The sequence below is a fragment of the Paenibacillus durus genome, from assembly GCF_000756615.1.
Taxonomy (GTDB): domain Bacteria; phylum Bacillota; class Bacilli; order Paenibacillales; family Paenibacillaceae; genus Paenibacillus_AQ; species Paenibacillus_AQ durus.
The window spans coordinates 1,153,427-1,384,112 of the sequence record NZ_CP009288.1 but is presented as its reverse complement, the minus strand read 5'-3'; the positions used below and the strand labels follow the sequence as shown (position 1 = coordinate 1,384,112).

Annotated in this window: 182 protein-coding genes, 15 tRNA genes, 3 rRNA genes, 3 pseudogenes, 2 riboswitches and 1 other annotated feature (1 of these 206 only partly in view); of the genes and pseudogenes, 52 read left to right on the top strand and 151 right to left on the bottom strand. The window is 52.7% G+C overall.

Translation table 11 applies throughout. The annotated features are described in order from the left end of the window. Window positions 1-22: 22 nt before the first annotated feature. Window positions 23-829, bottom strand: coding sequence for a general stress protein (locus PDUR_RS27825; protein ID WP_081949414.1), 807 nt, complete (start codon window positions 827-829; stop codon window positions 23-25). A 338-nt stretch (window positions 830-1,167) separates the two neighbouring features. Between PDUR_RS27825 and PDUR_RS06260 the strand changes: the two genes are divergently transcribed. The 3 genes from PDUR_RS06260 (at window position 1,168) to mgrA (ending at window position 3,715) form a co-directional block, all read left to right on the top strand. After that, entirely contained in the window at window positions 1,168-1,479 is a 312-nt protein-coding gene (locus PDUR_RS06260) for a (2Fe-2S) ferredoxin domain-containing protein (RefSeq protein WP_025333537.1), read from the top strand. Window positions 1,480-1,763: 284 nt separating this feature from the next. After that, entirely contained in the window at window positions 1,764-2,606 is an 843-nt protein-coding gene (locus tag PDUR_RS06255; protein WP_042205528.1) for an AraC family transcriptional regulator, read from the top strand. Window positions 2,607-2,725: 119 nt separating this feature from the next. Then, window positions 2,726-3,715 carry an L-glyceraldehyde 3-phosphate reductase gene (gene mgrA / locus PDUR_RS06250; protein ID WP_042205527.1) on the top strand — a complete coding sequence of 330 codons (990 nt, stop codon included), beginning with the start codon at window positions 2,726-2,728 and terminating at the stop codon, window positions 3,713-3,715. 128 nt (window positions 3,716-3,843) lie between these two features. On the opposite strand, the gene PDUR_RS06245 is transcribed toward mgrA, so the two are convergent. The 4 genes from PDUR_RS06245 to PDUR_RS06230 form a co-directional block, all read right to left on the bottom strand. Further along, window positions 3,844-5,118, bottom strand: coding sequence for an alkyl/aryl-sulfatase (locus PDUR_RS06245; RefSeq protein ID WP_042205526.1), 1,275 nt, complete (start codon window positions 5,116-5,118; stop codon window positions 3,844-3,846). A 106-nt stretch (window positions 5,119-5,224) separates the two neighbouring features. Beyond that, window positions 5,225-5,623, bottom strand: coding sequence for a MarR family winged helix-turn-helix transcriptional regulator (locus PDUR_RS06240; RefSeq protein WP_330217242.1), 399 nt, complete (start codon window positions 5,621-5,623; stop codon window positions 5,225-5,227). Window positions 5,624-5,978: 355 nt separating this feature from the next. Beyond that, a complete protein-coding gene (locus PDUR_RS06235; RefSeq protein WP_042205524.1) occupies window positions 5,979-7,589 on the bottom strand; it encodes a response regulator in 1,611 nt (536 codons plus the stop codon). After that, window positions 7,586-9,427 (bottom strand): cache domain-containing sensor histidine kinase, encoded by a 1,842-nt coding sequence (locus PDUR_RS06230; RefSeq protein WP_042205523.1) that lies wholly within the window; start codon window positions 9,425-9,427, stop codon window positions 7,586-7,588. Before PDUR_RS06230 ends, PDUR_RS06235 begins: the two co-directional genes overlap by 4 nt. A gap of 213 nt (window positions 9,428-9,640) precedes the next feature. Here PDUR_RS06230 and PDUR_RS06225 point away from each other — a divergent pair, with 213 nt between their 5' ends. From PDUR_RS06225 to PDUR_RS27140, 4 genes are all read left to right on the top strand, one after another. Continuing rightward, on the top strand, window positions 9,641-10,528 hold the full coding sequence (locus tag PDUR_RS06225) for a carbohydrate ABC transporter permease (protein WP_233277546.1): 888 nt from the start codon (window positions 9,641-9,643) through the stop codon (window positions 10,526-10,528). Beyond that, window positions 10,528-11,364 (top strand): carbohydrate ABC transporter permease, encoded by an 837-nt coding sequence (locus PDUR_RS06220; RefSeq protein ID WP_042205522.1) that lies wholly within the window; start codon window positions 10,528-10,530, stop codon window positions 11,362-11,364. The genes PDUR_RS06225 and PDUR_RS06220 overlap by 1 nt, the downstream gene beginning before the upstream one ends. 110 nt (window positions 11,365-11,474) lie before the next feature. Beyond that, window positions 11,475-12,779, top strand: a complete 1,305-nt coding sequence (locus PDUR_RS06215; RefSeq protein ID WP_052410089.1) for an ABC transporter substrate-binding protein — start codon at window positions 11,475-11,477, stop codon at window positions 12,777-12,779. Window positions 12,780-13,237: 458 nt separating this feature from the next. Beyond that, window positions 13,238-16,132: an S-layer homology domain-containing protein gene (locus PDUR_RS27140; protein ID WP_156130329.1), complete on the top strand. Its 2,895-nt coding sequence runs from the start codon at window positions 13,238-13,240 to the stop codon at window positions 16,130-16,132. A gap of 240 nt (window positions 16,133-16,372) precedes the next feature. Here the strand turns inward: PDUR_RS27140 and PDUR_RS06205 are convergent, their stop codons facing one another. The 5 genes from PDUR_RS06205 to PDUR_RS06185 all read right to left on the bottom strand — a co-directional run bounded on the left by PDUR_RS06205 (window position 16,373) and on the right by PDUR_RS06185 (window position 22,009). Beyond that, on the bottom strand, window positions 16,373-18,034 hold the full coding sequence (locus tag PDUR_RS06205) for an ABC transporter permease (RefSeq protein WP_407944312.1): 1,662 nt from the start codon (window positions 18,032-18,034) through the stop codon (window positions 16,373-16,375). A 74-nt stretch (window positions 18,035-18,108) separates the two neighbouring features. Then, a complete protein-coding gene (locus PDUR_RS06200; RefSeq protein ID WP_042205520.1) occupies window positions 18,109-19,116 on the bottom strand; it encodes an ABC transporter ATP-binding protein in 1,008 nt (335 codons plus the stop codon). A 4-nt stretch (window positions 19,117-19,120) separates the two neighbouring features. Next, window positions 19,121-20,227, bottom strand: coding sequence for an extracellular solute-binding protein (locus PDUR_RS06195; protein WP_042205519.1), 1,107 nt, complete (start codon window positions 20,225-20,227; stop codon window positions 19,121-19,123). 39 nt (window positions 20,228-20,266) lie between these two features. Further along, window positions 20,267-21,103 (bottom strand): endonuclease/exonuclease/phosphatase family protein, encoded by an 837-nt coding sequence (locus PDUR_RS06190; protein ID WP_052410087.1) that lies wholly within the window; start codon window positions 21,101-21,103, stop codon window positions 20,267-20,269. Window positions 21,104-21,382: 279 nt separating this feature from the next. Further along, window positions 21,383-22,009: a nitroreductase family protein gene (locus PDUR_RS06185; protein ID WP_042205518.1), complete on the bottom strand. Its 627-nt coding sequence runs from the start codon at window positions 22,007-22,009 to the stop codon at window positions 21,383-21,385. A 170-nt stretch (window positions 22,010-22,179) separates the two neighbouring features. Between PDUR_RS06185 and PDUR_RS27820 the strand changes: the two genes are divergently transcribed. After that, window positions 22,180-22,910 (top strand): IS5 family transposase gene (locus tag PDUR_RS27820; protein ID WP_156130327.1). Its coding sequence is split into 2 segments (ribosomal slippage): window positions 22,180-22,468 and window positions 22,468-22,910, totalling 732 coding nucleotides; the frame shifts between segments, so codons are not numbered across the junction. 29 nt (window positions 22,911-22,939) lie between these two features. On the opposite strand, the gene nifH is transcribed toward PDUR_RS27820, so the two are convergent. The 11 genes from nifH to PDUR_RS06120 all read right to left on the bottom strand — a co-directional run bounded on the left by nifH (window position 22,940) and on the right by PDUR_RS06120 (window position 33,720). Beyond that, window positions 22,940-23,818 carry a nitrogenase iron protein gene (gene nifH, locus PDUR_RS06170; protein ID WP_042205515.1) on the bottom strand — a complete coding sequence of 293 codons (879 nt, stop codon included), beginning with the start codon at window positions 23,816-23,818 and terminating at the stop codon, window positions 22,940-22,942. A 6-nt stretch (window positions 23,819-23,824) separates the two neighbouring features. Next, window positions 23,825-25,201, bottom strand: coding sequence for a nitrogenase cofactor biosynthesis protein NifB (gene nifB / locus PDUR_RS06165; RefSeq protein ID WP_042205514.1), 1,377 nt, complete (start codon window positions 25,199-25,201; stop codon window positions 23,825-23,827). Between the two features lie 214 nt (window positions 25,202-25,415). Continuing rightward, entirely contained in the window at window positions 25,416-26,180 is a 765-nt protein-coding gene (locus PDUR_RS06160) for a VOC family protein (protein ID WP_042205513.1), read from the bottom strand. Window positions 26,181-26,182: 2 nt separating this feature from the next. Continuing rightward, a complete protein-coding gene (gene proC / locus PDUR_RS06155) occupies window positions 26,183-26,989 on the bottom strand; it encodes a pyrroline-5-carboxylate reductase (RefSeq protein WP_330217241.1) in 807 nt (268 codons plus the stop codon). A 13-nt stretch (window positions 26,990-27,002) separates the two neighbouring features. Beyond that, window positions 27,003-27,851, bottom strand: a complete 849-nt coding sequence (locus PDUR_RS06150; RefSeq protein ID WP_042205512.1) for a MetQ/NlpA family ABC transporter substrate-binding protein — start codon at window positions 27,849-27,851, stop codon at window positions 27,003-27,005. Next, window positions 27,848-28,882 (bottom strand): uroporphyrinogen decarboxylase family protein, encoded by a 1,035-nt coding sequence (locus PDUR_RS06145; protein WP_042205511.1) that lies wholly within the window; start codon window positions 28,880-28,882, stop codon window positions 27,848-27,850. The genes PDUR_RS06150 and PDUR_RS06145 overlap by 4 nt, the downstream gene beginning before the upstream one ends. A 30-nt stretch (window positions 28,883-28,912) precedes the next feature. Continuing rightward, on the bottom strand, window positions 28,913-29,572 hold the full coding sequence (locus PDUR_RS06140) for a methionine ABC transporter permease (RefSeq protein ID WP_042205510.1): 660 nt from the start codon (window positions 29,570-29,572) through the stop codon (window positions 28,913-28,915). Beyond that, window positions 29,547-30,590, bottom strand: a complete 1,044-nt coding sequence (locus PDUR_RS06135) for a methionine ABC transporter ATP-binding protein (protein ID WP_042209120.1) — start codon at window positions 30,588-30,590, stop codon at window positions 29,547-29,549. The genes PDUR_RS06140 and PDUR_RS06135 overlap by 26 nt, the downstream gene beginning before the upstream one ends. Window positions 30,591-30,624: 34 nt before the next feature. Next, the gene (locus PDUR_RS06130; protein WP_042205509.1) at window positions 30,625-31,791 is read right to left on the bottom strand and encodes an amidohydrolase; all 1,167 of its coding nucleotides are present in this window, start codon (window positions 31,789-31,791) and stop codon (window positions 30,625-30,627) included. 26 nt (window positions 31,792-31,817) lie between these two features. After that, window positions 31,818-33,032: a trans-sulfuration enzyme family protein gene (locus tag PDUR_RS06125; RefSeq protein ID WP_042205508.1), complete on the bottom strand. Its 1,215-nt coding sequence runs from the start codon at window positions 33,030-33,032 to the stop codon at window positions 31,818-31,820. A gap of 7 nt (window positions 33,033-33,039) precedes the next feature. Continuing rightward, a complete protein-coding gene (locus PDUR_RS06120) occupies window positions 33,040-33,720 on the bottom strand; it encodes a GntR family transcriptional regulator (protein WP_233277489.1) in 681 nt (226 codons plus the stop codon). Between the two features lie 855 nt (window positions 33,721-34,575). On the opposite strand from PDUR_RS06120, the gene PDUR_RS29695 reads away from it, so the two are divergent. The 3 genes from PDUR_RS29695 to PDUR_RS06100 all read left to right on the top strand — a co-directional run bounded on the left by PDUR_RS29695 (window position 34,576) and on the right by PDUR_RS06100 (window position 38,102). Continuing rightward, window positions 34,576-35,841, top strand: a complete 1,266-nt coding sequence (locus PDUR_RS29695) for a thermonuclease family protein (protein ID WP_052410086.1) — start codon at window positions 34,576-34,578, stop codon at window positions 35,839-35,841. Between the two features lie 24 nt (window positions 35,842-35,865). Further along, window positions 35,866-36,429 carry a hypothetical protein gene (locus PDUR_RS06110; RefSeq protein ID WP_042205507.1) on the top strand — a complete coding sequence of 188 codons (564 nt, stop codon included), beginning with the start codon at window positions 35,866-35,868 and terminating at the stop codon, window positions 36,427-36,429. Between the two features lie 529 nt (window positions 36,430-36,958). Then, window positions 36,959-38,102 (top strand): IS3 family transposase gene (locus PDUR_RS06100; protein ID WP_218918414.1). Its coding sequence is split into 2 segments (ribosomal slippage): window positions 36,959-37,233 and window positions 37,232-38,102, totalling 1,146 coding nucleotides; the frame shifts between segments, so codons are not numbered across the junction. A 390-nt stretch (window positions 38,103-38,492) separates the two neighbouring features. Here the strand turns inward: PDUR_RS06100 and PDUR_RS06095 are convergent. Together PDUR_RS06095 and PDUR_RS06090 are read right to left on the bottom strand one after the other, a co-directional pair. Continuing rightward, window positions 38,493-39,068 (bottom strand): hypothetical protein, encoded by a 576-nt coding sequence (locus PDUR_RS06095; protein ID WP_042205506.1) that lies wholly within the window; start codon window positions 39,066-39,068, stop codon window positions 38,493-38,495. A gap of 1 nt (window position 39,069) precedes the next feature. Next, a complete protein-coding gene (locus PDUR_RS06090) occupies window positions 39,070-39,669 on the bottom strand; it encodes a hypothetical protein (RefSeq protein ID WP_042205505.1) in 600 nt (199 codons plus the stop codon). 404 nt (window positions 39,670-40,073) lie between these two features. Between PDUR_RS06090 and PDUR_RS06085 the strand changes: the two genes are divergently transcribed. Continuing rightward, the gene (locus tag PDUR_RS06085) at window positions 40,074-40,724 is read left to right on the top strand and encodes a site-specific integrase (RefSeq protein WP_330217261.1); all 651 of its coding nucleotides are present in this window, start codon (window positions 40,074-40,076) and stop codon (window positions 40,722-40,724) included. Window positions 40,725-40,809: 85 nt separating this feature from the next. On the opposite strand, the gene groL is transcribed toward PDUR_RS06085, so the two are convergent. The 7 genes from groL to PDUR_RS06050 all read right to left on the bottom strand — a co-directional run bounded on the left by groL (window position 40,810) and on the right by PDUR_RS06050 (window position 46,142). Next, window positions 40,810-42,438, bottom strand: a complete 1,629-nt coding sequence (groL, locus tag PDUR_RS06080; RefSeq protein WP_042205504.1) for a chaperonin GroEL — start codon at window positions 42,436-42,438, stop codon at window positions 40,810-40,812. Between the two features lie 64 nt (window positions 42,439-42,502). Then, window positions 42,503-42,784: a co-chaperone GroES gene (groES, locus tag PDUR_RS06075; protein WP_025703032.1), complete on the bottom strand. Its 282-nt coding sequence runs from the start codon at window positions 42,782-42,784 to the stop codon at window positions 42,503-42,505. Window positions 42,785-43,142: 358 nt separating this feature from the next. Continuing rightward, a complete protein-coding gene (tatC, locus tag PDUR_RS06070; protein WP_042205503.1) occupies window positions 43,143-43,913 on the bottom strand; it encodes a twin-arginine translocase subunit TatC in 771 nt (256 codons plus the stop codon). A 183-nt stretch (window positions 43,914-44,096) separates the two neighbouring features. Then, window positions 44,097-44,333, bottom strand: a complete 237-nt coding sequence (tatA, locus tag PDUR_RS06065) for a twin-arginine translocase TatA/TatE family subunit (protein ID WP_179945182.1) — start codon at window positions 44,331-44,333, stop codon at window positions 44,097-44,099. 163 nt (window positions 44,334-44,496) lie between these two features. Further along, on the bottom strand, window positions 44,497-44,982 hold the full coding sequence (locus PDUR_RS06060) for a MogA/MoaB family molybdenum cofactor biosynthesis protein (RefSeq protein WP_042205502.1): 486 nt from the start codon (window positions 44,980-44,982) through the stop codon (window positions 44,497-44,499). A 45-nt stretch (window positions 44,983-45,027) separates the two neighbouring features. After that, window positions 45,028-45,504 (bottom strand): cyclic pyranopterin monophosphate synthase MoaC, encoded by a 477-nt coding sequence (gene moaC, locus PDUR_RS06055; RefSeq protein ID WP_042205501.1) that lies wholly within the window; start codon window positions 45,502-45,504, stop codon window positions 45,028-45,030. 5 nt (window positions 45,505-45,509) lie between these two features. Then, window positions 45,510-46,142: a 5-formyltetrahydrofolate cyclo-ligase gene (locus PDUR_RS06050; protein WP_052410084.1), complete on the bottom strand. Its 633-nt coding sequence runs from the start codon at window positions 46,140-46,142 to the stop codon at window positions 45,510-45,512. A 292-nt stretch (window positions 46,143-46,434) separates the two neighbouring features. On the opposite strand from PDUR_RS06050, the gene PDUR_RS06045 reads away from it, so the two are divergent. Continuing rightward, a complete protein-coding gene (locus PDUR_RS06045) occupies window positions 46,435-48,387 on the top strand; it encodes an ABC-F family ATP-binding cassette domain-containing protein (protein ID WP_042205500.1) in 1,953 nt (650 codons plus the stop codon). A 512-nt stretch (window positions 48,388-48,899) separates the two neighbouring features. Here PDUR_RS06045 and PDUR_RS06040 read toward each other — a convergent pair. The 8 genes and pseudogenes from PDUR_RS06040 to PDUR_RS06010 form a co-directional block, all read right to left on the bottom strand. Next, window positions 48,900-50,066, bottom strand: a pseudogene (locus PDUR_RS06040) (2-isopropylmalate synthase); the annotation flags it as partial. A 186-nt stretch (window positions 50,067-50,252) separates the two neighbouring features. Beyond that, window positions 50,253-50,447, bottom strand: a complete 195-nt coding sequence (locus PDUR_RS28605; RefSeq protein ID WP_156130325.1) for a hypothetical protein — start codon at window positions 50,445-50,447, stop codon at window positions 50,253-50,255. Window positions 50,448-50,545: 98 nt separating this feature from the next. Continuing rightward, window positions 50,546-50,889, bottom strand: a binding site (T-box leader). 42 nt (window positions 50,890-50,931) lie between these two features. Further along, entirely contained in the window at window positions 50,932-51,981 is a 1,050-nt protein-coding gene (tsaD, locus tag PDUR_RS06035) for a tRNA (adenosine(37)-N6)-threonylcarbamoyltransferase complex transferase subunit TsaD (protein WP_042205499.1), read from the bottom strand. Then, window positions 51,978-52,505, bottom strand: a complete 528-nt coding sequence (rimI, locus tag PDUR_RS06030) for a ribosomal protein S18-alanine N-acetyltransferase (protein ID WP_042205498.1) — start codon at window positions 52,503-52,505, stop codon at window positions 51,978-51,980. The genes tsaD and rimI overlap by 4 nt, the downstream gene beginning before the upstream one ends. Beyond that, complete coding sequence (tsaB, locus tag PDUR_RS06025; protein WP_042205497.1) at window positions 52,502-53,335, bottom strand: tRNA (adenosine(37)-N6)-threonylcarbamoyltransferase complex dimerization subunit type 1 TsaB; 834 nt, start codon at window positions 53,333-53,335, stop codon at window positions 52,502-52,504. The genes rimI and tsaB overlap by 4 nt, the downstream gene beginning before the upstream one ends. Further along, on the bottom strand, window positions 53,319-53,825 hold the full coding sequence (tsaE, locus tag PDUR_RS06020; RefSeq protein ID WP_042205496.1) for a tRNA (adenosine(37)-N6)-threonylcarbamoyltransferase complex ATPase subunit type 1 TsaE: 507 nt from the start codon (window positions 53,823-53,825) through the stop codon (window positions 53,319-53,321). Before tsaE ends, tsaB begins: the two co-directional genes overlap by 17 nt. 115 nt (window positions 53,826-53,940) lie before the next feature. Beyond that, a complete protein-coding gene (locus PDUR_RS06015; protein ID WP_042205495.1) occupies window positions 53,941-54,933 on the bottom strand; it encodes a DMT family transporter in 993 nt (330 codons plus the stop codon). 214 nt (window positions 54,934-55,147) lie between these two features. Beyond that, window positions 55,148-55,339 (bottom strand): H-type small acid-soluble spore protein, encoded by a 192-nt coding sequence (locus tag PDUR_RS06010; RefSeq protein ID WP_042205494.1) that lies wholly within the window; start codon window positions 55,337-55,339, stop codon window positions 55,148-55,150. Window positions 55,340-55,532: 193 nt separating this feature from the next. Here PDUR_RS06010 and ku point away from each other — a divergent pair, with 193 nt between their 5' ends. The 3 genes from ku to ligD all read left to right on the top strand — a co-directional run bounded on the left by ku (window position 55,533) and on the right by ligD (window position 58,424). Next, entirely contained in the window at window positions 55,533-56,528 is a 996-nt protein-coding gene (gene ku / locus PDUR_RS06005) for a non-homologous end joining protein Ku (protein WP_042205493.1), read from the top strand. A gap of 9 nt (window positions 56,529-56,537) precedes the next feature. Continuing rightward, window positions 56,538-57,476 (top strand): ATP-dependent DNA ligase, encoded by a 939-nt coding sequence (locus tag PDUR_RS06000; RefSeq protein ID WP_042205492.1) that lies wholly within the window; start codon window positions 56,538-56,540, stop codon window positions 57,474-57,476. Window positions 57,477-57,539: 63 nt separating this feature from the next. After that, complete coding sequence (gene ligD / locus PDUR_RS05995; protein WP_042205491.1) at window positions 57,540-58,424, top strand: non-homologous end-joining DNA ligase; 885 nt, start codon at window positions 57,540-57,542, stop codon at window positions 58,422-58,424. 197 nt (window positions 58,425-58,621) lie between these two features. On the opposite strand, the gene PDUR_RS05990 is transcribed toward ligD, so the two are convergent. Further along, complete coding sequence (locus PDUR_RS05990) at window positions 58,622-59,530, bottom strand: YitT family protein (protein ID WP_042205490.1); 909 nt, start codon at window positions 59,528-59,530, stop codon at window positions 58,622-58,624. Window positions 59,531-59,621: 91 nt separating this feature from the next. Beyond that, window positions 59,622-61,052 (bottom strand): cardiolipin synthase, encoded by a 1,431-nt coding sequence (gene cls, locus PDUR_RS05985; protein ID WP_042205489.1) that lies wholly within the window; start codon window positions 61,050-61,052, stop codon window positions 59,622-59,624. A gap of 208 nt (window positions 61,053-61,260) precedes the next feature. On the opposite strand from cls, the gene PDUR_RS30190 reads away from it, so the two are divergent. Continuing rightward, on the top strand, window positions 61,261-62,418 hold the full coding sequence (locus tag PDUR_RS30190; protein WP_330217240.1) for a peptidoglycan DD-metalloendopeptidase family protein: 1,158 nt from the start codon (window positions 61,261-61,263) through the stop codon (window positions 62,416-62,418). A gap of 154 nt (window positions 62,419-62,572) precedes the next feature. On the opposite strand, the gene PDUR_RS05975 is transcribed toward PDUR_RS30190, so the two are convergent. From PDUR_RS05975 to PDUR_RS05950, 6 genes are all read right to left on the bottom strand, one after another. After that, on the bottom strand, window positions 62,573-63,364 hold the full coding sequence (locus PDUR_RS05975) for an ABC transporter permease (protein WP_407944286.1): 792 nt from the start codon (window positions 63,362-63,364) through the stop codon (window positions 62,573-62,575). Continuing rightward, a complete protein-coding gene (locus PDUR_RS05970) occupies window positions 63,348-64,274 on the bottom strand; it encodes an ABC transporter ATP-binding protein (RefSeq protein ID WP_042205487.1) in 927 nt (308 codons plus the stop codon). The genes PDUR_RS05975 and PDUR_RS05970 overlap by 17 nt, the downstream gene beginning before the upstream one ends. A 219-nt stretch (window positions 64,275-64,493) precedes the next feature. Continuing rightward, window positions 64,494-65,039 (bottom strand): hypothetical protein, encoded by a 546-nt coding sequence (locus PDUR_RS05965; RefSeq protein WP_042205486.1) that lies wholly within the window; start codon window positions 65,037-65,039, stop codon window positions 64,494-64,496. A gap of 179 nt (window positions 65,040-65,218) precedes the next feature. Then, the gene (gltB, locus tag PDUR_RS05960) at window positions 65,219-69,814 is read right to left on the bottom strand and encodes a glutamate synthase large subunit (protein WP_042205485.1); all 4,596 of its coding nucleotides are present in this window, start codon (window positions 69,812-69,814) and stop codon (window positions 65,219-65,221) included. A gap of 347 nt (window positions 69,815-70,161) precedes the next feature. Then, the gene (locus tag PDUR_RS05955; RefSeq protein WP_042205484.1) at window positions 70,162-72,516 is read right to left on the bottom strand and encodes a YhgE/Pip domain-containing protein; all 2,355 of its coding nucleotides are present in this window, start codon (window positions 72,514-72,516) and stop codon (window positions 70,162-70,164) included. A 211-nt stretch (window positions 72,517-72,727) separates the two neighbouring features. Beyond that, window positions 72,728-73,312 carry a TetR/AcrR family transcriptional regulator gene (locus tag PDUR_RS05950; RefSeq protein ID WP_042205483.1) on the bottom strand — a complete coding sequence of 195 codons (585 nt, stop codon included), beginning with the start codon at window positions 73,310-73,312 and terminating at the stop codon, window positions 72,728-72,730. Window positions 73,313-73,591: 279 nt separating this feature from the next. Between PDUR_RS05950 and PDUR_RS05945 the strand changes: the two genes are divergently transcribed. Beyond that, window positions 73,592-74,779 carry a UDP-N-acetylglucosamine--LPS N-acetylglucosamine transferase gene (locus PDUR_RS05945; protein ID WP_042205482.1) on the top strand — a complete coding sequence of 396 codons (1,188 nt, stop codon included), beginning with the start codon at window positions 73,592-73,594 and terminating at the stop codon, window positions 74,777-74,779. A 78-nt stretch (window positions 74,780-74,857) separates the two neighbouring features. On the opposite strand, the gene PDUR_RS05940 is transcribed toward PDUR_RS05945, so the two are convergent. The 3 genes from PDUR_RS05940 to thpR form a co-directional block, all read right to left on the bottom strand. Further along, window positions 74,858-75,541 carry a metal-dependent hydrolase gene (locus PDUR_RS05940; protein WP_042205481.1) on the bottom strand — a complete coding sequence of 228 codons (684 nt, stop codon included), beginning with the start codon at window positions 75,539-75,541 and terminating at the stop codon, window positions 74,858-74,860. A 52-nt stretch (window positions 75,542-75,593) separates the two neighbouring features. Then, on the bottom strand, window positions 75,594-76,547 hold the full coding sequence (locus PDUR_RS05935; protein ID WP_042205480.1) for a cell wall hydrolase: 954 nt from the start codon (window positions 76,545-76,547) through the stop codon (window positions 75,594-75,596). A gap of 63 nt (window positions 76,548-76,610) precedes the next feature. Beyond that, window positions 76,611-77,219: an RNA 2',3'-cyclic phosphodiesterase gene (gene thpR, locus PDUR_RS05930; protein WP_042205479.1), complete on the bottom strand. Its 609-nt coding sequence runs from the start codon at window positions 77,217-77,219 to the stop codon at window positions 76,611-76,613. Window positions 77,220-77,499: 280 nt separating this feature from the next. Here thpR and PDUR_RS30040 point away from each other — a divergent pair, with 280 nt between their 5' ends. Both PDUR_RS30040 and PDUR_RS27810 read left to right on the top strand, forming a co-directional pair. Next, a complete protein-coding gene (locus tag PDUR_RS30040) occupies window positions 77,500-77,616 on the top strand; it encodes an NAD(P)-dependent oxidoreductase (protein WP_269079201.1) in 117 nt (38 codons plus the stop codon). Between the two features lie 15 nt (window positions 77,617-77,631). Beyond that, a pseudogene (locus tag PDUR_RS27810) lies at window positions 77,632-77,943 on the top strand (NAD(P)-dependent oxidoreductase); the annotation flags it as partial. On the opposite strand, the gene PDUR_RS05920 reads toward PDUR_RS27810, so the two are convergent. After that, window positions 77,878-78,828, bottom strand: coding sequence for a TRM11 family SAM-dependent methyltransferase (locus PDUR_RS05920; RefSeq protein WP_052410082.1), 951 nt, complete (start codon window positions 78,826-78,828; stop codon window positions 77,878-77,880). The pseudogene PDUR_RS27810 and the gene PDUR_RS05920 sit on opposite strands and share 66 nt — an antisense overlap. A 182-nt stretch (window positions 78,829-79,010) precedes the next feature. Continuing rightward, window positions 79,011-80,420: a deoxyguanosinetriphosphate triphosphohydrolase family protein gene (locus PDUR_RS05915; protein WP_042205478.1), complete on the bottom strand. Its 1,410-nt coding sequence runs from the start codon at window positions 80,418-80,420 to the stop codon at window positions 79,011-79,013. Between the two features lie 466 nt (window positions 80,421-80,886). Here PDUR_RS05915 and PDUR_RS05910 point away from each other — a divergent pair, with 466 nt between their 5' ends. Beyond that, on the top strand, window positions 80,887-81,090 hold the full coding sequence (locus PDUR_RS05910) for a TOBE domain-containing protein (protein ID WP_042205477.1): 204 nt from the start codon (window positions 80,887-80,889) through the stop codon (window positions 81,088-81,090). Between the two features lie 195 nt (window positions 81,091-81,285). Continuing rightward, window positions 81,286-82,263 carry a helix-turn-helix transcriptional regulator gene (locus PDUR_RS05905; protein WP_042205476.1) on the top strand — a complete coding sequence of 326 codons (978 nt, stop codon included), beginning with the start codon at window positions 81,286-81,288 and terminating at the stop codon, window positions 82,261-82,263. Window positions 82,264-82,335: 72 nt separating this feature from the next. Here the strand turns inward: PDUR_RS05905 and modB are convergent, their stop codons facing one another. The 9 genes from modB to PDUR_RS05860 all read right to left on the bottom strand — a co-directional run bounded on the left by modB (window position 82,336) and on the right by PDUR_RS05860 (window position 91,980). Further along, entirely contained in the window at window positions 82,336-82,998 is a 663-nt protein-coding gene (gene modB, locus PDUR_RS05900) for a molybdate ABC transporter permease subunit (RefSeq protein WP_042205475.1), read from the bottom strand. 27 nt (window positions 82,999-83,025) lie between these two features. After that, a complete protein-coding gene (gene modA, locus PDUR_RS05895; protein WP_052410081.1) occupies window positions 83,026-83,802 on the bottom strand; it encodes a molybdate ABC transporter substrate-binding protein in 777 nt (258 codons plus the stop codon). A 293-nt stretch (window positions 83,803-84,095) separates the two neighbouring features. Continuing rightward, window positions 84,096-84,989 carry a nickel transporter permease gene (gene nikC, locus PDUR_RS05890; protein WP_042205474.1) on the bottom strand — a complete coding sequence of 298 codons (894 nt, stop codon included), beginning with the start codon at window positions 84,987-84,989 and terminating at the stop codon, window positions 84,096-84,098. Between the two features lie 12 nt (window positions 84,990-85,001). Continuing rightward, window positions 85,002-86,006, bottom strand: a complete 1,005-nt coding sequence (locus PDUR_RS05885; protein ID WP_042205473.1) for an ABC transporter permease — start codon at window positions 86,004-86,006, stop codon at window positions 85,002-85,004. A gap of 69 nt (window positions 86,007-86,075) precedes the next feature. After that, window positions 86,076-87,725: an ABC transporter substrate-binding protein gene (locus PDUR_RS05880; RefSeq protein WP_042205472.1), complete on the bottom strand. Its 1,650-nt coding sequence runs from the start codon at window positions 87,723-87,725 to the stop codon at window positions 86,076-86,078. A gap of 127 nt (window positions 87,726-87,852) precedes the next feature. Next, window positions 87,853-88,845 carry an ABC transporter ATP-binding protein gene (locus PDUR_RS05875; RefSeq protein ID WP_042205471.1) on the bottom strand — a complete coding sequence of 331 codons (993 nt, stop codon included), beginning with the start codon at window positions 88,843-88,845 and terminating at the stop codon, window positions 87,853-87,855. Further along, a complete protein-coding gene (locus PDUR_RS05870) occupies window positions 88,842-89,831 on the bottom strand; it encodes an ABC transporter ATP-binding protein (protein ID WP_042205470.1) in 990 nt (329 codons plus the stop codon). The genes PDUR_RS05875 and PDUR_RS05870 overlap by 4 nt, the downstream gene beginning before the upstream one ends. A gap of 268 nt (window positions 89,832-90,099) precedes the next feature. After that, window positions 90,100-91,062: a helix-turn-helix transcriptional regulator gene (locus PDUR_RS05865; protein WP_042205469.1), complete on the bottom strand. Its 963-nt coding sequence runs from the start codon at window positions 91,060-91,062 to the stop codon at window positions 90,100-90,102. Between the two features lie 228 nt (window positions 91,063-91,290). Beyond that, window positions 91,291-91,980, bottom strand: a complete 690-nt coding sequence (locus PDUR_RS05860; protein ID WP_042205468.1) for a hypothetical protein — start codon at window positions 91,978-91,980, stop codon at window positions 91,291-91,293. Between the two features lie 283 nt (window positions 91,981-92,263). On the opposite strand from PDUR_RS05860, the gene PDUR_RS05855 reads away from it, so the two are divergent. Both PDUR_RS05855 and PDUR_RS05850 read left to right on the top strand, forming a co-directional pair. Next, on the top strand, window positions 92,264-92,749 hold the full coding sequence (locus tag PDUR_RS05855) for a coiled-coil domain-containing protein (RefSeq protein WP_052410080.1): 486 nt from the start codon (window positions 92,264-92,266) through the stop codon (window positions 92,747-92,749). A gap of 51 nt (window positions 92,750-92,800) precedes the next feature. After that, window positions 92,801-93,505, top strand: a complete 705-nt coding sequence (locus PDUR_RS05850; RefSeq protein WP_042205467.1) for an AIM24 family protein — start codon at window positions 92,801-92,803, stop codon at window positions 93,503-93,505. Between the two features lie 119 nt (window positions 93,506-93,624). On the opposite strand, the gene PDUR_RS05845 is transcribed toward PDUR_RS05850, so the two are convergent. The 22 genes from PDUR_RS05845 to PDUR_RS05735 form a co-directional block, all read right to left on the bottom strand. After that, window positions 93,625-94,080 (bottom strand): Dps family protein, encoded by a 456-nt coding sequence (locus PDUR_RS05845; RefSeq protein ID WP_052410079.1) that lies wholly within the window; start codon window positions 94,078-94,080, stop codon window positions 93,625-93,627. A 226-nt stretch (window positions 94,081-94,306) separates the two neighbouring features. Next, the gene (locus PDUR_RS05840; RefSeq protein WP_081949407.1) at window positions 94,307-96,982 is read right to left on the bottom strand and encodes a discoidin domain-containing protein; all 2,676 of its coding nucleotides are present in this window, start codon (window positions 96,980-96,982) and stop codon (window positions 94,307-94,309) included. A 46-nt stretch (window positions 96,983-97,028) separates the two neighbouring features. Beyond that, the gene (locus PDUR_RS05835; RefSeq protein ID WP_042205466.1) at window positions 97,029-98,525 is read right to left on the bottom strand and encodes a glycosyl hydrolase; all 1,497 of its coding nucleotides are present in this window, start codon (window positions 98,523-98,525) and stop codon (window positions 97,029-97,031) included. A gap of 194 nt (window positions 98,526-98,719) precedes the next feature. Next, on the bottom strand, window positions 98,720-100,531 hold the full coding sequence (locus PDUR_RS28595; protein ID WP_233277487.1) for a glycosyl hydrolase: 1,812 nt from the start codon (window positions 100,529-100,531) through the stop codon (window positions 98,720-98,722). 12 nt (window positions 100,532-100,543) lie between these two features. Beyond that, a riboswitch (cyclic di-GMP riboswitch) is annotated at window positions 100,544-100,625 on the bottom strand. A gap of 155 nt (window positions 100,626-100,780) precedes the next feature. Beyond that, on the bottom strand, window positions 100,781-102,154 hold the full coding sequence (locus tag PDUR_RS05825; RefSeq protein ID WP_042205464.1) for a sugar phosphate nucleotidyltransferase: 1,374 nt from the start codon (window positions 102,152-102,154) through the stop codon (window positions 100,781-100,783). A gap of 153 nt (window positions 102,155-102,307) precedes the next feature. Continuing rightward, a complete protein-coding gene (locus tag PDUR_RS05820; RefSeq protein ID WP_042205463.1) occupies window positions 102,308-103,648 on the bottom strand; it encodes a UDP-glucose dehydrogenase family protein in 1,341 nt (446 codons plus the stop codon). A 4-nt stretch (window positions 103,649-103,652) separates the two neighbouring features. Beyond that, a complete protein-coding gene (locus PDUR_RS05815; RefSeq protein WP_042205462.1) occupies window positions 103,653-104,753 on the bottom strand; it encodes a glycosyltransferase in 1,101 nt (366 codons plus the stop codon). A 93-nt stretch (window positions 104,754-104,846) separates the two neighbouring features. Then, window positions 104,847-105,986 (bottom strand): glycosyltransferase family 4 protein, encoded by a 1,140-nt coding sequence (locus tag PDUR_RS05810; protein WP_042205461.1) that lies wholly within the window; start codon window positions 105,984-105,986, stop codon window positions 104,847-104,849. Beyond that, window positions 105,952-107,172: a glycosyltransferase family 4 protein gene (locus tag PDUR_RS05805; protein ID WP_042205460.1), complete on the bottom strand. Its 1,221-nt coding sequence runs from the start codon at window positions 107,170-107,172 to the stop codon at window positions 105,952-105,954. Before PDUR_RS05805 ends, PDUR_RS05810 begins: the two co-directional genes overlap by 35 nt. Continuing rightward, a complete protein-coding gene (locus PDUR_RS05800) occupies window positions 107,162-107,461 on the bottom strand; it encodes a hypothetical protein (protein ID WP_042205459.1) in 300 nt (99 codons plus the stop codon). The genes PDUR_RS05805 and PDUR_RS05800 overlap by 11 nt, the downstream gene beginning before the upstream one ends. A gap of 97 nt (window positions 107,462-107,558) precedes the next feature. Continuing rightward, window positions 107,559-109,055, bottom strand: coding sequence for an O-antigen ligase family protein (locus PDUR_RS05795; protein WP_233277486.1), 1,497 nt, complete (start codon window positions 109,053-109,055; stop codon window positions 107,559-107,561). A gap of 35 nt (window positions 109,056-109,090) precedes the next feature. Continuing rightward, a complete protein-coding gene (locus PDUR_RS05790) occupies window positions 109,091-109,864 on the bottom strand; it encodes a WecB/TagA/CpsF family glycosyltransferase (protein WP_042205458.1) in 774 nt (257 codons plus the stop codon). Beyond that, window positions 109,861-111,210, bottom strand: a complete 1,350-nt coding sequence (locus PDUR_RS05785; protein ID WP_233277485.1) for an O-antigen ligase family protein — start codon at window positions 111,208-111,210, stop codon at window positions 109,861-109,863. Before PDUR_RS05785 ends, PDUR_RS05790 begins: the two co-directional genes overlap by 4 nt. A gap of 4 nt (window positions 111,211-111,214) precedes the next feature. Beyond that, window positions 111,215-112,159 (bottom strand): glycosyltransferase, encoded by a 945-nt coding sequence (locus tag PDUR_RS05780; RefSeq protein ID WP_042205457.1) that lies wholly within the window; start codon window positions 112,157-112,159, stop codon window positions 111,215-111,217. A gap of 22 nt (window positions 112,160-112,181) precedes the next feature. After that, window positions 112,182-112,871 carry a sugar transferase gene (locus PDUR_RS05775; RefSeq protein WP_042205456.1) on the bottom strand — a complete coding sequence of 230 codons (690 nt, stop codon included), beginning with the start codon at window positions 112,869-112,871 and terminating at the stop codon, window positions 112,182-112,184. Between the two features lie 60 nt (window positions 112,872-112,931). After that, window positions 112,932-113,819 carry a UTP--glucose-1-phosphate uridylyltransferase GalU gene (gene galU / locus PDUR_RS05770; RefSeq protein ID WP_081949406.1) on the bottom strand — a complete coding sequence of 296 codons (888 nt, stop codon included), beginning with the start codon at window positions 113,817-113,819 and terminating at the stop codon, window positions 112,932-112,934. Window positions 113,820-113,874: 55 nt separating this feature from the next. Beyond that, window positions 113,875-114,513 (bottom strand): CpsD/CapB family tyrosine-protein kinase, encoded by a 639-nt coding sequence (locus tag PDUR_RS05765; protein ID WP_042205454.1) that lies wholly within the window; start codon window positions 114,511-114,513, stop codon window positions 113,875-113,877. Beyond that, window positions 114,497-115,237 carry a YveK family protein gene (locus PDUR_RS05760; RefSeq protein ID WP_042205453.1) on the bottom strand — a complete coding sequence of 247 codons (741 nt, stop codon included), beginning with the start codon at window positions 115,235-115,237 and terminating at the stop codon, window positions 114,497-114,499. The genes PDUR_RS05765 and PDUR_RS05760 overlap by 17 nt, the downstream gene beginning before the upstream one ends. 280 nt (window positions 115,238-115,517) lie before the next feature. After that, complete coding sequence (locus PDUR_RS05755) at window positions 115,518-116,153, bottom strand: response regulator (protein ID WP_025688279.1); 636 nt, start codon at window positions 116,151-116,153, stop codon at window positions 115,518-115,520. A 24-nt stretch (window positions 116,154-116,177) separates the two neighbouring features. Then, the gene (locus tag PDUR_RS05750; RefSeq protein WP_042205452.1) at window positions 116,178-117,824 is read right to left on the bottom strand and encodes a sensor histidine kinase; all 1,647 of its coding nucleotides are present in this window, start codon (window positions 117,822-117,824) and stop codon (window positions 116,178-116,180) included. 637 nt (window positions 117,825-118,461) lie between these two features. After that, the gene (locus PDUR_RS05740) at window positions 118,462-118,671 is read right to left on the bottom strand and encodes a hypothetical protein (RefSeq protein ID WP_042205450.1); all 210 of its coding nucleotides are present in this window, start codon (window positions 118,669-118,671) and stop codon (window positions 118,462-118,464) included. Between the two features lie 75 nt (window positions 118,672-118,746). Next, window positions 118,747-120,639, bottom strand: a complete 1,893-nt coding sequence (locus tag PDUR_RS05735; protein WP_042205449.1) for a sensor histidine kinase — start codon at window positions 120,637-120,639, stop codon at window positions 118,747-118,749. Window positions 120,640-120,893: 254 nt separating this feature from the next. Between PDUR_RS05735 and PDUR_RS27125 the strand changes: the two genes are divergently transcribed. Further along, complete coding sequence (locus PDUR_RS27125; RefSeq protein WP_052410078.1) at window positions 120,894-121,490, top strand: hypothetical protein; 597 nt, start codon at window positions 120,894-120,896, stop codon at window positions 121,488-121,490. Window positions 121,491-121,558: 68 nt separating this feature from the next. Here the strand turns inward: PDUR_RS27125 and PDUR_RS05725 are convergent, their stop codons facing one another. Further along, window positions 121,559-122,782, bottom strand: a complete 1,224-nt coding sequence (locus PDUR_RS05725; protein ID WP_407944284.1) for an MFS transporter — start codon at window positions 122,780-122,782, stop codon at window positions 121,559-121,561. Window positions 122,783-122,998: 216 nt separating this feature from the next. On the opposite strand from PDUR_RS05725, the gene PDUR_RS05720 reads away from it, so the two are divergent. Further along, on the top strand, window positions 122,999-123,652 hold the full coding sequence (locus PDUR_RS05720) for a peptidylprolyl isomerase (protein WP_042209105.1): 654 nt from the start codon (window positions 122,999-123,001) through the stop codon (window positions 123,650-123,652). 600 nt (window positions 123,653-124,252) lie between these two features. Further along, the gene (locus PDUR_RS30295) at window positions 124,253-124,507 is read left to right on the top strand and encodes an SMI1/KNR4 family protein (RefSeq protein WP_156130323.1); all 255 of its coding nucleotides are present in this window, start codon (window positions 124,253-124,255) and stop codon (window positions 124,505-124,507) included. Here the strand turns inward: PDUR_RS30295 and PDUR_RS29685 are convergent. The 7 genes and pseudogenes from PDUR_RS29685 to PDUR_RS05690 all read right to left on the bottom strand — a co-directional run. Then, window positions 124,477-124,563: pseudogene (locus tag PDUR_RS29685) on the bottom strand (SDR family oxidoreductase); the annotation flags it as partial. The gene PDUR_RS30295 and the pseudogene PDUR_RS29685 overlap by 31 nt on opposite strands. 197 nt (window positions 124,564-124,760) lie before the next feature. Continuing rightward, window positions 124,761-125,861 carry a Glu/Leu/Phe/Val family dehydrogenase gene (locus tag PDUR_RS05715; RefSeq protein WP_042205447.1) on the bottom strand — a complete coding sequence of 367 codons (1,101 nt, stop codon included), beginning with the start codon at window positions 125,859-125,861 and terminating at the stop codon, window positions 124,761-124,763. 61 nt (window positions 125,862-125,922) lie between these two features. Continuing rightward, a complete protein-coding gene (locus PDUR_RS05710) occupies window positions 125,923-126,252 on the bottom strand; it encodes a hypothetical protein (protein ID WP_042205446.1) in 330 nt (109 codons plus the stop codon). A gap of 31 nt (window positions 126,253-126,283) precedes the next feature. Continuing rightward, entirely contained in the window at window positions 126,284-126,982 is a 699-nt protein-coding gene (locus PDUR_RS05705) for a pirin family protein (protein WP_042205445.1), read from the bottom strand. A 220-nt stretch (window positions 126,983-127,202) separates the two neighbouring features. After that, entirely contained in the window at window positions 127,203-127,856 is a 654-nt protein-coding gene (locus tag PDUR_RS05700; RefSeq protein WP_042205444.1) for a nitroreductase family protein, read from the bottom strand. Between the two features lie 184 nt (window positions 127,857-128,040). Then, entirely contained in the window at window positions 128,041-128,475 is a 435-nt protein-coding gene (locus PDUR_RS05695; RefSeq protein ID WP_042205443.1) for an RrF2 family transcriptional regulator, read from the bottom strand. Window positions 128,476-128,665: 190 nt separating this feature from the next. Continuing rightward, the gene (locus PDUR_RS05690; protein WP_042205442.1) at window positions 128,666-129,598 is read right to left on the bottom strand and encodes a manganese-dependent inorganic pyrophosphatase; all 933 of its coding nucleotides are present in this window, start codon (window positions 129,596-129,598) and stop codon (window positions 128,666-128,668) included. Window positions 129,599-129,801: 203 nt separating this feature from the next. Here PDUR_RS05690 and PDUR_RS05685 point away from each other — a divergent pair, with 203 nt between their 5' ends. Further along, window positions 129,802-130,326, top strand: a complete 525-nt coding sequence (locus PDUR_RS05685; RefSeq protein ID WP_042205441.1) for a hypothetical protein — start codon at window positions 129,802-129,804, stop codon at window positions 130,324-130,326. Window positions 130,327-130,380: 54 nt separating this feature from the next. Here PDUR_RS05685 and PDUR_RS05680 read toward each other — a convergent pair whose 3' ends face one another. Beyond that, window positions 130,381-131,082 (bottom strand): YjjG family noncanonical pyrimidine nucleotidase, encoded by a 702-nt coding sequence (locus PDUR_RS05680; RefSeq protein WP_042205440.1) that lies wholly within the window; start codon window positions 131,080-131,082, stop codon window positions 130,381-130,383. Between the two features lie 213 nt (window positions 131,083-131,295). On the opposite strand from PDUR_RS05680, the gene PDUR_RS05675 reads away from it, so the two are divergent. Together PDUR_RS05675 and PDUR_RS05670 are read left to right on the top strand one after the other, a co-directional pair. Then, window positions 131,296-131,700 carry a MerR family transcriptional regulator gene (locus PDUR_RS05675; protein ID WP_042209104.1) on the top strand — a complete coding sequence of 135 codons (405 nt, stop codon included), beginning with the start codon at window positions 131,296-131,298 and terminating at the stop codon, window positions 131,698-131,700. Window positions 131,701-131,719: 19 nt separating this feature from the next. Further along, window positions 131,720-132,907 carry an MFS transporter gene (locus PDUR_RS05670; protein ID WP_042205439.1) on the top strand — a complete coding sequence of 396 codons (1,188 nt, stop codon included), beginning with the start codon at window positions 131,720-131,722 and terminating at the stop codon, window positions 132,905-132,907. Between the two features lie 390 nt (window positions 132,908-133,297). On the opposite strand, the gene PDUR_RS05665 is transcribed toward PDUR_RS05670, so the two are convergent. The 5 genes from PDUR_RS05665 to PDUR_RS05645 all read right to left on the bottom strand — a co-directional run bounded on the left by PDUR_RS05665 (window position 133,298) and on the right by PDUR_RS05645 (window position 139,079). Next, complete coding sequence (locus tag PDUR_RS05665; RefSeq protein ID WP_042205438.1) at window positions 133,298-133,819, bottom strand: mismatch-specific DNA-glycosylase; 522 nt, start codon at window positions 133,817-133,819, stop codon at window positions 133,298-133,300. Between the two features lie 59 nt (window positions 133,820-133,878). Next, the gene (locus tag PDUR_RS05660) at window positions 133,879-135,912 is read right to left on the bottom strand and encodes a DUF6449 domain-containing protein (protein WP_042205437.1); all 2,034 of its coding nucleotides are present in this window, start codon (window positions 135,910-135,912) and stop codon (window positions 133,879-133,881) included. Beyond that, a complete protein-coding gene (locus PDUR_RS05655; protein ID WP_042205436.1) occupies window positions 135,887-136,789 on the bottom strand; it encodes an ABC transporter ATP-binding protein in 903 nt (300 codons plus the stop codon). The genes PDUR_RS05660 and PDUR_RS05655 overlap by 26 nt, the downstream gene beginning before the upstream one ends. Beyond that, window positions 136,786-137,172, bottom strand: coding sequence for a GntR family transcriptional regulator (locus PDUR_RS05650; RefSeq protein ID WP_025688255.1), 387 nt, complete (start codon window positions 137,170-137,172; stop codon window positions 136,786-136,788). The genes PDUR_RS05655 and PDUR_RS05650 overlap by 4 nt, the downstream gene beginning before the upstream one ends. A gap of 209 nt (window positions 137,173-137,381) precedes the next feature. After that, window positions 137,382-139,079: an MFS transporter gene (locus PDUR_RS05645; RefSeq protein ID WP_042205435.1), complete on the bottom strand. Its 1,698-nt coding sequence runs from the start codon at window positions 139,077-139,079 to the stop codon at window positions 137,382-137,384. A gap of 161 nt (window positions 139,080-139,240) precedes the next feature. Here PDUR_RS05645 and PDUR_RS05640 point away from each other — a divergent pair, with 161 nt between their 5' ends. Next, a complete protein-coding gene (locus PDUR_RS05640; RefSeq protein ID WP_042205434.1) occupies window positions 139,241-139,873 on the top strand; it encodes a TetR/AcrR family transcriptional regulator in 633 nt (210 codons plus the stop codon). Between the two features lie 136 nt (window positions 139,874-140,009). Here PDUR_RS05640 and PDUR_RS05635 read toward each other — a convergent pair whose 3' ends face one another. Beyond that, window positions 140,010-141,158 (bottom strand): polysaccharide deacetylase family protein, encoded by a 1,149-nt coding sequence (locus PDUR_RS05635; protein WP_052410077.1) that lies wholly within the window; start codon window positions 141,156-141,158, stop codon window positions 140,010-140,012. 425 nt (window positions 141,159-141,583) lie between these two features. On the opposite strand from PDUR_RS05635, the gene qoxA reads away from it, so the two are divergent. From qoxA to qoxD, 4 genes are read left to right on the top strand one after another with little or no spacing between them, the layout of a single operon-like run. Continuing rightward, the gene (qoxA, locus tag PDUR_RS05630; RefSeq protein ID WP_042205433.1) at window positions 141,584-142,495 is read left to right on the top strand and encodes a cytochrome aa3 quinol oxidase subunit II; all 912 of its coding nucleotides are present in this window, start codon (window positions 141,584-141,586) and stop codon (window positions 142,493-142,495) included. A 39-nt stretch (window positions 142,496-142,534) separates the two neighbouring features. Then, on the top strand, window positions 142,535-144,484 hold the full coding sequence (gene qoxB / locus PDUR_RS05625) for a cytochrome aa3 quinol oxidase subunit I (RefSeq protein ID WP_042205432.1): 1,950 nt from the start codon (window positions 142,535-142,537) through the stop codon (window positions 144,482-144,484). Then, window positions 144,481-145,077, top strand: a complete 597-nt coding sequence (gene qoxC / locus PDUR_RS05620; protein WP_042205431.1) for a cytochrome aa3 quinol oxidase subunit III — start codon at window positions 144,481-144,483, stop codon at window positions 145,075-145,077. The genes qoxB and qoxC overlap by 4 nt, the downstream gene beginning before the upstream one ends. A 1-nt stretch (window position 145,078) precedes the next feature. Beyond that, window positions 145,079-145,372 (top strand): cytochrome aa3 quinol oxidase subunit IV, encoded by a 294-nt coding sequence (gene qoxD / locus PDUR_RS05615; protein WP_179945181.1) that lies wholly within the window; start codon window positions 145,079-145,081, stop codon window positions 145,370-145,372. A gap of 139 nt (window positions 145,373-145,511) precedes the next feature. On the opposite strand, the gene PDUR_RS05610 is transcribed toward qoxD, so the two are convergent. The 14 genes from PDUR_RS05610 to PDUR_RS05545 form a co-directional block, all read right to left on the bottom strand. After that, window positions 145,512-147,218, bottom strand: coding sequence for a methyl-accepting chemotaxis protein (locus PDUR_RS05610; protein WP_042205430.1), 1,707 nt, complete (start codon window positions 147,216-147,218; stop codon window positions 145,512-145,514). A gap of 165 nt (window positions 147,219-147,383) precedes the next feature. Beyond that, the gene (locus PDUR_RS05605; protein WP_042205429.1) at window positions 147,384-148,067 is read right to left on the bottom strand and encodes an ECF transporter S component; all 684 of its coding nucleotides are present in this window, start codon (window positions 148,065-148,067) and stop codon (window positions 147,384-147,386) included. Further along, window positions 148,040-149,890: an ABC transporter ATP-binding protein gene (locus tag PDUR_RS05600; protein WP_042205428.1), complete on the bottom strand. Its 1,851-nt coding sequence runs from the start codon at window positions 149,888-149,890 to the stop codon at window positions 148,040-148,042. Before PDUR_RS05600 ends, PDUR_RS05605 begins: the two co-directional genes overlap by 28 nt. Next, complete coding sequence (locus tag PDUR_RS05595; RefSeq protein WP_052410076.1) at window positions 149,806-150,747, bottom strand: energy-coupling factor transporter transmembrane component T; 942 nt, start codon at window positions 150,745-150,747, stop codon at window positions 149,806-149,808. Before PDUR_RS05595 ends, PDUR_RS05600 begins: the two co-directional genes overlap by 85 nt. Continuing rightward, window positions 150,744-151,625 (bottom strand): DUF4430 domain-containing protein, encoded by an 882-nt coding sequence (locus tag PDUR_RS05590; RefSeq protein ID WP_052410075.1) that lies wholly within the window; start codon window positions 151,623-151,625, stop codon window positions 150,744-150,746. Before PDUR_RS05590 ends, PDUR_RS05595 begins: the two co-directional genes overlap by 4 nt. A 413-nt stretch (window positions 151,626-152,038) precedes the next feature. Next, window positions 152,039-155,323: an S-layer homology domain-containing protein gene (locus tag PDUR_RS27120; protein WP_052410074.1), complete on the bottom strand. Its 3,285-nt coding sequence runs from the start codon at window positions 155,321-155,323 to the stop codon at window positions 152,039-152,041. Beyond that, entirely contained in the window at window positions 155,324-156,559 is a 1,236-nt protein-coding gene (locus PDUR_RS27115; RefSeq protein WP_052410073.1) for a prenyltransferase/squalene oxidase repeat-containing protein, read from the bottom strand. A 305-nt stretch (window positions 156,560-156,864) separates the two neighbouring features. Beyond that, window positions 156,865-157,055: riboswitch (cobalamin riboswitch) on the bottom strand. 92 nt (window positions 157,056-157,147) lie between these two features. Continuing rightward, entirely contained in the window at window positions 157,148-160,234 is a 3,087-nt protein-coding gene (locus tag PDUR_RS05575; protein WP_052410072.1) for a GAP1-N2 domain-containing protein, read from the bottom strand. A 3-nt stretch (window positions 160,235-160,237) separates the two neighbouring features. Further along, complete coding sequence (locus tag PDUR_RS05570) at window positions 160,238-161,494, bottom strand: TRAFAC clade GTPase domain-containing protein (RefSeq protein WP_042205427.1); 1,257 nt, start codon at window positions 161,492-161,494, stop codon at window positions 160,238-160,240. Between the two features lie 147 nt (window positions 161,495-161,641). Further along, window positions 161,642-162,280, bottom strand: coding sequence for a hypothetical protein (locus PDUR_RS05565; RefSeq protein WP_042205426.1), 639 nt, complete (start codon window positions 162,278-162,280; stop codon window positions 161,642-161,644). Between the two features lie 39 nt (window positions 162,281-162,319). Beyond that, window positions 162,320-163,594, bottom strand: coding sequence for a vWA domain-containing protein (locus PDUR_RS05560; protein ID WP_042205425.1), 1,275 nt, complete (start codon window positions 163,592-163,594; stop codon window positions 162,320-162,322). Window positions 163,595-163,647: 53 nt separating this feature from the next. After that, complete coding sequence (locus tag PDUR_RS05555; RefSeq protein ID WP_052410071.1) at window positions 163,648-166,140, bottom strand: Lrp/AsnC family transcriptional regulator; 2,493 nt, start codon at window positions 166,138-166,140, stop codon at window positions 163,648-163,650. 4 nt (window positions 166,141-166,144) lie between these two features. Continuing rightward, a complete protein-coding gene (locus PDUR_RS05550; RefSeq protein ID WP_042205424.1) occupies window positions 166,145-169,534 on the bottom strand; it encodes a tubulin-like doman-containing protein in 3,390 nt (1,129 codons plus the stop codon). 77 nt (window positions 169,535-169,611) lie between these two features. Then, window positions 169,612-171,444, bottom strand: a complete 1,833-nt coding sequence (locus PDUR_RS05545) for a vWA domain-containing protein (RefSeq protein WP_407944282.1) — start codon at window positions 171,442-171,444, stop codon at window positions 169,612-169,614. A 204-nt stretch (window positions 171,445-171,648) separates the two neighbouring features. Here PDUR_RS05545 and PDUR_RS28580 point away from each other — a divergent pair, with 204 nt between their 5' ends. Beyond that, window positions 171,649-171,801 (top strand): hypothetical protein, encoded by a 153-nt coding sequence (locus tag PDUR_RS28580; RefSeq protein ID WP_156130321.1) that lies wholly within the window; start codon window positions 171,649-171,651, stop codon window positions 171,799-171,801. Next, entirely contained in the window at window positions 171,794-172,732 is a 939-nt protein-coding gene (locus PDUR_RS05540; RefSeq protein ID WP_042205422.1) for a hypothetical protein, read from the top strand. The genes PDUR_RS28580 and PDUR_RS05540 overlap by 8 nt, the downstream gene beginning before the upstream one ends. A 129-nt stretch (window positions 172,733-172,861) precedes the next feature. On the opposite strand, the gene PDUR_RS05535 is transcribed toward PDUR_RS05540, so the two are convergent. From PDUR_RS05535 to PDUR_RS05525, 3 genes are all read right to left on the bottom strand, one after another. Next, window positions 172,862-174,442 (bottom strand): ATP-binding protein, encoded by a 1,581-nt coding sequence (locus tag PDUR_RS05535; protein WP_052410070.1) that lies wholly within the window; start codon window positions 174,440-174,442, stop codon window positions 172,862-172,864. 28 nt (window positions 174,443-174,470) lie between these two features. After that, window positions 174,471-174,824, bottom strand: a complete 354-nt coding sequence (locus PDUR_RS05530; RefSeq protein WP_042205421.1) for a hypothetical protein — start codon at window positions 174,822-174,824, stop codon at window positions 174,471-174,473. 435 nt (window positions 174,825-175,259) lie between these two features. Then, window positions 175,260-175,658, bottom strand: coding sequence for a (deoxy)nucleoside triphosphate pyrophosphohydrolase (locus PDUR_RS05525; protein ID WP_042205420.1), 399 nt, complete (start codon window positions 175,656-175,658; stop codon window positions 175,260-175,262). 239 nt (window positions 175,659-175,897) lie between these two features. On the opposite strand from PDUR_RS05525, the gene PDUR_RS05520 reads away from it, so the two are divergent. From PDUR_RS05520 to PDUR_RS05505, 4 genes are all read left to right on the top strand, one after another. Next, a complete protein-coding gene (locus PDUR_RS05520) occupies window positions 175,898-176,389 on the top strand; it encodes a hypothetical protein (RefSeq protein WP_042205419.1) in 492 nt (163 codons plus the stop codon). Window positions 176,390-176,817: 428 nt separating this feature from the next. Beyond that, window positions 176,818-177,477, top strand: a complete 660-nt coding sequence (locus PDUR_RS05515) for a hypothetical protein (RefSeq protein WP_042205418.1) — start codon at window positions 176,818-176,820, stop codon at window positions 177,475-177,477. A 36-nt stretch (window positions 177,478-177,513) separates the two neighbouring features. Further along, the gene (locus PDUR_RS05510) at window positions 177,514-182,868 is read left to right on the top strand and encodes a hypothetical protein (RefSeq protein ID WP_042205417.1); all 5,355 of its coding nucleotides are present in this window, start codon (window positions 177,514-177,516) and stop codon (window positions 182,866-182,868) included. Window positions 182,869-183,203: 335 nt separating this feature from the next. Then, window positions 183,204-185,768 (top strand): hypothetical protein, encoded by a 2,565-nt coding sequence (locus PDUR_RS05505; RefSeq protein ID WP_156130319.1) that lies wholly within the window; start codon window positions 183,204-183,206, stop codon window positions 185,766-185,768. Window positions 185,769-185,961: 193 nt separating this feature from the next. On the opposite strand, the gene PDUR_RS05500 is transcribed toward PDUR_RS05505, so the two are convergent. Further along, window positions 185,962-186,759, bottom strand: a complete 798-nt coding sequence (locus PDUR_RS05500) for a nitroreductase family protein (RefSeq protein ID WP_052410069.1) — start codon at window positions 186,757-186,759, stop codon at window positions 185,962-185,964. Between the two features lie 116 nt (window positions 186,760-186,875). Here PDUR_RS05500 and PDUR_RS28575 point away from each other — a divergent pair, with 116 nt between their 5' ends. After that, window positions 186,876-187,040 (top strand): hypothetical protein, encoded by a 165-nt coding sequence (locus PDUR_RS28575; protein WP_156130317.1) that lies wholly within the window; start codon window positions 186,876-186,878, stop codon window positions 187,038-187,040. Between the two features lie 67 nt (window positions 187,041-187,107). Here PDUR_RS28575 and PDUR_RS05495 read toward each other — a convergent pair whose 3' ends face one another. The 5 genes from PDUR_RS05495 to PDUR_RS05475 all read right to left on the bottom strand — a co-directional run bounded on the left by PDUR_RS05495 (window position 187,108) and on the right by PDUR_RS05475 (window position 197,518). Then, on the bottom strand, window positions 187,108-187,665 hold the full coding sequence (locus PDUR_RS05495) for an SLOG family protein (RefSeq protein ID WP_042205415.1): 558 nt from the start codon (window positions 187,663-187,665) through the stop codon (window positions 187,108-187,110). Window positions 187,666-187,849: 184 nt separating this feature from the next. Then, entirely contained in the window at window positions 187,850-194,074 is a 6,225-nt protein-coding gene (locus PDUR_RS27790; RefSeq protein ID WP_081949403.1) for a GH32 C-terminal domain-containing protein, read from the bottom strand. A 302-nt stretch (window positions 194,075-194,376) separates the two neighbouring features. Next, the gene (locus PDUR_RS05485) at window positions 194,377-194,559 is read right to left on the bottom strand and encodes a hypothetical protein (RefSeq protein WP_042205414.1); all 183 of its coding nucleotides are present in this window, start codon (window positions 194,557-194,559) and stop codon (window positions 194,377-194,379) included. Between the two features lie 2 nt (window positions 194,560-194,561). Then, the gene (locus PDUR_RS05480; RefSeq protein ID WP_042205413.1) at window positions 194,562-196,025 is read right to left on the bottom strand and encodes a glycoside hydrolase family 32 protein; all 1,464 of its coding nucleotides are present in this window, start codon (window positions 196,023-196,025) and stop codon (window positions 194,562-194,564) included. A 47-nt stretch (window positions 196,026-196,072) separates the two neighbouring features. After that, complete coding sequence (locus PDUR_RS05475) at window positions 196,073-197,518, bottom strand: glycoside hydrolase family 32 protein (protein ID WP_052410068.1); 1,446 nt, start codon at window positions 197,516-197,518, stop codon at window positions 196,073-196,075. Window positions 197,519-197,985: 467 nt separating this feature from the next. On the opposite strand from PDUR_RS05475, the gene PDUR_RS05470 reads away from it, so the two are divergent. After that, window positions 197,986-199,032 (top strand): LacI family DNA-binding transcriptional regulator, encoded by a 1,047-nt coding sequence (locus PDUR_RS05470; RefSeq protein WP_042205412.1) that lies wholly within the window; start codon window positions 197,986-197,988, stop codon window positions 199,030-199,032. Window positions 199,033-199,327: 295 nt separating this feature from the next. Here the strand turns inward: PDUR_RS05470 and PDUR_RS05465 are convergent, their stop codons facing one another. The 3 genes from PDUR_RS05465 to PDUR_RS30290 form a co-directional block, all read right to left on the bottom strand. Continuing rightward, window positions 199,328-201,169, bottom strand: coding sequence for an ATP-binding protein (locus PDUR_RS05465; RefSeq protein WP_052410067.1), 1,842 nt, complete (start codon window positions 201,167-201,169; stop codon window positions 199,328-199,330). A 347-nt stretch (window positions 201,170-201,516) separates the two neighbouring features. After that, window positions 201,517-202,728, bottom strand: coding sequence for an MFS transporter (locus PDUR_RS05460; protein ID WP_042205411.1), 1,212 nt, complete (start codon window positions 202,726-202,728; stop codon window positions 201,517-201,519). A gap of 297 nt (window positions 202,729-203,025) precedes the next feature. Beyond that, window positions 203,026-203,103: a hypothetical protein gene (locus PDUR_RS30290; protein ID WP_081949785.1), complete on the bottom strand. Its 78-nt coding sequence runs from the start codon at window positions 203,101-203,103 to the stop codon at window positions 203,026-203,028. A 306-nt stretch (window positions 203,104-203,409) separates the two neighbouring features. Between PDUR_RS30290 and rarD the strand changes: the two genes are divergently transcribed. Next, window positions 203,410-204,309 carry an EamA family transporter RarD gene (gene rarD / locus PDUR_RS05455; protein ID WP_042205410.1) on the top strand — a complete coding sequence of 300 codons (900 nt, stop codon included), beginning with the start codon at window positions 203,410-203,412 and terminating at the stop codon, window positions 204,307-204,309. A gap of 54 nt (window positions 204,310-204,363) precedes the next feature. Beyond that, window positions 204,364-204,702, top strand: a complete 339-nt coding sequence (locus PDUR_RS05450) for an ArsR/SmtB family transcription factor (protein WP_042205409.1) — start codon at window positions 204,364-204,366, stop codon at window positions 204,700-204,702. A 687-nt stretch (window positions 204,703-205,389) separates the two neighbouring features. Here PDUR_RS05450 and PDUR_RS05445 read toward each other — a convergent pair. From PDUR_RS05445 to PDUR_RS05430, 4 genes are all read right to left on the bottom strand, one after another. Next, on the bottom strand, window positions 205,390-206,310 hold the full coding sequence (locus tag PDUR_RS05445) for a radical SAM/SPASM domain-containing protein (protein WP_042205408.1): 921 nt from the start codon (window positions 206,308-206,310) through the stop codon (window positions 205,390-205,392). A gap of 19 nt (window positions 206,311-206,329) precedes the next feature. After that, on the bottom strand, window positions 206,330-207,319 hold the full coding sequence (locus tag PDUR_RS05440; RefSeq protein WP_042205407.1) for a Gfo/Idh/MocA family protein: 990 nt from the start codon (window positions 207,317-207,319) through the stop codon (window positions 206,330-206,332). Window positions 207,320-207,360: 41 nt separating this feature from the next. After that, window positions 207,361-208,770: a threonine synthase gene (gene thrC / locus PDUR_RS05435; protein WP_042205406.1), complete on the bottom strand. Its 1,410-nt coding sequence runs from the start codon at window positions 208,768-208,770 to the stop codon at window positions 207,361-207,363. A 128-nt stretch (window positions 208,771-208,898) separates the two neighbouring features. After that, window positions 208,899-209,399: a CYTH domain-containing protein gene (locus PDUR_RS05430; protein WP_042205405.1), complete on the bottom strand. Its 501-nt coding sequence runs from the start codon at window positions 209,397-209,399 to the stop codon at window positions 208,899-208,901. A 145-nt stretch (window positions 209,400-209,544) separates the two neighbouring features. Here PDUR_RS05430 and PDUR_RS05425 point away from each other — a divergent pair, with 145 nt between their 5' ends. The 3 genes from PDUR_RS05425 to PDUR_RS05415 all read left to right on the top strand — a co-directional run bounded on the left by PDUR_RS05425 (window position 209,545) and on the right by PDUR_RS05415 (window position 211,991). Next, complete coding sequence (locus tag PDUR_RS05425; RefSeq protein WP_042205404.1) at window positions 209,545-210,354, top strand: 3'-5' exonuclease; 810 nt, start codon at window positions 209,545-209,547, stop codon at window positions 210,352-210,354. Between the two features lie 136 nt (window positions 210,355-210,490). Further along, window positions 210,491-211,243 (top strand): MerR family transcriptional regulator, encoded by a 753-nt coding sequence (locus PDUR_RS05420; protein WP_233277484.1) that lies wholly within the window; start codon window positions 210,491-210,493, stop codon window positions 211,241-211,243. 193 nt (window positions 211,244-211,436) lie between these two features. After that, window positions 211,437-211,991 (top strand): shikimate kinase, encoded by a 555-nt coding sequence (locus PDUR_RS05415; protein ID WP_179945193.1) that lies wholly within the window; start codon window positions 211,437-211,439, stop codon window positions 211,989-211,991. Window positions 211,992-212,080: 89 nt separating this feature from the next. On the opposite strand, the gene aroD is transcribed toward PDUR_RS05415, so the two are convergent. The 4 genes from aroD to PDUR_RS05395 form a co-directional block, all read right to left on the bottom strand. Continuing rightward, entirely contained in the window at window positions 212,081-212,845 is a 765-nt protein-coding gene (gene aroD / locus PDUR_RS05410) for a type I 3-dehydroquinate dehydratase (RefSeq protein ID WP_042205401.1), read from the bottom strand. A 31-nt stretch (window positions 212,846-212,876) separates the two neighbouring features. Continuing rightward, window positions 212,877-214,091 carry an MFS transporter gene (locus PDUR_RS05405; protein ID WP_042205400.1) on the bottom strand — a complete coding sequence of 405 codons (1,215 nt, stop codon included), beginning with the start codon at window positions 214,089-214,091 and terminating at the stop codon, window positions 212,877-212,879. A gap of 83 nt (window positions 214,092-214,174) precedes the next feature. Further along, window positions 214,175-215,038: a shikimate dehydrogenase gene (locus PDUR_RS05400; RefSeq protein ID WP_042209090.1), complete on the bottom strand. Its 864-nt coding sequence runs from the start codon at window positions 215,036-215,038 to the stop codon at window positions 214,175-214,177. 73 nt (window positions 215,039-215,111) lie between these two features. Next, a complete protein-coding gene (locus tag PDUR_RS05395; RefSeq protein ID WP_042205399.1) occupies window positions 215,112-217,103 on the bottom strand; it encodes an NAD(P)/FAD-dependent oxidoreductase in 1,992 nt (663 codons plus the stop codon). Window positions 217,104-217,244: 141 nt separating this feature from the next. Between PDUR_RS05395 and PDUR_RS05390 the strand changes: the two genes are divergently transcribed. The 3 genes from PDUR_RS05390 to katA all read left to right on the top strand — a co-directional run bounded on the left by PDUR_RS05390 (window position 217,245) and on the right by katA (window position 221,753). Continuing rightward, window positions 217,245-218,156, top strand: a complete 912-nt coding sequence (locus PDUR_RS05390; RefSeq protein WP_042205398.1) for a LysR family transcriptional regulator — start codon at window positions 217,245-217,247, stop codon at window positions 218,154-218,156. Window positions 218,157-218,413: 257 nt separating this feature from the next. Next, window positions 218,414-220,030, top strand: a complete 1,617-nt coding sequence (gene glgP, locus PDUR_RS05385; RefSeq protein WP_042205397.1) for an alpha-glucan family phosphorylase — start codon at window positions 218,414-218,416, stop codon at window positions 220,028-220,030. Between the two features lie 265 nt (window positions 220,031-220,295). Next, window positions 220,296-221,753: a catalase KatA gene (gene katA / locus PDUR_RS05380; protein ID WP_042205396.1), complete on the top strand. Its 1,458-nt coding sequence runs from the start codon at window positions 220,296-220,298 to the stop codon at window positions 221,751-221,753. Window positions 221,754-222,066: 313 nt separating this feature from the next. Here katA and PDUR_RS05375 read toward each other — a convergent pair whose 3' ends face one another. After that, a complete protein-coding gene (locus PDUR_RS05375) occupies window positions 222,067-222,711 on the bottom strand; it encodes a DUF1847 domain-containing protein (RefSeq protein ID WP_042205395.1) in 645 nt (214 codons plus the stop codon). A 402-nt stretch (window positions 222,712-223,113) separates the two neighbouring features. Continuing rightward, window positions 223,114-224,013 carry a LysR family transcriptional regulator gene (locus PDUR_RS05370; protein WP_042205394.1) on the bottom strand — a complete coding sequence of 300 codons (900 nt, stop codon included), beginning with the start codon at window positions 224,011-224,013 and terminating at the stop codon, window positions 223,114-223,116. A gap of 131 nt (window positions 224,014-224,144) precedes the next feature. Here PDUR_RS05370 and PDUR_RS05365 point away from each other — a divergent pair, with 131 nt between their 5' ends. Then, window positions 224,145-224,345 (top strand): hypothetical protein, encoded by a 201-nt coding sequence (locus PDUR_RS05365; RefSeq protein WP_042205393.1) that lies wholly within the window; start codon window positions 224,145-224,147, stop codon window positions 224,343-224,345. 71 nt (window positions 224,346-224,416) lie between these two features. Here PDUR_RS05365 and PDUR_RS05360 read toward each other — a convergent pair. The 18 genes from PDUR_RS05360 to PDUR_RS05275 all read right to left on the bottom strand — a co-directional run. Then, window positions 224,417-224,487: transfer RNA gene (locus PDUR_RS05360), tRNA-Gly, on the bottom strand. A gap of 11 nt (window positions 224,488-224,498) precedes the next feature. Next, window positions 224,499-224,572 (bottom strand) — tRNA-Pro (locus PDUR_RS05355). 9 nt (window positions 224,573-224,581) lie between these two features. After that, window positions 224,582-224,658 (bottom strand) — tRNA-Arg (locus tag PDUR_RS05350). 6 nt (window positions 224,659-224,664) lie between these two features. Next, window positions 224,665-224,739: transfer RNA gene (locus PDUR_RS05345), tRNA-Gly, on the bottom strand. A 7-nt stretch (window positions 224,740-224,746) separates the two neighbouring features. Further along, a tRNA-Leu gene (locus PDUR_RS05340) sits at window positions 224,747-224,834 on the bottom strand. A gap of 12 nt (window positions 224,835-224,846) precedes the next feature. Beyond that, window positions 224,847-224,922: transfer RNA gene (locus tag PDUR_RS05335), tRNA-Lys, on the bottom strand. A 71-nt stretch (window positions 224,923-224,993) separates the two neighbouring features. Beyond that, window positions 224,994-225,068 (bottom strand) — tRNA-Gln (locus tag PDUR_RS05330). Window positions 225,069-225,086: 18 nt separating this feature from the next. Beyond that, window positions 225,087-225,162, bottom strand: a tRNA-His gene (locus PDUR_RS05325). A gap of 49 nt (window positions 225,163-225,211) precedes the next feature. Further along, window positions 225,212-225,288 (bottom strand) — tRNA-Asp (locus PDUR_RS05320). A 27-nt stretch (window positions 225,289-225,315) separates the two neighbouring features. Further along, window positions 225,316-225,392 (bottom strand) — tRNA-Met (locus tag PDUR_RS05315). Between the two features lie 28 nt (window positions 225,393-225,420). Continuing rightward, window positions 225,421-225,496, bottom strand: a tRNA-Val gene (locus tag PDUR_RS05310). Window positions 225,497-225,503: 7 nt separating this feature from the next. Further along, window positions 225,504-225,578, bottom strand: a tRNA-Glu gene (locus PDUR_RS05305). A 47-nt stretch (window positions 225,579-225,625) separates the two neighbouring features. After that, window positions 225,626-225,714 (bottom strand) — tRNA-Ser (locus PDUR_RS05300). A gap of 68 nt (window positions 225,715-225,782) precedes the next feature. Continuing rightward, window positions 225,783-225,855: transfer RNA gene (locus PDUR_RS05295), tRNA-Asn, on the bottom strand. 3 nt (window positions 225,856-225,858) lie between these two features. Further along, window positions 225,859-225,935, bottom strand: a tRNA-Ile gene (locus PDUR_RS05290). Window positions 225,936-225,996: 61 nt separating this feature from the next. Continuing rightward, window positions 225,997-226,113 (bottom strand): 5S ribosomal RNA (gene rrf, locus PDUR_RS05285). A 199-nt stretch (window positions 226,114-226,312) separates the two neighbouring features. Further along, a 23S ribosomal RNA gene (locus PDUR_RS05280) occupies window positions 226,313-229,241 on the bottom strand. 391 nt (window positions 229,242-229,632) lie between these two features. Beyond that, window positions 229,633-230,686 (bottom strand): 16S ribosomal RNA (locus PDUR_RS05275) (it continues 499 nt past the right edge of the window). Together the 16S, 23S and 5S rRNA genes with 15 tRNA genes alongside form the textbook arrangement of a ribosomal RNA operon.

The window sequence follows — 230,686 nt, the reverse complement described above, 5'->3', positions numbered from 1 at the left end:
CTTAACACTTATTATACGCCCTTCAATCACCGATTTCTTTATGAAGGACCGGCAGATTATCGTGCGGACGCTGCTTACGTTCCATGTTCATGCCGGTATCAGCCAGGAGTCTGCCGGAAACGTCTCGCGCTTTATCAGGTCCAGTCATGTCCAAGTCTTCCCGGGCTCTCGACGGATTCGAGTTCATCGTATCCAGCCTGGTGTCATCTGTGCCCTTAAGGCCGAATCCATTGAATGCGCTATCAACAGAATCCGCCTCCCATCTGTCGTTCATCGGATCATTGACTATTGAGACGTCAGTCATCCTGCTGCCAGGCATCGTATCCGTATCTACATAATGATAGCTGTTCCGTGAGTTCCGCATTCGAAAAATTTCATAGACTTCATTCTCCTGAGAGGTATCCGCATCGACCATAACCAGAATACAACCTTCATCCACATGAAAATTGTAGGTTTCCGCTTCATCCTCCGGAATGCCAAGACCGATCAACCCTCCGACAAGACCGCCGGTTCCGGCGCCCACAACTGCACCAGTCAACACCGCTGCAACGGGACCTGCCGCAATGATCGGCCCAATACCCGGGATCGCCAGCGCGCCAATACCGGCGAGCAGTCCGGTGACTCCGCCGAGCAGGCCGCCCGCCGCCGCTCCTGAAGCCATCCCTTCGATAGCTCTCGTTCCCGTTTCTTCGCTGATTGCATTCATATCCTCTCTATTTCTCGCAATAACGGAGATATCCTCTGTTCGAAAACCATGAATCTTTAAATCCCCGATCGCATTAGACGCATCGTGCTCGTTCGTAAAGACGCCCACAATCCTCTTATTCATAACGATTACCTCCTGAAATTATTTAAATTTTAGATTACATTGCTCATAGCTTACTTAACCAAATCAATTCTGAATAAACTGTGAATCGACGACCGTAAAGAGGAATCCTCAAAAATAATTTCTAAACAGAAAAGAAGCTGTAATATGATAAAAAATCGTCAAAAAATCCATCACAAGTTATAGTCGCGTCATTATATATTACGTAATATGTGAAATAAATTTCAGATTATTGAATCTTTTGGAACACTCGCTCCTTTTTCCTTACAAACGGTAACAAAAGGACTATACTTCATGCTAAAGGTGTAAATAAAAGCAACGCAAACCAAGGAGGAAAAACCATGAACATGCGGCTGAAGGTATTAAAGAAACATCTGCTGTTTTGTTGCAGCGAGCACTGTAATAACCAGGACGTAGAAGAAGTTATGCAGGCTTTCAAGGAAGAGCTTGTCGAACAAGGGATCAATAAGACGGTTAAGATCAACAAGACCAGCTGTCTTGGCCTTTGCGGCAACGGCCCGTTTCTCATTGTCTATCCGGACGGAGTATGGTACTACAATGTGACCACTGACGATGTTCAGCGTATCGTTAAGGAGCATCTGGTTGAAGGCAATCCTGTGGATGAGCTGGTCATGCTGAAAATGGAAGCTTAAGCTTTTCCCATCCGAATACAAGAATAGGTCTCATCAATCGTTCGCCGGCTCCGTATGGAAAGCCGGTTTTTATTTTGCAACATACGCACTCCAAAAAAGCACCCGCAAACCTCCCGGCACCCGAATACGGCAACCGGCTTGATTTGCGGGTATTTGCACTTCATGACCTGCTTGCGGTTCACATTAACTTCAATTTATCAATTTACGTTTGCCTTTAAGGTATAATGAGGTGGTGAAGCGCTTGACCGCTATACCTTAATTTTTTCAGCAAGGAGCGCAAAAATATGGCCATCTTTCATTACAACGCAGAGCAGCCATTCGGTGTCTCTCCGGATCTGCATCTCCTGTTCTGGGGCCGAGAGCAATGCGCTCCCGGACATGCCTTCGGTCCCGGCTTCAGAGACTACTTCAAAATCCATTTCGTTCATAAAGGGACCGGCAAGGTTGTGGTGGCTGGACAATCCCATATCCTGACGCCAGGACAGGCCTTTCTGACTTATCCCCGGGTCGTTGCCTCCTACGCCGCCGATGAGAGCGATCCTTGGAACTACTCCTGGATCGCCTTCACGGGAGAAAGGGTGAAGCCGCTTCTGTCCAGAACAACCCTGTCGCCCGAATATCCCGTTTTTCCCATGGATGGCGTGGTGATGAACGGGCTTTATGACAGGCTGACAGAGGCCGCCGCGACCAGCGGCGCGCTCGATCTGCCGCTAACGGCGATTCTGTACGAATTCCTGGCGGCTCTACTTCGCTCCGTCCCTGCGGCTGCAGCGGATTCCGCTGTGCAAGGACGCAAGAACGAGCATGTGGAGAAGTGCCTGCATTTTATAGAGGCCCATTACTGCGAGAATATCACGATGGAAATGATGTCTGAAATGCTGCAGCTTAACCGCAAATACGTATCCGCGCTCTTCAAGCATGTTGTCGGCATGCCGCCGCGCCAGTACCTGCTGGGCTACCGTATGGCCAAAGCGTGCGAGCTGCTCACCCGAACCGATTGCACCATCGGAGAGATTGCCCGCTCGATCGGTTATGAGGATGCGCTCCTGTTCTCACGAATGTTCAAAAAGGTCCAAGGCTGCTCGCCCAAGAGCTACCGGGAAGGTCATGCAAATCTGACATTATGATATATTTTCCTCCCTTGCTGACATTCGTTTGTTTCCTCATTTCCGCTACAATGAAAGCGCAGCAATAACAGCTCACCCGTCAGGGTGAACGCCAATTCATTGCAGGAGGGTATTCTACGATGTACACGGCCAATACGGACAGATACGAGAATATGGTTTATAACCGCTGCGGACGCAGCGGCCTGCGCCTGCCGGCGATTTCGCTCGGCCTATGGCATAACTTCGGCGGGATCGACGCACTTGAGAACGGCAGAGCCATGATCCGAAGAGCGTTCGATCTGGGCATTACGCATTTCGATCTCGCGAACAATTACGGACCGCCCCCAGGCTCCGCCGAGGAGAACTTCGGCGCCATCCTGAAAAAAGATTTTCTTCCTTACCGGGACGAGATGATCATCTCCAGCAAGGCCGGTTTCTATATGTGGCCGGGTCCATACGGAGAATGGGGCTCCAAGAAGTATCTCGTCGCAAGTCTCGATCAGAGCCTGAAACGGATGGGCCTGGATTATGTCGATATTTTCTATCACCACCGTCCAGATCCCGACACCCCGCTTGAGGAAACGATGGCCGCGCTGGATCTGATCGTCCGCCAAGGTAAGGCGCTCTACGTCGGCATTTCCAATTACCGCGCCGAGGAGGCCCGGGAAGCGGTGCAGATTCTTCGGAGACTCGGCACCCCTTGCCTGATCCATCAGCCGAATTACTCCATGCTGTCCCGCTGGATCGAAGATGGACTTCAAGATGTGCTTGAGGAGGAGGGCGTGGGTACGATCGCCTTTTCACCGCTGCAAAAAGGCATCCTAACGGACCGCTACCTGAACGGCATCGCTCCGGATTCCCGCGCAGCCGGACCAAGCGCATTCCTGTCCGAGAATGATCTCACGGAAGAGGTGCTCGGCAAGGTCCAGCGCCTTAATGAAGTGGCGGCGGCACGCGGACAGAAAATGTCCCAGCTCGCCTTGTCCTGGGTGCTTCGCGGAGGCAAAGTGACCTCAGCGCTGATTGGCGCAAGCAAGGTCAGCCAGATCGAGGACGCCGCCGCCGCCCTGAGAGCGCCCGAGCTCAGCGCGGAAGAGCTGGCGAAGATTGAGGAAATATTGCGGGGATAGCTTGGCTCAACTCGCGGACACAACATAGCGGCCATGTATCTGCGGCAGCCTTCGGGCGGGGGATGCATGGCCGTTAATTATACTATCGTGTCCCGTTAGCTCAACAGATACTCCAATTTTATGCCATGTCAATTTTCTAATAATTCTTTAGCGTAAGCAATATAATAGTGCCTTCCGTTTGCACTGGTTTCTAACTTTGACATTGCCATTAAGCCTTCCGATTTTAATTGTTTGGCAATTTTAATTTCTCTTTCCGCACTGATTAACAGGTCACAAAGCTCAACTGCCCATTGTGCTTCCTGATCTTCCAACGCTTTTTTGATTTCTGTTATTGTCTTTTCCTCACTGCCGATTAAATCCAACATTTTTGCTGCATGTGTTTTTGGTGGCAGTTTATTTAAATTCGTTGGATTGCCATCAAACCATCCAAGATAACCGTTGTAAATGCTACGCACAGTCCATGCTACAGTACCATAGAATTCACCTAAATATGGGAGCTTATCAAGTTTTTCAGGCAACGTTATGATACTTGCCAATTCATCTATTGTTAATCCCTTATTCATGCCCTTCAGTGTTTCTGTAAGTACATATTCGATTGCATCTCGGAAGTTTGACAATACTTCCTGTACATGATTTCTCCCGATTAACGGTTTTGTATGACCTGGCAAAACATATTCAGCAGGATAGGATAAGATTAAATTGAGTGATTCAACCCACGCACTGACATCTCTGTATTGGCTACCACGGAGGGCATATAAATTTGGAAAGCAGCCGTAATAATTATCACCACAGCAAAGCACTTTATTATCTGGCAGCCAAATAAATATCTGGTCATCCGTTTCGCCAAGTGCTGGTACTAATTCTACACGGATGCCGTCTATCGTACGATTCACTTTTTCTTCTTTGTAGACTGTCGTCGGAGGAAAAAAGGTACGTTTCCCTTCCCCCACAACTAACCCCTCTCGAATCCCAATACCTTGAGTAATTACCTCGTCATCCGACAGATGATAACCAAATTGATAGGAACTTCTTTTATTAAGTATATCGTTTAATTCATCGGTACGCCCCAGTACAGGTTTCATCGGTGCAAATGCGATAACCTCTTCAACCGTATCACTAAAAACACCTGCACCGCCTCGATGGTCAGGATGACCATGAGTGTAAATAATCGTTTTAACAGGTTTTTCAGTAATGTTAGCAATGATTTTTTTCAATTTTACAGCCCTTGCATCTGTTTCAAAGGTATCAATTAAAATAACAGAGTTCTCTGCTTCTATAATAATTGAATTGCTATGGGCGTATCCCATGACATGATAAATGCCACTCGTTATTTCCGTTACAGTTGGAGGATAGGCAGTTTCTGCAAAAGTTTTCAGTGATTGTTCTCCATTTTCTTTCAACATCTTCAACATCCCACTTTCTATTTATCATATTTTATATTAACCATAATTTTATACATTAATTAAAATTTATAATTATATAGACATCTATGCATTGTGCCAAAAAATGTTAGAATCTGCTTAAAATTCTTTCTAACAAGTGTTCCAGTTGTTCTTTTTCAGTGATATGTAAATCACCGTAAATGACATTGTTTAATTTTTCCGAAATCTCACGAAAAATTGGTTTCAGTTGGATACCTTTTTCAGTAAGGTTGATTAGAGTTACTCTGCTATCCTCCTCACTTTTTTTTCTTACTACATAACCTAATTTCTCTAACTTATCCACTAATACTGTTACTGTTGGCTGAGTGCGATGATTTTTTTCAACCAATTCCTTCACAGACAATCCGTTTTTTTCGTAAAGGTACATTAAAATATCTCCGTGAGAAGGAGCGATACCTTCCACTCCATGCTTCCCAAGCTCCGACAAAATCATTTTGTTGGCGGCATCTCTAATCTTTCCAAACATTGAAATTGCATTATACTTTAACATATTTACTATTATGCATAGATATCTATGTATTTTCAAGTGAATGATCGTTATTTAACTATCCTGCCAGTTACTTCAATAATAACCAGTGAGCAGCTACCGCAGTAATCTAGCGTTCTCCGTTAGCTTAATAATGAACGGAATAATTAAAGGGCATCCATAGATGCTATTGAACCTGATTAGCTAAGTCTATTAGGTTTGCGCATAACTGCCCGTTTAGAAAGCAATACTTGTATCGCTAACGTCGGAAGCATTGCTTTCTAAAAGGACTGCGAAGCCGTTTCTTCTTGTATACAGAAACATCTCCACGCCGAAACGCATGCACAGACGCACTTCACTCCTCCTCCCGCTTCCGGAATTCCCGCGGCGTCTGTCCCGTCGCCTTCTTGAACACGCGGCTGAAATACTTCTCGTCTTCGTAGCCGACCAGTTCAGCAATCCGCGACAGGCGCATCTCCGAGTTCTGCAGCAGTTCCTTGGCCTTGTCGATCCGCAAATTCGTTAAATAGTCGGACAGATTTTCACCTGTAACCTGTTTGAACTTGCGCGAGACGTTCTCCCGGCTGAGGAAGAAGCGGTCCGCGATATGCTGCAGCGTAATCTCCTGCTGGAAATTCTTATCCAGATAATCCCTGATTTCCAGTATGATTCGGCTGTCCGAGCTGCGGGAAATTTTGCTTTCGCCGACCTTTGCCAACAGATACGCCTTTACCCCTTCCCTCCAGCGTTCGATAGAGAAGTTGCCGCTCTCATCCATCCCCGCCGGGAAGGACGGTTCATCACTCAAGGCCTCCTCGCTGCCGGCCCATTCCTGCCGCCACTTGGTCAGCACATGCTCAAGCCGTTCCTCCCAAACTTTAAGGCCGCTCATGGTCAGCACACCGCTTCCGGCAATCGAACCGGTCCACTCCTCAAGACTTCGGACGATTTTCTCCGTATCGCCCGACAGCAGCGAGAGCCCCAGCTTCTCCAGCAGCCCAGCGTTCTTAGCCCCTCCGTCCGGCGCCGCTTCGGGCCGATCCTTCCGGTACAAATGAATTCGGTTTCCCTTCTCTAGAAGATTCCGCTCCGCTAACCCCTGCCTTGCCTGTGAAAAAGCGGCGCACAGCCCTTCCGGAAAGGGAAGGACCGTGCTTAGCCCGATATCGAGCGGAATGCCGTACGCCCGCTTGACCGACTCGTTAATCTCTAGCAGCAGGCTCTCTGCCTCATCCACACCGTCCCAGAACAGCACGGCCACATCCGCGCCTTCATGCCAGTAACGAAACGCAAAGCCCTGCTTCCGCGAGCTTACGATTTCATTGCAGACATTGGCCAGAACGAAGGATGTCAGTTGAATATCGCCCTGGAACCTTTGCAGCAGCTGGCCTCCCGAGGACTGAAGGGAAATGACGGCTGTCCGGCAGCGCTTCGCGTTCCTCGGAAGCCCGAGTTCCTTGAACAGCGCCTCCTCCAGATCCTGAAAGGCGATGGTGCCGTTAACCAGATCCGAAAGCGTCTTGTCCCAATACAGCGGACGGAGAACGTTGAGCTGGATATTTTGATGGAAGGTCCGTTCTCTCTCCAGCTTCTCCTCCTTCCATTTCTGAAAGGCGCGCTCGGCGGCGGAGATCAGCTGCTTGCTGTTCAGCGGCTTAAGCAGATAATCGACTCCCCCGTATACTATAGCCGGCTTAACATAGTCGAAATCCTGATAGCCGCTGATTACAATGGTCTTCGTGTAAGGAGAATAGCGGTGCAGCCATTCCAGCAGCTGGGCGCCGTCCATGAGCGGCATCCGCATATCTGTAAATACGACCGCTGGCTGCTGCTCCAGAATGATTTCCATCGCTTCCTTGCCATTCGTGGCTTCGTATATATCGCGGACGTCGTATTTTTCCCAAGGTACAAAATAGCGGATGGCTTCGCGCACATGCTTTTCATCGTCTACAATCAGTACTTTCATTCCGTTCTCTCTTCCTTCCTGCCGGCTGTATTATCCAGGGGTATAATCATGACGACCTCCGCTCCGTCTTCGCCGCCTTGCAGATGAAGCTGCGACCGTTCACTGATCTGAAGCCGAAGCCTCGCAAGCACGTTGCGGAGCCCGATCCCTTCCTCCCCGCTGTGCTCCGTCCGTTCAAGACAGTCCCTTACTTCCTTCAACCGTTCGTCCGAAATGCCTTTGCCGTTATCCCGGACCATGATGACCAGCCGGCCTTCCGCATCCAGCTTGCCTGTAATGGAGATCACTCCATCCTTAATCCCGTCGCGGAAACCGTGCTTGAATATATTCTCCACCAATGGCTGCAGAATCATTTTCGGCACGAAAATACCGCTTGCTCTTTCCTCGACATCGACGTCCATCCGCAAATTCTCCTCGCCGAAGCGCTCCCTTTGCAGAGCCACATAATTTTGCACATGCTCAATCTCATCTTGAAGCGTCACCTGGTTCCCGTCCGTCGTCATCGAATACCGCATCATGCTGCCCAAGGAGTAAATGAGATCATATATTTTCGGAGCGTTATACCTGAGGGACAGGGTGGCGATCGACTGCAGCGCATTGTACAGAAAATGCGGATTGACCTGGGCCTGCAGCACCTTCAGCTGGTTCGTCTTATTGGCGATTTCCAGCCGGTATTCCTGAAGAATCAAGTCGTTGATCGTACGGGTCATATCGGTAATCTTGCGGGCCAGCAGCCCGAATTCATCCACGCGCACCAAATCAACGGAAGCGTCAAGCTGTCCGATCTGCACCTTCTGCGTATAGGAAATCAGCTTCTTGATCGGTCTTGTGAAGCCGATGGAGATCAAGACGCCCGCAATTACCGCGATAATCAGAAAAAGCACGCCGATTCCAGTATTGATGCGGCTAATGGTCCGCGCGTCTCTGTACAGGTCCTCATAGGGTACCAGCTTAATAATATTGCCTTTAAAAATAGCCGAGTCAATATGCCTATACATAATAATACCCTTAAACTCCTTATTATTCCATGAGAAATGACCGCTGCCCGCTCCCTGCGGAAGCTTGCTCCAGCTTGCTTCAATCGGCTTGCCGATCCAATCCCCGCCCGAAGCATATAGGACCTTTCCCTGCTCATCCACAATATAGAGACGCTCGGTTCCGGAGTTGTACATCGATTTGGATATTGTTTCCAGCTCCGTCAACCGGAAGTCGAGCGACAGATCGGCAATAACTTCGTTGCTGGGCGTCCGGTAGATGGGATAATGGACGCTGAACACCGGCGTCTCTCCCGCTTTATAGTTCGGAAATCCCGACTTCACGCCGTATTGATGATCCATATGTGTCGCTTCTATGAACGGCCGGTTCGAACCGTCGGGATTCGGCAGAGGCGTATACCGGTTATTGATTTCCCTGCGGAACAGCCCTTTCAGCAGCGTGTTGGACTGTTTGTTAGCCCTTACATAAAGATGGATCTGAAAAATATTCCGGTCGGACAGGAACAGATTGTACAATTGGGTGGACACGATGTTGCGGTTGTCCGGCTGAACGGTCCCTTTTGGAAGCGCATTCGGGTTCTTGACTGACAGAATGGAGGTATAGAATGAGCCCTGTACATTGATCCCGCTGTATATGCTCAGCGAACGCTGATTGATTCCCTGAAAATAATTATCCAGGTTGGCCGCCCCGAGCGCCAGCAGCCTGCGGTTCTGGTCTAAGGACTGCTCAGTCACCGATTGCTTCGTGTACAGATACGAGAATATGACCGAGACGCCTGCCGGAATGACGGCGGCCAGCAGCACGAGCGCCATCAGCCGGTTGCGAATGCTGTGTTTGAACATGTGTCTTATTCCTCCTTGGCTCTTCCGCCCTGCCTGCCCAAGCAGCAATATAATCCACCTTAACGGTCACCAAATTGAGTGTTGACGGCTCTCCGTCCTGCCTATAATGAAGGTGTAAGGCAATGATACTACGTAAAAAGGAGATCCGCCATGAGAAAAGCGCTGGGCATGCAAAAGGGCTGGGAACAGTCCGCCGTAAATAGGAAATCCTCTCTGAGACACGCTCTGGGTATTCAAAAAGGCTGGGGGCAGCAGATTGTATTTTTAGGTCCGTGTCTGATTTTCTTTCTGACGATTGTGATCACCCCTTTCGTTCTCGGATTCTACTACTCTTCGACCAACTGGAACGGATTGGACCTGGATAAGGCGGTATGGACAGGCTCGGCCAACTGGAGCCGCATTCTGCATGACGAAAATTTCTGGAACTCGCTGTATTTCACGCTTCGCTTCACCGTCGTTTCTGTTGTAATCGCTAACATTTTAGCGCTTCTGCTGGCCTTTGTGCTGATGGCGTCGCTTAAGACCAAGAAAGTGCTTCGGACGGTCTTCTTTATGCCCAACGTCATCGGCGGCATCCTGCTCGGCTATATTTGGCAGTTCATCTTCACCAAAGGCTTCGCTACGATCGGCGACCTGACGAATATTCCCTTTTTCACCCTTCCATGGCTCGGAACGCCTAATACCGGTTTTTGGGGACTCATCATCGTATTCGTGTGGCAGACCGCAGGTTATATGATGGTTATCTACATCGCGTCTCTCGCCGGCATTCCGAAAGATTTGATCGAGGCGGCCAAGATTGACGGCGCGCGTCCTTACCAGCTGTTTAAAAGCGTTTACGTGCCCCTGATCATGCCGGCTATCACGATTTGCCTGTTCCTTACAACCTCCAACGCGTTCAAAATGTTCGACCTCAACCTGTCGCTGACCAAAGGCGGACCGGGAACCTCGACGCAGTCGCTGGCCTATAACATTTATTCGGAAGCGCTGATTAACAACCGTTACGGGCTGGGAACCGCCAAAGCGCTGCTGTTCTTCGCCGCCGTTTCGATCATCACGGTTACGCAGGTTATCATTACCAAGCGCAAGGAGGTATCCGCATAATGAAAGTCAGCACATACAAGTCCAACACCTTCATACTCGAAATTTTCGCTGTCCTGCTTGCGGTCCTGTTTCTGGCGCCCTTCTATCTGGTGCTGACGAACTCGGTGAAGACCTTGAAGGAAATTTTGCTGGACGCCGCCTCGTTTCCTCAGCTTTTTCATTGGAGCAACTACAGCGATGTGTGGAAAGTGATCGATTTCCCGCAGGCATTTATGAACTCTCTGCAAATTACAGCGTTCAGCGTAGTGTTCATCGTCCTGTTCAGCTCTATGGCCGCCTACCAAATCGTAAGAAGACCTTCGAAGTTCAACTCTTTTGTCTTCCTGCTGCTCATCTCGGCCATGATCATTCCGTTTCAATCGCTGATGCTCCAGCTTGTACGGGTTACCAGTCTGCTTGAGCTGCGCGGGGAACTATACGGGATCGTCGCCTGTTATCTCGGTTTCGGCATGCCGCTGTCGGTCTTCCTGTTCCATGGCTTCATCAAAACCGTACCCCTTGAGCTGGAAGAAGCTGCCCGGGTGGACGGCTCCAATCCGTACGGCGTCTTTTTCCGGATCGTCTTTCCGCTGCTGATGCCTATTATGGTTACCGTTGTTATCCTGAACACGCTGTGGATTTGGAACGACTACCTTCTGCCTGTGCTGATTATCGGGGGCAATAAGGATTTAACCACGCTGCCTCTTGCCGTCACCAAATTTTTCGGGCAATATACTAAGAAATGGGATCTTGCCCTGGCGGGTCTGATTATGGCTATCACCCCGATCCTGCTGTTCTTCCTCATTCTGCAGAAATATATCGTAGAGGGGGTAACCGCCGGTTCCGTAAAAGGCTGACATGCCGACAACAATATCCACCTTTTCAGACAAAATATTAAGTGTTGGCCCGCGTCACATTGCATTACGATCATGTTGTAAGCACTTACAAATTACAGGGAGGCAGAAAAATGAAGAAACGGTTCGCATTTCTAATCGCAATCGTTTGCGTCCTTATTATTGCGGGTTGCGGCAACGGGGGGAACAACAATTCCGCCGCCGAGGGCACGAACAGCGGCACATCAGGGACCGCGGCTCCTGCGGCATCAGAAGCGCCTAAGAAAGATGTAACGATCAAAGTGTTCCAGTTCAAGGTGGAGATCGCCGAACAGCTCAATGCGCTTGCCGAAGAGTATGAGAAGGAAACCGGAGTTAAAGTTCAAGTGGAAACCCATGGCGGCGGCGAAGACTACGGCGCGCTGCTGAAGGCCGAAATCGCTTCCGGTTCCGAGCCTGAAATCTTCAACAACGGCGGTTTCGCCGCACTTGTCCCTTATATGGACCGGGCAACCGACCTGTCGGACCAGCCTTGGGTAAGCAGTTTGATCGATACTTCCAAGATTCCTACAACCGTGGACGGCAAGCTGTACGGCCTGCCGATGAACGTGGAAGGCTATGGTCTGATCTACAACAAGGACCTGTTCGCCAAGGCGGGTATCACCGAAGAACCGAAGACGCTGCCGCAGCTCAAAGATGCGGCCCAAAAGCTGAAAGCCGCCGGCATCACCCCTTTTGAAGCAACTAATGAATGGTGGTCGCTCGGTATTCACCTTGTGAATGTGGCGATGGCCAATCAGCCCGATCCGGCTGCGTACATCGAGGATTTGAAAGCGGGCAAACAAACGATCAAAGGCAATGAAGTGTTCAAGCAATGGCTGGATCTTGTGGACGTTATCTTCAACAACGCCCAAGACAATAAAGTGACTACCGACTATGCGACCCAAGTCGCCGATTTCGCCTCAGGCAAAGCGGCCATGATGCTGCAAGGCAACTGGACGCAAGGCGACATCGACAAGATTGATCCTGCACTGAAGCTCGGTCTGCTGCCGCTTCCGATTAACGACAAGGAAGGTCACATCTACGTCGGCGTGCCGAACAACTGGATCGTGAATAACAAATCGGCTCATCCGGAAGAAGCGAAAGCGTTCCTGAGCTGGATGGTCACCTCGGAAACCGGCAAGAAATATTTGACCAAAGATTTTAAATTCATTCCGGCTCTGTCCAACATTCCGACCACCGCTGAAGATATCGGCCAAGTTGCCGTAGCGGTGCAGGAACAATCGAAGACTGCTCTGAGCTGGAACTGGGACAGATTCCCGGATGGCGTGACGCAAGGCTTCGGCGCCGCAATGCAGGAGTATCTGGGCGGCCAAATTAATCGCGATCAGCTGCTTGATAAGCTGGATAAAGCTGTTCAAGACATCGTAAAACAATAATAAGGCCCGTAGGCCTCATCAATAATTGGCGAGCCTCCTAGCAGCAGCCGTTCAGGATAAAGATCTGAACAGCCGGCTAAGGAGGCTCGCTTTATGATATGCCGGCTTATCCTGTTTTGCTTAGGCCGGTTCAATGAACCAAGCCTATAAGAGAGCTTATGCCCGTATCCAAATCATAGGTAATGTATATACTCACCCTCGCTAATTACATCTTTACGTAAATATAATCCTTTCTCGAAAAAATAAATCGAGTCATTCCCCCTTCATTTATACGAATATACCTAAGTCTAAACACCTATTTTTTAACAAACTAATGCATTGATTTAATAAAATGATTCATTTGTCTCATATGAATTCCGATAATAATAATGTATTCATTACCAAAGAAGGGAGGACTATTGCTCTATTTCAGTTAAAAGTAAACGAAATCAAATGAAGACTGGTGGGGTGTTTGGCAAGTGAGAAAAAAGAATAGCACTTTGAAAAAGAGTCTCATGGTAATGCTGATCGTATGCATGAGTTTAGCTTCATTCGGCCAAGCTTTTGCGGCTAACGTCAATTCGGGCAAAGCAAGCGATACAGCGGGCCACTGGGCGGAAAGCACTCTTAAAGAGTGGCAGCAGCAGGGTTTAATTGCTGGATACCAAGACGGATCGCTTAAGCCGGATCACAAAATTACCCGCGCAGAGTTTACAGCACTGATTAACAAATCCTTCGGCTATACCAATACAGCGGCCATCTCGTACAAAGACGTTAAGGAAGCGGATTGGTATTATAACGATGTTGCCAAGGCTGCGGCCGCGGGATACATAACGGGCTATACGGATAAGACTTTTAAGCCGAATAAGCCTCTTACCCGCGAGGAACTGGCAGTTATTGTTTCCTCTCTGCTGCAGCTGAACGAATCATCTTCTCCTGTCTCATTTACAGATACCCAAGCTAGCCGTGCGTGGAGTATCGGTAAAATTTCAGCCGTGGTTGAAGCTGGACTTATGCAAGGATACAGCGGGAAGTTCAGACCGTTGCAGACCGCTACAAGAGCTGAAGCGGTTGTCGTGCTGGACCGTGCGCTTAAAATGCGTGCAGCCAATAAAACCGTTGTTTACGATAAGGCCGGAACTTACGGTCCGGAGACTGGGGTCACAACAATCACCGGCTCCGTATATCTCAAAGCGCCGGACATTGTTCTCAGAAATACCGTAATTAACGGCAATCTGATTATCGGCGAAGAAGTAGGCAAAGGCGACATCACCTTGAAGAATGTCACAGTTAAAGGAACGACTACGATTAACGGCGGCGGGAAGAACAGTATCCATGTGGATGACTCTGTGCTGGTAACCGTAATCGTGAACAAACAGGATGGAAGCATCCGCATTGTCACCGAGGGCTCCGGCTCTGTCCAGCAGATTACGCTTCAATCCGGTGCGCTTCTGGAGGAGGGTCCCGGCAGTGGTGACGGCTTCGGGCAGGTCAACCTTTCCGCACTGATACCGGCGAATGCTCAGGTTGGTTTGGCGGGAACCTTTGAGACAGTGGATGTGTTTGCCGCCTCTATCCAGGTCAATCTGACCGCAGGCTCCATTCAAAATCTGCAGGTGGGTGCCTCCGCTTCGAATACAGGCATCGATATCGCTGCAGGAGCCAGCGTTAATACGCTGATTCTGAATGCTCCCGTCAGAGTTACCGGACAGGGTTCAATCGGCACAGCCATTATTAATGTTTCGGGTTCAACCATCTCGCAGACTCCGGCCAATGTGGTTCGGGCCCCTAATGTAACAGTTGTCATTGGGATACCGATAGACCCAGGAAGCGGTAGCAGCAGCCCTGTCACGCAAACCGTTTACGGGTTTGAGGGTAGAATTACGGATGTGGATGATCAGCCGGTGGCCGATATGACCATTCATTTCCGCAGAGGCTTGGGAGTTACCTCAGGCGATATTGCCGCCACCGTCGTAACGGATACGTACGGCTATTATTTCGCCAACCTGGCTCCCGGCATCTATACCGGAGAACTGGTCAAACCCGGTTTCATTACGACTTATGTCGTGGGCGTTTCGCTAAGCGATTATAAGAATACGGGACAAGACGCCACGGCCATCAGAATTCCGGCAGCCGACGAGATTCGAATCGTGCTCACCTGGAACGAACAGCCAGAGGATGAAGATTCTCACCTTGTCGGGCCAGCACCGAATAACAAGGTCTTCCATACATGGTACGCTGATAAGAAATATGGATACAACGGCGAACTCTACGCCGATCTGGATCATGATGATGTCGATTCCTACGGACCTGAAACGACTACAATCCGCAAGCGTGTGGACGGAACGTACACTTTCTATGTCCATAACTTTAGCGGTAACGGACCGGGTGGAGCTGATACCTTATCCGCTTCGGGCGCCAAGGTAGAAATCTATAATGGTTCCAATGCGACACCGGTCAAGACTTATCACATTCCGGCGGGAAGCGGCAAAGAAATTTATTGGAATGTATTTAATATGACGGTAAACGGCGGCAGTTTGACCTTCGAGGACAAGAACGAACTAACGGATACTGCACCTCGCGCCAATGAAGATATTGATGATGCTACACCGGCACCTGATAGTGTCAATGTAGAGAATAATCCCGGAGCGACCGATATTGTAACGGTAGGCGGCCTTTCTGCTGGAGAAGTCGTCAATGTATACGATCATGATTACAACCTTATCGCGCAATCCGCTCCTGTTCAGGCGGGCTCTGACAGCATAAAGTTGAGTAATCTGAATCTTGGAACAGGTAGCAGCACTATTTATGTTTCAATAACCCGTCCTGTCCTGGGAGAGAGCCCTCGTTTACCGGTGACTGTACTGGGAGAAGCGGAGTATGCGGAACTAAAAACAACGGTTGCCGCCGCTTTTGCCGACCATGAGGTACCTGTCACTTTAGCGGTTTACCAAGATGTCTATTTGGCAGATCCGGAAGTGCTCCTTCCTTCGGACTTACAGGTGAAAGTCATCGGTCTGGAGCCGGTCTCCACGGTCAGTGACGATGTCTACCTGAATAACGACAGCAGCAAGGTGTATCTGAACGGATATAATGGAACTCTTGAACCCGTTCAATACAAGGTCACGCTGGAACTTAGACGCGGTTTCTCCTCTGTGACGAAAGAGCTCGTTTTGACCGTTCCTACGGTGTACTCCGCTTTGAACGGCAGCATTGCCGTCGCCCGCGAACGGAACGAAGAACTCAATGATACCGAATTACAGGCTGCCATTGAGCATGCCGAACTTGTTAGAGATAATCAGCAATCCACACTGGAAGAATACTTGAATGCGTTGGATGACTTGAATAAGGCGCTGCAGCTCGCAGAACTATAAGTTAACTAACTTCAAGCAAAAGGGGTGACAATTCCTCTTTTCAGCCCTTTCAGCTTCCCCTCAGGGAAGCCGGAAGGGCTTCTTTTATATTCGTTTAACAGAACCTAATTCTAAAAAGAAGCTTCTCATAAGTTCATTGAACTTATGAGAGGCTCAGATTGGCGAGCCTCCTGGCAAGCAGCCGTTCAGAATAAAGATCTGAACAGCCGGCTAAGGAGGCTCGCTTTATGATATGTTGGGTCAATCTCTTTTGCCGCGGCTCTTTCTGCCGTATACTCCATAGAGCGTAATGGCGGACATCATCATCAGGACTACGGAATACACCAGGGTCAATGCCTGAGTATCGGCCAGCGCCTGCGCATCGGTGCTGTTTTTAATAACAATGCCCAGCGGCTGATATAACGGGTGGTACAGGAATACCGTAAGATCGTAATCCGCCAATATGCCATTGAAATTAAGCGCCAGAACAGCCAAGGCAGACGGAAGAATAATCGGCAGCAGCACTCTTCTGAACGAATAGAAAGAACGGGCCCCCAAATTTTTAGCGGCGTCCTCCAAATTGCTGTCAATACTGAAAAAAGAGGCTTTCACCATCCTGAGCGTAAACGGAATATGAACAATTACATAAGCGATAAGCAGCATCCATACGGTGCCCAGCAGCACGGTATTGCCCAAAATCGGCTTGGGTGTGTCAAAGGTAACAATCAGGCCGATGGCGATCAGCGTGGAGGGCAGCATCCAGGGAATCAGCAAAGCGTATTCCAGCGTCCGGCTCCAGACATTATTAAACTTATGCAATATTCGAGAAGCCATCAATGATAGCGCCACTACGGCCAGTGAAGCCGCCGCCGCATAACAAATGCTAACCAAATACGGCTTAAACGCGGTCATACTGGAAAAAACGGTGATATAGTTGTCCATTGTAAATACGCCGGGAGACAGCGTGGCTGTGGAAATACTCTGGGCATCGGTAAATGAAAACAAAATAATGAGCACGACGGGAATGGTATAAATGACAAACAAGAAATACGCGGTGGTATGAACCAGCACATTGCATAATCTGTTGTTGATTTTTTGCTTAACCAGCGCGGATTTCACCTTGGATACCGACATGAAATTCCCATTTTTTTCAAACCGGATCATCAAGGTCAGAAGCAACAGCGTGGCCAGTCCCAAGACAAGGGCCAGAAGAGCCGCCAGATCCTTTGAAGTTACACTTCTTGCGAAGGTAAGAATCATGGGCGTAATGGTCTGAAATTCGGAACCTCCCAAAATCAGCGGCGCCGATGTCGCTCCAAGCCCGGTGAGAAAAAGCAGAATGGTCAGCGCAAAAATCGTCGGCTTCAGCACCGGCAGTACGACGCGCCTCAGGATATAAAAGGTGGAGGCCCCCATATTTTTCGCCGCTTCTACGGTTTGGAAATCCAACTTGCGGAGCGCGTTGGTCAAAAAGATGACATGGTTGGAGGTGCAAGCAAAGGTCATGACAAACAGCACCGCCCCGTATCCGTGAAACCAGTTGACATTAAAAGCATGAAACAGATGGGACAGAACCCTGGTAATAAAGCCGGATTCTCCGTAAATGAACTTATAGCCCGATACCAGGACAACGCCGCTGTATACCAGTGTGGTGAAATAACCGAGCCGCAGTATTTTGGCGCCTTTAATCTCAAAATACTCCGTAACCAGAACGAGAAAGATGCCGACCATATTAACCGTGACAACCAGTGATAAGGCAAGGATGAAGCTGTTGTACAGACTTTTCATCGCCCGGTCGGAGGAGATTAATTTTTGCACCGCATTCAGCGAAAATGAACCGCCGCCAAAAAAAATCTCGTAATAGACATTAAGGTTGGGATAAATCAGAAAAGCGACGATAAACCATCCAAGAAAAGCATACATGAGCCAGGCAGCGATAGGGATCGACGACAAGGCGGATCTGATTTTAGGCATATTCGTTTGTAGTCCCCTTTCGCCTAATACTGCAAAATATCCTTGACATTGAGATAAACCTCAACTTCGTCTCCTGCCGAACGGCAGTTCAGGCTATTTGCAATTTCCACGCTTTTCAGCATGCCGTATCCGTCGGTTTCAATCGTATATTTGGTGTATATACCGTAAAATTCCTGCTCCACAATTCTGCCTTTGACCACAACCGCTGTTTCATCGCTCGAAAAAGGGTACAGGCTGACTTTTTCATTACGGATATAAACGTTCTTCCCCGGATCTGCCCAAGTCTTCAATGGCCCTGCGGCAAGCGCGGGGTCCAACAAATTGCTGCTTCCGATGAAGTTGCATACGAACTCGGTCGCGGAATGGTTATAAATCTCTTGCGGCGTCCCTACCTGCTCGGCAACACCCTTATGAAACACCGCGATCCGGTCCGAAAGAGTCAAGGCTTCTTCCTGGTCATGCGTAACGTAAATCGTGGTGATGCCAAACTTTTTTTGCAGACTCTTCAGCTCGTTGCGCAGCTGCACCCGAAGCTTTGCGTCAAGATTGGATAAAGGCTCGTCCAGAGCCAAGATGCTCGGCTTCAGCACAAGCGCTCTGGCAATGGCCACCCGCTGCTGCTGTCCGCCGGACAATTCGGACACCTTCTTAAAGAGCTGTTCTTCGCTTAAATCGACCTTTTGCGCGATATCGCGAACTTCTTCATCCAAGCGGGCAGAAGGGATTTTTTTTACCCTGAGTCCAAAAGCGATATTCTCATAAACGTTCAAAGTGGGAAACAGCGCGTAGCTCTGAAACACCATGCTGATCCCTCTCTTTTCGATTGGAACATTGGTGATGTCCCGGTCGTTCAGCAAAATTTGCCCGTCCGACGGGTTGATAAAACCGACCAGACTGCGAAGAATGGTAGTCTTGCCACAGCCGGACGGACCCAGAAATGTAAAAAACTCGCCCTCCCTGATCTGCAGGTTCAGGTTTGGGATAACTGATTGCTCTCCGAACTGAATATGAATATCTTTGAATGTAATCATGCGTTTATTTCAATACTTCCAGCTCGATTTTCTCAGCCCAATTGTCAATATTCTGGGCGATAAAGGCCCAATCCATCGTCTGCGTTTTAATGGAGGCGTACAGTTTTTTCACGTCTTCATTGGCCTGTTCCGCAGCTTTGGCGTTGGCAGGCATCGCGTTAAACTCTTTCGCGAATTCGCCCTGCGTCTCGGCGCTTCCCAGCCAGTTGATGAAACGTTCCGCCGTTTCCCGTTTCTTCGTCCCTTTTATGATTGCCGTTTGTTCGACAATGACCGGAACGCCGATCTCCGGTAAAACAATGCCGGATTTAACGCCGTACTGCTTCTCTTTGGATGCCAATACGCCCGATACCAACGCACCGATCGGTGTTTGGCCGCCGGCCAGCTTGGAGTAGAAATCTTCGCCCTCCACGGCGGGGACGCCGTTATCATAGAACTTCTTGATTTGTTCCCAGCCTTCATCCGAAATGCCGTATTCTCCGCTTGGGTCCTGATAACGCGTCAGAATGCCCGCTACGACGATCCGCGGTGTAACTTGTCCCAGCAGGGTAGGCGCTTCGTACAAGCCCTTGTATTCCGCTTTGTTCCACAGATCGGTCCATTCCTTAGGCGCGGTTTCCGTCGTGAATTTCTCGGGATTATAGACCAGCAGAATAGCCTGCTTCACCAAGCTGTGGTAGTAGCCATCGGGATCATTCAATCCCTTTTCGATCTCTCCCACCCACTCCGGGGTAAAGGGTTCTAGCACATCGTTCTGAGTCAGGATTTCATACAACATGGAGTTCAAGCCATATGCCACGTCGGCGATGGGATTGTTCTTCTCCGCGATCAGGCGATTGGTCAGATCGGCGCCGCCCGCACCCACAATCTCAATATCGAATCCGGCAGCCTTGGCCTTATCGATCAGCCATTCTCCCCTGCCGTCCGAATTGGAGTTGGTATAAACGATCAGTTTTTCATTAACGGGCTCCTGGCTGGTCTGCGGCTCAGCTTGTCCAGTGGATGCTTCCGGTGAGGCAGCCCCTTGATTGGCGGAAGAATTTCCATTCCCGCAAGCGGCAAGCAAAAAACACAGCGTTAAAATCAACAGAAGATTAAACGTTTGCTTCATAATATTAAAAACCCCTTGTTTTTTATTGTAGTTCTTGTTTTATCTCCGAATTTCAACCTCTGCAGTTACAGGAAAATGATCGGAGGGGTAGTGTCTGTCAAAGCTGTCAGTTACCGTTCGCATCGACACAACCTTGACCTGTTCACTGACCAGGATGTAGTCGATCTCCTTCATTTCCGCCCACGGCATGTTGTAGTCAAAATTTGAAAAAGTGCCTTCAGGACCGTATGGAATTCCTTCTGAAACCCACTTGGCATCCCGCAAAAATCCGCTTAATTTCCGGTAGCATCGTTCTTCCCTGCCTGCATTAAAATCGCCTGTTATCATAACCGGAGCATCCGGGACATACGAGCCTATCCAGTCGGTAATCAATCTCGCCCCTTGAAAACGGGCTTCTTCGCTGATATGGTCCAAGTGCGTGTTCAGGAAGACGAGAACCTGTCCAGTTCTCTTGTCCCGCAATCTTGCCCAGGTGCATATACGGGGGCAGTCCGCCCCCCACGATATTGAGGGTTCCCCTGGAGATAAGGAAAGCCAAAACGTTCCTCCGGCTTCCTTCTCGAAAATATCCTTGCGATAGAATATAGGGCAATGTTCGCCGCTTAGCCCTCCATCGCGGCCTTCGCCCTCATAGCGGTAGCCGGAGAGTGCGGCCAATTCGGTCATTTGATTTCCGCAAACCTCCTGCAGACCGATGATATCCCAAGAATAGTAATGGAGCATTCCCAGAAGATTGCTCTTGCGAAATTCCCAGCGGTTTCTCCGATCCTCGGGATTGTCAAAGCGGATATTAAACGAGGCGACACGGTAACGGACCGGGGGTAAAGCAGGAATCTGCTCTGTTGTCTCTTTCTCTGAAAATCGTACATGCTGCAAACCCTGATTCTCCTCCTTCATTGCCAAATTGCCTATCAAATTTATTTTGAGGGCAGAGTATCAAATGTAATGTCGAATATTGTTTATGCAAGATTAATTAATTTTTTTACATTTTTGCAAGGATGAACCGTTCCAAAGCAATCCCGCAGGTCAGACCTGCGGCAAACTCGTAACCTTCACCCGTTAACACGATGCGCTTCCAAGCACAAAAAAGAGGCCGTCCCACCAAGCATCGCTTGGCAAAACAGTCTCTTTTTGTCCTTAGTCGCCGGCAGGGGTTTAAGCTTGCGGCAAATCCCATTTTCCTTCAATGATACTGTCACTTAAAGACCGCCGGCCGTTCGGCTTCTCAAGGCTGCGAAAATTTTCGTCCAAGACATCGGCCTGCCCCTGGTATCCAATCGGTATCAGCAGATGTACATCATAATCATCCGGCACATTCAGGGCAGTACGGGCCTTCTCCTTATCGAAGCTGGCAATGGCGCGGGTGGACAAGCCGAGTAGCGAGGCTTGAAGCGCTATCGCCTGCCAGGCGGCACCGGTGTCGAACGCATGGTACGGGTTGGGCTGGCCATCTTCCCACAGCTTGTAGGAAGCAAGACCAATAATGGCTGGCGCCTGATCAGCCCACACCCGGTTGCTTGGGAAGATCAATTCCCGGAAGGTTTGCAGCTCCTCCTCCGTGTTGGCCAGGATGAAACGCCAGGGCTGTCCGTTTCTGGCGGACGGAGCCCAGCGCGCGGCCTCCAGCACAGTCAGCAGATCCTCTTCGCTAACATTCTGGCCGGAGAACGAACGAGGAGACCAGCGGTTTACAAACAACGGATTGATCGAATGATCGGCTTGGCGATTGGCTTTTACTTCTTCAGAAAGCTCCTGGGTCGGATTAAACGTTTGTTGACTCATTTTGGCATCAACCTCTCATCGTATATTTTTCTTTTTTTATTAGGGCGTGTCTGAAAACTAGATATTGCTTCAAAAGCGTAACCGTAGCATAATTTTACAAGAATGAAATCACGAGGGGATTGTAAAAAGATGCTAAGACGCCACGAAATTAAGGACCAGACTGGGAACGAATACAAGATCTATTGCCACCCGAAAACACGGGAGAAGGTAGACCCTCAAAACCCAATCGAGTGATGCTTAATGGAATGCTTTGGAAAGTCAAAACAGGGGCTCCTTGGCGTGATTTGCCTGAACGTTTTGGCCCTTGGAAAACCGTGTATTCCCGATTCCGTTTATGGAGCAACGATGACCTTTTTCAAAAGGTGTTTGAGTCCTTGACCAGCGATGCGGACTTGCAGGATGTCTCACTGGACAGCACCTCCTGTAAAGTTCACCAGCACGCAGCAGGGGCTAAAAAGGGGCCGAAAACGCCGAAACCAACCAGGAAATCGGACTTTCCCGAGGGGGACGCAATACCAAAATCCACGCCGTAGTGGACGCGCTGGGTAATCCGGTTCGTCTGTTTCTAACGCCTGGAAACATCCATGACTGTACGGTAGCCATCGAAGTCCTCTCTGACGTAACGTTGTCTGGAAGCATGGTTTTAGCCGATAAAGCCTACGGAACCCAGAATATTCGAACGTATATTGAATCCCAAAACGCAACGTTCTGCATCCCGCCCAAGTCCAATGCGGCAGATCCTTGGGCATGTGATTTTCACCATTATAAAGAACGCCATGTTGTGGAATGTTTTTTCAACAAACTCAAACAATTCCGGGGGATTGCAACACGCTATGACAAGCTTTCCCGAAATTTTTTGAGCTTTGCCTTTTTGGCTTCTGCGATGATTTTGTTAAAGTAGCCCCATTAAGATTAGTTTTCAGACACGCCCTAGTGACCAGCAGCTTCGAGCTTCTTGATAGCTGTTTCTTCGTCTTCTACCACACCGAACTCGATCAACAGTTGTTCCAGTTCGTCCATTTCGATCGGAGTCGGGATCGTCAGCTTTTCGTTGTGCAGGATTTTGTCAGCCAGCTGCTTGTACTCTTGAGCTTGAGGATGATCCGGGTTGTATTGAGTAACCGTCATTCTTCTCAGCTCGGCATGTTGTACGACGTTGTCGCGAGGCACGAAGTGGATCATTTGCGTGTTCAGACGACGCGCAAGTTCCGTGATCAGCTCGTCTTCACGGTCGGTGTTACGGGAGTTACAGATCAGGCCGCCCAGACGAACGCCGCCGCTTTGAGCATATTTCAGGATACCGCGTGCGATGTTGTTCGCTGCGTACATAGCCATCATTTCACCGGAGCAGACGATATAAATCTCTTGTGCTTTGTTCTCGCGGATAGGCATTGCGAAACCGCCGCATACAACGTCACCCAGTACGTCGTAGGAGATGAAGTCCATGCCGTCATAAGCGCCTTGCTCTTCCAGGAAGTTGATGGAAGTGATGATCCCGCGGCCTGCGCAGCCTACGCCTGGTTCCGGACCGCCGGACTCCACGCAGAGGATGCCGCCAAAGCCGGTTGCGACTACGTCTTCGAGTTCAAGATCTTCTACCGAACCCAATTCAGCAGCCAGGTGAAGTACCGTTTGTTGAGCTTTCGTATTCAGGATCAGACGAGTGGAGTCGGCTTTAGGGTCGCAGCCTACGATCATGATTTTTTGATCAAAAGTCGTTGCCAGCTGAGCCAAAGTGTTCTGGGAAGTTGTGGATTTACCGATACCGCCTTTACCGTAGAATGCGATTTGTCTTGGTTTCTTACTCATGATTAATTATCCCTTCGATATATTCATATTTTCAAAATAGGAACCGTACTTCACACTTTCAAGGATAACTTCCTGTATTCCGCCTTTGCGGACCAGGGGCAGTATGCCTGCTTTGTTCAGCGCCGCGCGAGGCGCGTCGCCGATACCGGAGCTGAGGAGAATCCGGCAATCGCTAAGGATTGAGGTAATCTCTTGAAGCGTTTCGCCCTTGTCTCCGTTGCAATCGGCTGTGCCGTGGCAGTACGCCTGTATCTTCCGGATCCCGATGAATTTCACTTCGGTTCCGTCGGTATCGAAAATCATGAATTCCGTCGCATGGCCAAAATGCTGGTTGACCTTGTCTCCGCCTCTGGAAGCAACCGCGACTCTTGTCTTCTTGTTCTCATCAAGAATCGTCCGGCGGTTCTCCTTCGCGATCAGGCGCTGACGGATTTTGCTATCGAGCTCCTGCTGGAACTGTTCTCTTGCATCCAGGTCGATAACCGGATCGGCTTCCATCGTTTCCAGTTGAAAATCCTGGTTACGGTCCTGGCCGAGCAGCCCAACCGCGTCGGCGCGGCATTGGCGGCAGTGGCGCATCAGCTTCGTTCCGCCCTCGCTCAGCTGCTCTTGCAACTGGTTCAGTTCTCTTGGACGAGGAGCCTTGCGTCCGTCCTTCTCATACTGGCTGCCAGGAGCGATAATCAGCGGCGTTACATTGTGAAGCGTCGCGCCGAGCTCCTTAACTTTCTTTGATACTTCAACCAGATGCTTGTCGTTGACCCCCGGAATCATAATCGAGTTGACTTTGACGAGAATGCCTCGCTTCGCCAGTTCCTCCACGCCTTGAAGCTGACGGCTGATCAGCAGAGCGGCGGCTTCTCTTCCTTCGTAACGCACTCCTTCATCAAATACCCAAGGATAAATCTCTTTACCGACATCCGGGTCGATGGCGTTAATCGTTATCGTTACATGCCCGATCCCGAGTTCAACGATTCGATCGATGTGCCGGTACAGCGTAAGTCCGTTGGTGCTGAGACAGGTCATCACACCTTGGACATGCTTCTTGACTCTCGCAAAGGTATCGAAAGTCTTATCCGCATTTGCAAGCGGATCGCCTGGACCGGCTATGCCGACCACCGACAGCTGCATGAGCTGTGCTGCCACACCTTTTACTTTCCGCTCCGCTTGTTCCGGAGTGAGCACCTCACTGACAACCCCAGGTCTGCTTTCGTTCACGCAGTCGAATTTACGGTTGCAGTAGTTGCATTGGATGTTGCAGGCGGGAGCTACCGGGATATGCATCCGGGCAAAAAACCGATGGGCTTCCTCGCTGTAGCAAGGGTGGCGACTGATATCGTCCTCTGCTGCACTTGATGAACACAACGTCGACTCCAGCTTCATTTTTCCCACCTCCTTAAAATAACGACGAAAAGGCATTCTCCCAAAGGAAAATGCCTCCATTCGTATGGTCGGTATATCTCTAATTCCCATCTTAAACATATAATCCCTATATGTCAACTATGTATTTATCAGAGCGTGCGTTAAAGCCATAAAATACGCCAGAAAAAAAAGGCCCTGTATTCGAAAATATAGAACCTTTACGAGAACATCGTTTTTAAGTGAAAACATATTCTCCTTCGCCAATCCGAATGGTTTTCCCTTTCAGCCTTACAGAATCCGTTTCAAAAATCACCTGTTTGAACCCGTTCTCGTCCCCTTTTACGAAATCAAAAAACTTATCGCCAATCTTAAGGGTGGCTGAACGGTCTTCCGGCTCCAAGGCAGTTAGTCCGAATAACCTCCCCCAATGCTCGGCGGCAGCTGCCGGATCGGAGACATGGAATACCGCCCGCTTGATTTCCGCATTACCAGCAGGATGAGGCTGAATGATGCCGGATGCCGTTAAGCGCTCCAATCTTTCCGCATCCGTCCCTTTCCATTGAATGATAAACGGATAGACCAGTCCGCCAAAATCACCGTCAATGGTCATCATCCGCCACTCGATTAATCTGCCCGTGTTGTCCAGACGCTTACCGTCCATGATAGGAGAAAGCTTTAAGCCTGCCGCTTTCAAAGAAGCGGCCATTTCTTCAATATCATCGGTCCGAATAACGAATCTGCTCAATACTTCATGCTCCGGTAATACGTCAACCGCATCTTTCACCACACGGTTATGTTCCGTCGCCTTCGCTAATTCAAGATTCTCAATACCCAGAAACTCGATATAGGTTAACCCAAAATAGCTTAAGCTGTTATAGGTTCCCCACTCTGTATGCGAGCCTCCCTTGAAGGCAACTAAACCATGTTCCCGAAAGATTTCAACCGGGTGCTCCAAATCATTGACATAATGAACAAGATGATCCCAATTTTTCGATGCCATGGCTATTTCGCCCCTAACTCGGTTGTCCGCTTTACAGCCGCCAAGACGCTTCTTTGCAGGCCGGCCGCGAAATCACTGTTGTTCAGTTCGTACAGGCCATGAATGCCTACACCGCCGGGAGAGTTATTAATATCAAGCAGCTGTCTTGGATGCAGTCCGGTCTGTTTCAGCATGGCGACAGCTCCAATACAATTTTCCAGCGCAACATTCCATGCTTGTTCCCGGGGCAATCCGGCGAGCACACCGGCATCCGCAAGCGATTCAATAAAATAATAAATGTAATTCGGTCCAGCCACACCATATCCGGTAAAGATATCAATGAGGGATTCATCCAGATACTGCACTTTGCCGAATCCCAGCAAGAACTCCTCCACCTGATCTGGATTGGCGTAGGCATTCAAGGCAACCCCGCTATAACCGTAACCCGTATCGGTCAACGTATTTGGAATGACCCGGATAATAGGGCGTTCGGCTCCAAAAAAGCCGGCCAGCTTCTCCATCGTCACACCTGCCACAATCGAAACGATTGCGGCGGTTGGTGCGGCGAATTCCCGTACAGCTTCTCCTAATGCAGCCAAATTGTCCTGCGGCCGGACAGCAATCACAATCAAGGCTGCTTCAGCCAGAAATTTCTCTTGAGAGCTGTCCGTGTTCACTCCATAAGTTTGGCTTAAAAACTGAAGACGCGCCTCATTGATATCCGTTACGCTAATTCGGTCCGCGGATATCGTTTGATTGGTTACAACGGCGCGGATAATGGCCTCAGCCATTTGTCCGCCGCCGATAAAGTGAATCTGCTTGTTGATCAACCCATCCACTTCCTTACTTATTGGTTTTCCACGCTTCGGGAAGAATGAATCCGTCGTATTTCTCTATTCCCGTGATATATTCTTCAAACTCCGGCGACTCATAGGCGGCTTTCAAGTCTTTGGCCCATTGAGTATTTTCATCTTTCTTGTTGATGGATACGATGATTCTGTGCTGCATTGGCGTATTTTCTATTTTCAATGCGTCTGTAATCTTTTTGCCGGCGTTTGCAATGTAGTTTCCGTTAACGACTCCATAATCCACATCTTCCAGCGATACGAGGATTTGGGCAGGGTCCAGAATTTTAATATCAATTTTATACTTGTCCGGCTCCATGCTGTTAATGTTAAAGTCCTCCACACCTGCACCTTCTTTAATCTTTACCCACCCAAGTTCTTCCAGAATCCGAAGCGCACGTTCCTGGTTAACCGGATCATTGGGGACAGCAACGGTAGTGCCGTCTTTTACATCATCGAGTGTAGTGTGCTTAACGGAGTAGAGACCTTGCGGCGCACCCGGCACATAGGCGATTCCCACCATGTCCGCGCCGATTTCTTTGTTAATCGCTTCCATATACGCCGTGCTTTGGAATATGCTCGCGTCAATGGAGCCTTCTTTCATGGCTGGGTTTACCTGCATGTTTTGAGAGAAAGTCTTAATGTCAACCTTGTAGCCCTTTTTCTCTAAAATCGGCAGAATCGATTGGCGAAACTGCTCTTCGTACGTTCCCACGCCAAATCCAACGGTAATCTCTTTCTTTTCTTCCGGCGCAGCCCCTGAATTCGAGCCTTTATCGGCATTTTGGCCGCAAGCCGTCAGCAGCGTTACCATCCCAACCAAAAGAACGAGCAATAACTTTTTCATACTCTTGTCTCCTTTTCAAAAACAGATTTTTTAAACTGCTCCAGAGCTTCATCGGTTACATTAAGCGGGATTGCACAGTTGGGAGCGAGAATAAAAGGCTGGTCCTTCATCAAGCTCAAGGCTTCCCCAGCCTGCTGCTTAATTTCAGCAATGTCATTTACCGCAAACAAAGCATGATCGACGCCGCCTACCTTGGTTGCCGTTAACGCCGCATCCAGGTCCGGATTTCCTTCGGCCTTGGTGTCCCAGCTGATGCCGTCGATCCGGTAATCGTTAAATCTTTCAGGCTGGGCATGGGCTCCGCAAGTGTGCAGGACATTTTTCCCGTAGCTCGCAGCCTCAAGTACTATGGAATCATAGGGTCTCGAAAATTCATTAAACATCGCTTCACTGAACAAGCCCGGATGAGCTGTACCCGTCACCGCATAAAACAGTCCGTCCGATCCCGCATGCTGAAGCTCTTTTACATAATCGGCCAAGGTTAATGAAATGACATGTAACGCATGATGCGCCGCCGCTCTGTGCTCGGTAAACAACGATTCCAAGGTGACAGGATTTTCAATGCCAAACACCGTTTTGGTCACATAAGCAGATCGGCCCACAATAAACAGCAGCACGGTTAAAGGTGAAAAGACGGTTTGAATCAAAGGGGTATCCGGCAGCCCTTGACGAATCATTCGCACCGCTTCCAATTGTTCCAATAACGGGGTTGAATCCGCGGCTTTCTTCACATCAAGATCCCAAAGATTAGCCCCCGCTGGAACAGCGGTTGTTTCCTGTCTGGGAAATACGGTTTGATAGTCATGAAAATCATACTGATTTCCCCAAGCTTCAGCCAGATAGGTTGCTCTAGGGTTAATTTTGACCCAATCCCAATCATATTTCTTGGTAAAAGCAATCGTCGTTTCCGCCAAATCGTCCGCATTTTGTTCCTTGTCGATGAAATGACGCCAGCCGCTGACAATCGGACGGTCCGCCCTTTCCCCGGATAGTATGGCGTTAAAGCGGTCTTGTTTGCTCCATTCACTCACCTGTCGTTTTCCTCCCCTTAAAGTTCTTTATTAATAGCGGCGAATCTTTCTCGCCAAATTGTTGCCTAAAGATTGGATACCCTGGACAAAAATAATCAGGATAGCTACAGTGGCAAATACGACAACCGTGTCAAATCGCTGGTATCCATATACGATCGCCAAGTCTCCGACTCCGCCGCCGCCAACCGTTCCCGCCATCGCGGTCGCGCCAATCAAGCCGATCGTCGCCGTCGTCAGGGACAGGATTAACGATCCGAAAGCCTCGGGCAACAAAAAATGCCAGATAACCTGAAACGGTGTAGCCCCCATCGCCTCTGCCGCTTCCATAATTCCCGGGTTGACTTCAAGCAGAGAGTTCTCTACCAAGCGCCCGATATAAGGCGAGATATAAATGATCAGCGGCACGATCGCTGCGCTTGTCCCAATTGAAGTCTGGACAATCACCCGGGTAAACGGAATAATGGCAACGAGCAGTATAATAAAAGGCAGGGAGCGGACAATGTTGATCACGGGATTGATCATGGTATACAGTATTTTGTTCTCCAAAATCCCGCCCGGACGGGTAACCACAAGAAAAATCCCGATAGGTATTCCAATTAAAGCCCCTACAAACAGGGACATCCCCACCATATAAATGGTATCAACAATCGCCTGCATAAACTGATCAGTTGTAACTGTAGTTGACAGCATGCTTTTCCACCTCCTCTACACCGACTCCACTGCTTTTTAAGAAAGACAAGGCTTTATCAACCTCGGCAGTCTCCCCTTTTAACTGAACAATCACCTTCCCGAGGGTCGTTTCTTGAATCTCAGTCATATTGGCAAATAAAATGTTGACCTGCACATCATAGGAACGAATCATTTGATACAGGATGGGCTCCGAAGCGGTTTGCCCGACAAATTCCAGTTTGTAAATGCCGCTGCCCGGTTCTGTTTTTATAGATTTTTGCACGCTGCTTGTGATGCTGTTTTGAATAACGGTCTTCACAAAATTTTGCGTGGTCGGATGCTGCGGATGTCCGAATACCTCCAGAACGCTTCCTTGCTCGATAATCCGTCCTTGCTCCATGACCGCCACCTTGTTGCAAATCTCCTGAATGACTGACATTTCATGGGTGATGATCATAACTGTGATATTGTATTCTGCATTGATTTTTTTCAAAAGCTGCAAAATAGAGCGCGTGGTCTGCGGGTCGAGCGCTGACGTCGCTTCATCGCAAAGGAGAATGGAGGGGTTCGAGGCAAGCGCTCTGGCAATTCCGACCCGCTGCTTCTGTCCGCCTGACAATTCACTCGGATAGCTGCCCGCTTTGTCGCCTAATCCAACAAACTCCAGCAGCTCCAGCACACGCTGGCGAATTTCGTCTTTATTCTTCTTCAACAAAATGAGGGGAATGGCCACGTTATCAAATACTTTTTTCGATTCGAGCAGGTTGAAATGCTGAAAGATCATGCCGATGTTTTTTTTGGCGGCACGCAGCTCTTTAACGCTGTATTTACCTAAATCATGCCCGTCCACAAAAACCTGTCCTTTCGTCGGTCTTTCCAAATAATTGACCAAACGAATCAGTGTACTCTTTCCCGCACCGCTATAGCCGATAACCCCAAATATATCGCCTTTCTCAACCTTTAGATTAATTTCCTTCAAGGCCTCATTCGAGATCCCTTTGCGGGTGTATGTTTTACCGACATCCTTTAATTCAATCATATACATTCCTCTCATTTCATTATCGGATTTGGGGCTAACCTTTCTCCTTCAGCTTCACCAACGCTTGCTCAGCCAATAATGCAAAATACTCAGCAGCCGGCAATAATGCGGCCTCATCTACATCGAAACGCGGATGATGCAGCGCATACGCAGGACCGGTTCCAATATTCACAAAAGCACCCGGTATCTTCTGCAGATACAATGAGAAGTCTTCACCTCCCATTTGCGGAGCGATATCATGCACCTCATACCCTGCCTGCTTCGCAATCTCTTTGGTAAAATCAGCCCAGTATCCGTCATTGATCGTTGCGGGCGGGCCTGGATACCAATGCAGCTTGGCCTCCGCCCCGGCTGCCGCAGCAATTCCTTCGATGATTTGCGTCATTTTGACCGGGATTGTGCGGCGAATCTCTTCATTATGCGTTCGGACGGTGCCCTCCAGTTCAACCATCTCCGGCAGTACATTCCAGGTGAAGCCGCCATTTATTCTAGTGACACTTAGAACAACCGGCTCCCCGGCGCTGTTCTGGCGGCTGACAATCGTCTGAAGCGCCGTAATGATTTGAGCCGCAGTTACGATGGAATCCACGCCATTCTCCGGAGTTGCGGCGTGAGCCCCGATACCTTTTACCGTAATTTCAAACCGGTCAACACCTGCGGTTAAAGCTCCGGTTCTCGTTCCGAATGATCCTGTGGGCAAGTCCGGCGAGTTATGAAGGCCAAATATGGCAGCTACTCCTTCAAGCCCTCCCGACGCCAGAACACTTTCGGCCCCGTGACCGGTCTCTTCCGCCGGCTGAAACAATACTCTAACCGTTCCGGGCAGTTCTGCTTCACGGGCTTTTAGCAAATATGCGGCGCCTAAAATGACAGCCGTGTGAAAATCATGACCGCATGCATGCATTTTCCCTGGAACCTCTGACGCAAAAGGCAATCCGGTCTGCTCTTCAATCGGGAGTGCGTCGATATCGCAGCGAATGGCTGCAATTGGCCCCGCCCCGCGTCCGATTTCTGCAATGAGCCCCGTTTTCAAAGGGAGGTTCAATATTCGAATATTGGCGTCCGTCAGCCATTTCCGCAGTTTTTCCGTCGTTTTAAACTCTTCATAAGATAATTCAGGCTCAAGGTGAAGGTTCCTGCGAACGTCAATCAGTTGACTGCCTAAAGCTTGTTCAATCTCATCCGGCTGTTTAGTGGACATGGAATTCCTCCTAAATGTTTACGGTATTATTTCGTTATGATTTTGGTTTCTGAAGCAGAGAAAAGGGCGGTGAGAGCTTGATCGAAGTCGCTTATAATATCATCCGCATCCTCCAGCCCGACCGACACGCGAATTAATCCATCCGTAATCCCAAATTTCATTCGCTCTTCCTGCGGAATGGAAGCATGAGTCATTGAGGCCGGGTGCTGTACTAAGGTTTCCGGATCGCCCAAGCTGAATGAAATCATCGCTAATTTCAGCGAGTTGATTAATTTTTTCCCTTCAATTAAGCCTCCCTTGACTTCAAAAGAAACAATCCCCCCCATACCCTTCATTTGCTGTTTGGCCAGCTCATGTTGAGGATGTGACGCCAAGCCCGGATAAAAGACTTTATCAATGAAAGGATGAGACTCAAGGTATTCGGCAATTTTCTGGGCGTTGCTGCAATGTCTTTCTACCCGCAAGGCCATGGTCTTCATTCCTCTTAAAATTAAGAATGCGTCCCAAGCATTCAAATTTTGCCCCAGATCGCCCATCAGTTTCTTTCTCATGAACTGGATGGTGTCTTTTTTCCCTACAATAAATCCAGCCAAGACATCCCCGTGACCATTAATATATTTAGTAGCGCTGTGTACCACTACATCCGCTCCAAGCTCCAAAGGCTTCTGCAAGCAAGGGCTCATAAAGGTGTTATCGACAATGACGGGGAGCTGATACGATTTGCAGACTTCCGAGATTTTTCTGATATCAAGAATGGTCAATCTTGGATTAGAAGGAGTTTCGATATACACTGCTTTTGTATTTGGCTTAATCGTCTTAATCATTGAATCTGGGTCAGTACAATCGATAAAATCAAATTGTATGCCAAACCTTGGCGCCAAAGAAGTCAGGAAGTTATAGGTACCGCCATACACATCCTTGGTCACCAGGACATGATCGCCATGCTTCAAGAAGCCGAGAAGAGCAATGGAGATGGCCGCCATTCCGCTGGAAACTCCTAAAGCATCTTCTCCGCCTTCCAGTGCCGCTATCTTCATCTCCAATGTGCGGGAAGTAGGGTTTCCGTATCTGCCGTAATAAACGCCTTCTTCCTCGCCAGCTACAACGGCCGCCGCTGTTTCCGCATCAGGGAAAGCATAGGCGACTGCAGGTATGATGCTTTGAGAGATGGCGCCCGTGTGAGGGTCCGGAAACTGGCTTTCATGAATAATCTTCGTGTCCATACTCCATTCTGTCTTCATATCAAACTCAATCCTCTCTGTTTGCTTGAATTCCTTGGATTCTCTCTAGTGCGGCGGATAAGCTGCTTAATATATGATCCTGCATCGCTTTTTCCGCCCCGTCTTCGTTTCTGTCGGCTATCATTTGCAAGATAAAGTTATGTTCTTCATCCGCCTGCGTGTTCCAATCACCATGCAGAGAAACGAACCGGCAATAGCGAAGCGCGTGATCTCTTAGATGATTCAAGATTTTCACAAAGGTCTTGAGATCACTCATTTCAGATAAATAATCATGGAATTCAAAGCCATAGGATACAAAATCCTGACTCTTGCCTGACCGAAAGGATTGTTTAATATTTTCAATCATAGCCGTTAAATTTTGGATATCTTGATCCGTGGCATTTTTGGCCGCACTCTTGGCAATATACCCTTCCAGCATGCTGCGGATCAGAAATATTTCTTTAACCTCTTCCACTGTTACTGAAGCCACTCTCAACCTGCCATTCGGCTGCCGAACGAGAAACTCCTCATTCTCCAACCTTTGAATAGCCTCTCTTAGTGGAGTGCGGCTTACTCCGAGCAAAGCTGCCAAATTCTCTTCATGTACAACTTGGTCAGGCTTTAGCTCGCTATCAATAATTTTTTGTTTTAATGCAAAATAAGTATTATCCTTCGATAGCCTGCGTGTTCTCATAACAGAACTGTCCATAAATCCATCTCCTAGTCAATAATCTGCTAGTTCCCGCTACAGAAGTATAATTGTATAATTGTATACAATTATTTAATTAGATTCCCGAGCCCCATTCCTCTCGGCTTGTGAGCACAATTTAAACCTTTCATCGTTCGCTCATCCCGTAGATTTAGCCTTATCATACATACAGAAAACGAAATTGTCTACAATTTTATGTTATTTTTAATCACATTATAATGTTTATTGTCGAAAAAAGTAGAACGATTGTTAAAAAGATCACTGCAAAATGTTATGTTTCATGACATGTCGCTCACCTTAGAAAAGTATATTCATGTTGGTACAACGAAAAGGCCTCCCAGGGAATCCTGAGAGGCCTCGAAAAATATTGATTTGGTTAAACGGTGTTTCCGCTCACGGAAACCCTTGATGTATAAGGCTTTATGAGCCTAATTACATCATGCCGCCCATCTTTCCAGCATTTTTATCAGTGTTTATTTGAGTTTGTTACCATTCGAAAATTAGTGGTCATGGATATGTTCCGATGGAATGTTCATATTTACGTTTGACCTTTATTTGTGATTTTCGTGATTTTAATGTGATTTTTAATCGGTGACGTGATTTTTTAAATAGGGATTGGTAACTCTGTGATAAACCACGCATACCCACTTTTGCTCTTTAAGAGATTCATGCTCCGGAGTGGTAGTCAGTGTAGTCAAACTTGAATGTTCTTCTGGCTAGTAGACAAGCAACTATATAATTATAACACCCTTTTAATGGTTTAACTGTTAAGGGGAAATATCAAAATTTATAGTACATTTTTCCTTTTACTGATAAAATGTGTTCATTGACTATCTAGGAGGAATTAATAGAAAGATGTTCAAGTCAAAAAGGTCCTTAGTTGCAATGGGTTTTCTCCTATTGATCGAAATCGCAATATTCTCTGGAATACCTTTTAGTGAAGCTCTGGCGGTTAACTTTTTCTTGTTGACACTTTTCTTCTTTGTTGCCTGGCTTGTTGGATTAATAAAGCCATCCCTTGTACTCCGTTGGGGCGATTCTTCAAGGAAAACCCGAAAGATTGTCTCATTATATTGCTTAGGGTCAACCGTCCTTTCCTTTATTTTGTTTATTTCTATGGCAGCTACAACTAAATCTCCTCTTGAACAAGTTTTTGATGAGCAGCAGGCTCGAAATAATGATAACGTCCTCGCTACCTCTGTAATTACATATGATGCTGCCAAGAACGTGGAAAGGACTCCATCAATATCCGCCAACTCCACCAAATTTATTGAAGCACAGGTGGTTTCCGTAACCGCTGGAGATACGTTCACGGTAAAGCTTAAAAACGGGTCAAAAGAAAAGGTCCGGCTGATTCTGGTCGACACACCAGAGACCAAACACCCGGACAAGCCGGTTCAACCTTTCGGTCCCGAAGCAAGTACCTTTACGACAAAGCTTCTAACAGGCAAAACGGTTAAACTGGAACTCGATGTATCTGAACGAGATAAATATGGCCGGCTGTTCGCCTACGCCTACCTCGGAGATAGGATGGTTAATGAGCTGTTGCTGGAGAAAGGTTATGCAAGGGTAGCCGTCTTTCCGCCGAATGTGAAGTATGTTGATCAGTTCCGGGCGATTCAGAAGAAAGCTCAGGAGACGACGCTAGGGATCTGGAGCATTGAGGATTATGCGACTGACTCGGGGTTTAACGATAACGTCGTTGTTGCGAAAGCTTCGCCCAAGGCAATCGGTACGGCCAAACCTTCACCAATGCCTGCTGCTACGGCTAAACCTTCTACTAAGCCGGTAACCACAAAGCCGTCTATTGAAGCGGTTTACTACAAAAATTGCACCGCTGTGCGAGCGGCCGGCGCAGATCCTCTCTACAAAGGTGATCCAGGTTATCGAAGCGCGCTTGATCGAGATGGAGACGGTATCGCTTGTGAAACCAGCTCTTCTTCAAGTTCTTCCACAGATTCGGGCTCTGAACAAACAATCACCGAGCCACAAACCGATAATGTCTATTACAAGAATTGCACTGCTGTAAGGAATGCGGGGGCTGCTCCGATTTATGCTGGCGAACCTGGTTACTCCCGTAAACTTGATCGTGATGGTGACGGAGTGGCTTGTGAAAAATAATTCATTAAGGGTGGGGAAAGTTATATGAGAAAAATAACTATTTCACTAATTAGCATTTCTTTGTTGTTAATTCTATTTCCTATTTCAATTAATGCTGCTCCTCAAAGCGCTACAGATATTCTAAAGAAGAAGTATCCTAGTGAAGTAATACAAATCATTAAAACGACGGATCTTAATTACGATAAAAAAAGTGAAAGTATCATTCTCACTAAATCGGGGAATCTCTTTTTAGTTAATTCTAAAGGTGTAATTGTTCTCATTAACACTGGAATTATAAGTGACGAGGGATTGGATGATCCAAGCATTCAAGTATTTTCTGCATCGAAAGCGGAGAAACATATAGCCGTCGCCTTTAATTACTTTCCCTCGAACACACAACTATACGTTTACCGGCTAAAAAACGGAACATTACAAAAATGTCTGGGATTAATGGGGGATCAAGGTGTTGAGATCGATAATAAGGGAAGAATTCATCAATACTGGAAGAAATATCGTAACGAAGGTGGCTGGGATTTAGCGGAAGGAATTTTCACATGGAATGCTAAAACCAATAAATATAAGGCTGCAGGTCAATATGTCATTAAATAAGGATAGCTCCCAGGGAAACTCTGGGGGCTATCTTATGTACTGAGGCTTCCAATTTCTGGTACCCATATCCATTCCGGCAACCTGAGCTTTATCTACTGGATGTGCTGGTTTATGGCTACCACGACACCGACAGTAGGGGCGGTCCCCAAACTGGTCGAACATATTAATGGTAATCTCCCCGCTGTCTTTCTTCGACCCCGCGAGGGCTTAAAAATCAGTCCTCATTCCTGCTAGTCTATCTCCGGCTTGCCACGGCGCTCCTGCTACCGTTAATCATCCAGTATGCCTGAGCGATGCTCTAGCAAGATGAATCGACTGAGCCACAACCCACCTTCTACCTTTTCATGATGTCCTTTCTCCTTATCTTCTGGGCCGCTTCTGTCTGCCCGGCTCATCCCTCTCCTATGCTTCCAGGATTACAGCAGTTTCCGGCGGCGCGCCGGGCTGCCACGGATGTATCGTTCGTCGGCAAGTTCCTGTAGTATAATGCTACATAGAATCTAGACAGCAAAAAAGGAGATTCTTAGTTGTGCCAACATCAAGACGAACATTCACGCCGGAAGAAAAAGCACGAATTGTACTGGAGATTCTAAGAGAAGAAAAGTCCATTTCGCAGCTGGCTTCGGAAGAAGGAATCCATCCCAATGTGTTAAATCGCTGGAAGAATGAAGCGACTCAAAATCTGGCTCAGCTCTTTGTAGACGACCGGAAAGGGATCACGAAGATGAAAAAAGAATACGAGCAGCAGATCGAAGACCTCTACGCCGAAGTGGGTAAACTGACCACCCAATTGTCGTGGCTCAAAAAAAAATCTGGCCGATAATCTCAGCCGTGCCGAACGGTTGCTCCTCGTCGAGTATGGGAACGCTGAACTTTCCATTCAAACGCAGGCGGACTTGCTCAGCCTGAATCGTTCCAGCCTGTATTACAAGCCGGTCCCTCCCTCCCCGGAGGAAATTCGCCTCAAGCACCGGATTGACGAGCTTTACACCCGCCATTCGTTTATGGGTTACCGGACGATTGCGGCCATCATGAACCGGGAAGGGGATGCTATTCATCCCAACACCGTACGGCGGTATATGCGGGAAATGGGGATCATGGCGATCTTCCCCGGTCCTAACCTGAGTAAGCGAGACCTACAGCACCGGATCTACCCGTACCTGCTGCGTAAGCTGCCGATTACAGCGCCGGATCAGGTCTGGAGTGTCGATATTACCTATATCCGCATGAAACAGGGCTGGATGTATCTGTATGCCGTCATGGACTGGTATTCGCGCTTCATTGTGGACTGGCAACTGGATCAAAGTCTGGAAATTGACTTTGTCCTGGAAACCATGAAACGCGCCTTGGCCCGTCGTGTTCCGTCCATCGTGAACAGCGACCAGGGCAGCCACTTCACCAGTCCCAAGTACATTGATCTGCTCAAGGAAAAGGAGATTCGGATCAGCATGGACGGGAAGGGCCGAGCGACAGACAATATTGTCATTGAGCGCTTTTGGCGCAGCCTAAAGTACAACGAAATTTACATCAACGAGTATGGCAGTCCAAGAGAGACCCGGCAGGGTGTAGGAGGATATATCCATTTGCATAATCACTACCTGCCTCATCAGTCCCTGCAAAACCATACGCCGGCTGCTGTGTATAACCAGGAGGTCATGCTTTCATCCACATAGGAATAAGGTGAAGGGAACTTTGTTCCCCTCCCGCGCCTTCGCTTGGGCCTTGTCCTCCACCTACAACAGCTCTACTTTTCACTTTGCACTTTTTTTCACACCTTAAATATATTCAAATCTCTGTCTTGACATCTTGTAGCACCATATAGCGACGCCCGGATGCGGTCGTCGTGGATACCCTTGACCTCGATTTTTCGCTGCGTGATTTTTCCGCCTTACTCGATATACACAATTTCCACAACTTGGTTTGGTCGAGTTTCCATAATATTCGCCTCCAGAATGAGAACATTTGTTTGTATTATATGTGAACACTCGTTCTTTATTCAACAAGAAAATAGCCCCTGCATTGTTGCAGAGGCCTCGACCGGTTCTTTCCGGCTTGAATTTCAACTAATCTTTATATTTTTCTAGTACATCTTTCTTAAGTTTATCATATTGTTGATCCGATTCTTGTAGTTTCGCTTCGGCTTTGTCATTTCCGGTTACATTAAATTTTCCTTGCTCCAAAGCATTTATCCAATACCCGCCAAGTCTGTCACTGTAGACTAAATACAAAATATACTCCTCGCCAGGCACCATTGGAACGTAACCTTCGTAGTTTATTCTAGTGCTTCCCTTACTGTCTTCTAAAACATAAGAAGGCTCAAATACAACGATTTCAGAACCAATATCCTTTTTAGATGATCCCTTGTAGACTTTCTTCACTGTTACTTTTGTTTCTGTTCTACCGGTAGGTCCCCAATTAAAGTTTTCGATTACATTTTTACTATCATCAGTTGCAATTACTCTTACGACAGCATCGGACTGAGCTTCTGCATCAACCGCATTGGCAAAAATCGCATGGTTGGCTTCAATATTACCCACGCGCACAGGTACGTTGCTTTGATTATAGTGATTTGAGTATACGTAACCGCCAGTAATTACTAAAGCTAAAGCAGTTGTTGCCAATATTATGGCCTTTTTCATATTAATACCCCCACTTGGTTCTCATATGTGCTATATCAATCTCCGTTGGAGTAGTAAGTGTATATCTTCCGGACTTCATCCAATGGCTTCCAGCATGTTCGGGAGAATTTTCAAAATGGTTCATCCCCAAAACATGCCCCACTTCATGTCCAGCATTCATCCATCTTTCAGATTGAGACCAGCTACTTGTCCAGCCAGCATCAAGTATAACTTGCGCCTGATCGTAGCTAGACCCATTTGTAACATCATCTGAATAAACCTGATCTACTCCGCCATACCAATTATAATTATAATATGATGTTTGGCCATAAGTTCCTCCGGGGAGTGCTTGATATCCCGCAAACACCTTCATTTTTGCCGAAGACTGAGTTCCAGCACTCCAACCTATTCCAGATGATATAGAATCCCACTGACTTCTTGCATTGTCTACGGCGCCATTTTGGCCGTATGAGGATACCGAAGTATCGTACCAATAGGAGATATTACTCGCTCCGCCCGAAATTGAGCCAATCTTAATGTGCGCCGTGCCCGTGTCTGCATATGCTATTGAGGACCCTATGCATAAAGCAGCCATTACCGAGGCAATTATTTTTTTTCTCAAACAGAATTCCCCCTCCAAAATATGTAATACATCTCTATATACATCATAAAAAACCAAAGGTTTCTCGTTTTAGGAAAAAAATTATATTTTTTTGCTTATTTGTAATAAGTATACAACGCTTAGCATAATGTCAATGGTTTCCAAGTCATCATAAAATGTCAAAAATCCCTCATTGACTTATTCAACAAGGGGATTTTTTAATGGGATACAGGAATTTCGGAATTCGAATTCGTTCCGAAGATAATATGTACCAGCGATCTTAACGCTCACCGGCGTCCACTTTTGGATTGGTCCTCCGTAGTCGACGATGCAGCCGGAAAGGTCGCCGCGGGTTTCGAAGACGGCGACGCGAGATTGAGTGAGGGCCGCTGCAAATAGGCTAGCATCAGTGGTAAGGACTTTGTATATGTAAAGAAGAGATTCCTAAGTATCTTGAAAAAGAATCTTTAGCCAAACTACTTGAGACTGCGAAAGAAAAAGGGCTGAAGAGGGATTTTGAAATCTTCACAGTATTAGCCTATAGCGGAATGCGGGCAGACGAGTTGTGCGCTTTGAAATGGAGTGATGTTGATTTCGAAGAAAATCGGATCTCGATTACGAAAACAACATATAGCCCCAGGAACAACCACATTTTATATAAGCTGCATCCACCAAAAACAAAAAACTCCATCCGCACAATTGAAATGGACGAAGAAGTAATGTCAATCTTAAAAAAGTATCGGACATGGCAGAATGAATTTAGAATGAGGCATAAAGATATCTACCATGAAGGCGGGTTTGTTTTTGCGACTGTGAACAAGCACAAAGGGTATCCGGAACTCGTCAAGCAAATTGATATTAGGATTGATCGGCTGCTTAAGTTATCTGGATTAAATCAAGAACTGACCCCTCACTCGCTTCGACACACCCACACCTCTCTTTTAGCTGAATCCGGAGTAAGTCTGGAGCAAATAATGGATAGGCTCGGTCATGGGGATGACGAAGTGACAAAGCTTATTTATCTTCACGTCACAAAGCCAAGAAAAAAGAGGCTTCCCACAAGTTCAGTGAACTAATGAGAAGCCTTCGTTAAATAATTGTTGAATTGTTGCACATGGCACGCGTTGAACTCCTTGTGGGGCAAGGGTTTACGCGTACTTATTACATCATGCCGCCCATTCCACCCATACCGCCCATGTCAGGAGCGCCGGCTTTTTCAGGCTCCGGCTTGTCGGCGATAACGGCTTCGGTGGTCAGGAACAGGCCGGCTACGGATGCAGCATGCTGCAGCGCGGAGCGAGTTACCTTCGCAGGATCGACGATACCGGCTTCGATCATGTTAACCCACTCATCGGTAGCGGCGTTGTAGCCAATGCCGATCTCTTCCTTCTTCAGACGTTCAACGATAACGGAGCCTTCTTGGCCTGCGTTCGCAGCGATCGTGCGGATCGGCTCTTCCAGGGAGCGGAGCACGATGTTCACGCCGGTCTTCTCGTCGCCTGTCGCTTGAACAGCGGCTACGGCAGCATATACGTTAACCAGGGCTGTACCACCGCCGGATACGATACCTTCTTCAACCGCAGCGCGGGTAGCGTTCAGGGCGTCTTCAATGCGCAGCTTGCGCTCTTTCAGCTCGGTTTCGGTAGCAGCGCCGACTTTCACAACGGCTACGCCGCCAGACAGCTTCGCCAGACGCTCTTGCAGCTTCTCCTTGTCGAACTCGGAAGTGGTTTCTTCCAGTTGGGCGCGGATTTGGCTGACGCGGGCTTGAATGTCTTCCTTCGCGCCGCTTCCGTCAACGATTGTCGTGTTCTCTTTGGTTACGCGCACTTGACGGGCGTTACCCAGCTGCTCAACCGTCGCGCTCTTCAGGTCCAGGCCGAGCTTCTCGGTGATGACTTGGCCGCCGGTCAGAGCGGCAATGTCCTGCAGCATCGCTTCGCGGCGGTCGCCAAAGCCAGGAGCTTTAACGGCAACAGCGTTAAACGTTCCGCGCAGTTTATTTACGATCAGCATCGCTTGAGCTTCGCCTTCGATGTCTTCGGCGATAATAACAAGCGGTCTAGCTTGTTGTACGATTTTTTCAAGCAGCGGCAGGATTTCTTGCGTGCTGCTGATTTTTTTGTCGGTGATGAGGATGTAAGGGTTATCCAGCACAGCTTCCATTTTGTCCGTATCGGTAATCATATACGGGGAGATGTAGCCGCGGTCGAACTGCATGCCTTCCACCACTTCAAGCTCGGTCAGGAAGCCGCGGGATTCTTCAACGGTGATAACGCCGTCGTTCCCCACTTTTTCCATAGCTTCCGCGATCAGTTGGCCTACTTCGTCGTCAGCTGCGGAGATAGCCGCAACTTGGGCGATGGATTGTTTGTTCTCGATCGGTTTGGAGATCTTTTTCAGTTCTTCCACTGCGGCGCGAACCGCTTTGTCGATACCTTTGCGCAGACCGATTGGGCTGGCACCGGCAGTTACGTTCTTTAGACCTTCGCGGATCAGCGCTTGAGCCAGAACGGTTGCAGTCGTCGTGCCGTCACCGGCTACGTCGTTCGTCTTGGTGGCAACTTCTTTAACCAGTTGAGCGCCCATGTTCTCGAACGCGTCTTCCAGCTCGATTTCCTTGGCGATTGTAACGCCGTCGTTCGTAATCAGCGGGCTGCCGAATTTCTTCTCCAGCACCACGTTGCGGCCTTTCGGTCCGAGCGTTACCTTAACCGCGTTTGCCAAAGCGTCTACCCCGCGCAGCATCGCGCGGCGGGCGTCTTCACTGAACTTGATATCTTTTGCCATTATCAAAATACCTCCCTATGAATTGTAAGTATCGGTATTAAAGTCTTATGAGCGCCTTCGGGAATTAACCCAGAATCGCGTGAATGTCGCTTTCTTTCATAATCAAATAATCTTTGCCTTCATACTTGATTTCAGTTCCCGCATACTTCGAGAAAATCACGCGGTCGCCTTCCTTCACTTCCAGCGGTACGCGAACTCCGTCTTTCAGAGCGCCGCTGCCTACGGCCACGACTTTGCCTTCCTGCGGTTTCTCCTTGGCCGAGTCCGGAAGCACGATGCCGAACGAAGTCGTTTCCTCCTGAGGGGTAGGTTCTACCAGTACGCGTTCACCTAAAGGTTTGATCATGAAAAATAGCCTCCTTTGAAAATTATGTTGTTATGCTTGAACACAGGTTAGAAGAATGACGTTCCGAAAACAGCCTATCCGGGCGCATTCATGAAATATGAGAGTCGGCAGCCCCGGCTCCGCATATCCTTTCGCTCTGTTAGCACTCAACAGCCGGTAGTGCTAACAACAATTTTTATATTACTCAACTTGACTGCGGATTTCAAGTCCTTTTGCTCTTTTTTCTAGACGATTTTGGAAAAAGGCCGATCGGCACGGGTTGTCCAAGTCATACCCTCTTTCATTCTATCCATACCCAGTAAAAATATGCCTGCTTCCCTCGGCAAACCGTGAACCCTGGGCCGTCTTGCACATATACTCAGGCGTGATCGCCTGCGGTGTACCGGGCTTCCAGCGCCGCATCGGCGGCGAGCTGCTTGCGGTAAACAAACGCGGACAGAAATACACTGAATTCGTAGAGAACCAGCAAAGGTATGGTCACCAGGAAATCCGATATGAAATCGGGCGGCGTAATCACTACCGCAATGAAGACCAGCGCGAAATAGGCGTAACGCCGTACCTTGCGCAGCCGGAGCGGATTCAGAATCCGGAGTCTGGTCAGGAACATGACGATGAGGGGCAGCTCGAACAGCAGAGCCATCGGCAGCACCAGGCTGAACATGAAATTGAAATACTGCGCAATACCGTACGTCTCCTCAAGTCCCATATCACGCGTAACCGTGACGGTGAAGGAAAGAGCCATCGGAAATACGATATAGTAAGCAAAAAGGAGGCCCAGCACGAACAGAAGCAGCGCGTACGGCACGTACCGCAGGGCGGCGCTCCGTTCCACCGGCCGCAGGCCGGGACTGACGAATGCCCATAGCTGATAGACGATGAACGGCAGAGTTACGATAAGCGATACGGCCATGGCAATCTTCATGTACATGCCGATGCCGTCCCAGAACGAGAAGGCGTGCAGCACAAAGCCCTGAGCCGTATCGGCTGCGATCAGGTATTCGTAGACGGGCTTCGCGCAGAACAGTCCGCCCGCCAGTCCGATGACGAATACGATGAGGATGTATATAATTCTTTTGCGCAGCTCCGTAAGATGCTCAACCACCGTCATGGCTCCGGATTGCAAAGGCATGTTCCTCCCCCTCCTGCCGTGTAGGCAACATTCCCAGCGCAGCGTCTTTTTGCTGCAAACCTGACTTCGTATCATACCCGGATAGTGCGCAGCAGGAGTCTCCCTCAAAAAAGAGACGCCCCGTAAAGTCCGGGGACTTAAGGGCGCCTCCGCTTGTAGTCTTATTATTTAACCTTGCGGATGTTATTCCGGTAAACGCTTCTCCAGGGAAACAGGAGCATTCTGCGCAGCAGCCGGTGCAGGAGCTTCGCTCTTGTCCGCCGGCTCGGCGTCGGCAATAATATCACGGGTCCCTTCCTTAAACTCACGGAAGGTTCTCCCGACAGCACGGCCCAGTTCGGGCAGCTTATTCGGACCAAAGAGCAGCAAAGCCAGAATGACGAGCAGTATGATCCCCGGCGCTCCAATGCCGTTCAACATGTTCATTCCTCCTTGTCGCATGTTCCGTTCATGATACCGTTTTCGACATAACTATAATACCATAATTTATATCACACATGCATCTGTAATCTGTGTCGAAAGTCTAACGGAGACAGTTGTCTGAGGAAGAAAGCTCGATTAGCATAAGGGCCGCCGCAGAGCATTACTGCCGATATTGTCCGGTCACCATCAGCAGCGCCTCCGGCAGTTGATCCATAATGGCGGCCAAATGTTCATGCACGCCCTTCGGAGTGCCCGGAAGATTGACGATCAGCGTCCGGCCGCGAATGCCGCTGATGCCGCGGAACAGCATGGCGGTGCGGTTCTTCTGCATGACCGTGCTGCGCATCGCCTCCGGCAGCCCCGGCACTTCCCGTTCAATAACGCGGCGCGTAGCTTCCGGCGTAACGTCACGAATCGCCAGCTCGGTCCCTCCCGTCGTCAGCACCAGATCAGCCTGAAAATAATCGGTCAATTCGATCAGCGCCGCAATGATCTCATCCAATTCATCGGGTACAATCCGGTATTCTACGATTTCCCCTCCGAGTTCCTCCTCAACCAGCTCGCGGATGACCTGGGCGCTCGTATCCTCCCGCTCGCCCCGGGCCCCCTTGTCGCTGGCCGTCAGGATTGCTGTCTTCCACGCCATAGGTTCTCCTTCCTCTCTACACTCGTTATGTAATGATACGTAAAACTACGCTTCTTCGCGGGCATAATCGCCGTTCTTGCCGCCGGTCTTGGACGCAAGCAGCGTCGGACCGATCACCATATCTTTTTGCAGAGCCTTGCACATGTCATACACCGTCAGTGCTGCGGCGGAAACAGCGGTCAGCGCCTCCATCTCCACACCCGTCTTGCCGGTGGTCTTGACTGTCGCTTCTATATATAGTTCATCTGTGCTGTTGTCCGAAAAGTGAATATCGATGCCCGTCAAAGGCAGCGGATGGCACATCGGTATCCAGTCGGCCGTCTTCTTGGCGGCCATGATGCCCGCGACCTGGGCCACGGCAAGCACATCGCCTTTGCCGATTGAGCCGGCTTTGATGGCGCTCAGCGTTTCCGGCGCCATCCGCACCATGCTCTGCGCGGTTGCCATACGCTTGGTCACTTCCTTATCGCTTACATCGACCATGCGGGCTCTTCCCTGCCCGTTGAAATGAGTCAGCTCCATCTTTGTCAATCCCCTTTCTTTCGGCAGTGCAGCATTCCTTGCTCGGTAATCAGCATGTCCATGTAAGCGTCATGAACATCCATAGGCACCACAGGCAGCACCTGCGCGCCGTATGCGAGGCCGACCCAGACGGTGTTCTCCCTCGTTCCTGAAGCGGAGGCTCGTTCGAACCGGTCCCACAGCCGGTCATAATACCCCCGGCCGTAACCCAGCCTTCCTCCCCTGGGATCGAAAGCCAGGCCCGGGACAAAGACCACCGACGGGCCGTCTTCTTCCCCAATCGCCAGGGAAGTCTCCGCGGGCTCGGGAATGCCATACGCTCCCTGAGCCAGCTCGTTCCATGACTCCACCCTGTGCAGCGACAGCTCTCCGGAATCGGCATGGACACGGGGAAGAATTACCTTACGCCCTTCCGCCCAGCACCACTCGATCAGAGGGCGCGTATCCAGCTCGGAGCGGAACGGAACGTAGAACATAAGCGATTTTGCACCGGTTTCCTCCAGCCACTTCCATGCATGTCGGCACGCGAGTGAGGACCACTCCCCTCTCCGCAGCGGATGTATTCCATCGCGGATAGCGGCAGCGCGGCTGCGCAGCTCACGCTTGCAGGCGGCAAGCTGCAAATCCCCGTCTGTCACTCTTTTGCCTCCTTTATAAGTCTTACTCTAATCCTTGGCTAACCAAGATATATAAATTTCCGCCGAAAGCCCGTGCCTTACGCGGCAAGCAGCGGAATAAATGTCTAACATTGCAGGGTAATTCATTATCTTCAGTTTACCACTCTTACTTTAATTTCGCCAAGATAACCCCGGAACCCTTCGACCTCGCGCAAAAAAGTCTTTTCATGTAAACTATATTTAGGAATAAAGGTCCAATAAGCGGCACTGAGCCAACGCCGCTGGTGACTTATAGGGTGGAGGATTCATCAACATGCTTCTTCAAGCGACAGGTATTACGAAATTATACGGCATCCAGCCCGTGCTCGAAGGCATTAACCTGCAGGTAAACGAGCGGGAACGGGTCGGACTCGTCGGCGTCAACGGAGCCGGGAAGTCTACCCTGCTGAAAATACTGGCCGGGGAACTGTCCCATGACGGCGGTCATATTCATAAATCCAAGGAAACGACGGTGGGGTATCTGGCCCAGAACAGCGGGCTGCAATCGGAGCGGACTATTCACGAGGAAATGCTGTCCGTATTTGCTTCGCTCATCGAAGCCGAAGCGGAACTTCGGCAGTTGGAGCAGCAGATCGCCGATCCGGCCGCTGCGGAGGACGAGAAGCGTTACGGTGAGCTGCTGGAGCGCTACTCCCTGCGTTCGGACTGGTTCAAAGACCGGGGCGGATATGAAATGAACACGCGGATACGCAGCGTTCTGCACGGCATGGGATTCGGAGATTTTCCTCCGGATACACCGATCGCAACGCTCAGCGGCGGGCAGAAGACCCGCCTGGCTCTTGCCCGCATTCTGCTTCAGGCCCCGGATCTTCTGATGCTGGACGAACCGACCAACCATCTGGACATTGAGACGCTGACCTGGCTGGAGGATTATTTGCGGGGATATTCGGGAGGCATACTGGTCGTATCCCATGACCGTTACTTCCTTGACAGACTGGTCACGACCATTGTGGAAATCGAGCGGCATCAATCGCACCGGTACACAGGGAATTACAGCCGCTACGTGGATCTCAAGGCCGCCGAGTTCGAGAGCAGACTCAAGCAGTACGAGAAGCAGCAGGGCGAAATCGCCAAAATGGAGGAGTTCGTGCAGCGCAATATCGTGCGGGCCTCCACTACCAAGCGGGCGCAGAGCCGGCGCAAGGCGCTGGAAAAGATGGACCGGATTGACCGGCCGCTCGGCGAGCTGAAAAAAGCGAACTTTTCCTTTGAGCCGGATTTTCATTCCGGCAGGGAAGTGCTTCAGGTCAGGGAAGTCGCTGTGGCCTTCGGCGAGGGGGCGCCTTTGTTCAAAAATGCGTCCTTCGAGCTGCGCCGAGGAGATACGGCCGCCCTAATCGGCCCTAACGGCATCGGCAAGTCGACGCTGCTGCAGTGCCTGACCGGCACCCGGGAGCCCTCCGCAGGGAGCGTAAACTGGGGTACCAAGGTCAAAATCGGCTACTACGATCAGGAGCAGACCCGGCTGAATCCGCAGAACACTGTGCTGGAGGAGCTGTGGAGCGAATATCCGATGCTGGAGGAGGCGCGAATCCGGACGATTCTCGGCAACTTTCTGTTCAGCGGCGAGGACGTGCAGAAGAAAATCTCCGCGCTCAGCGGCGGCGAGAAAGCACGTGTATCGCTCTCCAAGCTGATGCTGCGGGGAGCGAATATGCTTATCCTCGACGAACCAACCAACCATCTTGATCTGGTCAGCCGAGAAGTGCTCGAATCGGCGCTGATTGATTTTGAAGGCACGCTGCTCTTCATCTCCCATGACCGTTATTTTCTGAACAAGATGGCGGAGCGCGTGCTGGAGCTTCATCCGGACGGAATTGACCAGTATCTCGGAAATTACGACGACTATATCGCAAAAAAAGGAGAACTGGAGGATCTGGCAAGCGAAGCTGCGGGGGGCACTCCCGCTTCTCCTCCGGCCAGCCTTGATAGGGAATTATCCGCTCCTGAAAAAGGAGGCGCCTCTTCGTACGAAGCCGATAAACAGGCCAAGCGCGAGGAACGCAGCCGCCAGCGGCGGCTGGCCGAACTGGAAGACGCCATTGCCGGACTGGAGGAAGAGATCGCGGTAATCGAAACGGAAATGACGAAGCCGGAGGTCTATCAGGACTACATGGTGCTTCAGGAGCATGAGCGGGACTTAAACGAAAAGAAACAGGCGCTTGCCGGATTTTTTAGCGAATGGGAAGTTCTTGCTGACGAATAATGGAAGAAAGAAGTCTAACATTCTTTTAACATTTTAGGATTTGGTCACACTCTATTATCCACAAGGTTGTCCCCAGATTTCGTGTATAACTGTTATTAAAAAAAGACCCTAGGGGTCTTTTTTTGCGCGTCAAACCGCCGTTTGTTGTGTCAAGCCTTTTTTATCCACGAGATTATCCACATTATCCACATATTTTACATCCGCCTGTGAAAAACTTACCCCCTGTTCCGGGCATTAAATAAACAGGCTTAAATGCTGCTTTTACACGATTTTTACACAGATCGGACAGAATATGTGGATAACCTTGTCCACAGCTTGACAAAAAATGTCTCTCTATGCGTTGCCTGCAAAAAAACGCATTTTCCCGCATGCTTTAAGCGGCGGGAAAGATGCGCTTCCGGTTTCTTGTAACGGCTTATTGTGAATCTCCGTCGGTTAAACTGCGGATGTTAGCGGCTCGGCGCTGCGGCAGGCCGGGACATGAAGATCTCCCAGCTTATACCTTATGCCTGGCGGCTAGGCGATTGCTTTATCATCTGCAGCAGCTCATCGTCGCTGACGGCTTTCTGACGGTCGGCCAGCGTCTTGAAAGATTCGTACAGCTCCTCCAGCTCGGCAGGCTGCAGGGTGATGCCATATTGTGCGGCCCGGTCCTTCAGCGCGTGCCGGCCGGAATGCTTGCCCAGGATAATCATGCTGCGCGGGATGCCAAGGCGCTCCGGGTCCATGATTTCATAGGTGCTGCGGTCTTTGAGCAGTCCGTCCTGATGGATGCCCGATTCATGCTGGAAGGCGTTCCGGCCCATGACCGGCTTGTTGTAGGCGAGCGGAAAATGCATCATCTCGCTAACCAGGCGCGACGTCTCATACAGCTTGTTCAGAGCCAGACCGGTCTTGGCATTCAGCGCATCTCCCCGGGTTTCCAGCGCCATCGCCAGTTCCTCCAAAGCGCAGTTGCCCGTCCGCTCGCCGATCCCATTAACGGTCACTTCGATCTGCGTCGCGCCGCCGGCGATTGCGGCAAGGCTGTTAGCGACGGCAAGGCCAAGATCGTTATGACAGTGGGCGCTGTAGCTGACCTTGTCGCCGCCCCTTGCGCCCTGCCGCACCCGCCGGAACATCTCGCCGTATTCATGAGGCAGAGCGTAGCCGACCGTATCCGGCAGATTGATGATCGTCGCCCCCTCCTCAATGACCGCCTCAACCATTTCAATCAGATCGTCGATGCCCGTACGCGCGGCGTCCATTGCCGTAAACTCCACCGTATCGCAGAATTGACGGGCATAAGCGGTCATTGCACGGGCAGCAGCCACTACCTCGGCCCGGCTCTTGCGCAGCTGATGGCGCAGATGAATATCGGATGAGGAAATAAACAAATGGATGCGCCGGAGCTCGGCGTCCTGGGTCGCCTGAACCGCCGCGTCAATATCGCCTCTGACAGCCCTGGCGAAGCCGCAGATTTCCACGTTCCGGATTTGGCGGGAAATCGTCTGGACCGCCGCAAAGTCTCCGGGGCTTGCGACCGGGAATCCCGGCTCCAGCACATCCACCCCAAGCTCGGCAAGCTTGCCTGCGAGCACGATTTTCTGCTCCGGCGTCAGGCTTGCTCCCGGCGCCTGTTCCCCGTCTCTGAGCGTTGTATCAAAAATATTTACCTTCCTGCTAGGATGCATTGTCATTTTAAAATTCCTCCCGATTTATAGGTTTGGGTGTTGTCTACATCTTTCGAAGAACGCAAAAACCCGCCGTCTCCTTCAAAGAGACGGCGGGCTTCCCCTCCGCGGTACCACTCTTCTTGACGCACCCTTAGCGAGGTATCTTTCCCTCGGCAGCGTCCAGCTCATCTTCCCCATAGCGCCGCTCCATTATACGAAGCGCCCCTGCGGGGAATGTCCGGTAACGGGGACGATCCGTAAGCCGCGTACCTCGCCGCTTGGCGCGCTGCCTGGATACCGGATCGGCCGTTCCCGGGTTCCAAATTCAGCGCGGCTGCAAGCCGCGGTCTTTCGCCGCTTCCGCTCCCGGGCGAGATTCAAAGGGGGATGACCGCTGCGTCGCACCGACCCGCAGCTCTCTGCCTTGCCATCCTTCTCTTCTACTGCTCCCGTTCATCGCGTTATCCTGTCTTTCTTGTTAACAAAAAAAGCCCGCCGTCTCATCAAGAGACGACAGGCTGTGCCTTCGCGGTACCACTCTTGTTGATATATCGTTCCGGCGCATAGGCGGCCTCTTCGACATATCCACTCTGCTGTCATGCGGTCCGGTAAAGAATAAAGGCTTCTTCCCTGTCCGAATGACCGTCCTTTCACGGGGACGATCCGTAACGGTGTACTTGTCACCAGCCGTGCACTGCCGGTTGACGCATGTGCTCCATAGCTTGACATGCATCTCTTTCCACCGTTCCGCTCCCGGACGAGTTCAGGATTCCTTCGGCTGCGTCGCACCGACCCGCAGCTCTCTTTACCCCGGAATAACCTTACTGCTTCCGATCATCACGTTTATCATTATGATTGTCACGATTATACGCGCGAATATTCCTTGCTGTCAATAGCCCTTAACCGACCAATCTTCCAGGGAAAAGCCGGGATCGGCTACCATGTCCAGCGGCGTTCCGCCGTCGCTTCTCCATTTCACATAGGCGGCTGCGCCGATCATCGCGGCGTTATCTGTGCAGTACACGGCCGGAGGAATGATCAGCTCAATGCCTTCACTTTCACAACGGGCAGCAAGCGCCTCGCGCAGCCCCCGGTTCGCGGCCACGCCGCCGCACAGCAGAAGCTGCCTCGCATCCGTGGCGCGGACGGCGCGGACGGCTTTTTCCACCAGCACCTCGACGACCGATTCCTGAAATCCGCGGGCGATAGCCGCCACATCGGGCTCCAGCCCTTTCATCCGGCTCTGGTTCACCAGATTCAGCACCGCCGACTTCAGGCCGCTCAGGCTGAAATCATAGGAATCCGGCTCCAGCCACACCCTCGGCAGCGCCGCCGCTTCCGCCGCTTCATGCGCCAGCTTGTCCACATGCGGCCCCCCGGGATATGGGAAACCGAGCGCCCGGGCTACCTTGTCGTAGGCTTCGCCGACCGCGTCGTCCCGCGTGCGCCCGATAATCCGGAAGCGCCCTTCCGCTTCCAGACTGACCAGCTCCGTATGTCCCCCGGAAGCTACGAGCGCCAGACATGGATACTTCAGCTCTTTCACCAGCCGGCTCGCATAGATATGTCCGGCGATATGATGCGTCCCGATCAGCGGCTTGTTCCAGGCCAGCGCCAGGGCTTTGGCGGCCACAACGCCGACCAGCAGAGCTCCGACCAGCCCCGGTCCCTGCGTTACCGCGACTGCGTCCAGCATATCCGGAGTGACCTCCGCCCGGGCAAGCGCTTCTTCAACGATAAGCGTAATGACCTCCACATGCTTGCGGGAGGCCACTTCAGGCACCACACCGCCGAAAGCGCGGTGGGTTTCGATCTGGCTGGAGATGATGTTCGACAGCACCTCATATCCGTCTTTTACGACAGCCGCCGACGTCTCGTCGCAGCTTGTCTCGATTGCCAATATATAGACAGGCTTTAGAGCGCCCGTTTCGTCCTTCATTCCAGTCCCACTCTTCCTTCCATAACCCCGTAATCCAGGTAAGACGGCAGTTCCGCCCACATAATCAGCGCATCCTCGCGGTTGTCGGAATAATATCCCTTGCGCAGGCCGGCAGGCCGGAAGCCCTTTTTGCGGTATAAATTTTGAGCGACTTCGTTGGATACCCGCACTTCCAGTGTGATCGATTTCATCCCGAGATAGGCGGCGGTCTTCATCAGCTCATCCAGCAGCCTTTCGCCCCATTTCCGCCCCCGGTACGCCTCAAGCAGCGCAATATTCGTCACATGCGCCTCGTCTACAATCGCCCACATTCCCGCGTAGCCGATGATGCGGCCATCAAACTCCATAACCATGTACCTGGCAAAATGATTATGCGTAAGCTCATTGCGGAAGGCCTCTCCTGTCCAGGGCATCGTGAAGGCTTCATGTTCGATCACGAGAATATCGGGGATATCTTCCACTTTCATCAACCGAAAGCCAAGAGCTTCTTCTTCCCGCCCTTTTGCCGGTTCAGCTTCCGTCATCTCGATTTCATGCCTCCTTTGCCGGCTTTGAGCAGATTCGCTTCCGCTTCCGCAAGCTGTGTATAATTGGGAACCAAGCCGTGTATATCGTCGATATCTCCGGACGCATGCCGCGCTTCTCCAAGAAATCCGACCCAGCGGCCTTCCAGTTCATAAGGCAAAACGCGCAGCTCGGAAGCGCCCTCCAGCGGCTTCAGTGATTCTTCGCTTCCATGAAGCGCCGTCTCGCCGACAAACCAGAGCCGTCGCGGGCTCTCCCCTAGCGCCTTCGCTTTCTTCAGACGCTCCGTAAGGGACTGCACCCAATCCGCCATGAGGCGTATCCGGTCCGGCGCAAGACGCTGCGGCGCACTCCCGCCGCCTGCGGCGAACAGAGCCGTATACGCCTGGCCGCGCCGCGCATCAAGCAGCGGAATAATCCAGTCCGGTCCGAAGCCGTCAGCGGACCGTTCATTCCCGGCGGCGGCTTCGTCCGGGCTTCCCGCGCCGGCGCTCCAGCCGCCCCAGGCCAGCGCCTGCAGCGTGGACACGCCGGCGACGGGCAGCTTCCAGCCCCACGCCAGCGACTTGGCCGCCGTGATGGCAATCCGGGTTCCCGTGTAGGAACCCGGCCCTACGCCGACGGAAATGCCGTCCAGCATTTCGCTTCCACCCGAAGCCCGCAGCGCCTCGCCGATCATCGGCAGAAGATGCACGGAATGGTTGCGCTCTCCCGACGCATTAATTTCATGCAGCACCCTGCCGCCCTCGGTCACCGCCACGCCGAGCGTTGCCGTCGCCGTATCCAGCGCCAAAAACCGCTTGCGCGGCTGTTCAATTACATTCGTCATGCTTGCTATAACCCCACTTCTGTATCAGACTGCGGCAGACGCCCTCATAAGGCTCTCCGGCCGCAGTTACTGTAATCACGCGTTCCTCGGGCCCGGTCGTCTCCAGGCGGATATGCAGATGCCGCTCGGGCATCAGGTCCGAAAGTAGGCTGCTCCATTCCACCAGGCAAACTCCCTGCCCATAGAAATATTCGTCCAAACCAAGCTCGTCAGCCTCAGGGGCGGACAGCCGGTACACATCCATATGGTAAAGCGGAATACGCCCCGCGTATTCCTTAATAATTGTGAACGTTGGACTGCTGACAATGCCCTGGACTCCCAAATGGCGGGCAAAGCTCTGCGAGAACGCCGTCTTGCCCGCGCCCAAATCGCCGTCGAGTCCGATGACCCAGCCCGGCGCGGCCGCAGCGGCCAGCTCCTCCGCCAATGCTTCGGTCTCCCGCAGGCTGCGGGAATGAAAGGTAAATACCGCTTCCGGATTATTTTCCAACTGCAACAACCATCCTTTGACAGAGCGGCGTATCCGCAGCTATCGTCCGAAATTTTGAATACTTTTTATTATATCGGTCCCGCAGCCTTACCGCAACACACCCGGCCCCCGCCACTCACTGCGCCGAAGAAATGCTCTCCCGTTCACTCCGCTTTACCGGGCGCTTTGCGGGCTTGGCATGGGAGAATAAACTGTGCAGAATCATACCCATAATAATGACGGCGATTCCGGTCCAAGAAACAAGCGACGGAGCGGGAGCAGACAGGATAAGCATCTCTCCAAGCAGAGCAAACAGCACCTCCAGAGATTGTGTGGCCTCCACCGCTGCAAGTCCCGTCATGCTGTGTCTGACCATATCGGTGGCCCGGAAGAACAGCACCGTCGCCACGATGCCCGATGAGAGCGCGATAATCAGGGATTGGACCATTTGCCCCCCGGAAGGAAGTCCGGAATCCGTCCAGCCAAACAGGGCGACCAGCAGCCAGAACGGCATACTGGCCAGCGTCATTCCAAGAATGCGCTGAAATACGTCGAGCCGGCCGCCGCAGAGCTCCATTGTCTTGCGGTTACCGAGCGGATAGGCGAAGGATGCGATAAGTACGGGCACGATGCCTAGCAGCACCTGCGAGGCCGACAGCTTCTGGGCATGCTCAAGCTGCAGCAGCGCGACGCCAACGAGAATGATCAGGGAGAGCCCGAGCCCGCGAAGCGGGATTTTGCCCCTTTCAGCCACGGTTCCTTGAGGCCCTTGGATTCGGGTTACGAAGAGCGGCGCCAGCAGGGAGCCGGAAATAATCGTAATCTGCCACGTTCCGGCCGTAAGCCAGCCCGGGGCGTAAGCCGCCGCAAAGGTAATCGGAGCGTAGAACAAGCCGAAACCGACCGTTCCCCACAGCAGCCAGGGCCAAGGTCTATTCGCCATCTCCCGCAGAAGCGGCTTCAGCCTGCGGCGTCCAGCCACAAGGGCCAGCAAAAAGGGTAGCGTGAACAAATACCGCAGCGAGGAGCTCCAGGCCCAGCTTCCTCCAGACAGCTCCATCCGGCGGTTTAATACGAAGGTGATGGCAAAAAACAGCGCCGAACAGACGCCAAACAGCAACGGTCTCAAATCATCAGCTCATTTCTTTATGACTTGTTTGTTCAGCCAGGACAACATAGTTTATCAAAATTATAACAGCATCGATATCTATGTCCATACCAAAAAACGCCTCCATCCTGCTGCCGCAGAGAATAGGAAGGCGTATTTTACGTTAATATGAGACTGATTTATTCACAGCCGTACTGCTTATTTTTGCTGCAGAAATCATTTTGTCAGAGTCTTGTCAATGCTTCTCCCTTTGCTCTTCCAGCCGGTCCACGCCAACTGTATGCACATCCGTCGGCCGCGAGCCGACTTGAACCGTCGCCATGCCGTTTGCCGCATCCACATGCTCAATCCATACGGGTTTGCCGTCAAGATGTACAGCGATGTTATCTTTGGAAGCGAAAATATCCTGCGCCCGTTGTACGTCCATTCCTTTATTCCTCCCTTGTAAGCTGATCCGCGTCCTCGCCGCGCCAAGAATTGCCGTAATCGGACGGTGTTATATTTCCCAGCCGCGAACCAATCTATGCAAAGGACCGGCTTAACCGAAATTCTTCAAGGTGTAAAAAGACACCCGCCGCTCATACTAAGCCAAAGCCGAATTTTTCAGGAGGTGTTATTCGATGCATACCGTTTGGAAAGGCGCCATCAGCTTCGGGCTTGTGCATGTGCCGGTCAAAATGTTCTCGGCCACCGAAGATAAAGACGTATCACTGCGTTATATTCACAAAGCATGCGGCAGCCCCTTGTCCTATGTGCGTAAATGCCCTGTCTGCGACAAGGAAGTGGCCTGGGAGGAAATCGGCAAGGGCTATGAGTATGAAAAAGGGAAGTTCGTCATCTTTGGCAAGGACGAGCTTGACGCGCTGACGGAAGAAAGCACCAAGAATATTACGATTCTTGACTTTGTGGATTTGAAGGATATCGATCCGATTTATTTTCAAAAAACGTATTATCTGTCACCCGATCAGGCCGGGGCAGGCGCATACCGGCTGTTGATGGAGGCGATGCGCCAGACAGGGAAAATCGGCGTCGCCAAAATATCGATCCGCTCCAAAAGCAGCCTTGCAGCTATTCGGGTACTAGAGAACTGCCTCTCCATTGAAACCATGTTCTATCCCGACGAGATCCGGCCCATCTCCCAAGTTCCAAGCCTGCCGGAAGCCGGAGTGGTGAACGACAAGGAGCTGGATATGGCCAAGCTGCTCATTTCTCAGCTGTCGACTCCGTTCGAACCGGAGAAATATACGGATGATTACCGCCAGCGGATGCTTGATCTGATCGCAAGCAAAGTGGCCGGTGAAGAAATCCGTATTGCTCCGGCGCGGCAGCAAACCAATGTGATCGATCTGATGGCTGCGCTTCAGGCCAGCATCGAGGCGGTGCAGCATATTCCATCCGATCCGGGGACCCCGGCGGCGGCAGCGACCAAACCGCGTAAAACAGCGGGCGGACGAAAAAAAGCCGCAGCGAAGGCTTCCGGCGAGTCCGCAGCAGGCGCGAAGACAGACGGAAGTGCGGCGGTAAATGGCGAAGCAGCTCCGCTTACCTCTCCCGCCTCCGTTATTCCCCCCAAACCGAAACGCCGCAGCGCAAAAAGCAAGCAGACGGTATCGTAGGATCGCCTGATGAAATTTCAGCCCATTATTCCGTTTGAGCCGATCATTGCAGACCGTCTGCCTGCGGGAGAACAGTGGATTGCCCAGATCAAATGGGACGGCGTTCGCATGATCTCCTACTATGACGGAAATTCCACCGAGCTGATCAACCGGCGGGGAAATAACCGCACGAGACAGTATCCGGAACTGGCCGATGCCGGCCGCTACTGCAGGGCCGGTTCCGCTATTTTGGATGGTGAAGTCATCGCCCTCAGTGGGGGAAAGCCATCTTTTCATGAGGTCATGCGCCGGGACAGTCTGAAGAAAGATTCCGCTATTGCTTCCATGGTGCGGCAGATTCCGGTTCTGTACATGGTGTTCGACATTGTATATTGCAACGGAGAGTGGCTTCTTGACCGGCCGTTATCCGAACGCCAGCATCTGCTGGAAGAAATGCTCCTGCCTCATCCTCATGTGCAGGCCGTGCCGAGCTACAGCGATCCCGCCGCGCTCTTTTCCACCGCCCGTACCAACGGGCTTGAGGGCATCGTCTGCAAGGATGTTACCAGTGTCTATACACCAGGCGGAAAAGACAAGCGCTGGCTCAAATGTAAAATTATCGGAGATCTCAATGCCGTCGCCGGAGGCGTCACATTTCGGGACGGAACCGTTAATGCTCTGCTGCTCGGCTTGTATGACGCTGACGAACGGCTGCATTATATCGGACATGCGGGAACAGGGAGGCTGACCGTGAAGGATTGGCGGGATTTAACCGCTCTCGCGCGCAGCCTTGCCATAGACGATATGCCGTTTGCTTCACTGCCGCAGCGGGTCAAGGGCGCGTTCTGGATCAGGCCGGAGCTAGTGTTCAAGATCCACTTTTTAGAATGGAACACATCGGGTACACTGCGCCAACCCAGCATTCAGGCAAGAGTTGATGTTTCTCCCGAAGAGTGCCGGCTGCCGTAACGTTTGACGAAAATGCGACCCTTTTTACCCAATAATTTCCTTGGAGGAAGGAGGAATGCTGATATGCCAGCCGCCGTCAAAGGCTCCATCACCATTGAAGGGCAGGAAGTCTCCGTTACCAATCCGGATAAGCCGCTGTGGCCTGAGCAGGGAATAACCAAACGCATCTATCTGGAGAAGCTTGCCGCCCTGTCGCCGTACTTGCTGCGCTATCTTAAACAACGGCTGCTTACAGTCATACGCTACCCGCACGGAGTTGCCGGCAAGTCCTTTTATCAGAAAAACGCGCCGGACCCGCTGCCGCCCTATATCCGCACCGTCATGCATGACGGAATCAACTATATTACGCTGGACGGGCTGCCCGGACTGCTCTGGCTTGGCAATTCGGCCGCTCTGGAATTCCATCCCTCGCTTCATTACGCAGGCAGCAGTCTGCCGTGTGAATGGATGATTGATATTGATCCTTCGCGGGAGATTGAGCCTCGCATCATGGAGGCGGCGGCTATTGTGGGAGACGTGCTGAAATCGCTTGGACTGGCTTCGGTGCCGAAGACTTCGGGAGCGACCGGCGTGCAGATTATCGTTCCGATCCGATCCGGAGTCACCTTTGACGAGCTTAGGAAGGCCGGACATTTTGTCGGCAGGTATGTGACTGAGAAGCATCCCGGGCTGTTCACGCTGGAGCGGCTAAAGAAACAGCGCGGAGACAAAATTTATTTCGATTACCTCCAGCATTACCGCGGCAAAACGCTGGCCGCACCCTATACGCCCCGCGCCCGCCCGCTGGCTACCGTATCCACTCCGCTGACATGGGACGAGGTCGCAAACAATGTCTCGCCGGAGGATTTTCATCTGCTTAATATCGAGGAACGTCTTCGTTCTAAGGGCGACCTGATCGCGCAGCTGCCTCCCCAGCCGGTGGAGCTTGTTATCGCTGGTCTCAAATAGGCGGTTGTTACCGGGTGACGCAAACTAAGAAGAAACGCCTGAAGGCGTCCTTTCAAGGACGATCTGCGTTTCTCGTAAAAATATAAGGCTTGGGATCAGCGCACAGCTTATACCTGCATATATTTCGACAAAACCTCCGCTTCGCAGGCTCTGAAGCGGAGGTTTTGGGTATGCGGCAAGCCGCCGATATGCAAACTTTAGTGAATCGATTTCTTTTTGAAGCGCCCGCCTTTCACATCATGGATATTGCCGACAGCGACAAAAGCATCGGAATCCCAGTCTTCGACGATCGCCTTCATCTTGGCTTCCTCCAGCCGGGTTATGACAACGAAGATCACTTTCTTGCTATCGCCCGAGAAGCCGCCTTCCCCTTCCAGATAGGTCACACCCCGGCCAAGACGCTCCGTCAGTGCTTCGCCGATATCTCGGTACTTGTCGCTGATGATCCAGACCGATTTCGACTGGTCCAGACCTTCGAGGGTAACGTCGATCATTTTAAAGGCGATGTAGTATGCAATCAATGAGAACATCGCGTTATTCCAACCGAAGACAAATCCGGCTCCCGTTAAAATAAACAGATTGAAGAACATGACGACCTCGCCTACCGAGAATGGCAGTCTTTTCGCGATCAGAATCGCCACGATTTCCGTACCGTCCAGCGATCCGCCGTATCGCACCACGAGCCCGACGCCGACGCCGAGAATAACACCGCCAAATACCGCCGCAAGCAGGGGCTCCACGGTAATCGGCTGCACGGGATGCAGCATCTGGGTGCCGATCGACATCACGACGACCGCAAACAGCGTGGACAATGCGAAGGTCTTGCCGATCTGCTTGTAGCCGACAATAAGAAAAGGAAGATTAAGAAGTGTCAGTAAAATGCCGAGGGGAATGTGAAAAATATGCGACAGCATAATGGATATGCCTGTAATGCCGCCATCGACCATCTGGTTTGGAACGAGGAAAATCTCCAGCGCTACGGCCATCATGCTTGCCCCGATCAGCATCATTACGGCCCGCTGTGCCAGTTTGGCTGTCTTGATCGTCCCGGTCTTCCGGGGTTTATTAGGTTCTTCTTTAACTAATGCTTGTGGACTCGTACCCATTAAACTCCCCCTATCCTTATCGAAATTTTTATCTAAGTTTCTTATATTATATCATATTGTTATATACGATAATGAATGATCAGTTTTTCTCTCACAGAAGAGGCGAAAGCAAGCTGCAAATCTCTTCTGCTGCGCGCGCAAGCTTCCCCCGTTGGCGGAAAAGGTCAGGGTCGATCGCCTCGCTGCCCTCCAGATCGCGCCGGAACTGGTCAGCCAGCTCTTCGATGCGCTGCGGCTGAAGCAGAATCGCCGACAGTTCGAAATCGGAATAGAAGCTGCGCATATCCATATTCACGCTGCCTACGGAAGCCAGCAGACCGTCGGCAATCCACACTTTAGCATGCATAAAGCCTTTCCGGTAGCGGTAAAATTTCACGCCGGCATCCAGCAAATTATCCAAATAGGACAACGAGGCGTAATATACCAATGCGCTGTCAGGCTTGGACGGAATCATAATCCGTACATCCGCTCCGCGCAGCACCGCGTTTTTGAGCGCTCTCAGAATTGCCGGGTCCGGGATAAAATAAGGTGACGCGATCCAAATCCGGCTCTTTGCCGCGCAAATCGCCGCAAAAATCATAGCCTGATTGGCGTCGATATCGCCGTCCGGCCCGCTCCCTATAATCTGCACTCCCTCATCGCCCCCGCAGCCATGAACAGGAAACATGCGCGGATGGCTCAGACGTTCTCCGGAAACCAGCTGCCAGTCCTTCAGAAACACATGCTGCATAAAATAGACGGCGTCACCCTCCAGACGCAGATGGGTATCCCGCCAAAATCCCATTTTCGGATCTTTGCCCAAATACTCGTCTCCGATGTTAATTCCGCCGGTAAAGCCGACGAGACCGTCCACAATCAGGATTTTACGATGATTGCGGTAGTTGAACCGCCCACCGAACAGGGAAGCAAGCGGCGGCAGGAAAAAATGCGTCTCAACCCCGGCGCTCGCCAAAGGGCGCAGAAAACGCCGGCCCAGCTTGCGGCTGCCGAGCCCATCGCACAGCAAGCGGACTTTTACACCCTGCCGGGCTTTGCGGATCATGACGTCCTGAAATCTCTCCCCGGTGGCGTCATCGCGGAAAATATAAAATTCCAGATGAATATGCTCTGACGCCGATTCCATCGCTTGCAGCATGGATTCATAGGCTTCGCCCGCATTAACCAGTATCCGGCTCGCATTTCTGCCCGTGACCGGACTTTCCGACAGCCCGTCCAATAGGTGCAGCAGTTCCTTACGGCCGGTTAATTCCGGATTCCCGGTGTCCTCCGTGCGGGTTATGATCCGGCTCCGCTCGGCGGCATAATCATGAAGCGCCCGGCGAGTAGCTGCTGGATGAGCTTTAAGCTTACGGATCTTTCTGTAATCCCTGCCCAAGATGTAATAGATCAGCAGACCAAGAGGCGGGCAGCAAAAAAGCAGAAACAACCAGGCGATAGCTCTTTGAGGACGGCGATATTCCAGAACCAGGATCACCATGATTTGAACAATAAATAAGCATAACGCCGCAGTGAATATTTTCATGCCGTCTTTAGTCTCCTTTGCTATAGTCCGCCGTCTTCAGGCATGGCCATGTAAGCTTCATAAGTACAAGATTCACCTAACTCTCCCGCTTTATTCAATCAACAAGCATGTCATGATCCCGCCGATACACGAATACATAGAGTAATAGGAAGAAGAGAGAAGCATGAAAGGCGTGAAGCTTGCAATCCGGATACGGAAAGGAGACGCTATGAAAAGCCAATCGGACAAGATTACCCTGCTCGTCATCCGGGATGCCGGGAATCCGGTCAGAAAGATCCAAATTTCCAAACCAATGGCCGTGGCCCTGCCGGCTGCAGCCGTCCTATCCCTGTCGAGTCTAATCAGTTCCATGCATTATCATGCCTCTCGCTCCATACAGGAGCTTGAGGCGGAAGCCGCCGCGCTGTCCTCGCAGAATGTTCGGCTGGAAGCATCGATCGCCGATAAGGAGAAAGCGCTGCAGTCGGTGCAGAGCGAAGCCTTGAGGCTTGTGGAAGAAGCGAAAGGGATCAAGGATCAGTTAAAAAGCGCAGACGCTCTGCAGCGGGAATTGCAAGGATTGGTCAGCAAACCCAAGGGAGCATCTTCTGCCGGCAAAGAAGCGGCTGCGGGAGAATCAGGGGGAGAAGCGATACCGGTTCCCGATCGAACGAAAGAGGTCCCTGTCGCCGTCGCCCAGCCCAACAACGGAACCTTCTCCCTGCCCATGACACAGGCAAAATCCGCGTCCCCTTCAGCGATCACCATCCGCATCGGAGCTTTTCACGCCGCCATCGAGCATACGCCGGCTTTACGGATAGGAGGAGAATATATCGCCTCTTACAGCAGCCCAGGGGAGGTTCCGGCCGTCCGGGAGACAAAGGATGAGCTTACGGAAATTAGGGGCATGCTCGAAGAGATGGTCCGCAGCCTTTCAGGTACGGTGCTGGAAGCCCAAAAAGCGGACACCGCGCGGCTTCAGCGGGAGGAGGCGCAGGCTCTTCTGTGGCCCACCTCATCTCGAATGATTTCCTCAAGCTTCGGCTACCGTACCGATCCCTTCAAAGGAAGCTCCGCTTTTCACGCCGGAATCGATATCGCTGCTCAAGCAGGCGATGTGGTGTTAGCCGCTCAGGGCGGCAAAATCGCTGCCGCGGAACAGTCCGCTGCGCGTGGCAATTATATTGTGATCGACCACGAGAACGGGCTGCAGACCTTATATATGCATCTCAGCAGCCTGGATGTGTCGGTCGGCGACAATGTTGCCAAAGGCCAAACAATCGGACGGGTCGGCAGTACCGGACGGAGCACCGCCCCCCATCTGCACTTTCAAGTGGTCAAACAGAATAAGAGCGTCAACCCTTTATCTTATATCAAACAAGATTGAATACGGCTATGGCGATAGCGCGGAGGAATAGACCGTTAGGGGGATTGAAGAGATGCCTAACGTCCCGGGTAAATATAAAAACCGCCCGCTCTTTGTACGAGCGGACGGTTCAAATGCGCAGGGAAGCGGGCCCGTTTCCCTGTTTATTTTCCGGTCAACCGGCAACGTCTCTGCGATTGAACACAATCCAGGACAGCAGCAGAAACACGGCATAATAGGCGGCAAGCACCGCAATGGAGAACCCCAGCGTCGCCCCTCCCGGCCCCGTATTCGAGGCCAGATAGCCGCTAAGATCCATATGGCTAAACGGCAAATAATTCGCCCATTCGTAATGATCGGGATTGAAGAAGCCGATGAAAAGATTTTTGACAAATATAATGAACAGCGACAGGCCGATCGCCAGCCCGCTAGCGCGGAATACGCTCGAAACCATGAAAGCAAGCGCAGCGGTCAGGAACAGCTCCACATACCGGCATAAGACGAACATCGCGCTGAACATTTCCGGACTCCAGCCGCTCTGAGTCATGGTTTCACTGCCGGAAGGCAGCAGAATCAGCGAGGCGGCGTAAGCGCAAACTACCAACAGTACAGTCGTAAGCACGCTGAACAGCACCATGGAAATGTACTTAGACAGCAGAATTTTCGAGCGGCTCCAAGGCCGGATCAGCAGCAGCTTAATCGTACCCCAAGAGAATTCCCCCGCCACGGCGTCCGACGCGATAACTACGGTAAATATCATATTCAGATAAAAGATGACGCTCACCGTAATCTGAAAGCCGTTCCACATTCCAGGCCGGCTCTCAGCCGAGCTGCTAACATACATGAGCACAGGTATCAGGACACTGAAAATCGCCAGCAGAAGCAGCATGATCCAGGTGCGGGCCCGGCTGTATATTTTTATATTCTCATTATGTACAAGCGAACTAAACTTACTCAATGCCCTCACCTCCAGTCATTTCCAGGAATTGATCCTCCAGTGAGACTACGACCTCTTTGATGCCGTATACTTTGACGCCGCCGCTCACAAGCTTCGCGTTCAGGTCCGGAATAGCCTCTCGAACCGTCTGCACGACAATTCCCCCCGCATCCTTCACCGTCCCGCCGATCAGTCCTTGAGCGGTCTGGGCATTATCTACCTCGAACACAAACTCCCTGCCATGCGCCTGAGCGCCCTCCTCGCTCTTCAACTGGCGGACATCGATCAGCTTCCCGTTCTGAATGATTGCGACGCTGTCGCACATAAGCTCCATTTCGGACAGCAAATGGCTGGAGACGAACACGGTCGTCCCTTCCTCCCGGCATAACCGCCGCAGGTAATCCCGGAGCTCCCGTATACCTTGAGGATCAAGCCCGTTGGTCGGTTCATCGAGGATTAGCAGCTTCGGCCGATGAAGCAGCGCCTGGGCTACTCCGAGCCGCTGGCGCATGCCGAGCGAATAGCTCTTCACCTTGTCGTTGATACGGCTGCCCAGTCCGACAAGCTCAATGACTTCCTGAATACGCTGTTTGGTCACGCCGCTGACCATTCGCGCATACTGCTTCAAATTCTGGTATCCGGTTAGAAACTTGTACATCTCCGGATTCTCTACAATGGCCCCAACCTGGGCAACCGCTTCTTCAAAATTAGTCTTGATGCTTCTGCCGCCGATTACAATATCACCCCGGCTAATCGAGATCAGTCCAACCATCATCCGAATGGTGGTCGTCTTCCCTGCGCCGTTCGGCCCGAGAAAGCCGAAGACCTGTCCTGCCGGAATGTCGAGCGTCAAATCGCCAACCAGCGTTTTTGAACCGATTCTTTTGGTTACACCAAGAAGCCTGGCAACCGGTTCCGTTGCTACCGCATTTACTGTCATTATTGTCCCATCCTTCCTTCATGTACTTTCGGCGGGCATGCCTATATAAAGGTTAGACGCCTCTTTCTGCAATAAACCTGCAAAAAAATCAAAAAATGTCTAACGCCGCGCACTTCACACAAAAACAGCCCGGCGGTATTTCCCCCGAAGCTGTCTAAATCGTGAATTTCGATTTTGAAATGACAACTTATTTTTTAACAATGAATTCCTTAAATGTGTTCACATCAAATGTATCACCCTGTACAAGCCATTGCCCATAACATAAAAAAGAGTCAGTATGCCGTCTATGGGAATCCGTTTAGTTTCCTTCCCTTCCTGATCCAAAAATAAAAGGTTCAACTTATAGTTTAATAAGATAGTATTTTCCCTCTTCTCTCTGAGATCACATTGAAGGTCTACCGGCTTTAACGAAACCTTCTGTTTATCAGCGACTTTCAAAGGCAAGATGGTGTAACGAGTGCTCGACGCCTTTTCGTAAAATTGTTCCGTTAAATAAGGTTTAATTGCTGCATTTCGCTGCTCCACTGATTCAGCCGACAAAATATCCTCGGAAGCCTTGATTTCATACTCAGCATTTTTGTATTTCTCCGCTGCTTTAACAGCATCGTTTACTTCTGCGGCAGCTATGTCTTTAGTCGAAGAATTACTGCTTTCATTTGCTGCAGCTGTGCTTTCGGGCCCAGTATTGGGCGCTGATGCATTGCATCCTGTCATTAGCGCAAGTGAAAGGGAAATTGTGCTTAACAGCCATTGGAATTTCCGCATAGTAGTCCCCTGTACTTCTGAAATGGAAATATTTACGTTAATATTACCATATTTTATACTATAAAATCCATTTGAAGGCTGTATTTTCTGTGCTCATTATGTGAACGTCAAAAAAGCGGCAGACTCGAAGCTTTACTCCGGTCTGCCGCTGCTGTATTTATATTATGTTGTCCGGTGACTTAACCGCCTACCCGCGCCAGTTCGCGCATATTCGCTTCGAACGCAGCCATCATAGCAGCTTCGCCGGTCAGACCGCTCTCCTCCACCTTGCGGATTTGGTCCATCATCCGTTTGTAATCCTTCGGAATAACGCGGACGAATTTCGGAAGATTATCCTGCCAGCTATCCAGCACACGCTGTCCGAGCGCACTGTTCGTCAGCTCCGTATGACGGACGATCATGCTGTGCAGCTCTTCGATTTCTTCCTGTTCCTCAACACGCTCCAGCAGCACCATTTCCAGGTTGCAGCGGTTGATGAACGTATTGTCCGGATCGAATACATAGGCGATGCCGCCCGACATTCCCGCCGCGAAGTTGCGTCCGGTTCCGCCCAGGACGACGACGCGTCCACCAGTCATGTATTCGCAGCCGTGGTCGCCCACGCCTTCAACGACAACCTTGGCGCCGGAGTTGCGGACCGCGAAGCGTTCGCCGGCAATGCCGCTGATGTAGGCTTCGCCGCTGGTCGCTCCATAGAATCCCGTGTTGCCGACAATGATGTTCTCCTCGGCGGCAAACGTCGCTTTCGGAGACGGCTTAACGATCAGCTTGCCTCCGGAGAGTCCTTTGCCGATGTAGTCATTCGTATCGCCTTCAACCGTAATCGTAATACCTTTCGGCATGAAAGCTCCAAGACTTTGACCGGCAGAACCGGTGAAGTGCAGGCGGATCGTATCCTCCGGCAGTCCGGCGGCGCCGTATTTGCGCGTCACTTCGCTGCCCAGAATCGTACCGACGGCGCGGTTAACGTTCGTAATCGGCAGGGATGCTTCCACAGCCGTTCCATTTTCAATCGCCGCTGCAGCAAGCGGAAGCAGCTTGGATACATCCAGCGTCTCTTCCAGCCCGTGATTCTGCTTCTTGCTGTTGAAACGCGTGCTGCCTTCAGGCAGCTGCGGCGTGTGCAGCAATCCGCTGAGATCGACGCCTTTCTTCTTCCAATGATACGAAGCCTGAACAGCGTCCAGACAGTCGGTGCGGCCGACCATTTCTTCAATGGTGCGGAAACCCAGGCTCGCCATAATTTCGCGCAAATCCCGCGCAACGAAAGTCATAAAGTTAACGACATGCTGCGGATCGCCGGCAAAGTTCTTGCGAAGATCCGGATTCTGTGTTGCTACGCCAACCGGACAAGTGTCCATTTGGCAGACACGCATCATGATACAGCCCACAGCCACCAGCGGCGCTGTAGCGAAACCGAATTCTTCGGCGCCCAGCAGTGCAGCTACAGCCAAGTCGCGGCCGCTCAGCATTTTGCCGTCCGATTCCAGCACGACCCGGTCGCGGAGATTGTTCAGCATCAGCGTCTGATGCGTCTCGGCAAGACCCAGTTCCCACGGAAGGCCGGCATGGCGGATGGAGTTCATCGGCGATGCGCCGGTGCCCCCGTCGTATCCGCTGATCAGAATAACGTCGGCGCGGCCCTTCGCCACACCTGCGGCAATCGTTCCGACACCAACCTCGGATACGAGCTTCACATTGATGCTCGCGCGCGGATTGGCATTCTTCAGGTCATAAATCAGCTCCGCCAAATCCTCGATGGAATAAATGTCATGGTGAGGAGGCGGCGAGATCAGACCTACGCCTGCCGTGGAACCGCGAACCTCGGCAACCCAAGGATATACCTTGCGTCCCGGAAGCTGTCCGCCTTCGCCCGGCTTTGCGCCTTGAGCCATCTTGATTTGAATCTCATCGGCGTTCACCAGATAATTCGAGGTTACACCGAACCGGCCGGATGCGACCTGCTTGATCGCACTGCGGCGGGAATCCCCGTTGGCATCCGGAGTAAAGCGCGCCGGATCCTCCCCGCCTTCGCCCGTATTGCTCTTGCCGCCGATGCGGTTCATCGCAATGGCCAGCGCCTCATGCGCTTCTTTACTGATCGAACCAAAGGACATGGCTCCGGTCTTGAAGCGTTTCATGATCGATTCCACCGGTTCCACTTCTTCCAGCGGAATAGGTTCGCCTACCGGCTTGAACTCAAGCAGGGAACGGAGCGTCTGATGCTTCTTGCTCTCGCCCTGAACAAGCGCCGAATATTCCTTGTACATATTGTAATCACCGCTGCGGACGGAATGCTGGAGCAGATGAATCGTCTGCGGGTTGAACAGATGATCCTCCCCGTCGCTGCGCCATTGATATTCGCCGCCGGAATCCAGCACCTTGTCTTTGCCGTCCTTGTCGGAGAAGGCGCGATTATGATGTGCAAGTGTCTCCATGGCTACTTCCTCCAGGCCGATGCCGCCGATGCGGGAAGGAGTCCAAGTGAAGTAGCGGTCCACGAAATCGGACTTCAGGCCAACTGCTTCAAAGATTTGGGCGCCGCGGTAAGACTGGATCGTGGAGATGCCCATCTTGGACAAGATCTTGACGACGCTCTTCGTTGCCGCTTTGATATAGTTCTTGACGGCCTTCTCGTGCGATACGCCTCTCAGCAGGCCTTGGGAAATCATGTCGTCCAGGCTCTCGAATGCCAGGTACGGATTCACGGCGCTGACGCCGTAGCCGAGCAGAAGCGCGTAATGATGCACTTCGCGCGGTTCGCCGGATTCCAGCAGAATCGTAACCTTTGTCCGGGTACCTTGGCGGATCAGATGGTGATGCAGGCTCGATACGGCAAGCAGTGCCGGAATAGCTGCATTTTCACGATCTACTCCGCGGTCGGACAGAATAAGAATATTATGGCCCTTCTCGATCACGCGGTCAGCCGCTTCGTTCAGACGGTCAAGCGCGGTCCGCAGCCCTTCGGCTCCCAGCTCGGCCGGGAATAGTGTCGGAATGGTCATCGACTTGAAGCCTGCGCGCCGCACGTGACGGATCTTGGCGAAGTCTTCATTGGACAGAATCGGCGTTTCCAGCGCAATCTGTCTACAGCTTTCCGGTTCCGGATTCAGCAGGTTGCGCTCCGGCCCGATCGTCGTTATCGTCGAAGTTACCAGTTCTTCGCGAATGGCGTCAATCGGCGGGTTGGTTACCTGGGCGAACATTTGTTTAAAGTAATTGTAAAGCCGCTGCGGGCGGTCGGACAGCACCGCAAGCGGAGCGTCATAGCCCATGGAGCCTACCGCTTCGGCGCCGCTGGAAGCCATCGGCTCCAGCACCTTGCGCAGGTCCTCGAACGTGTAGCCGAATGCCTGTTGAAGCTGCTGAACGTTGTCATGCTTCGGATTAGGCAGTTCGGGAGCTTCCGGAAGCTCGCTCAGGCCGATCAGATGCTCGTCGAGCCATTCACGGTAAGGATGCTCGGAAGCGATTGCCGCCTTCACTTCCTCGTCGGAAATAATGCGGCCTTCCTTGGTGTCGACCAGCAGCATGCGGCCCGGTCTCAGGCGGTCTTTGTATAGAACGTTCTCCGGCGGGATATCCAGTACGCCCGCTTCAGAGGACAAAATAATCAAATCGTCTTTCGTTACATAATAACGCGAAGGCCGCAGCCCGTTACGGTCAAGAATCGCGCCGATCTGCACACCGTCGGTGAAGCCCATGGCGGCAGGCCCGTCCCACGGCTCCATCAGTGTGCTGTGGTATTCATAGAACGCCTTCTTCTTCTCGTCCATACTGTCATGATTGCTCCACGGCTCGGGAACCATCATCATAGCCACATGAGGCAGGGAACGGCCGCTCAGGTACAGGAACTCAAACGTGTTGTCGAACATCCCGGTATCGGACCCGTCCGGGTTGATAATCGGCTTGATCTTCTCCAGATCGCTGCCGAACACTTCGCTCTTGAACAGCGACTGGCGGGCATGCATCCAGTTTACGTTGCCGCGCAGCGTATTGATCTCACCGTTATGGATCATGAAGCGGTACGGATGGGCACGCTCCCAGCTCGGGAACGTATTGGTGCTGAACCGGGAATGGACAAGCGCAATCGCCGATTCCAGTGCTTCGTTCTGCAGATCGAGATAGAACGGACCGACCTGCTCGGTAGTCAGCATTCCTTTATATACAATTTTGCGGCAGGACAAGCTCGGCAGGTAGAAGGAAGCGCCTTCTTCCGATCCGCTGTAGCGGATGGCGAGCTCCGCCCGTTTGCGGATAACGTACAGTTTGCGTTCAAAGGCAAGATCGTCTTGAATATCGGCGGAACGGCCGATAAATACTTGACGAACATAAGGCTTGGCGGCTTTCGCCGTCTTGCCCAGCATTTCGTCGTAGGTTGGCACATCGCGATATCCGAGCACCGTCTGCCCTTCTTCGGCAATAATTTCACTCAGGGTGCGCTCATGCGCGGTGCGGATGTCTTCATTATGAGACAAAAAGAGCATGCCGACACCGTAACGGCCCGCTTCCGGCAGTTCAAAGCCGAGCGCTTTCGCTTCTTCGGAGAAGAACCGGTGCGGAATTTGCAGCATAATGCCCGCGCCGTCGCCGGAATTCGGCTCGCTTCCCTGGCCTCCGCGATGCTCCATATTGGCGAGCATGGTTAAGGCGTTGCTGACAATCTCATGCGATGGCTTACCTTTGATATGGGCAACAAAGCCCATGCCGCAGGCATCTTTCTCGAACTGGGGATCGTAAAGGCCCTGTTTAGGGGGCAGTTCTGTGTGTCTCATCTTACGCAACCTTTCTATAATAAAGTGGGGCATCATTAATAATTATTCAACGCAGATTGGTTATATTATTTTATCATCGACCTCACATGAGCGCAATTTAAACTTTTTTATTATGCTGATTAACATTAGCTTTTGCGACACAGCTTTACCGGATAAAAGCTTAAAAAATCTTATCTATGAATTTTTATGCATTACAACTGAATAAGCGCTTATTCATTGCAAACGTTTTATCCATGTAATATTTTTAGTCCCCATGTTGTGAAACCGTTTTATTTTCCTGCAATAACCAAAAAGCGCCCTTTACGGGCGCTCCGGTTAATAATACTTCAGCTGTCATAAATCAAGATTTATACAGACAAAACTTGTTCACTATTTATCTCTGTTTTTTCGTCACGTCCACGGCTAATGAAGTACAGCAGCGTGAATACGAGGAACACGGCGCCATAAATAGCCAGCGTACCTGCGTCGCTCCACATTCTGCCGTAATCGCCGGTGGAGATGACCGATCTGAAGCCCTGCACGCTGTAGCTCATCGGAAGCAGCGGATGAAGCGACTGCATCCATTTTGGAATGAGCTCCAGCGGGAAGGTACCTGCGCTTGTCGTCAGCTGAAAGATCAGCAGCACAATCGCCACGAATCTGCCCGGCTGATCCAGCCAGGTCACCAGGGCCTGAATCAGCCACATGAACGATAGGCTGGCGATAAAAGTGAAGGCGTAGAATCTAGGCACACTCTGAACCTCAAGCCCCAGTCCGTAAAGCATAATCGACGCTACCACAATAGATTGCAGAACGCTCATTGCGGAGAAAATAAGGGTACGGCTCGCAAACCGGTTAAACCGGGAAGCTTCCTCGACCGTAGTGGAACGCAGCGAGATAATGATTGTACACATCAACGCTCCGACGAACAGGCCCAGAGACAGAAAATAAGGGGCAAGCCCGGTGCCGTAATTCGGCACTTCGCTCAGCGTTTCCTGGTTTAGTTCGACCGGTTCGGCGAACATGCTGACAGTCTCGTCGGCAGCCTTGACGCCACCCGTCTTATCCGCCGCATCGTTCAGCTTGCCCGCAAGCTCCGACGAACCGGTCTTGAGATCGGCTGTCCCGTCCTTCAAATCTCCAGCGCCGTCGCTCAATTTCTGAGAACCTTCCGCAACCGAGCCGATCCCGCCGCCCAGCTTGGCGACGCCGGCTGCTAGCGAAGAGGCGCCCGCTTCCAGCTTGGCGCTTCCTGCCGCCAGCTTACTGCCGCCCGCTGCGGCGCTGCCAAGCTTGGCTCCGAACTGCTGCATCCCGGCCGCAAGCTTGCCGCCGCCGGTTGCCAGCGAAGCCGCGCCGGAGGCTAGCCGCTGCTGGCCTTCGGCCAACTGCTGGGCGCCGCCGCCAAGCTGCTTGGCGCCGCTGTTCAGCTGGCCTGCGCCGGCCGCAAGCTTCTGCGCGCCGTCATGCACCTGCGCCGCGCCCTGCGCCAGCTGCGCCTGGCCGCTGTGCAAATCGCTCGCGCCCTGAACCAGCTGCGCCTGGCTCTGCTGAAGCTGCGCGCTGCCGTCCGCCACCGCCTTGCTCGCGGCAATCAGCTTCTGCACATCGGCGCTCGCTGCCAGCTGCGGATTGGCCTGCGCCAGCTGCTGCAGTCCATCCGATACGCTCTTCGCGCCGGCGCTTACCTTCGCGCTGCCTTCAGCGGAGGCTTTAAGTCCGTCAGCCAGCTGCGCGCTGCCGTCCACGGAGGCGGTCAGTCCGGCCTGCAGCTTCGCGCTGCCATCCGCGACAGACTCCGCTCCGTTCTTTAGCTTCGAGCTGCCGTCCGCGACGGCTCCCGCTCCGCTCTTTAGCTGAGCTGCGCCTTGAGCTGACTGCTGCAGCCCGCCGCTTAGCTGCTTGGCGCCGGCCGCCGACTGCGCTGCGCCAGCCGCCAGCTGCTTATGGGCAGCGGACAGCTGATTCAGCCCGGAGGCAAGGGAACTGCCCCCCGTATGCAGCTCGGCGGCGCCGCTCTTGATCGCGGCGGCTCCCTGCTTCAGCGGCTGAATACCGCTCAGCAGCTTGCCCGCTCCTTCGGTCAGAACGACCAAATTATTTTTCAGCTTGGCCGCGCCATCGTCCAGTTGGCCCGCGCCGTCTGCAATTTTGGCCGCACCGTCGCTGGCTTCGCCAAGACCGTTTGAAATTTCGGTTATGTTATCAAACACAGAATTCGTGTACGCTTCCGTAATCTTTGCGGATACTTTGGCCTTGAGCTCCTTGGCTGCCGAACCCGCGATAGTGCTGGCGGTAAAATTCTCCCCCTGCTTGGGCTCGTATATCAGCTGTGCCGGCTTCGGATGATCATCCAGTACAGTCGCCGCATTGGCTGAGAAATTCTCCGGCACAATGATCGCCACATAATACTCGTCTTTATTCAGTCCCGCTTCCGCTTGTTCGCGGTTCACGAAGACCCAATTGAAATCCTTGCTCTTCTTAAGCTCCTCCACCAGATCTTGGCCGGCGTTCAGCTTAGTCCCCTCGTAATCGGCGCCCTTGTCTTCATTAACGATGGCGACCGGCATCTTATCCAGATTGCCGTAAGGGTCCCAAAACGCCTTCAAATACACCCCGCTGTAAAGCGTCGGAATGAAAAGCACGGCCAGGATGGTGATCAGCATCATCGGTTTCTTGAGCGCCGCACCCGCGTCTTTCTTAAAGACAGATAATGATTTCACTCCGGTTCTCTCCTTTATCCTTTTCTTTCGGTTTACGCAAATTAGCTTGTAATAATAACTGACTATTTTCCCCGATTGGTCAATTCAAGGGATAAAAAAATGCCTCTCGGCTCTTGCTATCGGTGCTCTCGGTGAATCTTGTTCTAGGTGAATTCCCGTTGATTCGGCAAACTTCAGGAGAGAATCGGCAAGAGACGCCTGACCCATTCCCTCACTTCGTTTGCTGTGCCAGTCCTTCGGCCAGAATCAGCCGGAAATACGATTTGATCTCTTCCTTGCTTAGAGGGGTATGCAATTTGTTAAGCTCGGCCGTCAGCGTAATATACAGTTTCAGCATAACCACCGATATAACCTTCGGATCACAAGGCTTAATTTCATTATGCCTGATGGCGTACTCCACCTCCCTTTCCAGATATGCGATGATGGCGCCCTCGATCTTATCGAGCCCTTCCTGCGCCTGTAGCGTGCCGAATTCGCGCTTTTCCTGGGAAAGCTTGATAATCAGTTCATGCTCTCTACGGAAGTCCAGCAGGGCGTCCAGCACACGCTGCAGGTTGTCAAAGAAAGGCTTGTCGCGCCTAATCTCCCGGTCGGCGATATTTTTCATCTCAAGAATAACCGAATGAAGAATCTCGTCAAACAACTGCTCCTTGTTCGAAAAAAATGTATAAATGGTGCCTTTGCCTACGTTCGCGATTTTGGCCACCTGATCCATCGTTGTCGCCTTATAGCCGAATAATGAAAAAGATTTGGCCGCCGCCTTAATCACCTGCTGCCTTCGATCCACCACCGCCATCTCCCGCACTTCCTTTCTGCAGCTTAATAAATGCCGGTCAAGCATACTGACTATTTTATGAATCCGGTCATTCAGTCGTTAATTAATTTACCACTTTGTGCGTCAGATTGCAATATGTTCCGAGTTGTTTTATTTTTTAGTTCTTGCAGTGTTTTAACTTTCTCTTTACGTCTTATTTGTATAATGTAAAAAGAGTACAGAATTTCTTAGAAAATATGGCGTATAGTAAATGTAACAGACTTGGCAACTCTATCGAAATCGAAAGTAGCGGGTGAAATTATGCGAAAGAAAAGAGTACTGCTGTTTTCGGAAGGCTTCGGCACAGGACATACAGGGGCCGCCTATGCTTTGGCTGAGGGCATTAAACGCCTCAATCCTGCGGTCCAGTGCCGGGTCATCGAGCTGGGCAAATTCCTGAACCCGACGGTGGCTCCATGGATTCTTTCCGCCTACCGCAAGACCGTCAGCAGCCAGCCCAAGCTATTTGGAATGCTGTACAAGACGCAATATCACAGATCGCTGAACCGGTTCACTAAACTGGCGCTGCACCGTGTTTTTTATGCACATGCCCGGCAAGTCATCGAGCAGCTTAAACCAGATCTTATTATATGTACACACCCTCTTCCTGCCGCCGTCGTTTCCAGGCTGAAGCATCTGGGGCTGAAAGTGCCGCTGTACACGCTGATTACCGACTACGACGCGCACGGCAGTTGGGTTAACGCTGAGGTGAACCGCTACCTCGTCTCCACCTCTCGGGTAAAGGCGATCTTGACGGGACGCGGCATTCCTTCCGATCAGGTAAAGGTAACGGGAATTCCTGTTCACCCCAAATTCTGGGAACGATCAAGCAGGGAGGCGCTCCGGCAGGAGCTGGGACTTGCTGATAAGCCCACCGTGCTGATTATGGGCGGCGGCTGGGGCCTGATGTTCGGCGAAGAAATCATGAACGCGCTGACGGCGAAGATTGATCATATCCAGCTCATTTTCTGTATGGGCAGCAATGATAAACTGGTGGACAAAATGCGCAGCGATTCAAGGTTCCGGCATCCGAATATTACGATTCTCGGATACAGCAGCGACGTCAACAAGCTGATGGACGCCGCCGATCTGCTGATTACGAAGCCGGGCGGCATGACCTGCACCGAGGCGCTGGCCAAAGGCATCCCTATGCTCTTCTATCAAGCCATTCCCGGGCAAGAAGAGAAGAACTCTCAATATTTCGTCGAGCTCGGATTGGCCGAGGTACTGGACTCCGAGACGGTTATAGACAAATGGTTCCGGCTTCTCCAGCGCGAATATGCAGAGCTTGAGAAGCAGCGCCGCCTCCGGCTCACCCCTGACCACTACCAGCCGCATCACTGCGCCGTAACGGTGCTGGAGATGCTGGGCAAGCAGGCGAAACTGGCTGGGGAGAACGGCTCAACGGCACAGACGCTTAGCGATAAAGCGGTGTACTCGACGCCTTAATTTATTGAATTTGGATATACCGCCAAAAAGGACGATCCGGCTGTTCGCCGTTCGTCCTTTTTTTGTTGCGGCCGCTTCCTAAATCTCCACGCTCTCTCCGGCTTTGAGCGGGAATCCGGTGATGCCCTCCTCCTTCAGCCGGTTGCAGAACTCCGCTCCGTCCTGTTCGATCACCGGGAAAGTATTATAATGCACCGGTATCACCTTGGCCGCCCGCAGCCAGCTCGCCGCCAGCAGCGCATCGTCCGGACCCATCGTCAGCACATCCCCTATTGGAAGCGCGGCGACATCGATAGCATTGCGTTCCCCAATCAGCCTCATATCCCCGAACAGCGCCGTATCGCCGGCATGAAACAGCGTTTTGCCTTCAAGGGTCAGCAGAATCCCTCCAGGCTCGCCTAGATAAATCCAGTAGTCGCCCTCCTGTATGGAGGAAGAGTGAACGGCAGGCGTATACTTAACGGTAAACCCGGAATAGGCAAGTTTGCCGCCTATGTTCATGTGCTTGACCTTCGCGCCTTTTATCCGGCAGTACTCGGCAAGCTCATAGACCGCGAATATCGGGCAGTCGTTGTTCTTGGCAATCTCAACCGCATCTCCGAGATGATCAGAGTGCCCATGGGTCAGCAGCACCGCATCAACCCGGATCTTCTCCGGAGCGATTCCCGAACCCGGATTTCCGGATAAGAACGGATCAATGATGATTTTTGCCTCAGGCGATTCAATCAGCAGCGCAGAATGACCGTAGTAAGTAATTTTCATGATTATTCCCTCCTCTACATAATAGTAGATTACCCCATTACGAGAAGATGAACTATCGATAAAAGCTATGATTTCCAATTTTTTCGGAAAAAGTCTGGGAATGGTGCACGGTAAGATCCTGGGCAAGCTTAAGCGAAAGGAAATAATAGGTATCGTCAGTAACTTCCTTAACCCCGGAGAGCGCGGCGGCAACAGCCCTGATCGAGTCCTGGTTTGGCTTTACCCGCTTCAGCCGCCCGTTGGCCACCGGACTAAACTGATGTTTCTGGTATATGACCGCTTTAATAGTATTGGGAAATTGGGCTGACCGCAGCCGGTTTAGAACAACGTTGGCAACTGCCACCTTGCCTTTGTACGGTTCGCCTTCTGCCTCTGCCATTACGATTTTCTGGAGCAGAAGCACCTCTTCTTCGGATACAGCGTAGCTCCGGGTGGATTGGTCGCGCTCTTCCCGGCTTAATAGCTTATTCCGTGAGAAGTAAAGTATTACGGGGAGATGTTTCCGGGTTACGGCAGTCTTCTTGTCCTTGGATTGGCGCGGCGCTGTCCCTGCCGCCGCCTTCCGTCTCGCTTCACGCGCATTCTGCGGATGCCTGATTGGTGCGGCTGCGGAGGCCTTGTTCTTAGCAATTACAGACGCCGAGTTGCTATTATCCTTCAGAACCAATTGTTTCACGCTCAGCCATTCGGAGGCGGGCGCAGGCTTCCAGGCGGTCACAAGCGCCTGGGGAACGACAGACAGTTCGGGATGGCTCTGCCGGACTATGGCGGCTCTGGCCTTGAGGGCCGGTTCCGCCGCCGGCTTGGTCCTCTCCCCCACGTTCACTGTGGTATCGCCAGCCTGCGGCGCAGATAAAAGCAGCGGCGACTGCAAACGGCCCACATAGACCTTGTCCCGCTCTCCGCTCAATCCGAGCTCTGGCAGCAGCAAAATTATCGCAGAGAAACACACCAGAATTACGCCGAGTAGCGGCAGCATCCAGCGGTTTTGTTTGAATATAGACATTTCAATCCTCCTAGTTTTTCGGCACATTCTTTTATATGTAACCTAAAAGGAGAGGTTTGAACACTACTTTTTAGAAATTGTTAATGTTTCGACAATTTCATACATCGGTTTTTTGTGCATTCGCGTAACAAAAAGAACCCATTCCTCGACTCTCCAGGACATGTCAAGTGCATCCGCTTCCTGCTTAAACGCATGAAGATATCCTGGGTCAAAAGCACGCTCTCCCCTATATTTACGAGCCAGCGTCACATGGGGCTTATAAGCGCGCTCCTCGGCGCGAAACCCAAGCGGCAGCGTAGCCGCCACGATCCGGCTATGCAATTCCTGCAGCCTGTCCGTCTCACCGCCCACTCCCGCCCACAGGACACGCGGAGCGGCCGGAGGCCCGAAGATGCCTGTTTCCTGCAAAGACAAGGTGAACGGCCTACAGTCCGCTGCCGCCCCCTTCAGCACCGACACAAGATCCGGAATGGACCGGGGGTCGGTATCGCCCAGAAACTGAAGCGTTATATGATAATCCTCTTCATGAGTCCATTTGGCAAAGGACAGCTCCCGTGAAAGGCTGCGGCACATGCCGCCTACGGCCCCGCGAAGCTCGGGCGACAATCTCACCGCAGTGAACAATCTTTCAGAAACCGCTTCGCCCGTACCGGCTGCCGGTTTATCATTCATCGTCTTTTCACCTTTTTCCGCAGATTTGATATTCTTTCTATATAAGATGAACTTAAGATTTTCCCATCAGATATCAGTCATAACTACGAGGAATGTTTGGACTTTCGGCCGCTGTTGTCCCCAGATTTCTTGATTCACACTGCTCTTCGCGGATGAAATCCGGAGACAAAGGCGGGCGCTATCGCTCCTACAGTTCCAAACTTCCCCTTCGTTATTACTTACCCTGATGTCATTTTTCAATTTCATCTTATATAGAGTACTTTGTTATGGAGGGAACATTGTGGCAAAATCCATTGTTTGTCTGCAGCCGCTCACCGATAAGACGCGCCATTTGTCTGACTCCTCCGTGTTCTCTGCATTTAAGGCGGGCGCCTACTATATTAATATTGGCCAATGAGGCACTACTGATACGGGAGCTTTGGCCGAAACGCTAAAGAACGGACGGCTTCGCGGCGCGGGCCTCGATGTATTCGAGACGGAGCCGCTGCCGGAGGATCATCTCCTGTGGGACATGAAGCAGGTCGTTATCACTCCTCATAACGCCGGCTTAACCGATTATTACGGCGACCGCCTTATCGATATTTTCACCGAAAATATGAAATCATATCTGGCTAATGGCGCTCCGTCCAAAAATGTGGTCGACTACCGACGAGCAATACTAAACGCACAGCCAAAGCGACCGCTTAAAGGACCCTTTGGACACAGTGCAGCCGCCTTTGATTGAAAAACCGGCCGCAGCGATACTCTCCTCTACCGGCTGTGTGGAAATAATAACCGCGCGGCCGGTTAAGCGGCGGAGCGTCTCCAGCATCTCCTTTGTATCGGTCGGCGAGAGAACCGAGCACAGATTATATGGCATATCCAGGACGGCCGCGTCAAAATGCCCGGACAGATTTCTCATATCGCCGAGAGTTACGATATTCTCCGGGTAGCCGAAATGGCGCAGATTCCCTCTCGCCCCCCGTACAGCGAGCGGATTCAGATCGCATCCGGCCATGTCCATGCCCATGGACAGCCCTTCGATCAGCACGCTCCCCATTCCGCAGCAGGGGTCAAGTATCCGCAGGCCTTCCGGACGCGAAGCCGCAATGTTGACGGCTGACCGGGACAGCACCACGCCGAGTCCCGTCGAATAGTTATGCGGCTTAACCTTGCGCCGCTGCCAGCTCCTGTCGCTCTCGCGGTACTCGCCCAGCAGAAGCACGCCCTCATGCATGACCAGACCGAACACGCGGTCCGGCGACCGCATGTCGGCCGTTCCGGATACCTGCCTGCCGACCCTCCTCTCCAGCTCTCTGCGCTCTTCATAGGTTCCGCCTCCTTCCTTGGGGCAGAACAGCTTGAAGGTCTCTCCTTCCCCAAGCCTGATCCCGCCTGCGAACTGCGCAATTTCCTCCTCCGAATCCGAAGCGCATAATATGTCGATTCTCCCCGATAAGAACGGGCTTCGGCTTGGATCAATCTTTTCCCGGGCAATAATCAGTCCAGGAGCTAGAATATCCCCCTGCAATAATACATCCAGCTCCAGAGAACACAGTCCGCTTTCATTCTCATGGCTGCGGTACATATACAAATAAGGCGTTAGTTTGTAATCCAAGTTGTAATCCAATCGGTATAGTCCCGCCTTTCGCGATTCATTTAAGAAACAGCAGGGCATTCCTCCCGCCGCCGCATTCTATTATACCTGAAAACGGGCCGCCGATTGCCGGTACAGCAATGCTATACGGCGGTACTATCAAATGCACACAAAAAACGCCCGCTCCATATTTCTACAGATCAGGCGTTAATTTGTTAATCCAGATCATAGATTGAGCCGACTTTAAGCCCGAACAGCTCATTGTAAATTTTCTCGGCAAAAGCATCGGTCATTCCGGCGATATAGTCGATCACCATATGCTCCCAGGTCCAAATCGGCCTTTGCTTACGCTGGTCCTTCTCAAAACGCTGCAACCAATCGGTAGGGATGATCGCTTTCGACGTATCGGGGTCGAGGAACGCCCCCCATAGCCTCCGTACAATCCACTCGCTGCGCTTTTGCAGCCGCTGAACGCGCAGATCGCGAATCATCGTCACCCAGGCAAAGCTTTTCAGTACGCTTACCGTACGCAGCAGGTCCTCGTCTTCTTTTCCTTCCTTGATAAAGGTAACCTTCTTCCAATCACCATCCGGTATGACGCCGAGGCTGGCGACAAAGGTGCTGACCCAGTAGGCTTTGACCTCGCGGCGGGTCCGGGAATAATCGTTCTCGCAGGTCGGCATTTTCTCCTTCCAGATCCGCAGGAATGAGTTCAGCACTTCTTCTACCTTTGGCCGGATCGCTTCCTCGGTCCATCCATGCCAGAAAGAATCCTCCAGCGTCATGATTTTCTCGACAATGAGCCTTAAAATATAAGGGTCGTGCATGAAGAATTCATGGACTTCAATCTTCCCGGCCTTGATGCCGTCCTCAAGGTCATGAGCGGAATAAGCGATATCATCGCATAAATCCATCAACTGGGCTTCGAGCGTCTTCTTCCCTTGCGGGATGCCCCACTCCGAGCGGATATGCGAGATATATTCGTATTCATGCAGATACATACCCTTTTTAAGCGTCGTTCCGGGAAAAGGATACTTATTGATTCCAAGCAGAACGGCATCGGACAGATTGAGTCCGTCGATGTTCTCGCGCTTCTCCAGGAACATGATGAGCCGGAAATTATGCGCGTTGCCTTCAAAATGCTCATACTTGGTTCTCATCTCATTGTAAATTTCGAGTTTACGTGCCGGGTCCGCCCCTGTTACCGCCGCCTTCTGCGCGGTTTTTTCCTCAATTAAGCGGTCCAGAATACTGTCGAGTACTTCTTCCCCTTTATGTCCGAACGGAGGATGACCGAAATCATGGGCAATCGCCGCACATTCGACCACCTCTGGATCAATGACCAGTCCCGGATTGCCGGCCTGCTCCATGCCCACTTCCGGATAAGAACGCAGCAGGCTCTTAGCGGCCTCCCGGGCAATTTGAGCCACCTCAAGCGAATGAGTTAATCTCGTCCGGTAATAATCCCCTGTACCTGCTCCGAATACCTGCGATTTCCCCTGCAGCCTGCGGAAGGTCGGCGAATGGATCAGCCGGGAATAATCGCGTTCATATACGGCCCTTGACGTCTCCAGGCGGGTAATCTCCGGATATTGGCGGTGTTCTCTTAGTTCATTCAGTTTCATGCTCCCCTACCCCTTATATGATGGCTATCTGTTTTTAATACTACATTATAATGCATCTTCGGCAAAAGTTTCACTAATCCCGGTTATATTTTTACGGTAAGCTGATCAAGCTGATCGCATGGGTAAAGCGGTCCGCTCTATTGCATAATCTTAAGATTCAATTTTTAGACACATATCAATTTTCCACTATTTAACTCTAATGTGTTTGAAAATTTATTAGTGTTCTATTATTCGGTCTTATTAACCCTTTATCGCCAAAATTTCCGATTTTTTAGGTCATGGTAAAGATTTTTCGCGAATTTTATCGATATTACTCAAAATACCTTGATTTTCCAAACATTATGTTGTATGATTTAACTATAGATATTATCATTTAGTTATATTTCGTTATAACTAATTATAATTAGACATCAAGATTTACATCACATACAACTCTTATTACCCAAAATTGAAAGGAGAATGTACAATGAAAATTAGTGCCAGAAACCAATTCGAAGGCCGTGTAGTAGCTATAGAGGCAGGACCAATCAATGCAAAGGTTGTTGTTGACACTGGCGGTCAAAAAATCACTTCCATTATCTCTTTGGATGCTCTTGAGGAACTCGGAATTAAAGAAGGGGCTACAGTTACCGCCTTCTTCAAAGCTTCTTCCGTCCTGTTGATGGCTTAAGGCGGGAAGCCGCTTTCCGAATAACAGATGTAAAAAGAACCGGACGTACATCACTTGCGTGTACATCCGGTTCTTTTTCAGTTCCCGGCACCCTTCAATAATTGCGTCGGGATAGAAAATAAGGTAGTCTTGTGTTAATGCACCCATAGGTGTGATGGCTGCTGACGCAGCCTACTTCTTAGGAGGATTTACTTTATGTCTGACAATACATCCTATACAACCGAAGAGGTTGCCCAGCTGCTTAAAATATCAAAACTGAAGGTCTATGATCTCATTAAGAAAGGCGAACTTTCTTCTTATCGGGTCGGCAAACAGATGCGTGTGGATGCCTCGGACCTTGAAATGTACAAACAGCAGTCCAGAGAGAGCGGGCGCCAGGCGTCCATGCTCACCTCTACTAGACCGGGGCTTCAAGGGATAAGCCCTGCTCCTAACATTCAGACCCCGGCGGCGTTCCGTTCTTCTACGCGTGAAATTGTCATCACCGGCCAGGATATCAGTCTGGATATACTAGCACAGCATTTGGAGAAATTCTCCCCCTCGCTGCGCCCGCTGCGCTCATATGCAGGAAGCCTTGACAGTCTGATTTCGATGTATCGCGGGGAATCCGATATCGTCAGCACCCATTTACTTGACGGTGATTCGGGCGAATATAATATTCCTTATATACGCAAAATGCTCGTTGGCTCCAGCTATCTTGTTGTTCGTCTCTTAGGCAGGGCCGCCGGCCTGTATGTACAGAAAGGCAATCCTAAAGGGTTTCATAGCTGGAAAGACCTGGGACAACCCGGTCTGCGGCTCGTTAACCGCGAGAGAGGATCAGGCGCGCGGGTGCTGCTGGATGAACAACTGCGCCTGAACGGAGTGAAGGCACAGAACATCGAAGGCTATACAACGGAAGAAATCAGTCATGTGACGGTTGCCGGCAGAATCGCGCGGGGCGAGGCCGATGTCGGTGTCGGGAATGAAAAGGCCGCCCGAATAGTCGAAGGCGTTGATTTTATTCCTCTTATCCAAGAAAAGTACGATCTGGTTATGCTGAAACGGCCGGATAATCAGGATTGGATCTCGGCTGTGCTCGAAATATGCCGTTCCCAGGCGCTTCATAATGAGCTTAACTCGCTGTATGGATACGATCTATCCGAAACCGGGAAGATTATTTACGAAACATAATGAATAGCAAACCCTCCCTATCCGCACGCAACTGACAGTGCCGGATTGGGGAGGGTTATTTACTGTTCTTTATCAGGAGTAGCGGTTGACAAACATCAGCATGAATGCCGATATTGCGATTATAGAAATGACCCACAGCCAGGCGAGTGTCATATCCCCTCCATCTACAGCCACATAAATCGCTGTAGGAATCGTCTGCGTCCGGTTGGGAATATTGCCAGCCACCATAATTGTTGCCCCGAACTCACCGAGGCCGCGGGCAAAGCCGAGAACGTAGCCCGCCGCAAGCGTTCGGATTGCCAGCGGAAACGTAATATAGCGGAGCACTTGAAACTCTCCCGCTCCCTGAGCACGTGCCGCATCTTCCAAATCACGGTCAACTTCTTCGAAACCTGCCTTTAACGTACGATAAACGAGTGGAAAAGCGACAACGACAGCGGCAATCACTGCCGATCCCCAGGTGAACAGAATCGTTCCACCGGTTAAATTTTCATACCATTCGCCAAGCCAGCTCCTTCTTCCCAACACGACCAAAAGCACGAAACCTACAACCGTAGGCGGAAGAACCAGAGGCAGCAGCAGTACAGTTTCAATCAGGCTGCGGCCCGGAAACTTCCGGTTCGCCATTGCCTTGGCGGCTGCAGCCGCCAGGACGAATACGATCACGCTCGTGATAACCGCAATTTTAATCGATAACCACACTGGGGCCATAAAGTCGGTCCAATTGATGTCCATGTATACTCAACCCGCAGTCTTTATTTATTAGTAGAGCAAGAACCCGTAGGATTTGAATACGCTTGTTGCAGCATTAGTTTGGAGGTAGCTGTAGAATGCTTTGGCTTCCGCTTCATGTTTAGTTCCTTTTACGATACCGATCGGATAGTTGATCGGTTTGTGTACGAAAGAGCCTACAGTAAGAGCGATCTTAACCTTCTTGGAGGTCAAAGCGTCGGTTTTGTATACAAAGCCTGCATCCGCGTTGCCTGTTTCAACGTAGGAAAGCACGGCGCGTACGTCTTTACCAAAGACAAGCTTTCCTTGCAGTTTATCCCAAATCTTCTTGGAAGTCAGGGATTGCTGTGCATATTGTCCCGCCGGTACGGATTCCGGTTGACCAATGGCTACCTTCTTGAAGGAAGGGTCCGTAAGCAGGGAGATCGTATTAAGCTTCGCCGTCGAGTTCGCAGGAACTACGACCACCAGTTGATTCTTCAGCAGTTTTTTATTGGTGGAGATGAGCCCGCCATCAACGAGAGCTTTCATTTGCTTGTCGCCCGCCGAGAAGAAAATATCAGCCGGAGCGCCCTGCTCGATTTGCTTTTGCAATGTGCCTGAAGCTGCATAGTTAAAGATCAGATCGATTGTAGGATGAGCTTTCTCGTATTGAACTTCGATTTTGTCCAGGCTGTCCTTCAGGCTCGCTGCCGCGGATACCATGATTTTCGTTTTGCTTGCGGCCTCCGCCTTACCGCTTGTTACCAGAGGTGTTGCAGCAAATACTGCCACCGCCATTACTGCTATTGCCAGCTTTTTTAACATTCTCTCATTCCTCCAGTGTATGTATTGATATGATTGGAGATATTCTAGCACATCTCCTCAAAATCCACCATATATTTTGTTATAATTCATATCATCATGTTATATTTGAACAAATTACGTCAAAATAACTCAGTTCCTGTAAAGGAAGAAATGCTTACATAAAAAGAGAATCGGCCACACCGGATGCTTCCAACAAATGCATAATCAACAAAAATACCCTTCAGCCTGCCGGCGCCGGCATAATTTAAGCCGAAGCGGAGGATCTGAAGGGTATTTGGAGAAATCGGAAAAGGCTAATTCTTCATCCGGGGATCGAGCACATCGCGAAGACCGTCCCCCATCAGATTGAAGCCGAGCACAGTCAGCATGATGGACAGGCCCGGAAAGACGACCGTCCAGGGCGCCTTCTGGATAAACTGGCGGGAATCGGACAGCATTTTACCCCACTCGGGCTCCGGAGGCTGGGCGCCGAGCCCGAGAAAGCCAAGCGCCGCTGCTTCGATAATAGCGGTCGCGATGCCAAGCGTCCCCTGCACGATAATCGGCGTCAGGCTGTTCGGTAGAATGTGTGTGAGCAGTATGCGGGTGTTCTTCATGCCGATTGCCCGCGCCGCCGTAATATATTCTTCCGACTTCAGGCTGAGCACTTTGGCCCGCACAAGCCGCCCGTAGGTCGGAATGTTGACAATGGCGATGGCGTAAAGCGCATTCTGCAGCGACGGCCCGAGAATGGCCACGATGGCGATGGCCAGCAGAATGCTGGGAAACGCAAGCAGTATGTCGAATAGACGCGAGATAAGCATGTCGATCCATCTGCCGTAAAATCCGGCGAGCACACCGAGCAATGTGCCGACGATAATGGAGCCGATGACGGAGAAGAAGCCTACCCAAAGCGAAATACGCGCGCCGTAGATGATGCGGGTGAACATATCTCTGCCAAGGTCATCCGTACCGAACCAGTGAGCGGCGGACGGAGCCTTCAGCCGGTCCATCAGCACCTGTTCCTTGTAATCATAAGGGGCGATGAACGGCGCCAGCAGCGCGATCAAGATGAAGAATATGATAATGCTGAGCCCGAGCATCGCCGTTTTATTTTTGCGGAATGCCTTCCATGCGTCGCGCCAAGGACCGGAGACCTTTTCGGCAGTAGCGGCTTCCGAATTGATGTTCAATGATGCCTGTGACAAAAGGGTCCCTCCTTACTTGTATTGAATGCGCGGATCGATGGCGGAATACAGCAGATCCACAAGCAAATTGATGATAACAAAGATGAAAGCGATGATGAGAATTCCGGACTGAATAACCGGATAATCGCGTGAGCTGATCGCTTCAAATATATACCGTCCCACGCCCGGCCAGGCGAAGATCGTCTCTGTCAGCACTGCTCCACCAAGCAGCGCGCCCGTCTGAAGACCGACAATGGTCAGCACGGGAATGAGCGAATTTTTGAGGGCGTGCTTGTACACGACAATGAACTGAGACAGTCCTTTGGCTTTGGCCGTGCGGATATAGTCCGAATTCATAACCTCCAGCATGCTGGAGCGTGTCATCCGGGCGATAATCGCCATCGGAATCGTTCCGAGCGCGATGCTCGGGAGAATCAAATGCTTAATGACGGTCCAGAGCTGATCCCAGCGCCCCGCCAAAATGCTGTCGATTACATACAGATTGGTAATGCTCTCCACCGGGTTTCGCTGATCCATCCTTCCGATCGAGGGCAGCCAGTGAAGCTTTAGCGCAAAGACGAGTTGTTCCATGAGGCCAAGCCAGAATATCGGCATGGACACTCCAATCAGCGCGATTATCATCGCGGTATAGTCAAACCATGAATTCTGTTTCCAGGCGCTCAAAATGCCGGCATTTACCCCGACAAAGGTGGCGAACAGCATAGCGGCCGCCGTAAGCTCCAGCGTTGCCGCCAGGTAAGGCATGATTTCTTTGGCAATCGGCGTCTTGGTGCGAATCGAGGTCCCCAAGTCGCCTTTCAGCAGATCGCCCATGTAATCAAAGTACTGTGAAATCCAGGGCTTATCGAGACCGAGTTGGTCCCTCAGCGCCTGCTTGGACTGCTCTGTCGCCTTCTGGCCCAGAATGGTCTCCGCCGGATCTCCCGGAATGGCATGGATGATGGAAAATACAATAATCGTCATGCCGATCAGGACGGGAATCAGCACTATGACACGTTTTAATAAGTAGGAACTCAAGAACGGATCACCTTCCTTACACGGACTTGCCGCCGCTCTTTAGCGGCGGCAAGATCGTGTGCTATGAAGCTATTCGAAGTAAACGTCGCTGTAATATTCCGTGCCTGTCGGACTCGGAACAAAGCCTTTCAGATTCGCTTTGGCTGCAAGCAGCGGAGTCGTGTGCACAAGCGGAATCCAAGGAGCGTCTTCTTTGATGATAACCTGAGCCTGCTTGTACAGGTCGGCGCGTTTGTTTTGGTCGATTTCTTTTTGCGCGTTAACCAGGATCTTATGCAGGTCTTCGTTCACATAGAAATTACGGTTGTTGCCGGGAATGGAATCCTTGTCAAGCAAAGTGTAAATGAAGTTGTCAGGGTCGCCGTTGTCGCCCATCCAGCCGAGCATGTAGATGTCGTCTTTCTCGCCAGCTTTCGTATCATCCAGATAAGTCGCCCATTCCGGAGACTCGATGACGGTCTTCACGCCGATCTTCTCCCAGTCCGCCTGAATCGCCTCGGCGACCTTCTTGCCGTCCGGCATGTAAGGACGGGATACCGGCATCGCGTATAGGGTTACCGTATCCGGCAGGCCGTTCGGGAAACCGGCTTCCGCCAGCAGCTGCTTCGCTTTGTCCAAATCGTACTCATAATCCTTCACCTGATCGTTATAGCCCCACAGTGACGGCGGCATCGGATTGACGGCCGGCTGCGCCTGACCTGCGAAGAATGCGTCGATAAGAGCCTGTTTGTTGACGGCATAGTTCAGCGCCTGTCTTACTTTTACGTTGTCAAAAGGCTTCTTCTTGAAGTTGAAGCCAAGGTAAGCGACGTTAAACGAAGGACGTTCGATCTTTTGCAGATCCGTAATGCCTTCCAGCGTCGACAGATCGTCCGGGCTCACATCTTCCATCAGGTCGATTTCGCCGTTTTGCAGCGCGTTGAAGCGTGCGGAGTTGTCCGGAATGGAACGAACGATTACTTTGCTCAGCTTAGGAAGTCCTTCTTTCCAGTAGCTTGCATTTTTTTCGAGCGTAATGGAGTCGTTATGCTTCCATTCCTTAAAGACGAATGGGCCTGTGCCAACCGGTTCGTTCTTGAAGTTTTCTTTCTTTTCTTTAATCGCTGCCGGGCTCGCGATACCGAAAGAAGTCATCGCAAGGTTTTGCAGGAAAGGAGCCTGCGGCTGATTCAGCGTAAACTGTACGGTCAGATCGTCGATAGCCTTAACTTCTTTAATGACGCGCGAACCGTCCGGTCCGAACATGGAATCATAGTAATCGAAGGAATCGCCCTCGAATTTGTACGGGCTCTTCGGATCGCTCCAGCGCTGGAAGTTGAATACAACCGCCTCGGCGTTGAAATCCGTGCCGTCATGGAACTTTACGCCCGGATGCAGCTTGAACGTATAGGTCAGGCTGTCCGGAGATACTTCCCAGCTATCGGCCAGAGAAGGCTCGACCTCCGTGGTTCCCGGCTTGTACTCCAGCAGGGAATCGAATACCTGATGGTCGATTTTCAAGGATTCGCCGTCGGTTATAATTGCAGGGTCAAGCGAAGCAGAGTCGCCGCCGCGTCCCACAACAAGCGTATCCTGCGTCGACGCGCCAGCGGTCGCCGTGCTTGCCGGTGAACTGGTCGCCGCGCTGTTAGTCGAGCTTGTGTTATTGCCGCCACAGCCGCTGAGTACGAGTCCCGCGCCAAGCGTAAGTGTTAAAGCCAGACTGCCCCATTTCTTCATTTCGTTAATACCCCTCTCCTCATATATATAATGCGTTTATATAGAGCCGCTCTGAAAGGGCGGCCATAAACCACTTCTTGCGCATATGGAAGAATTTCCGGTCAGAACCTGCCGGGCCTTCCTGTCTTTAGGCCAGCTGCGTTCTGGATTCCCCGCCGTACAGATAACAGGCGGTGAAATGTCCCGCTTCTGTCTCGGCAAGCTGCGGACGCGTATTCCGGCAGATGTCCATTACATGCGGACATCTCGTATTGAAGGCACAACCAACTGGCGCGTTCGCCGGACTCGGCACCTCGCCCTGCAGAATGATGCGCGCCTTCCGCAAATCCGGATCAGGCTCGGGAACCGCCGAGAGCAGCGCCTGCGTATAAGGATGCTGAGGATGAGAATACAGCTTCTCTTTGTCGGTAATCTCCACGATCCGCCCCAGGTACATCACTGCGACCCGGTCGCAAATATGCTTTACCACACTGAGATCATGCGCGATGAATATGTAGGTTAATCCGAATTCGCGCTGCAAATCCTGCATCAGGTTAATGACCTGCGACTGGATGGATACATCCAGCGCGGAAACGGGCTCGTCCGCTACAATCAGCTTCGGCTGGAGAGCAAGCGCCCGGGCAATGCCGATCCGCTGCCGCTGGCCTCCGGAGAACTGATGCGGGAAGCGCTGAAGGTGAGCCTTCGACAAGCCAACAACATCGGCCAGCCGCTGAACGGCGGCCTTGCGCTCCTTGGCGTCGCCAACGCCATGAACGATCATCGGCTCTTCAAGAATACGCTCCACAGTGTTGCGCGGGTCAAGCGAGGAGAACGGGTCCTGGAATACAATCTGCATATCCCGGCGCCGCTTGCGCAGTTCTTCCATAGACAGCTTGCGGATGTCCTGTCCCTCGAAGATGATTTCTCCTGCCGTAGGTTCAATCAGCCGAAGCAGCGAGCGTCCGGTCGTCGATTTGCCGCAGCCGCTTTCTCCCACCAGGCCGAATGTCTCGCCTCTGCGGACGGCAAACGAAATGTCGTCCACCGCCTTAACGAAGCCCTGCGTTTTATTCAGAAACCCTTTTTTAATCGGATAGTATTTCTTCAGACCACTTACTTCCAGCAAATTCTCGCTCATACCGCATCCTCCTGACTACTGTCATGCAGCCAGCATCTGCAGCTGTGCCGGTTCTCCTGAAGCGTTAGCTCCGGTAGAGACTGGCGGCAGATGTCCATCACATGGGAACAGCGCGGCGCAAACCGGCAGCCCTGCATATTTTTGCTCAAAATAGGAACATTGCCCGGAATGGAATACAGGCGCTCGCGGGTCTCGTCCATTCTCGGCACAGAGGCGATCAGGCCCTGGGTGTAAGGATGCAGCGGATTTTTGAAAATATCGTGAACCGAACCTTCCTCCACAACTTTACCTGCGTACATGACCGCCACCCGGTGGCACATTTCCGCAACGACGCCCAAATCATGGGTAATCATCATAACGGCCGTACCCTGCTCCTCGTTGAGCCGGCGGATCAGATCCAGAATCTGCGCCTGAATCGTCACGTCGAGCGCGGTTGTCGGCTCGTCCGCAATCAGCAGCTCCGGACTGCAGGAGATCGACATCGCGATCATCACCCGCTGACGCATGCCTCCCGACAGTTGATGCGGATACTCGTCGATAATGGCCTCCGGCCTTGGGATGCCGACCTTGCGAAGCATTTCAACCGCATGCTCGCGGGCTTCCTTCTTGGACAATCCCCGGTGCAAACGCACCGTTTCGATAATTTGCTGGCCCACGGTGAACAGCGGATTTAGCGAGGTCATCGGCTCCTGAAAAATCATGGCTACGGCGTTGCCGCGAATTTTCCGCATATCCTTTTCCTTCAGCGGCACGATATCCGTCCCCTTGAACACAATGCGGCCATCCACAATGCGGCCAGGCGGACTCGGCACAAGTTTCAGCACGGACAGGGAGGTGACGCTTTTTCCGCAGCCCGATTCTCCGACCACGCCCAGCACCTCACCGGGATTGATATAAAGATCGACGCCGTCGACCGCAGGCACTTCGCCTTTTTCTGTAAAGAAATGTGTATGTAGATTCTCAATTCGTAGAATAGGTTGGATCAAGAAGCTTACCTCTCTTCCGGCAAAAATTGAACATAGGTCAAATTTGAAGCAAATAAAAACTCTCCGGTTTTCAGAGAGAGAGAGAGCAATAACCTAACATTACATGAAAGAAATACTGCTTTAAACTAACAGAGCTGTCATATAATTTGACTTTACTATATATATTCCGACCCGACAAGTATAACTTTCAAAAACATGGACTGCCTTTTTTTCATCAATATGCACATAAATGCGTTTTCACGAAAAAGCACTCAAAAAAAAGACTGCGCTATTTATACAGCGACAGCCATTTCTCTAGTTGATAGCGTAAAACTTCCCTGTAATGGACGGGCTCGATAATTTCCGCTGCTTCTTTAAAGTTCGTAACCCAATCAATGAACTCCCTGTCCCGCTCAAGCGAGACTTCAAAATAGGCGTACTTACCATGCTGCTCCGTTTTTACGGGGACAATTCCACTCTTTCCCCTTCTGATTTCCTCCAGCACACCTTCAGAAAACCTGACCTTAAACACTACACGGAGGCTGTCCCCATCCACTGACCACTTTTGTTTCGTGAATGCCTGCAAGTCGAACGGTTCTTTGGAAAAGTTCTTATCCGTCAGTTTGACATTCGTCAGATCATGGGTGTGAAAACTACGGATGACCTTCATACGATGACAATATCCGATAAGATGAAAACGATTTTCCAGAGGAACCAGGTAATACGGATCAATCTCGAGTCCGTTCTCCTCCTGAGCATTGTCGAAGTAATCGGCTCGGATGCTTATTTGTTTCAGCACAGCGTTAAGAATTCGGATCAAGTGGAACTGTTCCGGCCCGGCGCCGTTTCGTTCCTGCCAAAGGGAACCGGCTTCTTTCCTGGCGTTCTCCATTTTTTCTTCTCTGTCCGCCTTCTGCTTGTATTCAGCCGCCATTACTTTTTCATAAGCACTCTCAAAGCCGCGGGGCATCAAAGGTTTAATCATATCTATAGTGTCGCTGAGCTGCGAAAATGCGGCCGATTCCTCCGATGACCAGTCCAGGGGGTACAACGCAAAATTACCGATGAAAGCATACCCTTTCCCATGTCCCATGTGGGTAATTGGGATATGCATAGCACTCAGAGCATCCATATCCCGATAGATCGTTCTCTCGCTGGTGCCGCAGCGTTCAGCCAACTCGCGCGCCAGAATGCCAGGCTTGGCCTGAACGAGCGTAATAATACGCATCAGACGGATTAATCGGTCTGTCATAATAACTTCTCCTTGCCGCGATTAGTAAAATAGACTCATTGAATATTTTATATCTAGATATATGTATCTATTTTATAAGAATAAAAATTTTATATAATAGATTAAGTAATAGAACTATTTTACTATTTTAACACACTTAACATCTTACTTCTTCGTTACTCTTCTGGATGACAAGTGAATATTCTCACAAAATATTGAAACCACTTATCCTTCGGCTGCGCCCGATCTTCACATTGCGGATGTTTGCTCCTTTTCAATCGGATCGGACTTCCGTTCGCACTGTATGTAAAGCGACTCGGCTTCACGCAGCAGGACAGAGTCTCCGGAACGCATAGCCATCAGCAGCAGATTATCCGCATGACGCCGCAGCTTCTCCCGGGCAAGCATTTGCTGCCCTTCCGAATATAGTAACAGCGCTTCCGCAATGGTCTTCTCTACCTTTAACAGTTCCACATGCTTCTCTACATAAAATGAACTGGCTTTATCGATGTATCCGGTATGACGGCTGTATTCAAGACTCAGCTTCTGTACAGGAAGCTCCCGTCCACGTTCACCCGGCCGCTGTCTGTAACGCCACTGCAGCCACAGCATTTCATGCCTGCCGGCCGCAAGGGATTCCAGATGAAATTCCAATGCAATATATTTACTTTGCCCTGAGCGGATAGCGCCCAGCGAGAGCAGGAGTCCCTGATCCCCGCTTTCCGCAAGGCGGCAGCCGTGCACCTCGGTCAGGCTCACATGGGGTTCAAGCCATATACGAAGCTCAATGTCGCGTGCAGCCAATTTCTGCGACTTCTTCCGGCCAATCCCCGGCTGCGCGGTGCCGCGCCATTCGATAAGCAGGACGGCCTTTTGCGATTTGCCGGAAAAAATGCAATCTTGGCTCCATGTGTAAGTCGGTTGAACGCTGGCATGCATTATTTCCACCTCTTTCTTTTTTTGGGTTTTATATTAATGTACCAATGTTGGCGGACAACTCCTTGTCATGGAATATATGTTCGGTTTGATATTATTGGCAAAAAAAAGAGCCGATTCATAGAAAGTGAACCGCTCTCGAAGAACAACAGCTATAAATGGCATTTTGCAATGAATTATTTTATTCTTCTTTGACGCAGTTCACTTGCCGCAATTTGTCGTACAACGGCGTGTTATAATATAGGATAATGAAAACACATTTACACGTCAGGCGGTGATTCAACCTATGAAATTAAAGATTCTTCCTTCACTGCCGCGTCTGCTGCCCGTGATCCTGCTGACCGGAACCCTCTATACTCTTCCCGCGCCGGCAGCCCATGCGAATATTTTTGGCGACCTATACCGCGGAATGGAGCAATTCTCCGAGCTGCCTGACCAGGTGAATGATCTGCAGGAAAGCTATCATCAGACCGTAGACGAGCTGGAGCGGACGAAGAATGAGCTTGGACAGACTATGGATGAACTGGATAACACCAAAAATCAGCTGGAAGCGTACCACAGCGAGAACACCTCGCTTCAAGAGCAGAATCGGCAGCTTACCGTGATGATCGATGAGCTTAGAGACGAGCGCGCCGCTCGAGAAAGCTATATACACCGTCTTAAAGTGACTTCACTTACAGGCCTCGGACTGGTTGCGGGTTATTTTATTCTCACGAGAGTTATCCGCCTTGGCATGCGAAGCCGCTCGAAGCGGGGGGACAGATTGCATTAATAGTTAAATCCGGCAGGGAGCGTCCCTCAACATGAGAAAGGAGTACGGGCGGTGAACGCGGAATTACAGGACGGAGGAAATGCCTTGAGCGGCGAGGCTTTGACTTTCACGCTGGAGGAGAATGAGGAAATTCATGTGCTGCACCCGCAGCAGATAATCGCCTATCAGGGGCCGTCCTCCGGGCGGGCCGACAGATTCATGGATGTAAAGGGAATGTACCGCAAGCGCAAGCTGATCCGGGCGGATATGACCGGTCCTTGCCGGTTCACGGCGGCTCTGCCTCCGGGCTACCGGGTCAAGACGGTTATGCTGGACGGCAATGACGATCTGCTCTATGACTTCAAGCACCTGTTCTATTACAGCAAAGGAATTAACATGCAGACCCGCGTACTTAGCGTGAAGAATATGATCGTGACCCGGGATGTCGTTAAAGTCAGGTTCTCCGGCAGCGGAAGCATCGGCATCCTGACGGAAGGAGTCGTATGCGAAGCCGCTCTGGACCCGGTTCAGCCTTTATATGTTGATGCGGGCAGTGTGATCGCCTACCCCGAGAATGCTGTGCTTGAGCTGACGGTCTACGGCAATCACCTGGCCAGCCAGCATATGAGCTATCACTGGAAAATGACCGGCAGCGGCCCTGTTCTCTTTCAGGCCGGCCGGCAGAACCGGAGATTTGAACGGGAGAATCATGAGGATGGTCTTTTCAAGCGGCTGCTGAGGGAAATCCTTCCCTTCGGCGGCGTATTTATCAAGTAAACGCCGCAGAGAAGAAAATGACGGCAAAAATCAAGGTGGCCGGTTCCAGTCAGAATCTGACTGGAACCGGCCACCTGCGCATGCGGGCAAATCGCCCGGCGCTCAACTGTTACAGTTTCTTATGCGAGGTAAGCGTTCAGCATCCAGATATGCTTCTCGACACTCGTTCTGATGCCGATGAACAGATCGCCTGTCGGTTGATCGCCGGACTCTTCAGCCAGTGTAATGCCGGCGCTCAGCTCTTGCGCGAGAATCGTGTAGTCCTTGACCAAAGTCGCCACCATTTCCTTGGCGCTCTCGCCGCCTGTCGCTTCTTGCAGGCTGGACAGAGACAAATATTCTTTCATAGTGGAAGCAGGTTTGCCGCCGATCGCGAGCAGGCGTTCCGCCACAGTATCTACATATTCAGCAGCTTCGTCATAATACTCTTCGAATTGGCTGTGAAGCGTGAAGAAATCCGTTCCGGTAACAAACCAGTGGTAATGATGAAGCTTAATTCCCAGCAGTGTCCAGTTAGCGGTTTGACGATTCAATGTGGCATGCAGTTCAGTTTGAGTTTTCAGATCAGTACTCATGATTCATTCCTCCCGGTTTTAAGTAATTAATATTTAGACTTATTCTAAATCTATATATAGGTTATCATAGATCTTATCCTTTTGCAATGCTTTCCCCTGTATATAATTGGTGTATATCTTATCATGCCTATCGGAGCAGCAGCTATTATTTCTGTCACAATCCTTCAGTTAAAAATACGAAAGAACCCTCTTCACAGGGTTCTCATGCAGTCGTTGACGTCTTGGATTACTCTCTTGAATATATTTGCAGCTCATGGATGGACCAGAAATTCCCGCCGGCGCCGGTTTGGACGATCTTCACATACCTGGCTTTCCTCTGCGGAAAGGGATACATGTCGACGTCCTTTTTCCCCCTGCCGTCAGCAGCCAGCTCCCAGTTGACCGCATCCTCCGATACATAGATGGCATAACGCCTGGGATAGTCGTAAGGAGAACGCGAGGTCTCCAGTTGAACCGCTTCGATCATATGCGAAAACTTCATATCAATCTGAATGGTCTCACCGGAAGTCATGTTCGCACCTGTATCCCAACGCGTACTCGGATCTCCGTCGATCATGTAGGAAAGCTTCTTTGGACTCTGGTTAATATTGTCCGAGGCCTGCCACCCCGTCCTGTCCAGAGGAACAAGGCCCGTAGCTGTAATTTGAGCCTTGTCCGACAGCAGGGCCGTGCCCGTCACCCGTACCGCGTAGGAGTATAACTCCCCTTCTTTTAGCGCCCGGTCGATATATGATGTGCCACCAACACCCTTGGCTATCGTTTTTAGTTCGCCGCCCGTCCCCTCTGAACGAAGCACATCATAGCCGCTTCCGGGCGCTTCCAGCCAGTTGAGCTGTACGGAAGTCCCTCTGGCCGCGGTGGCCGTCAGGTCTCGCGGGGCCTCGTCCTGCACCACAGAAGATGGCTGTAGAATATACTGAACCGCTTCTCCCGGCGCCAGCGTCTCCGTGAAGGTCAGATCAGGTCCCGCGTTCAGTCCGGTCACGTAGCGGCGCGCTTCTTCATACGTATCGCCATTTCCAAAGCGTTCACCCTCGTAAGCCGTTTTCTTGGGCAGGGTAACCTTGACACTGACGGTCTGCGGCGTATCCTCGAAGTTGACGAGGTTAACCAGGACCTTATTTGAGGTTGCTTTCGTTCCCGGCAGCGGAGTCAGCTTGGATGTATCCACGGCCCGGACATAGACCAGCTTGTCGGCAAGGGCGCTTTTATTAAGCAGACGGTAGGAAAGCGGAGCGCCATGGGTGGCATAAGCCAGGCTCAATCTGCGCATGATGCTGACGCGTGAATCCTCGTTCTCTTTTGTGTAATAAACTTCCGTCTTGGCCGGATCATGATTTTTCAGACTGACGTTCTTGAATTGGAACAGACTATAGTTGTAGAAAAAAGCGGCGTGCTGCACGAACATATCTGCATATCCAATATGGGCTCTCATGATCCGGTCGAATGCGGCTGACGTCCGCTCCTTCGCCCCGTAATGATAATCGTCCAAATGAGTGTCGGAGGTGCCGAACTCTGTCACCAGCATTTTTTTGGGGAGGCCGTCATTCGAACCATTGAACGTCTTCAGGTTCTCGGTAAAGCTGCCGCCGTTCTTGGCAATGTAAGAATCCCCGTAGGAATGTCCGTTTGTAAGATCGGTAGCCTTCTCCATCTCCAGCCGCTGCGCCGGATCACGTTCCCAGCCATCGGGATCGCCGCACTGGCGAACGCCGCCCCGTTGGCTTTTTTCACAGGAATCCTCCTTGTACTTCGGCCAGTACGTCCAGCCGGGAGCAACCGTCTGCAGATGAGGCGCAATTTGTTTGCCCTCCTTATTCAGCCATTCGGCTATCGCCAGATTGACGGCTTTGGAGCGATTAAACAACCCCGGCTCATTATCCACCTCGTAATATTGAAAGTAAGAGCCGTATTTCTGAAAATATTCGGTAAGCTTCTTCTTCGCGCTTTCCGGCAGTGATCCGTCCGCATTTAGCTTAATGTCCCCGGTGTACAAATACAGCGCGACCGCCTGCATATTGTAATCCTTAAGCGCTTTATAGTAGTTCTCCAAATCGGAACGGGAAAATTTCACATCGCTGGCGCCGCCCGTACGCATAATATTGCCGCTATAGGCTACGCCCAGCCACTTCATAATGTACGGCAGATGAGTGGTAGCGCCTGTATCAAAATAAAACTGCTTGTTGGTGACCATCGTACCCGTAAGCACATAACTGCCGTGAATCGGCTCGGTAATCGGTGAATCCAAAGACAACAATTTCAGATCGTCCCAAGTCCACCATAAATACTGCTCTTCCGCGCTCGACGCATATAGGGAATGGACCGCCTTCAGCTTAAGCTCGTTGTCACCGACTTGCAGTTGTTCCTTCGGGATATAGAGTTCATACGTTTTGCGGAATTTGTATTCGCTCCCCGTTCCCGCGACGCCCGCGATCTGAATAATCCCCGACAGCTCGCTGTTCGAGAATACCGCCATCTGCGGAACCGACTTATAGGCGTTGAGAATGCTCACCTGGAACAGAACCCCGTTCGCCGGGATTTTGCTCAAATGGTAGGATAGCCGCAGTTCGGGCGCGTTCCTGCCGTCGAGACCAGAGGGCAACTTTTTAAGCACGGACGCATCCGGCTTCGATGAATTTAGGCTGACCGTACTTCTCGCGCTTGAAGAATTACTCGGCGCGAACTCGCCGGCCGATTCATCACGGCTGCCGAGCTGCCAGATTAGCGCCCCCGCTGGGGATTCAGACGCTGTCTCATACGCGGAGGAGAACTTGGTCATTCCAATATCACTTCTCTCCGTCTCCTCACTACCCAAAAACGATACAGACAGCAAGAATAAGATGGCAAGTCCTGCAAGTTTCAAAAATATAGATAAAGGCCGGGCTTTTCCTGGTTCTCTCATTCCCTGTCCTCGCTTTCTCTAGAAGCCGGGTTTAAAGATACAACTCTCATTTGGGAAGAAACAGCACATTGGGGGGAATGACCTCTTCCTGCCAATCCGGCCCTTTCCAGAGCAGCTTGATATCGGCTTTCCCTTTGTTCTCAAAGTACTCCACTTTGATATCGTAACGGGTATCCCCTTTCAGCTTGATGCTTCCTTCCCGGGCAACATCGTTCTGCGGCATCCAGCTGTCGATAATGAGTTTTCCGCCGATCCATACCCGCACTCCGTCGTCGGACACCGCCTTAATGGTGTAGTTACCCGTTACGGGAGTCTGGATACGGCCTTGCCAGCGCACGGAATAAAAGTTTCTCTCCATGTCTTTATCCGGCGGGGAATCATGCCAGATAAAGTTGAGATTAGCGTCGGTTCTGCTTATGAGCGGTTGGCCTTTCAGGTCTTTATTGTTAAAATAATCTCCCCTCAGTCCATTTCCGGCGGCTTCAGCCTGTTTGTTCGTCATATGGATAAAATCGTTTTTGGACAACGTATAGTCCGCATTCATGAAGCTGCTTATTTTCTGCTGGCTGTTGTTCTCGGTCAGCATTTTGCCCCAAGTCATCATATAGACCCACTTGCTCTGGTTCTTGGCAAGCACCTGGGGATCGGGCAGCTCCCCGCTTTCCCCAATGGCGATCGGCTTCCCGTCCGCCAGCGTCAACAGACTGTCGTAATAAGTCTGCTGAAAGTCGTTGTTATAAATGTCTGCCGCAAGAATATCGACTTTATCTGCCCCCGGATAATAAGGCGCATAAGCGTCGGCCCACCCGTTGGGAGCATTCGGATTCCATACCCAGAGCAGATTGTTTAATTTATGTTTACCCACATATCGGTCGTACATAATGTTCCAGAGAGCAGAATAATTATCTTTCTTGCCCCACCAGAACCAATCGCCGTTCATTTCATGATATGGTCTCCACAATACAGGAACTCCGGCGGCCTGCAGCTGCTTCAAATACACGGCTGCCCTGTCCAGGTCGGCAATCAGCATGTCATATTGGGCTGTGCCGGGTGTCACATAGGCGTCAAAATCGCTCTGGCTCAAACTCATAGACACATTGGACCAGGCCGGAGATGTGCCGGGAAGGCTCTCATGAAACGTCATGGCTACAATACCGCCGCTCTCATACCAGTTGATGGCGCTCTTCACTACCGCCTCGCGCTGGCGGTCAATCATACCAGGCGACTGGCCGTTAATCGCTCCGAGCTCGTAGCCGTGAAGCACGGCATCGCTTCCGGCAGCCTTCTTCAGCTTGTTCGTGAACTCATCCGGGCTTTCCAGGTAATCATGCTGGCCGGAGATCAAGCCCTTCCCGCTTAAGTTCGCCAGATATTCAAGCAAATTCCGCGATTCGGCTGAAGCGGATGAATTAACCGGCGAGACGGTTTTTGGGGCTGCCGGGGGGATGTTATCGGCGTTTACCCACGGCAGTAAAGCGGCAAAAAGAATCAAAGGCACAGTCATAACGAACAGCCGATGTCTACGGAATAATTTCAATGTCATTTTCCTTTCTTAAGCTGGATTGTCGTCCCCGAACGCCGTCCTCCGGATGCTAGAAATGACGGTCCAAAATGGGGCCGATAGCTTAGAAGCCCTGCTGAAAAACAAGCAGGGCTGTCAAGGTTCTAATGAACTGAATTAGGTTATACTCTCAAAATATCGGCAGCCCATACATGAAACTATTCGTAAAAAATATATCAAAGCGATCCGGAAAGATAAAACGCGCTCGCGGGAACAGTTTCCTTAATTTGGCTAGGGCTTTCCCACATCAGACGGGCTTTGGCGCTCCCCGTATTGTCGTAATATTCTACTTTAATGTCATACAGTTTGCCGGCTTCCAGGTCGATTCTTCCCTTCCGCTCTACTCCGTATTGAGTGGACCAACTGGTAATGACCGCTACCCCGTTGACCCATAACCGAATGCCATCGTCCGAACTAGTATAGAAGGAATAGTTCTCGGTGTAGAGAGGCTTGATTTTACCGCTCCAACGGACGGAAAAATAGTCAGGGTGGACAGAGCTGTCCGGTGTTCCGGTTCCCCAGTTAAAATCGATGGCCGATTCTTCTCTTACCAGTGCAGGCGTTCCGGAAAGCTGCATATTGGCAAAATATTCGCCAATCAGCCCGTTGCGGGGCTGCGAAGGCTCCGGCGTGGCCGAAGGTAGTGGCAGCAGATTCGCGCTGTTCGGATCATTCACCCCCGAACCTTCTCCTATCGGCTGATAAGTCGGCGTTGGCGTCGGGCTAGGCGATGGTGTTGGCGTTGGACTCGGCGTCGGCGTTGGACTCGGTGTCGGCGTTGGCGTCGGCGTCGGGCTAGGCGACGGTGTCGGTGTTGGACTCGGCGATGGTGTCGGCGTTGGACTCGGCGTTGGCGTCGGGCTAGGCGACGGTGTCGGACTTGGCGCCAGACTTGGTAACGGCGCTTGTATCAGAATTGGGCTCGGCACCGTTACGGAAGCCATTCCCGTTATAACCTCATCGCGGGTTAAGGTGAATCCGTTATTCATAAAGCTCTTGATTGTAGTCGTGCTGTTGTTTTCGTACAGCATTTTGCCCCAGTTCATCATAAAGACCCATTTGCTCTGTGATTTGGGCAGCATCGCCGGATCGGGCATTTGTCCGTTCTCGCCAATGGCAATCGGCTTGCCGGCGGCCAGAGTCAGCAGACTGTCATAATAGTACTGATTGAAATCATTGTTATAAATGTCCGCCGCCAAAATGTCCACCTTATCCGCACCGGGATACGTCTTGACGTAAGGATCGGCCCAGCTGTTCGGCGCGTTCGGGCTCCATACCCACAGCAGATTGTTAAGCTTATGAACATTAACAAAGCGGTCATACATAATATTCCACAGAGCGGCAAAATTGTTCTTCTTGCCCCACCAGAACCAATTGCCGTTCATTTCATGGTACGGGCGCCACAGCACGGGAACCCCAGCATCGCGCAGGGCTTTCAGCGATACCGCCACTTTATCGAGTTCCGTGATCAGGCTGTTGTACTGCGTAGTTCCAGGAGTGACATACTTGTCAAAATCGGCCTGGGACAGCGATTTTTGCACATTGGTCCAGTTATAAGCCGTACCGGGCAGATTTGCGTGGTACGTCATGGCGACGATGCCGCCGTCCTTATACCATTTGATGGCGCTGCTGACGATATTTTGCCGCATCCAGGTCACGGCGCCGTCCGTTTGGCCGTTAATCGCCCCAAGCTCATATCCATGTAGGGCTGCATATCTGCCGCTCGTTACTTGAAGCTTGTAGTTGAACTCGTCCGGACTTTCCAGATAATCATGCTGGCCGGTAATAATGCGGGTTCCGGAAATGGAGTACAGGTAGCTCAGCAGCTTGACCGCTTCGGGAGAAGCATCAGGATTGACCGGGCTCCCCTGAGCCTCCGCAGCCGAAACAATCGCCAGGCTTCCTGTACCCGCAGGCAGGACAAATGTCAAGAGCAGACACAGGGATAGCATAACAAAGAACAGTCGATACATACGAAGAACTTTCAATTCCATCTCCCTTTCGGTAACCAGGCTTCCTCCTTAATTAAGAGGCCCTATGGCTTTGCGTCCCTACCTCACGATAGGTTTGCCTTTGTCGTAGTCGAAGGCTTAACCTTCTACCGTACATATCGACGTTATTTAATTATTCATGAAGTCCATTTTTCATAAATCCTTAATAAATAAGTCGAAAGACCTGTTTAATGGCCGGTAAAATTGGTTAAATAACAATTCTGCCTATCAATATCAAACTTTTTTTCAAGAAATAAACTGGTGCAGTTCAATGTCCTTCCAATCCAGCGTAATGCGGATGTTGTCCTCTTCCACCAGCTCCGATCCAGTCTGCACTTCGATAAACTCCACATCGGTCAGAGCCAGAATGCTGTGCTTCGTTCCTTCCGGTATGCGCACAACATCTCCCGCTTTTACCTTGTGCATTTTTTCATTAAGAATGATGCTGGCTTCCCCGCTGATGAACGTCCAGATTTCACTGCGCTTGAGATGGTACTGATAGCTGATATTTTTTCCTTCGGCAATAAAAATCCGCTTGGTCAGCACTTCATTGCTTTCATGGTATTTGACGTAATCGATCACCCGGTAGTGGCCCCATCGGCGTTCCTCATACATCGGTCTTTGTTCCGTGCCCTTCAGCACCTCTTTGATGCGCGGACTTTCCGATTTGTGAGTGACGAGAATACCGTCCGGACTCGCGGCGATAATCAGGTCCTGAGCACCGATTACCGTGATCGGAATATCAAGCTCGTTGACAAGGCAGCTTGTCGAGGAATCCTCGGTCAGAACGCCCTTGCCCATTTGATTGCTCGCCATCTCTTCGGTCAGCGTATTCCAGGTGCCCAGATCCTTCCAGAATCCGTCGTACGGCTGAACAACGATTTTGTCTTCCCGTTCAACCACTTCATAGTCGAAGCTGATCGAAGAGAGCAGCTTGTACTGCTTCTGCAGCTCTTCGTAGGTCAGCGGCAGGCCTTTTTGCTGCAAAATATCAAGCAGGTATCCGAGCCGGAAGGCGAATACCCCGCAGTTCCACAAAGCGCCCTGTCCAATGAGCTCTTCGGCGCGCAGGCGGTCCGGCTTCTCAAGGAAACCGCTCACCGGCATGACTCCATTCTCCTGAGCATCAGCGCTCGAAGGGATAATGTAGCCGTATTTCTCCGAAGGCAGCTCCGGTACGACGCCGATCAGCGCCAGGTTTGCGCCGCTGTCGTCAAGCGCCTGCTCAAGCTGCGAAACCGATCCGAAGAAGGAGCCTTCCACATAAGGATCGACCGGCAGAATCGCCACCGTCTCATCCGGCCGCACGCCCTCTACCGAATACAGATAGACGGCCGTGAGCGCAATCGCCGGAAAAGTGTCCCGGCGTTCAGGCTCGATAATAATCTTCACGTCGGTGCCCAGCTGACTCTGAATCATTTCCACCTGTCCGCGTCCTGTCGCCAGATACGACGATTCCGCGAGTCCCGCTTCTTCCAGCTGCCGCCATACCCGCTGGACCATCGATTCAGGTTCGCCAAGCGGGCTTTCCAGCACCTTCAGGAACTGTTTCGAACGTGAATCATTGGACAGAGGCCACAGCCGTTTTCCCGAACCGCCAGATAAAAGCACCAATTTCATAAGTGTACCCTCCCTCTAAATGGTCATGCCATGGCCGTGAAGAACCGGCTGCTTAATGGAACTCCATTATGTCAATATCGCAGTCTTAAGGCAGCACTGCGGGCAACAATCGAAGCGTAACATCCGTTTGCCCTGTTCTGTACAGGGGGGCTATTATACCGCCCCCGCCACACTCGGAGAATAGCCGCTGAGCCCGCCCATTCGCGGACGTCCTACCGAATAATATTCCAGCCCGGTTCCTTCGATCTGCTCCTTGGAGTAAACATTGCGGCCGTCGATCAGGATCTGCTTGCGCATGCTCGCGGATAATAGATGCAGATTGATATCCTTGAACACGCCCCAGTCCGTCAGCAGGCAGAGCGCGTCACTGCCGGACGCCGCTTCCTCGGCCACAGCGCACCATTGAATTTGCGGGTGATTGTACTGCTGGCGGAAATTATCCGCTGCGATCGGATCGTACACCTTCACGTGCGCTCCTTCCTTCACGAGCGCCTCTACGATTTCCCTTGCCGGCGATTCGCGCACGTCGTCCGTATTCGGCTTGAAGGCAAGCCCCCATATGCCAATACTCGCGCCATGCAAGCTTCCAAGCGATTCATGCAGCTTGGCGAGGATCATGTACCGCTGACCCTGATTAACTTCCACCACCGATTTGAGCAGCTTGAATTCATAATCGACGTTACCGGCGATCTGGATCAGCGCCTTCGTATCTTTGGGGAAGCAGGAGCCGCCGTATCCGATGCCGGCTTGAAGGAAGGAAGAACCGATCCGCTTGTCAAGCCCCATTCCCTCGGCCACCTCGGTCACATCCGCGCCGACCTTCTCGCAAATATTCGCAATCTCATTGATGAATGAGATCTTGGTCGCCAGAAAAGCATTCGATGCGTATTTGATCATCTCCGCGCTGCGGATATCGGTGACGACAATATTTTCAGTGAATCCTTGATGAAGCTCCCGCATTACAGGCTCCAAGGCCGGATTGTCCAGACCGATAATGATCCGGTCGGGATGCAGCGTATCCTGGATGGCCGAGCCTTCCCGGAGGAATTCCGGCGCTGACACGATATCGAACGGATAACCGGTGTTCGCGGCGATGATCTGACGGATTTTCTCGTTCGTTCCTACAGGAACGGTCGATTTCGTCATAATGATCTTGTAGCCTTCCATCGCCCGTCCGACTTCCGCCGCCGCGCTTTCAATGTACTGCAGATTCGCTTCGCCGTTCGGAAGAGAAGGCGTTCCTACGGCGAGAATGACGATATCCGAGCGGCGCACCGACTCCTGAATATCGGAGGAGAAGTGCAATCTTCCTTCTTTCAGGTTCATTTCAATCAGTGTCTCGATTCCCGGTTCGTAGATAGGTGACTTCATCTGTCTAAGTTTGGCTATCTTGTCCTCATCCTTGTCGACGCAAATGACGTGGTTACCCCCAAGTGTGAAGCATACGCCGGATACGAGGCCGACATAGCCGGTGCCGATTACCGCCAGATTCATATCATCATCCTCCTTTTAAAAATTTGACATACGCCTGTTCGACATACTGCTTGAACTGCGCAATAAAAGTTTGTTCATCGAATTTTTGCGCATGTTTCATAATTTTCCCAATATCCCATGCATACGATTCCACCTCGGAAATCGCCTGGAGCAGATCGTCGACTTCCTGCCGCTTGAAGAAGACTCCGTTTACGTAAGGCACAATCGTATCGAGCGCTCCGCCCGCCTGGTAAGCGATAACCGGTCTGCCCGCAGCGTTAGCCTCCAGTGGAGTAATGCCGAAATCCTCTTCTCCGGGAAAAATATAAGCCCGGCACTGGGACATGAGCCCGGTGACCTGTTCGTCTTCAAGGCGGCCGAGGAATTTCACATTGCTCTTGGCCATCCCCTCCAGCCGCTTCCGGTCAGGACCGTCGCCGACAATAAGCAGCTTCAGCCCGTTGCGGTTGAAGGCTTCCACCGCCAGATCGATCCGCTTGTAGGACACCAGCCTTGAGACGATCAAATAATAATCGCCAATCGAGCTTGAACTGGTAAAGCGTGACGTATTGATCGGCGGAAAGATGATGTCGGCGTCCCGGTGATAATAGTTCTGAATCCGGCTCTTGACGACGGAAGAGTTGGCCACAAACTGGTTCACATTTTTGGAAGTCCGCTGGTCCCACATTTTGAGCTGCTGGATATACAGCTTCAGCACTCTTTTGAAGAGACCCGAGTTCGACTGCCGTTCCATATAAGTGTCATAATCCCAAGCGAACCTCATCGGGGTATGACAGTAACAGAGGTGAAACGTGCGCTTGGGCACCTGAATGCTCTTCATAAACGCACTGCTGGAACTCAGGACAATATCGAACCCGCGGAAGTCCAGATCGCGAATAGCCATGGGATAAAGCGGCAGCACCCCTTTAAAATTGTCCTTCACTCCCGGAATTTTTTGCAGCCAGGAGGCCCGGATATCCGCGTCCTTGAGATTCTCGGTGAGGCGGCTTCCGTTAAAAACCGTCGTGAAGATCGGAGCTTCCGGATACATATGGTGAAAAACTTCCACCACTCTCTCCGCCCCGCCCATTTGAATCAAGTAATCATGCGCTATCGCAATTTTCATGTGAATCATCCTCAACATTTTATGGAGCAATTTTTGTTAAAAGCGGCTGGATTGCGGCTGCTCGCTTCATGGATGATACCCGCTCAAGCCCTTTCAGGTGCCTGCCAGCAAGCCTCTGTAGTAATCGACGATCTCTTTAACCGTGTTTTCGATTACGAAATGTTCCTTGACCCGCTTAATTCCGGCTTCCGCCATTCTCTCCCTCTCCTGGGGATGTTCCACCATCCAGTTAATGGCTTCCGTAAGAATCGCCGGGTCGCCCGGCTGAATGAGCAGCCCGGTCTCGCCTGGTACAACAATCTCCACTGGCCCTCCCTCGTTAGAGGCAATTACCGGCAGACCCGCCGCCATCCCCTCGACGATCACCTGGCCGAACGGCTCCGGCGTAATCGAGGTATGCACGAGCAGATCTGCCTGCTGCATGAGCCCTTGAATATCCTCCACATGTCCCAGGAGGGTTACATTCGTCAGCCGCTCCCGCTCAATCGTCGCAAGCAGCTTCTTCTTGTACTCGTCTTCGCCGAAAAGGGCGTCGCCCGCAAGCCAGAACTTGATTCGTCCGTTATCCTGAAGCTTCTTCGCCGCTTCCAGCAAAATATGCTGGCCCTTCCACTCCGCCAAGCGCCCTACCAGCAGAACGTTGAAATCTTTCTGCTCCCTCCGTCCGGTCCCGCCGCCAATCGCTTTGGCGAAGGCGGAATAGACGACCAGCGTCTTCTTGGAACGCGGGAGCTCAAGCGCGCTCAGCGTGGACTTCGAATTGGCGATAACGCCGTTGGGAAGCAGACGCGACAGCAGCCGGATGGCTTTCGCGACAACCGGCTTCAGATAGGGCGCACCAATATGGTCGCGGATATGCCAAATCAGCGGTACGCCGGCCATCTTGGCGGCAACCGTTCCGTACAGCGCAGACTTAAGGGAGTTGGTATGCACGCAGGCTACCCGTTCCTTCTTCAGGAGCGGAGCGAGCTTACGGCCGTAGGCCAACAGCTTCATGGCAGCGGCCGGAGCGCCCAGATTGACGGTGTTGCGGCCGCGGCTGCGGATGCTCTCGTCGAGCGGAATAATCCGGACGTCGATGCCTTTCTCACGCAGGCGGTCGGCCAGCGCACCTTCCTCTGCCAAGATAACGAGCGGATCAACCTGTTCTCCGATATGGGTAAGAATGTTGAACAGCGCCACTTCGCCGCCGCTCCATCTAGCCGTGTGATCGATATACGCCACTCTGAGCATTGATCGTCTCCCCCTTCCCCATAACTTCTCTGAATACCGCTTCCACCTGATCCGCGACATGCTCCCAGGTGTATCTTTCCAGCACATGCTCCCTGCATTCCTCCCGGCTGGGAAGCAGCCTTCGGTTGCCCAGCATGTAGGAGATCCCTTCGGCCATATCTGCAGCCGATGCGCTCTTGAACAGCAGCTCCGGACGGAAGTTCTGCAGAATTTCCCGGTTGCCGCCAATCGGCGTCGCCATGACCGGCAGCCCGCTCGCGAGCGCCTCGGTAGTAATCAGGCCGAAGCCCTCCAAAGCTTGCGATGGAACGACGAACAGGTCAGCCGCCTGATAATAAGAAGCCAGCTCATGATCGGGGATATAGCCGAGCAGCCTGACCTTGCTCGCCAGTCCGTAATCGGCGATCCGCTCCTCCAGCTCCGCCCGTAAGGGGCCTTTCCCCCCGATTAGCAGAATGGAGTTCGGGAAGCGTTCCGATACAGTCCGCCACGCCTCCAGCAATTGAAGCAGTCCCATACGGTTGACTAGTCTCCTGACCGTCAGCACTGTGGTCGCCCCCTCCGGCAAATTCAGCATGCGCCGAACGGCGAGCCGGTTGTTAGCCGGGATGAACCGGTCGATATTGGCCGCGCCGGGAATGATGACAATCTTGTCAAGCGGAATGCCATGCAGCGAATGGAGAATATCCCGAAAAGTCTCGCTGAGTACGATGAACTTATCCGCCAGCCGGTATGCTTTGCGCTCAATCGACTTGGCGATCGCAGTCTTGACCTGATGCTTGATGCCCTGGCCCTCGATTTTCATCTCCTCGTTCCAGGGCCCGTGAAAGGTCATCACAACCGGGATGCCGCGTTTCTTCGCCTCCAAAGCGGGGCCGACTCCGTAAGGAGCGAAATGGGAATACAGGACATCAATCCGTTCCTTCCCGGCGTTCATAAGCTCCGACGCCATTCTCTGAAAAGCATCCTTTCGCTTCCAGATCGATTCTTTCGGGTCTCCGGCATTGTGGATAATGAGTTCCTCAGGCGTTTGCGGCTTCTCCTTGCTGCAGATCAGCGCATGCACCCGGTTACGGGAGGAAAGCTGCTCGCAGACGGATTTATAATACGTATTGAGCCCGCCGGGCTGTACCGTCGGCCAACTTAGGCCGGTAGACATAATATTCAGTCCGTCACTATAGGACATAACCTTCCACTCCTTTCTCCCGTTCTTTCTCAGCCTGGCTGGCCCTTAGAGCACGTAACGCCCGTAAGGTTTGAAGCCGACCATGAATTCGCACATGATCCGGAAAGTCTTGACTCTTCCCGATCTGCCCTGAACATTCCCCGCCTTCATCATGGACGATAGTCTCTTCGGCGAACGGTTGGCAGGGATGCATCGCCCTGTCAATCCGGATGATGTCATTTTGGAAAGTATTGACCGCTGGAATCGGACCATAGCCAAGGCCGGCAAGCACACTTGTCATTGAATCCATGCTGGTTTCCTCCTTTTTCTAACCGTTCGCGTTCCGTCTCTTCATGTTCATATAGAAATTCATCATCGTCTTCATCCTCAGCAGGCTTTCCGCACCGCTACTTAGCGGGGGCAGCCCCGGACTGGGCCGCAGCTTGGGGAGTTTCTGTCTTTCTGTCGTCCATTACCTCTCTGGCGCCAAGGCCAAGGCCGATCAGCATCCAGATCAGGTAACCTTTCAGTCCGAGAAAACCGTTGTCCGATACAAGTCCGACCACTGCCCCAGTCCATGCCGCAAGGGCCAGCCTCGCATACAGTTGAAGCCGGGTTCTACCCATGACTTTCGCAATGATCTGCTTAGCCGCCAGACCAAGCGCACCGAAGAACAGCAGACCTCCCGGAGCGCCGAAGGTGAGCATCAGGGCAATGAATCCGTTGTCCATAATGCCGTACTCTCCCAGTTCGCCGCTGTTTCCAAGCTTCGTGCTCTGTCCGACGCTGCCGATTCCCTGGCCTACCGGATTCGATTTGATCGCAGGAATCATGCTTCCCAGCAGATTCAACCGGTCATTATACGAGCGGTCCTCCTTGATCGAAGAAAGGGTCTCCATCCGGGCCGTCAGCCCTTCCGCTCCCGGAAGCTTCGGTACGATCCAGAATAGAGCAAGCGCTACGAACAGCACCTGAATCAGCGTCTTCCATTTTCCTTTGGACGACGAGGAGACAATGTACACCAGAAGCATGACCAGCAGGAGAAGCCATGCCGCCCGGACCAGCGTGGTCAGCAGACACACTACCACCAGCAGGACGCCGATCCAGCTGAAGGCCCCCCTCCATCTTTTCTCAAGAATCATCGGCACCAGGGCAAATACGAGAAAGGTTGCGGCAGGGCCCGGCGAATTCAGGGTGGAGAACACTCGGACCTCCAGCGGATGCGGCGTGCCGATGGAATTCATCCCTGAATTCGTCATCCAGAAGGCGTCCCACGCGGGCACCGTCAAATATTGGATAATCCCGTATGCGGCAACCAGAACCGCGATATTGGCATAGCCGCCAAGCAGCTTGTCAATATCACGGGCCGTAAACGGCGTCACCGCAAAGTATGGCAGCAGCAGGAGCGGAACAAGATAGTTCGTCAGATCGTAGAACGAACCCATCCCGTTCTTCGCAATTCCAATCAAGGTCGCATAACCGAGCGGGACCGCGAACAGCAGCAGCAGCCTCATGAAGGGACGGCGGATGGCATGAATCTCGCGCATAACCGGGATGGCCATCACTGCGCCCGTGAGCAGAGGCGCCAGGCTGAGCAGCGATACGGAATGGTAGACTCCTTCACTCCAATCGGCTATGCGTCGCAGTTCGGGAGCGATGGCCCAAACGAACAGTGTGTAGATGACGAGCAGCCGCGGCTTCAGCAGCGCGAGCAGAAAGGCCGGAAACAGCAGAGCCGATACCATGGCAAGCTGCAGGCCGCTCGATGAGCTGAGCTTCGCGCTGACATAACCGATCATCAACGGCAGAACCGCACAGACCGCAGTAAAGATTCCCGCTGTTGCCAGAGCACGTAGGTTTCCCGGCTGCATAAGACCGGAACTGCCCGGATGACGGCTGATCATCGTTTCACACACCTCCATTCCTTGGGTATACGCCTTTATTCAAGGCTCCGTCCATTCGCTTTATCCCGTTTGCGCATCTCCTTGAGCAGAAGGAGCAGAAACTGTGCATCGTCCACCAAATACCGCTTCCACAGCCTTCCCGGTTCCTGGCTTAGCCGCCAGAACCATTCCAGTCCGCTTTTTTGCATGAAATCCGGCGCACGCTTGACCGATCCGGACAGAAAATCGAAGGTTGCTCCGACACCAATCGAGATCGGCGCCCGGTAGGTTAGATAATGGCGGTAGATCCATTTCTCCTGCTTGGGAGCCCCAACGCCGACGAACACGATATCCGGCCGGGTTTCATTCAGCATCCCGATAATCCGCTCGTTCTCTTCCTTGTTATTCTCGAAGCCATAGGAAGGAGAATAACAACCGACAATGTTAATATCGGGGTACGCCGCCTTGAGGTTCTTCGTCGCCCGTTCCGGTACGCCCTCCGCAGAGCCGAGAAAGAACAGCCGGTATTTCCGCTGCTGGAACGCATGTCCCAATCTGCTGAAGAGGTCGGCGCCGGACACTTTCTGCTTGAGCGGCTTGCCCAGCATCTTGGAAGCCCATATGAGAGGCATCCCGTCAGCGACTACAGCGCCCGCTTCAGAGTAGACCGTCCGGAATTCCTTGTCCTTGCGCAGCTTGATCACATGATCCACATTGCAGGTCAGAATGTAGGAATGATTCCTTTCCCGGATCGTAGTATCGATATACTCCAGCAAGTCCATGAAATCATAATTGTTAAAGTTGACATCGAACATATTCACTTGATTCATCGTATCACTTCTTTTTGTGGGGAATCGGTTGGCTGCGAAGCCCGGTACAGGCAGTTCAGGTACCAACAGAACGGAATAATAAATTGGACCGTCGACAGCGTATTATCGGAAAACGAATAGATCAAAAATGCTGCTATAAGGAGCAGGTAATAAGGCTTTACCGGCGGCGCCAAAGCTCTGTAAACCAGAATAAACACAGCCAACAAGGACAGCAGCAGCAGAATCGAGCCGATATACCCCCCGTCGAAGTAAAACCGGATATATTCGTTGTGGGGAACGACAAAGCCTTTATACAGAGTGCCGTCGTTGGCCACTGTTACGGCGCCAAGACCTCTTCCCGACAATGGGGAACCCGACGCTTTTTCCAAAAAGTAAGTCCAGGCCTCCGAACGTCCCGACAGGTCGATTCCATCACTCGTCTGCCTTTCAAACGAACGTTTCTTGATATTGTCCCACTGCATGAGCACCGCGCCCGAAATCACCAGCACCGAGCACAGCAGCGGAATCAAATACCGGGTCTTGCCTTTCAAATAGCGCCGAAAAATGTCGTAGAAGTAGTACAGCGCCAACGGAAGCAGCGCGAGAAGCGGCCCCCGGGTTCCCGTACCGATCAAAGTCACGAAATTCACGGCCAGCATACTGTAATAGAAACGCTCATGGCCCGGATTCCGCCTGAGTTCGATGAACGGAACGACTGTTCCCAAAAAGGCAAGCATCGCCAGATGCGACGGAATATTCGCCCCTTGGACCCGCACCGCACCCGTGAATTCCACGTTGAGCATCGGGTGAAGATGGGCCGCCTGCAGCAGCGCTCCGATCAGCAGACTCACAGACGGGAGAAGGCAGATCATGTAGATATGCCGCTGCGCCACTTCTTTTTTCCAGTTGATCAAGAGATACATAAACGGAAGCGAAAGTCCGATGAACGCCTTGACTGCAATAGACGACGTCATCTGAGGCAGCCAGATAGAAAAGGTGAACGTCATGAATACCATCACGGCCAGAGCCCACAGCGGGAAGCTGAGCTTGAAGCGCAGTCCGTTAACCAGAATGCACGGCACAAGCAGCGCCAGCATCGCCAGCTTGTAGAGCGACAATATTTCCATTCCGAACAAGCTTCCATCGTACAAAAAATTGATCGATACCGCCGTCGTCAGCAGTACGAAATAACTGATGTAATCCGGTCTGGACAGGGATACGACGAGCAGAAGGAGCAATCCGACAGCGGCAACCGCGATAGCCGGCTCGTATATCACTGCCGCGCCTAGAAACGACGCCGACAGGAGAAACAGCATCCCATACGGCAGAGCATACAATTTGGAAGCCCGGTGGCCGCTTATCATCATCCATTCACCCCGTCGCCGATTCCCGATTTCGATTCCGCAGCATGTGAAGCGTTCCGCGGACGCTCTCCAGCCTGCATTTGTTCAGCAGCTTTCTTCCTTCGTTCCCGGATATCGCGGCAAATACGGAGTCGGCGGCAATATACAGAACTTTAGCCGCTGTCTTGCCCCAAAGGGGCAGACTGCCCAGTTGGCCGCTGCTTCCAAGCGCATTGGACAAACCTTGACTGTAGTATCTTTTCATGATCCAGGCCTCGGTCAAACGGCTTGCCGGAACGAAGTGGTCCACAGCCATCTGCGGGTGATAAAGAACGGATTGCCCTTCTTTCCGAATCTTTCCGAACAGCCAGGTTTCCTCGCCGGACAAAAGCGAGTCTCCCTTGCGTCCAAGCTCCAGCGGAAACAGGCTGACGTTAAAGACTTCGCGCCTCATCGCCATGTTGGCGCCGCAGGGGTGGAACTTGCCCGGGTACTCCTTGATCCGGTTGCCCAGATCCATGATCGTATAAGGGAACTCGAACGGCTTAATCAGCCAGTTCGGCCTGCCGGTTTCAAAAATAGGAGCAACCTTGCCGCCCATGGCCATCACGCGCGGCCTGCTTTCCAAGGTGTTTACAATCGTCGAAATCCATGTGCGGACAGGCAGCGCATCGTCATCGAGAAACGCTATGAGCGGCGATTTGGCTGCCAGAATGCCCGCATTGCGGGCGGCCGACAGTCCCTGGACCGGCTCTAGAAGATACTTCATATGGATCATATTTTCGTATTGATCCACGAACCGTTTCACGACGGCCGCCGTATCATCGGTCGACCGGTTATCAACCACAATGACCTCCGCCTCGTCCAGCATTTCGAGCCTGAGCAGGGAATCCAGCGTTTTGGATAACAGCCCGGCCCGATTGTAGGTGCAAATGATGATAGACAGCCGGGGTACGTTTCCGTGCTCAAACATGGGCATTCACCTAATTTCTGAATTAATAAGCATTTTTCGATCCCAGAAGCATGAGTCCCGTCTTTAAGATAATCTTCAAGTCAAGCACTGTGCTCCGCATGCGGATATACGTGAGATCCAGTTGAACCATTTCCTCAAAACCGACGCTGTTGCGCGCGTGAACCTGCCAATAGCCCGTGCAGCCCGGCGTTACAGTCAGCCGCTGCTTGTCGTACTCCGAGTACTGCGCCACTTCATCGGGAAGAGGCGGCCGGGGACCGACCAGGCTCATATTGCCGACCAGCACATTCCAGAGTTGGGGAAGCTCGTCAATGCTTGTCTTGCGCAGAAACTTCCCTATCTTTGTAATGCGGGGATCGTTCTTCATCTTGAACATCGCCCCGCTGACCTCGTTGTAAGCCATGAGATTCTTCTTCAGCTCCTCGGCATTCGAGATCATGGACCTGAACTTGTACATCTCAAACGGCTTCTCGTCCTTGCCGACACGGGTCTGGCGGAAGAACACTTTCCCTTTCGGGTCATCCAGTTTGATCAGTACGGCGATTACGGCAAACAGGGGCAGCAGCAGGACTAGACACAGAGCGGAAAAAAGAATGTCGATTACCCGCTTCACTACCAGGTAGGAATTGGCTTCCTGCGCTTGTTCGGCATGCAGCACGTAAAGATTTGACAGAATGGGCTTAGCGTCATCCGGCATTTTTGGCATGCTCATTTCCCTCTCAATCCTCCTTGTAAAGATTAGCCCGTAATATAGGTATATCGTTTCAATCCGTTAACTGGTGGCTTGTTCCGCCTTGCTGAGCCATGCCGCCATGGCATCCATGAGAGGGTAGCGCAAATCCTTGTTCTCCAAAGCGAACTCCAGCGTCGTCAAAATGTAACCGAGCCGTTCTCCGACATCGTATCTCGTTCCATCGAAATTGTAGGCATAGACCCGCTCGCTTTGATTCAGCTTCTGGATCGCGTCGGTCAGCTGGATTTCGCCTCCGGCGCCCTTTTCCTGCAGATCGAGATATTTAAAGATCTTCGGCGTGAACACATAGCGGCCCATAATCGCCAGATTGGAGGGGGCGGTGCCAAGCTTCGGCTTCTCGACGAAGTTATGGACGCGGTACAGGCGGCCGTCCTGCAAATCCGGCTCGATAATGCCGTACCGGTTGGTGAATTCGTCGGGAATTTCCTGCACGCCGATAACCGAGTTCTGCGTTTCCTCATACTGGTCGATCAGCTGTTTGAGGCATGGCGTCTTTCCGGCTACAATATCGTCCCCGAGCATTACGCCGAACGGCTCGTCGCCGATGAACCGTCTGGCGCACCAGACTGCATGTCCCAGTCCTTTGGGTTCTTTTTGCCGGATATAGTGAATTTCCACCTTGGAAGAACGCTGTACCTCCTGCAGCAGTTCGAGCTTGCCATCCTCAAGAAGCCGCGATTCCAGCTCAAAGGCGTTATCGAAATGATCTTCAATCGCCCGCTTTCCTTTACCGGTTACGATAATAATGTCCTCGATACCAGAAGCGATCGCTTCCTCCACAATGTACTGAATAGTAGGCTTATTGATGATGGGAAGCATTTCCTTCGGCATCGCTTTAGTTGCGGGAAGAAAACGGGTACCCAGTCCAGCTGCAGGAATAATTACCTTTTTCACTTTTTTCATCATCCATGCCTCCTAAAAGTAAAGTTTGTTGGCTTACGCCGACTTCATTGCTTTGAAATTACTTCACTTGATTTATGGCAATACCGAGAATGGTGGTCCCGGATTGTTCCATCAGCGTCTTGACCTTGCGGATCGAATCCCGCTTCGACTTGCCGTAACGGGCAATGATGATAACACCGTCCGTGAGCGGCGCAAGCACCCGGGCATCGCTGTATTCTACAGCCGGGGGCGTGTCCAGCAGAACCAGATCATGGGTTCCTTTCAATTCCTCCAGCAGTTCCGCCATCTTGGCGTTGCCCAGCAGATCGGGAGGACTGACGGATGAGACTCCTGCCGTTACAATGGTAAGATTGGCAAGATTGCCGTACACGCCGATCTTGCCCGCCTCCTTCTGGCCACTCAGACAGTCAGCAAGCCCTTCGGCATTCTCCACTCCGAACACCGTATGAAGGCCAGGGCTGCGCAAGTTGCAATCCACCACGGCGACCTTTTTTCCGTCCTGCACAAAGGATACGGCGAGATTGGCCAGAACGGTTGTCTTTCCCTCTCCCGCACCGCCGGATGTGAAGAGCAGTGATTTGCCTCCGCCCTGCAGCAGCCCGAGCTGACGGATGTAGGTGCGAAGCGAACGAAATGATTCAGACACATGCGACTGTGGATTTCGTTCGGCGATGAGGCTGTTACTTAATCGCAGCATACGCTCCCTCCCCTACTCTTGCTTTGTTGTCTCCATCCTTGCCGAGGTCGCGTTTGCGGATGACCGGAATGGTTCCGATGACCGGAAGACCAAACTCGTGCAGCGCCTCCTTCTCGGAGCGAAGGGAGCCGTTCACCGTCTCCATCAGCAGGATAATACCCAGAGCCGCCATCAGCGATACGACAAAGCTGATGATCAGATTCATCGTAAATCCGGCGTTTACCGGTCCCGGAACATCTTTCGGGTCCGCAGGAGTGAGGAAGTTGACATTGTCCATATTCATCAGTTCCGGCAGGGTGCGAATGAACGTCTGCGATACGGCATTGGCGATGCCGGCTGCCTTCGCGTAGCTTCTATCTTCCACACTAAGATTGATGATCTGGCTTCCCTCCGAGGATCTGATGGCTACTTTGGAGCTGAGTGCGTCTCCCGTAAGCCCGAATTCCGGATGTGCGGCGGCGACACGGTCCATAATGGCCGGCGATTTAATGATTTCCTTGTAACTTCCGATCAAATTGAGACTGAAATTCAGATTGTTCAGGTTATTGCCTTCCGGCAGGTCAGCGGCGTTGTTCACCAGCAGCTGCGCAGATGCGGAATAGACGGGAACGACGTAATTCTTGCTGACATAATAGGTGGTGCTGCAGGAGATCAGCACGAACAGCACGATGAGCCATAACCTTTTTTTGATCAGATTCAGGTAATCCAGAATCGTCTTTTCCACAGCGAGCCTCCTTCCGTTGGATTTTGAAAGACTTCTGAAAGTTTCAGGTAACTTGCTTTAATTCTAACAATCCACATTTTTCGGGGCATGGTCCCTGCCATTACTTTCGTTTTCACTTTTGAATAAAGAAAATTTCCACTTTAGGCCAATTCATGGTATACTTTAGTACCATAAGGCATGAAGCTGTGCTGATACGCAGCTGCCGAAATTTGCCGAAAAATAAAAAAAGCACGGACAAGTTGTCCGTGCTTGTAAATATGGAATTTTCTTCGCCTGCCGATTATTCGACAGACATCTCGTATTTGGTTAATCCGACCGCGTTCGCATAAAGCGCGGCCTGAGTGCGGTCCGCAACCTGAAGCTTGGCCAAAATTTGACTGACATGCTTCTTGACCGTGAACTCGCTGATGAAGAGCCGGGAAGCAATTTCCCGGTTGCAGGCGCCCTGCCCCAGCTCGATCAGCACTTCCCGTTCTTTAGGCGTCAATTCATCCGTCGGACCCTTGCCGCTCATTCTCATCTTGTCTTCCATCAGGCCGGGATCGTAATACTTCCTGCCCTTATAGACCAGTTGAATGGCAAACAGCAGTTCCTCAGGGAGCGCTTCTTTCAATACATAGCCGTCGACCAGCACTTCCTCCGCCTTCAGGAAATCTTCCCGGCTCGCCGACGATGTCAACAGGATGAACTTGCTTTCGATGCCGCGTCTGCGCGCAGCCTTGATCACATCAATCCCCGACTCGTCGGCAAGCTTCAAATCGATAAGCACCAAATCAGGGCGCACTTCTTCAAAGACGCGCAGAGCCTCTTCGCCGTTCGTTGCTTCGCCCGCAAATTTCAAATTAGGCTGCATGGAAATAACGGCTGCCAGCCCTCTTCTAACGAGGGGGTGATCATCCACAATGACGATTTCCATAATGCAAAGACCTCCTATCATTCTTTATGCGTTCTTTAATTCAACCACGCCTACCGGAATTGAAATTAGAATCTGGGTACCTGCATTTTCGTTGCTGGACAACTGGAAATCACCGCCAAGCGAACTTGCTAAATGCTGCATATTCTTCATTCCTAGTCCGCTTGTGCCCTCCTCCGAACGGGTCCACAGCAGATCGGTGTCGAAGCCGACGCCATCGTCGCGGATTGCCAGTCCGATCCATCTTGGCTTCAAGGTCAGTTCAACCTCAATATTGCCGGCGCCGCCGTGACGTATGGCATTGCCGGTCGCTTCGGATATTATCCGGAACAGCGCTTTGTGATAAGGGTAGGGCAGGCTAAAGTCGTCGCCTTTCACTTTGAAATCAATCTCGACATCATTCAATCTCGACAAACTTTTCAGATGCGATCTTACCATACCGAGCCAGGTCGGACCGCCGCTTTTCTTGGAACTTAAACTGTAAATGGTAATCCTCAGTTCTTTCGCTGCCTTGGTCGCCGAATCATGGATCAGCTCAATCTGCTCCTCCAGCTGGGAGGGCGTCATTTTTCGGCAGGCCTGCTTGAGGGAATGAGCCGCATACACGATGCCGAACAAGCTCTGCGAGACGCTGTCATGCATTTCGTCGGCAATCCGGTTCTGCTCATTGGTTACAATGAGGCGGTTCTCGGTGACGCTCAGCTCATGGCGTTCCAGCGTAATCGCACTGAGCTCCGCCAGAAACATCAGCTGCTGGATGTACCATTTCCGGCCCTCCAGTCCCTCATGCGCTTCAAGCTTTACCCCGATGACGCCCACAAACCGGGTGCTCATCCGAACCGGCATCAGCAGCATGTCCCCGAAACCGGGAATGTTCCTGAATATCGGCTCCTTCTGACGCCGCCATTCAGGCTCATATTTCTTGAGCTCCCCGAATAGAATTTCTTCCTCCTCGGGCAGCCATCCGGTCTGGCGGCTTACAAGCGACGGCCCCCCGCTGCTTCCTGCGAACCAGAACAGCGCTTTGTTCAGCTTCGTCAGCTTGAGGGTATAGTCGGTAATCACCTGGCCGATATTCATAAAATCATGCTCGCTTGAGGTTTCCACGATGTGATACAGCGATTTGATATGCTCAAGCATTTCGTCCGTGCGCGCCTCGGCCGCCTCCCGCTGCCGTCTGAGCTTCGAAAGCAGCTGCATGAAGGTCGCCGTAAGCGCAAGGGCCAGGAACAGATTTCCGTTCTCCAGCAGAATAGCGGCAAATGTGTTGCCCGCCGATTTATAAAAAAAATAGCAAAATCCAAGACAAAAGGCAAAATAGCTGGCCAGCAGGCTCCAACAAAAATAATAAGACAGGGAACCCGCCGCAATCAAAATAGGATTAAGCGAATACAGCTTGAACGGGTTGTTGTATCCGCCAGTACCTATGGTCAGCAGAAGAATCAGCAGCATCTCAATGCTAACCAACGCCATAACGACATGCGGCCTGTGCCGAAAACTCCGATAAGAGGCGGTAAATACATGAGCCAGCAGGCCCAGCGCCAAGATGATCAAAATTTTATAAACGAGGGCAGGACCCGTGCGCGTTACCAAGAACATCAGCGAAGTAAGGAATAGTGATAAGTACCTGAAAAATGTAATCATACGATCTTCCGCAGATAACCTGATATTCATCCCACCACCCAATTCTCCAAATTTGTGGAAAATGCGAGTTTTTACCTGCCTTTAAACCGCTGTGTTAAATGCATCATACAAAAGAAAGATGACAATAACAAGTTACCTTTCTACCTGATAACGGTTACATGCTTAAAAATTAAGGATATTTTTTTTATTTTTGCCTGTTTAATTCAATCAAAAATGGGGTATAGGGGGATAATTTGGAAATAAAGATTGAATTTTATGTAAGCTAAAGTTCCATGGCGTCTCCAACACTTGCATAAGGAGCTGTTAACCGAATATTTGCTCGGGCATATGATTAAATTCAATTTAGGAAGCTTGATGGGCCTGTTTCCGGACGCTGGCTTTTTGGCTGATTTGGGTCTTCTTCGAATATCGCCGCGAGATTATGAGCCGCTTCTGCCCAAAGACGGTTCCTTCCGCCAAAAGTCCCGTCTCTCTCCATTCCTTTATCGGCTGCCTGTAAATTGATATAATACTCGTCCCAACTGCCATCCGGCGAAGGACCGAAATCATGTACGAAGTGCTGGAAGCCTCGCTCGCCGCCGAAAGCGATGGCCCAAGACCACCGGAAGCCCGGGACTAAAAGCTCGGGGCCTAAGCTTCTGCCCGTTCAACAAAAGCGCCCTGTCCATCATGGCCGTAAAGGCTCATACCGGACAGGGCGCTTTTCGTTTCTTATCGGCTGCCTTGGGCCCAAGGCTGGGTTTGTGTAGCGACATGAGCGCCGGCGGCTGCCGCCCGCTGCATCCGGCGCATACCGCTCCGGCAGCGCCTCGGCTATCCGCAGAAAGAATTCCGCCCTCCAGCCTCCGCCGATTAGTCCGAATTCGACTTTGTCCATTTGTACGGCTCCTCCCCATGCCTTCGCTCCTCCCGGAATGCCAAGATCTAGCAGCATTTCCTGAACAGGCGGAACTCACGGTTTTGCAGCAGGCAGTTTGATTATTACTTCCGTCCCCTTGCCCTTGACGCTCTGAAACTCGATCGTGCCATTCATCGCCTCTATGAGCCGGAAGGTAACCATCAATCCGAGCCCCGTACCTTTCGTTTTATTGGAATAGTAAGGCTCCCCCAGCCGGGCGATCTCGCTGGCCGTCATACCTTCCCCCGTATCCCGGACACTGATAACGACATAAGCGCCGTGTTTCCCGGCAGTAATGGTCACCAGCCCGTTGTCCTGAATGGCTTCGATGCCGTTCTTGATAATATTGATCATTGCCTGCTTGAACTTGGAAGAATTGAACTTGACGTACAGACCGGCTTCCAGGTGAATCTCGATCCGGCTTCCCTGAATTTGGGCCAGAGGAAGCAGAATGCCCGCGACATGCCTCAATTCTTCTCCAACATCCAGACATTCCACCTTATCCATCGCCGGCTTGGCAAATGTGAGGAAATCATTGATAATATGCGAAGCCCGGTCGAGCTCCGAAATCGCCAGCTGCAAGTATTCCCTTTCCTTGCTGTCTTGCGCTCCGCCGATAATTTGCAGGAAGCCTCTAGTAACCTGAAGCGGGTTGCGTACCTCATGCGCCACAGAGGCGGCCAGCTCGCTAATAATTTCCATTTTCTCGGAACGCTGAAGATCGTTGTTGAACTTCTCCAGCTCTTTGGAATATTCCACCACTTGTTCATGATTCTTGGCGAATCTCCGCCCTACGATGACAATCAGGGAAACAAGAAAACCGACCATGCCCCATTTCCACCAGTACAGGTGGTACTTCTCGCCGGACATATAGTACAGAGACAGCTCACTTAGCGACGCGAACGCAAACACTGCAAACCCGATAGTGAAGATAATGGCCTCCACATTGCCGCGAAGGGAGTAACGGATCGCAAGCCCCAGAAGAAGCAGGAACTGAATGATCATAAGAATTCCCACGACATCAACTGTAAAAGTTCTATACAGACCATCTAGGCGGTAAGACAAAGCGATATTGAGCACGCAAAGTCCCACGCAGAACAGCGAATACCCCATTTGGAGCCTCCTAAGCCGGGTAACGGCTTTGAACAGGCCCGAACCAAATAACTTTTCGAAAAAGTAGGTGAATGCCGGCAGCAGTGTGAACAGCGCCGCATCGAATAACAGCTCCAACCACCTGTATTTATTCTCCATTACAATTTCAAGATAGGGAGAATAGTAGATCATCAGCACCCCGGACGACAGCATGATCAGCATGAGCAAAATTCCGTTGACAAACAGCTCTCTTTTCAAAAATACCGAACACACGCCCAGGACGACGGCCATAAAAATGAGCGACCCGCCGATCATGAGATCCAGCAGATTTTCCTTCAAGTAAACATTCAGCAGCTTGCCGTAGCTGCCAACCTTGATCTCTCCTTCCAGGCCAAGGCGGCTGTCCGCCCCTCCGCTGTAGATGTACAATTCTTTGGCGGCTTGCGGCGCTGTTAGCGGAATCAGAAGCTTGCCCCCGCCCCGGCTTCCCCTGCCGTTCGAATCGTATACCAGCGTATCGTCCACATAAGCCCTGATATCACTTCCATAAACCTTATTTAACAGCGCTGCCGAATTGCTCCCGAGCGGAGGCAAAGAAGTGCGGAACCATACCCCGGTCATAACTCCCGGAACCTCAGGCAGATCGTCCGAAGGCGATACGTCAATCCACCCTGATTTCGTGTGAGGAGGATGCACTCCTTCTCCTATTGCTGCGTTCACCCATTTCAGCTGCCACCCTCGAAGCTCTCTGCCCTCTTGTTTCCCCCGCTCCATCGTAATTCCAACCTCAATCATGGAGGCCAACAGCAGTATGACAAACACTACAGCCGCTATTTTGTGTAGTGGCAATTTCATTGTGGCACCTCAACTATCTAAAATAGGTATTTCGTACGCTATAATTTTCGACATTTTTCGATTTGTTCCTTTATGCTGCTCAAAAATACAAAACGGCGCGATTCCGCAGGCATAGATTTATGTAATTTACGAAAGAATACACTGCAGAAGCTGGCGAAAATCTGCTTCAAGGATTCGTTTGGCTTAAGAAGGGTATAAAATTAATATAGACCCTTTTAGACGTCATTCGACCCATCCAAAAGGAGATGAGTACTATGGCCAAGTTCAATAAGACGGAAGCCGATTTTACGTATGAACGTTATGTCAAAATGGGCGACGTCTCTTCGGAACAAGATATTCCGGCGGACGACATCCGGCTTGTGGGAACAGAAACCGCGCAAAGTGTGAGCGAAGAGGCCTCAGGCAGCGTTCGCGTTCCGATAGAGTCTCCTTTTGCCAGCCACGATCCGGTCGGCGCCGCCTCTACCGCCGAAAGAGTCGTATATTCCGATTTCAATGAAGAATTGGCCCGTGATCCGAGGCTGGCAGCGGATGTCGGGTTGAACGCTCCCGAACAAGGACAGGGCGGTACGCCCGATAGGGAGGACCACATACTTGGAGGTCCTGCTCCAGGCCGGGATGAGCTGCTGCATTCCGATGCTTCCCTGGCCGCCGGCGTCGCCGGGCTGATTCAAGGCGTTATCGATTACGCCAATGACGAATGGGCTTCGGAGGACGAAATCGATCCACTGGAGGATATTCCGGACGCCGATGAAATTCAGGCTGGCAGCCCGGTCGATCCGGCAGCCCCTTCACTTGATGCTATGCCGGGTACGGATGTGCTGAATGGCTCAACAGGCGAAGATGAATAAAAGAATATGAAAGCGCCGCCAGGCGACCTGCGTCCGGCGGCGCCTAACATCGCTATGGTCCGCTCTCCTTACAAGGAAGAAGGAGTCTCCCCCGCCCTGGCGGCGCTAACACAGGCTTCAAGCTGGCGTCTCTTCACAAACAGCGCGGCAGTCAACAGGATCAGCCCGTTAATTACGAACACCACTGGAATGGGAAGGAAGGCTCCAAGCAGGCCGCCAAGGATAGGTCCCGCCATCGTCGCCAGTTGGGAAACCGATTGGTTGAGGCCGAAAGCGCGTCCCCGAAAGCCCGGCTCCGTTACCTGTACGACCATTGCGTTAATGGAAGGAAGAACACCGGCGTAGAATAGTCCATAGACAAACCGGAGCAGCGCGAACTTGACATAACCGGTAACAAAGAACTGCAGGATATTGCCGATTCCACCGCCCAGAAGCCCGATAAACAGGATGAATCCGTAGCCTTTACGTCCGCCTATTTTTCCCCACCTGGGAGCCATCAGCACTGTAGCTATGCCTACGGATGAAAAGACGATCCCCGAAGTTAGCGACGCACTATTCTTCGCAATCCCCATATCCAGCATGTATATAGGAATAAGCGGCTCCAGAATCATCACGGAAAAGCTGCTGATTCCCGTCAGCACCATTAGGGATACGAAAGCACGGTTACTCCTGGCCTCCCTGATATCATCGCGTACCCGCGATCTAGTAGCCGACCGGTCATAGACCTGCTCTTTCACAAAAAAGGTGGCAATTACCGCTGACACCAGCACAATCGCCGCAGAGAACAGAAAGGCGCTGCGGTTCCCATAATAATAGCTGATCACACCGCCGATAAGCGGGCCGATGATGCTCCCGGCAGCACCCGAGGTGGACATTACGCCGAGCGCATACCCCGTCTTCTCCTCCGGCGTATTCGTCGCCACCAAAGCGATCGAGGCCGGCACGAACCCGGCCAGAAGTCCTTGAAGGACCCGTACAACAAGAAATACATATGGATCATGAACAAAATAATTAACCAAATAGAGCGCGGCCAGACTAAAGCCGGAACGTATGAGCATCGGCTTGCGTCCATATTTGTCGGACAGGGACCCCCAGAAAGGAGAAATCAGCGCGCTGGCCAGAAACGAGATGCCGAATGCGATGCCTGACCATATCTCCAGATGGCTGTCCACCCCCAGATCATCGCTCAGAAAAATGGACATGAACGGAATCGAGAGCGAATACGAGGTACTGCAAAAAAACACGCCTATCCAAAGTACGGCCAGATTTCGCTTCCATGAAAAATTCCCCACGCGGTACATCCTTTCAATAATTTGCGAAGCATCCTATTATTGTAAACCTCTTTTCCGCTTGTGCCAATCCTGTATGTTCCCGCGAATTTTGCAAAGCAGTCAAGCCCGGGGTATGATGGCATATGACGCACGGATATTAATGAAGAAAAGGAGAGACGGTAAGTGAAAGTTGTACGCAACCATACTTTCGCCGTATGGGCGGTTCTGGGCCTTCTGATGCTGGCCCTGGTTTCCGGCTGCGGCAGTAAGCCGGGCGCTGAAGGCAGCGCGACTCCCGCCGCATCCCAGGCCGCGGGGGCGCAGCCGCCGGCAAGCGGTGCGCCTGCAGCCGGTGCGCCTTCCGAGAACGCTAGCCATCCACTGGTGACCATCGAAATGGAGGACGGCGGCATCATCAAGGCCGAGCTGTATCCTGAGGTCGCGCCGAATACGGTGAACAATTTCATTTCATTAATTGAAAAGGGGTTCTATAACGGTACGATTTTTCACCGTGTTATTCCCGGGTTCATGATTCAAGGAGGGGACCCCGAGGGGACGGGCATGGGAGGGCCCGGATACAGCATCTCCGGAGAGTTCTCCGAGAACGGTTTCTCTAACTCGCTCCTGCATACAAGGGGCGTACTGTCGATGGCCCGGGCCAATGATCCCAATTCGGCGGGATCGCAATTTTTTATCATGACAGACGCCGCGCCGAGTCTGGACGGAAAGTACGCGGCCTTCGGCAAAGTCACCGAAGGGCTTGAAGTCGTCGATGCGATCGCCAATCTTCCGAGAGACGCTAACGACCGTCCCGCAAGTCCGCCTGTAATCAAGAAAGTATCGGTGGACACGTTGGGTGTTACCTATCCTGAACCTGACAAAGTCCAATAATTAAAAAGCCAGCAAGCCTTTCGGTTATTGAAAGACTTGGCTGGCTTCTGCTTTTCTATCCGTCATTTCAATCATCGAACCCGTTTAGGAATCAGGGAAATCGCTCCGACATCAAGGGACGAGGTCAGGCCGGCTGTGATTATAGATCAGCGTCGTTATAGATCAGCGTTGTTATAGATCAGCGTCGTTATAGATCAGCGTCGTTATAGATCAGCGTCGTTACAGATCAGCGTTATTACAGATCAGCGTCGTTACAGATCAGCGTTATTGCAAACCAGCTAAAGTGCATCTTTTTTCGATCAAAAACGTTTATTCACAAGGAAATCCTACGATTTTACAGGAATTTCAGCATCTGCAGACTGAATTTAAGGCTGAACAGGAAAAAAAGTGTATTTTCGCAGGTATGTTATAGAACAGGTCTATCATGCGACCAAAAGATGCACAATTTCAGGCTTTTTGCACTGTCCCGCTTCCATTTGAGTGGGAATGCATCAGGATGATCTCCCTCCTTCATTTTGTAAGCGACTACCCTTGTCGGGTGTATCTGGACTTGGAGAAATATAGATGGTCAGCTAACGCTGGAAAGTTTGAAAACACAGGTTGTCTAAATCTCGATCCCTCCATATTCAAAGGAGCCTTGGGTATGAGCGTGGGAGTACATTTGCCTTTTATAAGCCTGCCAGTAATCGTGAATTCAAAGATTTTCCAACAGCAACCGGTTTGACGCTTCCCGATGATTTCCAGTATTTTTTAACTCAGCATAATGGAGCTGAACTTTTTCGGGATGAGGAGACTTATGACCCGTCCTGGTTTATCTTTGGGTTGGATGAAATTGCTCCTTTAGTTGCAGCATAAGCCAACTCTCCGGGCATTGCCCCCAGTTCCTGACCTGATGTAATATTGATAATTCTTTCCTATACCATTTTGACTGCTCGCTCCCATAATAAGAGCAATTTTACGTTGTGAATGAGTCATTACTTTCCCCCCCCGAACGTAAAAGCGGCAGCCCTAGACGTAAAAATAAAGCCATGAACTGCCGCCGCTTTTATGGAATAAATTTTGTCTTCATTAATAAGATGCTGGTGATTGTGCCCGTGCGGAATATCCGTTATGGCCGTCTTCTGCTCAGGTTATGGTGGCCGTCGCGAAGAAAGGTGCTGCGGCTGTTCTTCAGCAGAGCAATCCGTTCCTCCGCCAGATGGTCGGCGGCCGTGTGGGCCGGTATGCCCTTCTCGCGCGAAATTTCAAAGACCCGGGTGATGCTGTCGTAAATCTTCGCTACCTGCTTCAGCGCCCGCTCTTTGTTATAGCCGTTCAACTCGTCGGCAATATTGATTACGCCGCCGGCGTTGATCACATAATCGGGCGCGTATACGATGCCCTTCTCATGCAGCGCGTCGCCGTGGCGGGGCTCCTTCAGCTGATTGTTGGCCGCGCCCGCAATCACCTTCGCCTTGATCTGCGGCAGCGTCTGGTCGTTAATCGTCGCACCGAGCGCGCATGGCGCGTAAATATCGCAGGCCACGCCGACGATATCAGTCGGATCGACCGCTTTGGCGCCGTAAGTATCCACGGCCCGCTTAACCGCCTCTTTATTAATGTCGGTGACGATAAGCCGGGCGCCCTCCTCCTGAAGATACCCGCATAACGCAAAGGCGACATGGCCGACGCCCTGAACGGCGATCGTCCTGCCTGCCAGCGAATCCGTGCCGAACGCCTCTTTCGCCGCCGCCTTCATACCCCGGTATACGCCGAAAGCCGTGACCGGCGAAGGATTCCCCGAAGAGCCGTAAGATTTGGAAATCCCTGTGACATAGTCGGTCTCCTGATGGATGATGTCCATATCATCTTCAGTTGTTCCGACATCCTCGGCCGTGATATAGCGGCCGTTCAGCCCCTGTATGTATCTGCCGAAGGCGCGGAACATCGCTTCGTTCTTGTCTTTTTTCGGATCGCCGATGATTACGGTCTTGCCCCCGCCCAAATTAAGTCCGGAGACAGCGTTCTTATAAGTCATGCCTTTTGCCAGACGAAGCGCATCGACGATAGCCTCCTCCTCGGAAGCATACGTCCACATGCGGGTGCCGCCCAGGGCAGGCCCAAGCGTGGTGTCGTGAATCGCAATGATGGCCTTCAGGCCGGATACCTTGTCCTGGCAAAACAGCAATTGCTCGTAATCGTCCCGTTCTAGTGCAGAAAATAGTTCCATGTTCTCCATTTCTCCTATCCGTTGTATGGTGATTCTAAAGCCTGAATGTCAATTCGGCTCTTTACTCCCAGTATTGATCGGGACGGTATTCGATTTCCGACTGGGCGGTTACGACCAGACAACCGGAAGCTTCGTCGTATTCAACCGGATTATCGCCAACGTAATACCAGTGCTTGATAACAGGCCCGCCCTCCGGCTCCTCGAACCGGAACACATTCAGCTCCGCCTTGAGCGTCAAGACCTCGCTTCCCTTGTCCGTCGAAACGCCGCAGATGGTAAGCCGCGTCAGCCCGCCAGCCCGGTCGAAGGCATAGGTTAATCCATCCGTGCTGCTCAGCAGCGTGCGCCCGCTCACGGCATGCTTGACCAATACTCTTTCCCTCTGATTCATCTGTAACGACCTCCTCGTTAGCGCAGCACAGTTATGGCAGATCGATCAGCAGCACAAAGGCGGGTTCGGACGCCGCAAGCTGAACCGCGCTCTCTTCTTCAATCCGCGCCGAATCACCTGAACTTAGCTTATTGCCGCCGACCGCAACATTTCCTTCAATAATATATATAAAAATACGGCGCCCCGGCTTCTGCTCGAACCGAAGATCCTGCCCGCCGCGCAGCCGCCCCAGATAAATCGTCATATCCTGCCCGATATCAACGATCTCGTCAGACCCCTCGGCGGACACTACCGGCAGCAAGGCTCCTTCAAGCTTCTCCGGCAAGTATTTTCCCGCCTTATACGAAGGCTGTAAGCCGCGAACCGCAGGCATGAACCAGAGCTGAAGCAGCCGCACGGGCTCATCCTTTGATGGATTATGCTCGGTATGGATGACTCCGGTACCGGCTGACATCCGCTGAATGCCGCCAAAAGAGCTTTCCGCGACATTCCCCAGATTATCTTCATGACGAAGCCTGCCGGAGAGGATGATCGAGACGATCTCCATATCGCTGTGCGGATGGGCTCCAAAGCCTCTTCCCGGCGCGATGATGTCGTCGTTGCATACACGCATGGGACCAAAAACGGTATTGTCCGGATCATAGTATTCGCCGAACGAAAAAATATGGCTTCCCTCCAGCCATCCGTGGTCAAAGCGGTGGGCCGATTCAGCCGTATACACCTTTATCATGACTTTCCCCTCCTGTATAAGCTTATTCGTCGGTCTACGTTTCCAAAAACGGCTCGCTGCCGCCTCTACCCAAGATTGTAGCAGAAAGCGGCGCTACTCTCCAAACGCGAAAGAGCAGGCACATGAACGCGGCGAACCCCCGCCGGGTTCGGCGGGGGTTCGTATTAACCGATACCTCCAGGAAGAAAGGATCGGGGATTGTTAATGATATTTCATGCTATTAATCTTGGCCCTTGAAGCCGTTGTAAGAAGCGATATCTTCCAGCGGCAGGCGCGAGGTCTGGCGGCCCGGGACTGCGGCATGGCCTACGGCAATCAGCATAACAGTCGCATAACGCGGCGGAATCTGGAACATCTCACGGAATTTCTCGGCATCATAACCGCCCATCGCCACCGTGTCATAGCCTTTCGCCTTGGCGGCGAGCATCAGCTGCATGGACACGAGACCGCCGTCCACCAGCGCGATTTCCTTCTGCTTCTCCCGGCTAAAGTTGGAGTAAGTGTTGCGGCTGTTCTCCACCATCATATCCCGCACTTCCGGCGTCGCAAGACCCGCTTCTACCGCCGAGTCCCAAATCTTGTTTACGTTGCGGTAGGCCTCCAGATCGCCAAGGACAGCAATAATTGCGGACGATTCCACAACCTGCTGCTGGTTGAACGCAATTGGCAGCAGCTGTTCCTTAAGCGCCTGATCCGTAATGACGATAAAACGCCAGGGCTGAAGATTGGAAGAAGAAGGCGCCAGAATCGCATCATTTAACAGGTCATTGATTTCTTCGTTGGACATTTTCCGGGAAGAATCATACTTTCTCACCGAATGGCGTTCGCGCAAGACTTGGCTGAAAGCCGGATTAATATTAACTTGTGTCTCCATAGCAGGTTAACCTCCCGAAAAATATTCCCGCCGGCCGGGCCGCGCGGCGGATGTTCCTATCCTTGTTTCTTTCTGTGTGTATAACAGCACAGATAAAACCAAAAAAAGATTCACCTTGCATCAATTCGCCGCCGATATAACTGTTGTTTAATAAGCACAGTATAAAACAATAAAAAACAATCTGTCAATATCCCGCTTTTCGAACGACGTCCGCAACCGTATATTTCTTCAGCACCTCGGTGACACTGTGGTCGACCTCTTCCAGAATGCCGCAGAATGCCGTCTTCATCTGCGTGCCGAAATCATTCACGCACATCGTGCCGCTGACCGCTTGATGCCGGGCTTCCCCTACCTCCAGCGCACGGTACACCTCGGCCAGCGTCAGCTGATCGGGCGCCTTGTTCAGCATATACCCGCCGTCCCGCCCTTCGCGGGTGACCAGGATGGACTCCTTCGCCAGCTTGGCGAGAATGCGGCGCAGCAGCGTCGGCTCAGATGACATCAGCTTGGCAATCTCGCAGCTTGGACAGGTCCCCCCATCCTTGGCAATGACCACCAGAGCCTGAAGGGCCAGGCCGAACGATTTGTACTGCAGGGTGCCTATATTGCGTTTAGCCATGAAAATCGCCTCCTGACTTTAAGTCTTCTTAATTGTAACAATGGACAAACCAACAGGCAATGGATTTTCGCAGCACACATGTATGAGCCCCACAGCAAAAAGGGAATTCCGCGCCAGTTATGGCCCCCGGAACTCCCTGTTAAGCAGCCCCGCAAAGGGCGCTTGGCAACTACAAATGAGTTGTCAAAATTTACAGCTTGGCCATCGTCTCGGTAAGCACCGGCACGATCTGCGACTTACGGGAAACAACGCCTTTGAGCAGAGCCTTGTTGTCGTCCAGCTTCACATTATATGCCTGCTCCACGGCTCCTGCCGCGCTGCCCAGAGCGACGCCGACGGAATCGCTGTTCAGGATGTCCGTTACGACGAACAGGAACAGATCGAGCCCTTTCTCGTCAACAATGCTTTGCAGGGCAGTCTCAAGCTCGGCTTGGCGGGACAGCACATCATTCGTATCCACCGCGTTGACCTGGGCGATAATCACTTTCTTGCCGCCCATGCTGAATTCCTTCGCATCCAGATTAAGCAGCGTATCGATGCTCTTGTCGCTGAGGTCAGCTCCGGCTTTCAGCATGCTCAGGCCGTAGCTGTCTGTGTCCACACCGGCGATTTCCGCCAGCTCTTTGGCTGCGGCCACGTCCTCGTCCGTGCAGGTCGGGGACTTAAACAGCAGGGAGTCGGACACGATAGCGGACAGCATAAGTCCCGCAACCGGCTTCGAAATCTCCACTCCGTTCTCCTTGTACAGCTTCTTCAAGATCGTTGCGGTACAGCCTACCGGCTCGGCGCGGTAATACAGCGGATGTGCTGTTTCAAAGTTGGCGATCCGGTGATGGTCGATAACTTCAACAACACGCACCTGATCGATATCGCTGGCGCTTTGCTGGCGCTCGTTGTGGTCGACGAGAATAACCTGCTTCGCTTCGCCAGCCACATTTTCCACAAGACGCGGAACTTCCACACCGAAGTGGTCCAGCGCATATTGCGTTTCGGAGCCGACTTCGCCAAGGCGGACAGCTTCAACGTCCCAGCCCAGCTCTTTTTTGAGCGCGGCGTAGGCGATGGCGGAACAAATCGTATCGGTGTCGGGGTTTTTGTGCCCAAAGATCAATGTTTTTTCCATTTCCAAGCTCCTAACTTAGGTTTTTGTTCAATATAATATACCATACATTGATAGGAAGCCGCCAGAAGCGGGAGACGGAGTCCGGGATTACATATTATGATATTTTTCACTTTCCAGGGAGCAAATCTTCAGGTAGAATCCCAATGGATTCCATATTTTTCTAAGTAATCAATTCATCGGATTTATGGAGGTGTTCATGAAAGATGAGAAAAAGCTTCCTGCCGCTTTGCGTTCTTATTCTAATGATTGCACTGGCAACCGCTTGTTCCAAAGCCAACCCGCCTCAGTCTTCACCTGAGCAGCAGAAGGAATGGATACGAAAAGACTTTATTACTGAGAAGGTAAGCTATTATACCCGCCAAAACTTTAGATTTGTGGAGAAGCTGGCAGTTTCCAGTCAAAAAAACGGATACAGCGTTGTCCTCACCTTTATTCCAGAAGTCGGGTCTGCGCCTGTCAAGCAGGATATTTACCGCTCCATGGCCGCTTATGCCTTTGGCATAAACTCTTTTTTTCCGGAGATCAAGAGCTATGAATTTAACGTTCTATGGGATGAACGGACCAAAGAAAAGGCCATCCATGCCGTTATCGACGAAGCCGGAGTCACCAGTCTATCCAACCGCTATCATGAATTAATGATCGACAAGAACGGAGGCTTTGAACCCTCCTACCGGTCTTTTTTCTCGGAATCGACGGAGTCGGAAGCAGCCAAAAAATGGGCCGATTGAACAACGTTTCTTGCAATTGCCTTCCTGCCTGTCGCTAACCGGGGCCGGTCCCCGCTACTCGACTCCTACAATGTTCAGCAGTTCGGACAAGGCCTTGATTTCATAGGTCGGAGTAATCCCGGGGTCTCCGGATTTCCCGCGCGGGTTGAACCAGCAGGTGTCGATGCCATACGAAATGCCGCCCTGAATGTCCGATGTCAGGGTATCGCCGACGATCAGCACGCCAGGCTTGTCTTCGGGTGTGAGTCCAAGCTTGGCAAACGCGTGATCGAAAATACCCGGCTCCGGCTTCTGGCTTCCGACTTCCTCTGAAATGATGATATGCGCGAACGTATCCCGCAGCGGGGAGTCTTGAATGCGCGAATACTGAACCTCTTTAATGCCGTTCGTAATCACCGCAAGACGGCAGCCGGATAATTCTCTGCATATCTCCGCCGCTCCCTCAATCAGGAAGGTTCCGGTCCCCGCTCCCAGATGGAACAGGTATGCCGCGCTGAAGGACTCGGGGTCCAGCTCAAGCTCATGTGCGGCAAACAGCCGGGTAAACCGTTCCACGCGCAGTGCGTCGGAGGAAATCAGCCCGAGCTCCAAATCCCTCCACAGCCCCTTGTTGATTACTTTGTATGTAGATCCGCAGTTATCGAAGCCCTCCGGCATGCCGAACTGTTTAAAAGCTTCCCTCAGCGCATAGCTTTCCGACTGATCGTAATCGAACAGCGTGTCATCAGCGTCGAACAGAATAACATCATATTTCACTTGTACTATTACCCCCGATTATCATGCATGATCCGTAATCCTGATTTGGCATATTCTTATATTCAGCTTCCTCCCTGCCCATTCCTGCCAAGATTCGAATTATACCGGAGAATTCCACTAAAAGCCGATTTCACGGGAAAGTCTTATACCTGTCTTGAAAAGCAAAGAAATGAACCTTGACTTAGAGTTAACTCAAAAGTTTATACTTTGTTCATGAAAAAATTGCTGACTATCCGGCAAGTCGCTGAGATCACCAAGCTTAGTGTCCACACGCTTCGTTATTACGAGCATATTGGTCTTCTTAGTTCCATTGGCCGCGACAAAAACGGTTACCGTTGTTACTCGTCCGAAGATATTACCTGGATTGAATTTCTGACCCGACTTAAAGCCACAGGAATGTCAATCCATAAAATGATTGAAATCGCCGAGTTAAGGAGGCAGGGCGATTCAACTTTAAACGCCAGAAGGGTTCTCATGGAAGAACATTATCAAGAAGTTCAAAAGCAGATAGCCGACCTGCAAAAAAACCTCGACCTGCTTGCACATAAAATTGTTATCTATAAGGAAATGGAGACTATTTATGAACTCGGACAAAACAACAATGAATGTGAAGAATAATAAGGAGATTTTATAACGTATGAAAAAACGGCTTGCAACTTACATTATAGCCTTAGGGGTATTCGGAATCGTTAATACGGAACTTGGAGTGGTTGGTATTTTGCCGCAGATTTCAGATCGATTTAACGTCAGCGCTTCTCAAGCAGGAATGCTGGTAAGCATGTTCGCATTAATTATTGCACTTTCCGGTCCATTTGCGACTTTATTATTTTCAGGCATCAATCGCAAGACTATATTAGGTTTAGTAGTTGTTGTCTTTGCCATCTCTAATCTTGTTTCGGCATTTTCTCCTACATACTCGGTATTAATGCTTTGCAGGGTCTTTCCTGCTTTTCTCCACCCGGTCTATTTTTCAGTTGCCTTTGCAGCTGCCGCAAGTTCCGTTCCAAAAGAGCAAAGCGCCGCGGCGGTCGCCAAAGTATTTACAGGTCTAACGGTAGGCATGGTTTTGGGCGTACCAATTACATCGTTTATTGGAGATCGATATTCTCTTGAAGTTGCGTTTCTTTTCTCGGCTATTGTAAATATGATTACGTTTATTGGTATTGTCATTTGGATTCCATCCATGCCGGTTGAGGAGAAGTTAACCTACGGCAAGCAGTTGAGAATTATGCTTAAACCGCAATTATGGATGAACATCGCAGCCACTTGCTTTATTCTTGCAGCCCTGTATTCTCTTTATTCTTATTTTGCCGAGTATCTTATCGATGTGACGAACATGAGCGGCAGAACCATTAGTTTTATGTTAGTCATTTTTGGAGCGAGCGGGATCTTTGGCAATCTATGCGCAGGCAAGTTTTTGAGTAAAAATATAACTGTAACCATCTCTGTATATCTTCTGCTGCTTGGAGCTGTCTATTTACTTATATTTTATGCTGGAAAATATATGTTTCCAATGATCCTGATCATCGTTATATGGGGAGCTGTTTTTGCAGGCGGTCTTATCATAGGTCAAACTTGGCTTACCTCAGAAGCTTTGGAAGCCCCGGAATTTGCTAATAGCTTATTTGTATCCTTTGCAAATTTAGGCGTAGTGTTCGGTACTGCTTTGGGCGGTTGGTTTCTAGCGAGGATGGGAACGCATTCAATCGTTTGGAGCGGTATATCGTTCTTAATACTAGCTTCCGTGTGTATTGGAGTGAAAATAAGGCTATTTGACTTTAAGGAGTCTAAATCTAAGACCGGCAATAACTCGGCAAACCGATAAACCATTTGAGATATACGGGAATTTCTCCCGTCTATGTTGAGCATATCGCTGTATTCCAGTCATTAAGATGGAAATTCTCCAGCTTATTTGTCCGTTTTCCCGCCTTTGGGACGCAAACGGCAAATTATGACGGAGGATTTCCTGTTCAACTTCACATCACGCTCGCTTCTGGCCTGTTAAGCGGGAGAAATTCCCGTTCAAATAACGGGGTCATTTCGTTCATCCGTGGTGCCGCGCAGCGGCATGGAAGTCTGATATTGAAACAAACGAACAGCCTGAGCTCCTGCGAATACAGGACTCAGGCTGCTCATTATTTAATAACTGTCTGCTTGAAAGGGGGCTCCGCTTGAACGCCTCCTGAGGAGTAAGATACCGGCTTCGCGCACAAATTCATTCCAGGTCAGTCCGGGCGGCCTCATTCAGCCTGCGGTAAATCCCGATGATTTCCTCCATCGGCATCCGCACCAGGCCGCTTGAGGACGGCGCGACAAATTCACGTACGCCGTCCACCACCGGTTCCAACTCCTCCTGAAAGCCCCAGCCGGCCTTCGTCCTGCGGCTGAATTCCGTGTACACGCCCTTGCCGACGAAGCAGGCGATGTGCGGCCGGTACTTCGCAAGCTTGGCGCGCAGCAGATCACGCCCTTCCCTGTACTCCTCCCGGGTGATATCCTCCGCTCCCCTCGTGGGACGAGCGACGATATTGGTGAAGCCATAGCCGAGCTTCAGCAGTTCGCCATCCTCGGAAGCGTCGTACAGCCGCGGCGTAAGTCCGCTGCGGTGCAGTATTCTCCAGAAGTTATTGCGCGGATTCGCATAATGATGGCCGACTTCTGCCGACCGAAGGCTTGGGTTAAAGCCGATAAATACAATGTGCAGCCCGAAGTCGAGATGATCCTTCACCGGATTCATGACCGTCGCCTCCGTTCAAGTCATAGTTGTACATACATGCTTCATAAGTTCCCCGCCGCTCAGGGAAGCAGCGCTTTAATCTCAGGCGTCAGATCTGCCGCGTCAATCCGGGAATAATCGCTGTTTCCGCTCCTGTATTTCAGGAGTACGACGTACGTTCCCTCATCCGGCGTATAATTCCGCCGTATCTCCAAAATATTGTTAATGCGCGCCTTGTCTTTAATAATGACAGAGCGTCCCTGCTCCTGTGCAAACTTAAGATGCGCTGCCGGGTCGTACGTATAGCCGTTCGGAAGGATTTCGTCCCTGCTCTGCTTAGCCAGCTCGGCAGACAGTACATCGTCCGCCTTAACTTTAACCCGATCCGCATAGCCTTTTCGCTCCAGCCACGCCCCCAGTTCATGGTAGGACGATTTCCAGTCATAGTTTATGAATGAATAAGAGCGGCCTATCGACTCTTCCGGGATGATGTTGATATAGGCCAGCGGTATCGTGTCGTCTGTCTGATCTTTAAAGGACAGGTTCAGGATTTCCTTCTTCAACAGCGCCTTGAACTCATTGATCTCAGCTGGATCTGAAATGACGGCTTCCCTGATACTGGAGTGCAATTGAATACTAGCGAGCGGCTTGTCAAGCTGCGGGAGGACGTACTCGGCCCGTTTGAATCCTTCTGATTCCATGACGGTTTTCAGTTCAGGCTCGAACCCGGCCAGCGGCACAACATACTGCCTCGTCATCGTACGTCCGTTGTTCAGCTTATAGGCAAAGGTATAGAGACGTGTGTTCTGCGAAAATTTATACCGGCTCTCCCCCTCGCCCGGCCGGACCTGCACAAGCGCTTCATGCAGCTTTCGGACAGCAGATGCATAAGCCGGGTCCGAAGAGAACGGGTCCACTCCCCGGAAGGGACTGGCGAACGTATCGGAATCAGTGGAACTTACGGCTGCGTTTTGCGGATTCACATAACCCCAGTAGTAATTGTCTCCAATGTATACCCCTGTGATCTTGTCCGCATCAGGCACTCTTGCCTCATAACCCGTGACGGGCGATACGGGAAGGTATAACAGAAGCCCGAGAATGAGCGCGTACCCCGCAAACCGGGCGGGCAGCTTCCGGTCCAGGATAAGCCACGATTTACGGATCACCATTTCCGATACGGCGTAACCGATGACGGCTCCAAGAGCATAGCCCGCCAAGGCCCATCCTGTCTGCCCAGTGCGCATATCCGCTAAATACGTGCCGGAGATCAGCATAGCGCACAGCATGACACCGCCTTTAAACAGCGGATTGAAGTACGTAAAGGCCAACGCCAGGCCGGCCGTTTCTGTCCGCCGCTTCCGGTACAGCAGATAGGACAGCAGAATGAGCAGGACGGTCAGAGCGGCGTATATGCCCAGTTCGCTCCAGGTAAACGGCGAGCTGGGCACGTTCAGCATATGAAGAATGGGCGACCAATTGTCTATATGTCTAAAGCCGCTCTGGTCCGGAAAACCGTATAGGTAGGCGCGAAAATGGGACAGCGCCAATTGGGACAGCACGGCCGGCAGAAGCAGCAGAATGTATACGATAATACCGTGCAGCACAGTCAGACCAATGCAAATCCCGACAAATGCGGTTACAGCGAACAGGAACAGCGTCAAAATACTGACTGCCGCGCCCCAGGCCCATACATCCGCTCCACTGTATAGGAACCTGTTCCCATCCCAGGTCCGCACCAGTCCGGCGGCAAGCGCCGTAAGCCATACTGGAACGAGCAAAAGAACAGAGCCGCTAAACAATTGGGCCGTCAGCAAATGTCTGCGGCGCAGAGGAAGGCTATGCATAGCGTCCGCCGCTCCCTTATGCTGAAGATAGCGGAACAGCAGCAACCCCGCTGCTACGGGCATCAATAGTGGAAAAACCATGAACAGGTCACCGCTGGCCCTGAAAAGATTATCCACCGGCTGCGGCGGTGCATCGGGATTCCCGCCCAAAAACACTTGCAGCGGCAGCCCGAACAGCAGTCCGAGAAAGTAGATGATGGCAATCCATGAGTGCTGCCTGAAATTTTGCCGGATCATTCCGGAGTTAAAGAAGAATCGGCGCGATGTCATAGCCTGCCCCCTCCATTTCGTAAATAAAGATTTCCTCCAGGGTCAGCGGCAGCAAATCCAGCACATACGGGTCGTATACGCGGAAATACTCCTCGATCCGCTTACGGTCACCTTTTACAATATAAAGGAAGACACTGCCTCTTTGTTCACGGTGAAGCACCGGCAGCTTGGCCGTCAGTGCGTGTTCATGACGTTCGTCCCGGAAAGCGACCTGCACTTTATGCGTGTCGGATTTCAGCTCGTCAAGCTCCTTATCGATCAATAGGGCTCCGCCGTGCATAATGCCGATATGGTCGCAGAGGTCTTCGATCTCCCGCAGATTATGCGAGGAAATAACAACGGTAATGCCGCGTTCGGCAACTTCCTGGAACAGCACATTTTTAACCAGCCGCCGCATCACCGGATCGAGCCCGTCAAGCGGTTCATCCATAATGAGCACATCCGGCATACAGCTGAGCGCCAGCCAAAAAGCGGCCTGCTGCCGCATTCCCTTGGACAGACGGTTCAGCTTGCGCCTTGGGTTCAGCGGAAACAGATTACCCAATTCCTGGAAGCGATCCTCGCTCCAGCCCGGATAGACGGATTTATAGAAGTCGGCCATCTGCATGATGGAAGCCTGCGGAAAGAAATAAGGAAAATCCGGCATAAATACGACCCTTCCCTTAGTGTCCGGGCTCTCAAACACCGGTTTGCCGTCTATCCGAACCTCCCCCGACTCCGGTTCATAGATCCCCGCAATCGTCTTAAGCAGCGTTGTCTTGCCCGCTCCATTCGAGCCGAGCAGCCCGAATATATTTCCTTTATGTATCGTTAAAGAAAGTCCGTCGACCGCCTTCCGGTCCTGAAAAATCTTGCTGACCCCCCGTATCTCGATCATGTCTGATCCCCCTCTCCTTTTTTCTCCAAAGCCAGCTTGAACAGCTCGCCAATTTCCGCTGCCGTAAAGCCAAGGTACACGGCTTCCGCCATCAGCCGCAGCAGCTCCTCGCGCACTTCCGCCCTTTTGGCCGCATTCATACCCTGCTGCGCCGGGGAGACGAAGCTGCCTTTTCCCGCCCGGGAATAAATATAGCCTTCCCGTTCCAGCTCCCGGTAAGCCTTCTGAATTGTGTTGGGATTCACGGTAAGCTGCGCCGACAAAGTCCGCACAGAGGGCAACTGCTCGTCAGGCTGCAAAATACTGTACAGAATCATCTCTTTGATCTTATCCGTCAGCTGTTCATAAATCGGCTTGCGGCTGCGAACATCCAGTTCGAACACATGCGATTCCCCCTTCCCCTGCTCCCGGGTTAATGACTTTCCTGGCAGACCAGGTGTGTTAACTGTACTATTATTAATAATACAGTTAATCGCAATTGTCAATACACTCCATCCAAATCAAATAAGCCGCTCCCGCCAGGAGATTTCTCCATCTCCACGGGAACGGCAGAATCAGCTGATGCGAAGGGGATGCCGCATAGTGCGCCTATTTAGAGCAGCGTTCCTTTCTCCGCAGCCGGAATTTCTCTTTCGCTGCGCCGGGGGGAACGATCGCTGATCAGGGCAAAGGCAACGCCGGGAAGCAGGAGAAGGCTTGCGAGCGCAAAGGTCCGGCTGAATCCCTTCACGGCCGCCTCCTTCATCTCGGCGCCGATCCGGCCGACCAGCGCTTCCGCCTCGCGCAATTGGGCGGGCACCGCTTGCTCAAGCGCCTCACGCTGCGCAGGCGCAAGCTTGGAAGCGGCAGCCCGAAGCTGCGCGCCGACCGCCGCCGCCGCGCTTTCCGGCGCAGGGGGCGAAGCCGTGCCGCCCTCGCCCCCGGAATCGGCGCTTTGCAGCGATGCCGTCAGGGCTTCCTTGACTTGCGGAAGCAGCTTCGCGTCGGTCCGAATCATCTGCACGGCGCTGCTGCGGGCGACTCCCATCTTATCATCAAGATTCTGCTGGAGCGCGGTGACGATAATGGCCACGCCGAGCACGCTGCCAAGCGCCTTGGTCATATTGATGACTCCCGAGGAAATGCCGACCTTCTCCTCGGGCACATTGCGCACCGCCGCCGACATAACCGGAGCCATCGTGAGGCCGACGCCGATGCCGGCCAGCGCCAGACGCAGCAGAATACCGCTTACCGGCGAGGACGAGGACAGTCCTCCGAGAGAATAGGTGGCGCCCGCAAGCACCAGAATGCCTACCGAGGCGAACCACCGGCTTCCGTACTTCCCGGACAGCGGTCCGGAAATAGCCGAGGTCAATGTCGCGCCGACGGCCATCATCGACAGAATCAAACCTGCCTTCAAATCGGTCATAGCCATGATACGCATCAGAAAAAACGAGGTCAGCAGCGAAATATTCATCAGCCCTGCACCGACAATCAGCAGGGTCAGCGCCGCTCCGTTGAAGACTTTGATCTTCAACAGCTCTAGCGGAAGCATCGGTTCCGCTCCTTTGCGCTCCGCATACAGAAAAAGGAGCAGAAATAACAAACCGGCGGCAAAGAACAGCAGAATGGCGGCAGAAGTCCAGCCCCAATCCTTGACCCGGATCAGACCGTAGACGAGGCAGAACATACTTACAGTGATGAACAGCGTGCCCGCAAAGTCTACTCTCCGCCCGGCGGAGGCATCCTTCGATTCTCCAATGAACACCAGCGTCAGAATCACGCTCAGTACGCCGAGCGGCACATTGACAAAAAAGATCCACTGCCAGTTCAGCTTCTCCATCAGCATTCCTCCGAGCGCCGGCCCGCTGGCCGCCGCCAGGCCTGAGACGGCTCCCCATATCCCGATAATCGCGCCGTGCAGCTCCCTCGGAAACGTCGTAGTTGTCAGCGGAATCGTCACCGGCACGATAATCGCACCCGCCAGGCCCTGTATGATCCGCAGCACGATCAATGCCCCGAGACTCGGCGCAAATCCGGCAAGCAGCGACGAGAGGGTGAACAAGGCGATGCCGATGAGAAACACCTTTCTGCGCCCGAATTGGTCCGCAAGCCGGGAAGCGGTCAAGATCAAGACGGCAAAGGCCAAATTATAACCGTTCATTACCCATGAAATTCCCGAGACACTGCCCCCGAAATGCTTTGTCATTTCCGGCAGGGCGATGTTGACGATCGTCGTATCCAGCAGCGCCATAAAGAACCCCAGCACGATAGCTGTGAACGCAAACACCCTCTTCATTTTTTCGCTCATCCCCAAAATCCTCTCCCTCAAGAAAATATGAACTATAGTTCGCATTCAAGATTATATGAACTTTAGTTCAGTTTTGTCAACGAGAAATTGAACCATAGTTCATCTTTTGTTTGACACCCTGTTTCGGCTTCCTTACAATCGGATTAAGGAGGGGTTTGCGCGTGAACGAAACTGAAGAACAATTACCGGACAAGACAAGAAAGCCCCGGCAGGACCGGAGCATCAAGACCAAGGATTCAATTGTTCAGGCGGCAGCCAGGCTCTTTTCCGAAAAAGGCTACCACCGGACGAACACCAAACAGATCGCCGCAGCCGCAGGGGTTTCGACCGGGAGCTTTTATTCCTATTTCACGGATAAGCGTGACGTGTTTCTTGACGTTCTCAAAATTCACAGTCAAGCGATGCAGGCCCATGTTGACGCCACGGTGGCGCAGCTGAGCGCCAAGCAGTCGGACAAACGCGTGGTCATCTCGCATATGATCGAGAGCCTTATCCAATCCCATACACCATACATCAGCTTTCATCGGGAGCTCTCCCTCTTGCAGCTTTCTGATGAGGTGATCAAAGAGGTCATGGAAAGCCAATACAACATAAGCCGTCGCAAAACGCTGGAGTTCATGAAGCTGAGCGAGCATGAGCTGCGCACCTCTGACCTGGAAGCCGCCTCCGTTGTTGTCTTCGAGTCGGTCAGCAGCGTTGTGGACCGCATCGTGTTCTCCGGCGAAGGCGTTTCGGCCGGCCGCCTCAAGGCGGAGCTGGTTGACATGCTGGTCCACTATCTATTCGGTGAATAAGAGCAGCTTATAATTCCTAATTTTCAAAAAAGCGTCCTTCGGAACCGCAAACGGTTCTTCGGGACGCTTTTTTTAACGGTGTACTCTGATTTAGCGGCAGCGGATACCCGTTGCCATCTGGAGAGCAGCATACGAATCACCGCGTATCATGCCAGAAGTTCAGCGGCTTAAGATCGGATGTTATGATTTCGTATCGATAGCCTTTCTTGTGGAGATAATCCAAAATACGGGGCAGCACCTGAAGCGTCGCTTTCTGGTCATGCATCAGTATGACGGGATTAACGCCGTACTTGTCCAGTTTGTTCACCTGGCTGACTACATTGGTATAGATCAAATCGCCGGCGCTCTTATATTTCCAGTCTAAGGAATCGACGTTCCAATCCCAAAGATGATAACCGCTGCCAAGTACTTTATCTCTAAAAGCCTTCGTAAAATACGGCTTGCTGCCGTACGGCGGGCGGATCAGCTTAGTGGTGCGTCCGGAGACCGCTTTAAGATCGGCGTTGCCCTGGTTCATTTCCTTCAGCGCCGCAGCCGGAGATGCATAAAATTTATTCTTCACATGGGTTATGCCATGCAGGCCAAGGCCATGCTCCGATTTGACCATCCGCTTCACCTGGCTAGGGTAACGCTCGATGTTCGGTCCCAGCATGAAAAAAGTCGCCTTCGCGCCGTGCTTGTCCAGGATATCCAGCAGATGTCCGGTCGTCGCCGACGGTCCGTCGTCGAAGGTCAAATAGACGATTTTCCCGGATGCTACCGGTTTGGGCGGATTCGGAGCCGGAGAGGGGCTTGGTGCGGGCTGAGGCGGCTCCTCCGGTTTCAGCATCTCCTTGAACTTCTCGGCAAACGCTTCGTCATCCAGCACCTGAGAGCCATCCGTAATCCGCAGCAAATACTGTACCGGCTTATAGGACACGGAATAGCCCAGCAGCGTGACGATTTTCAGAGGAATCATCAGCTTGCCGCCGCGCTTAAAGACGGTCAAGCTTATTTCCGTCCCGTCTCCCGCGATTCCTTTTCCTTCCTTCAAAATTCTAATCCTTCCTCTGTCACCCGACAGCATCAAATCCTCCGGCGTTCCCCCAAGGCTGAGCTTCAATTTGTCCGCAAGCGCACGCACCGGCACATAAAAGGTATACCCCACGGACACAGCGCGGATATCCGTAACGCTGTCATTAATCCCCAACTTCATTTCGCCGCTCTCCGCGGCAAGCACACCCGGTACTAAGCCCAAAGCAAGGATGAATACAATAACGCATAGCATGGTTTTTCTGATCGACAAGGCCCCAAGTCTCCTATTCTATATATCTTCAATCTCTTTTTCTTACTGTAAAGATAGCATAAATAGAAGGAGGTGAATTGGAGAGATTGTAACCAGCAGGCAAAAAAGTTGTTACTTGCGGGGAAAAAGCTGTTCAGCAGGCGATTATATTTGTGACAAACTTAGCAACAATAGTGAAATTATGAACAAAGTTTGAACATTATAGAATATCCCGAAAACCGCGTAATGACAGTGATTTATATCACATCTTTCGTCTTTTTGTAACAGTTTCTACACACAAAATTAAATAAATCGCCATTATATAGGATTTATATGGATATAAAGCTATATTGTGTATTTTGCATTCCCTTTAAGGAATTTTTAATATAGATAGAGGTTAATGTTATCCGGTTAATGAAACTAGTATTAAAGGAAAGGAGTTCATCATGAACAAAAAAGGGCCGTTATACGCAATGTTTTTCAGCCTTTTCCTGCTGCTGCCCGGATGCGGTTCGCTTACCGTTCTGAATCCGCAAGGTCCGGCGGCAAAAACGCTGTCCGACACGATCATCCTGTCCATTCTGGTGATGCTCGGCGTCCTGGCCGTGGTCTACATTCTCTACATTATCATGTTGGTGAAGTACCGCGCAAAAAAAAGCAACGAAGGGTATATTCCTCCGCATGAGGAAGGAAATAAATGGCTGGAAGCAACCTGGATCGCTATTCCGATCATCATCGTCGCCTTCCTGTCGGTAGTAACCGTAAGGACGACGAACGCGGTGGAGAATGTTCCGGCAGACTACAAGGATCAGAAGCCGCTGGTCATTTACGCATCATCCTCCAACTGGAAATGGCATTTCAGCTATCCGGAGGAAGGCATTGAAACGGTTAACTACGTGAACTTCCCCGTGAATCGTCCGGTTGAGTTCAGATTGTACTCTTTCGGACCGATTGCCAGCTTCTGGATTCCGCAACTCGCCGGACAAAAGTATGCGATGAGCGATATGACCACTTATCTGAATCTCGTTGCGGAGACTCAGGGCGATTTTCTCGGAAGAAATACGAACTTCAGCGGCAAGGGCTATGCTCAAATGGAGTTCACGGCAACCTCGATGAGCAGCGACGACTATGACAAATGGGTAAATGACGTCAAGAGTACCGCTTCTCAGCTTACGGAAGACAAGTTCAAATCGCTGCTGGCTACGGCCCATGTAGGACGCGAGACGTTCTCGTCCACACATCTGACCTTCAGTCCTCCGCCGGGAGAACACAGCGAGCATATGGATATGGATCATAGCAATATGGACCATAGCAATATGGAAATGGACAATAATGAACATTCGCACCAGAGCAACTAATTCCAGACTTACTTGAACAACCTGAAAGGAGTCCTCCCAATGAATTTTGATTTGGAAAAATTCAAGGTTCACGGCGAACCCCTGATCTACGGGGCGATGATCAGCATTGCCCTGGCATCGATCGGGATTGTCGTGGGTTTAACCGTGTTTAGAAAATGGGGATGGCTGTGGCGGGAATGGCTGACCACCGTGGATCACAAGCGGATCGGCGTCATGTACATCCTGGCCGCCCTGCTTATGCTGTTCCGCGGAGGCATCGACGCATTGATGATGCGTCTGCAGACCGCCGCGCCGGACATGAAATTTCTTGACGCGCAGCATTACAATGAGGTCTTTACGACCCACGGTCTGATTATGATTCTGTTCATGGCCATGCCCTTTATTATCGGTCTTATGAACGTCGTCGTGCCGCTGCAAATCGGCGCGCGCGACGTCGCCTTCCCGCGTCTTAACGCGGTCAGCTTCTGGCTCTTCTTCTTCGGAGCCATGCTGCTGAATATTTCGTTCGTCATCGGCGGGTCGCCGGATGCCGGCTGGTCCGCCTACTTCCCGCTGGCGAGCCTGGAGTTCAGCCCGACTGTCGGCAATAACTACTACTCGCTGGCGCTGCAGATTTCCGGTATCGGCACGCTGATAACAGGCGTCAACTTTATCGTGACAATTCTGAAGATGCGCGCACCGGGCATGAAGCTGATGCGCATGCCGATGTTCACCTGGTCCGTGCTGATTACGAACGTTATTATCGTCTTCGCCTTCCCGGTTCTGACCGTGGCGCTGGCGCTGATGATGTTCGACCGCCTGTTCGGCTCCCAGTTCTTTACGATGGCTAACGGCGGCATGGATATGCTCTGGGCCAACCTGTTCTGGGTATGGGGCCATCCGGAGGTATACATCGTTATTTTGCCGGCCTTCGGTATTTACAGTGAGATTATCGCAACCTTTTCCAAGAAAAATCTGTACGGCTACACCTCCATGGTCGCCAGTATGCTGATTATCTCCCTGCTGTCCTTTGTCGTCTGGGCGCATCACTTCTACACGATGGGTCAGGGCGTTATGGTCAACAGCTTCTTCTCGATTTCGACGATGGCCATTGCCGTGCCGACCGGGGTCAAGATATTCAACTGGCTGTTCACCCTGCGCAAAGGCCGGATCAGCTTCACAACGCCCATGTTGTACTCTTTGGCCTTCATTCCGATCTTCACGATCGGCGGCGTTACCGGCGTTATGCTGGCCATGGCCAGCGCCGACTATCAGTACCATAACACAATGTTCCTGGTCGCGCATTTCCACTACGTTCTGATTCCGGGCGCCGTATTCGCCGTTATCGCGGGCTTCCACTATTGGTTCCCTAAAGTGTTCGGCTTCCGCCTGAATGAACGTCTCGGCAAGCATGCCTTCTGGTGGATTATTATTTCCTTTAACGTAGCCTTCTTCCCGCTGTTCATTCTCGGACTCATGGGCATGACCCGCCGGATGTACACGTATTCCGCGGAAACAGGCTTCGGTCCGCTTAACATGATCTCGTTCGCCGGCGCGCTCGGACTTGCGATCGGGTTCGCCATTCTGGTGTATAACATTTACTGGAGCACACGCTATATGCCGCGAGACAAGACCGGCGATCCATGGGATGCCCGCACGCTGGAATGGGCGACCCATAGTCCGATCCCGGAATACAACTTCGCGGTTGTTCCGAATGTCAAATCGCTTGATGCTTTCTGGGCCATGAAATACGACAAGCAGCCGCTGTTTGAAGATCAGATTACGAAGATCCATATGCCGAGCAACACGGGTAAACCTTTTGTCCTTGGCGTCGTCTTCTTCTTCCTTGGATTCTTCCTGGTATTCAGCATGTGGATTCCGGCGATTGTTGCCGGCATTGGCGTCCTGATTGTGCTGGCGGCGATGTCCTTCGACCGCGATCACGGCTTCTATATTCCGGCGGATAAAGTCATCAAGACAGAAAAGAAACTGGGGGGTGGAACGCTATGAAAGTAGATACCTCCAAACCGCTTGAGTATGGCACACATGAGAACAGCAACCGCATCTTCGGCTTCTGGGTCTTCCTGGGAGCGGAAATTGCGCTGTTCGCCACACTGTTTACCGTATTCTTCGTTCTGGCGAACCGTTTTGCGGACGGTCCCAGCGGAAGCGAGCTGTTCGAGATCGGCCCGGTGCTGATTGAGACGTTCCTGCTGCTCACCAGTTCCTTTACGATCGGCCTGGCCGTTCACGCCATGCGCCATCAATATAAGAGAGCCATGCTCGTCTTCTTCGGCATCACGCTGCTGATGGGCCTCGGCTTCCTTGGCATCGAAATTACGGAGTTCGTGACTTACGTGCACGAGGGAGCGACGCTTCAAACGAGCGCGTTCCTGTCCAGTCTGTTCGTACTGCTCGGCACTCACGGCGCCCACGTTACCTTCGGTTTCCTGTGGGGCGCGGCGATTATGATCCAGCTCATGCGGAGAGGAATCAACCCGGCTACGGCCAATAAATCGTTTATCTTCTCGCTGTACTGGCACTTCCTAGACGTTGTCTGGATTTTCATCTTCAGCTTCGTCTATCTGAAAGGACTGATGTGACATGATGAAGCAGTTGTTTCCCGTTCGCCATGTGATAGGCTATATCGCCTCTTTGGTCCTTTCCGCCGCAGCGCTGGCTGTCATTTACGGTGACTTCTCCCATGCCGCAAATATAGCCATTCTGGTCGTTACCGCTCTGATTCAGGCTTCCCTGCAGCTGTTCCTGTTTATGCACATCGGGGAATCGGCCGATACGAAAAAAGAGCTGTACATCAACATCGCCTATGCGCTGTTCGTCGGTCTCGTCACCATCTTCGGCACGCTCTTCATCTTTGTGTGGGGCTGGTACAGTTAATTTCCGTTTTCTCTCTAAGCGTCTTGGCCGCTGCCGCGGCTGGGGCGCTTTTGTTTTTTGACGCGAAATAGGCGGCGACCTGGCCCATACGGGACCTGATCACCGCCTATTTCATTTAAGCCCGCAAACGACAGCGGACTTACAGCTTGAATCCGGCAAGATTCTTCTGCAGTTCCTCCGCGAGCGAAGACAGATAACGGGCTGAGCTCGACATCTCCTCCATTGCCGACATCTGTTCCTGGGTGGACGCGCTGACATCCTCGACGCCCGCTCCGCCCTTTTGCGAGATTTCGTTCACCATTTCCATAACGGCGACCAAATCTCCGCATTCTTCGGAAACATGTCCTACAACTTTATTTATGCTTTCGGTCTGCCGGATGGCGTCCTGAATGGAAACTACGATTTGGGAGAATGCCTCGGAAATTTCACCGCTGCCGGCCACTCCCTCTGTCGCAAGCCGCGCCCCTTGAGCCATCGACTCTACGGCTTCTCCGGTCTGCTGCTGAATTTGCGTTATAATACCGGTAATATGATCCGAGCTCTTGGCCGTCTCCTCGGACAGCTTCCGGATCTCTCCCGCTACAACGGCAAACCCTCGTCCGACCTCGCCTGCCCTGGCAGCTTCAATGGAAGCATTGAGAGACAGCAGGTTCGTCTGCCCCGCAATTCCGTTAATCGTCGTAATGATGTCGCTGATTTCCCCGGACAGTTTGGCCAAAGATGCGATAATCTGCTGCGTTTCGGTCACGTTTGTGTTGATCTGCGTCATTTGCTCCGCAATACGGTTGACCTGCTCTGCTCCGTGATCAGCAGAGTCCGCCGCCTTCGCCATCAGAACCGACATCTGCTCGCTCCCGCTCTCCACCGACGAGATATCCTGCGACATCGCCTGAATGGAAGCATTCGTCTCAGCTATGCTGTACACCTGCGTTTCAAACCCTGTCGCCAGCTCCGAAGCAGTGGAAGCAATCAAATTGGAAGCCAGCGAGGTCTGCTCGGCGCTAGCGGTCATCTGCTCGGAAGAAGCTGACAAAGTCTCCGCACTCTCCGACACGCTCTGCATCATACGGCGCAGGCTCGCCACCATGCCGTTAAATGAGTCGCTGATATGACCGATTTCATCCTTGGAGCTGTACGCCGCCGTAACCGTCAAGTCTCCCTGCTCCGCCTGCTCCATGGTCTTCCCCAGTTCGGCCAAAGGCTTCGTAATCATGCGGACGATAAAGTAGGCTCCCGCCTGAGTAAGGAGGGTAAAGACAATAATCAGCACAATGTTCAGGTTCCGTGTATTCCGGGCTGTTGCCGTTGCTTCCGCGTACTGCTTCTCGGCATCCCGTTGAAGAAGACTGCCCGTATTGCCGAGCAGATTTATCATCTTGCTGCGCAGAGTACTGAAATTTCCGGAAAAAAGGACATACGCCTCCGCATTGTGGTTAGCCTTGGCCAGCGTAACAATCTTCTCTCTTTGGGTCCGGTATTCCGAAAGCAGCGATTCATACTCTTTTAATCTATTTAAGGCTTCGGCTGAACTAAAAGTAACGTTAAGCAGCTTCTTCGACAGAGCATCGTTACTCGCCTTCTTCAATTCGATATCCTTGACAAGACTCGCATTTCTTGCCCCATCTTCCGTCATCATGAGCTCCAGCAAATCGGATTCGATCAAACCGTTGTTGATCCGGATTTGAGCGGTCCACATAACGGGCAGCAGGTTCTTCTCATACATCACTTTGGAACGGTCCGCCAGCTGCTGGCCGGTAACGATCCCTATTACTCCGATACTGATCAGCGCAAACAGGACGATAAGCATAATAATTCCCATTTTATACTTTAATCTCAAATTTCTCATTGCAATCCTCACTCTCCGGGTGACTTTTTACATATACAATTCTTTATCGGCAAAACTCTATGTAAAATAAATAATTTGAATTTGAAAATCGACAACAATTTTTGAACAAAAAAAGCCGCGCGGATCAATGATCCGCCGGCTTGTTATGGACACGTCAGAATTTCTCTAACGCAGCAGCCCGTATTTTTTGCGAAAACGTTCAAGCACCTTGATCCAGCCTCCTGCCAAAATGGACAGAAAGACGACGTTGGATAGCGCATGCGCTAAATCGAAATAGAAGCTGGCCCCGTATACGGTCGCAACGAGCCCAAGACTGAAAGCATCGGGCAAGCCGATCAGATGCCAAATATTCATGATCCACCCGAATAAAAATCCCCATACAAAGCCAAACAGCAGCAGCCCGGGCCTTGTTCTCATCCAGCGCGTGTTTCGCAGCCAGCCGGCGGTAAGCCCGACCATCCCCCAGGCGAACATCTGCCACGGCGTCCACGGCCCCTGACCGAAATACAGATTCGAGACAAGGGCGGCCACCGCCCCGATCAGAAAGCCCGCTTCCGCCCCGAATACATACGCCGATAAAATCACAATGGCCGATACCGGCTTAACGCTGGGCAGGGCCGCGAACGGAATGCGGCTGACGGCGGCAATCGCGGCAAGAACGGCAAGCAGCACCAGCTCGCGGGGCTCCAGCTTGCGGCGTTCCAGCCTTAGAAATATTGGAAGCAGCGCGGCGCAGAGCAGCACCAGGCTCAGCAGCAGATAGTGGCGGTCCTTGAGCGCGGAGGACAGCGCGAGCGCGCCTACAAACAGGCCAAGCGCAATCAGGACCGGGAGACGAATTCGTGCCACTGTGCCATCACATCCTCAATGGTTAATGCTTGCGGCAGCCGGTCCCGGACCATCCGGTTGACAGCTGTCGTGTAGAAATAATTCGCGCCGAAAAAAGCCTCCGGCGTCCCTTCCGCCGCCATGCTTCCGTCAAACAGCATGGCGCAGCGGGAAGCGTGCCGCGCGGCAAATTCGACGTCATGCGTAACGAACGTTACGCTTTTGCCGGAATCGACAAGCGATCCTAGAAGCTCCGCCAAATGCTCCTTGGCGGCGGGATCAAGCCCTTTGGTCGGCTCATCCAGCAGCAGAATATCCGGCCGCAGCAGCAGCACCATGGCTAGCGCCGCCTTCTGCTGCTCGCCGCCGCTGATATCATGCGGATGGCTGCCGAGCACCGCTCCAAGCCCGAAGGCTTCCACCAGCGAGGCAATCTCCCGCTCGCCCTCCGAGGCGGACAGTCCCGCGTACTTTGCCATATGCCGCAATTCTTCCGACACTGTGTCATGGCTGAAATACAGCAGCGGATTTTGCGCCAGATAGCCGGCAGTGACGCCTTTTGGCAGCACCGCCTGGCCCCGCTGCGGCTTAAGCAGCCCAGCCATCAGCTGCAGCAGTGTGGACTTGCCCGCGCCGTTACCGCCAAGGATAGCGGTAAGCTCTCCCCGATGCAGCGAGAAATCCAGCTTCTTCAATATCTCCGGACCGTCCTTCTCGTAACGGAATGTTACTTCCCGGCATTCGAGCAGCACCTCAGGGGCCGATGATTGGGCCTCCCGCGCGAAAACGCCGGAACCGGATCGGGATCTGGATCGGGAAATTGAAGTTCCGGCGCTGCCGTTCTCCATCGCCCCCGTGTCTTCAAGCCTATTACCTATACCGATCCCGCCCAGTCGGGCCACGACCGCCCGAGTTGGATCGGCCTCATTCATTTCCCGGCGGCCAATGCTCAAGGCGGACCCGGCCGCAGAGACCGGCAGCGCCGGTTGCCCTTCCTCAATCGCTGACTCCAGCCACCGTTTGCCTTCCCGCACGGTCAGCGGAAGTCTGTCCGGCTGTACATCGGCAGGCCCGGAAGACAGCGCCAGGTACAGGCGCGAAGCGGCCGGCAGATAGGCGTGATGCCCTTCACCGAGCCCGCTCCATGCTGCCCCCACGATTTCGCGGGGACTGCCATCCGCCGCTAGCCTGCCGTTCTCCATCAGCAGCACACGGTCCGCCAGCGGCAGCGCTTCTTCCAGACGGTGCTCGCTTAAAATAACCGTCATCGCCAGCTCCTCGTTTAGGCGGCGCAGCAGATAAATGAACTCGCGCGCCGCCACGGGGTCAAGCTGGGAGGTCGGCTCGTCCAGCAGCAGCAGCCGGGGATGCAGCAGCAGGACGGACGCCAGATTGACGAGCTGCTTCTGTCCGCCGGACAGTTCGTGAACCGGCTTGTACAGCAGCGGCTCCAGACCGAACAGCCCGGCGATTTCCGCCAGCCTGCCGCGCATGACGGACGGGGGGAGACCCAGATTTTCCATGGAAAAGGCAAGCTCCTGCCATACCGTCTCCATCACGATCTGCGCCTCCGGATTCTGAAAGACCATCCCGATTTCCCCGGCCGCGGTCTCTGGCGATAGCTGCGAAAGTTCCCGGCCACGGTAAAAAATCGTGCCGCTCCCTTCTCCCACCGGAGTCAGCTCCCGCTTCAAATGCCGCAGCAGCGTCGTTTTTCCGCTGCCGGACGGGCCGCACAGAACGACGAACTCGCCTTCTTTTATTCCAAAGGATAGCCCGTCCAGTGAAGCCCTTTCTTCCCCTGGGTAGCGGAAGAATAGTTCACGCGCGCGGACGATCTCCATAACCATTTCTCCTTTCCTTCCACCCAGAGGGGGAGAGCCGTGAACAGACAGAAGGCGGCGTACATCGCCGCTTCCTGCCAGCTAAATGCCGGCGGCTTCATCCGGGGATACAGCATCAGCATGCCATATCCTTGAGACCAGCCCCATAAGGTACCCAAAGCTCCGGCTCCCATCCCCGCCAGGACCCAAATATCTCTCCGGTCAAGTCTATGCACCGCATAGGAGGATCGGCGGCGGATGCCATATCCGCGCGCTTTCATCGAGTCGGCAGTCTGCAGCGCTTCCTCCAGCGACCAGGTGAGCAGCGTCTTCAGCAGCGTCATCCCGTCCGACATGCGGGAGCGCAGACTGCCCTCGCGAATCGAAACGCCGCGCGCCCCCTGAATCAGTGCAATCCGGCGCAGCCGCCGCTGAAACAGCGGAATGAAGCGGAGCGTCATGAGCGCAAGCAGGGCGCTTTTGGGAGCAGCAGACGCGAACAGGTACATGAATTTATCCGGTGTTACTGTATAGTTGTACGAAAGAAAAATTACAAATACGGCGATCAGCAGGGCCATCATCATCAGCCCGTACAATACAGCTTCCAGCGTAATCGGCTGATCCATGAAATAAAACAGGATTACGGCTCCTCTATGCGAGAACAGCGGGTTTAGCAGGGCGGCGGGAACAGCGATAATCAGGCAAAAAGCCAGGCTGCCCGCTATCCGCCGACCCTGTCCCTGCAGCAGCATCAGGCCGAGCAGGACCAGGGTTTCGGTCACCAGGAATACCGGATGAAACAGCAGCAGCGTGAACATCAGCAGCCCGGCGTAATACAAGGCGGCCACCGCCGGATGCATGGACCGGAAGCCGCTCATTTGGAGGCTCCCAGATCCTTGCCCATATCGAGCGTATACAGCCATTCGACCGTATCTCCCGGCTTCAGCTTATAAGCCCCGGAGCTCTCGCTCGGGAACTTGCCGTTCACGCGGTACATCCAGCCGCTTTCGGCGCCCCGGTCCATCTCGTACAGGTTGTTGATACCTTCCACGTAACCGGCGGCGCCCACGCCACGGTATTCCATCTGGATTTTATGCTGCCGGGTCACCCGCTTCAGCACATCCAGTGCGCTGTCGCCCTCCTTTACCTCTACCGAGGTGGGGGGCAGAATGGTTCCAAGCTCGTCGTCACCAACAATGGACATGGTGACGGCGTTTTGCTCGGCGGCGGGCTTGTCGCCGCCGGATGACGGCGATGGGCTGGCCGCCGTCGCCGTAGGCTTCGGCTGCGCCGGGGCGGCCGGTTTCGCGGCCGCAGGGGGCTTCGGCGCAGCCTGTGGGGCAGCCGCCGCAGCGGGCGGCTGCGTGCTCTTGGACGCCGGGCCGGGCGAAGCGGCCCCGGCGGTCTGCGCCGCCGCCGATGGCGCGGCGGCGCGGTCTCCCGGCGGCTGCGAAGCGCCGGGAGACTGTGGCCGGGCCGCTTCAGCGGAAGGCCCGGCCGAGGCTGGCGCAGCGGCGGATGCAGCCGCTGCTGCGGTGCCCGGCGCGGGACTTGCGCCGGGAGTGCCTGTCCCGGCTTCGGGCAGAGCCGAAGCCGGGGCTGCGGTGCCGCCGGGGGCTTGGCCGGCGGCGGGGCTTGGCGGCGGACTCGTTGCCGCCGCCTCGTCACGGTCCGGCGCGCAGCCGGACAGCAGCAGCGCGGCTGCCAGCAGAAGGGGCGCTATGGAGCGGGCGCCCGCTGCTTGGATTGACATCATAATTGAAACACCTCCGCATAAGAAGAAACGCGTATTTTAAAGGGAAAGAACGAGGGCAGCAGAGCGCCCCCGTTCATTGTATTAATGCTTGTATGATTCCATTCGGAATGGGCAGAGCGGAATTTCTCCCGCTTATCCATCAGTAAAAAGGCCGCCGGGAAGATCAAACGGGAAAATCTCCATCTAAATCCGGGGAATTAGCCCGAAACAAAGGAAAATCGGCCGATTAACCGGAGTTTTTCCAGTTCGATTAACCGTAAACATCCTTTTAGCAAAAATAAAGGGGACATTTTCCTGCTTGCATCATCGGTTTACCTGAGATCGGCCCTTTTCTAAGGTTGCCGATCGAGCGCGAGGCACTGCCCCCGCAGACAATCGCAGCGTCCAGCCGCTCCATCAGCGGCTCCGGCAGACTAAGGCAGTCTGGCCGCCACAACGGCCGCCATTTCCCGCGTTACGACGCCATTTGGATCAAACGCGCCCCCGAAGCCGGTCATATATCCCTTCTCCGTTACCGCGTTCACCGCGTCAAGTGCGTAACTGCCGATTGCAGCGCCGTCCTTGAAGGATGCTTTGGACGAAGGAGACAGCTTGTAGGCCCGCGCAATCATCACCGCCATATCCTGGCGGCTGATCGACTGGTTCGGCTTGAACGAAGCAGCCGTTACTCCGCCGATTACCCCAAGCTCTTTGGCTTTCATCACATATCCATAATACCATGAATTGGATTTTACGTCGTCAAAGCCGGAAACCGCCGGGGAAGCAGCAGGCGTATTGCCGGTTAATCTGACGAGCAGGGCTGCAAACTGCGCCCGGGTAATCGCCGATTTCGGTGCAAACGCAGGATTCACGCCGCCTACGCCCTCCATCCATTTCTTGTCATAGGCTTCATGTACCGAGGACAGCGCCCATGCCGAAATTTGATTCTCGTCGGCGAATACGATTCCGGCTGCTGCCGGGGCTTCAGCTGTGCTGTACAGCTTTCCTTTTCCGTTCAGATACAGGTCATACGCCGTCAGGGCAAGCAGCGCCTGTTCGGTCGCAAGTCCGCTGCTGCCGCCATCCGCCGTATGCGCGTAGCCGCCATCGCTGCGCTTAAAGGCCGCTAGATTGCCCAGCAGGGTACCCTTCGCTTTGACAAATCGCGCGTCACCCGGTCCTATTCCTGCTGCGGAAAGGGCGATGATAACCTGCGACACGCTTTCGCTGTTCTCTTCTCCGGACAGCTTGTAGCCGCCGTCTTCAAGCTGCTGCGCCGAGAGCCAGGCCACCGCTTTATCAACAGATGCCTGCACGCCGGTTTCTTCCTTGTGCGCGGACAGCGCGGCGACCGCCATCGCGGTAAGGTCCGCGTTGCTCTCGCCGCCCTTAGTCAGCGGGGAGCCTCCGTCCGCGTTCTGTATATCCAATATCCACTGAACCAGCTTGGACTCGGTCCATGCCGCATCCGCCGGAACGGAATAGTTTCCGCTGTCCAGCGCAAGAAGCGCAAAGATCGGTCCGTTGCTGCCTTGGTTCGTGAGATTCTTGTTATTATAGATTTTGGCGATCAGATCATATCCCGCCGCATTTCTCGGATCTCCGCCGGCAGCGGCGATCGAGAGCGCCAGCCGCTCGTAATCGGTCACCTTGCGGAATTCGCCCTTGCTCTCTGATATTTGTCTTAGCACACCGGCTAGATATCCTGACGGAAGCGCATGGCCGGAACGGGCCAGGCCGAAGGCCTGCCAGTCGCTAAGTTCACCCGCCGACAAGATCCATTTCGCCGCGGCCGAAATATCGGCTGTTACTGCGCTTCCAGATGGCTCCCATTTGCTGCGGTCGACTACGGCATATTTGGTAAAATGGCTCACTTTGCCGGTAATCGTTCCCGTCGACAGATCTAGCACGGCCGGAACCGGAATCCATTGATTCGTATTTTCATCCAGCCAGGCAAGCGCCAGATTTTGCGGATTCCGCGTCACTACGGGAATTTGGATGGACAAATCCGTAGGCTTCGTAAATTTCGTTCCATTCGGTGTGAACTCATACAAGCCGGATACCAGCTCCGGCCGGGATGAAGGCTGCTCCTGCACACCAATGGTAACAGCGCTGCCTTCCACCGCGCCTGCTGGAATTTGCAGCTGCACCTCGCCCGCCGCATCCTTCAAGATAGCGCCCGCCGAGGTGGCCAGCTGCGCCAAGGATACGCTGTTCGCCGCCAGCGTCTTGGCCAGTTCGGCGGATTTCTCCGCCGTCATCGGCGTGCCGCTGACAGCCGTTGTTGCGCCAACCTGATTCAGCGGCAGCGTATTGGCGGAAGTAATCGCCACACCGGAAGGTTCGGCTGCCCCTGCGCCTGAAGCGCCGCCGGCCGACGTTTCCGACGATGAGGTAACATACTTCCACAGTACCTCGTCTCCGGCCTGGAGCACATACTTATCGGCGCTGACAGACGGTTCGCTTCCATTAACGAAATACTTCCAGCCGCTCTCGCCGCCCCGGTCAAATTCGGCCAGGCCGTCAATTGAATAGACGTATACGCCTCCCGAACTTGTCCGCGCCCCTACTTTGCCGCTGCCAAGCGTCCGGAGAAGCAGACTGTACGGAGTATCCCCCGTACCCAGCGTAACGGAAGTTCTTGAAAGAATCGTTCCTTTTACGCTATCGCCGACAACGGAAATGGTTGCCTCCGAAACCGCCGGCGGCGCGGAAATGGCCAACTGCTGCGTATATCGCGCCAAGCTTGGCGCACCGCCCGCCTGGTAACCCGTCACTTCAACCGTATAGCTTCCCGCCGAAAGCCCGCTCAAAGAAGCAATGCCCTCGGCGTTCGTTTCCGCTGTCTGTCCGCCGACACTTACCTTCGCCCCGACTGCCGGTGAAGTAACAGGATCAGAGCTGAAGGTAGCGTTATTCCACATCCATTGAACTTGAGTGACTTTAACCGTAAAAGCCTGCCCCGGCTGAGGCTGCGAAGGCGACAGCTCCAAAGAGTGGACAACCTGGGTCGAGTATCCGCCGTAGTAGACCAGCACCTTGTCCGAAGCCTGAAGCTCAAAGTCGCCTAATCCGACGCTCGGATAAATCCATTCGCCCCCGCGTTGAACGACAAACGACCACCAGTTGTTTATGTCGCCGCTGATTCCGCCGATGCCGCTGATAAAGCTGCCGAACGACGATTGCGTAATATCCAGCGCAATATGTTTGGCTTCAGCCAGTCTTTGCAGCGCCTCAAGCGCATTGGACGCGCCTACCGGGCCTTCTGCGAGCGTTCCCTGCGGCCCTTCTACCGATAAAGAAACCTGCACTTCCTTCGGCAAAACCGTAACAGATCCAGTGTAACGCACGACAGTCGGCGCAGCATTGTCCTGGTAGCCGGTAATTAGAAGCGACTGTGTTCCCGGCGTCAGATCAGTTCCAAAGAACGCTGTGCCCTGATCGTTCGTAACAACCGTTTTGCCGCCGATGGAGACGGTAACCCCGGAAGCTGCCGCAACTACGGGATTTCCGTTAAAGTCCCATGTCTTTTTACGAACCGTTACTTCAAGAGGCTTGCCTTCCTTCGGCGTAACCGGCGATAGCGTTACGGAATCCACCAGCTGGGTGACACCGTAATCTCCGTAATAGACGTAGAGCCGGTCCCCATCCTGAAGCGCAAATTCGTCAATAGCGCTGTAACCGCTGACCCATTGACCGCCGCGCTGAACGATATACATCTAGCCGTCATAGCCGCCGTATTTCTTCTGTTGGATACCGCCTATCTCGCTGATATAGGTGCCGTATTGGCTTGATGTGCTGACAACCGCAATTCCCTTGGCTTCCGCCAGCTTGTTCAGCGCATCTAAAGCGCTGCTGCCGTACACACTGCCCTCACCCAAGGACGCCTCCGGCCCTTCGATGGCTACGGTCACATGGACAAGCGGATGCACGGCCGGCGGATGATCAATAAAATCATACAGGTTGCTGTCGCCGCCGCGGATGAACAGGTTGTAGGCGACCAGCGCCTGCAGCGCCTGCTCCGTGGCTAAAGCGTTGCTTCCTTCACCCGCCATATGGGCGAAGCTTCCGTCCGCCGCCCTAAAGCTCATCAAGCGGCTGATCAGATTGCCGCCGTTCTTGGTGAAGCCGGAACCGGCCGGATCAACGCCATATGCCGTCAGCCCGATAACGGCCTGCGAGACGCTTTCGCTGCTGTCTCCATAGCCTGCGTGGGCCGTATTCTGCTGATTGGACAGCCACTGTACCGCTTTTTGCCCGGCGGTGGCGACAGTCGGATCGCTCTTGTAGGGAGACAGGGCAGCCAAAGCCATTGCCGTAGTATCAGGCCCGCTTGGTCCCCCTGTAATGAGAGGGAATCCTCCATCAACATTTTGTGCGGATAGAATCTCTTGAACCAGCTTATCTCGGGTCCATTTCGCATCAGACGGCACCGTATAGCTGCCGGAATCCAGCGCGATCAATCCGTAGACGGTGTTGTTCAGGCTTTGGCCGATAATTCCGTCGCTATTGTAGATAGACCCGATCAGATTATATCCTTCAATATTGGTCGGGTCGTGGCCGATCGCTTTAACTGCCAGAGCGATTCGGGCGTAATCCGTTACTGCAGAGAAATTCCCCCCTGCATTCTTTACTGTATTCTGAAGCGCGGCCCCGTAAGAATCCGGCACTTTGTATCCGGCCTGGGCCAAGCCGATCGCCTGCCAATCCGAAGTTACGCCCTGCTTCAGAATATACTCCGCCGCAGAATACACGGCATCGGTTACGCTGATCGACTGTGATGATGAACCCGCGTCCGCAGCGTACAAGGCATCCGTAACGCCCGCTTCCTGATAACCGGCAGCCGCCGTCTCGGCATACCCCCGTCCCGCCGGAAACGGCGCGCCCAGCAATGAGAAAATCATCAATAAGGCCATTCCCAGCGCAAACATTTTAGAAGAAATCCTGCTCTTCATTCCTCAACCTCTTTCTCCTGAATTTGTGGGAGTCTCTCAAGCAAGAAGAAACGGCTTCGCCGTCCTTTTAGCAGCTTAAGCTTCCGATGTGGCGATACGAGTATCGCTTTTAGGTACCGTTTCTCGTAGAAATATAAGACAACTTGATAAGCGCTCAACTTGTAAATTCTTATATTTCAAGAAAAAACCGCCCCAAAGAGGGACGGTCTTTCAGTAATCCGGGCCGGAACCGATGCCTTAGAAGATGAGCCTCAGCATCAGCCGCGTATGAATGCCCAGATGTCCTCACCCCCCGAAGGGCACCCGGGCCTTGACTAGAAAAGGCAGGTCTCCTGGCTCATGCCTCATCGCTCCCTCTCGCCTTCCCGCTCTATGTGAACAGTGGCAGATTTCAGAGGATTGCTCCGCAAATACAGTGGCGGGACCGCGCCGGACTCCAACCGGCTTCCCTTTTAAGCGGGCTTTCAAGACCCGCACCTTTTTAAGAATATATTAAATTTTCGACAATTTTTATCATATCGGTTATTGGAGGGGTTGTCCATACATTTCCAGATATTCGGCCGTGAAAATAAGCGGGAGGCTCACCCGTTACTTCGCCGCCGGGCTCGGACTTGCGGAAGCCGCCGGAGATGATGCCGGACGCGGATCATCCATCAGAACCAGCGTGTAGTCTTCGGCCTCGATCATGCTTCCGGCAGTTAGCTTAGGAGAAGAAACCAGTGTTATCCTCACCTGGTAAGGTGCCGGTCCTGACGATGCGGAGCCGTTATCTGATGGGACAGGAGACACCGGCGCACTAGAAGCGGCAAGCGGCTCTCCTGACGGTGAAGGCGAACCGGCTGCTCCGGCCGCATCTTCCATAGAATCCGTTGGAGCAGCCGAAGCCGGCGAAGACGCTCCGCCGGATGCCGTTCCTTCCGCATGGGCTTCTGCGTCCGCCGGATTTCCATCCGTTCCTTTCCCGCCCGTTCCGCCGCTTCCGTCCACCGCCGTTCCCGTAACGCCTGCCGTTCCGGAATCTCCCGCGTCTGCGGCGCCCGAAGGGGCTGGGGATACGGGAGCCCCACAGCTATGGTCCAGACCGCCAACTTTATAGATGACAGCCTCTCCTGTGCCGGAATCCACTTTAATCTCCGCAGGGTTAAACTCCCGGCAGGCGTCAGCAGAGGCGAAGGCGAACATCAGCGAGCTTCCGCCCGTACCGTCGCCTGGCTCAAGATACGCCGCAGCTTCGGGATAACTCACGTTGCCCGCCCCCTGCGAAGGCGAAGGCTGCGGCGAGGCTGCCGGAGCGGCTTCGTCTCCGCCGCCTTTCAGCAAGCTGGCGGCCAGAACTCCGGCGGCCAGCAGAAAGATGACCGCCGTGCCAAGGAGCATCAGCCGAGACCTGCTGCGGCGCATCCAGCTCACTAGCGGCGAGGCCAGCTGCGACCGGGCTTCGCCGTAGACGCTTTGCAGAGCGGGTCCGGCCGCGGTCATATAATTTTTACGGAAATCGCGGTTCTTGAACGCTTCACGGTCATGGCCCGCAAAATATTTCAGAATAGCCCGCCGGTAGCCCGGATGAAGCTTCTTGGAGGAAATGGAAAATAGCGGACTATCCTGCGACCAGGCCAGAAAGCGGTACACTGCCTCTTTATCGCCATCCGCTTTGCGGCGGATATGCTCCAGCAGCGCGTCGTACACTAGCGGACCTCCCTCGTGGGAATGGCTGTAGTAAAAGGCAAGCGGCAGGCGGGCGAATGGCTCCATCCCCTGGCCCTCCTTCAGCCAGCGCCGTCCGAGCAGCTGCACATCGTCCATCTCCTGCGGGGACAATCCGTCAAAAACATGCGCATCCGGATTCTCTTCGCCGAACCAGCGGTACGCGGCGCGCAGCACATTCGCCTTCCGTCCGCTCTGCAGATCAAGCGGCGGGTCCCACTCGCCCATATCGAGGGAATAGCGGACGAACGACAGCTCCAGCAGCTCCTCCTCGGTAATGTCGGCAAGCGAAATGCGGTCCAGCAAATACCGGTCCGCAGCAGCGGCTAATTCCTTTTGAAGCGCCAAAGCTTGGGGACGGATTCCAGCTCTCCGGCGGCGGTCTTTCTCCGCTTGTTCGATGTAATCATGGATCGCCGCCACAGCCGCCACAGGATCGCGCTCCCGCTCCAGCTTCTCGGGCAGATAGTCCCTAAGGCCGTCAACGACGGCGGGCTGCCTCAGCGCTTCCGGCATGAACCTGTCCCAATGCGCGACAAATTCCAGCAGGTCTGCGGCTCTCGCGGCGGCTGCAAGCCTGAGATCCACATAAGGCTGGAACAGCAGCCGGGCAAAGACCGACGTCGTCAGCAGCTTGCCGAAGAAGGCGGCTGCCAGCTCCCCGCTGCTTTCAATCACACTGTAAGCTGCCGACAGCGCATCCTCGCGGCCCGCATTCTGCGCGTTCAGCATCCCGTTGATGAAATAATCCACAATGCGCGTCCGGTAGTTATGTCCCTTGAGTGAAAAGTAATCCCGGAAGCTCTCCAGCACCGCCTTCTCCGGAATGTTTTTCTGCCGCACGGCATCGAACTCGCGGTCAAAGCGCTCCAGGAACAGATCATTCAGCCGGATTTTCGATTCCAGCGCCCCTTCTCCATCCAGATAGCCCAGCAGCCCGCTGAGCACAGCGCTTTTGTTCTCCGTGTATAAAGCTTCATTTCCCTGCTCAATCCGGTAAAAAACGGTCAGCTCGTTATAGGCCCCAAGCGACAGCTTCCGCTCCGTGCTCTGTCCTCCCAGCATCATATCCGCAAACACGGCAAAATCATCTGCGGCCTTGGGTGCGTGCAGCAGCTCCCAAGCAAGCTCCAGAAATGGCTGCGGAGCGGAGGCAAAATCCGCGTTCAGCGTTCGTCCGGCGGCGAAATCGAAGATAAAATCCTTCTCCGTCGCCCGGTCGCCGGGGCGCAGCGATCCTGTCTCCACGAACGTCAGGTGGATGTATTTACGGCTTTGCGGCTCCTTCGCATACGTAATGACGCCGAGTCTGCGCCGGAATTCAAAGGGAAGACAGCTCAGCAGCACTTCGGTCAAGTCGGCCGCCCGCGCCGACAGCTCGCTAACCGGGACGTTAAGCGATATATAAATCTTCTTTTTGCCGGACACCGATTGCATGACCGCCTGGAGCAGGCTTTTGAACATTCCTTCGTCAATGCCCAGCGATTTCAGGACATCTGCCGGCCTTGGGCGGTTTTGGTGCAGTACAGGGATGCCGCTCAGCACTGGCAGAGCTTGCGCCGGTTCTCCACTGAACCCATTCGCAAAGTCCGCGTGCAAATAACCGCCATAATCCCGGACGATTTCTTCGGCGCGTGAGGCGGGAAGAATATAGTTATGAGTGAAAAAAGCGCTGCGCAGCCCCGTGAAATCCGCCGCCTGGAAGACGCTTTGCCCAAGCACCGTCTCCCCGCTCTCAAGGTGGAACAAATGCAGCGCGGGCGGATACTGCGACTCGTCTTTCTCGCCTTTTGCCGCCAGCTCCGCCGGAGCGTCGTACAGGCAGAAGGGATGCAGTATTTTTTTGACGAAATTATTGTCCAGACTCTCCGACTTCGCCACCGTGTCAAATCCCTCAGTAGAGCGGTAGATGCCGCGCCGTTCACGCGTATACATCTGCTGGGCGATTCCGGCTTCCGAATGAATACTCACCGCTTAATCGCTCCCCTCGATGAATTTCAGCTTGTGCAGCAGCCACAGGAATGGTTCGTCCACCCGGATGGGACTGACAACGCCCTCGATTTTCTGATCGACGGGATTGCTGCCAAGCGCCGAAACCGCGAAGTAGGCGGTATTGGAGAAATACACATCCATCGTATCCTTGAACGGACGGTCCACCTTCCCGATAAAACGGCGGATCTCGCCGTCGATATTGCCAACCTCGTCCATATTCAGCGTCCCGCGGTGAACGTAATTGTTGAACACATTACTGTTCGCTTTAATGTAATCTCCGTCCTCGTCCTTCAGCGAGTGCAGCATATCGCTCTTGGTCAGCACAACGGCGGTTGGAATATCCGTTCTGCTCTTCTCCTGATAGGCGATGAAATCGCCGAACATCGTCAGCACCACGTCCCGGGGTTCATCATACTGTGATACCCATTCGCCGGGTCGGTCGCCGATATTGATGCGGATTTTCTCACGGATGGAGCGGATTTGCAGCGGATCGACCATGAACAGGATGCCCGCCGAATTTTTGATATGCTGGCCGTGCAGCCCGAGGTAGTCCTGATCGACCATGCCCTCGCCCGCGACATCGAAGAAGACGAGCGTCAGCGGCGGCTTCTCCTCGTTCTTGAACACGAATTGAAAAATAAAAGGCTCCTGCATCTTCTCCTTCTGGGTCGAAGACAGCAGATCTCCGCGTTCGAACAGCGGGTCCTCGTACAAACTGCGGAATTTACGGCTGATTTCGGCGTTCAGCGGCATGCAGGCGGCGTCGAAATGTCCGGCTGTCGTATGCTGAAGCGTGTGGATCAGCGAGGTCATATAGACCGATTTGCCGACCTGAGACGCGCCGATAATCGAAATGATGTTGCTCGGCACCTTCCCCGCCGTCACCGGCAGCTCGTTGTGGCAGTATGGGCAGAGACGTCTGCGCGTAAGCTTCCCATAGCGGTCGGTAAGGCCGGTCAGCACATGATCGGTATAATGATGATGCTCCTCCGGAATGTCGGACGGCGGAATTATCGCTTCGAGATCGTCCACCGAGTCAAGTCCGAACCGCTCGCGGTATCTATTGAGCGCATCGTCTTCACCCAGCGCGTAATCTTCGTCGTCCTCCCGGCTGTGCGCGGCCCGAAAGACCACATCCGATGGCGCAAATTTGCTGAAGCAGTACGGGCATACGATATCATAAAAAAGCGGCCGCGGCTGCGGCTGGTTCTTTTTTAAAAAGCGGCTGAAAAAGGACATATGTTCTCCCTCCTAAGAAGAAACGCCTGACGGCGTCTTTTCAAAACGCAGGTACGTTATATTTCAAAACAGCCCCGCAAAGTGCAGCCTTGGCCTCGAAGCTTACTCAGGTGCTTTGCGGGCCCCGAAAAGTCATAAGTTCATAAATCATTCCGGCACTAGCTCATAGTAGCGGCCATACTTCGGCCCGTCGGTAAAAAAGATACGGATGTGATCATCCTTTCCGATCTCAATCGGCGGAAGAGCGTTGCGGCCGGGCGCGAAATCCTGGACAAAGGGAAAGAGGATGCCGTCCTCTTTATCCGCCGGATAACCGCCGCGCTTTTTGACATAGCACAGGACCTCCCTGCCGACCGGAACTTCCGCCGTAACGGTCATATGTACGGTCTGTTCCTTGCGGAACAAGCCCCGCTTGCGGTCAATCGCGTAATAGATCCGGGCCTTGCCCGCGCTGACGGTCGTACGGTTCGCGCCGTCCCTCTGGCGGACCAGCAGTGTCTCCCCATTCTCCGTAACCCGGGCAAACACGGTATAGACGACCAGACCGATTTCTTCCAGACGGTCATGATAACCGCCGCCCGCCTTGTATTCTTCACGCGTATACAGCTTCAATCCGCCAGGAGGGCTTTCCTCTTCGGGTTGATCTCCGCCGCCGGGGCCTTTGTGGATATAGACGGCCTGCAGACCGTCCGGCCAGCGCCATCTGAGCGTACAGGTCCGGTCCTCCACACGCGAGGTTATATCCGTGATCGCCAGCAAGTCCGGTGAATGCTCGATGTACCTCATCGCCGCACAGCCCCTTTCCTAGTGATCTTTATCTTGCTGTTAGAAGCCTTTGCTGCTCCGCTTACCGCGTGTAGGAAAGCCCTCCGACGGCCGCGGGGACGGCTGCGTTTCTCCGCGTCCCCTCCGGGTCAGTCGCCCTTCTCCCACCGGAATGATTGCGGTAAACAGCGCGATTACGCCCGTCAGAAGCAGCACGGCAAGCAGCCGTACCATCGCATTCAGGAAGCCATGGCTGCTCAGGCCGTATTCCAGCGTGAGGCCGGCCAGGAAACCGGACACGATGCCTCCCAGGCCGAAACTCTTGGCCAGGTGACGGTTGTCGAAGACGATGCCGAGCCCGAGCCCGAGCGCGGCGCCGATCAATACAAGCGACAGAATACGCAGGGCCCCGTAGTAAGGGCTGTGCTGTGTGTTGTCCGTCCGCTCCGTAACCAGCGTCCGGTCGCCGAGCCGGTCGTAAATCTGGCGGAAGATGTCGGCCAGCCGGTTCGCGTCGGTCACATCATAATATTGTCCGCCGGTTGTAGCGGCGATTGACTTCAGCAGGGCAGGACCAGAAGGATCGCTCAGGCTGAGTCCGATCGTGTTGACCGCGATACCGCGGTCCACATACGCCTGAAGCTCCGCACTGGCATCAAGCCGGCTCACTCCGTCCGACAACAGAATAACCATCGCTCCACGGCCGGCGGCACTGTCGCCGTTAATGACATTCAGCGCCTCCGACAGCGCGCCGCTGAGATTCGTTCCGCCCTGGGTCGTCCGCAGAGTGTTAATCGCTGACGTCACCTGCTCCCGGTTCCCCGCCTTCGCAAGTGAAGTCAGAGGCTGAACGACCGTCGCCTCATCGCTGAACGTCAGTACGGCGACCTTGTTATCCCCATCCATCCGCATCACGAGGTCCCGGGCTGCCGAGTAGCGGCTGTTGCCGGGATCGCTCTGCTCCATGCTGCCGGAATCGTCAATGACCATCACGATATCCTTGACCGGCTTCAGGCTGCCGAAATTAAGTTCATATACGAACTCCATCAATATCCCCACGCCCAGCAGGATAACAACGGCCAGCGGGAGCAGCTTCCACGATAAGCCAAGGTAGCGCTGGCGCCACGACCAGCCGTTCAGTCTGGGCGAAATTATCTCCGCCAGCAGACTGCCGAGCCCCATGCCAAGCGCCACTATGGCAAAATAAAGGCCGATGACCAGAATGGAAGGCCATTCTCCGAGCAGACGGCCCAGCAGAAGCTCGCCTAAACAAAAGGCGACCGCTCCGCCAATCAGACTGAACAAGAGGAGTAGCAGATTTAATTTTCGCTGCATTGATTCATCATCCTTTCGGGTAATACGGGTCCCTGATCCAAAACTATCCGCCCCTAGCGCAGAGCGGGAAGCGATTCTTCGTCCACGCCGTGCAGTTCATAGCCGTTCTTTAAATAAGTCTCATAATAGATCCGGCCGTTGCGGTAGTATAACAGGTCCTCCAGATGGAACCCGCCCATCAGGTTCAGCTTCTCCACGCCGCTGCGCCGCAGCTCATGCACATAGCCCAGCCGGTAGATGCGCGTCTTCTCGTCTGCGGAAAGCGCATAGCGCAAAAATTCCGAGCCGCTGTCGCCGAAGAAATATTTTTCCTCATGCCGGTGCTCCTGGGTGTACTCGAAGAGTCGGACATGGATGGCCGCCTCCTCTTCCAGCGAGCGGTACAGGCGCCGGAACAGCTCCTCTTTCGATAATACCTCCCGGTTGTCATACGCCGCCGCGACATTTGCCCGCCGCAGCAGTTCTTCCTCGAAGGAAAGCGCAAAAGGCGCCGCCGTCAGAATTTCCCGGCCGCATACCTCGATCAGCCGTTCCAGCACTGTAACAATGCCCTGGTCCAGCAGGTCCGGCAGGCTTCCCATATACCGCTCGCTCATTAGAGCGCCGGGACCGCGCCGGGCCTCGATCTCGTCGATGACTTCATCCGTTACGACGCGGTAATACTCCATAATGTTCCGGCCAATATCGCTTTCAGCCCGGCCGATGCTGTCCAGCGCCGCCGCCTTCAGCTCCTCCTCTAGCCGCTCCATCGTCTTCACCCGCTGGACGCTTGCCGAATGAAGCGACTCCAGCCCGGATTCAAGGCGGGTACACAGCGCAAGCTCGCTCTCCAGCAGCAGCAGCTCATACTTTGCGCCATAGCCTTCAGCGAATAGATAATGGATGAAGTTTCGGACCGTCCGCTTATCCATCAGCGGCACCCGTTGAAAAGGCAAGCGGTCCACACTGTCTCCGTACAGCAGCTCCAGTTCTTCCCGTGATGAGGCAATCGCCGCTCGGAGGCCGGCCATATGCTGGCGAAGCCCGTGCAGCACGCTGCCGGTATCGTCCCTGTCGGCGGTCCATTCCGCCAACTGGAAGAATGTGATTGCCGGATTTGCCCCATGAGGCGCGGCAAGCAGCGGCGCCCATTCCCGCAGGGGATCGGCGGATTCCAGCCGCTTAGCCGCGGGCGAGGCGAAATTGCTGTGGAAGTAAGCCTCGCCGCCGCCGCCGAAGATCAGCTCTTCCGCTTCGCGAAGAGACAGTCTTTTAAGCTCATGGTAGGATGGGCGTCCATGGCTCATCAGGCCCGTCATTTCAAGAATTCCTTCTTTATCCGGGAGCAGCCGCCGAACCCGTTCCCGCAGACTGTCAGGGCTTAAGCCCAGCAGCTCCAGCCGTTCACGCGGGCTGAGCCGGCTCTCGCGGGACATCTCCTCCCTGATCCGCCGGAACGTATGGTACAGCACCGCCAGCGCAATCTGCCGGTTCGGCCGTTTGACGCCGGAGAAGCCGGCAGATGCGTACCCCTGCCGGCCCGTGCTGCCCCTGATTCCGCTCTTGAACGCCATGTTGTTGTAGCCGGCCTGTTCCGGGCCGAAGCCGCCGGAGGGCCGCATCACATTCTTCAGCAGACTGATGTGGGAAATGATTTCGTAATTGTCTTCCATTCCGCCTGCCGGGGATGTGCCGCGCTCATTCTTGTCCGACAGGACGTAGACAAGGTCGAACAATGGCGAAGGGCCGTGGCTGACCGGAATGGACAGCCCGTCTTCCGTGACTAGCAGCGGAGCAGTGTATGCATAATCCGGAGACTGCATTCCCTCCAGCTCGCGCAGGAAAGCCATTCCCGCCGAGCTGGAAAGCCCGAAGCTCTCGGCCTGGTCCCGTTCGCTGATCAGGGCGAACAGGTCGGTTTGCACCGATTTGAACGACTGGCCGAGCACGGCGCGGGTCAGCAGCGTGATTTCCGGCAGCAGCACATTAAGCGGGTCATCGACCCGCGTAATAATGGAGAGATGAATGACATCGAAGGAGGAATACAGACGGCCGTAATCCGCTATGACACCCGTCAAGCGCCGCAGCGCGGTGTTCATCTCCGCCAGATAGCGCTGCTCTCCGTGAAATTCCTGGTATAGCTCCCGGCGGACGGTGCGGGGATCGCGGCCTTCAGACTGGGGAAGAATCATCGTTCTCAATAGGCCTGCAGGCCAGTCTGTCCGTGCGGACGCCGGAACCCCGCTCCAGTCGTCGTATACGCCGGGAGCCGTTCCTCCGTATGCAGCCTTCCGGGCTGCGGCGGATAAGGCTTCATCCTGCTGTCCGCCTGATTCTTCCGGCTTCCAGCCCTCGGGAACGGCATGCACCGCCAGTACGCCGCCGGCGTTATCCCATTTGCGGCGGCAGCTGTCCAGTATGGGCCGGACTACGGGAGCCGTCTTCTCTCCTACGAACAGAAACAGAGCAGGGTAATGAATGCTGCTGCGCTTGTCCCCCTGATCCTGCAGCCGGTCTTCCCGGGCGGCGTATTCCGCCGCATAACGCATTGCCAGCGATCTGATCATAGGCTTACTTCAGCTTTCTGCGGATGCTGCCGAGCTTTCCGGTCATGCCCTTGTAGAAAGCGTACATTTCGTCGCCATCGGCATGCTCCACCCGCTCGTATTCCAGGCTGTCCCGCGCTTCCAGGAAGGCTTCATACAGGTTATCCAGCTTATTAAGCAGCGGGGACACATCTTCAGCCGCAGTCATTTCCGCAGAACGCCGCGCAGTTTTGCGCAGCAGCACGCTGCGGCTCTTCTCATCCAGCGAGCGGAAACGGCTGTAGACCGCGTATTCCACGTAGCTGCGTTCCTTCATCAGATTGGCGAACGGCTCCCAAGCTTCCTCTTCCTCGTCCTTGTCGTAGACGAGCAGTGCCCCTTTTTTCACAATAACATCGGTGTAGAGGGCCTCCAGGAACTGGTCCAGCCATTTCTCCTCGTCCAGATACTGGCGCAGCACCGCATCCAGCTCTTCCGCTTTGGCTGAGATCGCCTCATACTTCGCCAGCTCTTCGCGCACTCTTGCTGCAAGCTGCGGCGAGCGGATCAGATTTTCCTGGGCCAGCTCCCGGCTGATGCTTCCGAAGATATCCTTCGCGCCTTCGCGCTCCAGCCCGTTCTCACGCAGCCTTCTCAGTTCTCCGGCCGCCTTCTTCACTTCACCCAGATTCGGCCGGGACGCATCAAGCTGAAGGTCGTAGCCCCGCAGCAACGCATCAATGTCGAACGGCTTCGTGAACACGACCGAATAGCGGTTGCTGGTGTTTTCGTCCAGGCCTTTTTCAATAATAACTCCAGCTTCCAGCGCCTTGGCGAACTCTCCGCGCACTCTGGCATTATGCTCCCGCACCCGTGCGTTGCTGTAGGTGTCGCCCCAGGACTGCTCCGGAATCGGCGACGGGAGATACGTCCAGTTGTTCTTCTCCGTCTGCACCAGATGGCGTCCGATCCCTTCCTTGTCGAGAATGGTCCGCTCATAGTTCTCTTCATACACCCGCAGCGGCGTATAAACGAACAGCGGCACGCCGTTGCGCGTATTCAGCCAGAATATCCGGTTCTTGACTTCGCTCTCCTTGACCGTAAAATGCGATTTGCCGAGCGCGTTGTTCTGGTAATTGCGAATCCCCTTCAGGATGCCCGGCGCCTTCACAGGCACCGATACGAAGCCCCATGAAGGGAAGTGCAGGCTGCCCGAGCTGTTGCTGAGATGGAAGACCGGCACGGCCTCCTCGTCAAGCTTCCCGGCAACCGTTCGTTCCACAAGCTTGTCAAGCGGCTCCTCGCTGCCGTATTTCATCGTTAGAAAATCCTCCATCGACCGGGTGATGAGATCCCCGAACTTGTCGCTGAGGAACTCGGAAATGGAGCGGACGATGTCGATCTCCTGCTCTCTGACCCAGCGGCTGGAATTACGCAGCATTTCCCGGGAAAAGTCGCGGATCAGGTCGTCGCCGTCTTTTTGATCCATAATCTTCGAAATCGTCTGCGAAATGTCCGGCACGCTTACGATATTCCAGTAATACGTCTTGTTGCCCTTGTGGTCGGTCTGTTCTTCGCCGCTTGTGAGAATATCCCCGTTCTTGGAAAAAATCGAGCTGAGCGCGTTCAAAATCTCCGTAAATACGCCGTAAATCCGGCTGTTCTCCTCATTCAGCAGCTCGAACAGATCCTCGTAGAACTCGATCATGCGCTCGGTACGCTCCGTATCCGCATGCAGCCAGTATTCATTGATCTTCGCGTCGATATAGGCGTTCTTCTTCTTTTCCTTCGAGACAAAAGCGCTCCGCGCATCACCCAGTTTGTCCTCCGCAGACTCCCGGGCCGTCTCGATATCACGCGGCAGACGCAGCAGATTCTCGCGCAGCGCTTCAATGTAGGACTGGATCAGCTTCAGGATGCAGAAGCCTTTTTCCGTAAAAATCAGCCGAGACACATAGAACGGCCCCTGCTCGGGATGCAGAAACGTCCGCTCCATCTCCTCCCCGAACCGTCCGACGATTTCGCCGGGAAGCTGCTTTCTCACCTTGATGTACTCTTCTCTTACGCGCGATAGAAAGCTCTGCTCCAGTTCGGTGTCCATATCGACAACCTGATGCTTAATAACATTGGAATGGCTCAGCCGTTCACTGTTCTCATAGCCGGGCAGCGGCTCCGGCACACGGGCTTCGAACGACTTGATTACGCTCTCCAGATCGATGCCGAGCTTGCGGGCTATTTTTTCGACATCCTCCTGGCCGGGAGCCTGGTGGAACATTTTATCCATTTTGTCAAACAGACGGTAAGCAAGGTACGTGGTCATTTCCTCAATCGGCAGCACGGCGGATGAAGCCCCGATAATGTTGTACTCGTAGTTGGCCGGATAGCTCTTGTGCATCTGCGCGATGTTCGTGCGGATGTTGCTGATATAGTCATGGATGGCGAATTCCTCGCCCGACTGCTTCTCCTCGCTCGCCATGAAGTTCGTAATGTTCTCCGCTGTCACGTTCATGCAGTAGTCGTAGGCATTCTCCAGCAGCTTGCCTTCCGTGTTCGTCGCCGAAATGAGGTGGCACAGATTGAATGGAGGCAGCGGAGAATTGACGGTCAAAATATTGCCATACTGCTGGCGGAAACGCTCGCTCCGGCTGTCCACGTTCATCCAATAGTCAAGCTCCTTGAGCGCCGCGTATCCGTTCTTACGGATGTATTCGCGGGTATGCTCGCTGAGGCTCTTGTTCGACAGGTTCACGTCCGGTGTGAACAGATACCCGAGTGTATTGACGCGGTCGATTCCGGCAGAGCCGTAATCACGCTCGATGATACCCCGGACGATATAGGCGATGTCGAGAAAAGAGCCGCTGCCCGTGCCGCCGGACAGACCCGTTAACAGGAAGACCATCAGCTTCTTGTTCGTGCCTACCGACAAGGTCTTGATCTTCTTGTCGATCGCGCCCACGACCTGGTTGATCTTCGTGAACAGCAGCAGCCGTCCCGCCTGCCGCACGCCGGCGGCGCCGTTCATGCCGTCCGTGATGCTGAGCTCGGGCGACAGCCATTCCGTAATGTAGGGGTCCAGGATGCTGCGGTTCTGCAGCAGTCCGCCGATTTCGGCGTTGGACAGCCTCACGAACTCGTTCTGCGGGTCGAGGCCGATGCCTCTGTACTTCTTGCCGAGATCCTGCTCGTTCGTCTCGAAAGCGAGGAACTCCACGTTGTCCGGCTTATCCCGCTTCTTCTTGGAAATCGGGTCCTCCGGCAGCTTGAACCGGCGGTTGATCTGGTATTTCAGGCGAAGCAGGGCGTCGATGCCCGTGCCTCCGAGACCGATAATAAGGATCGGATTATCGATCGTGTCAACTCTGATTTTGTCGCTGACGATTCCTCCGCCAAGCGATACGTCAAGCTGCTGAATATGTTCTCTTACGACCGGTTTCATGTTTATCCCCCTAAAAGTTTTACGATGATATACTTCCTCGCATTACTTCAGTAAAACTCGCTTCGGAAGCATACGCCTTATACCAAATATTCCAGCATAATCGTCTTGTCCACGCTGCCCAGCGGAACCGAAATGCGGTCCCCGCTTTTCAGCTCCAGCCCACGGGAGGCGTCGACCGCCCGGCCCGATTTCTCGACCGCGATCCCGTCGCCGCCGTGAAGCTGCAGCCGGTCGTGGTTCCCCGGCGTGAAGACCAGCTTCTCGCTTTCCCTAAGTTCCGGAGCAAGCTGAAGCAGCTGGTGCAAATTGAATTTGCCCCGGAAGCCCGTCAGCTTCTTGTACTGCGGATACGTCTTCTCGCCGGTGTTTCCGTCAAGCACCTCAATGACCAGTTGGCCGACAAAGCCTCGGTTTGCTTTCTTCCACAGCATCCAGATTACGGCGGCCGCTGCCAGAACCAGCAGGATTCCGGCAATAATCAGAATCAGGGTCCACGACCTGCCGCCGTCCTGCTGCTCGCTGCCGCTTCCGGCCGTACCTGCGGTAACAGGCGCCTGGGTGGCCGCTCCGCCCGCATTTACCTGCACAGCTTGGCTCTCGCGGTAGAAGCTGCTCTCTTCCGCCCGGACCTTCAATTCGTAATTGTGGCTGTCTTTAACTTCGAAGCTCCCTTTGAACTCGCCGCCCGAATTGTCCAGCGGAAGCTCTTCCGTCTTACCGGTATCCAGATCGGTCGCCAGCAGCACCGCCCTCATGTTGCCGTACAGCTCCGCTTCACTCACCTGCGTACCATTGCTGAACAAATGGGCGGAGATGCCTACAGTATCGCCTTTCTTGTAGGTCTTGGACGGCAAAGCCTCCATTTTAAGCTCAAGATCATAGTTGAAAATCAGATTGATGTCGATTTTATCCTTCGGAACGCCTTTGACCTGAAGCTTCCAGTCCCCTTCCTTCGGAGACAGCAGCTTCAGCAGACTGTACGTCGATGACTTGGACAGCAGCACATTATTTGAAGGAATCGCCACGCTTGCCCCTGAAGGGTCGGTCAGCTTCGCTGTTACCGGCTTCGACGATATGATGGAAATGTTGGCTTCCAGGACGCTGGCGTTCGGGACGGTCACCGTTACCTCTTGGTACTCGCCGCTGGCCGTTATCGACTGTACCGGCACCACTTTAAGCTTCAGATGGTCGGCAAAAATCTCGCTCAAAATCTCGGGCAGATCGTCTGCGGTATTCGTCGCGAACGCTTTGCCGCCCGTCTGGTCGGACAGCTTGGCAAGACTTGCTTTGTTAAGCTTGCCGTCCGCATTCAGGCCGATCGTGTAAATCGGATAACCTTTCTTCTTGGCGGTCTCCACCGCCGCGGCCAGCTCCTGGTCCGACTCGCTCTGCGTCCGGCCGGTCGCTTCGTTCAGATCATTGTTGCCGTCGGCGAGCAGCACGATCATCGGCTCGTGAGAAGGATCGCTGCCATTCTCAAGAACCTTGACCGCCTCATCTACCCCGACGGCGATATCCGTGTAGGAGCCCCTATCCAGTCCGACGATAAAATCCTTCAAATCCTGCTTATTCGAAGGAGAGTTAATCGTCAGGAGCGCCTTCTCGCGCTGCACCTTGTCGGTGTAGGCGACGACACCGACCTTGTCCCCCTTCGCGGACAGCATATCTATGAACATCTTCATCGCCTCGCCGGCGATGTTGTCCTTATCGCTCGTCTTCATGGAGTTGCTGACATCGAGCACCAGCACGGCGTCAATTTGCGACGAGGCTCCCGGCGGGGCAGACTGGGCCGCATAGGCCGGGAACGCCGCCATCGGGCCGGCCGCGATACAGAACGCCAGCAGCATCATTGAAAAAAGCCGCGCGAACAAAGACAATAACCTTCTATTTCGGACATCGTTACGAAGCATGATTATTACTCCTCTTATGTTTTGATAGACGGCATCAAGGCTGGTTCAAGACAGCTAAATTCTGTCAATAGCATGCCATTATGATATAATTAAACCCTGTAAACTTCAACTTTAGGAACGCTGGGCAGGCAGGGACGGGCGGGGTCCGTCAGCCTTTACGAACCATGTTCGAGCGCGCACCGTTCGCCTGGAAAGGACAGCTCCATGATTTCATACGTTATACTCGGAATTACGTTTCTCTATACCGTCACTCAAATTCTCCGCTATTTTCTTCGGGGACGCAGACCGATTGCCCGGGAAGAGATCGACGGGCGGCTGCTGGCCTCGCTGAATGGAGGCGACAGAACCCATGGCTAAGAAAAAACCGGTCGTTCTTCGTCCCTTCAAAGCCCCCCGCTATTCCTTCGGCAAACTGCGCGTCTGCAAGCGATGCGGAAGGTTCACCGCCCTGTCGGAAGAGCGCTGCCTCTACTGCGGCAGAGCCGCCCTTGTCTCCGTGGAGGAACGGGCGGTTTCGCTTGCCGGACGCCGCATGACCGTATCCCTGCTGATCGCCGCCTTGCTGACGGCGGCGGCGGTCTATTTCGCCGCAGACTCCCTGCAGCGAACGCTGTGCGCGTTGGGCGGGCTTGCCTTGCTGGCGGCGCTCTTCGCCGCCCAGCGGAAGGCGCGTCCGGCTGAAAATCTGCGCGCCCTGGACGAACTGCTCGGCCGGAACATCGCCGCGGTCAAAGAGGGCCTGGAGATCAACCGGCAGGAAGCCGTATCCGTGGTGCGGGAGAATGATACGCTTGCCTATGAGAAGCTGCGCGAAATTGCCGTGCTGCTCCGGGGCGACCGCGTCGCCAGGCAGCGCGTCGCCCTGCTGCACGGCTTCCGGCTGCGCAAGGACATGGATCTCGAGATGGAGCAGCTGTTGCTAAGAGATTTTGAACCGCTGCTCGCGGAATACATCGGCGAAGTCGCAAGACTCCGCCGCGATTTAATCAAGGACCGCACCCTGCGCTATGTGCAGCGGTATGAGGCCCAGATTCTTGAAATGAAGGACGGCTCCGCGATCCTCGCCGCAGTAGCCGGAGCCGCAGTCCGCATGAAGCGCTACGCCCTGCTCTACTCCGGCTTCATCAGCCGTTACGCCCATTCGCTTCCGCGCGACCGGTTTCTCCGCCTGCATCAGTTGATCTCCGCCTACCCGCATGAGACCTGGAACGGCCTTGATATCCGGGTTCAGGAAATCCGGGAAGCCAAGTACCGCTGGGACCCTGATTTCGGGCAAGCCCAGCCTTAAGAGGCATGACGCTAAAAGGGGCTCCTTTATATGACGATCAAAACTTTGCGAATCCTGCGGCAATTTGTGATATTTGTATGTATCTCTCCCGATTGTCTACGGGGCGAGAGCTTTCAATATATAAGAATCTCAAGCGGGCAGCCTTTTAAACTTAACTGAAAAGGTAGTTCCGTCCGGTCCTGTGACAACGTCGATTTTGGCGCCATGCTTGTTGGCAACGTTGAAGCATACGGCTAGTCCCAGACCGGAGCCGCTTTCCTTGGTCGTATAAAATGGTTTCCATATATGCTCAATCTGATCGGAAGGAATCCCTTTGCCATTGTCCTCAACGGACAGTATAATGGCATCCTCTTCCGCGAAGGTTCTAATGATTAAGCGTCCTTGCGGCGGCATGGCTTCCAGTCCGTTGCGAACCATATTCAATATAAGCTGGCGGATCATCCGTTCATCCATATACATAGGCGGAATCTGCCCCAGCTCGGCGTTTACCGTCTTCCCCGCAACCGTCGCATCCGCTTGAATCAAAGGAAGGATTTTGGCAATCAGTTCATTCAGTTGGTCGTATTTCATGTCGATTCTTTGATTTTTCGCCAGCCCGAGAAATTCGGAGATGATGGAATTGGCCCGGTCCAGTTCCTCAATCATGATCTCCAGATAAGACTGTTTGCCGGATTCCTTTTTGCTCATGAGCTGCAGAAACCCTCGAACCGTAGTTAACGGATTCCTCACCTCATGACCGATGCCCGCCGCCATTTCACCGATAAGATGAAGCTGATCGAGCCGCACCATTTCCTTTTCATACTCCTTATGCTCCGTAAGGTCACTGAAGACAGTAAGTATGCAGGGAGTTTGGTTGATGTCGACCGTAACAGTTTGGCATAAACAAATCTTTTGCTGGTCCAAAGCGTTCTTAAAAGAAACTTCAATATTGCCCTCATACAAAGACTGTACGGAAGTCTCCATTATCCGTTTTAGCAATGAGTTCTCGTTATGCCGTACAGGCCAGTACCGCTTGACCAGTTCATCCCCGCTTATACCCAGCATAGATAATAGAGGATCGTTGTATTCAATGATTTGATTATTGTAAAGAGAAACGACAAGCATGGGACTTGGGATCACGGAAAAAATGGCTGACAGCTGCTCTTCCGAGTGTCTGAGTTCTTTATTCTTTTGGGCGAGCTCCCAATTCTTTTTTTTCAGAGCGGAAATTAACAGGATACGGTCCAGCACGATCGATACTTGACTGCATATATTTTGCAAAATATCCAATTCAACAGGAGAAAAAGCGGGGCGGTTACGTAATCCAAACGACAAAGTGCCCACGAATTTTCCATAGGATATCAGAGGATGACTTACATAAGCCTGCAGCCCGAAGCCTTTGATAATCTCAACCCTCGGGTCCGAGGAGTTTTGAATGTCTTCGACGATTATTCTGGAAAGCTTCTCCGCAGCTTCCCCGCAAACCGTTTCTCCAAGATCTATCCACTCAATAAGCGCATGTTCACGCCAGGTAATTCCGTGATAATTCATGAGCCGAAGCCGCTTAATCTCTTCATCAAAAATATAGTTAAGATAAAGATCCAAATCCAAATGGGCGGAGAGTTTATTGAACAGATTATCCAGAAGCTTCTTCGGGTTTTCATTCAAGATGAGCTCCTGTCCCGCTTCAGACAAAACTAAGAGCTTAAAACTGTTTTCGTCCTTATTCACCTTGATTTCCCTCCCAAATCTAATATACCTATCTCATCGTACGCTTCCGAATGAAAGCGCCGGTCGCATTCCCAAGCAGCGAGATTATGCCATAAGCAGCCGAATAAATAAGAGCCGTGCTATTGGCTTCGAAAACGATGAATACCGAAAGTGTAAACAGAAACGCGGGCTGCAGTGCAGACAACGGTTTGAAGCCAAGCCGAAGTCCGAGCTCTCCCGACAGAACCAGGATAACCGCCGGATTAACCAGGAGCAGCAGCGTTACCAGCGCACCCAGATCGCTCATCGTGCCCGTGCGGTTACGAAAGTATAAAGGCAGGAGAAAGAATAGGAAGGCATATATGGCCGTATGCAGCAAAATTCTTTTAGATTCCCGGTTCAAATGATCTCCCCCTGTGAATGGCTCTTTTTCTATATAATACCGTTTGTGGATTGTTAAACATAGCAAAAAAAGAGTAAATGGTTTACGCTCACCGCAGCGATTGGCCAATGCCAGAAAGAATGCTGTTCAAAGCAGCGTGATTTCTGCGGAACAAGCGTCAGTATATATGAAAGCGGTAACACAAAGGTTGAGGGAAAACATCAAAGCCGCTGTATTTCATCAGGCCAAGCTTACCCGGGTGGTACTAAACCGGTTTACCATCGGCATAAAATGCCGCCCTGTTTACGTTCGGCAGGAGCGTATTGCCTATATATTCCCTTCCTACACCATCTCTGTCAGCGCATATATGCCGATACCTGCACACAGTACCGTTACTGCGGGCACGGCAATCCGCCATGTCATTGCGGCCGCCGCCCCTTTCATTCCCAATCCGTCTCATTGTCTGCCGGGTTCTAAGCTCAGCTTCTGCACAAACGGGATATCCGCGGGGGCAAAAATAAAACGTTCCAGCTCATCTGGAGTCTCCCAGCGGCAGTCGTCGTGGTCTGTCAGCACGATTTCGCCTCCCCGGTATTCCGCTTTCCAGGCAACCAGCCGGATATGCAGACCGCCGCCGTAGCTGTGCTCGTTAACTCCAAAATATTCATATGGAAAGATGTCGATGCCCATCTCCTCGGTCAATTCCCGCCGCAGGCAGGCGCTAACATCTTCTCCGTCCTCGATTTTGCCGCCTGGAAATTCCCACAGCCCCGCTTGGGACTTGCCTTCTCTGCGGCGCGCAATCAGAACCCTTCCCTCTTTATTATAAATGATAGCCGCGGCTACTTGAATCATTGCCGTCACCTCCGAAGGTATACTTGGAGTATAACGCTGGAAATTGTGAATATCCACAAACACACAATCAAGGCCGGGTTATCCCATATTATCCACATGACTTTCCACAATCTGGGGATATACAAATCGAAAGCGGCGCTGGCGCCGACAGCATGATATAATCAAATGGCGAAAGCTGGGGATACGGCTTCACTTCTCTCGTCCCGGCTGAACCGACACGAACAACGGAGGCTATCCTTATGCTCACTTTTCACCAAAAAATCGAGATTCTTGACTCTTATCCACAGCTTCAGCGCAAAGATGTATCTTTGGGAAGGGTCAACTATCACTACGAAGAAAGCCTGCATGATAAAAAAACCGTCGCTTTTCATCTGCATCCGAACGGCAACGGCTATGTATACGCGGGTCTGCTGACAGGTTATAAAATTGACGACAAGGGATTTGTCAATATCCGCGACTTCTCCGAGGAGGAACTGCGCTCCCTGCTGGACGCTTCCATCGCTTCGCTCTCCGAGCCCCAAGTCAGAGCCGTGCCGGCAGGCGGCAAGAAAACCAAGCGGCTTGCGGCCGAGACAAGCTGGATCAACGGGGAGGGCCAGAAGCTTACGCTTAAAGCCGAAGACGATCTGTGGTATCTCTATTCGAGCCTGAGTTTGGAAATGGCGTTTGAGACGCCGGATGAAGCGAAGGAGTATTTGGCTGAGGAAGGCTTTTCACAGCTGCAAGATTAGATTTCTTGTCAGGCTTGTCCGGGCAACTGCCCTGATCTTGACTGCTGACCGGCAAGCCTTCGAAGGATTTGAATGCGGTTACAAACAGATGACCGTTTTGTACGTCCCTCAACAACAATTCGAGCCATGGGGGACAGTATCACTACACAGGGTATGCTGCCTAACTATACATTCCCCACGTCTTCACTGACGATGAGGGACCCGTCATTCGACGTTTAAGCCCACCTTACGCAGAAAGTTGGATGACCCCGCACCGATTAAGTCTTATGCATGAGCAAGAAGAGAGATGAAAAGTATGAGGGAGCAGCCAAATGTATATGATTTGGTTGCTTTTTTTACAGTATAAATAATAGTTCGGTACAAATACTAAGTAGCGAATTTTATGAGCGCGTACGTAAAAATAGCACTTAAAGAAAGGAGAATCACTAATGATTGACAACAAAGACCCGGGAAGCAGCAGCGAGGGCTCGATACTAAGCGGAACCTTCCTGACTAACGGCAATACTGCAGGCGATCAAGCATTTGGAGGCAGCAGCTTTGGAGGCGTAATTCCTGAGAGTGCCTCTACAATGGGTATCGCAACACCTGATATCGATCTGAGTCAGCCGCAGGAACGGAAAAAATCTGCTCCAGGCGCCCAATGGAACCCGGATCAGTTTCTGTCTATTTCAATATTCCCGAAAGATTCAACCTGCTTTGGAGATGCCACTCCCTCCTATCAAAATCTGTTCAGTAGTGGTTGCGGAAATGTTGAACAGTGCGGCAGTCCCTTCATCTTTGACATTTTATACCACGTTGATGCAGATGGAGTTCCTCGTCCGGCTCCGTTTACGCCTCCTAAACTGACCCTTGATGTTAAGTTTATAGATACAAGCGGGAGTGTAGTATTTCAAAAACAGGCAACGGATAATAATCCTGTCTATAGAAGTGCTGGATCCCCATTAAAAACCACATTTGGAACACGTTTTACGATAAATACAACTAAGAATGGCAAGTTACAGGTTAATTTAAAGATGCTTGACAGCGATACCGGAAAAATGGTTCGTTATACCGATTCCATACAGTGCATCATTATTGATTGCTCTTGACCGCAGGAGCCAATTAAGGATTTGGAGGCGGCAGCTATGCTGAGCGTAATCCCTGAAACCATGCTGGATGTGATAAAGAGACGTTTTGGTGTTGAGATTGACCCAGACTCAAGTGGTGGTCAAATTCTGAACAGCCTTCGTCCCAGGCCGCCCTTTGATGATCAGATGTTCACCGGGCAGGCGGATCTTTCCCCACTGACCTTGACCTTCACGAACGTTGGGCTCAGTGTTCATGCCGCACAGGTTACTGACGCTCTTGTATTTACCCTGCCTGCGGGTCCTCTGGATTTTAAACTGGTTCCCCCGGACGCTGCTCATCCAAAGCCGCAAGTGGAGTTGAAGCTAGTTTCATTTACTGTGCCTCTTCCCTATTTGCGTCCTGCACAAGTCAGACCTGACGGAACTTTACAGGAGTCGGCCGGTAAAGTAGAGCTCCACTTCCCTGACCTCCTGCTTGTTGTTGCCGGTAGCAGTGCTAAGCTCGCCCCTTCCGACAATGCCACAGCAGCCCTGGAAGTGACGATGACGCCAGCCCTTGCCCTTTTTGGCCCAAGTACAGTGGTTGGGCTCGGCTTCGATCGGGCGACTCTTAAGCTTGAGGGTCCGGGTGCGCCGGAGCTCTTCGTTCCCGCAGTCGAGATCTATGTCTCGCCCCCGGCCCTCCCTGCTTTGGCGATTCACGGCGGCGGCCGCGATCTGCACTTGGGTCTGAGCGGCAGTGGATTGTCCGGCGATTTCAGCCTGGGGCTTGTCAATGGTGCTCAAACGCCGCAGCGCCCGCGATTTCTTCGCAACATGGCGGCTCATTTGCGCCTTCATCGCAATTCGGTCACCTTATTGGAATTAACCGGCCAGATTGACCTGCAGGGCGAGTTGAAAGCCCTCGTTGGTCTGCCGGAGGAACCTTCCGAGTTAATCGATTACGTGCTGAGTTTGATGCTCGATGGCGGTTGGAAAGCTTCACTTTCCTTGAAAGCCAATGGTAACCGAAACTACCTTTGGCGCACCCAGCGTCCTGTTCCAAACCCGGACGAGCATGACCTGCCGCGGGATACACTGGGAGCGTATGCCGTATTCAGTCCGCTGCTGATCCCTAACCTTCCCGGTGCAGGAAGCAGCGGCTACATTGACCTTGGAATCAGCGCCGGAGCAGCGAGCGCGATTGCCGCCAGCCAGTCGGTCAGCACGCAGTCGGTTACACTGTATGGCGGCCAGTTGGTCATCCGCCAGCCGGTTGGCGCCCCTCCCGAGGCGTTCTTGTTTTTTGACCTGGAGACCGAGCTGCATTTCAAAATGAAAGTCGGTGCCATGAAGCTGCTGGCAACCCGTCGGCCGCTTAAGGTGCGCCAAAGGGCTATCGGTCTGCGGCTCGACTTCGGCCCCGGCGGAGCCCCGCCACAATTCAAGCCGGTCTTTGATCCGGCTCAGGGCTTCAGTCTCGACCTAAGCGACCCTGGCCTGTTTGAAGTTCCTGCTCCACTGGGGGACATTGTCCAGCCGGAAGGAGCCCGTATGGCGCGCGAGAATCCGCTCAACTTCGAGATCGACCTGGTGCTCAAGGCAGACCTGGGTGTGGTGACGGTCGACCGTGCCAGCGTCCGTATTCCGATTGACTCGTCCGCCCTTCCCACGTTGACGGCGCTGGGTGCACATATCAACGTACCCGGCGCTTTGTCGGGCAGCGGCTACCTTAAACTGCTGCCGAACGGCGGATTTACGGGGTGCCTGGATGCAGCCGTTGCTCCCCCGTTCGGTGTGCGTGTAGCATCCGGATTAAGTATTGAGAACGCTCGAGATATCACATCGAATGAAAAACTTACATCCGTGATGGTTAAGTTGGGTGTTGAGCTGCCGGTGCCCATACCATTAGCAAACTCGGGTTTGGGCCTGTTCGGATTACTTGGCATGTTCGGCATGCATTTCAAGCGCAATCAGCTTCCCTCACAAACTGCGCTGAATTGGTTCGTGGACAGCGCCCAAGGCGATGCGACCAACATTAATGCTTGGAAAGCCAGTTCAAACGCTTGGGCGCTGGGGTTAGGCGCAGTGATTGGCACTGTCGAGGGAGGCTTTCTGACCCACGCCAAGGGGATGGTTGTCATTGAACTCCCCGGCCCGCGCTTACTGCTTGTAACGAACGCCGACCTGCTTAAGGGGCGGCCTGCTACGAAAGGTACTGAGACCGGTAAATTCCTGGCGATTATCGATATTCAGCCAGATCAGTCGCTTACGATGGGCATTGTCGTTGACTATGGTATCAAGCCTCTACTAGAATTTCGCGTGCCTGTTGAGGCCTATTTTGATTTCAAACAGCCGGAGAACTGGCACCTGGATGTAGGAGGTATCCCGCCGCGTTTGCCGGCTTCGGTTAAGTTCCTTAACGAAATGCGGGCCGACGGTTATTTGCTTATTCACGGGAATGGAATCCCATCGGCCGGCGACCTGACGCCTCCCAGCCAGGCGGATTTTTCCATCGGCCCGCTCTATGGTTTCTCGGTGGCTGCCGGCGTTCGCGCCGCCTTCACCTGGGGACCTGAGGAGATCGGCCTGTATCTTAAAATCGCCGCCCAAATCGACGTCGGCATCAGCTTTAAGCCCTTTCTGATTATAGGTAAGATGTCGCTGCGCGGGGAACTGCACCTGTTCATCGTCAGTGTCGAAGCTTCAGCTTCGGCTGAGGTGATCATCAGCCCCGTCGGTCACTTCATTTCGGCGGAAGTGTGCGGATCGGTTGATTTCTTTTTTTTCGATGTGGAAGGCTGCGTCAAGCTGGAACTGGGCGAACGCCCGGGTAAACCACCCGCTGAACCGCTGGTGCGGGCGCTGTCGCTTCACAGCCGCTCTCCGGCTCTATTGACCGGTTCTGCTGTCGACCGTCCAGTAGATGGAAGCTTAGGGAATGCCGCATATTTTGCCGGGAATTGGGTTGGAAAGCTGCCAGTCGTACCTGTTGACTCCATCCCGGTGCTGCAAATGGAAATGCGCCCTTGCGTTGATGCAGCGTGCAGATTCTTTAACCGGACGATTGATTCCAAACTGCCGCCGAATGGCTGGGTTCGGCGCGGCGAGCGTTTTTATCGCTACACACTTAAGTCGATCCAGCTTATCTGCACAAGCGCTAATGGTGCTCCATTGTATCCTCCGGTAGACGAAGGTGACACACCCGCCGTATGGTGGGACCGGTATGGCAAACCAAGCGGCGGCGGTGATAATGAGGTGCAGTTGGCGCTGTTAAGCTGGATTCCCGACGCAACGCCAGCCGCTGCCGAGCGCACAACCAGCCTTGACCAGCGGGTCAAACACCGCTGGGGCAACATGTGTATGGAGGTGGCCCCCCCGACCAAAGTTCTATGGACGTTCCGGCAGGCTCCCGGTGGACCTTCGATGTCCGGATGGAGATTACAAGGGCTTGCGTGGCCTGACGAACCCGGGACGTTCCGCAGCATGCCGCCGGAGACCCGCCTGCAAGTGACCGAGCCCTGGCGCTCCGATGAACGGCTTGCCGACGGGATGATTCTTGCCGATCCGGCTTATATATGCTCCAGGCAGGCTGAGCCAGGCCGACTGCTGGTCGCCCCGCATACTGGCATACAGTTGCGCCCTGCCGTTCCCAATGATCATCATTTCGATGAAATGCTGCAAGCTTTGCGTCCTGGGGGACTAGGCGCCCTGGCCGACGCCATTCGCCTTAACTGCGGCGGACTGCGAGCCGTCCGGTTGCTGCTTTTTGTCCATCCTGTAGTGTGGAGACATGAGTTTCTGCTCTTGCGAGCACTGGACAAGGAAGGGAACCCTAACGGTTTCGAGCAGGCCATCTCTCCGGATACTAGCCGTGTGATAGCTCATATAGACGAACTCCCCTCAGATTGGAACGATTCCGATGCTCCTTGGAAGCCATTAACAGAGGGGGCTTGCAACTTTTGGTTCCACAGCTTATCAGTGATTGCCGAGCGGGCTAAGCTGGTATTATATGAAGCTGATTTACCCGATGACACGGCGCAGATCGAGATTGGCCTCTCGAAAGATTTTTGTGACTGTGACTCAAATAAAATCGGGTTGCTCCCAAACTGGGGGCTGCTGATCATCGAGGGTCTGCTTGAAGCCGAATTCTTACGCTTCAGCTACGACAAAGAAGCCGTTAAGCGGAACATCGATGTTGTGAATGGGGCGCTTGGAGCAGATCAGGGCAAGCGGGCACTGCTTCGTCCTGACGCCATTTATACGGTTGACCTGACTTATGATGTGGAAGTGGCGGACAATGACGGGAACGGTAATCCAAAGGAAGGCGATATCCAGAAACAGACTGGTCAAAGGCAGCAGTTCCGCTTCAAGACCGATACGAAGCCGCCCGAGCGGCTCGATCCATGGGTTCTGGCGACTGATCCTGGACCGGTGCAGAATTTCTTTTTTTATGGCGACCCGCTTCGGGTCGTGTTTGCTACCAATGCGACACGTAAACTGTTCAAGGTTTACAACCAGGAGCTATTCGCCGTGGTCAAGGCTGCCTCCGGCAAGCATCCGCAGGCGGCTCCGGGGTTTGATGCTGCGGTAGCCAAACTGGGGAATAGTGTGTTTCCTCCGTTAGGTATTGCGGCAGTCGCCATGACGCCTTTTGAAAGTTCGCTGCGAGAAGCGCTGGCCGGACAGCCCTGCTTAAACGTCTCTAACCAAACAGCTGCTCACGAGCGGGTTACACTAAAAATGAAACTGGAGCCGCTGACCGACTATATTCTCGATCTAGAAGCACGGCCTTCTGCCGCCGCACCTGTTCACCCCATGTTCCGGCGGCATTTCAGCACCTCGCGCTACGAGAGCATGGAGGCGCTGGCGGCTGACGTTAACAAGACACAAGTGCAGCACCGCCGCATCGCAAGTACTGCGCCGCTGGCGATGCTCGCCGCTCAGAATCCGGGGCCTTCGGTCTTACAGGTTAGCGACCTGGATATCGAAAACGCGTTACGGAGAGCGCGCTGGGGCGATCTCGCCCGGCTGGTGAGCCCCCACCTGACGGTGATCTGGAAAGACGGTGCTCTAGGTACGCCCCCGCAGCCCTTTGCTCTGCTGATCGAGACGACCGAACCGCTATGGCGCTGGCGCGATGTTCCGCAAGAAGTGACGGATAGTCACGGTACGCGCCGGTACCAACTACAACCTGTAACCTGGTTGGACGTAATCGAGACGCCAGCGGGCGTTCGTCTAGTGTCCCGCTTCGTCCGTTCCAGCGGCGGCGGCCGTACACTGGTCGTTCTTAAGCCTTCGGCGAGAGGTGGAACGCTGTCTTTGGCACTGCGCCGCACCTATCATATATTGTTCGAAGGTTATACTGCCGTCAAAACAGCTTCGCTAACAACGGTCAGCCTGGCAATGGCTCCTTGGGAGGATCAATCATGAGCAAGCGTTGGGTTTTACCTCATTTGTTTAAACTACAGTCAGCAAGAGTCCATTGGAGCGATGAGTTCACTCGTTCACAATACAAAGAAACTGTTCCGCATACAGAAATGGATGAAGCCGCCCTCCAATTCCGCTGGATGCTGCATCCTGCGCTTGGCCTCCCAAGACAGCCATTCTTCCTGTGGAAGAATCGTCACCCGGGCGGTAACCTGAGCACCCAGGAATTAGCAAACCTGCCGGGCTGGGAACCGCTTGAGGTTATTGGCCTTCCGGTCGACGACTCGTGGGCCGATACCGGCTATGACCTGAATGATCAGGGGCCGATTAATCAGCTTTTGTCCCCGATCCGGGCGGCTCTTCGGCGGTTGAAGCTGGGTGCGCCGCGTACCGGCTGGACCCGGTTGTCCCGAAGCAACATCTCCCTGCCCGATTGGGAGCCGCCAGACCCGGAAGCCTACCTTGATGATTTGCTTAAGAGCAGGCTGCTGCGCGGTATCGAAGCCATGCTTCGCGACCTCTCCAACGGGCGTGACCATGACAAGTACGTGGTAAAAGAGGCGGAAGCTTACCCGGGGCAGCTCAATCCCCGCTTGCTGCTTCAACAGGTACAGGCTGTGGCCGGGCTTCATCCGCCTGCCCGTAGTGAATGGCACCCGCTCGGGCTTCTGCTGATGGGAGCCGGAACGGACCCCTTGGCAGCCTTGGCACTTGGCTTTGGCACGGCGCGCATCCCTGATGGTGAAGATGACGATCTCTATATGGTTACGGTCCGCCATGGGCTGCAGGTAGGAGATCGGGAGTATGAATTCGAATTGGCGGATGTCGTCACCGTAAACCTGGAGTTACCCGCGCCGAAGGCGCCCACTGGCCTATCCGCCCGCATTATCGCCCGCAATCGGCCGCAGGTACTTGATGGTCCAGTACTAGAAAACATCGGCGTCAGTTGGGATCGGTCCGAGAACCCTAACTACTCTTTCCTGCCGCCAAACAGCACGAGCCACCCGGTTACCTACGCTGTTGGACGTTTCGGCCCTGAATCCTGGCGGTCTGAGATCCTGTTAACCCGGCGTCCCGAACTTGTTAGAGGCTGGCACTCGTTTGTCGCCAGCAAGCCGGATCAAGCCCGTCCCGTGATCTTTACCGATCACGTCGTGCACCTGGCGACCATTAGTGATTCTCACTTGATCGCCAACTCACAGGGCTTGAAGTGCAGCTATGCGGTAGCCGCTCAGGATATTTTTGGCCGCTGGAGCCCTTGGACCACGACCTTTTTCCAAGGCCCGGATGAACCGCCTCAGACGCCCTCCGTTCTTTCGGTCAAATTAGATCCATCCGGTGCGGCTGTGATCGATTTCTCCTGGGATTGGTCCAATCGCAGTCCGGAATTCATCGAATTGATCGGCACTTACGAAGACGATCCCGGCAGCCGGCTGTTCACGGTGCGTTTGCAGTTTAGCGGCTATGAACAGCCTGAGTCCAGCGGTTTTGAGGTTATCCCGCTGGATTCTAAACGAGAACTTGCCGCTGGCTGGGGCGGAGCGCAGGACCCGGATCCGTCGGAGCCGGAGGTTCGCTTCTATAGACTAAGCACTACGATCCCTATCCATTTTGCCGGACAACGTTACCGATTCTTTCAGGCTCAGGCTCGAGGCCAGTGTCACATTCATCACCTCTCAATCCCTGACTGGAATATAAGCCCATTCAGCCAACCGGTAGGCACAGCGATTTATGACCCTGCGCCGCCTCCGCCACCCGCCGTACCGGAAGTGCCGCAGTGGGCCAGCTTGCCCGATATTGCAGGTGTAAGCCGTGCGCAGTTAAGGTGGTCTGGCAACAGTACTATAGCGGGGTATGTACTCTACGAAGCAACCGAAACAACGCTCCTTGCCGCGCTTGGCCTGCCAGGCCCGGACACCAGCAAGCCCTTCACTGATCGGCTGGCGGTATTACGTACTGCCAATCTTTCAGGACTACGCAGCGCCTTCCGGCGAGTGCAAAAGGAGCTGATCCCCGCTGCTACGCCTGAGACGGTTTATGAGGCAGCGCTGCCACGAGGCAGCTCAGTGATACACTTATACGCTGTAACAGCGATGAGCCATAACCAGGTCGAGTCTTCTTGGCCGGACAACAGCAAGAAGTTTATTGCTGTAGCCGCCCCGAAGCTAGCCGTACCGTCAGCACCCTCACTTGAAGCGGCACCGGTATCAAAGACAGAGCAAGCAACAGTCAACCTGCGTATAAGATTGGGTCACGGCGCTGCTGTAGACCAAGTCGAACTCTACCGAGCAGCTAACGAAAAACTGGCGGCTAACGCCGATACCATGGGTCCTCCAATTGCGACTCTCCAAGTTGCCGGTTCCGAAATCAGCTTCACCGACAATACACTCAATCCCGGGTGGCTGCGCGTCTGGTATCGTGCCGTGGCCTGGTCGGCACGCGACGATCAACGCGGCGTGATCGAAGCCCGCTCGCCGGCCTCTTCGGCGGTATCCTTACTGCTTACGCCGAACAGCCCGCCCGAAGTCATTGATCTGAGAGTCAATGAATCCGATTCGAGCAGCTCCGAAATATGGATTAGTTGGACCAGTCATGCACCTGTGACTGTTACGCCTTTGGGGCCTCACAGCATCGTACTGGAGACGTGTGGTACAGCAGGTTCGGTAATCACCCGCGCTGAAGAACGCCTCGACGCCGTGACCGCCGTTGACAACCTAAAGGACCTATCTGCCGCTGAACCGGGCGGTTACACTATCGTTCGTACGGGGGAGGCGGGCAGTTATCGTACGTATGCGCGTTTACCCCGCCCGGCAGCCGATCAAGCTTTCAGCGTTACTGTTAAGATCATTGACCCGCTCGGGCGCATCGGCAGGGCTTCAGCCAATGTCCCGCCTCTCTCTTAACACAACAAGCCGGGGCTGGTTGGATATAAACGGGGATCGATAGTTCATCAAAACCAAAGCCAGTCTGGCTGAAAACCGAAATTAGCGGTTGACGAATCGATACGAGCGTGAAACGAGGATGAAAATGGAAAACCGCTCCCACCGGAAAATCACGGTGATGACAAGTGAAGCGGAGAAGCATCCTTAATCCTTCTCATTTTGCCGTAAACGTCCAGGTTCCCGCCTCTTCCATCCACACTCCGGAAACACCGGCCTGAAGCGCAGCTATCTCGATATGCGCCATAGCAATGCCGAGATCGACCGACTCCTGGTGGGTACGTCCTTCCGCCTGCGCGGCGAGCGCATTTTGCGCCGGTAAGAGGGTAAATCTCCACGGCTGAGAATTCATCGCCGACGGGGCGGTCCGTGCCGCAGCGAGCGCCGATTTCATCCAGCCGGGAGCCGTCTCCAATTCCCCGGGATTGCGGAGCAATTGCTCAACCGGCTTGCGCTTGCGTCCGGTTGAGAAGCCTTTTACCATCTTCTCCCTCAGGCTGAGGCTATCCGGTACAGCTCCGAGCGGAGCCACACAAATGAGCAGCTCCCCCTCGCCCACCCCGGCGATCCGCTTCGCCATCGCCTTGTCAAAGGTGCCTGCAACCCAGCATGTTCCTAAGCCCAGCGCATTCGCCTTCAGGACGAACTGCTCCCCGTAATAACCGCACAGAGTCTTGACTCGCGCCTCTTCCCTCTTCTCTCTGCCGATAAAAGCGGCAAAAGCCTTCACACCGCTAAACATGCCGTAGCTGTTGCTCAATCCGCCGAATACATCTTCGGCTCCATCCGCCCAAACCCCAATCCGTACGGCTCCTCCTGCGTCTTCATTGAGCGCCTCCGCATAGAGCTTCAATTCATCAAGCTGCTCCGCAGCGGGTGGTGCCGTGTACTTCCTGCGGGATACCCGTGATTCGATGCTGGCATACAGCTTAGGTTCCATTTCTACGATTCTCAAGTTGGTTCACCCCTAAATTGAATTTGTAAGAAGTTTCACTTGGTTATGCCATAATAACGAACTCAACTTTCGCACCTGAAAAATGTACGATTAAGCGAAACCAAAGGACCGCTCGTTTGGCTAACAAATCCGAGTCAGCGGAAGCCGCAAGCATCGCTCGTTTGGCTAACGAACTGAACCATCGTTATTTGAGCATGCAGCCCCTGCCCAAGACTCTAACGAATCTCAGCGTTGCTTTTCTCTTCCTCAGCAGCGGGTTGGGCCGCTTTTTTATGGAATAGTGATGGCTGGATTCGTTGCATTTGGGGAACAGTTAGTATCCCTGATTTAACGGTTTTAGGGTTCGATTCATTCGTATGAAGACAGCTGCTCCTCATCCGCCATACTCTGGATATCGTCCATCGAAATCGTCAGCAGCGCATACCCGCTCTCTTCACTCAGCTTCAGCGCCCGCTCCTTGATGTATTTCGGGCTCCCTTCCTGCGCTTCTTCGTCATACACCAGCAGCAGCCCGTCGCTTTTGCGCATCAGCAGCTCATCCCTCGCCTTGAACTGCCAGCTTCCTTCGTAGGGCCGGTTGCTGACCGCCCCGTAATAATCGGCCGCCGCCGCAATCCGGCGGAACTCGTCCTGCTTCTCTTCCTTCCATCTTTCCTCGGGAGCGGCATGGGCCGCGATTATGCCCAGCTTCAGGCCGGGATAGCGTTCTTTTAGCTCCAGCGCGGTCTCGCACGCCCACAGGTCGATTCCGTACTGGCCGGGGGTAATAATCCACTCCAGCCCCTCTTCCAGCAGCGGGACCATTCGGGAAGCGAGCGCTTTTTTGATATAGGGAATGCCGGGATGCTTACGGTCAAAAATACCCAGCTCATGCGCCCGGTAGCCGGTAACAAGCAGTGTTTTCATGCCATGCCTCTTTCCTCGTTTCAGTCGGTCCTTCCATTATACCAGCCGCTCCCGGACTCTGCCTGCCGAAGGCGCGAAAGGCTCTGCTCCTCATCGAATTCATTCATTGTTAGGCAAAAAAACGGAGCACCCGCAAGGTTTCAGAAACCCTGCGGACGGCTCCGCTTCGTACATAGTATCAGCTTCAGTCGATCCAGCCGTTTGCCTGAAGCATGCGGTGAATCAAGGCGGCTGCTTCCGCTCTTGTCAGCGTATCCTTTGGCCGGAGCTCGCGGGAGCCGTCTCCCTTGACAATGCCGCTGTCAATAAGATAGGCCGCCGCTTCCGAAGCCCATGGAGATAGCTTGCTCCGGTCCGCGAAAGAGGTCAGGCTGCTACTCGTCTTCGCAGCATCGGGTGCGGCGCCGCCCCCTTGGATCAGGCGGACGGCGTTATAAACGACCACCATGGCCTGCTCCCGGGTCACCTCGCCGCTGCCGCCAAAGACGCCGCCGGGATAACCGGACATCAGGCCGAACCGCTGCGCAAGCGCCGCCGGCCCATAGGCCCAAGAGGAGGCGGGCACGTCACGGAAGGCGGCGGAAGGTATCTCTCCGCCCATGAGCCCGAGGCTTCGGACGGTCAGCGCCGCCAGTTCGGCGCGCGTAACCGTGCGGTCCGGCGCAAAACGGCCGTCCCCGCCTCCGGTAAGCATCATGCGGTCCGCCAGGTCTGCGGCGATACCTTGGACCCAGTGGTTCCGGGTGTCGGAGAAGGAAGTCCTGCCGCTCAGCAGCGCGTAAGTCCGGTAACCGGCAGCCTCGTGGATCACGGCATACCGGATATGGTTCACCGTCTTCAGCGAAGCGGGAACGGCGAACAGCTTTCCTTCATCCTGAACCGAAACTGCGGCAATCCCGCCTTGGGTTCCCGCCTGATCTGCCGGAACCGCCATCAGCAGTTCAACGGGAGCCTTCAAAGGCGCGGATACACTCTTATCCTTGTAACTAAGCGTCAGTTTGACGGCCAGCGGATCGGCCAGCAGCCGATAACCTTGGCTGGCGGCCGTCTTCTCCACATTGGATGCCGCCGGACTGTGCTCTATAGATAGGCGCACTCCGATATCCTCCGCCTTCGCGTCTCCGCCCAGCCCTTCGATGGAATCTCCGAGCGAAAGCGCAGGCAGCGGCACGATAAGCTCGGGCGTGCTGACGGTAAGGCGGCTGCCTCCTTGAAACAGCCTATTCCACTCCGCCGCCGACAAGCCGCTCAGCACAATATCCTCCTTGCCGCTAACCTTGATCTGCAGGTCGGCTGCCTTGCCGCCGACCAACTGCTCCAGCGCGGCTTTGTCGAGCTTGATTTCCAGCACCGAACCATCCACACGCTCCGTCTTAGCGGCGGAAAAGAAAGATGCCGCAGCCTGATCAGCGGTTCCCGTTACGCCATTGTCCGGCTGCTGCACCGGCGATGGTGTCGGCGCTGGTGCGGGGGTCGGTGCGTCTGACGGCGTTGCTGGTGGCGTAGCCGATGGCGCTTCCGATTCCCCGGCTGACGGGGCTGCTGACGTTACCGCAGATGGCGCTGCCGATGGTGACGCAGACGGCGTCGGCTTAGGCTGCTCACCGCTGGCTTCCACTTTCACGGCGCGCCATTTTTGATGGTCTGAACCATCGGCATTTTCCAGTCTGACCGTCCCGTCCTCCCTGGCTTCCAGCGCTTTGTCCGGCTTGAACTTGGACAGGATCGTTATCGTTCCGTCAGCGTTGTCATGCACCAGCCAACGCTGGTTGTCATAGCCAAGATAAGCGTATAGTTGGACCGTGTTGGCTCCCGTATCCCAGTCGAGCGATTTGCCGCTTTCCCCCGTCCGGATCGTGTAGGCGTTATTTTTGATCGGATAATAGCTCCAGTATTGATTGACCGACTCCTGCTGCGGAAGCGCTTTAAGTTTGGCCAAGGAACTCTGGCTGTCTACGGTAAGCGCCGCTCCTGTACCCGCGTTAACGAAACGGTAAAGTCTATCGTCGGCCGGCGTTGTCCCGGACACATTGACGTTCTGGTAATAGGCATCGCCGCCGAATACGTTCACGCCAAATGTGCCCTGGCGGAAAGTGTCGTCATCCACATCAATAATCTGCCGGCCGTCCAGCTCGATAGTTATCCGCGTGCCTGCGGCTGTGATTTTCGCATGATGCTTCACTCCCGTGGTCAGAGCCATCGGCACTTTCGCCAGCACCTGCCGGTCCTGGAACTGGCCGTCGGCCATATAGAACAGGCGTGCCGCCTTCATGTTCGGGTCAAGGTTGAAATAGTACCCGCTCGTTCCGTCGGCATTCGACCTGAACAGCATCGAGCCGGCTCCGCCTGTGCGCGGGAGCATAACGTCTGCTTCATAGGTGAAATCGGCCGCCCGTTCCCCGGACATATAGCTCGAGTCGGTGTCAAAAGTACCCCTGATGCCTTCGGACGTAACGGCCCAGCTGGAATTCGGCTTCCATTTCTTCAGATTCGTATTGAATGTCCCTACGATTACCGTGATAACGGCGGACATGCTGCCGTCCCGCGTCTTTACAGTAACGGCTGCCGTGCCGGGCGCCACCGCCTTCAGCACAACGCTGGCAGAACCGGACGGGTCGGCTGTTACAACCGATTCGTCTCCGGAGGTCCAGACGAGCTCCTGAGCGGACTTATGCGGCAGCACACCAGCGAATATCTCTTTGGATTCCCCGGCCCCCAGCTCCAGCAGGCTGCGGTCCAGAATGATCCGGCCGGCCGATTCGTCCGGCTGCAATCCTTCGTTCCAAATATTTTTAAGCGGATACACCTTAATCGACTTCACATTCACCGTGCCGCCCTTGGCGTAGAAGCTCATGCCGCTGCGCGCCTTATCCGGTAAAATAACGTCGGAGAATACCGTCCTGCCGTCCGCCGCAAACACCTCGACAGAGGATTCGTCCACCAGAATACGAAGCTTCAGCGCGGAGTTCTCCGGCTGCACCTTGGCTTCATGTACAGACGAGAACTTGGATGAGAAATCGGTCCGCCCGGAAGCAGAACGGTCAACGAACAGCTTGCCGCTTCCTGTGCGGTAACCGACAACGGTCCGCTGCGCTCCGCCTTCACGCAGACGGAATCCGAATTCGGAAGCTGCTCCCTTCTCAGGCAGTTCAAGCTCGGCCTCAATTTCATAGGCATTGCCGAAGGATGAGGCCAGAATATTTTCCGTATCCGCAGAGACGTCCGTATCACTGACCACGAATGGCGTACCCCGCAGATCCTGAAGCTCGACAATCGGAGTCTGCGCCAAACGGACGCCTTCCGGCGTCGTCTTGAGCGACAATTCGCGCGGAACCGTCATTTGTCCTTTCCACGGCGAGGTCGGGAAGCTGAACGGATAATCCCAGTTCGTCATCCAGGCCAGCATAATACGCCGGCCTCCGGGTACGTTCGCAAAGGAAGTCGAAGCGTACATCTCCTTGCCAAAGTCGGTCCTCAGTACGGTCCCGGCCGGATTGTCGTTCACAAATTTACCGTCAGGCGTCAACTCGCCGATAAAATATTCGGCGTCCGATCCGTTCGTCTTCGGATTGGCGCCCATGCTGATCATCAGCACCCATTTCGTCTGTGAATTGTCCCCGTCCACCGGAAGAGGAAACAGGTCAGGGCATTCCCACACGCCGCCCCGTATATAACTGCCGTAACCGAAGCTGCCGGTCAGCGTCCAGTCGATCAGATTCTCCGAGGTGTAGAAGCGGATATGATCGCCGCCGGAAACGACCATGATCCAGCGGTTGCCCGCTTCGTCGCGCACCACCTTCGGATCGCGGAAATCCCAGACTACCGGCTCATTTCCGCTTGTATAACCCGGATTTTTGATAATCGCTTCGTTCCCGTAATACTGCCAGGTACGGCCTTTATCCTTGCTGTAAGCGAGCCCGATCTGTTGATTGCCGCCCGTTTTGTCCGGATTAAAGGAGGTGTAGTAAGCAATAAGCCCCTTGCCGCCCGAATCGCCGAACAGCCCCGAAGCGTTATGCTCATCGGCAATTGCTGCCCCGGACCAGACATGGCCCAGATCATTCCAGTTTAGCGCAAGCGGCAGACGCCGCCAGTGGACAAGATCAGTGCTGACCGCGTGGGCCCATTGTCCGGCGCTCTGGTGAAAGAGATGATATTCCCCTTCAAAATAGACCAGCCCGTTCGGATCGCTTGCCGAGCCGCGAGCAGGCGTATAATGATACGCCGGACGGTAAATTTCATTGTAATATCCGCCGGAAGGCGTCAAATAGACATCCTGAAAATAAGCGCTGCCGCCGGTTACGGCAAGACCGGTCAAGCCCGAGGCATAGCTGGTATCCTCAAGCTGGGCAGCCGCTCCCTCATAGCCGTCCACATAGGCCGAGATTTGGGAACCCACGGCATGAATTTCAATATGATGCTTCTTCCCGGGAACAAGCGGAATATCCGAAGTGGAAGCCAGCACCTCCCGTCCTGCCGAACCCGACTTCACCAGCTTAACTGTGCCTTCATTCGCATTCAATTGAAGCCAGTAGCCGGAACCGTCTTCGTTTGCCCGGAACAGCAGCGCCGCTTCGGCGGACGGTGAATAGACGGCAATCGTAACGTTGGCCTCCAGGACAAAATCCCCCTCTTGCGAGCCGGAAAGATGCAGCGACCACTGCGCTCCTTCCGACGATCCCTTAAGGCCTTGCAGATCCTTCATCCATCCGCTGGCTTCACTGTTCAGCTCTTCTATATTCGTGAGCAGTTCGCTCACCTCGATATTCTGAAACACCGCAGCGCCGCTTGCGCGAAGTCCCAGCCGCCTGTTGCCGGAGTAAAGCTCCGTTTCAGCGCTGATTACGGGATCGTATTTGCCGTTCCAATAGACTTGTATGCGATTCCCATCCGCCTTAACTTTGACGTGGTAGCTGACATCCGGCAGAATAGCGATGCTTTTCTCGATCCACAGCCGGTCCGGATGCGCGCTGTTCGCGTCAAGCAATCTGATCTTGCCCGCTTTTGCATCCACCTGGACCAGAAATCCGTTCCGCCCCGTCTCATCCGAACGCAGCAGCAGGGAGCCTGCCGAATCCGCCGACTTCAGCGTTACGTCGCTCTCATAGGTAAAGTCCTGAGCATAGGTGTCCGACATGACCGTAGCCTCGCCCGATGCCGTCAGTTGAAGACCTTCAGGGCTTGAGGAAGCGTTTCCAACACCGCGCTGCGACCAACCCGTAAGATTGCTGCTGACGCCGGCCATCTCTATCGGCTCCGCTTTACCCGGCTGACCCGCATAAATATTCTGGAACACCGCCGCGCTGTTCCAGACATGCATACCGAAGTACCCGCTCGTGTAGGCGGTATCCTCCGCCTCAAGCAGCGGCTCCGCTCCGCCGTTCCAGTACACCTTCAGCGACGTACCCTCCGCCGTCACCTTGAGATGGTACGTCTCTCCGGCGCTGAGCGTCACACTCTCCGTCTTTAGCACCCGGTCGCCATCCGCATCCTTCAGCTTAAGGATATCCGCCCCAGGGTCCAGCTGCGCCATGTATGAGCCCCAGCCGCTGTCATTCGAGCGGAAGATAAACGACACCACGCCGCTGTCCTGCAGCAGGGTTACATCCGCTTCGTAGCTGAAGCTCTCCCCCTGCTCTGCTGACAGTACGAACCCGTTCTCCGCCGAGGACAGCTTCAATCCTTCCGGCGTCTCTTCGATCATTCCCTTGTCCTTCGCCGTCCAGCCGCTCAAGTTGCTGTTCACCGTTCCCGGCTTCGTCTCCGTATTAATGACTTCCATGCGTATATTCTGGAACACCGCCGCGCTGTTCCAGACATGCATCCCGAAGTACCCGCTCGTGTAGGCGGTGTCGAGCGCGGTGAGCAGAGGCTCCGCTCCGCCGTTCCAGTACACCTTCAGCGACGTACCCTCCGCCGTCACTTTGAGGTGGTACGTTTCTCCGGCGCTGAGCGCCACGCTTTCCGTCTTCAGCACCCGGTCCCCGTTCGCATCTTTCAGCTTCAGGATATCCGCTCCCGGGTCAAGCTGCGCCATGTAAGAGCCCCAGCCGCTGTCATTTGAGCGGAAGATAAGCGACACCACGCCGCTGTCCTGCAGCAGGGTTACATCCGCTTCGTAGCTGAAGCTCTCCCCCTGCTCTGCTGACAGCGCGAACCCGTTCTCCGCCGAGGACAGCTTCAATCCTTCCGGCGTCTCTTCGATCGTTCCCTTGTCCCTCACCGTCCAGCCGCTTAGGTTGCTGCTGACGCCAGCAGTTAAAGCGCTTCCAATATTGCCTGTATCATTTGCGCCTCCGGCCTCCGACGCCGCCGCGTATGAACCTGGAAACATAACGGTCCCCAGCAGCAGAATCGCAACTAACACGTTTAACCAGCGGCTGCCCGGATGCTTCTTCCCTTTTCCCATTTCGCCCACTTCCGTCCCTTTGAAATGTAAGCGTTACCTAATTAGTGCAAGAAGAAACAGCTGCGCCGTCCTCGCGGGAGGGGGCATCCGTTTCCAAAACAAAGATACCCTACAGCTTCCTAAGAAAATAACGGGGTTAAGCATTAATTCTACGGACCAGCAGGCTGCGCTTGCCTGAAAAAGCGGCCCAAACTTCAGGCCGCTTCATCCTGTTCATCCATTCTGCCGGGCCAGAAGCCCTTCAATTTCGTCCAAAGAAGGCATTGCCGGGATCGCGCCTTTGCGGGTAGTTGCAAGGGCCCCTATCGCATTGGCGAATCGCAGCATTTCGTGCAGTTCTCCGCCGGCACTTCACCCGGAGCAAGCTCCTGGGAAAGCAGTCCATACAGTATGCCGGCTAAAAAAGCGTCGTCGGCTCCCGTTGTATCCTGCGCGCAGGGAGTAAAGTCAATAAGCAGCTCGCCGATGGCAGCCACATCCGCCATGATTACTCTACCGTCTTAGCCGGTTGATCCGGCTGTATCCGCCATACATTAAACGATTCAAGCACCGAGTTCCCATTTCTTGAGAACAGCTTGAGCCCTAAGCTGCTTTCCAGCGGATAAATCCGGTTCGTAATCGTCCGGCGGCCGTCATTCGCAAATAATTCAACTGAAGAACTGTCCAGGAACAGGCGCAGCTTGACCCGTCCGTCTTCCATCGGAACAAGCGAAGCCTCATTGACGCCGCCCTCGCCTGCACCGGCATGATCCCGGTTCATCCGCAGCACGCCTTCGGATGCCTTGTAGGAGATTTCCGTATACTGCAAGCCGTCATCCGAGCAGCGTACGCGCAGGCCGAATTCGGCGCCGGATGAAGCATCCGCCAGAAAGACGGCTTCAATTTCGAGCGCGCTTCCTTCCGCTCCCGCCAATGAATATTCTTCGCCGTCTTTAAGCAGGACGTTAGCCGCGTTCACATGTTCGCCACGCAGCGCTTTCAATTCTTCGGCAGGATTGGCAAGTAGGCTGCCATCTTCCGCAAGCGTCAGCACGCGCGGCAAGGTGAAGGCTCCCATCCAGCCGTCTTCCTTCTCGGGCATCTCCGCGCCCCAAATGTTCATCCAGCCGAACAAGATCCGCCGTCCGGACGCATCCTCAAAGGTCTGCGGAGCGTAGAAATCGAATCCATAGTCCACCCGGTCCTTATGCTGCGTGCTGAATTTCCCCGAACCGTAGTCGAACTGTCCGGACAGATAGAGCGTCTTGACAGGCGCAATATTCATCGGAGAGAAGAGGAGCACATGACTGTCCGGAGTTCCCCCAAGCGGGAACAGATCAGGGCATTCCCACATATCGCCCATCGTTCCGTCGCTCTCCGCCGCAATTCCCTCGTAGGTCCATTCGTTCAGATCGCTTGAGGTATAGTGAAGCGCCTTGCCTTTGCCGTCTTTGCCGTAACCGATAACCAGATGCCAGACCTCGCCGTGCTTCCATACCTTCGGATCACGGAAACCGAAGCATTCCGCGTCCGGAGGACCTGCAATGATGGAAGCCGCACCCTTTTTAAAATGGATACCGTCCGTACTGCGCGCGATACACTGCACCTCCACCGGATCGTTGCTCTCCACATGTCCCGTATAAATCAGAGTCAGCACACCGTCATCGTCGACCGCGCTGCCCGACCAGCAGCCGTACACCGTGTTCTCTGCGTAGTCGTAGGGCATTGAAGGAGTCAGGGCGATCGGGAGATGCTCCCAATGCACAAGGTCTTTGCTCTTCGCATGTCCCCAGTGCATCGGTCCCTGCCAGGGCCCGTAAGGATAATGCTGGTAGAAGGCATGGTATTCGCCTTTATAATAAATAAGTCCGTTAGGATCGTTCATCCAGCCGACGGGCGGCATTAAATGGTATTGAAGCCGGTACCTTGCATTGGTAATCGGTATTGTCTCTTTTTCCAGTGTGTTGCTCACAGCAGCTTCACCATCCTATTCAAAATGATATTTTTCTATACTTCCGTTTATATCCAGACAGGTTTCAGGGGGTACACCGTAAATTGGCTGAACGATACGCTTCCGCCATGGGCGAACAATTCCAGTCCGGCGCTATCCGGCCGGGGATAGACAAGTGATGTAAACACTTCCTCGCCGTCCCCGATAAACCACTCAATAACCGAATCGTCCACAAAGCCCCGCATGGTCAGCCTGCCTGCTTCGAAGCTTCGCGGCGCCCGGAATACCTTGGCGAAATTCGCCGTTCCTCCGGTACGCTTCGGCAGTTCGCTGAATCCCGATTCGCGCCGGTCGAGGAACAGTTCGCCCCGCAGCGGGCTTACGCCGAGAACGGTGTGCTCGTCATCCGATACCCTGACACGAATACCGAATTCCTCCGCACTGTCCCAGCTGACCTCCGCCTCGAATTCATACGACAGTCCCTTGAATGGAAGGCGGAGGATTTCATCCTTAATCTCCACCGGACCGTACTCGAGCGGTTCTTCGCGCAGTGCAGAAAGCTCCCGTACCGGCTGCTGCACAAGGCGAAGCTCTCCGCTGCCGCTTCTGGCAAGCCCGAGCGTCCTTGGAATCGACATGCCGCCTTTCCAAGGCTCGGTCGGAGAATGAAAGGGGTACTGCCAGTTGGAGGTCCAGGCAAGCCAAATTGTCCGGCCGTCTTCCTGCGGAATATCCGAGTACGAAACGGCGGCATAAAAGTCCTGCCCGAAATCGGTCCATCGCGGGCGGTCGTCCTCATGCTCACAGACAAAGCGGCAGCCGTCGAAGTGTCCGACGAAATACTGGGCGGTGGAACCGTCCGTAACCTCGTTATCACCGACGCTGACATGCAGCACCCAGCGGCTCTCGCCGTCCTCGCCCAAGACGGGAAGACGGAACAAATCGGGACACTCCCACACGGCGTCCTGACAACCCGCACCGCCGAAGCTGCTCTCAAACCGCCATTCCCGCAAATTGGGCGAGCTGTAGAAATGAATGGCTCTGTCCACGCTGACCGCCATGACCCAGCGTCCCGTCCCCTCATGCCACAGCACCTTCGGATCGCGAAAATCCTGAAGGCCGGGATTGGGGATGACCGGATTACCCGCATACTTCACCCAGCTTCTTCCCTTGTCCGAGCTATACGCGATGCTTTGGGATTGGAGGCCTTCGTTAAAATGGGTAAATATCGCTACCAAACCGCTCCTGCCGCCGAAGAAACCGCTGCTGTCCCGCCGGTCCACCACGGCGCTGCCCGACCAGACGTCGCCCAGTTCGTCGGCTACGAGCGCCAGCGGCAGATGCTCCCAGTGCACAAAATCGCGGCTCACCGCATGGCCCCATCTGCCCGTGAATTGATAGAACTGGTGGTATTCTCCTTCGTAGAACACCATCCCGTTCGGATCGCTCATCGGCCCCACCGGCGGCGTCAAATGAAATTGCGGGCGGTAAAGCTCGCGATACGTTTCAGCCATGTTCCCCCTCCTGTCCTCCGCCTTTTTCAGATCCACTCCAAAGTGCGGTTATTCATCTCAACGTCATTTGATTTACATAATACATTACAAATGTAAACTAAATTATTGCAATTGAAGTATAGCGCTTTCAATTCGGAGTGTCAATCCTTTTTTAGGTATTTATTTTATCAGTTCCCCTTCCGGATTTTCGTTTCCATACCAGGGTTCATTCTTGCTTTCATAGATTGGTACGCCGATCCTGGGGGCAAACTATGCAGTACCTGAAAAAAATTATATAATTAAGAAAGCAAAAGATGTTTATTTACCTTAAAGTGTATGTAAATTAAGTGTAACGGGCATATATTAGCTCAACATTCCAGTTTCCCTCTTTACATTCATATTTGTATTTGCGCAATTTATTGTCGCATTTTTAGGACCAGTATAAAAGCTTATGTAAAAGTCATGAGTCAAAAAGGAGCTTGCTGCCCATGGCCGAGAGAGTGACCATTCAAAATATCGCCGATGCTTTGGGATTGTCGCGCAACACCGTATCCAAAGCGCTGAATAATCATCCGCAAATTCCCGATGCGACCAGGGAGAAGATTCTGCAAAAAGCAGCCGAGCTTAAATATAAGAATTTCTCCAGCATGAATATGGGAAACATCGCGCTGCTCACCCGTGGAGATATCAATGCCATCAGCTTCTATTCCGAGACGATTAAAGGAATGGAAACGGGCCTCAGCGCCCAAGGCTTCAATCTGATTCTGATGCTGGTGAAGCCTGATGATATCCGCAGCAATGTGCTGCCGTCCAATATCAATCCGTACAATATCGATGGAATCGTCTGCATGGAGATTTTTCATGAACCTTATGTCAAAACGATTCTTGGCGCCGGAATCCCAACTGTATTCATCGATTTCCTTCCGCGCACCGTCTTTGGCAGCCACAACTACGACATTATTATGGTCGAGAATGAATATTCTGCCTATACCCTCACCAAGACGTTGATCGAAGAGGGGCACGAGAATATCGGCTTTATCGGAGATTTGTACCACTGCCGGAGCTTTTACGAGAGATGGCTCGGTTTCGAGCGCGCGATGAGGGAATCCGGCCAGGGGCCCGACCCCGCGTTCAGCATAACGCCGGACGACACACAGCCCTACCTTTCCGTCGATTGGATGGCAGAGAGGCTGAAGGCTCTGGATAAGCTGCCCACTGCGTTTGTTTGCGCCAATGACGATATCGGCATATGCGCGATCCGCGCGCTCAAGGAACTGAAGGTTCAAGTGCCCGAACAGATTGAAGTGACGGGATTTGACGACGTCCCGAATGCTAAAATCATCGACCCGCCGCTTACTACGGTTCATACTTACCCCTATGAGCTCGGAACGCGCGTCGTCGAGACGCTTCTTAACCGGATTGAGCAGCCGGACCGCCATAAGGAAATCATCTATTTGGAATCCAGCGTTGTCCTGCGGGGATCAACCAGGCAGGCGGCAGAATCAGCAAACGGAATCTCTGCCCACCAATCCTAGGCTGTCCCGCCGTTCACCCACGCCCCGCGCATACGCCGCACAGCCGCCAAAGCTGATTTTTGCAGGCAGCTTAAGGGTCGCATGCTCATAATGAAGCGCTATCCCGGAAGTTTCGATTAGAAAAAGGCAGGCCCCGTCGCTTACAAGCGAGGAGCCTGCCTTTTGTGCCTTCCTGTCCTATCATCGCATTACTTTCCCGCGCCGTATTGCAATGCTGCATTGCCGCACCGACACATCTTCTACCCGCGCTCACTGTCTCTGCATTCAGCAATGTCTCCAGGAGCGCCGTACATAATCACCGATTTTCCGGCATATTGAGGGCTTTACCAAGGTCGGCTTTTCGGGCCGCCGCTTTATCCAGCACAGCAGCCAGCGCTTCGCTATCGACCGGTTTTGTCAAATATTCATCCATCCCGTTGTCCAGGCATTTGCCGCGGTCGTCCCGCAGGGAATTGGCCGTCAACGCCACCATATAAGGCACTTGACCTTGGGCAAGCGTATTTCTGATCACCTGAGCCGCTTCAAGCCCATCCATCACCGGCATTCGGACATCCATCAGAATGATATCGTAAGGTATGCTGACGGCGGACCGGACCGCCTCTTTTCCATTTGCTGCAATGGTCACGGTATGCCCGAGCTTTTCAAGGCGTTTTTTCAGGATAAGCTGATTGATCTCATTATCTTCCGCTACAAGCACCCGCATGGAATACGGGAACTTGCCAGGGCCCTCTTCCACAGCCTCAGCGCGGCTCTCCGTAGGGATCATTCCGAATTCCGCAGTGAATAAAAAGGCAGCACCCGGCTCTTCCGGCATCCGCACCATGATCTCGCCGCCCATCAATTCCACGAGCTTTTTGGAGATGGCCAGACCGAGGCCGGTTCCTTCCACCTTTCGCGTCAAGCCATTATCCACTTGATAGAACGGCTGAAAAAGATTTTTTAGCGCTTCCTCCGGTATTCCGATTCCGGTATCCCTGATTGTAACCTGAAGCTGAATCCTGCTGCCGCTCCGGACCAGGCTGTTGACCGAGATATGAATGCCACCCTCTTCGGTAAATTTCACAGCATTCTCAATCAGATTGAGGAGCACCTGTCTCAAACGGTCGTAGTCGCCTGTAATCCTTTCCGGGATGTCAGGGTCAACAGATACTTTGATATCCAGGTTTTTCTCCAAAATCTTCAAGAGCAGCACATCCAGCACTTCCGCAATGCAGTCCCTAATCCGAAAAGGCTCGTTCACGGCATAGGCGCGGCCCGATTCAATCTTGGAGAAATCCAGAATATCGTTAACGATTCGGAGCAGGGATTCCCCGCTTTTGCGGATCGCATCCAAATACTCCGTCTGCTCGTGATCCAGATTCGTCTCAGACAGCAGTTCCGTCATGCCAAGCACGCCATTCATCGGAGTTCGTATCTCATGGTTCATCATGGCAATAAATTCATTCTTGATCTTACTCATTTGTTCAGCCGCTTCCTTCTCGATCAGAAGCTGCTTTTGCTCGTTAAGAAGCTGGCTCTGGACCGAGAGAGAAGGAAAAGTCCCTTCAAACGCTTGAGAACTCTTATACAGAGGAGAAACGATGAATTCCCTGTCAGTCATCAAATATTCATGCGTCTTTAGCAGAACATTTTGCAGCGATGCGGAGATTTCCCGTGCGTTATAGGCACAGACGGACATAAGACCGTTGCCGTTTACGGAGCCGTCAGCCTTTCTTTCAAATTCCTCAAGCGTAATGTGAATGTTGTCCCGCTCTTTCTCATTACACTGGACATGAGCCCAGGTTCTGACCAGGATCTGCCGGTCCAGGAAAGGCTTCAGAATTCTCTCAAAATGATTAATAATGCTATCGCAATGGAAATCGCCGTATTGACGGTAAAATTCAAAATTATCGACATAATGAACATCCTCCAACTGCTCGGCGGACAGCACCTCTTCAAGCCTGCCAAGCAGCCTGCGGTACGTAACCACATTGTCAATGAACAAGATCTGGTATCCTTGATGAATACCGGCCGTAACATAGGACACTGCATTGTCGATATAGCTGTCGCAGTCATCGTACGTGTATAAAATATGCCCTGCCTTAGCAATCTCAGTGATCGGATTTAACGGTACCGGCGCAGGTCTCTCTCCATCCATAATCAAGCACTCCTCCACTTCTTTCCGGGCTACCCTATCCTGCTGCGTCCAATAGCTAATATAGATCTATTTTTTATCCATGAGTCTCCCGGTGAAACCCTAAATTCTTTTACCCGTTTCCCTTTACTGCCAACCAATTCAGCTATTTAAAAATCTAAGAATTATTAGCCCCCAGCACAAAAAAAGCCTCTTCCTATATCGGGGCCGCTTGGGCCGCATTAATCATTAGGAAGGGCTGAACTGTATTCCTATTTTCATATAAGGGTTATACTACAAAGGTCACAAAACAGACACAGGCCCTGAGCCTGTGTCTATTATTTTCTCTATTATTACTGGAGCTTGACTCTCTAGCACTGAACTTGTTCTGCTTGAACGCTTGCTTCATTAACAGGCCGAATATCCCGGATAAAAATAATCAGAGTCAGCGCAAATCCGAACAAAGCGACCCCAGCGTTCAGCAGAAAGATCCCCCCGATGTTAACTCTGGAGATGGCCGCCGCCGCAAGCGGAATGGTAAAAATGGCGACTCCCTCTGCAATCGTGTAGAGGCTCGTTACCAGACCTTTCCCCCGCGAAGATTTCTCCGCCAGCAGCGTAAGTCCGAGCTGGATCAGACCGCCGCTAGAGAAATAACCCAACAGCACGGCCCCTGCCGTGCAGACCACCGGCACCGGGAACGCCCAAATCACCAGGGAAACGACCGCTGTCATAACCGTATAGATCATCATAAAATAGATCGACTTAATGCCCCTGTTTCCCAGCGTAAAGGTGACTAACACACAACAGATCGCGCCAAGACTTCCGTAGCTAACCAGAAGCCGCGATGAGCCTTCGCTCATATGCACAACCTCCGAGCCGTACTTGGCAATCCATTGCCCCAGGATGTAGAGCAAGGTTTGCGCAACGAATCCGAACAATATCAGGCAAATTTCATTCATGCTGAAATGAAAGGTTCTTGCCTTTTGCGGCCTCGATTCTTCACTTGCCTGAGAAACGTCCGCCATAGGCGGGAACGTGCGGGTAAGGACGAATACCAGATTGGCGCAGAGAACCGCAATTAGAAAAATAAAGCTCCATCCAAACCATAAATCCCGCAGTATCAAAAATCCGATGAGATAAGGCAGCACAAACTGTCCGCCTTGGATAAAGGCTTTTATGATGATATTCGCGGGCGCGGACTTCTTGGGAAAGGCCTCCATCAATGCCGGATACGTCCCTGTATCCAGGAAGGAATTTGCCACACCGGCGGATATGCCGAAGATATAAGCAACCGCGACATTCGGGCTGATCAGAATACCGGCCAAGAATAATACATAAAAAAAGATTCCCAGCACTACCGAAGGCTTCCGCCCGAACCGGTCGGACAGCTTGCCCGAAAAAAAGACGGCGACCAGTTTCCCGATGCCCAAAGAAGAAACGACCGCAGCGGCACCGGCATTATCCGTATTCCACTGCCTGGATAAGAAATCGATATTTTGAGCAATAATGATCAATGCCATGCCGTGAACGAAATAGTTAATGTACAATCCCAAAGATGCTGACAAATATTTGTTCTTCATGCTCTCCCTCCATTGCGCTCGGTTGTGCACCGCCCTGCAAGCATTACGATTACAAAATCCCCTTGGCTTTTGACAGAGGTTCTTGTGTTCTTTTTCACAAGGCATGCCGCACCGGTTGTTTAGGAGAATATGAATGAGTCATGTTGCAGAATTTACATTGAGAATATTTTCACATTGAAATATCTTCTCTCTTTATTGTAGTAAGCGGGTTTGATAAAAACAAATTGAATATACCTTAATTATTTATAAATTTTATCAATAATTCTCTATTGTGACTAGCCCTTATTCTCCTCTTTTTTAAATCTCATTCCTGCCCAGCGCCTCGATTACTCTGTCGCACCACTCGATACAGCTCTCTTCATTCCGGATTCCCATCTCAATGCTCTGCGGCTTTCCGAGACTTTCTCGTGAAGCCTGAAACGGCTATGCCGTCTTTTGGAACGGCACCCGTTGCTCGAAGACATAGAGATCCGTTCATTATAAACAAAGCCTTTCGGGAAGCGGAGCATGATGAACTCATATCCGCACACCAAAGGCTTTTTTCGCTTATGTGTCCTATTGATGTCATTATCAAATCTAATTGCATTTCATCTGATTGTGTGCTACATTTCCACTATTCGGAATTTCGATTATAATCGAACTTCAAAATCATATTCTTGATTTTTACTGGGGGATCATTTGATGAAGAAAGGGATCATTTACGCCGTCTTGGCCTATTTATCATGGGGGTTCCTGCCTCTATATTGGCGCCTGTTTACAGCGATGCCCGCTTGGGAAATTTTGGCGCAGCGGATTACCTGGTCTTTTGTATTCGTGGCGGTTCTCGTTACGGTGTCCAAACAGTGGAAACGGCTAAAGCGTGTTGGGTCAAGCCGAAGAAGCGCGGCCGCCATTGTTCTCTGCTCCATTTTTATCAGCCTCAACTGGTTTCTCTTCATTTGGGCCGTTAACAACAATCATGTGATCGAAACGAGCCTGGGGTACTATATGAACCCGTTGATCAGCGTATTGTTCGCCGTCATTTTCCTGAAAGAACGGCTGTCGCCGGGGCAATGGCTGTCCCTCTTTCTGGCAGGTGCCGGCGTTCTGATTATGGCTGTTCAATACGGGCATATTCCGTGGGTGGCCATTTCTTTAGCGGTTACTTTTGCCCTATACGGTCTTGCCAAAAAGATAGCGAAGCTGGATGTTCTGCTTGGTCTGACCGGAGAAACGATTATTGCGCTTCCCGTAGCTCTCGGCTACCTGTTCTACATACAATCGCAGGGAACGGGAATCTTCACTTCTTTACCGCTATTCTCGATCCTGCTTCTCATGCTTTCAGGTGTAGCGACAGCGATGCCTTTATTCTGGTTCGCCAAGTCCATGCAGCTGCTTCCGCTTTCACTCGTCGGGTTTATCCAATATATCGCGCCGACTACGAGTCTGCTGCTTGCCATTTTCTTATTTAACGAACCGTTCACGGAAGGGAATTTAATCAGCTTTTCATTCATCTGGCTGGCCCTGATTATTTATTCCTTCGTTACGTTCAAGAAGTCCAAAGTGAAGGTCGTACCGGTCAGTCAGGCAGATGCTCTTTGACCCTTGCACGGGTGACGGAAATTCGGAAGGAAATATACGAAGGAGGCTTTTGATATGAAAATGCCCCATCATCCGGACCGCCAGGATATTCAGTTGTCCTCTGTGCTTTACGCCCTAAGCGACCCCATCCGATTATATCTGGTTGATGTGATCCATAAATCAGGCGAGCGGAGATGCGGGGATATTGCTGTTCCCGTTGTCAAATCCACCCTCTCCCATCATTACCGGACTCTGCGGGAGGCAGGCATTCTTCACGTTCGCGTACAAGGCACACAGCGCTTCTCCAGCATCCGCACGGAGGATTTGGAAGTCCGTTTCCCGGGACTGCTTGGATCGATATTGGATGCCTATCACGCCTCAGGGGAATCTGAGCGGTTAACCGAGCCGGGCTGATTTCCATGCATTCATCGTGCATTCATCGTGCATTCATCGTGCAAAAGAGGGGGTACCATATGCCATGGAAATGGCTGCCGGGACGATTTTTTTTGAGGGGGAATTTAGGCAGGTGTACAGGGTAATGTATTTCCGATCCCTGGGGCATGATGGAGCAAAGTAGGCAAAAAACCTGAGATTGTGCATCTTTTGGTCACCTGAGAACAGCCATTGTATAATATGCCTACGGAAATACAGGTTTTTCTCCGCACAGCCTCAAATTCAGTCAGCCCAGCCTCAAATCCCTGCATGTTAGCAGGAATTCCCTGTGAATAAGCGTTTTGGGTAAAAAAAGCTGCATCTTAGCTGTTTTGCAAGACGCTGAACTTAAATCATAACCAACCTAACCTCATCACTTGATGTTGAAGCGCCAAGGAGGCCGCACCTGCGCTCGCAGCAATACATATCAACACCCGGGCCGCCCCAAAAATCTTTTTCGAGTCTCCCGAATTCACTTTCTTACTCTATGAAAACGTTCTGATGAACAATCCGTCAGCGATTGCCCTGATTCCTAACCTGGTTCGATGGGAGGGCGGCAGACAGAATAACAGAAGCCGGCAAGTCTTTCAATAACCGAAAGACCTGCCGGCTTCTCCACTTATGGGACAACCCCTATATAGTCCATCCATCCATTCCTTGCCATCCCGTTCAGCTCTCCTTGCGGCTCATACCTGAAGCCGTACTATTCGGTTCACTCGAACCGAACCGCTGCCGGTAGCCGCATCTGCGGCACAGTTCCTCCACCGCTTCCCTGCGGGAGAAGCCGTAGAACAGATTGTTCGCCCGTTCTCCCTCCACGATCTCGGAGAACGGCGTCCGGTGGATATTGCCGAGATTAATGACGCCCTCTCCATCCAGACAGCAGGGCACCACCGTCCCGTCAACCAGTACGGCGGCCTGGCTGCGAAGGGCATGGCAGAACCCTTTACCATCGTCTTCGGGAGCGCTAAGACTGGGCCACTCAAACTCATGGTCCTGGTTCAGAAAGATCCGCTCGGCGATCTTCACGCTGCTGCCGGGAACGATCTTTTCCTCGATCTGGTAGTCCAGACCGAATGCCGACTCCAGTACGGACAGCGTCTCCCGGTTCCGGCTTCTTTGCTGATTCGTCAGATTGTCCGGGGTGAGATTCCACAGCCGGAAGGAGATGAAGACGCCCTGCGCCGCAGCTTCCTTGGCGAATCCAATAATATGCGCAAGATACCCTTCGCGGTCCTCGGAGCCCTCATGTCCGTCAAAGCTGTGCAGTGAGAAGTTCATCTGCCGCAGCGCCGGCTTCCCTCGCAGCTTGTCTCCCGCTTTGCGGATCAGCGTACCGTTGGTCGTAATGTTAACCTTGAAGCCTTTGTCATGAGCGGCATCCAGCAACTCATGGATTCTCGGATGCAGCAGCGGCTCGCCTTTGACATGAAGATAAATATGCGAGGTATGCGGCTTAATCTCATCCAGAATGACGCTGAACGTTTCCGTATCCATAAACTTTGCCTGCCGCGCCGTTTGCGGGCAAAAGCTGCAGGCCAGATTGCAGACGCTTGTAATCTCGATGTATACCTTTTTAAATGTCTTCAAGCTCCGCTCTCCGTTTCTCTTACCATTGATCCGCGGTGTATCTCAGCCCGATCTGCCGCCGCGCTTCCTCCATAATTTCCGCCGCCGCCAGCGAGCAGGCATGCGAATTGACGGAGCTATCGCGTTCCCCCGCCTTCAGCAGGCGGATAAATTCCTGAGCTTCGTAGTACATCGACTCGTAAGTCTGCGGCACAGTCAGTTCTTCAACGATTCCGTCTCTGTAGCGAATCTTAACCTCATACGGCTGACTGATTTTATCGATTATCATCGTGCCGTTCTCGCCCTGGATTTCCGCCGGCAGATAGGATTCGGTAATCTTGGAATATATAACGGTCGCATCCATATCGTCGTAACGCATGACGATGCTGCCCTCGCCGTCAACGCCGGAGGACAGCATGACGCCAGTCGCCTTTACCGTATCCGGCTTACCGAACAGTACCACCATGGGATAAAGACAATAAATGCCGAGATCCATTAGAGAACCGTTGGAATATATTGGATTGAAGGCATTCAGCACCTTACCCTGCAGGAAGGCGTCATACCTGGAGGAATACTGACAGTAGCTGGCGAAATAGCGCCGGACCCGGCCGATTTTATATAGATTCTCTTTGATCATTCCGAAGTTCGGAACCAATGTCGATTTCATCGCTTCCATAAACAGCACATTATTGCGCCGCGCAGCCTCGGTTACGCGTCTCAGCTCCGCCGCGTTGGACGCGGCGGGCTTCTCGCACAGCACATGCTTGCCGTGGCTAATGCAGATCAGCGCCTGTTCGGCATGCAGCGAATTAGGGCTTGCAATATAGACGGCATCGATCTCGTCGCTTGCCGCCATAACTTCCAGGTCGGTGTAGACGGAGGCCCCGGCATACTTCGCGGCGAACGCCTTGCCTTTCTCCTCGCTGCGGGAGTACACGGCCGTCAGCAGAAAATCTTCATTTTCCAGTCCCGACTCCAAGAACCGGTCCGTAATCCAGTTGGTTCCCACTACGCCAAATCGAATAGTCATACAGCTATCTCTCCCTTTAAAGGCTGTCTCATCATCGATCCCTATCCGATTTCTGCCGAAAGCGTATAGAAGGTCTCAAGCTGGCTTGCGATCTCCGCCTTGTCATGCTCGGTCACGGTCATATGCTGCGGGAGCGCCGACAGACCGGCAATCTCCGCTGGGAATTCCTGTTTGATCTTCAGCAGGGAAATCGCTTCGTCGAATTTGGCCGGATGCGCCGTCGCGAACGTAATGCCGATCTCGCCCGGCCCGTTATATTCTTCATAAGCGGCAATACCGCAGGCGGTATGCGGGTCCAGCAAATAGCCAGATTCCTGCTGGTATTTGCCGATTATGTTCAGACACTCTTCATTTTTCACGCCGAGCGCGGCAAATTCGGACTGCACCTGCTCAAGCAGCGCCGGATCGACCGTAATGGCTCCTTCGCGCTGAAGCTTGGCCATATAATCCGACACCTTCGCGGAGTCCTCGCCAAGCAGATAATACAGATAACGTTCGAAGTTGCTGGCCACCTGGATGTCCATCGAAGGGCTGTACGTGCTTTTGAAATCGCCGGGCTTGTACTCTCCGGTCTTGACGAAGCGCTCCAGAATATTGTTCTCGTTCGTGGCAATGATCAGCTTGCCGAGAGGCAGCCCCATTTTTTTGGCGAGGTAGCCGGAGAAGATATTCCCAAAGTTGCCGGATGGTACACTGATGTTGACCGTCTTGCCTTGCGCCGCCTGCGGCAGATGCAGGTAAGCGTAGAAATAATAGACCGTCTGCGCCAAAATCCGCACAAAGTTGATCGAGTTGATCGCGCGCAAGTGATACCGGCTCTTAAAGTCCAGATCGGCGAACAGCTCCTTGATGATCTTCTGGCAGTCGTCGAAATTGCCCTTGACCGACAGGTTGAGCACGTTCGCGTCATCCACCGTCGTCATTTGCAGCTCCTGCACCTTGCTGACTTTATTATGCGGATGCAGAATACAGATCTTGATGCCTTCCTTGCCGCGCACGCCCGCAATGGCCGCTGCACCGGTATCGCCGGAGGTTGCGCCGAGAATATGAATAATTTCGCCGCGAACTCTGGAAATATAAGAGTACAGCTCGCCCATGAACTGCAGCGCGACGTCCTTGAACGCAAAGGTCGGCCCGTGGAACAGCTCCAGCACATACTGGGAATCATTGATTTCTTTAAGCGGCGTCACTTCCGGATGGCGGAAAGAAGCATAGCTCCGCTCAACCAATTCCTTCAGGTCCCCGTCCGGGATTTCACCGTTTGTATAATAGGAGAAGATTTTCAGGAACAGCTCCTGAAAGCTCAAAGACCGCCATTCCTCCAGCGTCTGTGCGGATACGGAGGGAATGACATCCGGAATCATCAATCCGCCGTCATCAGCCAGACCCATCAAGACCGTATCAATAAAACCTTTCGGTTCGACATTGCCTCTTGTACTAATATATTTCATTTTCTACTCAGCCCCCTGAATATTTCGCGCTTTCGAATTCATCCTATATATTAACACGTTTATGTGTTAAAGTCCGTTGTATTCTGCATGCTTTCGCCAGTTTTCAGCCAATTTTCGCAATTCCTTCGCTAGTGGGCCGGATTCTGCAATTCTTTCCAGACCGTCTTGTTGCTGTATTTCTTCTCTTCGCTGATGTCCAGGCCGAACCAGTCCGGCGGTGAGAAGCTTTGGGCTTCCTCCAGGGAATGAAATTCAACCTCGACGACCGACAGCTTCAGCTGATCATAGATGTCAATTTCCACCGTTATGCCATTCCATTCACCGGTAATGCGTTCCTTGATCAGCGGCACAGCCCGGACGGCGCGGATCATTTGTTCGTATAAGCCCTGTGAGATTTCATATTCGATCTCCTCGCGGCTGATGCCGAGGCCGTTCTTGAACGTATGGGTGTAATGCAGCTCGCCGGAACTAAGGTCTTCAAGCTTGCGTACACGCAGCTCCTGCGGCCCGTCAATCGCCAAATAAGTCTGTTCGATGCGCTGCCGGCTGTGAATGCTCAGCTTCCCCTCTTGAACAAGCTGCTGCGGAAACTCAGGAAGCAGGAATTTGCGCTCGATTTCCATTGCCATCTATAATTTCTCTCCTTTTAACGAATGTCAGGTTAGTAAATTGTAAAATGACGCTGAAAGGAAGTCAATCCGGGAACAATTTGTTAAAATAGAGTAATCGGTGCGAGAAATCGTATCAGTCTAAGTGTATACGGAGGCAACTTTTGTGGATTATATCATTCTGGACATTGAATTCAACGGCCGCAAGTTTGCCAGCGAGCATCCGATGGAGGTTATCGAGATCGGCGCCGTGCGGCTGGATGCCTCGCTGCGTCCCGTCGACGAGTTTACTTCGCTGATCAGACCCGTCTATTTTGCCACTCTAAATTCGTTTATTAAGAAAAAAACGGGCATCCCGCAGGAAGAAATCGACATTGCCCCCCGCTTTCCCAAAGTCATTTCCGCCTTTCGGCGCTGGCTGGACCAAAGCCCGGACGGCGTGCTGCTGCTGACTTGGGGCGGGGAGGATATGAAGCGCATTGTCCAGGATACCCGCATGCATAAGATGGACGACACCTACTGGATGAAGACGCCTTACTACGATCTGCTGAAAGGTCTCCTGCGCGCCCGGGGACTGAAGAATGATATCAGCGTGGAAGGCGCTATGGAGCTTCTGGGCCTTGAATCCGCCGGTTCCGCCCACCGAGCGCTCGGTGATGCGCGCATGACGTCGGACATTTTCCGCGCACTCTTCGGCGAGCTTGATCTGGATCAGGTGAAATATTACAAAGACACCTTCTCCAACGCCCGGGAGCGCAAGACGGTCAAGATCGCGATCAAAGCGATACTGTCACAAAAAATCATCCCTACCTGGGAACTGGTTATGGAGCATTATTTTGCCGGAAAAATTCCACTCGACGACCCGCGAAAGGTTGAAGAGCTTCAGCGCTATTTTGCAACGGAGCTAGAGAAGATGCCCGCCCCCAGCGCTTTCCCTGCCCGCCCTGCTCCGGCGAATCCGAACACCGAAGGCTGATGAGAGAACCGTCTCCCCTTCCGGCATAACCCTTGCTTCGGCAAGGGTTTTTCTGCTGGCAATAAAACGTTTGACATTAACGCAGCGTAAAGGTGTACATTGAGCTTGTGAGGAGGTGCCACCCACGGAATACACAGTGCAAAAGCTCGCATTACTTGCGGGAATCAGCGCGCGCACGCTGCGTTATTACGATGAGTTCGGGATTTTGAGACCGGCCCGAATTAACTCCTCCGGCTACCGCATTTATGGCCGGCCCGAGGTCGATCTGCTGCAGCAGATTTTATTTTACCGCGAGCTGGGCCTCAGTCTGGAGAACATCAAGGCAATCGTGACCTCGCCCTCGTTCGACGGAACGAAAGCGCTGAAGGAGCATCATGGCAAGCTGCTGGAGAAAAGAAAACAGCTCGACCTGCTGATCTCGAATGTAGAGAAGACGCTGGCCGGCAAGGAAGGAAGGATTACAATGAGCGATACCGAGAAATTTGCAGGCTTCAAGCAAAAGCTGATTGACGATAACGAGCAGGCCTATGGCAAGGAAGTGCGCGAGAAATACGGCGACGAAGCCGTTGACCGGTCCAATAAACAGCTTCTCAACATGACGGAGGAACAATTCAAGGCCATTCAACAGGTGGAACAGGAGATGTTCGCTTCACTTGCGGAAGGCATGAAGACCGGCGATCCCGCCAGCGAACCGGCGCAGCATGCTGCCGATCTTCACCGGCAGTGGCTGACGTCGCACTGGGGCACATATTCCCCGGAAGCCCATGCGGGAATCACGCAGATGTACGTCGACGACGAACGCTTCACCGCTTACTATGATAAGCATACACCCGGTCTTGCTCTTTTCCTCAGAGACGCCGTACTCATCTACACAGCAAAGCGAAACTAAATGATTCCACCGTGCATGAGAGGTACAGGGGCGCCCCTGTGCCTCTCTTTTTCAGTGACCGGTTGGTGAACAAATTCACATTATCTTGCTGTAAGTTTCTGTGGACCTTATAATGAATTTATTCATTTAAAGCGGCAGTTAGTTTATGTAAAAATTATCAGCTTCCATGCAGTAAGGAGTGGAATGAATGGGCTTGCAAATTAACAATGATATACCTTTACGGGAAAAGAATATTGTGCTTATCGGCTTTATGGGCGTCGGCAAAACGACAATCGGACGACAGCTCTCCGACAAGCTGTACCGCGATTTTATCGATATAGATCAGGAAATCGAGAAGCTTCACGGCATGCCGGTATCAAAGATCTTTGAATCGATGGGTGAGAAAGCCTTCAGACAGATGGAAAAAGAATTCATTACCAAGCTGTGCACCACCACCCGGCTGAAGATTATTTCTCTGGGCGGGGGTTCCTTTCTCCAAGAGGAAATCAAGCAGGTCTGCCTGGCCAACTCCATCGTCTTCTATCTCGATTTAAGCTGGGATTCCTGGAAAGACCGGCTGCAGCTCATTATGGACAGCCGCCCGGTGCTGCAGAACAAGACGCTGGAGGAGATTGAGCAGCTGTTCTACAGCCGGCAGGCCATTTACGAAACCAATAATTCCAAAGTCTCTACCGACTCGCTTGACCCCGAAGAAATAGCGGACCACATTATCGATACGCTCAAGCTCGGCTGGGAGCTGTATAGCTAGCGGCGGTTGTCTGAGAAAATACAAGAACCCATTACCTTATTAACGGATAATGGGTTCTTTTCATGTGTAAGGATTCCCGTCCTGCCGGATTAAAGGCTGCGATGCACCAGTTCCAGAGCAGTACGCAGCTCGGACACCGGAATCTGCCCTGGCGCCGACGCCTTTTTCGCCGATCCGAAGGTTAGAGCGGAGCCGAATACCTCTCCGGCAATCCGGCTGATCATGCCTTTTCCCGCCATCGACATCGTTATAACCGGGCAATCCGGGTATTTTTCCTTCATTGTATAAGTTGCTTCAATCAGAGTTAGCACATCCCCGGCGTCAGCCGGCATCAATGCGATCTTAGGCAAATCTCCGCCAAGCTCCCGAGCCTTTTCCAGGCGCGAAACAATCTCCGCTTTAGGCGGCGTCTTATGGAAATCATGATTGGAAATAATGACGTAGGCGCCCTGCTGATGCGCATAATCAACCAGCGGTTTTACGGTATCGTCACCGGTAAACAGCTCGACGTCGATAATATCGGCCAGACCCGTAGCAGCGGCCGCCCGGTTCAGTTCCGCATAATATTCTGTGGTAATCTCTTTTTCCCCGCCTTCTTTGGCGCTTCGGAATGTAAAGACGAGCGGGAGGTCCGGAATTATATTGCGGATATCGGCAAGGGCAGCTTTGACCGCTTCAATATTTTCAACCTGATCGAAGAAATCTACCCGCCATTCCACCACATCGAGATCCAGTGATTTTAGCGCTTCGGCTTCTTCTTTCAACTCCGCTGTTGTTGCTCCGACCATCGGAACGCAAATCTTCGGCATTCCCTCACCGATGGTGACTTGTTTAACCTTAACCGTGCTGGTCATTGACTTCACTCCTTACTCATTCTCATAACACTTAAGCTTGAACCCCAGCAGAAACCGGATTAATAACTCTACGGTACCGCATATTTACGATTATAGCCAGCAGGACGCCGACGAATGTAACGATTGCATCAAACAGGATGATATTGCTGATACTCGTCTTAGACAAAATACCGGTAATCACCGGGATGGAGAACGTAGCCAGACTGGATGCCGTATAGACGATACCTGTAATTTTCCCCTTGCTGCTTGGAAACAGTTCGGACATCGTAGTCAACGCCAGCTGAAGCACCCCGCCCGCAGCCGAGAACCCGATCACAAAGGCAGAAATAACGCAGACAAGCGGAGTTCTTACCTGCCAGAGCACCAGCAGCGCCACAAAAGAAATGAACGGATACAGCAGCACGAAAGTCACGGGACGAACCAGGCTTTTGACAAGATAAGACGTGACGAATACTGCCAGAAGTGATCCGATACTGTAATAACTGATTAATTGAAGCGACGACGTCTTGGACATCTGTACGACCTGTTCGCCGTATTTGGGAAGCCAGACGGAAATCAGATAAAAAGTAGCTGTTGCGGTATACCCGATTAGAATCAGGCAGATTCCCTCAATCCAAAAATTCGGTTTGTTTCTGAATTTGCTGTCGCTGCTGCTTTCAGATGAGGCTGCCGAAGCCGCCTGGACTTTATGATCCGGGAACTTAAGACGAGATAGCACCAGCCCGTTCACGATAAAGATCACGATGCACAGCAGGAACGAATATCCGTAATATAGATCATTAGAGATCAGCATGCTGATAATCAGCGGCAGCGCGAACTGTCCGGCGGAAATGAAAGCCTTAATGATAACATTGGCTGTACCCGGCGTTTCTGGAAAGGATTCCATCAGAGCAGGGTATGTTCCGGAATCCAATATCGAGTTAGCCATCCCCGCGAGCAAGGCGAAAATAAAGGCGACGGACACATTGGGAGCTATCAAAATACCGGCGAAGAACAGCGCGTAAATCGCCATTCCGGTAAACACGAACGGCTTCCGTCCGAATTTATCGGACAACACGCCGGATACAAAGAGCACAAGCAGCCGGCCAATGCCGAGCGCCGAAATGACATAAGCAACGCCGGTAGTGTCCGTATGAAGCTGTTTGGTTAAGTAATCCATATTCTGCGCCATAATAATGGCGCCCATCCCATGCACAAAGTAGTTGATATACAGAGAAATTGCTGTCGGCATATATTTATTTTTCATCCGAGTTCCATCCATTCTTATTTCCACATAAGGAATTTATAAATAGTTACTTTTTTCACTGCGAACCAATTAAGCCTGAAGCTCTAAAACAGCAGCTCTTTGATATAGCCGACAGGCATTTCTTTGCCCGTCCAGATTTCGAAGGCTCTGGCTCCCTGCCACAGCATCATGCCCAGACCGTTGATTGTGCGGCAGCCTCTGGCTTCGGCCATTTCGAGCAGTTTGGTCTTCTTCGGAATATACACGACGTCGGATACCACCAAATCCGGACGCAGCATTGAAGGATCGGAAATGAGGCATTGATCTTCAAGCGGCTTCATCCCTACGCCTGTAGCGTTGGTAAAAATGACGCTGTCCGCAATTTCCCGCCGGAGCGCTTCCTGATCGTCAACATCGAACAGCTGCACTTTACAGTCGGTCTTGGAGCGGATTTTCTCCACGGTCGCTTCGGCGCGGGGATAGAACTTATCCTTCTTATTGAAGATGGATATCTCCTTTACTCCATCAAGAGCGGCTTGAATACAGATCGCTGTAGCAGCTCCGCCGCCGCCGGCAATCGTCATCTTCTCGCCGATTACATTAATGCCTTCCTCCTTAAGCGCGCGCATGTATCCTGTGCCGTCCGTGATATGGCCGGTCAGAACACCGTCCTCGTTAACAACAGTGTTCACCGAGCCCGCCAGCTCAGCGGCTGGAGACAGCTTGTCGAGATAGTCCAGCACCAGCGATTTATTCGGCATGGTAACGTTAAAGCCGCGAAGACCCAGTGCCCGGAAGCCCTTGATGACATCAGGCAGCTGTTCGTTGCCGACGCCAAAGGCCATATATGCGTAGTCAAGTCCAAGTTTAGCAAAAGCTTCGTTGTGCATAGTTGGGGACAAGCTGTGGGCAATCGGAGTTCCCAGCAAACCTATAAGCTGTGTATAACCTGTAATGCGCTCTGCCATCTTTTTAATACTTCCCTTCGTTGTCAATTGATCTATTGTCAAGGAGTGTTCTCTCCTTAAATAGCGCTGCGGATTACAATGCGCCGATTTTTTCCAAGGTCGAAATAATATTGCGTCCTTCGCGGATGCCATCGAGAATTTTACGGGTTCTGAAGCTGTCGCCGATATTTACAACCTCGACATTCCGCTGCAGAAAATGACTCTGCAGTTCCGCAAGACCGGGATTCTCCGGTTTCATGCCCAGGCAGACAAAGCCGTAGTCAAACGCAAAATTTTTGTCCTCGCCCTCATAATTGACTTTGAAATGATCTCCCGCCACTTCCACCAGGGCAGTATGCGTATGGACGGATACATTCTTGTCCTTGATCATCTGCATCATGGACAGCTTGGTGATCAGGTCCAGGTCTCTGCCAAGCTCCGGCAGACGTTCGACGATCGTAACCTCGGCTTTGCGTTCCGCGAAAAATTCCACAACGTCCAGGCCAACGGCTCCGCCGCCGATAACGACAATTTTTTTGCCTTCCAGATCCATAGCTGAGAATTCATCGACGCGGCGCAGCAGGCCGAAGATGGAGAGAATGTTCTCGCCTTCCTTGTCGATATGTCCAAGCAGTCCGGCAATCGGCGGCAGGAGGGGCTTCGAACCGGTAGCATTAATAATAACATCCGGCTTGAAGTTTTCAATAAGCTGCGCGTCGGCTTTCGTGTTGGTGAAGGTAATCAGATTTTTCAGCTGTTGGCTTCTCTTTTCCAGATAATTCGGGAAATCAACGATTCTTTTCTTATCCGGGAGCTTGGCGATTTCACGTGCAAGCCCGCCTACACGCGGTCTTTGCTCGAACAGGAATGTGGTGCAGCCCACCTCGGCAGCCGTGCAGGCCGCTTCAAGGCCAGCGGTGCCGCCGCCGATGACGACAACATTGGTCTGGCGGATTACCTTATGTTCTTTGTAATCCTCGCCGTGAATGACTTCAGGATTGATTGTGCAGCGGATCGGACGGTTCAGCGCGATCCGGTGTCCGGCGCAGCCAATGTTGCAGGAGATGCACTTGCGAATCATTTCTTCATGTCCGGTCTGCACCTTGCCCACCCAATCCGGGTCGGCGATCAGTCCGCGGCCGATACCAATCAGGTCCGCGCCGCCGTCTGCAAGCGTCTTCTCCAGTACGGCCGGATCGCGGAAGTTGCCGGTGGCAATGGTCGGCTTGCCGAATTTGTCTCTGACCGCTTTGGACAGATAGGCGCGCCAGCCGTCCGGCAGATTCATTTGGTCGATCTGATATTGCAGGGAATCGTTCAGCGCCGCAGAAACGTTGAAGATATCGACTTCATCATTCAAGAACTCGAGAATTTGCAGCGTATCTTCCAGTGTATTGCCGCCTTGGATAAACTCGTCCGCGCTGAAGCGCATCATGATCGGGAAGAAAGGCCCTACTTCCTTTCTGATCCGGTCGATAACCATTCGCGCAAATCTCGCTCTGTTCTCAAAGCTTCCGCCGAACTCGTCAGTCCGCTTGTTATAGACCGGCGACAGAAATTGGCAGAGAAGATACGAATGTCCGGCATGGATTTCAATCGCGTCGAAGCCCGCTGCGACCACACGTTTCGCCGCTTTGCCGTATTGCTCGACGATACCCTGAATTTCGTCCTTCTCCAGCGGGCGGGGAACCGCTCCCCCTGTCTTCGAAGGTATGTTGGAAGAAGATACCGGCTGGCCGCCAATCCGTTCAGGCACTGCGGAAGCCCCGGCATGGTTGATTTGCAGCGCGACGCAGGCGCCGTACTTGTGCAGCTTCTCGGTCAATCTGTACATGCCCGGAATGTAGCGGTCGTGGTCGATGCGGATCTGCGTCGTTCCATTGGAGCCCATCGGGAACTGAAGACATGCATTTTCCACAATAATGAGTCCAACGCCGCCTTTTGCCCGACGCTCATAATATTTCATATGATCCTCGGTAAACTCACCGTTCGGATCACCGTAGTTCGTACCCATCGGCGGCATTACAATGCGATTCTTTATCGTCATGCTTTTAACGGTCAGCGGCGAAAAAAGATGTTGATACATGTTGTCCCCTCCATAATAATAAGCTTATACGCACAAGTGAAAATCTTCACATGCCTATTATAGAGGACGTGTTATTATAAATCTAATTCATATTTTAAGCTTTTTCCATAGAATTTATCTATATATAAAGGGGTGTACGACATGAACTTACGGCATCTGCAGTATTTCCGGGTAATTGCCGAAACGGAACATATCACACAGGCGGCAATCAAATTATCCATTACCCAGCCAAGCCTCAGCCATGCCATATCGGAGCTTGAGAAGGAACTGGGAACCTATCTTTTTGAGAAGCAGGGACGGAATATCCGGCTAACCAAGTACGGCAAGCTCTTCCTTAGCTATGTTAACCGCGCTCTGGACGAATTGGAGAAAGGCGAGAAGAAGGTCCGCGAGCTGACCAGCCCATCCAGCGGGGTGATCGATCTTGCTTTTATCTACACGCTTGGCGCTCATTTCGTACCCGCCCTGGTGCAGTCTTTTTCCTTGCTGGATGACCATAAGAAAATGTCCTTCACTTTCCATCAGGGAAATACGAAAAATATCATACAAGGCTTAAAGGACGACCATTACGACATCGCCTTCTGCTCTTATATGGAACATGAACCCGAAATCGAGTTTATCCCAATGGCCGAGCAAGAACTGGTCGTCATCACGCCCAAGAATCATCCGTTATCTGAATTGGGCAGTATCGATCTTAAGGAGACGGCTTCCTATCCTATGGTTTATTTTAATCCAAAGAGCGGGCTGCGGCCGATCATCGACAGCTTGTTCGCCAAGGTGGGCGCAAGACCAAACATCGTATGCGAGATTGAAGAGGACACCGCCATGGCGGGTCTTGTATCGGTAGGATACGGCATAGCGGTGATGCCCCGTATATCCGCCCTTTCCCATTTTGATGTGGATGTTCTCAATATCAGCAACCCGTCATACGAACGCTTTATTTACGTCGCGAGCGTCCGCAACCGCTATTTATCTCCCGCCGCCACGGAGTTCCGGAATTTCGCCATCAATTATGGAAAGAAATTTTTTCTAAAAACGCATAAGCATGTCTAACCATAAAAGGCGGACCAAGGCTTACTCTTCGGTCCGTCATTTCATTTATGTGGAATCGGTTGCCCGGCTGGGGCCCCTGCTGACATCTCTTACAAAAACGTTGTTACACACGCGGTTTATTTATGTTAAAATATACCTGAAATCGTTTTCAACTCTAGCGATTCACGTTTTACTGAGTCAAACGTTTGCATCTACGATACAGCCGCAAGAATTCGCTGCAATTCAATCTAATCCGAAGATTAGGGAGGCTTATCCGCTTGAATGAGAAGAACTTACCGTCAGTCGCTTATTTCAGCATGGAGTACGGGCTGCATTCCGATTTCAAAATGTACGCCGGAGGGCTTGGAATTCTGGCAGGCGATTACATCAAGGGCGCCAAAGATATCAATGTCCCGATCATTCCCATCGGCCTGAAATGGAAGCAGGGCTATACCGACCAGAGGATCGACGCGAACGGCAATCCGTATGACTCCTACCACAATTATGTGTATGATTTTCTCGAAGATACCGGCGTAAATGTGACTGTCAAGATCCGCGGCCTAGACGTAATCTGCAAGGTTTGGAAGACGGAGCATTTTGGCAATAATCCGCTCTATCTGCTGGACACGGACATACCGGAGAATGCCGACGCATGGATTACAGGCCAGCTCTACGGCTGGTTCGGGGAAGAACGGATCGCTCAGGAAATCGTGCTCGGTATCGGCGGGGTAAAAGCCCTGCGGGCGCTGGAAATCCCGGTGGATGTGTATCATTTTAACGAAGGGCATGCCGCCCTGGCGGCGGTTGAACTGATCCGCGAAAAAATGGCCGGAGGCGCCACCTTTGAAGAAGCCTGGAAAGCGACCCGGCAGGAGGTTGTGTTCACCACGCATACCCCGATCAAAGAAGGCAACGAATCCCATCCGCTGAGCCGTCTGGAGTATATGGGTGCCTTCAACGGACTGACCCGCAGCCAGATGGAGCGTATTGGCGGAGAACCGTTCAACATGACCGTCGCCGGTCTGCGTCTCTCGCGCATTTCCAACGGGGTTGCCAAACTCCATGCCGAGACCGCGAACAAAATGTGGAAGGAAGTTCCCGGCCGCTCGCCGATCATTGCCATCACCAATGCGATTCATACGCCAACCTGGGTAGACGAACGCATCACCCGCGCCTACGAAGAGAACGGCGACCTGTGGAGTGCCCATGCGGAGATCAAAACCGAGCTGATTGGGTTTATCGAAGAACGTTCCGGCATTCGGCTGAATGAGGACAATCTATTGATAGGCTTCTCCCGCAGAGCCGCCCCTTATAAACGAAGCGATCTCCTCTTTTCGCGGCCCGACATTATCGAGCCCTACCTGGAATCGGGCAAAGTGCAAATCGTCTTCTCCGGCAAGGCGCATCCGCTGGACGACACCGGCAAAAAAATCGTCAGCAACCTGGTCGCCATGATGAAAAAGTATCCGAAAAGCGTCGTATTCCTGGAGAACTACGATATGACGATTGGCGCGATGCTGACCCGCGGCTCCGACGTGTGGCTTAACAATCCGCGCAGACCGCTTGAAGCGAGCGGAACATCCGGGATGAAGGCCGCCATGAACGGCGTGCTCAACTGCTCCATTCTGGACGGCTGGTGGCCTGAGGCCTGCATCGACGGCGAGAACGGCTGGCAGATCGGCGACGGCTTCGAGACGACTGACTTCGAGCTGCTGGACCGTCATGACAGCGATGCCCTGTACGACACCCTGCTGCAACGCGTGCTTCCCACTTATTACGACAACCGCGAGAAATGGACGCAAATGATGCGCAGAAGCATCGAGACGACTCGCACGGAATTCGCGACTAAGCGCATGCTGGAGGAGTACTACGCCAAAATGTATATTTCCTCCTGACTCCCCTCATCATACCCGTCCGAAACCCGTCCTAATCGGATGGGTTTTTTTATTGATCCTCAGGATACTTTCCGCCTTTTTCCGTCTTTCGCCGTCTGCCTCCCAACATTTTCGGCGTCTGCCTGCCAGTATTTCCGCCCTCTTCCCGCCCTATTTTAAAAACCTTTCAATTAAAATATTATTTAAAATATTGCTTTTTCCAAAAATACTATTTATCATGATACTTATACTAAATCTAAATTTAATCATATGAGGTGACATGTGTATGAGTTCAAACCATGACCGCTTAACGACCAGTTGGGGCGCTCCGGTAGGAGACAACCAAAATTCGCTTACCGCAGGCTCGCGAGGCCCGACCTTGATCCAAGACGTCCATCTGCTGGAAAAGCTGGCTCACTTCAACAGAGAGCGCATCCCGGAACGTGTCGTTCATGCCAAAGGCGCCGGAGCTCACGGATATTTTGAAGTCACTCAGGATCTTTCTCAATATACAAAGACAGCCTTCCTCTCCCACATTGGCAAACGCACGCCCATGTTCATCCGTTTCTCCACCGTTGCCGGCGAACTGGGTTCGGCCGATACCGTCCGCGATCCGCGCGGCTTTGCCGTCAAGTTCTACACCGAGGAAGGAAACTACGATCTTGTCGGCAATAACACTCCGGTCTTCTTCATCCGTGATGCGATCAAGTTCCCGGACTTTATCCATACGCAGAAGCGCCATCCTCAGACCCATCTGAAAAATCCGACAGCCGTCTGGGATTTCTGGTCCCTTTCGCCCGAGTCACTGCATCAGGTTACCATTCTGATGTCCGACCGCGGCATTCCGGCAACGCTGCGCCATATGCACGGCTTCGGCAGCCATACGTTCAAATGGGTCAACGCCGAAGGACAAGCCGTTTGGGTGAAATACCATTTTAAAACCGAGCAGGGTATTCAGAACATGGATGTCGATGTGGCAGCCAAAATCGCCGGAGAGCATCCGGATTACCATACGGAAGACTTATTCAACGCAATCGCCAACGGCGATTTCCCGGCATGGAAGCTGTACGTGCAGATTATGCCGATTGAAGACGCGGATACGTACCGCTTCGATCCGTACGATGTCACCAAAGTATGGTCGCAACAAGATTACCCGCTGATTGAGGTCGGCCGCATGGTTTTGGACCGCAATCCAGAGAACTATTTTGCCGAAGTGGAGCAGGCCACCTTCTCCCCGGGTTCCTTCGTTCCCGGCATCGAGGCTTCTCCCGACAAAATGCTGCAGGGCCGTCTGTTCGCCTATGCCGACGCCCACCGCTACCGGGTGGGACCGAACCATAATCAGCTCCCGATCAACCGTCCGCAGTGCCCGGTGCATAACCACCAACGAGACGGCGCGATGGCCTATGGCAGCAACGGCGGCGCCTCCGTATACTACGAACCGAACAGCTTCGGCGGACCGAAAGAGTCTCCGGAGCACAAGATTGCCCCATATGAAGTCTCCGGGCAGGCCGCCAGCGTCGCCTACGACCATGACGATCACTACACCCAGCCTGGCGATCTGTACCGCCTGCTGAGCGAAGACGAACGCGCCAGACTGGTGCGCAACATCGTCGATGCGATGAAGCCGGTGGAACAAGATGACATCAAGCTCCGCCAGATTGGCCATTTCTACAAAGCCGATCCCGAGTTCGGCACCCGAATTGCCGAAGGGCTCGGACTGTCAGCAGCGGCCGAGAACTAATATCCCCCATTTTTATTCTATGGAAAGCCCCGAACCGCCTGGTTCGGGGCTTTGTGCTGCTGTCTCAAAATGCTCAATGCTGACACATAATCAATTTGAAACTTTTGGAAATTATATGCGTCTAATTGTTGTGTCCGCTCTTTTAATGACAAACAAGCCAAGGATGGCGACATACGCTTTCAATACACATAAACCGCCGCAATTATAAGAAGCTGCCGTCCTTATAACCTGTTCTTCTGCATGCGGCTGCCGAGAACCGGATAAAGGAAATGCTCCTTCTCCCCCCCCCATATTCGTCTCCCTTCCCAATTTTTTATTCTGAACGGAGAAGCTTGGCGTAGTACGAGCCTGTCGTATACAGCGCGGCAACCGTGTTATGGCCCATAACACGGTCCTTCGTCACCAACGTTGTTACAGGGGCGTCCGAATATTTCATGAACAGCGAATCATGACCGACGCAAAGTCCGACCACCACATTCAGATCAGTTTGTTCCGCATTGAGGATCCTCGCCTGCATAAGCGGATTGCAGAGCGACTCATGGCCGCCTTTTCTTACTTTATCCTTTTCAGGGATGCCGATTTCGGTCTTATCCACGCCTCCGACTTTGCATATGACACTATAGAATTCTAATCCCCGGGCTTTCAAAATTTTCGCAAAAATCTTGCTTTCCTGAATCAATCCGGCGCAGGTTGCAATACCGATCTTCTTTGCGCCCAATTTTTTGGCAAATTCAATAATCTCCTCGACTCTGGTCAGCTTGCCGTAGAGTTGTCCCTCGACCTCCGCCGATGCCCGTGCGATTCTCGATACCAGCTCGTCCTTTTTATAAGCATCAAGGGCTTCCTCAAGGAACACCTCATCGGAATTCGTCGTGGGGCAGGCTTTCGGAAATTCCGCTTCCCTTGTTGTGCAGTTGTATACACCGCAGCTCGTGCATGAAAAACTATAATCCGCCATAATGTCCTCCTCCAGATTGCATCTTTGGTAAAGTGATCCCATCCTGCTCAGCAGCTAAAAAACAAAAAAGAGATCTTTAAATGTACGAACTACCGGCCGCCCTGACTGCTGAATATAAAAAAGGTTAAGAATACAAAGCGCAGCCGCAGCATGCCTTGTATCTCAACCTCTTTTCGTAAAGTCGGTTTTTATTTCAGTACTCCTCGTCCCGCCAGAAAGTCAGCGTTTGAGTGACCTCTAATCATCTAGATGGATCAATTATCACACTATTCACACTAACTTAGTATGACTTTAATGCTTAGCCTTATGATCGTCAATACAAGAAACGCAGCTCATAAATAAAATCACTTTAAATGTTACAAAAAAACATCAGGACGGACAGTTAGTTTCGGATTTATTCCTCTATGATTCCGAAGCCCGGGCTCCGCACGACACCGCTTCCGGCAGATGCTCCTTTAGCTCCTCGATAAATTTATGATAGGCGCTCGTCATGTACAGATCGCGCCGCCGTATAAAAACCGTCGGAACTTCCCGGTACCTCTCCGGAAAAGGGTAGCACCGGATGCCGTCCTTGACATTCAGCTTATTGTAATAAGATACAGGCAGCACTACAAAGCCGATCCCCGCCTTTACACAGCCCAGCAGCCCTTCCATTGTTCCGAACTGCATGACTTTGGCTAGACGGAAGCCTTCGTCCCTGAGCCACTCTTCCAACTGCATCCTGTACATGCAGTCTGGGTTCAAGATCAGCAGTGTCTTGTCCTTAATGGTTCGGAGCCCGCGAAAATCCATCGTTTCCGGTATGATCAGTCCCAAACGCTCGTTAATGATAAACTCCTGAATAATGTCCGGATGCTCGACCGGCCCGTCCACAAAGGCTCCGCTAACGGAATACTGCAGGACCGCATTGATGAGGTGATCCGTTGATCCGATTTCCAGATGGACTTCGACCTCAGGAAATTTGCCGCGATAGGCGGATAAAATAGAGGGCAAGCGTATGGCCGCCGTCGTATCGGAGCCAACCGTAATGGAGCCCTTGGGAATTGGTGAATCCAGAACCGCCTTTTCCGCCTCCTCCAGCAGATTTAAAATCTTCTCGGTATACGTCATAAGGGTCTGACCCGCCGAAGTAAGCGTAATCCCCCGGCTGTGCCGGTAAAAGAGTGGCGTCTTCAGCTCTTGCTCCAGCTGCTGAATTCTTGCCGTCACATTCGATTGTACATAGTTTAGACTTTGGGCCGCTTTTGAAATACTCCCTTCTTCGGCGACCGCCATAAACACCTTCAGAAGACCAATATCCATCCCGGCACGCTCCCTTCTTTTTAGCCATCAGCCACAGTGATGTCCTCCATCATTTCCCTTCATTATACATGATTCGCCTCGCCCATTATAATCGAGTTACAAAAGAAATCCATTTAGGAGGAGTGGAACCGATGGAAAATAAACATTGGCGTTTTAAAGTGCCCGGGGCATCAGACAGCAAAGAGATCATCATCGATACCAGGGAAATCAAGAGTGTGTATGACGTTCTGAAGAAGCTAAGAAGCGCGGAAGAAGCAGTCCCCCTTGAAAAAACAACGGCTCCCCGCCAGAAAACGAACCCAGAATCCCTCGGCAAAGCTGAAGCCGTATAAGAACTACTATGAATGCGGATCTGTATAGCAAAAAAAGACCTCTGCAGCGCAGAAGTCTTTTTGACGCAGTAAGCGGGTGATGGGAATCGAACCCACGCTATCAGCTTGGAAGGCTGAAGTTCTACCATTGAACTACACCCGCATAGGTGAAAATCGGGATGACACGATTCGAACATGCGACCCCCTGGTCCCAAACCAGGTGCTCTACCAAGCTGAGCTACATCCCGTTAATATAATGGCGCGCCCTGAGAGATTCGAACTCCCGACCTTTTGATTCGTAGTCAAACGCTCTATCCAGCTGAGCTAAGGGCGCAAAATATGGAGCGGACGACGGGAATCGAACCCGCGACCCTCGCCTTGGCAAGGCGATGCTCTACCGCTGAGCCACGTCCGCAAAAATATGGTGCGGTCGAGAGGACTCGAACCTCCACGGGGGGTTAGCCCACACGGACCTGAACCGTGCGCGTCTGCCAATTCCGCCACGACCGCAAAGATAAAACATGGTGAGCCATGAAGGACTCGAACCTTCGACACCCTGATTAAAAGTCAGGTGCTCTACCAACTGAGCTAATGGCTCGCGTAAGATGGGGTCCCCTAAAAGTACTCGGAGTCATCATCTAAGTTTAACTTCACTTTTTGGGGGTGAAGTGGCTGGGGATATAGGATTCGAACCTATGCATGACGGAGTCAAAGTCCGTTGCCTTACCGCTTGGCTAATCCCCAACAGTACAAATTAATCAATGGGGCGATCGATGGGACTTGAACCCACGAATGCCGGAGCCACAATCCGGTGCGTTAACCCCTTCGCCACGACCGCCATAATAAAATGATTCGGTTAATGGTTATACAAGAACAGATAAATCAAATGGCGGAACCGACGGGATTCGAACCCGCGATCTCCTGCGTGACAGGCAGGCATGTTAGGCCTCTACACCACGGTTCCACGAGGCACTTCTTTGATAAGAAGATTTGGTTGCGGGGGCAGGATTTGAACCTGCGACCTTCGGGTTATGAGCCCGACGAGCTACCGGGCTGCTCCACCCCGCGTCAGTACCTTATTCAAATGTTGCATATATGGTGGAGGCTGAGGGGATCGAACCCCCGACCCTCTGCTTGTAAGGCAGATGCTCTCCCAGCTGAGCTAAGCCTCCATATAGTTGGTGACCCGTAGGGGATTCGAACCCCTGTTACCTCCGTGAAAGGGAGGTGTCTTAACCCCTTGACCAACGGGCCATGCTATAAAGTATATCAATATCATCTCTTGCGGTAAACGAATCCAACGGAGAGAGAGGGATTCGAACCCTCGAGACGCTTTTGACGCCTACACGATTTCCAATCGTGCTCCTTCGGCCAACTCGGACACCTCTCCATGATATGTAAAGTACCCCGGAAAGCACTATAAACATTTCTGTCTATCTATGCTTTCCGGAAAGGTAACTCCCCGAACAGGACTCGAACCTGTGACAACTCGATTAACAGTCGAGTGCTCTACCAACTGAGCTATCAGGGACCATGGTGGGCCCTAGTGGACTCGAACCACCGACCTCACCCTTATCAGGGGTGCGCTCTAACCAGCTGAGCTAAGGGCCCTTTTAGGTAATATGTAAACGTCGCGGCAAAAAAAATACCACAACGAATATATGTGGTGTCCGCTTGGCAGCGTCCTACTCTCCCAGGACCCTTCGGTCCAAGTACCATCGGCGCTGGAGGGCTTAACGGTCGTGTTCGGGATGGGTACGCGTGGAACCCCTCCGCCATCGCCACCAAACGGGCATTTGTGAAACAAATGCTGCCGCGAAACATTCGGTCCTTCACCTTCCGGTGCGGATGAATGTTGCAGCGTTCTTCAGGCTTGATCGCCTGAAAACTGGATTCGAAACGAAACATTGCGTCTTCCCTATTCCGGGGTCCCCGCAAAGTACTCGGATTCAGCTTCGTCAGCCTCATCTTCACTTTGTGGGGTGAATTTGGATAAGCCCTCGACCGATTAGTATTGGTCAGCTCCACACGTTGCCGTGCTTCCACCTCCAACCTATCTACCTCGTCGTCTTCAAGGGGTCTTACATACTGGGAAATCTCATCTTGAGGGGGGCTTCACGCTTAGATGCTTTCAGCGCTTATCCCGTCCGTACGTAGCTACCCAGCCATGCTCCTGGCGGAACAACTGGTGCACCAGCGGTACGTCCATCCCGGTCCTCTCGTACTAAGGACAGCTCCTCTCAAATTTCCTACGCCCACGACAGATAGGGACCGAACTGTCTCACGACGTTCTGAACCCAGCTCGCGTACCGCTTTAATGGGCGAACAGCCCAACCCTTGGGACCTACTTCAGCCCCAGGATGCGATGAGCCGACATCGAGGTGCCAAACCTCCCCGTCGATGTGGACTCTTGGGGGAGATAAGCCTGTTATCCCCAGGGTAGCTTTTATCCGTTGAGCGATGGCCCTTCCATGCGGTACCACCGGATCACTAAGCCCGACTTTCGTCCCTGCTCGACTTGTAGGTCTCGCAGTCAAGCTCCCTTCTGCCTTTGCACTCTTCGAATGATTTCCAACCATTCTGAGGGAACCTTGGGACGCCTCCGTTACTCTTTAGGAGGCGACCGCCCCAGTCAAACTGCCCGCCTGACACGGTCCCCGTACCCGATGAGGGTACCAGGTTAGAACCTAGATACGATCAGGGTGGTATCCCAACGTCGCCTCCACCGAAGCTGGCGCTCCGGCTTCCAAGGCTCCCACCTATCCTGTACAGATCGTACCCAAGTTCAATATCAAGCTGCAGTAAAGCTCCATGGGGTCTTTCCGTCTTGTCGCGGGTAACCTGCATCTTCACAGGTATTAAAATTTCACCGGATCTCTCGTTGAGACAGCGCCCAAGTCGTTACGCCATTCGTGCGGGTCAGAATTTACCTGACAAGGAATTTCGCTACCTTAGGACCGTTATAGTTACGGCCGCCGTTTACTGGGGCTTCGGTTCACAGCTTCGGGTTACCCCTAACCGCTCCCCTTAACCTTCCAGCACCGGGCAGGCGTCAGCCCGTATACTTCGCCTTGCGGCTTCGCACAGACCTGTGTTTTTGCTAAACAGTCGCTTGGGCCTTTTCACTGCGGCCCCCTCGGGCTATTCACCCTACCGAGGCACCCCTTCTCCCGAAGTTACGGGGTCATTTTGCCGAGTTCCTTAACGAGAGTTCTTCCGCGCGCCTTAGAATTCTCTTCTCGCCTACCTGTGTCGGTTTGCGGTACGGGCACCTTCTCCTGGCTAGAGGCTTTTCTTGGCAGTGTGAGATCATGACCTTCGCTACTACAATTTTCGCTCCCCATCACAGCCCAGCCTTACGGTGTACGGATTTGCCTATACACCAGCCTCACTGCTTGGACGGACATCCATCAGTCCGCGTCACTACCCTCCTGCGTCCCCCCATTGCTCATAACGGATTATGGTGGTACAGGAATATCAACCTGTTGTCCTTCGACTACGCCTGTCGGCCTCGCCTTAGGTCCCGACTGACCCTGAGCGGACGAGCCTTCCTCAGGAAACCTTGGGCTTTCGGCGGATCAGATTCTCACTGATCTTTTCGTTACTCATACCGGCATTCTCACTTGTATGCAGTCCAGCTGTCCTCACGATCAACCTTCAACCCGCATACAACGCTCCCCTACCCCTGATGCAAAGCATCAAGCCATAGCTTCGGTGGTGTGTTTAGCCCCGTTACATTTTCGGCGCAGAGTCACTCGACCAGTGAGCTATTACGCACTCTTTCAATGGTGGCTGCTTCTAAGCCAACATCCTGGTTGTCTGTGCAACTCCACATCCTTTCCCACTTAACACACACTTGGGGACCTTAGCTGATGGTCTGGGCTGTTTCCCTTTTGACAATGGATCTTAGCACTCACTGTCTGACTCCCGGCGACAAGTAGATGGCATTCGGAGTTTGACTGAGCTTGGTAACCCTTGCGGGCCCCGCACCCAATCAGTGCTCTACCTCCATTACTCTTAATCACCGAGGCTAGCCCTAAAGCTATTTCGGGGAGAACCAGCTATCTCCGAGTTCGATTGGAATTTCTCCGCTACCCCCACCTCATCCCCGAACTTTTCAACGTTCGTGGGTTCGGGCCTCCAGTGCGTGTTACCGCACCTTCACCCTGGACAGGGGTAGATCACACGGTTTCGGGTCTACGCCCACGTACTATAGTCGCCCTATTCAGACTCGCTTTCGCTGCGGCTCCGGCTCCTCGCCTTAACCTTGCACGTTAAACGTAACTCGCCGGTTCATTCTACAAAAGGCACGCCATCACCCCTAAAATGGGCTCTGACTTCTTGTAAGCACACGGTTTCAGGACCTGTTTCACTCCCCTTCCGGGGTGCTTTTCACCTTTCCCTCACGGTACTGTTTCACTATCGGTCGCCAGGGAGTATTTAGCCTTGGCAGATGGTCCTGCCGGATTCATACGGGGTTTCACGTGCCCCGCACTACTCGGGATCCGTCTCGGAGGGAACAGAATTTCAATTACAGGGCTTTTACCTTTTCCAGCGGGCCTTTCCAGACCTCTTCATTTACCCTATTCCTTTGTAACTCCATATGAGACGTCCCACAACCCCGAAGAGCAAGCTCTTCGGTTTAGGCTGTTCCGCGTTCGCTCGCCGCTACTGACGGAATCACTCTTGTTTTCTCTTCCTCAGGGTACTTAGATGTTTCAGTTCCCCTGGTCTGCCTCTACCTCTCCTATGAATTCAGAGAGAAGTGACTGTGCATTACCACAGCCGGGTTTCCCCATTCGGACATCCCCGGATCAAAGCTTGCTTACAGCTCCCCGAGGCCTTTTCGTTGTTCGCCACGTCCTTCATCGGCTCCTGGCGCCTAGGCATCCTCCGTGTGCTCTTACTAGCTTAACCAACGCTCACCATTTTGGCTTTTCCGCTCCGCTTGGTTGGAAAGATCTGAACTAATCTCTTAGCGGTAATCATCCAATCCAAATTCGCTCCAAACCCAATATGGTTCGCTTTAAGCAACACTTCAACTTCACTTGTTGACACAAGTTCAGCTAAAAGATGTTCTAAAACGCAATTTTCGTTTCGGTATCCAGTTTTCAAGGATCAAGTTTCTCCATCCGGCTTTAACCCCGGAGGAAGATCATATCACGTTCCAGACCCACTTGGCTACAAGCAAGTTCTGGAAGGATACGTTTTGAGAGCTTGAACTCTCAAAACTGAGCAACGAGTGAGCGTTGCCGGAAGTCAAGCTTCCGATTTGAATGTTTCCGCTACGGGAAACGATTCTCCATAGAAAGGAGGTGATCCAGCCGCACCTTCCGATACGGCTACCTTGTTACGACTTCACCCCAATCATCTACCCCACCTTCGGCGGCTGGCTCCTTGCGGTTACCCCACCGACTTCGGGTGTTGTAAACTCTCGTGGTGTGACGGGCGGTGTGTACAAGACCCGGGAACGTATTCACCGCGGCATGCTGATCCGCGATTACTAGCAATTCCGACTTCATGCAGGCGAGTTGCAGCCTGCAATCCGAACTGAGACCGGCTTTCTAAGATTGGCTCCGCCTCGCGGCTTCGCTTCCCGTTGTACCGGCCATTGTAGTACGTGTGTAGCCCAGGTCATAAGGGGCATGATGATTTGACGTCATCCCCACCTTCCTCCGGTTTGTCACCGGCAGTCACTCTAGAGTGCCCAGCCTGACCTGCTGGCAACTAAAGTCAAGGGTTGCGCTCGTTGCGGGACTTAACCCAACATCTCACGACACGAGCTGACGACAACCATGCACCACCTGTCTCCTCTGTCCCGAAGGCCGCGCCTATCTCTAGACGATTCAGAGGGATGTCAAGACCTGGTAAGGTTCTTCGCGTTGCTTCGAATTAAACCACATACTCCACTGCTTGTGCGGGTCCCCGTCAATTCCTTTGAGTTTCAGTCTTGCGACCGTACTCCCCAGGCGGAGTGCTTACTGTGTTAACTTCGGCACCAAGGGTATCGAAACCCCTAACACCTAGCACTCATCGTTTACGGCGTGGACTACCAGGGTATCTAATCCTGTTTGCTCCCCACGCTTTCGCGCCTCAGCGTCAGTTACAGCCCAGAAAGTCGCCTTCGCCACTGGTGTTCCTCCACATCTCTACGCATTTCACCGCTACACGTGGAATTCCACTTTCCTCTTCTGCACTCAAGCTGTCCAGTTTCCAGTGCGACCACAGGTTGAGCCCATGGTTTAAACACCAGACTTAAACAGCCGCCTGCGCGCGCTTTACGCCCAATAATTCCGGACAACGCTTGCCCCCTACGTATTACCGCGGCTGCTGGCACGTAGTTAGCCGGGGCTTTCTTCTCA

Excerpts from the sequence above, each read along its gene's own strand:
- PDUR_RS06160 (WP_042205513.1), bottom strand. The coding sequence starts at position 26,180 with ATGGCATCGAAAAATTGGGATCATCTTGTTCATTATGTCAATGATTTG.
- PDUR_RS05555 (WP_052410071.1), bottom strand. The coding sequence starts at position 166,140 with ATGATCAGATCGCTGGCAATGCGTTATGCGGCGGAATACGCCGCCCGG.
- PDUR_RS05715 (WP_042205447.1), bottom strand. The coding sequence starts at position 125,861 with ATGGAACTATTTTCTGCACTAGAACGGGACGATTACGAGCAATTGCTG.
- qoxB (WP_042205432.1), top strand. The coding sequence starts at position 142,535 with ATGAATTTTGATTTGGAAAAATTCAAGGTTCACGGCGAACCCCTGATC.
- PDUR_RS05965 (WP_042205486.1), bottom strand. The coding sequence starts at position 65,039 with ATGCGGAAATTCCAATGGCTGTTAAGCACAATTTCCCTTTCACTTGCG.
- nifH (WP_042205515.1), bottom strand. The coding sequence starts at position 23,818 with ATGAGTAAGAAACCAAGACAAATCGCATTCTACGGTAAAGGCGGTATC.
- PDUR_RS06245 (WP_042205526.1), bottom strand. The coding sequence starts at position 5,118 with ATGTTGAAAGAAAATGGAGAACAATCACTGAAAACTTTTGCAGAAACT.
- PDUR_RS05400 (WP_042209090.1), bottom strand. The coding sequence starts at position 215,038 with ATGGCAGAGCGCATTACAGGTTATACACAGCTTATAGGTTTGCTGGGA.
- PDUR_RS05905 (WP_042205476.1), top strand. The coding sequence starts at position 81,286 with ATGTCTGACAATACATCCTATACAACCGAAGAGGTTGCCCAGCTGCTT.
- PDUR_RS05735 (WP_042205449.1), bottom strand. The coding sequence starts at position 120,639 with ATGAAATTGCCACTACACAAAATAGCGGCTGTAGTGTTTGTCATACTG.
- galU (WP_081949406.1), bottom strand. The coding sequence starts at position 113,819 with ATGATGAAAAAAGTGAAAAAGGTAATTATTCCTGCAGCTGGACTGGGT.
- PDUR_RS05835 (WP_042205466.1), bottom strand. The coding sequence starts at position 98,525 with ATGACATTGAAATTATTCCGTAGACATCGGCTGTTCGTTATGACTGTG.
- PDUR_RS06255 (WP_042205528.1), top strand. The coding sequence starts at position 1,764 with ATGGCCATCTTTCATTACAACGCAGAGCAGCCATTCGGTGTCTCTCCG.
- PDUR_RS05970 (WP_042205487.1), bottom strand. The coding sequence starts at position 64,274 with ATGACAGTAAATGCGGTAGCAACGGAACCGGTTGCCAGGCTTCTTGGT.
- PDUR_RS05450 (WP_042205409.1), top strand. The coding sequence starts at position 204,364 with ATGAAAATGCCCCATCATCCGGACCGCCAGGATATTCAGTTGTCCTCT.
- PDUR_RS06260 (WP_025333537.1), top strand. The coding sequence starts at position 1,168 with ATGAACATGCGGCTGAAGGTATTAAAGAAACATCTGCTGTTTTGTTGC.
- PDUR_RS05610 (WP_042205430.1), bottom strand. The coding sequence starts at position 147,218 with ATGAGAAATTTGAGATTAAAGTATAAAATGGGAATTATTATGCTTATC.
- mgrA (WP_042205527.1), top strand. The coding sequence starts at position 2,726 with ATGTACACGGCCAATACGGACAGATACGAGAATATGGTTTATAACCGC.
- PDUR_RS05565 (WP_042205426.1), bottom strand. The coding sequence starts at position 162,280 with ATGAGGTACATCGAGCATTCACCGGACTTGCTGGCGATCACGGATATA.
- thrC (WP_042205406.1), bottom strand. The coding sequence starts at position 208,770 with ATGAAATATATTAGTACAAGAGGCAATGTCGAACCGAAAGGTTTTATT.
- PDUR_RS06000 (WP_042205492.1), top strand. The coding sequence starts at position 56,538 with ATGAAATTTCAGCCCATTATTCCGTTTGAGCCGATCATTGCAGACCGT.
- PDUR_RS05825 (WP_042205464.1), bottom strand. The coding sequence starts at position 102,154 with ATGAAATTGGTGCTTTTATCTGGCGGTTCGGGAAAACGGCTGTGGCCT.
- PDUR_RS05750 (WP_042205452.1), bottom strand. The coding sequence starts at position 117,824 with ATGAATATCAGGTTATCTGCGGAAGATCGTATGATTACATTTTTCAGG.
- PDUR_RS05475 (WP_052410068.1), bottom strand. The coding sequence starts at position 197,518 with ATGGCTGAAACGTATCGCGAGCTTTACCGCCCGCAATTTCATTTGACG.
- PDUR_RS06125 (WP_042205508.1), bottom strand. The coding sequence starts at position 33,032 with ATGAAGACAGAATGGAGTATGGACACGAAGATTATTCATGAAAGCCAG.
- PDUR_RS05880 (WP_042205472.1), bottom strand. The coding sequence starts at position 87,725 with ATGAAGAAATGGGGCAGTCTGGCTTTAACACTTACGCTTGGCGCGGGA.
- PDUR_RS05990 (WP_042205490.1), bottom strand. The coding sequence starts at position 59,530 with ATGGGTACGAGTCCACAAGCATTAGTTAAAGAAGAACCTAATAAACCC.
- PDUR_RS05520 (WP_042205419.1), top strand. The coding sequence starts at position 175,898 with ATGCTCACTTTTCACCAAAAAATCGAGATTCTTGACTCTTATCCACAG.
- PDUR_RS05660 (WP_042205437.1), bottom strand. The coding sequence starts at position 135,912 with ATGACATCGCGCCGATTCTTCTTTAACTCCGGAATGATCCGGCAAAAT.
- PDUR_RS05860 (WP_042205468.1), bottom strand. The coding sequence starts at position 91,980 with ATGCATGCCAGCGTTCAACCGACTTACACATGGAGCCAAGATTGCATT.
- PDUR_RS05940 (WP_042205481.1), bottom strand. The coding sequence starts at position 75,541 with ATGAAAATTACTTACTACGGTCATTCTGCGCTGCTGATTGAATCGCCT.
- PDUR_RS06135 (WP_042209120.1), bottom strand. The coding sequence starts at position 30,590 with ATGATTGAATTAAAGGATGTCGGTAAAACATACACCCGCAAAGGGATC.
- PDUR_RS05470 (WP_042205412.1), top strand. The coding sequence starts at position 197,986 with ATGGCCGAGAGAGTGACCATTCAAAATATCGCCGATGCTTTGGGATTG.
- PDUR_RS05855 (WP_052410080.1), top strand. The coding sequence starts at position 92,264 with ATGAAATTAAAGATTCTTCCTTCACTGCCGCGTCTGCTGCCCGTGATC.
- PDUR_RS05700 (WP_042205444.1), bottom strand. The coding sequence starts at position 127,856 with ATGGAGACACAAGTTAATATTAATCCGGCTTTCAGCCAAGTCTTGCGC.
- PDUR_RS06240 (WP_330217242.1), bottom strand. The coding sequence starts at position 5,623 with ATGTTTGGAAAGATTAGAGATGCCGCCAACAAAATGATTTTGTCGGAG.
- moaC (WP_042205501.1), bottom strand. The coding sequence starts at position 45,504 with ATGGAGCTGACTCATTTCAACGGGCAGGGAAGAGCCCGCATGGTCGAT.
- tsaD (WP_042205499.1), bottom strand. The coding sequence starts at position 51,981 with ATGAAGGACGAAACGGGCGCTCTAAAGCCTGTCTATATATTGGCAATC.
- PDUR_RS06095 (WP_042205506.1), bottom strand. The coding sequence starts at position 39,068 with ATGAAAAAGGCCATAATATTGGCAACAACTGCTTTAGCTTTAGTAATT.
- PDUR_RS27790 (WP_081949403.1), bottom strand. The coding sequence starts at position 194,074 with ATGGGAAAAGGGAAGAAGCATCCGGGCAGCCGCTGGTTAAACGTGTTA.
- qoxD (WP_179945181.1), top strand. The coding sequence starts at position 145,079 with ATGATGAAGCAGTTGTTTCCCGTTCGCCATGTGATAGGCTATATCGCC.
- PDUR_RS06045 (WP_042205500.1), top strand. The coding sequence starts at position 46,435 with ATGCTTCTTCAAGCGACAGGTATTACGAAATTATACGGCATCCAGCCC.
- gltB (WP_042205485.1), bottom strand. The coding sequence starts at position 69,814 with ATGAGACACACAGAACTGCCCCCTAAACAGGGCCTTTACGATCCCCAG.
- PDUR_RS05670 (WP_042205439.1), top strand. The coding sequence starts at position 131,720 with ATGAAAAAACGGCTTGCAACTTACATTATAGCCTTAGGGGTATTCGGA.
- PDUR_RS05375 (WP_042205395.1), bottom strand. The coding sequence starts at position 222,711 with ATGGCGGATTATAGTTTTTCATGCACGAGCTGCGGTGTATACAACTGC.
- PDUR_RS05495 (WP_042205415.1), bottom strand. The coding sequence starts at position 187,665 with ATGAAAACACTGCTTGTTACCGGCTACCGGGCGCATGAGCTGGGTATT.
- PDUR_RS06010 (WP_042205494.1), bottom strand. The coding sequence starts at position 55,339 with ATGGACGTACAACGGGCGCAGGATATTTTCGCTTCCAAAGATAACATC.
- PDUR_RS27115 (WP_052410073.1), bottom strand. The coding sequence starts at position 156,559 with ATGAAGAGCAGGATTTCTTCTAAAATGTTTGCGCTGGGAATGGCCTTA.
- PDUR_RS27120 (WP_052410074.1), bottom strand. The coding sequence starts at position 155,323 with ATGTATATCGTTCAGCGCGGCGGTCAATGGGTCAGCGGTTACAGCGCT.
- PDUR_RS06215 (WP_052410089.1), top strand. The coding sequence starts at position 11,475 with ATGAAGAAACGGTTCGCATTTCTAATCGCAATCGTTTGCGTCCTTATT.
- PDUR_RS05665 (WP_042205438.1), bottom strand. The coding sequence starts at position 133,819 with ATGAATCCGGTGAAGGATCATCTCGACTTCGGGCTGCACATTGTATTT.
- PDUR_RS06110 (WP_042205507.1), top strand. The coding sequence starts at position 35,866 with ATGAGAAAAATAACTATTTCACTAATTAGCATTTCTTTGTTGTTAATT.
- PDUR_RS05390 (WP_042205398.1), top strand. The coding sequence starts at position 217,245 with ATGAACTTACGGCATCTGCAGTATTTCCGGGTAATTGCCGAAACGGAA.
- PDUR_RS05795 (WP_233277486.1), bottom strand. The coding sequence starts at position 109,055 with ATGATCAGCCGTCATCCGGGCAGTTCCGGTCTTATGCAGCCGGGAAAC.
- PDUR_RS29695 (WP_052410086.1), top strand. The coding sequence starts at position 34,576 with ATGTTCAAGTCAAAAAGGTCCTTAGTTGCAATGGGTTTTCTCCTATTG.
- ku (WP_042205493.1), top strand. The coding sequence starts at position 55,533 with ATGCATACCGTTTGGAAAGGCGCCATCAGCTTCGGGCTTGTGCATGTG.
- nifB (WP_042205514.1), bottom strand. The coding sequence starts at position 25,201 with ATGAAGCTGGAGTCGACGTTGTGTTCATCAAGTGCAGCAGAGGACGAT.
- PDUR_RS30190 (WP_330217240.1), top strand. The coding sequence starts at position 61,261 with ATGAAAAGCCAATCGGACAAGATTACCCTGCTCGTCATCCGGGATGCC.
- PDUR_RS05590 (WP_052410075.1), bottom strand. The coding sequence starts at position 151,625 with ATGATGTCAATCCAAGCAGCGGGCGCCCGCTCCATAGCGCCCCTTCTG.
- PDUR_RS05805 (WP_042205460.1), bottom strand. The coding sequence starts at position 107,172 with ATGTCCTATAGTGACGGACTGAATATTATGTCTACCGGCCTAAGTTGG.
- PDUR_RS05785 (WP_233277485.1), bottom strand. The coding sequence starts at position 111,210 with ATGATGATAAGCGGCCACCGGGCTTCCAAATTGTATGCTCTGCCGTAT.
- PDUR_RS05570 (WP_042205427.1), bottom strand. The coding sequence starts at position 161,494 with ATGTCCTTTTTCAGCCGCTTTTTAAAAAAGAACCAGCCGCAGCCGCGG.
- PDUR_RS06230 (WP_042205523.1), bottom strand. The coding sequence starts at position 9,427 with ATGTTCAAACACAGCATTCGCAACCGGCTGATGGCGCTCGTGCTGCTG.
- PDUR_RS05845 (WP_052410079.1), bottom strand. The coding sequence starts at position 94,080 with ATGAGTACTGATCTGAAAACTCAAACTGAACTGCATGCCACATTGAAT.
- qoxA (WP_042205433.1), top strand. The coding sequence starts at position 141,584 with ATGAACAAAAAAGGGCCGTTATACGCAATGTTTTTCAGCCTTTTCCTG.
- PDUR_RS05485 (WP_042205414.1), bottom strand. The coding sequence starts at position 194,559 with ATGGCGGATGTGGCTGCCATCGGCGAGCTGCTTATTGACTTTACTCCC.
- PDUR_RS05525 (WP_042205420.1), bottom strand. The coding sequence starts at position 175,658 with ATGATTCAAGTAGCCGCGGCTATCATTTATAATAAAGAGGGAAGGGTT.
- PDUR_RS05595 (WP_052410076.1), bottom strand. The coding sequence starts at position 150,747 with ATGAGCGGCTTCCGGTCCATGCATCCGGCGGTGGCCGCCTTGTATTAC.
- PDUR_RS27125 (WP_052410078.1), top strand. The coding sequence starts at position 120,894 with ATGGCCAAGTTCAATAAGACGGAAGCCGATTTTACGTATGAACGTTAT.
- PDUR_RS05460 (WP_042205411.1), bottom strand. The coding sequence starts at position 202,728 with ATGAAGAACAAATATTTGTCAGCATCTTTGGGATTGTACATTAACTAT.
- PDUR_RS05765 (WP_042205454.1), bottom strand. The coding sequence starts at position 114,513 with ATGCTGCGATTAAGTAACAGCCTCATCGCCGAACGAAATCCACAGTCG.
- PDUR_RS05945 (WP_042205482.1), top strand. The coding sequence starts at position 73,592 with ATGCGAAAGAAAAGAGTACTGCTGTTTTCGGAAGGCTTCGGCACAGGA.
- PDUR_RS27825 (WP_081949414.1), bottom strand. The coding sequence starts at position 829 with ATGAATAAGAGGATTGTGGGCGTCTTTACGAACGAGCACGATGCGTCT.
- cls (WP_042205489.1), bottom strand. The coding sequence starts at position 61,052 with ATGAAAATATTCACTGCGGCGTTATGCTTATTTATTGTTCAAATCATG.
- groL (WP_042205504.1), bottom strand. The coding sequence starts at position 42,438 with ATGGCAAAAGATATCAAGTTCAGTGAAGACGCCCGCCGCGCGATGCTG.
- PDUR_RS05865 (WP_042205469.1), bottom strand. The coding sequence starts at position 91,062 with ATGACAGACCGATTAATCCGTCTGATGCGTATTATTACGCTCGTTCAG.
- PDUR_RS06205 (WP_407944312.1), bottom strand. The coding sequence starts at position 18,034 with ATGTATGCTTTTCTTGGATGGTTTATCGTCGCTTTTCTGATTTATCCC.
- thpR (WP_042205479.1), bottom strand. The coding sequence starts at position 77,219 with ATGAATGATAAACCGGCAGCCGGTACGGGCGAAGCGGTTTCTGAAAGA.
- PDUR_RS30290 (WP_081949785.1), bottom strand. The coding sequence starts at position 203,103 with ATGGGAATCCGGAATGAAGAGAGCTGTATCGAGTGGTGCGACAGAGTA.
- rarD (WP_042205410.1), top strand. The coding sequence starts at position 203,410 with ATGAAGAAAGGGATCATTTACGCCGTCTTGGCCTATTTATCATGGGGG.
- PDUR_RS05790 (WP_042205458.1), bottom strand. The coding sequence starts at position 109,864 with ATGAATCAAGTGAATATGTTCGATGTCAACTTTAACAATTATGATTTC.
- PDUR_RS05875 (WP_042205471.1), bottom strand. The coding sequence starts at position 88,845 with ATGAGCGAGAATTTGCTGGAAGTAAGTGGTCTGAAGAAATACTATCCG.
- PDUR_RS05510 (WP_042205417.1), top strand. The coding sequence starts at position 177,514 with ATGCTGAGCGTAATCCCTGAAACCATGCTGGATGTGATAAAGAGACGT.
- PDUR_RS05705 (WP_042205445.1), bottom strand. The coding sequence starts at position 126,982 with ATGATAAAGGTGTATACGGCTGAATCGGCCCACCGCTTTGACCACGGA.
- PDUR_RS05780 (WP_042205457.1), bottom strand. The coding sequence starts at position 112,159 with ATGTTTGAGCACGGAAACGTACCCCGGCTGTCTATCATCATTTGCACC.
- PDUR_RS05755 (WP_025688279.1), bottom strand. The coding sequence starts at position 116,153 with ATGGAAATCGTCATTGTGGATGATCACCCCCTCGTTAGAAGAGGGCTG.
- tatC (WP_042205503.1), bottom strand. The coding sequence starts at position 43,913 with ATGCCTTTGCAATCCGGAGCCATGACGGTGGTTGAGCATCTTACGGAG.
- qoxC (WP_042205431.1), top strand. The coding sequence starts at position 144,481 with ATGAAAGTAGATACCTCCAAACCGCTTGAGTATGGCACACATGAGAAC.
- modB (WP_042205475.1), bottom strand. The coding sequence starts at position 82,998 with ATGGACATCAATTGGACCGACTTTATGGCCCCAGTGTGGTTATCGATT.
- PDUR_RS05685 (WP_042205441.1), top strand. The coding sequence starts at position 129,802 with ATGAGAAAAAGCTTCCTGCCGCTTTGCGTTCTTATTCTAATGATTGCA.
- PDUR_RS05915 (WP_042205478.1), bottom strand. The coding sequence starts at position 80,420 with ATGAAACTGAATGAACTAAGAGAACACCGCCAATATCCGGAGATTACC.
- PDUR_RS05810 (WP_042205461.1), bottom strand. The coding sequence starts at position 105,986 with ATGCTCAGAGTGGCGTATATCGATCACACGGCTAGATGGAGCGGCGGC.
- PDUR_RS06235 (WP_042205524.1), bottom strand. The coding sequence starts at position 7,589 with ATGAAAGTACTGATTGTAGACGATGAAAAGCATGTGCGCGAAGCCATC.
- PDUR_RS05935 (WP_042205480.1), bottom strand. The coding sequence starts at position 76,547 with ATGTCTATATTCAAACAAAACCGCTGGATGCTGCCGCTACTCGGCGTA.
- PDUR_RS05740 (WP_042205450.1), bottom strand. The coding sequence starts at position 118,671 with ATGGACAAAGTCGAATTCGGACTAATCGGCGGAGGCTGGAGGGCGGAA.
- PDUR_RS06120 (WP_233277489.1), bottom strand. The coding sequence starts at position 33,720 with ATGGACAGTTCTGTTATGAGAACACGCAGGCTATCGAAGGATAATACT.
- PDUR_RS05710 (WP_042205446.1), bottom strand. The coding sequence starts at position 126,252 with ATGAATCAGAGGGAAAGAGTATTGGTCAAGCATGCCGTGAGCGGGCGC.
- PDUR_RS06220 (WP_042205522.1), top strand. The coding sequence starts at position 10,528 with ATGAAAGTCAGCACATACAAGTCCAACACCTTCATACTCGAAATTTTC.
- tsaB (WP_042205497.1), bottom strand. The coding sequence starts at position 53,335 with ATGACGAATGTAATTGAACAGCCGCGCAAGCGGTTTTTGGCGCTGGAT.
- PDUR_RS05395 (WP_042205399.1), bottom strand. The coding sequence starts at position 217,103 with ATGTATCAACATCTTTTTTCGCCGCTGACCGTTAAAAGCATGACGATA.
- tatA (WP_179945182.1), bottom strand. The coding sequence starts at position 44,333 with ATGTTGAACGGCATTGGAGCGCCGGGGATCATACTGCTCGTCATTCTG.
- PDUR_RS05910 (WP_042205477.1), top strand. The coding sequence starts at position 80,887 with ATGAAAATTAGTGCCAGAAACCAATTCGAAGGCCGTGTAGTAGCTATA.
- PDUR_RS05645 (WP_042205435.1), bottom strand. The coding sequence starts at position 139,079 with ATGAGCGAAAAAATGAAGAGGGTGTTTGCGTTCACAGCTATCGTGCTG.
- PDUR_RS05655 (WP_042205436.1), bottom strand. The coding sequence starts at position 136,789 with ATGATCGAGATACGGGGGGTCAGCAAGATTTTTCAGGACCGGAAGGCG.
- PDUR_RS05720 (WP_042209105.1), top strand. The coding sequence starts at position 122,999 with ATGCTGGCCCTGGTTTCCGGCTGCGGCAGTAAGCCGGGCGCTGAAGGC.
- PDUR_RS06195 (WP_042205519.1), bottom strand. The coding sequence starts at position 20,227 with ATGAAGCAAACGTTTAATCTTCTGTTGATTTTAACGCTGTGTTTTTTG.
- PDUR_RS05465 (WP_052410067.1), bottom strand. The coding sequence starts at position 201,169 with ATGGATGGAGAGAGACCTGCGCCGGTACCGTTAAATCCGATCACTGAG.
- PDUR_RS06185 (WP_042205518.1), bottom strand. The coding sequence starts at position 22,009 with ATGAGTCAACAAACGTTTAATCCGACCCAGGAGCTTTCTGAAGAAGTA.
- PDUR_RS05540 (WP_042205422.1), top strand. The coding sequence starts at position 171,794 with ATGGCTAAGAAAAAACCGGTCGTTCTTCGTCCCTTCAAAGCCCCCCGC.
- PDUR_RS05550 (WP_042205424.1), bottom strand. The coding sequence starts at position 169,534 with ATGAAACCGGTCGTAAGAGAACATATTCAGCAGCTTGACGTATCGCTT.
- PDUR_RS06130 (WP_042205509.1), bottom strand. The coding sequence starts at position 31,791 with ATGTCCACTAAACAGCCGGATGAGATTGAACAAGCTTTAGGCAGTCAA.
- PDUR_RS05440 (WP_042205407.1), bottom strand. The coding sequence starts at position 207,319 with ATGACTATTCGATTTGGCGTAGTGGGAACCAACTGGATTACGGACCGG.
- PDUR_RS05840 (WP_081949407.1), bottom strand. The coding sequence starts at position 96,982 with ATGAGAGAACCAGGAAAAGCCCGGCCTTTATCTATATTTTTGAAACTT.
- PDUR_RS06140 (WP_042205510.1), bottom strand. The coding sequence starts at position 29,572 with ATGCTGTCAACTACAGTTACAACTGATCAGTTTATGCAGGCGATTGTT.
- PDUR_RS05690 (WP_042205442.1), bottom strand. The coding sequence starts at position 129,598 with ATGGAAAAAACATTGATCTTTGGGCACAAAAACCCCGACACCGATACG.
- PDUR_RS05950 (WP_042205483.1), bottom strand. The coding sequence starts at position 73,312 with ATGGCGGTGGTGGATCGAAGGCAGCAGGTGATTAAGGCGGCGGCCAAA.
- PDUR_RS06060 (WP_042205502.1), bottom strand. The coding sequence starts at position 44,982 with ATGGCGTGGAAGACAGCAATCCTGACGGCCAGCGACAAGGGGGCCCGG.
- PDUR_RS28580 (WP_156130321.1), top strand. The coding sequence starts at position 171,649 with ATGATTTCATACGTTATACTCGGAATTACGTTTCTCTATACCGTCACT.
- PDUR_RS06200 (WP_042205520.1), bottom strand. The coding sequence starts at position 19,116 with ATGATTACATTCAAAGATATTCATATTCAGTTCGGAGAGCAATCAGTT.
- PDUR_RS05515 (WP_042205418.1), top strand. The coding sequence starts at position 176,818 with ATGATTGACAACAAAGACCCGGGAAGCAGCAGCGAGGGCTCGATACTA.
- PDUR_RS05545 (WP_407944282.1), bottom strand. The coding sequence starts at position 171,444 with ATGCTTCGTAACGATGTCCGAAATAGAAGGTTATTGTCTTTGTTCGCG.
- PDUR_RS05815 (WP_042205462.1), bottom strand. The coding sequence starts at position 104,753 with ATGAAAATTGCGATAGCGCATGATTACTTGATTCAAATGGGCGGGGCG.
- ligD (WP_042205491.1), top strand. The coding sequence starts at position 57,540 with ATGCCAGCCGCCGTCAAAGGCTCCATCACCATTGAAGGGCAGGAAGTC.
- PDUR_RS05800 (WP_042205459.1), bottom strand. The coding sequence starts at position 107,461 with ATGGATTCAATGACAAGTGTGCTTGCCGGCCTTGGCTATGGTCCGATT.
- PDUR_RS06150 (WP_042205512.1), bottom strand. The coding sequence starts at position 27,851 with ATGAAAAAGTTATTGCTCGTTCTTTTGGTTGGGATGGTAACGCTGCTG.
- modA (WP_052410081.1), bottom strand. The coding sequence starts at position 83,802 with ATGTTAAAAAAGCTGGCAATAGCAGTAATGGCGGTGGCAGTATTTGCT.
- PDUR_RS05600 (WP_042205428.1), bottom strand. The coding sequence starts at position 149,890 with ATGGAGATCGTCCGCGCGCGTGAACTATTCTTCCGCTACCCAGGGGAA.
- aroD (WP_042205401.1), bottom strand. The coding sequence starts at position 212,845 with ATGACCAGCACGGTTAAGGTTAAACAAGTCACCATCGGTGAGGGAATG.
- PDUR_RS05560 (WP_042205425.1), bottom strand. The coding sequence starts at position 163,594 with ATGCAGCGAAAATTAAATCTGCTACTCCTCTTGTTCAGTCTGATTGGC.
- PDUR_RS05405 (WP_042205400.1), bottom strand. The coding sequence starts at position 214,091 with ATGAAAAATAAATATATGCCGACAGCAATTTCTCTGTATATCAACTAC.
- PDUR_RS05365 (WP_042205393.1), top strand. The coding sequence starts at position 224,145 with ATGGAAAATAAACATTGGCGTTTTAAAGTGCCCGGGGCATCAGACAGC.
- PDUR_RS05430 (WP_042205405.1), bottom strand. The coding sequence starts at position 209,399 with ATGGCAATGGAAATCGAGCGCAAATTCCTGCTTCCTGAGTTTCCGCAG.
- PDUR_RS05820 (WP_042205463.1), bottom strand. The coding sequence starts at position 103,648 with ATGAATCTGGCGGTAATCGGCACCGGCTATGTCGGCCTCGTATCCGGC.
- groES (WP_025703032.1), bottom strand. The coding sequence starts at position 42,784 with ATGATCAAACCTTTAGGTGAACGCGTACTGGTAGAACCTACCCCTCAG.
- rimI (WP_042205498.1), bottom strand. The coding sequence starts at position 52,505 with ATGACGGAAGCTGAACCGGCAAAAGGGCGGGAAGAAGAAGCTCTTGGC.
- PDUR_RS05675 (WP_042209104.1), top strand. The coding sequence starts at position 131,296 with ATGAAAAAATTGCTGACTATCCGGCAAGTCGCTGAGATCACCAAGCTT.
- PDUR_RS05695 (WP_042205443.1), bottom strand. The coding sequence starts at position 128,475 with ATGGCTAAACGCAATATAGGCACCCTGCAGTACAAATCGTTCGGCCTG.
- PDUR_RS05775 (WP_042205456.1), bottom strand. The coding sequence starts at position 112,871 with ATGAGCATGCCAAAAATGCCGGATGACGCTAAGCCCATTCTGTCAAAT.
- katA (WP_042205396.1), top strand. The coding sequence starts at position 220,296 with ATGAGTTCAAACCATGACCGCTTAACGACCAGTTGGGGCGCTCCGGTA.
- PDUR_RS05370 (WP_042205394.1), bottom strand. The coding sequence starts at position 224,013 with ATGGATATTGGTCTTCTGAAGGTGTTTATGGCGGTCGCCGAAGAAGGG.